At 61.1% G+C, this 226390-nt stretch carries 222 protein-coding genes, 2 tRNA genes, 1 other RNA gene, 1 pseudogene and 1 riboswitch (1 of these 227 only partly in view); of the genes and pseudogenes, 117 read left to right on the top strand and 109 right to left on the bottom strand.

The annotated features are described in order from the left end of the window. Positions 1-811 carry the beginning of a methyl-accepting chemotaxis protein gene (locus QEO92_RS11130; RefSeq protein WP_227703043.1) on the bottom strand. The gene continues 1151 nt to the left of window position 1, outside the view, so 811 of the gene's 1962 nt are visible here — the first part of the coding sequence; the start codon lies at positions 809-811; its stop codon lies off the left edge, out of view. Between the two features lie 289 nt (positions 812-1100). Here QEO92_RS11130 and QEO92_RS11125 point away from each other — a divergent pair, with 289 nt between their 5' ends. The 3 genes from QEO92_RS11125 to QEO92_RS11115 all read left to right on the top strand — a co-directional run bounded on the left by QEO92_RS11125 (position 1101) and on the right by QEO92_RS11115 (position 2952). After that, complete coding sequence (locus QEO92_RS11125; protein WP_161784740.1) at positions 1101-1262, top strand: hypothetical protein; 162 nt, start codon at positions 1101-1103, stop codon at positions 1260-1262. Between the two features lie 136 nt (positions 1263-1398). Beyond that, entirely contained in the window at positions 1399-1998 is a 600-nt protein-coding gene (locus tag QEO92_RS11120; protein ID WP_227703042.1) for an SCO family protein, read from the top strand. Positions 1999-2073: 75 nt separating this feature from the next. Then, positions 2074-2952: a 50S ribosomal protein L11 methyltransferase gene (locus tag QEO92_RS11115; RefSeq protein ID WP_227703040.1), complete on the top strand. Its 879-nt coding sequence runs from the start codon at positions 2074-2076 to the stop codon at positions 2950-2952. Positions 2953-3152: 200 nt separating this feature from the next. Here QEO92_RS11115 and QEO92_RS11110 read toward each other — a convergent pair whose 3' ends face one another. After that, positions 3153-3326, bottom strand: a complete 174-nt coding sequence (locus tag QEO92_RS11110) for a hypothetical protein (protein ID WP_037147458.1) — start codon at positions 3324-3326, stop codon at positions 3153-3155. A gap of 257 nt (positions 3327-3583) precedes the next feature. Between QEO92_RS11110 and QEO92_RS11105 the strand changes: the two genes are divergently transcribed. After that, the gene (locus tag QEO92_RS11105; protein ID WP_227703039.1) at positions 3584-5416 is read left to right on the top strand and encodes an aminopeptidase P family protein; all 1833 of its coding nucleotides are present in this window, start codon (positions 3584-3586) and stop codon (positions 5414-5416) included. A 3-nt stretch (positions 5417-5419) separates the two neighbouring features. Here the strand turns inward: QEO92_RS11105 and QEO92_RS11100 are convergent, their stop codons facing one another. The 3 genes from QEO92_RS11100 to pncA all read right to left on the bottom strand — a co-directional run bounded on the left by QEO92_RS11100 (position 5420) and on the right by pncA (position 7395). After that, positions 5420-5734, bottom strand: coding sequence for an AzlD family protein (locus QEO92_RS11100; RefSeq protein ID WP_227703037.1), 315 nt, complete (start codon positions 5732-5734; stop codon positions 5420-5422). 1 nt (position 5735) lies between these two features. Next, the gene (locus tag QEO92_RS11095; protein ID WP_037147448.1) at positions 5736-6455 is read right to left on the bottom strand and encodes an AzlC family ABC transporter permease; all 720 of its coding nucleotides are present in this window, start codon (positions 6453-6455) and stop codon (positions 5736-5738) included. A 313-nt stretch (positions 6456-6768) separates the two neighbouring features. Next, positions 6769-7395, bottom strand: coding sequence for a bifunctional nicotinamidase/pyrazinamidase (pncA, locus tag QEO92_RS11090; protein ID WP_227703035.1), 627 nt, complete (start codon positions 7393-7395; stop codon positions 6769-6771). On the opposite strand from pncA, the gene QEO92_RS11085 reads away from it, so the two are divergent. After that, positions 7370-7585, top strand: a complete 216-nt coding sequence (locus QEO92_RS11085; RefSeq protein ID WP_280107512.1) for a hypothetical protein — start codon at positions 7370-7372, stop codon at positions 7583-7585. The two genes, pncA and QEO92_RS11085, sit on opposite strands and share 26 nt — an antisense overlap. Positions 7586-7844: 259 nt before the next feature. Continuing rightward, positions 7845-9206 carry a DUF2778 domain-containing protein gene (locus QEO92_RS11080; protein ID WP_227703033.1) on the top strand — a complete coding sequence of 454 codons (1362 nt, stop codon included), beginning with the start codon at positions 7845-7847 and terminating at the stop codon, positions 9204-9206. 21 nt (positions 9207-9227) lie between these two features. Here QEO92_RS11080 and QEO92_RS11075 read toward each other — a convergent pair whose 3' ends face one another. Further along, complete coding sequence (locus tag QEO92_RS11075) at positions 9228-10373, bottom strand: amidohydrolase (protein ID WP_227703031.1); 1146 nt, start codon at positions 10371-10373, stop codon at positions 9228-9230. A gap of 77 nt (positions 10374-10450) precedes the next feature. After that, complete coding sequence (locus QEO92_RS11070; protein WP_227703029.1) at positions 10451-11452, bottom strand: zinc-dependent alcohol dehydrogenase family protein; 1002 nt, start codon at positions 11450-11452, stop codon at positions 10451-10453. A gap of 182 nt (positions 11453-11634) precedes the next feature. Here QEO92_RS11070 and QEO92_RS11065 point away from each other — a divergent pair, with 182 nt between their 5' ends. Both QEO92_RS11065 and QEO92_RS11060 read left to right on the top strand, forming a co-directional pair. Further along, positions 11635-12213, top strand: coding sequence for a hypothetical protein (locus QEO92_RS11065; RefSeq protein WP_227703027.1), 579 nt, complete (start codon positions 11635-11637; stop codon positions 12211-12213). Continuing rightward, positions 12210-12947 carry a hypothetical protein gene (locus QEO92_RS11060; RefSeq protein WP_227703025.1) on the top strand — a complete coding sequence of 246 codons (738 nt, stop codon included), beginning with the start codon at positions 12210-12212 and terminating at the stop codon, positions 12945-12947. Before QEO92_RS11065 ends, QEO92_RS11060 begins: the two co-directional genes overlap by 4 nt. A 5-nt stretch (positions 12948-12952) precedes the next feature. On the opposite strand, the gene QEO92_RS11055 is transcribed toward QEO92_RS11060, so the two are convergent. Further along, entirely contained in the window at positions 12953-15442 is a 2490-nt protein-coding gene (locus tag QEO92_RS11055; RefSeq protein WP_227703023.1) for an ATP-dependent helicase, read from the bottom strand. 274 nt (positions 15443-15716) lie between these two features. Between QEO92_RS11055 and QEO92_RS11050 the strand changes: the two genes are divergently transcribed. Further along, positions 15717-16925 carry an efflux RND transporter periplasmic adaptor subunit gene (locus QEO92_RS11050; RefSeq protein WP_227703020.1) on the top strand — a complete coding sequence of 403 codons (1209 nt, stop codon included), beginning with the start codon at positions 15717-15719 and terminating at the stop codon, positions 16923-16925. Then, positions 16922-20116, top strand: coding sequence for an efflux RND transporter permease subunit (locus QEO92_RS11045; RefSeq protein WP_037147428.1), 3195 nt, complete (start codon positions 16922-16924; stop codon positions 20114-20116). The genes QEO92_RS11050 and QEO92_RS11045 overlap by 4 nt, the downstream gene beginning before the upstream one ends. A 12-nt stretch (positions 20117-20128) precedes the next feature. Here the strand turns inward: QEO92_RS11045 and QEO92_RS11040 are convergent, their stop codons facing one another. After that, positions 20129-20968, bottom strand: a complete 840-nt coding sequence (locus QEO92_RS11040; protein WP_227703018.1) for an NAD(P)-dependent oxidoreductase — start codon at positions 20966-20968, stop codon at positions 20129-20131. A 104-nt stretch (positions 20969-21072) separates the two neighbouring features. Beyond that, positions 21073-22149, bottom strand: a complete 1077-nt coding sequence (locus tag QEO92_RS11035) for a D-alanine--D-alanine ligase family protein (RefSeq protein WP_227703016.1) — start codon at positions 22147-22149, stop codon at positions 21073-21075. A 281-nt stretch (positions 22150-22430) separates the two neighbouring features. Here QEO92_RS11035 and QEO92_RS11030 point away from each other — a divergent pair, with 281 nt between their 5' ends. The 6 genes from QEO92_RS11030 (at position 22431) to QEO92_RS11005 (ending at position 32451) form a co-directional block, all read left to right on the top strand. Then, positions 22431-23318 (top strand): tyrosine-type recombinase/integrase, encoded by an 888-nt coding sequence (locus tag QEO92_RS11030; protein WP_028054418.1) that lies wholly within the window; start codon positions 22431-22433, stop codon positions 23316-23318. A gap of 8 nt (positions 23319-23326) precedes the next feature. Continuing rightward, entirely contained in the window at positions 23327-24520 is a 1194-nt protein-coding gene (locus QEO92_RS11025; RefSeq protein WP_037150355.1) for an IS91 family transposase, read from the top strand. Positions 24521-25295: 775 nt separating this feature from the next. Continuing rightward, positions 25296-26000 (top strand): hypothetical protein, encoded by a 705-nt coding sequence (locus tag QEO92_RS11020; protein WP_227703014.1) that lies wholly within the window; start codon positions 25296-25298, stop codon positions 25998-26000. Between the two features lie 51 nt (positions 26001-26051). Further along, positions 26052-26192, top strand: coding sequence for a hypothetical protein (locus QEO92_RS11015; RefSeq protein ID WP_227703012.1), 141 nt, complete (start codon positions 26052-26054; stop codon positions 26190-26192). A gap of 1069 nt (positions 26193-27261) precedes the next feature. Beyond that, a complete protein-coding gene (locus QEO92_RS11010) occupies positions 27262-28677 on the top strand; it encodes an FAD-binding oxidoreductase (protein WP_227703010.1) in 1416 nt (471 codons plus the stop codon). 72 nt (positions 28678-28749) lie between these two features. Further along, positions 28750-32451 (top strand): AsmA family protein, encoded by a 3702-nt coding sequence (locus QEO92_RS11005; RefSeq protein ID WP_227703008.1) that lies wholly within the window; start codon positions 28750-28752, stop codon positions 32449-32451. 12 nt (positions 32452-32463) lie between these two features. On the opposite strand, the gene QEO92_RS11000 is transcribed toward QEO92_RS11005, so the two are convergent. The 4 genes from QEO92_RS11000 to ssrA form a co-directional block, all read right to left on the bottom strand. Next, a complete protein-coding gene (locus QEO92_RS11000; protein WP_037147418.1) occupies positions 32464-32679 on the bottom strand; it encodes a ribbon-helix-helix domain-containing protein in 216 nt (71 codons plus the stop codon). A 115-nt stretch (positions 32680-32794) separates the two neighbouring features. After that, positions 32795-32998, bottom strand: a complete 204-nt coding sequence (locus QEO92_RS10995) for a DUF4169 family protein (protein ID WP_037147415.1) — start codon at positions 32996-32998, stop codon at positions 32795-32797. A 17-nt stretch (positions 32999-33015) separates the two neighbouring features. Next, positions 33016-33528 carry an SspB family protein gene (locus tag QEO92_RS10990; protein ID WP_227705143.1) on the bottom strand — a complete coding sequence of 171 codons (513 nt, stop codon included), beginning with the start codon at positions 33526-33528 and terminating at the stop codon, positions 33016-33018. A 119-nt stretch (positions 33529-33647) separates the two neighbouring features. Continuing rightward, positions 33648-34017: a transfer-messenger RNA gene (ssrA, locus tag QEO92_RS10985) on the bottom strand. A 133-nt stretch (positions 34018-34150) separates the two neighbouring features. Here ssrA and QEO92_RS10980 point away from each other — a divergent pair. Both QEO92_RS10980 and thyA read left to right on the top strand, forming a co-directional pair. Continuing rightward, positions 34151-35044: an NAD-dependent epimerase/dehydratase family protein gene (locus tag QEO92_RS10980; protein WP_227703007.1), complete on the top strand. Its 894-nt coding sequence runs from the start codon at positions 34151-34153 to the stop codon at positions 35042-35044. A gap of 153 nt (positions 35045-35197) precedes the next feature. Continuing rightward, positions 35198-36115: a thymidylate synthase gene (thyA, locus tag QEO92_RS10975; RefSeq protein ID WP_407721167.1), complete on the top strand. Its 918-nt coding sequence runs from the start codon at positions 35198-35200 to the stop codon at positions 36113-36115. 26 nt (positions 36116-36141) lie between these two features. Here the strand turns inward: thyA and mgtA are convergent, their stop codons facing one another. The 5 genes from mgtA to QEO92_RS10950 form a co-directional block, all read right to left on the bottom strand. Continuing rightward, positions 36142-38730 carry a magnesium-translocating P-type ATPase gene (gene mgtA / locus QEO92_RS10970; protein WP_227703006.1) on the bottom strand — a complete coding sequence of 863 codons (2589 nt, stop codon included), beginning with the start codon at positions 38728-38730 and terminating at the stop codon, positions 36142-36144. A 15-nt stretch (positions 38731-38745) separates the two neighbouring features. Beyond that, positions 38746-39858, bottom strand: coding sequence for an ABC transporter permease (locus QEO92_RS10965; protein ID WP_037147402.1), 1113 nt, complete (start codon positions 39856-39858; stop codon positions 38746-38748). 2 nt (positions 39859-39860) lie between these two features. After that, positions 39861-42605 (bottom strand): ribosome-associated ATPase/putative transporter RbbA, encoded by a 2745-nt coding sequence (gene rbbA / locus QEO92_RS10960; protein WP_227703005.1) that lies wholly within the window; start codon positions 42603-42605, stop codon positions 39861-39863. Between the two features lie 12 nt (positions 42606-42617). Then, positions 42618-43688, bottom strand: coding sequence for an HlyD family secretion protein (locus QEO92_RS10955; protein ID WP_407721164.1), 1071 nt, complete (start codon positions 43686-43688; stop codon positions 42618-42620). Between the two features lie 159 nt (positions 43689-43847). After that, positions 43848-44321 carry an NUDIX hydrolase gene (locus QEO92_RS10950; protein WP_227703004.1) on the bottom strand — a complete coding sequence of 158 codons (474 nt, stop codon included), beginning with the start codon at positions 44319-44321 and terminating at the stop codon, positions 43848-43850. A 161-nt stretch (positions 44322-44482) separates the two neighbouring features. Here QEO92_RS10950 and QEO92_RS10945 point away from each other — a divergent pair, with 161 nt between their 5' ends. Further along, entirely contained in the window at positions 44483-45313 is an 831-nt protein-coding gene (locus tag QEO92_RS10945) for a universal stress protein (RefSeq protein ID WP_227703003.1), read from the top strand. 116 nt (positions 45314-45429) lie between these two features. Here QEO92_RS10945 and QEO92_RS10940 read toward each other — a convergent pair whose 3' ends face one another. The 4 genes from QEO92_RS10940 to QEO92_RS10925 form a co-directional block, all read right to left on the bottom strand. Then, positions 45430-48099 carry a cation-translocating P-type ATPase gene (locus tag QEO92_RS10940; protein ID WP_227703002.1) on the bottom strand — a complete coding sequence of 890 codons (2670 nt, stop codon included), beginning with the start codon at positions 48097-48099 and terminating at the stop codon, positions 45430-45432. Between the two features lie 134 nt (positions 48100-48233). After that, positions 48234-50624, bottom strand: coding sequence for a phosphoketolase family protein (locus QEO92_RS10935; protein WP_227703001.1), 2391 nt, complete (start codon positions 50622-50624; stop codon positions 48234-48236). Positions 50625-50714: 90 nt separating this feature from the next. After that, the gene (locus tag QEO92_RS10930) at positions 50715-51914 is read right to left on the bottom strand and encodes an acetate/propionate family kinase (protein WP_227703000.1); all 1200 of its coding nucleotides are present in this window, start codon (positions 51912-51914) and stop codon (positions 50715-50717) included. Next, the gene (locus tag QEO92_RS10925) at positions 51911-52846 is read right to left on the bottom strand and encodes a bifunctional enoyl-CoA hydratase/phosphate acetyltransferase (RefSeq protein WP_037147383.1); all 936 of its coding nucleotides are present in this window, start codon (positions 52844-52846) and stop codon (positions 51911-51913) included. The genes QEO92_RS10930 and QEO92_RS10925 overlap by 4 nt, the downstream gene beginning before the upstream one ends. Positions 52847-53028: 182 nt before the next feature. Here QEO92_RS10925 and QEO92_RS10920 point away from each other — a divergent pair, with 182 nt between their 5' ends. Continuing rightward, complete coding sequence (locus tag QEO92_RS10920) at positions 53029-54510, top strand: pyruvate kinase (RefSeq protein WP_227702999.1); 1482 nt, start codon at positions 53029-53031, stop codon at positions 54508-54510. A 96-nt stretch (positions 54511-54606) separates the two neighbouring features. Then, a complete protein-coding gene (locus tag QEO92_RS10915; protein ID WP_227702998.1) occupies positions 54607-56121 on the top strand; it encodes a bifunctional aminoglycoside phosphotransferase/ATP-binding protein in 1515 nt (504 codons plus the stop codon). A gap of 40 nt (positions 56122-56161) precedes the next feature. On the opposite strand, the gene adhP is transcribed toward QEO92_RS10915, so the two are convergent. Further along, on the bottom strand, positions 56162-57199 hold the full coding sequence (adhP, locus tag QEO92_RS10910) for an alcohol dehydrogenase AdhP (protein WP_227702997.1): 1038 nt from the start codon (positions 57197-57199) through the stop codon (positions 56162-56164). A 178-nt stretch (positions 57200-57377) separates the two neighbouring features. After that, positions 57378-58142, bottom strand: a complete 765-nt coding sequence (locus QEO92_RS10905; RefSeq protein WP_227702996.1) for a response regulator — start codon at positions 58140-58142, stop codon at positions 57378-57380. 178 nt (positions 58143-58320) lie between these two features. Between QEO92_RS10905 and QEO92_RS10900 the strand changes: the two genes are divergently transcribed. The 4 genes from QEO92_RS10900 (at position 58321) to QEO92_RS10885 (ending at position 62872) form a co-directional block, all read left to right on the top strand. Further along, the gene (locus QEO92_RS10900; protein WP_227705140.1) at positions 58321-58851 is read left to right on the top strand and encodes a dihydrofolate reductase; all 531 of its coding nucleotides are present in this window, start codon (positions 58321-58323) and stop codon (positions 58849-58851) included. 139 nt (positions 58852-58990) lie between these two features. After that, entirely contained in the window at positions 58991-60088 is a 1098-nt protein-coding gene (hflK, locus tag QEO92_RS10895; RefSeq protein WP_227702995.1) for an FtsH protease activity modulator HflK, read from the top strand. Further along, complete coding sequence (gene hflC, locus QEO92_RS10890; protein WP_227702994.1) at positions 60085-61023, top strand: protease modulator HflC; 939 nt, start codon at positions 60085-60087, stop codon at positions 61021-61023. The genes hflK and hflC overlap by 4 nt, the downstream gene beginning before the upstream one ends. A gap of 220 nt (positions 61024-61243) precedes the next feature. After that, positions 61244-62872 carry a Do family serine endopeptidase gene (locus tag QEO92_RS10885; RefSeq protein ID WP_227702993.1) on the top strand — a complete coding sequence of 543 codons (1629 nt, stop codon included), beginning with the start codon at positions 61244-61246 and terminating at the stop codon, positions 62870-62872. Positions 62873-62874: 2 nt separating this feature from the next. On the opposite strand, the gene QEO92_RS10880 is transcribed toward QEO92_RS10885, so the two are convergent. Together QEO92_RS10880 and serB are read right to left on the bottom strand one after the other, a co-directional pair. Beyond that, positions 62875-63468, bottom strand: coding sequence for a GNAT family N-acetyltransferase (locus tag QEO92_RS10880; RefSeq protein ID WP_152601056.1), 594 nt, complete (start codon positions 63466-63468; stop codon positions 62875-62877). Beyond that, positions 63465-64355: a phosphoserine phosphatase SerB gene (gene serB, locus QEO92_RS10875; protein WP_227702992.1), complete on the bottom strand. Its 891-nt coding sequence runs from the start codon at positions 64353-64355 to the stop codon at positions 63465-63467. Before serB ends, QEO92_RS10880 begins: the two co-directional genes overlap by 4 nt. Between serB and miaA the strand changes: the two genes are divergently transcribed. Beyond that, positions 64356-65249, top strand: coding sequence for a tRNA (adenosine(37)-N6)-dimethylallyltransferase MiaA (gene miaA / locus QEO92_RS10870; protein ID WP_227702991.1), 894 nt, complete (start codon positions 64356-64358; stop codon positions 65247-65249). Here miaA and QEO92_RS10865 read toward each other — a convergent pair whose 3' ends face one another. Then, positions 65250-67352 (bottom strand): ATP-binding protein, encoded by a 2103-nt coding sequence (locus QEO92_RS10865; RefSeq protein ID WP_227702990.1) that lies wholly within the window; start codon positions 67350-67352, stop codon positions 65250-65252. A 430-nt stretch (positions 67353-67782) separates the two neighbouring features. On the opposite strand from QEO92_RS10865, the gene QEO92_RS10860 reads away from it, so the two are divergent. The 3 genes from QEO92_RS10860 to QEO92_RS10850 are packed head-to-tail and all read left to right on the top strand — an operon-like array spanning position 67783 to position 71215. Further along, a complete protein-coding gene (locus QEO92_RS10860) occupies positions 67783-69540 on the top strand; it encodes an acetolactate synthase 3 large subunit (RefSeq protein WP_425272378.1) in 1758 nt (585 codons plus the stop codon). Positions 69541-69589: 49 nt separating this feature from the next. Continuing rightward, complete coding sequence (gene ilvN, locus QEO92_RS10855; RefSeq protein ID WP_037147347.1) at positions 69590-70162, top strand: acetolactate synthase small subunit; 573 nt, start codon at positions 69590-69592, stop codon at positions 70160-70162. Between the two features lie 45 nt (positions 70163-70207). After that, the gene (locus QEO92_RS10850) at positions 70208-71215 is read left to right on the top strand and encodes a capsular polysaccharide export protein, LipB/KpsS family (protein WP_227702988.1); all 1008 of its coding nucleotides are present in this window, start codon (positions 70208-70210) and stop codon (positions 71213-71215) included. Here the strand turns inward: QEO92_RS10850 and QEO92_RS10845 are convergent. Further along, entirely contained in the window at positions 71212-72054 is an 843-nt protein-coding gene (locus QEO92_RS10845) for an aldo/keto reductase (RefSeq protein WP_227702987.1), read from the bottom strand. The two genes, QEO92_RS10850 and QEO92_RS10845, sit on opposite strands and share 4 nt — an antisense overlap. Positions 72055-72226: 172 nt before the next feature. On the opposite strand from QEO92_RS10845, the gene QEO92_RS10840 reads away from it, so the two are divergent. The 4 genes from QEO92_RS10840 to QEO92_RS10825 are packed head-to-tail and all read left to right on the top strand — an operon-like array spanning position 72227 to position 74469. After that, positions 72227-72820: a LysE family translocator gene (locus QEO92_RS10840; RefSeq protein WP_227702986.1), complete on the top strand. Its 594-nt coding sequence runs from the start codon at positions 72227-72229 to the stop codon at positions 72818-72820. 11 nt (positions 72821-72831) lie between these two features. Further along, the gene (gene nthA, locus QEO92_RS10835; protein ID WP_037147336.1) at positions 72832-73455 is read left to right on the top strand and encodes a nitrile hydratase subunit alpha; all 624 of its coding nucleotides are present in this window, start codon (positions 72832-72834) and stop codon (positions 73453-73455) included. After that, entirely contained in the window at positions 73452-74111 is a 660-nt protein-coding gene (gene nthB / locus QEO92_RS10830; RefSeq protein ID WP_227702985.1) for a nitrile hydratase subunit beta, read from the top strand. Before nthA ends, nthB begins: the two co-directional genes overlap by 4 nt. Continuing rightward, complete coding sequence (locus tag QEO92_RS10825; RefSeq protein ID WP_227702984.1) at positions 74098-74469, top strand: nitrile hydratase accessory protein; 372 nt, start codon at positions 74098-74100, stop codon at positions 74467-74469. Before nthB ends, QEO92_RS10825 begins: the two co-directional genes overlap by 14 nt. A gap of 11 nt (positions 74470-74480) precedes the next feature. On the opposite strand, the gene QEO92_RS10820 is transcribed toward QEO92_RS10825, so the two are convergent. The 3 genes from QEO92_RS10820 to QEO92_RS10810 are packed head-to-tail and all read right to left on the bottom strand — an operon-like array spanning position 74481 to position 76187. After that, positions 74481-75266: an anti-sigma factor family protein gene (locus tag QEO92_RS10820; protein ID WP_227702983.1), complete on the bottom strand. Its 786-nt coding sequence runs from the start codon at positions 75264-75266 to the stop codon at positions 74481-74483. Further along, positions 75263-75829 (bottom strand): RNA polymerase sigma factor, encoded by a 567-nt coding sequence (locus QEO92_RS10815; protein WP_037147326.1) that lies wholly within the window; start codon positions 75827-75829, stop codon positions 75263-75265. The genes QEO92_RS10820 and QEO92_RS10815 overlap by 4 nt, the downstream gene beginning before the upstream one ends. Next, the gene (locus QEO92_RS10810) at positions 75813-76187 is read right to left on the bottom strand and encodes a COG4315 family predicted lipoprotein (protein ID WP_037147323.1); all 375 of its coding nucleotides are present in this window, start codon (positions 76185-76187) and stop codon (positions 75813-75815) included. Before QEO92_RS10810 ends, QEO92_RS10815 begins: the two co-directional genes overlap by 17 nt. A 148-nt stretch (positions 76188-76335) precedes the next feature. On the opposite strand from QEO92_RS10810, the gene QEO92_RS10805 reads away from it, so the two are divergent. The 3 genes from QEO92_RS10805 to QEO92_RS10795 all read left to right on the top strand — a co-directional run bounded on the left by QEO92_RS10805 (position 76336) and on the right by QEO92_RS10795 (position 78415). Beyond that, on the top strand, positions 76336-76698 hold the full coding sequence (locus QEO92_RS10805; RefSeq protein WP_037147320.1) for an ArsR/SmtB family transcription factor: 363 nt from the start codon (positions 76336-76338) through the stop codon (positions 76696-76698). Continuing rightward, entirely contained in the window at positions 76695-77171 is a 477-nt protein-coding gene (locus tag QEO92_RS10800) for an SRPBCC family protein (RefSeq protein ID WP_227702982.1), read from the top strand. The genes QEO92_RS10805 and QEO92_RS10800 overlap by 4 nt, the downstream gene beginning before the upstream one ends. Positions 77172-77287: 116 nt before the next feature. Next, the gene (locus QEO92_RS10795; protein ID WP_037147314.1) at positions 77288-78415 is read left to right on the top strand and encodes an ATP-dependent DNA helicase; all 1128 of its coding nucleotides are present in this window, start codon (positions 77288-77290) and stop codon (positions 78413-78415) included. Here QEO92_RS10795 and QEO92_RS10790 read toward each other — a convergent pair whose 3' ends face one another. Beyond that, entirely contained in the window at positions 78416-79114 is a 699-nt protein-coding gene (locus QEO92_RS10790) for a MerR family transcriptional regulator (protein WP_227702981.1), read from the bottom strand. Positions 79115-79456: 342 nt separating this feature from the next. Between QEO92_RS10790 and QEO92_RS10785 the strand changes: the two genes are divergently transcribed. Continuing rightward, the gene (locus QEO92_RS10785) at positions 79457-80209 is read left to right on the top strand and encodes a pyridoxine 5'-phosphate synthase (RefSeq protein ID WP_227705139.1); all 753 of its coding nucleotides are present in this window, start codon (positions 79457-79459) and stop codon (positions 80207-80209) included. Between the two features lie 58 nt (positions 80210-80267). Here QEO92_RS10785 and QEO92_RS10780 read toward each other — a convergent pair whose 3' ends face one another. From QEO92_RS10780 to QEO92_RS10770, 3 genes are all read right to left on the bottom strand, one after another. Next, a complete protein-coding gene (locus QEO92_RS10780) occupies positions 80268-81215 on the bottom strand; it encodes a bifunctional helix-turn-helix transcriptional regulator/GNAT family N-acetyltransferase (RefSeq protein WP_227702980.1) in 948 nt (315 codons plus the stop codon). 57 nt (positions 81216-81272) lie between these two features. Then, the gene (locus tag QEO92_RS10775; protein WP_227702979.1) at positions 81273-81989 is read right to left on the bottom strand and encodes an aspartate/glutamate racemase family protein; all 717 of its coding nucleotides are present in this window, start codon (positions 81987-81989) and stop codon (positions 81273-81275) included. An 85-nt stretch (positions 81990-82074) separates the two neighbouring features. Continuing rightward, positions 82075-82959, bottom strand: coding sequence for an SDR family oxidoreductase (locus QEO92_RS10770; RefSeq protein ID WP_227702978.1), 885 nt, complete (start codon positions 82957-82959; stop codon positions 82075-82077). Positions 82960-83161: 202 nt separating this feature from the next. Here QEO92_RS10770 and QEO92_RS10765 point away from each other — a divergent pair, with 202 nt between their 5' ends. Next, complete coding sequence (locus QEO92_RS10765; protein WP_227702977.1) at positions 83162-83518, top strand: winged helix-turn-helix transcriptional regulator; 357 nt, start codon at positions 83162-83164, stop codon at positions 83516-83518. Positions 83519-83571: 53 nt separating this feature from the next. Here QEO92_RS10765 and QEO92_RS10760 read toward each other — a convergent pair whose 3' ends face one another. Next, the gene (locus QEO92_RS10760; protein ID WP_227702976.1) at positions 83572-84618 is read right to left on the bottom strand and encodes an NAD(P)-dependent alcohol dehydrogenase; all 1047 of its coding nucleotides are present in this window, start codon (positions 84616-84618) and stop codon (positions 83572-83574) included. A gap of 209 nt (positions 84619-84827) precedes the next feature. Here QEO92_RS10760 and QEO92_RS10755 point away from each other — a divergent pair, with 209 nt between their 5' ends. The 3 genes from QEO92_RS10755 to ilvC all read left to right on the top strand — a co-directional run bounded on the left by QEO92_RS10755 (position 84828) and on the right by ilvC (position 87566). Next, positions 84828-85736 carry an AraC family transcriptional regulator gene (locus QEO92_RS10755; protein ID WP_227702975.1) on the top strand — a complete coding sequence of 303 codons (909 nt, stop codon included), beginning with the start codon at positions 84828-84830 and terminating at the stop codon, positions 85734-85736. 132 nt (positions 85737-85868) lie between these two features. Beyond that, on the top strand, positions 85869-86507 hold the full coding sequence (locus QEO92_RS10750) for a TetR/AcrR family transcriptional regulator C-terminal domain-containing protein (protein ID WP_227705138.1): 639 nt from the start codon (positions 85869-85871) through the stop codon (positions 86505-86507). 39 nt (positions 86508-86546) lie between these two features. After that, complete coding sequence (ilvC, locus tag QEO92_RS10745; RefSeq protein WP_037147297.1) at positions 86547-87566, top strand: ketol-acid reductoisomerase; 1020 nt, start codon at positions 86547-86549, stop codon at positions 87564-87566. Between the two features lie 55 nt (positions 87567-87621). Here ilvC and QEO92_RS10740 read toward each other — a convergent pair whose 3' ends face one another. Next, complete coding sequence (locus QEO92_RS10740) at positions 87622-88080, bottom strand: RbsD/FucU family protein (protein ID WP_227702974.1); 459 nt, start codon at positions 88078-88080, stop codon at positions 87622-87624. A gap of 201 nt (positions 88081-88281) precedes the next feature. On the opposite strand from QEO92_RS10740, the gene QEO92_RS10735 reads away from it, so the two are divergent. From QEO92_RS10735 to QEO92_RS10700, 8 genes are all read left to right on the top strand, one after another. Further along, complete coding sequence (locus QEO92_RS10735; RefSeq protein WP_227702973.1) at positions 88282-89505, top strand: aminotransferase-like domain-containing protein; 1224 nt, start codon at positions 88282-88284, stop codon at positions 89503-89505. Positions 89506-89658: 153 nt separating this feature from the next. Further along, positions 89659-90642, top strand: a complete 984-nt coding sequence (locus QEO92_RS10730; RefSeq protein WP_037147287.1) for an ABC transporter substrate-binding protein — start codon at positions 89659-89661, stop codon at positions 90640-90642. 12 nt (positions 90643-90654) lie between these two features. Then, the gene (locus tag QEO92_RS10725; RefSeq protein WP_227702972.1) at positions 90655-92349 is read left to right on the top strand and encodes an ABC transporter permease; all 1695 of its coding nucleotides are present in this window, start codon (positions 90655-90657) and stop codon (positions 92347-92349) included. Then, positions 92337-93377: an ABC transporter ATP-binding protein gene (locus QEO92_RS10720; protein WP_227702971.1), complete on the top strand. Its 1041-nt coding sequence runs from the start codon at positions 92337-92339 to the stop codon at positions 93375-93377. Before QEO92_RS10725 ends, QEO92_RS10720 begins: the two co-directional genes overlap by 13 nt. A gap of 51 nt (positions 93378-93428) precedes the next feature. Then, on the top strand, positions 93429-94538 hold the full coding sequence (locus tag QEO92_RS10715; RefSeq protein ID WP_227702970.1) for an endonuclease/exonuclease/phosphatase family protein: 1110 nt from the start codon (positions 93429-93431) through the stop codon (positions 94536-94538). Beyond that, the gene (locus QEO92_RS10710) at positions 94535-95287 is read left to right on the top strand and encodes an NUDIX hydrolase (RefSeq protein WP_227702969.1); all 753 of its coding nucleotides are present in this window, start codon (positions 94535-94537) and stop codon (positions 95285-95287) included. The genes QEO92_RS10715 and QEO92_RS10710 overlap by 4 nt, the downstream gene beginning before the upstream one ends. A 65-nt stretch (positions 95288-95352) precedes the next feature. After that, positions 95353-96270 (top strand): PhzF family phenazine biosynthesis protein, encoded by a 918-nt coding sequence (locus QEO92_RS10705; RefSeq protein WP_227702968.1) that lies wholly within the window; start codon positions 95353-95355, stop codon positions 96268-96270. 234 nt (positions 96271-96504) lie between these two features. Further along, a tRNA-Lys gene (locus tag QEO92_RS10700) sits at positions 96505-96580 on the top strand. A 47-nt stretch (positions 96581-96627) separates the two neighbouring features. On the opposite strand, the gene QEO92_RS10695 is transcribed toward QEO92_RS10700, so the two are convergent. Both QEO92_RS10695 and QEO92_RS10690 read right to left on the bottom strand, forming a co-directional pair. Further along, positions 96628-97824, bottom strand: coding sequence for an MFS transporter (locus QEO92_RS10695; RefSeq protein ID WP_227702967.1), 1197 nt, complete (start codon positions 97822-97824; stop codon positions 96628-96630). 116 nt (positions 97825-97940) lie between these two features. After that, positions 97941-98876 (bottom strand): LysR family transcriptional regulator, encoded by a 936-nt coding sequence (locus tag QEO92_RS10690; RefSeq protein ID WP_227702966.1) that lies wholly within the window; start codon positions 98874-98876, stop codon positions 97941-97943. A 220-nt stretch (positions 98877-99096) separates the two neighbouring features. On the opposite strand from QEO92_RS10690, the gene QEO92_RS10685 reads away from it, so the two are divergent. The 3 genes from QEO92_RS10685 to QEO92_RS10675 all read left to right on the top strand — a co-directional run bounded on the left by QEO92_RS10685 (position 99097) and on the right by QEO92_RS10675 (position 104396). Then, complete coding sequence (locus QEO92_RS10685) at positions 99097-99846, top strand: alpha/beta hydrolase fold domain-containing protein (protein WP_227705137.1); 750 nt, start codon at positions 99097-99099, stop codon at positions 99844-99846. Positions 99847-99903: 57 nt separating this feature from the next. Next, complete coding sequence (locus tag QEO92_RS10680) at positions 99904-101088, top strand: efflux RND transporter periplasmic adaptor subunit (RefSeq protein ID WP_227702965.1); 1185 nt, start codon at positions 99904-99906, stop codon at positions 101086-101088. A gap of 125 nt (positions 101089-101213) precedes the next feature. Further along, positions 101214-104396, top strand: coding sequence for an efflux RND transporter permease subunit (locus QEO92_RS10675; protein WP_227702964.1), 3183 nt, complete (start codon positions 101214-101216; stop codon positions 104394-104396). Between the two features lie 64 nt (positions 104397-104460). On the opposite strand, the gene QEO92_RS10670 is transcribed toward QEO92_RS10675, so the two are convergent. Further along, on the bottom strand, positions 104461-105231 hold the full coding sequence (locus QEO92_RS10670; RefSeq protein ID WP_227702963.1) for an SDR family NAD(P)-dependent oxidoreductase: 771 nt from the start codon (positions 105229-105231) through the stop codon (positions 104461-104463). 236 nt (positions 105232-105467) lie between these two features. Between QEO92_RS10670 and QEO92_RS10665 the strand changes: the two genes are divergently transcribed. The 3 genes from QEO92_RS10665 to QEO92_RS10655 all read left to right on the top strand — a co-directional run bounded on the left by QEO92_RS10665 (position 105468) and on the right by QEO92_RS10655 (position 107622). After that, positions 105468-106085: an HAD-IA family hydrolase gene (locus QEO92_RS10665; protein WP_227705136.1), complete on the top strand. Its 618-nt coding sequence runs from the start codon at positions 105468-105470 to the stop codon at positions 106083-106085. A 222-nt stretch (positions 106086-106307) separates the two neighbouring features. Further along, the gene (locus QEO92_RS10660) at positions 106308-106976 is read left to right on the top strand and encodes a class I SAM-dependent methyltransferase (RefSeq protein ID WP_227702962.1); all 669 of its coding nucleotides are present in this window, start codon (positions 106308-106310) and stop codon (positions 106974-106976) included. Positions 106977-106986: 10 nt separating this feature from the next. Continuing rightward, positions 106987-107622 (top strand): TetR family transcriptional regulator, encoded by a 636-nt coding sequence (locus tag QEO92_RS10655; RefSeq protein WP_227702961.1) that lies wholly within the window; start codon positions 106987-106989, stop codon positions 107620-107622. On the opposite strand, the gene QEO92_RS10650 is transcribed toward QEO92_RS10655, so the two are convergent. The 8 genes from QEO92_RS10650 to QEO92_RS10615 all read right to left on the bottom strand — a co-directional run bounded on the left by QEO92_RS10650 (position 107609) and on the right by QEO92_RS10615 (position 116367). Then, positions 107609-108046 (bottom strand): YqaA family protein, encoded by a 438-nt coding sequence (locus QEO92_RS10650; RefSeq protein ID WP_227702960.1) that lies wholly within the window; start codon positions 108044-108046, stop codon positions 107609-107611. The two genes, QEO92_RS10655 and QEO92_RS10650, sit on opposite strands and share 14 nt — an antisense overlap. A gap of 66 nt (positions 108047-108112) precedes the next feature. After that, positions 108113-110653: a protein translocase subunit SecD gene (secD, locus tag QEO92_RS10645; protein ID WP_227702959.1), complete on the bottom strand. Its 2541-nt coding sequence runs from the start codon at positions 110651-110653 to the stop codon at positions 108113-108115. An 88-nt stretch (positions 110654-110741) separates the two neighbouring features. Then, a complete protein-coding gene (locus QEO92_RS10640) occupies positions 110742-111149 on the bottom strand; it encodes a hypothetical protein (RefSeq protein WP_227702958.1) in 408 nt (135 codons plus the stop codon). A 204-nt stretch (positions 111150-111353) separates the two neighbouring features. Beyond that, positions 111354-111854, bottom strand: coding sequence for a cupin domain-containing protein (locus QEO92_RS10635; protein ID WP_037147252.1), 501 nt, complete (start codon positions 111852-111854; stop codon positions 111354-111356). Between the two features lie 190 nt (positions 111855-112044). Continuing rightward, positions 112045-114297: a xanthine dehydrogenase family protein molybdopterin-binding subunit gene (locus QEO92_RS10630; protein WP_227702957.1), complete on the bottom strand. Its 2253-nt coding sequence runs from the start codon at positions 114295-114297 to the stop codon at positions 112045-112047. Then, a complete protein-coding gene (locus tag QEO92_RS10625) occupies positions 114297-114797 on the bottom strand; it encodes a (2Fe-2S)-binding protein (protein WP_037147246.1) in 501 nt (166 codons plus the stop codon). Before QEO92_RS10625 ends, QEO92_RS10630 begins: the two co-directional genes overlap by 1 nt. Next, the gene (locus QEO92_RS10620; RefSeq protein WP_227702956.1) at positions 114794-116191 is read right to left on the bottom strand and encodes a cytochrome c; all 1398 of its coding nucleotides are present in this window, start codon (positions 116189-116191) and stop codon (positions 114794-114796) included. Before QEO92_RS10620 ends, QEO92_RS10625 begins: the two co-directional genes overlap by 4 nt. 32 nt (positions 116192-116223) lie before the next feature. Next, positions 116224-116367: a hypothetical protein gene (locus tag QEO92_RS10615; protein ID WP_280107511.1), complete on the bottom strand. Its 144-nt coding sequence runs from the start codon at positions 116365-116367 to the stop codon at positions 116224-116226. 183 nt (positions 116368-116550) lie between these two features. Here QEO92_RS10615 and QEO92_RS10610 point away from each other — a divergent pair, with 183 nt between their 5' ends. From QEO92_RS10610 to QEO92_RS10600, 3 genes are all read left to right on the top strand, one after another. Further along, positions 116551-116913 carry a response regulator gene (locus QEO92_RS10610; protein ID WP_210056367.1) on the top strand — a complete coding sequence of 121 codons (363 nt, stop codon included), beginning with the start codon at positions 116551-116553 and terminating at the stop codon, positions 116911-116913. A gap of 165 nt (positions 116914-117078) precedes the next feature. After that, positions 117079-117570 (top strand): heme-degrading domain-containing protein, encoded by a 492-nt coding sequence (locus tag QEO92_RS10605; protein WP_037147236.1) that lies wholly within the window; start codon positions 117079-117081, stop codon positions 117568-117570. 12 nt (positions 117571-117582) lie between these two features. After that, positions 117583-118140, top strand: a complete 558-nt coding sequence (locus QEO92_RS10600; RefSeq protein ID WP_227702954.1) for a DUF924 family protein — start codon at positions 117583-117585, stop codon at positions 118138-118140. Between the two features lie 92 nt (positions 118141-118232). On the opposite strand, the gene QEO92_RS10595 is transcribed toward QEO92_RS10600, so the two are convergent. After that, positions 118233-118484, bottom strand: coding sequence for a GlsB/YeaQ/YmgE family stress response membrane protein (locus QEO92_RS10595; protein WP_037147231.1), 252 nt, complete (start codon positions 118482-118484; stop codon positions 118233-118235). A gap of 350 nt (positions 118485-118834) precedes the next feature. Here QEO92_RS10595 and QEO92_RS10590 point away from each other — a divergent pair, with 350 nt between their 5' ends. The 4 genes from QEO92_RS10590 (at position 118835) to QEO92_RS10575 (ending at position 125423) form a co-directional block, all read left to right on the top strand. Continuing rightward, positions 118835-121138, top strand: a complete 2304-nt coding sequence (locus QEO92_RS10590) for a mechanosensitive ion channel family protein (protein ID WP_227702953.1) — start codon at positions 118835-118837, stop codon at positions 121136-121138. A gap of 142 nt (positions 121139-121280) precedes the next feature. Further along, complete coding sequence (locus QEO92_RS10585; protein ID WP_227702952.1) at positions 121281-123794, top strand: GcvT family protein; 2514 nt, start codon at positions 121281-121283, stop codon at positions 123792-123794. Between the two features lie 154 nt (positions 123795-123948). Next, positions 123949-124800: a response regulator gene (locus QEO92_RS10580; protein WP_037147225.1), complete on the top strand. Its 852-nt coding sequence runs from the start codon at positions 123949-123951 to the stop codon at positions 124798-124800. A 14-nt stretch (positions 124801-124814) separates the two neighbouring features. Continuing rightward, positions 124815-125423 carry a GGDEF domain-containing protein gene (locus QEO92_RS10575; protein WP_227702951.1) on the top strand — a complete coding sequence of 203 codons (609 nt, stop codon included), beginning with the start codon at positions 124815-124817 and terminating at the stop codon, positions 125421-125423. Positions 125424-125441: 18 nt separating this feature from the next. Here the strand turns inward: QEO92_RS10575 and QEO92_RS10570 are convergent, their stop codons facing one another. Both QEO92_RS10570 and QEO92_RS10565 read right to left on the bottom strand, forming a co-directional pair. Further along, a complete protein-coding gene (locus tag QEO92_RS10570; RefSeq protein ID WP_227702950.1) occupies positions 125442-126470 on the bottom strand; it encodes a GlxA family transcriptional regulator in 1029 nt (342 codons plus the stop codon). 226 nt (positions 126471-126696) lie between these two features. Then, positions 126697-126906, bottom strand: a complete 210-nt coding sequence (locus QEO92_RS10565) for a hypothetical protein (RefSeq protein ID WP_037147219.1) — start codon at positions 126904-126906, stop codon at positions 126697-126699. A 211-nt stretch (positions 126907-127117) separates the two neighbouring features. Here QEO92_RS10565 and QEO92_RS10560 point away from each other — a divergent pair, with 211 nt between their 5' ends. Continuing rightward, positions 127118-128014, top strand: a complete 897-nt coding sequence (locus tag QEO92_RS10560) for a LysR family transcriptional regulator (protein WP_152601054.1) — start codon at positions 127118-127120, stop codon at positions 128012-128014. Between the two features lie 42 nt (positions 128015-128056). On the opposite strand, the gene QEO92_RS10555 is transcribed toward QEO92_RS10560, so the two are convergent. Continuing rightward, positions 128057-130075, bottom strand: a complete 2019-nt coding sequence (locus QEO92_RS10555) for an ASKHA domain-containing protein (RefSeq protein ID WP_227702949.1) — start codon at positions 130073-130075, stop codon at positions 128057-128059. A 66-nt stretch (positions 130076-130141) separates the two neighbouring features. Here QEO92_RS10555 and QEO92_RS10550 point away from each other — a divergent pair, with 66 nt between their 5' ends. Beyond that, a complete protein-coding gene (locus QEO92_RS10550) occupies positions 130142-130618 on the top strand; it encodes a hypothetical protein (RefSeq protein ID WP_227702948.1) in 477 nt (158 codons plus the stop codon). A 53-nt stretch (positions 130619-130671) separates the two neighbouring features. Here the strand turns inward: QEO92_RS10550 and QEO92_RS10545 are convergent, their stop codons facing one another. The 4 genes from QEO92_RS10545 to QEO92_RS10530 all read right to left on the bottom strand — a co-directional run bounded on the left by QEO92_RS10545 (position 130672) and on the right by QEO92_RS10530 (position 133547). Continuing rightward, on the bottom strand, positions 130672-131631 hold the full coding sequence (locus QEO92_RS10545) for a methyltetrahydrofolate cobalamin methyltransferase (RefSeq protein ID WP_227702947.1): 960 nt from the start codon (positions 131629-131631) through the stop codon (positions 130672-130674). A gap of 54 nt (positions 131632-131685) precedes the next feature. Continuing rightward, positions 131686-131988 carry a virulence factor gene (locus QEO92_RS10540; protein ID WP_227702946.1) on the bottom strand — a complete coding sequence of 101 codons (303 nt, stop codon included), beginning with the start codon at positions 131986-131988 and terminating at the stop codon, positions 131686-131688. Positions 131989-132078: 90 nt separating this feature from the next. Next, positions 132079-132855, bottom strand: coding sequence for a formyl transferase (locus QEO92_RS10535; RefSeq protein WP_227702945.1), 777 nt, complete (start codon positions 132853-132855; stop codon positions 132079-132081). Positions 132856-132911: 56 nt separating this feature from the next. Then, positions 132912-133547, bottom strand: coding sequence for a DUF1638 domain-containing protein (locus QEO92_RS10530; RefSeq protein ID WP_407722075.1), 636 nt, complete (start codon positions 133545-133547; stop codon positions 132912-132914). A 65-nt stretch (positions 133548-133612) separates the two neighbouring features. Between QEO92_RS10530 and QEO92_RS10525 the strand changes: the two genes are divergently transcribed. Then, complete coding sequence (locus QEO92_RS10525) at positions 133613-133726, top strand: entericidin domain-containing protein (RefSeq protein ID WP_227705135.1); 114 nt, start codon at positions 133613-133615, stop codon at positions 133724-133726. 32 nt (positions 133727-133758) lie between these two features. On the opposite strand, the gene QEO92_RS10520 is transcribed toward QEO92_RS10525, so the two are convergent. Beyond that, on the bottom strand, positions 133759-134460 hold the full coding sequence (locus QEO92_RS10520) for a corrinoid protein (protein ID WP_227702944.1): 702 nt from the start codon (positions 134458-134460) through the stop codon (positions 133759-133761). A 245-nt stretch (positions 134461-134705) separates the two neighbouring features. Here QEO92_RS10520 and QEO92_RS10515 point away from each other — a divergent pair, with 245 nt between their 5' ends. Continuing rightward, positions 134706-136280 (top strand): trimethylamine methyltransferase family protein, encoded by a 1575-nt coding sequence (locus QEO92_RS10515; protein ID WP_227702943.1) that lies wholly within the window; start codon positions 134706-134708, stop codon positions 136278-136280. A 101-nt stretch (positions 136281-136381) separates the two neighbouring features. Next, positions 136382-137056 carry a ferredoxin gene (locus QEO92_RS10510; protein WP_227702942.1) on the top strand — a complete coding sequence of 225 codons (675 nt, stop codon included), beginning with the start codon at positions 136382-136384 and terminating at the stop codon, positions 137054-137056. Here the strand turns inward: QEO92_RS10510 and QEO92_RS10505 are convergent. The 5 genes from QEO92_RS10505 to QEO92_RS10485 all read right to left on the bottom strand — a co-directional run bounded on the left by QEO92_RS10505 (position 137053) and on the right by QEO92_RS10485 (position 141688). After that, complete coding sequence (locus QEO92_RS10505) at positions 137053-137403, bottom strand: hypothetical protein (RefSeq protein WP_227702941.1); 351 nt, start codon at positions 137401-137403, stop codon at positions 137053-137055. The two genes, QEO92_RS10510 and QEO92_RS10505, sit on opposite strands and share 4 nt — an antisense overlap. A gap of 16 nt (positions 137404-137419) precedes the next feature. Further along, a complete protein-coding gene (gene bmt, locus QEO92_RS10500; RefSeq protein WP_227702940.1) occupies positions 137420-138433 on the bottom strand; it encodes a betaine--homocysteine S-methyltransferase in 1014 nt (337 codons plus the stop codon). Between the two features lie 53 nt (positions 138434-138486). Beyond that, positions 138487-139581 carry a quaternary amine ABC transporter ATP-binding protein gene (locus QEO92_RS10495; protein ID WP_227702939.1) on the bottom strand — a complete coding sequence of 365 codons (1095 nt, stop codon included), beginning with the start codon at positions 139579-139581 and terminating at the stop codon, positions 138487-138489. After that, the gene (locus QEO92_RS10490) at positions 139574-140482 is read right to left on the bottom strand and encodes an ABC transporter permease (RefSeq protein WP_227702938.1); all 909 of its coding nucleotides are present in this window, start codon (positions 140480-140482) and stop codon (positions 139574-139576) included. The genes QEO92_RS10495 and QEO92_RS10490 overlap by 8 nt, the downstream gene beginning before the upstream one ends. Positions 140483-140692: 210 nt before the next feature. Further along, a complete protein-coding gene (locus QEO92_RS10485; protein ID WP_227702937.1) occupies positions 140693-141688 on the bottom strand; it encodes an ABC transporter substrate-binding protein in 996 nt (331 codons plus the stop codon). A gap of 797 nt (positions 141689-142485) precedes the next feature. Between QEO92_RS10485 and cobU the strand changes: the two genes are divergently transcribed. Then, positions 142486-143007, top strand: coding sequence for a bifunctional adenosylcobinamide kinase/adenosylcobinamide-phosphate guanylyltransferase (cobU, locus tag QEO92_RS10480; protein WP_227702936.1), 522 nt, complete (start codon positions 142486-142488; stop codon positions 143005-143007). On the opposite strand, the gene QEO92_RS10475 is transcribed toward cobU, so the two are convergent. Then, positions 143004-143789, bottom strand: coding sequence for a TSUP family transporter (locus QEO92_RS10475; RefSeq protein WP_227702935.1), 786 nt, complete (start codon positions 143787-143789; stop codon positions 143004-143006). The two genes, cobU and QEO92_RS10475, sit on opposite strands and share 4 nt — an antisense overlap. Before the next feature lie 179 nt (positions 143790-143968). On the opposite strand from QEO92_RS10475, the gene QEO92_RS10470 reads away from it, so the two are divergent. The 8 genes from QEO92_RS10470 (at position 143969) to QEO92_RS10435 (ending at position 151371) form a co-directional block, all read left to right on the top strand. Beyond that, the gene (locus tag QEO92_RS10470) at positions 143969-144943 is read left to right on the top strand and encodes a nucleoside hydrolase (RefSeq protein WP_037148481.1); all 975 of its coding nucleotides are present in this window, start codon (positions 143969-143971) and stop codon (positions 144941-144943) included. Between the two features lie 102 nt (positions 144944-145045). Then, complete coding sequence (locus tag QEO92_RS10465) at positions 145046-145330, top strand: acyl carrier protein (RefSeq protein ID WP_003495848.1); 285 nt, start codon at positions 145046-145048, stop codon at positions 145328-145330. A gap of 18 nt (positions 145331-145348) precedes the next feature. Continuing rightward, a complete protein-coding gene (locus QEO92_RS10460; protein WP_037147172.1) occupies positions 145349-145822 on the top strand; it encodes a 3-hydroxyacyl-ACP dehydratase FabZ family protein in 474 nt (157 codons plus the stop codon). A 130-nt stretch (positions 145823-145952) separates the two neighbouring features. Then, the gene (locus tag QEO92_RS10455; RefSeq protein WP_227702934.1) at positions 145953-147155 is read left to right on the top strand and encodes a beta-ketoacyl-ACP synthase; all 1203 of its coding nucleotides are present in this window, start codon (positions 145953-145955) and stop codon (positions 147153-147155) included. Positions 147156-147166: 11 nt separating this feature from the next. Beyond that, positions 147167-148453 (top strand): beta-ketoacyl-ACP synthase, encoded by a 1287-nt coding sequence (locus tag QEO92_RS10450; protein ID WP_227702933.1) that lies wholly within the window; start codon positions 147167-147169, stop codon positions 148451-148453. A gap of 59 nt (positions 148454-148512) precedes the next feature. Then, the gene (locus QEO92_RS10445; RefSeq protein ID WP_227702932.1) at positions 148513-149541 is read left to right on the top strand and encodes a zinc-binding dehydrogenase; all 1029 of its coding nucleotides are present in this window, start codon (positions 148513-148515) and stop codon (positions 149539-149541) included. A 6-nt stretch (positions 149542-149547) separates the two neighbouring features. Continuing rightward, positions 149548-150477 carry a lipid A biosynthesis lauroyl acyltransferase gene (locus tag QEO92_RS10440; protein WP_037148477.1) on the top strand — a complete coding sequence of 310 codons (930 nt, stop codon included), beginning with the start codon at positions 149548-149550 and terminating at the stop codon, positions 150475-150477. 186 nt (positions 150478-150663) lie between these two features. Further along, entirely contained in the window at positions 150664-151371 is a 708-nt protein-coding gene (locus tag QEO92_RS10435; protein ID WP_227702931.1) for a PAS domain-containing protein, read from the top strand. A gap of 3 nt (positions 151372-151374) precedes the next feature. Here QEO92_RS10435 and QEO92_RS10430 read toward each other — a convergent pair whose 3' ends face one another. From QEO92_RS10430 to QEO92_RS10420, 3 genes are all read right to left on the bottom strand, one after another. Further along, positions 151375-151731, bottom strand: a complete 357-nt coding sequence (locus QEO92_RS10430; RefSeq protein WP_037147161.1) for a VOC family protein — start codon at positions 151729-151731, stop codon at positions 151375-151377. Positions 151732-151741: 10 nt separating this feature from the next. Next, the gene (locus tag QEO92_RS10425) at positions 151742-152149 is read right to left on the bottom strand and encodes an SRPBCC family protein (protein ID WP_037147158.1); all 408 of its coding nucleotides are present in this window, start codon (positions 152147-152149) and stop codon (positions 151742-151744) included. 67 nt (positions 152150-152216) lie between these two features. Next, a complete protein-coding gene (locus QEO92_RS10420; protein WP_227702930.1) occupies positions 152217-152978 on the bottom strand; it encodes a helix-turn-helix domain-containing protein in 762 nt (253 codons plus the stop codon). Between the two features lie 219 nt (positions 152979-153197). On the opposite strand from QEO92_RS10420, the gene gndA reads away from it, so the two are divergent. Next, positions 153198-154628, top strand: coding sequence for an NADP-dependent phosphogluconate dehydrogenase (gene gndA, locus QEO92_RS10415; RefSeq protein ID WP_227702929.1), 1431 nt, complete (start codon positions 153198-153200; stop codon positions 154626-154628). A gap of 40 nt (positions 154629-154668) precedes the next feature. Here the strand turns inward: gndA and QEO92_RS10410 are convergent, their stop codons facing one another. Then, entirely contained in the window at positions 154669-155721 is a 1053-nt protein-coding gene (locus tag QEO92_RS10410) for a LacI family transcriptional regulator (protein ID WP_227702928.1), read from the bottom strand. A gap of 415 nt (positions 155722-156136) precedes the next feature. Between QEO92_RS10410 and QEO92_RS10405 the strand changes: the two genes are divergently transcribed. The 10 genes from QEO92_RS10405 (at position 156137) to QEO92_RS10360 (ending at position 168095) form a co-directional block, all read left to right on the top strand. Beyond that, positions 156137-157372 (top strand): ABC transporter substrate-binding protein, encoded by a 1236-nt coding sequence (locus QEO92_RS10405; RefSeq protein ID WP_227702927.1) that lies wholly within the window; start codon positions 156137-156139, stop codon positions 157370-157372. Positions 157373-157466: 94 nt separating this feature from the next. Continuing rightward, complete coding sequence (locus QEO92_RS10400) at positions 157467-158369, top strand: carbohydrate ABC transporter permease (protein ID WP_037147141.1); 903 nt, start codon at positions 157467-157469, stop codon at positions 158367-158369. After that, a complete protein-coding gene (locus QEO92_RS10395) occupies positions 158362-159306 on the top strand; it encodes a carbohydrate ABC transporter permease (RefSeq protein ID WP_227702926.1) in 945 nt (314 codons plus the stop codon). The genes QEO92_RS10400 and QEO92_RS10395 overlap by 8 nt, the downstream gene beginning before the upstream one ends. 6 nt (positions 159307-159312) lie before the next feature. Next, the gene (locus tag QEO92_RS10390; RefSeq protein WP_227702925.1) at positions 159313-160425 is read left to right on the top strand and encodes an ABC transporter ATP-binding protein; all 1113 of its coding nucleotides are present in this window, start codon (positions 159313-159315) and stop codon (positions 160423-160425) included. Between the two features lie 55 nt (positions 160426-160480). Beyond that, positions 160481-162913, top strand: coding sequence for a beta-mannosidase (locus tag QEO92_RS10385; protein ID WP_227702924.1), 2433 nt, complete (start codon positions 160481-160483; stop codon positions 162911-162913). A gap of 23 nt (positions 162914-162936) precedes the next feature. Further along, positions 162937-163698: a sugar phosphate isomerase/epimerase family protein gene (locus QEO92_RS10380; protein ID WP_227702923.1), complete on the top strand. Its 762-nt coding sequence runs from the start codon at positions 162937-162939 to the stop codon at positions 163696-163698. 24 nt (positions 163699-163722) lie between these two features. Next, positions 163723-164856, top strand: a complete 1134-nt coding sequence (locus QEO92_RS10375; RefSeq protein ID WP_227702922.1) for a Gfo/Idh/MocA family protein — start codon at positions 163723-163725, stop codon at positions 164854-164856. Positions 164857-164919: 63 nt separating this feature from the next. After that, positions 164920-165963 carry an L-glyceraldehyde 3-phosphate reductase gene (mgrA, locus tag QEO92_RS10370; RefSeq protein WP_227702921.1) on the top strand — a complete coding sequence of 348 codons (1044 nt, stop codon included), beginning with the start codon at positions 164920-164922 and terminating at the stop codon, positions 165961-165963. Between the two features lie 56 nt (positions 165964-166019). Continuing rightward, complete coding sequence (locus QEO92_RS10365; RefSeq protein WP_227702920.1) at positions 166020-167630, top strand: glycoside hydrolase family 43 protein; 1611 nt, start codon at positions 166020-166022, stop codon at positions 167628-167630. Between the two features lie 126 nt (positions 167631-167756). Further along, positions 167757-168095 (top strand): RcnB family protein, encoded by a 339-nt coding sequence (locus tag QEO92_RS10360; protein WP_210056431.1) that lies wholly within the window; start codon positions 167757-167759, stop codon positions 168093-168095. Positions 168096-168244: 149 nt separating this feature from the next. On the opposite strand, the gene znuA is transcribed toward QEO92_RS10360, so the two are convergent. After that, positions 168245-169231, bottom strand: a complete 987-nt coding sequence (gene znuA, locus QEO92_RS10355; RefSeq protein ID WP_227702919.1) for a zinc ABC transporter substrate-binding protein ZnuA — start codon at positions 169229-169231, stop codon at positions 168245-168247. A 97-nt stretch (positions 169232-169328) separates the two neighbouring features. Here znuA and QEO92_RS10350 point away from each other — a divergent pair, with 97 nt between their 5' ends. The 3 genes from QEO92_RS10350 to QEO92_RS10340 are packed head-to-tail and all read left to right on the top strand — an operon-like array spanning position 169329 to position 171497. Next, positions 169329-170243, top strand: coding sequence for an ATP-binding cassette domain-containing protein (locus QEO92_RS10350; RefSeq protein ID WP_227702918.1), 915 nt, complete (start codon positions 169329-169331; stop codon positions 170241-170243). Continuing rightward, positions 170236-171060, top strand: a complete 825-nt coding sequence (gene znuB, locus QEO92_RS10345; protein ID WP_227702917.1) for a zinc ABC transporter permease subunit ZnuB — start codon at positions 170236-170238, stop codon at positions 171058-171060. The genes QEO92_RS10350 and znuB overlap by 8 nt, the downstream gene beginning before the upstream one ends. Next, entirely contained in the window at positions 171060-171497 is a 438-nt protein-coding gene (locus QEO92_RS10340; RefSeq protein ID WP_037148474.1) for a Fur family transcriptional regulator, read from the top strand. Before znuB ends, QEO92_RS10340 begins: the two co-directional genes overlap by 1 nt. A gap of 12 nt (positions 171498-171509) precedes the next feature. Here the strand turns inward: QEO92_RS10340 and QEO92_RS10335 are convergent, their stop codons facing one another. Both QEO92_RS10335 and QEO92_RS10330 read right to left on the bottom strand, forming a co-directional pair. Further along, a complete protein-coding gene (locus tag QEO92_RS10335) occupies positions 171510-172037 on the bottom strand; it encodes a gamma carbonic anhydrase family protein (RefSeq protein WP_227702916.1) in 528 nt (175 codons plus the stop codon). Positions 172038-172073: 36 nt separating this feature from the next. After that, complete coding sequence (locus QEO92_RS10330) at positions 172074-172760, bottom strand: fumarylacetoacetate hydrolase family protein (protein WP_227702915.1); 687 nt, start codon at positions 172758-172760, stop codon at positions 172074-172076. Positions 172761-172903: 143 nt separating this feature from the next. Here QEO92_RS10330 and dusA point away from each other — a divergent pair, with 143 nt between their 5' ends. Further along, complete coding sequence (gene dusA / locus QEO92_RS10325) at positions 172904-173950, top strand: tRNA dihydrouridine(20/20a) synthase DusA (RefSeq protein ID WP_227702914.1); 1047 nt, start codon at positions 172904-172906, stop codon at positions 173948-173950. Positions 173951-174715: 765 nt separating this feature from the next. Here dusA and QEO92_RS10320 read toward each other — a convergent pair. From QEO92_RS10320 to gcvT, 4 genes are all read right to left on the bottom strand, one after another. Further along, the gene (locus QEO92_RS10320) at positions 174716-175159 is read right to left on the bottom strand and encodes an SRPBCC family protein (protein ID WP_227702913.1); all 444 of its coding nucleotides are present in this window, start codon (positions 175157-175159) and stop codon (positions 174716-174718) included. Positions 175160-175363: 204 nt separating this feature from the next. Beyond that, positions 175364-178228: an aminomethyl-transferring glycine dehydrogenase gene (gene gcvP / locus QEO92_RS10315; protein WP_227702912.1), complete on the bottom strand. Its 2865-nt coding sequence runs from the start codon at positions 178226-178228 to the stop codon at positions 175364-175366. After that, the gene (gene gcvH / locus QEO92_RS10310; protein ID WP_037147092.1) at positions 178225-178587 is read right to left on the bottom strand and encodes a glycine cleavage system protein GcvH; all 363 of its coding nucleotides are present in this window, start codon (positions 178585-178587) and stop codon (positions 178225-178227) included. Before gcvH ends, gcvP begins: the two co-directional genes overlap by 4 nt. Before the next feature lie 168 nt (positions 178588-178755). Continuing rightward, on the bottom strand, positions 178756-179892 hold the full coding sequence (gcvT, locus tag QEO92_RS10305; RefSeq protein ID WP_037147088.1) for a glycine cleavage system aminomethyltransferase GcvT: 1137 nt from the start codon (positions 179890-179892) through the stop codon (positions 178756-178758). 154 nt (positions 179893-180046) lie between these two features. Then, positions 180047-180134: riboswitch (glycine riboswitch) on the bottom strand. 194 nt (positions 180135-180328) lie between these two features. Between gcvT and QEO92_RS10300 the strand changes: the two genes are divergently transcribed. Then, the gene (locus tag QEO92_RS10300) at positions 180329-180727 is read left to right on the top strand and encodes a hypothetical protein (protein WP_152601053.1); all 399 of its coding nucleotides are present in this window, start codon (positions 180329-180331) and stop codon (positions 180725-180727) included. A 77-nt stretch (positions 180728-180804) separates the two neighbouring features. Beyond that, the gene (locus QEO92_RS10295) at positions 180805-181800 is read left to right on the top strand and encodes a copper chaperone PCu(A)C domain-containing protein (RefSeq protein WP_037147084.1); all 996 of its coding nucleotides are present in this window, start codon (positions 180805-180807) and stop codon (positions 181798-181800) included. A gap of 55 nt (positions 181801-181855) precedes the next feature. Here the strand turns inward: QEO92_RS10295 and QEO92_RS10290 are convergent, their stop codons facing one another. After that, positions 181856-182272 carry a DUF2000 domain-containing protein gene (locus QEO92_RS10290; RefSeq protein ID WP_037147081.1) on the bottom strand — a complete coding sequence of 139 codons (417 nt, stop codon included), beginning with the start codon at positions 182270-182272 and terminating at the stop codon, positions 181856-181858. 140 nt (positions 182273-182412) lie between these two features. Between QEO92_RS10290 and QEO92_RS10285 the strand changes: the two genes are divergently transcribed. Further along, positions 182413-182892, top strand: a complete 480-nt coding sequence (locus QEO92_RS10285; RefSeq protein WP_037147078.1) for an Lrp/AsnC family transcriptional regulator — start codon at positions 182413-182415, stop codon at positions 182890-182892. A gap of 15 nt (positions 182893-182907) precedes the next feature. Here the strand turns inward: QEO92_RS10285 and QEO92_RS10280 are convergent, their stop codons facing one another. Beyond that, on the bottom strand, positions 182908-183186 hold the full coding sequence (locus QEO92_RS10280) for a hypothetical protein (RefSeq protein ID WP_152601052.1): 279 nt from the start codon (positions 183184-183186) through the stop codon (positions 182908-182910). Positions 183187-183308: 122 nt separating this feature from the next. Between QEO92_RS10280 and crcB the strand changes: the two genes are divergently transcribed. The 5 genes from crcB to QEO92_RS10255 are packed head-to-tail and all read left to right on the top strand — an operon-like array spanning position 183309 to position 186718. After that, on the top strand, positions 183309-183686 hold the full coding sequence (gene crcB / locus QEO92_RS10275) for a fluoride efflux transporter CrcB (protein ID WP_037147076.1): 378 nt from the start codon (positions 183309-183311) through the stop codon (positions 183684-183686). 39 nt (positions 183687-183725) lie between these two features. Beyond that, positions 183726-184715 carry an RluA family pseudouridine synthase gene (locus QEO92_RS10270; protein WP_037147073.1) on the top strand — a complete coding sequence of 330 codons (990 nt, stop codon included), beginning with the start codon at positions 183726-183728 and terminating at the stop codon, positions 184713-184715. Further along, complete coding sequence (locus QEO92_RS10265; protein ID WP_037147070.1) at positions 184715-185368, top strand: HAD-IA family hydrolase; 654 nt, start codon at positions 184715-184717, stop codon at positions 185366-185368. Before QEO92_RS10270 ends, QEO92_RS10265 begins: the two co-directional genes overlap by 1 nt. A gap of 12 nt (positions 185369-185380) precedes the next feature. Beyond that, positions 185381-186172, top strand: a complete 792-nt coding sequence (locus QEO92_RS10260; RefSeq protein ID WP_037147067.1) for an ATP12 family chaperone protein — start codon at positions 185381-185383, stop codon at positions 186170-186172. A 57-nt stretch (positions 186173-186229) separates the two neighbouring features. Further along, positions 186230-186718: a hypothetical protein gene (locus QEO92_RS10255; RefSeq protein WP_227702911.1), complete on the top strand. Its 489-nt coding sequence runs from the start codon at positions 186230-186232 to the stop codon at positions 186716-186718. A 1-nt stretch (position 186719) separates the two neighbouring features. Here the strand turns inward: QEO92_RS10255 and QEO92_RS10250 are convergent, their stop codons facing one another. From QEO92_RS10250 to QEO92_RS10195, 12 genes are all read right to left on the bottom strand, one after another. After that, entirely contained in the window at positions 186720-186983 is a 264-nt protein-coding gene (locus tag QEO92_RS10250) for a DNA-binding protein (protein ID WP_227702910.1), read from the bottom strand. Next, positions 186980-187135 carry a hypothetical protein gene (locus QEO92_RS10245; RefSeq protein WP_227702909.1) on the bottom strand — a complete coding sequence of 52 codons (156 nt, stop codon included), beginning with the start codon at positions 187133-187135 and terminating at the stop codon, positions 186980-186982. The genes QEO92_RS10250 and QEO92_RS10245 overlap by 4 nt, the downstream gene beginning before the upstream one ends. Before the next feature lie 164 nt (positions 187136-187299). Continuing rightward, positions 187300-188133, bottom strand: a complete 834-nt coding sequence (fghA, locus tag QEO92_RS10240; RefSeq protein WP_227702908.1) for an S-formylglutathione hydrolase — start codon at positions 188131-188133, stop codon at positions 187300-187302. Between the two features lie 20 nt (positions 188134-188153). Then, a complete protein-coding gene (locus tag QEO92_RS10235) occupies positions 188154-188816 on the bottom strand; it encodes a DUF1345 domain-containing protein (RefSeq protein WP_037147053.1) in 663 nt (220 codons plus the stop codon). An 18-nt stretch (positions 188817-188834) separates the two neighbouring features. Next, a complete protein-coding gene (locus QEO92_RS10230) occupies positions 188835-189281 on the bottom strand; it encodes a YaiI/YqxD family protein (RefSeq protein ID WP_037147050.1) in 447 nt (148 codons plus the stop codon). A gap of 52 nt (positions 189282-189333) precedes the next feature. Then, complete coding sequence (locus QEO92_RS10225) at positions 189334-189522, bottom strand: YegP family protein (RefSeq protein ID WP_037148469.1); 189 nt, start codon at positions 189520-189522, stop codon at positions 189334-189336. A gap of 199 nt (positions 189523-189721) precedes the next feature. After that, positions 189722-190141 carry a YciI family protein gene (locus tag QEO92_RS10220; RefSeq protein WP_037147048.1) on the bottom strand — a complete coding sequence of 140 codons (420 nt, stop codon included), beginning with the start codon at positions 190139-190141 and terminating at the stop codon, positions 189722-189724. Positions 190142-190254: 113 nt separating this feature from the next. Next, complete coding sequence (locus QEO92_RS10215; RefSeq protein ID WP_037147045.1) at positions 190255-191382, bottom strand: S-(hydroxymethyl)glutathione dehydrogenase/class III alcohol dehydrogenase; 1128 nt, start codon at positions 191380-191382, stop codon at positions 190255-190257. 106 nt (positions 191383-191488) lie between these two features. Further along, complete coding sequence (locus tag QEO92_RS10210) at positions 191489-192106, bottom strand: GNAT family N-acetyltransferase (RefSeq protein WP_037147042.1); 618 nt, start codon at positions 192104-192106, stop codon at positions 191489-191491. 87 nt (positions 192107-192193) lie between these two features. Continuing rightward, positions 192194-192904: a hypothetical protein gene (locus tag QEO92_RS10205; protein ID WP_037147040.1), complete on the bottom strand. Its 711-nt coding sequence runs from the start codon at positions 192902-192904 to the stop codon at positions 192194-192196. A 100-nt stretch (positions 192905-193004) separates the two neighbouring features. Next, positions 193005-193925 carry a DMT family transporter gene (locus tag QEO92_RS10200; protein WP_037147038.1) on the bottom strand — a complete coding sequence of 307 codons (921 nt, stop codon included), beginning with the start codon at positions 193923-193925 and terminating at the stop codon, positions 193005-193007. Between the two features lie 119 nt (positions 193926-194044). Further along, a tRNA-Leu gene (locus QEO92_RS10195) sits at positions 194045-194129 on the bottom strand. Positions 194130-194305: 176 nt separating this feature from the next. Here QEO92_RS10195 and lipB point away from each other — a divergent pair. After that, complete coding sequence (lipB, locus tag QEO92_RS10190) at positions 194306-195025, top strand: lipoyl(octanoyl) transferase LipB (protein WP_037148467.1); 720 nt, start codon at positions 194306-194308, stop codon at positions 195023-195025. Between the two features lie 10 nt (positions 195026-195035). Beyond that, positions 195036-195458 carry an OsmC family protein gene (locus QEO92_RS10185; protein WP_037147037.1) on the top strand — a complete coding sequence of 141 codons (423 nt, stop codon included), beginning with the start codon at positions 195036-195038 and terminating at the stop codon, positions 195456-195458. Here the strand turns inward: QEO92_RS10185 and QEO92_RS10180 are convergent. The 3 genes from QEO92_RS10180 to QEO92_RS10170 all read right to left on the bottom strand — a co-directional run bounded on the left by QEO92_RS10180 (position 195455) and on the right by QEO92_RS10170 (position 196832). After that, positions 195455-195952 carry a BON domain-containing protein gene (locus tag QEO92_RS10180; RefSeq protein ID WP_227702907.1) on the bottom strand — a complete coding sequence of 166 codons (498 nt, stop codon included), beginning with the start codon at positions 195950-195952 and terminating at the stop codon, positions 195455-195457. The genes QEO92_RS10185 and QEO92_RS10180 overlap by 4 nt on opposite strands. Positions 195953-196017: 65 nt before the next feature. After that, positions 196018-196275 carry a BON domain-containing protein gene (locus QEO92_RS10175; protein WP_052182684.1) on the bottom strand — a complete coding sequence of 86 codons (258 nt, stop codon included), beginning with the start codon at positions 196273-196275 and terminating at the stop codon, positions 196018-196020. A gap of 65 nt (positions 196276-196340) precedes the next feature. Then, positions 196341-196832, bottom strand: coding sequence for a peptide deformylase (locus QEO92_RS10170; RefSeq protein ID WP_037148463.1), 492 nt, complete (start codon positions 196830-196832; stop codon positions 196341-196343). A 186-nt stretch (positions 196833-197018) separates the two neighbouring features. Here QEO92_RS10170 and mgtE point away from each other — a divergent pair, with 186 nt between their 5' ends. Both mgtE and QEO92_RS10160 read left to right on the top strand, forming a co-directional pair. Next, on the top strand, positions 197019-198434 hold the full coding sequence (gene mgtE / locus QEO92_RS10165; protein WP_037147033.1) for a magnesium transporter: 1416 nt from the start codon (positions 197019-197021) through the stop codon (positions 198432-198434). A 62-nt stretch (positions 198435-198496) separates the two neighbouring features. Next, positions 198497-198883: a MerR family transcriptional regulator gene (locus QEO92_RS10160; protein ID WP_037147032.1), complete on the top strand. Its 387-nt coding sequence runs from the start codon at positions 198497-198499 to the stop codon at positions 198881-198883. A 3-nt stretch (positions 198884-198886) separates the two neighbouring features. Here the strand turns inward: QEO92_RS10160 and QEO92_RS10155 are convergent, their stop codons facing one another. Continuing rightward, complete coding sequence (locus tag QEO92_RS10155; protein WP_037147031.1) at positions 198887-199882, bottom strand: acetyltransferase domain-containing protein; 996 nt, start codon at positions 199880-199882, stop codon at positions 198887-198889. A gap of 16 nt (positions 199883-199898) precedes the next feature. Next, positions 199899-200597, bottom strand: coding sequence for a DUF599 domain-containing protein (locus QEO92_RS10150; protein ID WP_037147029.1), 699 nt, complete (start codon positions 200595-200597; stop codon positions 199899-199901). A 525-nt stretch (positions 200598-201122) separates the two neighbouring features. On the opposite strand from QEO92_RS10150, the gene QEO92_RS10145 reads away from it, so the two are divergent. Further along, entirely contained in the window at positions 201123-202523 is a 1401-nt protein-coding gene (locus QEO92_RS10145) for an L-serine ammonia-lyase (RefSeq protein ID WP_227702906.1), read from the top strand. A gap of 70 nt (positions 202524-202593) precedes the next feature. Continuing rightward, entirely contained in the window at positions 202594-203031 is a 438-nt protein-coding gene (locus QEO92_RS10140; protein ID WP_037147024.1) for a DUF1489 family protein, read from the top strand. A 79-nt stretch (positions 203032-203110) separates the two neighbouring features. On the opposite strand, the gene QEO92_RS10135 is transcribed toward QEO92_RS10140, so the two are convergent. The 3 genes from QEO92_RS10135 to QEO92_RS10125 all read right to left on the bottom strand — a co-directional run bounded on the left by QEO92_RS10135 (position 203111) and on the right by QEO92_RS10125 (position 205898). Then, positions 203111-203380: a hypothetical protein gene (locus QEO92_RS10135; RefSeq protein WP_037147021.1), complete on the bottom strand. Its 270-nt coding sequence runs from the start codon at positions 203378-203380 to the stop codon at positions 203111-203113. Positions 203381-203469: 89 nt separating this feature from the next. Next, the gene (locus QEO92_RS10130; RefSeq protein ID WP_081952757.1) at positions 203470-205017 is read right to left on the bottom strand and encodes an SPOR domain-containing protein; all 1548 of its coding nucleotides are present in this window, start codon (positions 205015-205017) and stop codon (positions 203470-203472) included. Positions 205018-205163: 146 nt separating this feature from the next. Beyond that, entirely contained in the window at positions 205164-205898 is a 735-nt protein-coding gene (locus tag QEO92_RS10125; RefSeq protein WP_227702905.1) for a hypothetical protein, read from the bottom strand. 193 nt (positions 205899-206091) lie between these two features. Here QEO92_RS10125 and QEO92_RS10120 point away from each other — a divergent pair, with 193 nt between their 5' ends. Further along, entirely contained in the window at positions 206092-206460 is a 369-nt protein-coding gene (locus QEO92_RS10120; protein WP_037147015.1) for a VOC family protein, read from the top strand. Positions 206461-206507: 47 nt separating this feature from the next. Here the strand turns inward: QEO92_RS10120 and QEO92_RS10115 are convergent, their stop codons facing one another. From QEO92_RS10115 to QEO92_RS10105, 3 genes are all read right to left on the bottom strand, one after another. Further along, positions 206508-207119, bottom strand: a complete 612-nt coding sequence (locus QEO92_RS10115; RefSeq protein WP_037147012.1) for a transglutaminase-like cysteine peptidase — start codon at positions 207117-207119, stop codon at positions 206508-206510. A gap of 500 nt (positions 207120-207619) precedes the next feature. Then, on the bottom strand, positions 207620-208231 hold the full coding sequence (locus QEO92_RS10110) for a PilZ domain-containing protein (RefSeq protein ID WP_037147010.1): 612 nt from the start codon (positions 208229-208231) through the stop codon (positions 207620-207622). Between the two features lie 98 nt (positions 208232-208329). After that, complete coding sequence (locus tag QEO92_RS10105; protein WP_227702904.1) at positions 208330-208917, bottom strand: PAS domain-containing protein; 588 nt, start codon at positions 208915-208917, stop codon at positions 208330-208332. A 214-nt stretch (positions 208918-209131) separates the two neighbouring features. Between QEO92_RS10105 and QEO92_RS10100 the strand changes: the two genes are divergently transcribed. Further along, the gene (locus tag QEO92_RS10100) at positions 209132-209896 is read left to right on the top strand and encodes a rhomboid family intramembrane serine protease (RefSeq protein ID WP_227702903.1); all 765 of its coding nucleotides are present in this window, start codon (positions 209132-209134) and stop codon (positions 209894-209896) included. 95 nt (positions 209897-209991) lie between these two features. Beyond that, entirely contained in the window at positions 209992-210426 is a 435-nt protein-coding gene (locus QEO92_RS10095; protein WP_227702902.1) for a CBS domain-containing protein, read from the top strand. 39 nt (positions 210427-210465) lie between these two features. On the opposite strand, the gene QEO92_RS10090 is transcribed toward QEO92_RS10095, so the two are convergent. The 3 genes from QEO92_RS10090 to folE form a co-directional block, all read right to left on the bottom strand. Then, positions 210466-211425 carry a patatin-like phospholipase family protein gene (locus QEO92_RS10090; protein ID WP_227702901.1) on the bottom strand — a complete coding sequence of 320 codons (960 nt, stop codon included), beginning with the start codon at positions 211423-211425 and terminating at the stop codon, positions 210466-210468. A gap of 107 nt (positions 211426-211532) precedes the next feature. Beyond that, positions 211533-211994: a phosphoribosyl-AMP cyclohydrolase gene (hisI, locus tag QEO92_RS10085; RefSeq protein ID WP_407721127.1), complete on the bottom strand. Its 462-nt coding sequence runs from the start codon at positions 211992-211994 to the stop codon at positions 211533-211535. A gap of 28 nt (positions 211995-212022) precedes the next feature. Next, positions 212023-212637 carry a GTP cyclohydrolase I FolE gene (gene folE, locus QEO92_RS10080; RefSeq protein ID WP_037146999.1) on the bottom strand — a complete coding sequence of 205 codons (615 nt, stop codon included), beginning with the start codon at positions 212635-212637 and terminating at the stop codon, positions 212023-212025. A 286-nt stretch (positions 212638-212923) separates the two neighbouring features. Between folE and QEO92_RS10075 the strand changes: the two genes are divergently transcribed. The 5 genes from QEO92_RS10075 to QEO92_RS10055 all read left to right on the top strand — a co-directional run bounded on the left by QEO92_RS10075 (position 212924) and on the right by QEO92_RS10055 (position 217351). Continuing rightward, complete coding sequence (locus tag QEO92_RS10075) at positions 212924-213373, top strand: iron-sulfur cluster assembly scaffold protein (RefSeq protein WP_227705133.1); 450 nt, start codon at positions 212924-212926, stop codon at positions 213371-213373. Between the two features lie 4 nt (positions 213374-213377). Next, the gene (gene yidD / locus QEO92_RS10070; protein WP_227702900.1) at positions 213378-213737 is read left to right on the top strand and encodes a membrane protein insertion efficiency factor YidD; all 360 of its coding nucleotides are present in this window, start codon (positions 213378-213380) and stop codon (positions 213735-213737) included. A gap of 50 nt (positions 213738-213787) precedes the next feature. Beyond that, the gene (locus QEO92_RS10065; RefSeq protein WP_280107520.1) at positions 213788-214255 is read left to right on the top strand and encodes a DUF1697 domain-containing protein; all 468 of its coding nucleotides are present in this window, start codon (positions 213788-213790) and stop codon (positions 214253-214255) included. Between the two features lie 123 nt (positions 214256-214378). Next, entirely contained in the window at positions 214379-216400 is a 2022-nt protein-coding gene (gene thrS, locus QEO92_RS10060; RefSeq protein ID WP_037146994.1) for a threonine--tRNA ligase, read from the top strand. A 111-nt stretch (positions 216401-216511) separates the two neighbouring features. Then, positions 216512-217351 carry a lysophospholipid acyltransferase family protein gene (locus QEO92_RS10055; RefSeq protein ID WP_227702899.1) on the top strand — a complete coding sequence of 280 codons (840 nt, stop codon included), beginning with the start codon at positions 216512-216514 and terminating at the stop codon, positions 217349-217351. Here QEO92_RS10055 and QEO92_RS10050 read toward each other — a convergent pair. Continuing rightward, complete coding sequence (locus QEO92_RS10050; RefSeq protein WP_227702898.1) at positions 217348-218337, bottom strand: hypothetical protein; 990 nt, start codon at positions 218335-218337, stop codon at positions 217348-217350. The genes QEO92_RS10055 and QEO92_RS10050 overlap by 4 nt on opposite strands. A gap of 109 nt (positions 218338-218446) precedes the next feature. Between QEO92_RS10050 and QEO92_RS10045 the strand changes: the two genes are divergently transcribed. Both QEO92_RS10045 and QEO92_RS10040 read left to right on the top strand, forming a co-directional pair. Further along, entirely contained in the window at positions 218447-219034 is a 588-nt protein-coding gene (locus tag QEO92_RS10045; protein WP_037146986.1) for a nitroreductase family protein, read from the top strand. Next, entirely contained in the window at positions 219034-219648 is a 615-nt protein-coding gene (locus QEO92_RS10040) for a flavin reductase family protein (RefSeq protein WP_037146983.1), read from the top strand. The genes QEO92_RS10045 and QEO92_RS10040 overlap by 1 nt, the downstream gene beginning before the upstream one ends. Here the strand turns inward: QEO92_RS10040 and QEO92_RS10035 are convergent. Further along, positions 219645-220349 (bottom strand): hypothetical protein, encoded by a 705-nt coding sequence (locus tag QEO92_RS10035; RefSeq protein WP_227702897.1) that lies wholly within the window; start codon positions 220347-220349, stop codon positions 219645-219647. The genes QEO92_RS10040 and QEO92_RS10035 overlap by 4 nt on opposite strands. Positions 220350-220406: 57 nt before the next feature. On the opposite strand from QEO92_RS10035, the gene QEO92_RS10030 reads away from it, so the two are divergent. Continuing rightward, positions 220407-221534 carry a DUF2336 domain-containing protein gene (locus QEO92_RS10030; protein ID WP_227702896.1) on the top strand — a complete coding sequence of 376 codons (1128 nt, stop codon included), beginning with the start codon at positions 220407-220409 and terminating at the stop codon, positions 221532-221534. 5 nt (positions 221535-221539) lie between these two features. Here QEO92_RS10030 and QEO92_RS10025 read toward each other — a convergent pair whose 3' ends face one another. Further along, positions 221540-221965 (bottom strand): hypothetical protein, encoded by a 426-nt coding sequence (locus QEO92_RS10025; protein ID WP_227702895.1) that lies wholly within the window; start codon positions 221963-221965, stop codon positions 221540-221542. A gap of 122 nt (positions 221966-222087) precedes the next feature. Between QEO92_RS10025 and QEO92_RS10020 the strand changes: the two genes are divergently transcribed. Continuing rightward, complete coding sequence (locus QEO92_RS10020; RefSeq protein ID WP_227702894.1) at positions 222088-222546, top strand: GNAT family N-acetyltransferase; 459 nt, start codon at positions 222088-222090, stop codon at positions 222544-222546. Here QEO92_RS10020 and QEO92_RS10015 read toward each other — a convergent pair. From QEO92_RS10015 to parE, 3 genes and pseudogenes are all read right to left on the bottom strand, one after another. Continuing rightward, a complete protein-coding gene (locus QEO92_RS10015) occupies positions 222524-223738 on the bottom strand; it encodes an AI-2E family transporter (RefSeq protein WP_227702893.1) in 1215 nt (404 codons plus the stop codon). The two genes, QEO92_RS10020 and QEO92_RS10015, sit on opposite strands and share 23 nt — an antisense overlap. Positions 223739-223902: 164 nt before the next feature. Beyond that, positions 223903-224013 (bottom strand): annotated as a pseudogene (locus QEO92_RS10010) (hypothetical protein); the annotation flags it as partial. 217 nt (positions 224014-224230) lie between these two features. After that, a complete protein-coding gene (gene parE, locus QEO92_RS10005) occupies positions 224231-226282 on the bottom strand; it encodes a DNA topoisomerase IV subunit B (protein WP_037148451.1) in 2052 nt (683 codons plus the stop codon). Positions 226283-226390: the final 108 nt, after the last annotated feature.

Raw genomic sequence — 226390 nt, 5'->3', positions numbered from 1 at the left:
GCGTTTGGCGTTCGACGGCTGCAAGGCGGAAGATGTCCGTCGCGCGCGCCATTTCGCCGATTTCGTCGCCGCGGTCGGTGCCGGACACAGGTGTTGTATAGTCGCCGCCGATGATCCGCTGCATGCTGGCGCGGACGCCGTCGATGCCGCGCCGGATGGCGCCGCCATGGACGGTCTGAAGTATTGCCATTGTGAAGAGCGCAAGCAGCCCGCAGCCGATCTGCACGTAAAGCGAGGTTGCCGAGAGCGCATTTGCTTCCTGGACGCGTGCACTGACAAGCGCGTCGCCGCCATTGGCGAGGTCGGCCAGAATATTGGTGAGGCGTTCGCCGGCGCCGTCGATCGTATCATCGAGCCTGGCGTATTCCTCTTCGGGCGCATCGCCTTCAACGAGGGCCTTGAGGTCGCCCTGGATCGCCTTGGCGACCTCCTTCAGGTCGGCATCGTAGGTCGAAACCATTGCGGGATTGCCCACCGCACCGGCGAGCGCCTTCAGGTCCGCTCCTCCTTCGGACAGTTGCCTGATCCCATCATTGATGGCCTGCAGCCGGTCGGGGTGAATCTGCCGTTCGTCCGCGTCGATGATCGTATCCATGGCGGCGAGGACAAGGCGCAGGTTGGCGATTCGCAGTTCGTTTGCGACGTCCACCAGATGCCGGACCTCGGTTGACCGGGCAAGCGCCTGGTCGACCTGCCTGCCTTCATACCATCCGACAATCAGCATGGTGCCTATGCCGACAAAGGCTGCTCCAGCCAGCGTCCAGAGGCGCTGGTTCACCGAAAATGTCTTACGGGTCGCCGTTTCGGTCATGTAGATGGACGTCCTCCCAAAGCCGGATCTGTCCGGCAGGCTTCGAAACGATGCGGAGCGAGAGATGCGCTGGTCTCGATGACGTCATGTCGGTGTGGTTCGGAACCTTGCTGTCGGCCGAATGCGATGAGCCGGTGCGTCCATGCAGCACCGGTACTCTCATTCGTCGCTTCGACTCGGGTGAACCACCTTCGCGCTCATAAAGTCTCAAAGAGACGTTAATGTTATGCTAACCCTATCCGGATCGGGCCGGGCTTCCGTTAACCGCGCGGGCGATGTACGATGAGACATGAACCGAGATGCCGTCACCAACAGTCATCGTTTTCCGGCCGTCGCAGCAGCAGGCCTGCTGTTGCTCGGCATCGCCGCAGCGGCCTTCTACGGCTGGCTTCAGTTCGGCTCTTCCATCATTCTCTCTCTCGGGGAGACCGGCCTTTCCTGGTGTTTCTGATGCCTTCCATGGCGTCTGGGACAAATCAGCGCGATTGTGTCCGAAAACATCTTCTTGAATTGCGCTCGGGCCGGCTCGGGGCTATCGATCCGGCAAACGAACGAACTCGGTTCGGACCTTTAAGAAGAGAATGCCGATGAAGACATTTCGCACCGTCCTCTGGATTGCCGTCGTGGCGCTTGCGGGCATTCTGGCATGGCTCACTTTCGAGGTGACGCGCTCGAAGCAGGATCTGGCGGAAGGCCCGTTCGGCGTGCCGTTCCAGCTCGTCGCCCAGAACGGCCAGCCGATCACCGAAAAGGCGTTCCAGGACAAGCCGACCGCGCTCTTCTTCGGCTTCACCCATTGTCCCGAAGTCTGCCCGACGACGCTTTTCGAACTGAATGGCTGGCTGCATCAGGTCGATCCGGACGGTACCAAGCTCAACGGTTTCTTCGTCAGCGTCGATCCGGAACGCGATACGCCCGAACTGCTCGGCCAGTACATTTCCAATGTCACCGACCGGGTGAAGGGCATCTCCGGCCCGCCGCAGAAGGTCAACGAGATGATCAAGGGCTTCAAGGTCTATGCCAAGAAAGTGCCGGTTGACGAGAAGGATCCGAACGGCGACTACACCATGGACCATACGGCTTCGGTCTTCCTGCTCGGCAATGGCGGGCGCTTCGCCGGCACGATCGCCTATGGGGAAAATCCCGACACGGCGATCAAGAAGCTCGAGAATCTGATCAAGGGCTGAAGCCTTGCAGTTGAACGGTCCCATGCTTCTGTGGCAATCCTCTCGGCTGTCATGAATAGCTGAGAGATCATTTCCTTGAGTGAAATCCGCCTTTACGTCACGTCCACCGAAAAGGGTGCCGCCGAGATCCTCGATCTTTTGTCGGAAGTCTTCGGCGAGGAGGATTTCGCCATCGCCACCACGGAAGTGGACGAGAGACGGGATATCTGGGAAGCCTCGGTCTATCTGATGAAGGATGAGGAAGAGGCGGTGCGCGAGCGCATCGCCGAGGGCATCCGCCATGCCTTCCCGAATGCGGTGATCGAGAGGGAGGTGATCCCGGATGTCGACTGGATCGCCAGATCGCTCGAGGGCCTGAAGCCGGTGAGGGCAGGGCGTTTCCTCGTCCATGGATCGCACGATCGCGACAAGGTGAAGCTCAACGATATCGCGATCGAGATCGACGCCGGCCAGGCTTTCGGGACAGGCCATCACGGCACGACGGCCGGCTGCCTGGAAATGATCGAAGGGGTCATGCGCGCCCGAACCGTCCGCAATGCGCTCGATCTCGGGACGGGAAGCGGAGTGTTGGCAATTGCGGTGCGAAAGCTCCGCCACATCAAGGTGCTCGCCACCGACATCGATCCGGTCGCCGTGCGTGTCGCCAAGGAAAATGTCCGCCGCAACGGTATTGCCTCGGGTATCCGGCTGGAGACAGCGCCGGGGTTCCATTCACCGGCTTTCAGGAAAGAGGGGCCGTTTGATCTCATCATCGCCAATATTCTGGCGCGGCCGCTGATGAAGGTGGCACCGCAGCTCGCCGCGCATCTGGCGCCTGGCGGCTCGGTTATCCTCTCGGGCATTCTGGCCGGGCAGCGCTGGAAGGTGCTGTCTGCCTATAACGGCGTGAAGCTTCGCCATGTGCGCACGATCTGGCGCAACGGCTGGGTCACGATCCATCTGCGCCACGGTTGATAAATTTTGCAGTGCAGCAGTGAGCTGGATGCAAAGCTCCGGATGCTGGGCAGCAAAAAGGCGGCACTTTTGGTGCCGCCTTGCGATCGGTCCGGAGACTGATCTTACCCGCGAGCCGGGAGGAGGAGATGCTCAAGCGGGTCTCGCATTCTGAAAGCCGGGGCGGGTTAGGGAGGAGAATCCCCGCCCTGGCTCTTTGCTCAGAATGCCGAGCCTATCGCGCCCTTGCGGCGCAGTTCCTGTCGGCTGGTGCCGAGGCCTTTCAACGTTTCGTCGTCGAGGTTGAGCAGCGCGCCGTTGACATACCGGGCGGCCTGACGCTCACGTGCCTCAACGATGCGGTTGAAGGCGTTGCGGAAGAAAGAGGTGGCCATGGAGGTGTCCCTTCGACTGACGGGCCTTGTTCGGCGCCCATCGATGGTTGCAATATAGGCCGTTCTCCGAGGTCGAGTGAGGGGACTTCCCTCAATGGTGTTATGCATTCATTGCATAGGATGCCCTGATCGAGATCAATGCCTGTTAGCATTTGCACAATCGCTGGTCTTGACGGCTTTGGCTGGCGTTCTCTCTCGAAGATCGGCTAACATTATCGTCATCTCCCGTGGAATCAAACAGCCGGAATCCAATACCCATGTTTCAGTCTTTCGAAGTGAAATCCGCTCCGCAGTTCGGCCGTGAACGCGTCAACGCGCTCAGGGCAAGATTTGCCGAGCTCGGGATCGATGGTTTCCTCGTTCCGCGCGCCGATGAATACCAGGGCGAATATGTCCCGGCATCGGCCGAACGGCTTGCCTGGCTGACCGGCTTTACCGGTTCGGCGGGGGTGGCGCTCATCACGCAGCGTGAGGCAGTCGTTTTTGTCGATGGACGTTACGTGACCCAGCTTGCCGAGCAGGTGGATGGCACGGTGTTTACCGGCGGCGATCTCGTCAACGAACCGCCGCATGTCTGGCTGCCGCACCATGCGCCCAAAGGGTTCCGCCTCGGCATCGATCCATGGCTGCATGCGGGTGCGGAAGTACGGCGGCTCGAAAAGGCGCTTTCCGAGATCGGTGGTTCGCTGGTGCTTCTCGACAACAATCCGCTCGATGCGCTCTGGAGCGACCGTCCGGGCGAACCGCTTGGCGCGGTCACCATCCAGAGACACGAACATGCCGGAAAGCTGGCCAGCGAAAAGATCGCCGAGATCGCAAGCCAGGCAAAGGAAAAGGGTGCAGTCGCGCTCCTCGTCACCGATCCGTCCTCCGTCGCCTGGATCTTCAACATTCGCGGCGATGACGTGCCGCACACGCCACATCCCCTGAGCCGGGCAATCATTCCGGCGGAAGGCAAGGCTGAGATATTTCTCGACAAACGCAAGACGGGGATAGAGGCGGAAGCCTATCTGGCCCAGCTCGCCATACAGCGTCCGCCGTCGGAATTGCCGAACCGGCTCTCCGCCTTCGCCAAGGGCGATGGGAAGATCCTGATCGATCCGGAGCTGACGCCACTCGCGCTTACCAAGGTGATTACCGCTTCCGGCGGAGATATCGTGGAAGCCGCCGACCCGGCGAAGCTGCCCCGCGCCCGCAAGAACGAGGCCGAGCTGGACGGTTCTGCGAAGGCGCATCTGCAGGATGGCGCTGCCATGGTGGAATTCCTCTGCTGGCTCGATGCTCAGGCGGCGGGCACGATCACCGAAATCGATGCGGTCAAGGCACTGGAGGCGGCCCGCGCCCGTGTCGGCGAAAGCATGCAGAATCCGCTCAAGGATATCTCCTTCGACACGATCTCGGGTGCCGGCGAGCATGGTGCGGTCATTCATTACCGTGTGACGACCGAAACAGACCGCAGGCTGGAAGTCGGCGATCTCTTCCTGATCGATTCCGGCGCGCAATACATCAACGGCACGACCGATATCACCCGCACCGTCGCGGTCGGTGCCGTGCCGGAGGACCGCAAGCGCTTCTTCACCCTGGTGCTGAAGGGCATGATCGCCATCAGCACGGCGCGCTTCCCGAAGGGCACGCGCGGCTGCGACCTCGATCCGCTCGCCCGGATCGCGCTCTGGAAGGCCGGCGGCGATTATGCGCACGGCACGGGCCATGGCGTCGGCTCCTATCTTTCGGTGCACGAGGGGCCGCAGCGCATTTCACGGCTCGCGACGCAGGAGCTTTTGCCCGGCATGATCCTTTCCAACGAGCCCGGCTATTATCGGCCCGGCTCGTTCGGCATCCGCATCGAGAACCTGATCTATGTGAAGGCTGCGGAGGAGATCGAGGGCGGCGACCAGCCGATGCTCTCCTTCGAGACGCTTACCTGGTGCCCGATCGACCGGCGGCTGGTGCTGCCGGCACTGTTGACGGAGGAGGAGCTTTCCTGGCTCAACAGCTATCACGTGCAAGTGCGCGAAAAGTTGACGCCGTTGATCAGCAGCGAGACCGTCCGGGGTTGGCTAGTGAAGGCAACCGAACCGGTTGCCTGACCGCTAGAGCCCGAGAAGGTGGCGGCAGACCATCGCCGCCGCCCAGCCGGCGCCAAGCATCATGAGGCCCGGATATCTGATCCCTGCGGCAAGCGCGACGAGCATGGCGATCTTGACGTCCCAGCCGCCATTGAAGAACGCAGGCGCGACCAGCGTGGTCAGGACGGCCGCCGGCACGGCATTCAGAGCCTGCTCCATCCGCGGCGGGATGGTCTTCATCCGGGTGATCAGCACGTAACCGCCGATACGGGTGAGGAAGGTCGCGACCGCAGCGGCGAGAATCAGCAAAACCATGTCCATGGAAATCTGGTCGGCCATGTCAGGTCTCCGTCTCGCTGGCGGCGGTCATCGGCATGCGTTCCTTCGGCAGCGGCAAAAGTGCCGCCACGACGACGCCGACGGCAGCCCCGATGCTCACATGCCAGGGCGAGCCGACGAAATGGTATCCGAGCATGGAGCCGAGTGCGCTCGCCACCACAACCGGATAGAAACCCGGCCTGCGGCGGAAGCCGATCACGAGACCGAGGAAATAGATCGGCAGAAGGACGTCGATCGCGAGCGTCCTCGGATCGCCCATCATCCGGCCGAAGAATGCGCCGACCATGCTGAAGAACAGCCAGGGGAAATAGATCGCGGCACCGAAGCCCAGATACCACGGGAAGCTGATGCCGATGCCGGACTCGCCCCGCCTTACGCTTTCGGCGAATTGCGGGTCGGTCAACAGAAAGAATGTGAAGAATTTCTGGACCGGGTTGAAATGGCTGACAAACCGCGCGAGCGCCGCCGAATAGAGGATATGCCGGAAATTGACGGCGAAGACGGAAAGCACCACCAGCCACGGCGCGACATGTTGGCCGAACAGTTCGATGCCGACGAGCTGGCTGGCGCCGGCATAGACGGTCGCGCTCATCAGCCCGGCTTCCATGACGGACAAGCCGTTGTCGGCGGCGACTGCGCCGAACAGCACGGCAAAGGGGGCTGATGAGATGGCGATGATGATACCGCCCTTGAGGCCCTCGTAAAATTCGCTGCGATTCATCTATCGTCGGGCCTCGGGATTGTTGGAAAGCCTCTGTGCATCCGGCACATGAAGGTTTCTAAGAATGGGTTATCTTCCGACATGTCATTCTCCGGTCCCTTCCTAAATGTCTGCCGGCCTTCTGGCTTGAAGAAAAGTGCCCGGCATGAACGCCCGATTCGGATCAGGACGACCGTGCGGAAAACACTTGCCTAAGGAAGGTGATGGTGACCACACATGACCGCATCACGCCGGATGCTGCCTAAAGAGTCAGAGCACGGCGCGCAATTGAATTGCGCTGATGGAACGATCGATTCCGCTGAACTGTCGAGGTTCAATCGGCGAGCACATCCTTGCTGGAGATGATCCCGATGCCCTTGGCCTTCATCTCCGCAATTGCCGCCTTGACCCCTTCCGGATCGATGCCGCGGCTGGCATCCTCGATGAAGCAGACCTTCACGCCGGGAAGCATGTCCACGGCATCGAGAGCGGAATATTTGACGCAATAGTCGGTCGCAAGGCCGCAGATATCGAGCTCGGTCACCAGTTGCGCCTTGAGATAGCCGGCAAGGCCGGTCAACGCCGCCTGGTCATTGTCGCGGAAGGCCGAATAGCTGTCGACCGCCGGGTTCTCGCCCTTTTGCTGGATGTAGTCGACCGCTTCGATATTGAGGTCCGGGTGGAATTCGGCGTCCGGCGTTTCCTGCACGCAATGGTCCGGCCACATGACCTGCGGCTTTCCGGAGAGTTCGCCCATGTCGAACGGTTTCTTGCCGGGATGCTGTGAAGCAAAGCTGCCATGGTTTTCCGGATGCCAGTCCTGCGAGGCGACGATCACATTGTAGCCGCCGTCCTCGATCAGCCGATTCGCGACCGGCACCACCTCGTCGCCATGCGGTACGGGCAGATTGCCGCCCGGGCAGAAGCCATTCTGGATGTCGATCAGCAGCAGTGCCTTCATCGCCACCTCCTCCGGATTTCATCTGAAACAAGATGCCAATCATGGCCGCAGCGATCAAGATCGGAAGCGAATCTCGGCTCTCCTGCCGCTTCATATTCGCCGGAATCTGCACCTGCCGCTGAACGGCGATGTCGCGATGAGGCAACACCTGCAGGAAATCCTCGCCGTCACTCAACCGTTCCTCTATTGACTGTCTCTCTTTCGCATACCACAAACACCTGAACGCCATATTTCGGCTAAACTTCCGGCGGCTTGCGCTCTTACGTGCATCGCCGAAAATCAAATCGGGGCGGCGTAAAGACATTGGTTACCATAATCATTCATCCTCACCTGCAGTCGTCTGGCGGCAGTGAGCAGATTCCCTCTCTGTTCGGAAATCGCCGGGATTGTGTTGGCGGTTTCGCGCAAGCGGTTCCCGCCGGTGTATGTAACGGTTCGGGTAACGAGTGATGGTGCGTTCGGTACAGGCTTCCACGAATGGCAAACAGGCGCGCAAGGCGCCGCCACGCCGCAAGAAATCCCGCTCTCTCCTGACGAATGTCGCGATCGGTGTCGGTCTGACCGTCGCGGCCCTGATGGGCGCTTCGGTAGTCACCGTGGCGACCGCGGTCAAATCCGCCTCGGATGTAAGGTTCGAAACCGCACTGGCAAAGCCGGTCGACCTGGCTGCTCCCGTGGAAACTGCGGGGCGTGAGATCGACGTTGCGAAATTCTCCCGCCTTCCCGGCAGTTCTACGGCTGATCCGAAAGGGTGGCGTCTTGTCGATGCCGAAGTGGCAGCGCTTGAAGCCCGCAAGCCGGATCAGTCGAGCGTGAGGCAAATGCTCAATGTCGCCATGGCCAAGGCGGCCCGGCGCGCCGAACAAGAGCAGCAGTTCGCGGCGCTTGAGGAGAAGCGCCCGGATGCGCAGGCCATTCGCACGATCCTCGGCCAGGCCATGGAGAGCCTCGTCGTCGTGGCCCCCCGGAGCGGCGACGTCATGCCGGATCTGATCCAGGATGCCGCGCCGGCGGTGACGGTTGCCGAACTCAAGGACATGAAGCCGGTCGAGATGGCGGCGCTGGAGCAGACGGCGCTCGAGGACGATGCCGACGAACAGGATACCGTCGCGATCGTCGAAGCACCGGCTCCGGCCTACGCGCTGCCGAAGGCCGGTCCGCTGCCGGTCATCCGCCCATCGTCCGCCACGGCTGAAAAGCCGGCCAGGCCCAATGCGCTGGCTGCGATCGCCGCGGTTGCCCCGCAAAAGCCGGGCAAGGTCGATGCCGACGACGACAAACCCACAGCGCTCGCCTTCGCCAAGCCCGACAATCCGATGCGCGTGGAGCCCTCGCGCCCGTCGCCCGCGCCAAAATGGCCGGGGATCGGCACGAAGGTCGCCATCTACGACATCACCAACGGTGTCGTGCACATGCCGAACGGCACGAAGCTGGAGGCCCATTCGGGCATCGGCAGCATGCGCGACAATCCGAAATACACGCATGTGACGATGCGCGGGCCGACGCCGCCCGGCACCTACAAGCTCTCCATGCGCGAGAAGCTGTTCCATGGCGTGGCCGCCATCCGCCTGACGCCCGTCGACGGCAAGGCGCCGCAGGGCCGCACCGGCCTGCTCGCCCACAGCTATCTGCTGCGCGTGCGCGGCGATTCGCACGGCTGCGTCGCCTTTGCCGAATACGATCGATTCCTGAAGGCGTTCCAGCGCGGCGACATCACCCATATGGTGATCGTGCCGAAGTGGGACGGAAAGCGTCCCGGCAGGGGCGGCGACAACTTCCTTGCCAAGCTGTTCGGCGGCAACGACGCCTGACGGGGCGTCGCCAGCAAACGCTTATCCAAGAATATCCCGTGCGACGCGCGTGAAGATCCGCGTGCCGATGGGGATCAGGTCGTCCGGAAAATCGTAGTTCGGATTGTGCAGGTTCGGCATGTCCTCGCCGGCGCCTAGAAAGAACATCGCCGATTTCGAGACGGTCGCGAAGCGTCCGAAATCCTCCGAGCCGCGCATGGTCTCGCCCGGTTCGTGCGAGACGCCTTCCGCATCCATGGCGGCGCGCAACAGGGCGGCCGCCTCCGGATCGTTTTCGGAATGCACGAAGATGTCGTGGTATTCCAGCGCGTAGCCGAGCCGGCCTTCCGCGGAGGCCTCCCGCACCAGGGTTTCGGCAGAGGCGATCAGGCCGTCCATCTCGCCGTCCGTCATGGTTCTGAGCGTCACCCAGACTTCCGCATGGCCAGGCGCGATGCCGAAGGCCGGCTCGCCAATCGACGCATGCGTGACCGTCGCCAGCACCAGGTCCTCCGTGGCGATGCCGCCCTTGCTCAAGCCCGTCAGCGCCGGCATCAGCTTTGCCACGGCGGGCACCGGCGAAATGCCGGTCTCGGGCATGGAGGCATGCGCGGTTCTGCCCGAAAGCGTGATCTTCAGGCCGCGCGAGGCGCAATTGGCGATGCCGTCCTTCAGCCAGGCATGGCCGAGCGGCAGGCCCGGCATGTTGTGCAGCGAAAAGCTGTAATCCGGCTTCAGCGCCTGGAACTTCTCATCCGCGATGACGGCCGCAGCACCCGCGCCCGTCTCCTCGGCCGGCTGGAAAAGCAGGATGGCGCGTCCGCGCTTCGGCCTTTGCCGCCCGAACTGCCGCCCGAGTGCCGCAAGCATCGCCATATGGCCGTCATGGCCGCACATATGGCCCTTGCCGGGAATTTTCGAACGATGGTCCGGCTGGCCCACTTCCTCGATCGGCAGGGCGTCGAGCTCGGCGCGGAACATCACCGTCGGGCCGGGCGCGCCGCTGTCGTAGATCACCGCGACGCCCGTGCCGCCGAGACCGGCAACGATCCCGTCCGGTTTCGTCTCGCCCAGAAAGCGCTGCACTTCGGCAGCAGTGGCGATCTCCTCGCCGGAAACCTCCGGCATGGCATGCAGCCTCTGCCGCCATGCGGCAAGCTCGATCACGTCCTGGTTTGAAAGAAACATGAGCCGCCTCCTTATCCGGTGTCGGCCCAGAGCTAGACGGGGCAGGGGCTTTCGGCAAGGAAAACCCTGTTTTCAGCCTACCATTCCACACCGATCTTGCCGAAATGACCGCCGCTCATCTCATAGCGGAAGGCATCGGCCAGCTTTTCCAGCGGAAACACCTTGTCGATGACCGGCCTGAACAGGCCGCAGTCGAGCGCGCGGACAAAATCCTGCTGCTGGCGGCGGCTGCCGACGAGGATGCCGGAAAGCGTCGCCTGCCTGCTGGCGAGGGCTGCGGTCGGCACCTCGCCGCGTATGCCGGTCAAGACGCCGATCATGGTGATGCTGCCGCCCATCCTGACCGCCTGGATCGATTGCGCGAGCGTGCCCGGACCGCCCACTTCCACCACATGGTCGACGCCGCGGCCATCGGTCCAGTCGAAAACCTTTTTGCCCCAGTCGGCATGCTCCTTGTAGTTCACGGTGAATTCGGCGCCCAGTTGCTTCGCCCGTTCCAGCTTTTCATCCGAAGACGACGTGATCGCCACCCTTGCACCCGTGGCGCGGGCGATCTGCAGTGCATAGATCGACACGCCGCCCGTGCCGAGCGCGAGCACCGTGTCGCCGGCCTTCAGCCTGCCGATCTCGACCAGCGCCCGCCAGGCGGTCAAACCGGCGGTGGTGATCGTCGCCGCCTCCACATGGCTGAACCCTTTGGGCGCCAGCGTGAAGGCGGTTGCCGGCCGCACCGCATATTCGACCGCGAAGCCATCGATGCCGTCGCCCGGCGTGCGCGAAAAGCCGCCCGGAAGCGGCGGACCGTCCTGCCAGTCCGGAAAGAAGCAGGAGACGACATGGTTGCCCGGCCTGAACTCCGTCACGCCTTCGCCGACCTCCTGGACCGCGCCCGCGCCATCCGCCATCAATATCCGGCCCTCGGTCGGCGTCCTGCCGCTCGCGACACCGAGGTCATGGAAATTCAACGAGCTTCCATGCAGCGCCACCCGGATCTCCCCCGGCCCCGGCCTGCCGGGATCGGGCAAATCGACAAGCTTTAAGGCATCGAGCCCTCCGGGGGCTGTGACGATGGCTTTCATGAACTTCTCCTTTAACTTCCGAGAGCCAACTTGAATTTATTGAGCTGTGTCGGAATTATTCAGTAGCGATTGATCTTAGTTGTCATAGGAGTGGAGGGTAGGCAACAATTGTTGGCTTGACGCCTTACATCTAAAAGGTGTGAATGGAATGAGGGGTGTAGTTCGGCGGAAAAGGGGAAGTCGTGCCACGCGATGATAGCGTTGTGTTCGAACAATGGCAAAGGTTGCTAGATATTCCCAAATCGACTTTCGACTATCCAACTTGGGAGTTCCTCCAGTTGGTATACGACAACAGAGACGCTGCGAAACCTTCATTGAAGTCCAGATCTGCTCAACGAATGCAATTGCTTGTGCAGCTGGCGGACAATTACGATATTGCCTTAGAAGGCGTTCGTGTTCGATTTTATGTTTGGGCAGATCGCCCCATGGAGGATATTACGGTCATATTCGAAGTGTTACACTTGGAAAGATGGACGGTTATCACCAGAATTGATTTCCTGCCGTATGGGCCACACATCAACAAGCACTGGCGGAAATTCGGCCTGCCTCCTGACGTTAATGGTTCGCACATTCATTCATATAAAGATAATGTAAAGCTTGGTAGTGAGGCATTCACTGCAGCAGGGAATCTGCCGAACGGCGTGCCTTTGGATGACGAGCCAAAATCCTTTCGCGAAATTTGTCGTCTTGTTGGGCAGAAATTAAGAATCGAAGGTTGCGAAAATCTGCCAATGCCAGAATGGAACGGGAGTCTGCTATGATCGACGGGCTTTCAGTAAATCAGATTGCAGAAGAAATCGCGCGCGCGCTGACCTATTCCCAGGTTGGCAATGACGGAGCTTTGATCGTCACGCCTCTCGTATATCCGGGAGGCGCACGAGTGGTATTGCGTTTCCAAGAAAGCGCGGCAGGTTATTTTATCTCGGACCACGGCTCTGCTCGTCGCGAGGCAGAGCTTATGGGCGGACGTGCTTTATTTACCCGTATCGCGCGTGCCGCTGCCGAGAGATATGCAGTCCGTTTCGATAGCGATATGATTTTCGATATCGAAGTCCCGCGCGAAGCACTTGTTGCCGCTTCAATCGCCGTAGCAAATGCATCAAAACTAGCGGTCGATAGGACTGCCGAAAAGCTTTCGGAGGAACATGCCTCGGATCAACGGACAAAGCTTTGGGAGCGGCTCGAAGCTGCATTCCCGGGAGCATACGTTGCGCGAGAGGCGGCCTTCAGAGGAGCAAGTTCGCAATGGCAATTTGATGCGGTGCTGAAAAATGAGAACGGACATTCGGTATTCGATCTAGTCTCGCCACATGCCACATCTGTCAACGCAGCTGTTGCCAAGTTCCTTGACATCAAAGACCTGGGAGAAAATGCGCCTGCCCGTATTGCCGTCGCTTTAGAAAAGCAAAATACTCCGCATCTTGCGCTCTTGGGCCGGACTGCAAAGATAATTGATATCTCCAGCCGGATCGAGACATTCAGGGCTGCGGCTTGACGTAGTCACACCCGCTCCACAAACCCCTCAAGCACCCGCTTCTGCCCGGCCCGGTCAAAATCGATCGTCAGCTTGTTGCCCTCGATCGCCGCGATATTGCCGTTGCCGAACTTGATGTGGAATACCCGGTCGCCGACGGAGAATTGCGAGGGGGTTTCGGTGGTGGATTTCGCCACCAGCTCGCCCTCGATGGTGCGGCCGCGCGGGCCGCTTTCGCCGTAGCCGATGCGTTCCACCGCGTGGCCGGAACGGGTGCCCCAGTTGTCGCGGGTGGCGTCGGTCTTGTTCTGTTGGGCGCGTTTCCAGCCGGGGGTCGAATAGGTGTTGGCGAAGGGATCGGCCTTGTCGAAGCGCGATTGGCCGTAACCGCCGCGTCCGCCGCCATATCCCCCGTAATTCGTATCGGCGACGGCGACGTCCACATGCATCTGCGGCAGTTCGTCGAGGAAGCGTGACGGCATGGTGGATTGCCACAGCCCGTGGATGCGGCGGTTGGAGACGAACCAGATATGGCAGCGCCGCTTGGCGCGGGTAATCCCCACATAGGCGAGGCGGCGTTCCTCCTCCAGCCCTGCGCGGCCGCCTTCGTCGAGCGCCCGCTGATGGGGAAAAAGGCCTTCCTCCCAGCCGGGCAGGAAGACCGTTTCGAATTCGAGCCCCTTGGCGGAATGCAGCGTCATGATCGACACCGCATCCATATCCTCGTTCTGCTCGGCATCCATGACCAGCGACACGTGTTCCAGAAAGCCGCGCATCGACTCGAAGGCTTCCATCGAGCGGATCAGTTCCTTGAGGTTTTCGAGCCGGCCCGGCGCTTCGGCGGATTTGTCGTTCTTCCACATGTCCGTATAACCGGACTCTTCGAGGATCTGCTCGGAAAGTTCGATATGCGGCGTGTTCTCAAGCTTCTGGCTCCAGTTCCTGAAGCTTTGCACGACATCGAACAGGGCTTTTCGCGCCTTGGGTTTCAGCTCGTCCGTCTCGATGATATCCGCGGCAGCCTGGAGCATCGGGATATCGCGGGCGCGGGCATAGTCGTGCAGATAGCGCACCGTCGTATCGCCCAATCCCCGCTTCGGCGTGTTGATGATGCGCTCGAAGGCGAGATCGTCGGCCGGCTGGCAGACAAGCCGGAAATAGGCCATCGCGTCGCGGATTTCCATCCGTTCGTAGAAGCGCGGGCCGCCGATGACGCGGTAGTTGAGGCCGAGCGTCACGAACCGGTCTTCGAACTCGCGCATCTGGAAGGAGGCGCGCACGAGGATCGCCATGTCGTTCAGCGCGTGCTTCTTTCCGTCGGAATCGCCGCGCTGCAGCCGTTCGATCTCCTCGCCGACGGCGCGGGCCTCCTCTTCGGAATCCCAGGCGGCATGCACGATGACCTTCTCGTCGTCGGGGTTCACCCGGTCGGTGAACAGCGTCTTGCCGAGGCGGCCTTCGTTATGGGCGATCAGATGGCCGGCGGCGCCGATAATATGCTCGGTGGAACGGTAGTTGCGCTCCAGCTTGATCACCCTGGCGCCCGGAAAATCCTTCTCGAAGCGCAGGATATTGTCCACTTCCGCGCCGCGCCAGCCATAGATCGACTGGTCGTCGTCGCCGACACAGCAGACATTCTGCGGCACGCCCTTCGGTCGCTGCGCGAGCAGGCGCAGCCACATGTATTGCGCGGTGTTGGTATCCTGGTACTCGTCGACGAGGATATAGCGGAACCTGTTGTGGTAATCTTTCAGGATATCCGGGTTCTGGCGGAAGATCGCGATCGGATGCAGCAAAAGGTCGCCGAAGTCGCAGGCGTTCAGCGTTTTGAGCCGCGCCTGATAGGCGGCGTAAAGCTCGCGGCCCTTGCCGTTCGCGAAGGCCCGCGCATCGCCTTCGGGGATATCGGCGGGAAGCAGGCCCTTGTTCTTCCAAGTGTCGATCATGCCGGCGAACTGCCGGGCCGGCCAGCGCTTGTCGTCGAGCCCCTCCGCCTGGATGAGCTGCTTGATGAGGCGGATGACGTCGTCCGTGTCGAGAATGGTGAAGTCGGAGCGGAGCCCTGCGAGTTCCGCGTGGCGGCGCAGGAGCTTCACGCCGATCGAATGGAAGGTGCCGAGCCAGGGCATGCCTTCCACCGCGCCGCCGACGAGCACGCCGATGCGCTCCTTCATCTCGCGGGCCGCCTTGTTGGTGAAGGTGACGGCCAATATCTGCGAGGGGAAGGCCCGGCCGGTCTCAAGGATATGCGCGATGCGTGTCGTCAGTACCCGCGTCTTGCCCGTACCGGCGCCCGCGAGCACGAGGACGGGGCCGTCCAGCGTCTCGACCGCCTCGCGCTGCTCCGGGTTGAGGCCTGACAGATAATCGGGGGCGCGATGCTGATCCCGGGCGGCCATGGCGCGCGCTGCGATGCCGAGCCCGGCATTTCCCGCAGGCGGCGGGGCAGGCGCCTTGCGCGGCGCCGGTTCGGGCTCCTCGTCGAAAAACGGGATGTCGTCGAAACTGTTACTCATGCGGCCAATGTAATGATTCGGACCTGAAAGACCAGAAAATGTTCCTCTTTTATTCCTAGTCTCTCCTTAAGTCCCGGCTAAATTGTGGAGTGGCGGATGGCTGCTCCGCCAGAAAACCGCAATTCGGGGGCGTCATGTATGCATCCGATCTAACAAACCCGTGAGATTTCGTGAGGTTACATTTCCGTAAGGTACCGAATCTCCCATTGCCTGTGCACATGCAAAAAAGGATACTTGCTCTGGAAATTGGAATGCGCCCCACCCGGAGACCTGAATGCGGATTTGGAAACAGCTTCTGCTGAGTATCGTGATCCTGGCCGGAGCCCTGTGTCTATGGATATTCATGGTCCCGAGCGCCGGTGAGACCCTTGCGAGAATGGGTGTCCCGGGGCAGGTGGTGGCTGCGATCCGTCCCGAACAGGCGAAACCCGCGGCGCAGGGCGCAGGCGGCGGTAATGCTGCAGCGCAGCAGCCGGGCCGGAGCGGCCAGGGTGCCGGCGGACAGCGCGGCCAGGGCGGCGGCAACCGCCCGACCATGGTGGTCGCCGAGGCGGTTTCGACCGGCACCGTCAACGACCGCCTGTCGGCGATCGGCAGCGGCGAGGCGATCCAGTCCGTCATCGTCATGCCGCAGGCCTCCGGTACGATCCATGAGATCATGGTCGCGTCCGGTCAGAAGGTCGTGAAGGGCCAGGTGCTTGCCCGCCTCGACGACGACGAACAGATGATCGAGCGCGATAAGGCAGAGGTGGCGCTCAGGAGCGCCCAGGAGAAATCCGTCTCCTACAAGAACCTGCAGTCGGTCTCCCGCCTCGACGTGTTCGATGCGCAGATCGCCGAAGAGGCGGCGAAGCTTGCCCTTTCCACTGCTGAACTCAATCTGAAACGTCGCGATATCGCAGCGCCGATCGACGGGATTGCGGGCATCGTCGCGGTCAATATCGGCGACAACGTCACGACACAGACCAATGTCGTCACCATCGACGACCGGTCGGCGATCCTCGTCGATTTCTGGGCGCCAGAGCGTTTCGCCATCGCCATCGAGCCGAACCAGCCGGTCGAGGCGAGCTCGATCGCCAGACCGGGCCGGATCTTTTCCGGCAAGGTGGAAGCAATCGACAACCGCGTCGATCCTGCAAGCCGCACGATGCGCATCCGCGCCCGCGTCGAAAATCCGGGCGACGTGCTGCGTGCCGGCATGTCCTTCAGCGTCAGCATGCGTTTTGCAGGCGAGACCTATCCGGCCGTCGATCCGCTGGCCATCCAGTGGGACGGTGAAGGCTCCTACGTCTGGCAGATCAAGGACGGCAAGTCGGTCAAGACCCGGGTGCGCGTCGTGCAGCGCAATCCCGATGCGGTTCTCGTGGAAGCTCAGCTCAACGAAGGTGACATGGTCGTGACGGAAGGCCTGCAGCGCGTGAGGGAAGGGGCGCCCGTGCGCATCTTCGGCACGCCGGAAACGGCCGAGGTGGCGCGCCAATGAAGATCGAAATCCCGAGCTTTGGTCACGACAGGCAAGCGCATTCAGGCGACGGCAAATCCAGCCAGACGTTTACGGCGCTCTTTGTGAGGCGGCCGATCCTGGCTGCGGTCCTCAATACGCTGCTCGTCGTCGCGGGCCTTGCGGCGCTCGCGGGCGTCGAAGTGCGCGAACTGCCGGATGTCGACCGGCCGATCATCACCGTGCAGACCAATTATGACGGCGCCTCGCCGCAGACCATGGACCAGGAGGTCACCCAGGTCATCGAGGGGGCCGTCGCCCGTGTCAGCGGCCTCAAGGCGCTTTCCTCGCAGTCGCAGTTCGGTTCGAGCCGGGTGACGATGGAGTTTAACGATTCCGTCGATCTTTCGGACGCGGCGAACGACGCGCGCGATGCGGTCGGTCGCATCGCGAACCAGCTCCCGGACGACGCCGACGAACCGCGCATCGTCAAGGCGGATGCCGATTCGGATGCGATCATGCGTCTGGCGGTCACCTCGTCCAAGCTGTCGATGGAGGATCTGACCCAGTTGGTTGACAACGAGATCGTCGACCGGCTGGCTGCGGTCGAAGGCGTTGCCGACGTCCAGCTTTACGGCGATCAGGACAAGGTATTCCGCGTGGACGTGAACCAGGCGGCGCTCGCCGGGCGCGGGCTGACCGTTGCGGATGTCTCCGAGGCTCTGGAAAGCGCGGCGCTCGACGTGCCGGCAGGTTCCCTCAAGAGCACGACGCAGGACATCGTGGTACGCACCACGGCCAGTCTCACGACGCCCAAGGATTTTGAAAACGTGCTGATTGCGCCGAACATCCGGGTTTCGGATGTGGCGACCGTTTCGCTCGGTCCGGACGACGGCTCCACGGTGCTGCGGTCGAACGGCGTGCAAGGCATCGGCCTCGGCATCATCCGCCAGGCGCAGTCGAATACGCTCAATATTTCCGACGGCGTGAAGAGCGCCGTGGCGGAACTGCAGAAGACGCTGCCGGAAGGGACGCGCATCGCGATCACCAGCGACGACGCGCTCTTCATCGAAGGTGCGCTGCACGAAGTGGAGATCGCGCTCATCCTGTCGGCGACGGTGGTCGTGGCGGTGATCTATCTCTTCCTGCGCGACTGGCGTGCGACGCTCATCCCGGCGCTGACGATGCCGGTGGCGCTGATCGGCACGCTGGTTGCGATCTATCTCGTCGGTTTCTCGATCAACATCCTGACGCTGCTGGCGATCGTCCTTGCGACAGGTCTCGTCGTCGACGACGCGATCGTGGTGCTGGAGAATATCGTCCGGCGACGAATGGAAGGCATGGGACCGCGGGCTGCCGCCGTGCTCGGCACGCAGGAAGTGTTCTTCGCGGTCATTGCGACGACCGCGACGCTTGCAGCCGTCTTCATTCCGCTGTCCTTCCTTCCCGGTCAGATCGGCGGACTGTTCAAGGAATTCGGCTTCGTGCTTGCCTTCTCGGTCGCGTTGTCCTCGGTCACGGCTCTCACCCTTTGCCCGATGCTGGCGTCGCGCATGCTCACAAGGCCGATGAAGGAGGAGCACGGCCTGCTTGGCGTGTTCGGCAGTGCGTTTGCCCGCGTCTATGCCTCCGCCCTTCGTTTTTGCCTGAATGCGCCGCTGGTCGTCATTCTTGTCTCGGCGATCTTTGCATTTGCCGCCTATCACGTCTTCGGCCAGGTCAAGAGCGAGCTGACACCGCGCGAGGACCGCGCTTCGATCATGCTGCGGCTGACCGCGCCGCAGGGCGTGAGCCTGGATTTCACCCGCGACCAGATGCAGCGTGTCGAGGAGAACCTGAAGCCGCTGCTGGACGCAGGCGAGATCGCCAATATTTTTTCGATCTCCGGCTTCAACAACAACAAGAACAGCGGTTTCATGGTGCTGACGCTTGCCCCCTGGGACGAGCGCGCCCGGACCCAGGACCAGATCGCCGCCGATGTGAATGCTGCGGCGCTCCGCGTCCCGGCGCTGCGCGGTTTCACGATGCAGTCGAACAGCCTCAAGATCCGCGGTGCCGGCAACGGCCTGCAGATGGCGCTGGTCGGCAATGACTATGATCTGCTCACCTCGACTGCGCTGAAACTGGTGTCGCAGATGGAGCAGAGCCCCCTGTTCGACACGCCGCGCCTCACCAACGAGCCGACCCAGGCGCAGCTTTCCGTCGCGATAGACCGTGAACGTGCCTCCGACCTCGGCATCGACATCACCGGACTGTCGACGGCCATGCAGTCGCTCCTGGAAGGGCGGTCCGTGGTCGATGTCTTCGTCAACGGCGATGCGCTGCCGGTCAAGCTCACCTCCACCACCCGGCCGCTCGATGATCCGACCGATCTTGAAAATCTTTTCCTGAAAACCGGTGACGGCAAGATCGTGCCCATGTCGACCATAGCGTCCCTGAAGGAGGGGGCCGTGGCGCCGCAGCTGAACCGGGAGCAGCAGCTTGCCTCGGTGTCGATCTCTTCCGGCCTGCGTGACGGCGTTGCGCTCGGCGATGCGGTCAAGGAGATGACCGCGCTCGCCCAGCCGCTCCTGCCGTCGGGCGTCCGGCTGATGCCGATGGCGGAAGCCAAGACGCTCGGCGAGAATTCGAACGCCATGCTGCTCACCTTCGGTTTTGCGATCGCCATCATCTTCCTGGTGCTCGCCGCCCAGTTCGAAAGCGTGCTGTCGTCGCTGATCATCATGGCGACGGTTCCGCTCGGGCTTGCCTGCGCCGCGATCGCCTTGGTGCTGACGGGATCCAGTCTCAATGTCTACAGCCAGATCGGCCTCGTGCTGCTTGTCGGGGTGATGGCCAAGAACGGCATCCTGATCGTGGAGTTTGCAAATCAGCTGCGGGACCGCGGCGCGAATGTCCGCGATGCGATCGAAACGGCCTGCGCCCTTCGGCTGCGCCCGGTGATGATGACGATGATTGCGACGATCATCGGCGGCGTTCCGCTGGTGCTTGCGAGGGGCGCCGGCGCCGAAGCGCGTATCGCGCTCGGCTGGGTCATCGTCGGCGGCCTCGGCTTTGCCGTGCTCATCACGCTGTTCATCACGCCGGTCGCCTATCTTCTGATCGCCCGCTTCGCCAAGCCGCACATGCATGAGGAGGAGCGGTTCCACCAGGAACTCGCGCATGCCGCGCGCCGCAAGGATGATGAGGCCGGAGACGAGAAGAAGGACGAGCCGTTGCTGGCGGCCGAGTGAGGAGCGATCCTTTCACTCCCGAGCCAGCAAGCCATCCAGTTGAGCCGCCAGTTCCCCACCTGCATTCCTGTCCTCCGCCACCTTCCGGTAAAGCCCGGCCATTCCCCTGAAGATGAGGGAGGCGGGGTCGTCTTCACCGAGGAAGGCGGCGATCTCCTCCATTTCCGCCACCCAGCGATAGGCCTTGGGATACATGTCGGGAATGCCGAGCGAGAGTTTCCGGTTGAGATCGGGCGCGCTGTCTGCGAGTTCGCCCTTCAGACTCTGGTCCGCGCCGGAGCGGATGGCGGCGAGCATCATCGCCGTACCGAGGCCGATGACGCCCTTGTTGATGCCTCCGTAACACATTTTCAGCGCCGAAGCGGCGCCGAGCGGTCCGTCGATACGGCGTATGTCGAGCCCGCGTCCGGCGAGAATTCCGCTCCTGTTTCCGGCATCGCCGCTCACATAGAGTTTCGTGCCGTCATAACCCGGTTTCGGCGGCATTCCGATGATCGAGCCGTCCAGCACCTCTGCATGCTGCGGATCGAAGCGCTTCGCGACTTCGCCCATTGTCTTCGGGGAAATGGCGTTGCAGTCCATGAATGTGATCCGCTTCCCGTGCCCTGCGGCCACCGCTGCCAGTTTCTCGGCGACGGAGACGGCTTCGGCCGGCGGCACGATCGAGAGGATGATGTCCGCCGCGACCATTTCCTCGAGGCTGGCGGGCCGCATGCCGGCGGCTTCCGCCCGTTCCCGGGTCGCAGGCGAACGGCCTTCGAGATAGGTCAGCACTGTTGCGCCGCCTTCGACCAGCCTCCGGCCGATCCCTGCTCCCATCGCACCGGCGCCAAAGATCGCGATCACTGCCATTGCCATAGCTCCCGGAGAATGAAGGACGATGGATCCGGTTTAGAGCATTTCTCCACAATCCGGTAGCAGAAACCCCGGCAGTAGTTCCGGACCCATTGCGGGTGTCAGCCCTCTTGTGCCGCTCTCGCCAGGCCGTGTTCCACCAGCCGGTCGATGATTTCCGGATAGCTGATCCCGCTTGCCTCCATCGCCTTCGAATACATGCTGATGTCGGTGAAGCCCGGAATGGTGTTCACCTCGTTGACGAGGAAACGCATGTCCTCCATCAGGAAGAAATCGACGCGCGCCATGCCGTCGCAGCCGAGTGCGCGGAAGGCGCGGGCCGCCATCTCGCGGATACTGCTCTCGACCTCCGGAGGAAGCTCAGCCGGCACCTTCAGCGCCGCGCCATTCTCGTCGATATACTTGGCGTTATAGCTGTAGAAGCCATGGCTTTCGGCGGGCACGATCTCGCCGGGACGGGAGACGAAGAGGCCGCCTTTGGTATCTTCCAGCACACTGCATTCGATCTCGCGCCCGGCGATGAACTCTTCGGCGAGCAGCTTGCGGTCATGCCCCAACGCCTCGGCAAGCGCCGGCGCGAATTCCTGGCTGCCCGAAACCTTGCTGACGCCGACCGACGAGCCCTGCCGGGCGGGCTTGATGAAGAGCGGAAGGCCGAGCCGGGCTTCGAGTGCGTCCAGGGCGGGTGGTTCGTCCCGATCGATCGTCACCGAGCGGGCGACCGGCACTCCGGCCGCCTTCAGGAGCTGCTTGGCGATGTCCTTGTCGAGTGCTGCCGCCGAGCCGAGGATGCCGCAGCCGGCGAGCGGCACCCGCGCCACCTCCGAAAGCCCCTGGACCGCGCCGTCCTCGCCGTGCAGGCCGTGCAGGACCGGAAAGACAATGTTGATCCTGTCGCCCTCGGCGGCCTTTCCGTCGGGCCCGATCGTCAGGATGCGGCCATGTCCGCCGGGCACGAGGCAGATTTCGACACCGGTCGAAGGCCTGTCGAGCTCGCCGCCCTCGAAGCGGCTTTTCAGCCATCGCCCATTACGGGTGACGAAGACAGGCAGCGCGTCGTATTTCTGCGGATCGAGCGCCCGCATCACGTTGGTGGCCGACATGATCGAAACGTCGTGCTCGCTGGAACGGCCACCGAAGAGCACGGCGATGCGCAGTTTTGACGCGGGCGAATTCATGGGATCTCCTGAAGGATTGGGCGTGCGTCGATAGAGTTGTCGCTTGAAAGTGGCGCATTGTGGGTGGAGATTTGTTTAATTTGACGAATCCACTTTATCCTTGGCGGGTAAGCCACTTTTGGGCCATTGAAGCTCTTCCGCTGTCGGCCCTAGGACGAAGCCGCTCGCGCGGCACTGGTGCCCGTGGTGAGGGTGCAGTAATGATCTGAACGCCGTGCATTTGCAGCTTTGCCGTCCTGGCTGACGATTGGGTGTTCTCAATCTTCAGACAGGAGGTTGCCATGACGGAGGAGAGGACCACCCCGCTGCGCGAGCGGATGATCGAAGACATGCGCATCCGTGGGCTGGGCGACAAAGCCCAGCAGGCGCATATTCGGGCGATCAAGGATTTCGCCGGGTTTCTGAAGCGATCACCGGATACGGCGACAGCCGATGACCTGCGCGCCTACCAACTGCACATGACCAATGCCGGCGTCACGCCGACGACCTTCAACGCCCGCATCGTCGCGCTGCGGTTCTTTTTCGCCACCACCTGCGGCCGCGAGGAGATGAAGCGGCACATGCAGTTCCGGCGGCAGCCGCGGACGTTGCCCGTGGTCTTGAGCGTCGAGGAGGTTTCCGACCTGCTGATGGCCGCTCCGGGGCCGGGTCTGAAGTACCGCGCGGCGCTCAGCATCTCCTATGGCGCCGGACTGCGCGCCTCCGAGGTCTGCAACCTGAAGATCAGCGACATCGACAGCGACCGGATGCTGATCCATGTCGAACAGGGCAAGGGGCAGAAGGATCGCAAGGTCATGCTGTCGCCCGCGCTGCTCGAACTCTTGCGCGACTATTGGCGCGAGGCGCGGCCGCAGGGCTGGCTGTTTCCCGGCAAGCCGAAGATCAGTCCGATCTCGCCCCGGCAGCTCAACCGGGCTTTCACCGCCGCCAAGAGCCTGGCCGGGATCGCCAAGCCCGCGACGCTGCACACCCTGCGCCACTGCTTTGCCACCCACCTTTTGGAGGCGAACACCGATGTGCGGGTGATCCAGGTCCTTCTCGGACACGCCAAGCTGACGACCACCGCCCGCTACACCCATGTCGCCACGAAGACGATCCGCGACACCGTCAGCCCGTTCGAGACCCTGAAGAAGCTGCAGGACCAAACGCTCCGACGCGGACTGGAGTAGCCGGTGCGGTGATCCGGCCAAGTCTGGAGATCGCCGACATCTTCCGCGCCTATGGCCCGGCGTGGCGGCGGGCCAATGTCGGGCATGTCAGCCTGACCCAGCTCAAGGTCATGGCAGCGATCGAAGCCTGCCGAACCGAGGCGCTCGGCGGGCATGTGGCGGCTTGCGCGAAGTGCGGCCATAACCACATCGCCTACAATTCCTGCAAGAACCGGCACTGCCCCAAGTGTCAGGGGCCCGCGGCGCGGGACTGGATGGCCGCCCGTGCCGAAGACCTGCTGCCCGTCGAGTATTTCCACGTGGTTTTCACCCTGCCGGCCGAGATCGCGCAAATCGCCTACTGGAACAAGAAGGCGGTCTATGACCTGCTGTTTCGGGCGTCGGCGGAGACGCTGACCACCATCGCCGCCGATCCCAAGCGCCTCGGCGCGCGCATCGGCATGACCAGCGTGCTACACACCTGGGGATCGGCACTGACTCATCACCCGCATGTGCACATCATCGTGCCCGGCGGTGGGCTGTCGCCGGATGGCACGCGTTGGATCTCATGCCGCCCCGGCTTCTTTCTGCCCGTAAAGGTCCTGTCGCGTCTGTTCCGGCGGCTGTTTGTCGGAGGATTGATGGCACTGTATCAATCCGGCGACCTCGCCTTCTTCGGGGATCTGGCGGGGCTCGCGGAGACGGATGCCTTCGCCGCTTGGCTTGCCCCCTTGCGCAAATCAGACTGGGTCGTCTACGCCAAGCCACCGTTCGGCGGCCCCGAGGCCGTGCTGGCCTATCTCAGCCGCTACACCCATCGCGTCGCCATCTCAAACAGCCGCCTGATCAGCGCAGATGCCGAGACGGTCTCATTCCGCTGGAAGGATTACCGCATCAAGACCGGTGACCGGCACAAGGTGATGCGGTTGGCCACCGACGAGTTCATCCGGCGCTTCCTGATCCACGTGCTGCCCGACGGCTTCCACCGCATCCGCCATTACGGCCTGCTCGCCGGTGCAGGCCGCAAGGCCAACGTCGCAAAGATCAGGACACTGCTCGGGGTGGACGCGCCGTTCCAGGACGACGCGCCAAACACCGAGAGAACCCCGCTCACGCTGAGAGAGCCATGCCCGCACTGCGGCGGCCCGATGCGCATCGTCGAGATATTCCGCCGTGGCCAGCAACCCAGATCCCGCGCGCCACCCCGAAAGGACGCCGCATGACGAAACGCATGTCACATCAGCCAAGGCCGGCCGGGATCTGCGATGCGTTCCGGGGTGGCGCCGGTCTGCGTCAGGCAAGCCGGCCCCCCGCAAAACCGCCGAGGCCAGCCGACGAAAGACCTGCGATCCCGATCCCGATCGTCTTATTGCAAGCCTTCGGCGTTACCCTTCTGCGCCTGACGCTCCCACCGATGGCCACCTTGAGCAACCGCAGCCGCACGCTTTCCCCATAGGCGCTCCACCCAGCCCCCGCGGCCTCCTCCTTGGGAGGTTTTTCAACGCGGGCCACGGCCCAGCCGCCACCGTTGCGCCGCGGCCCGCATCGAAAAACCTTCACCATTGCGGACATGTGTCGTTGTCGAAGGATACGGCTGCTTTGCGCCCCCATTTCGGTCATAGAGGCCGTCGTTTGCGGGCCTGAAAACGGCCATCGTTCGCGATGAAGTCTCGTCGCGTTTGCGCCAATACAAGACGTGCCCTCACGCGTTGATGAAGGACCTGCTTCGATCCCATTACCGTCGTTCAACGCTCATTCGCAGTCTCGTCAAAGAGGCCATTCGTCGTCATCGGGCTATGCCATAAACGCGCGCTATTCCGTTCGTTACTTCGCCCCTGCGCCATACTTCAAAGCTGCCATCTAAAGAACATGCACTGGATCTGCTTTACGAGAGAGTTTCACTGTGCTCGTCTGCCATTCACGTTGCGGTGCTGGAGTCCGTCGATAGGGGTAGTTCGAAGACGTAACAAATTACGCCTGGCCATAAGGGGGGGGAGGATGGAAGACGAATATCGGCAGTGGGGGACGAAAGAGGGCGGCGGTTTCAACGAGCTAACACTCGCATATAAGCATAATCCCACGATGGAGACCTACCTGGCCTTGCGTCGAGCCCATCCGGATGCAGAAATCGAAATCTCCGCTTCACGAGGGCTCGATACATTATTCCGAATTGAACAAGAACTGCAAAAGCACGGGTTTGACCCCTCCGACATTGCTGCGATTCTCGATGCGGACCATGAGGCGATCAGCAAGGTTTCTTTACAATGCATGGAAAAGCTTATCGCCGCCAAAGAACTCGCGGCCAAGGGTGAGACTCACTTAGTTGGACGAGGAATGGCGGTGCCGCTCGCTCTTATTGACTGGATAATCATGGTCGCTCTCGATGGAATGAGTTGGACCGAACAATTGGAGATTCCTCGCGATCTGATCGTTCTAATCCAAAATCGCTTGGGAGGGATTCAGGGGAAATACTATCGGAACAGCGAGTTACGTGAGCGGAAGCAAAATGCGCTCTTTATTGCCGGGCAGATGCTCGCTCGCGGTGAAAAAACCGGCATTCGTCAACTTGCCCGTCTCCTCGGACTAGAGGCGAGTAGTGTCTCTCGCTGGTTCGCGGAAGGCGAGTTTGAGCGGGAATCCCAGCGATATGCGTCGTGGTTTGATGAGAACGGAAGCTTAAAGCCACTGTTGCACCGCAAATGACGTGCGCAACACCATCGTCCACGTGTAGTCTCTTCCCCAATGGAGACACCGATGAACGAAAAACGTCTAACACCTGCCAAGCCCGTCGAACAGCTTCACTTCCGGATCAATCAGGTCGAAGTTTTGGCAAGCGGACGATTTGCGATAGTGATCGTCGTTGGCGCTATTCTGTTAGCAATTCTTCTGGTCTGACGCCCCGAGCGGCGCCACTCATAGCTGGCAAAGCTCTTCGAAGAACTCGCGACCGAGAGGCAGCTTTTATAACAGTCATTACCGAAAGCTACCCTTTTGCTGTCAAGCCTGGAACATGACAATCAGCGGGGTCTGCTTACGTGATGTGGCAACTAGCTGACAGCCCCTAACCGGCCGCGTGCGGCTGCCAATCCCGACGACCACTTCCAGCGCAAAATTGTCGTCAGATATGCTCCTCCGGCGTGGTGGCATTTGTGGCCCAATTCCGCATTTCTCCGGGGCAGGGAGGGAAGCGACGTGTCGAAAATTCCACATGAAGGGTGTGTAAGGCGGGGACGACTTGGCCTCTCTCCTGAAAAATCCGGCATCCGGCTTTTCAGCTAAGATGCTGATTTTTCTTCCTCACCCGCAAGGAAAGAGGTCGGCTTCGCGTTTTTTTCATCCCCGCCCTCACGCCCCGTGCCTACAATCTTGCCGTCCCGCATCGGATACACCGGAAGGCGTTCCGGCGAGGCGGGGCCGGCGCCGGGTGTGAGGAAACGACGTAAGTCCTTGCATTCGGGGTCCGCGGAAAATGGTCTCCCTCCGGCGAGGTGGGGGCGGATGAGACGCTGTCGGGCCGACGTCTCGTTTCGCTTCCTTGCATTATGCGCCGGGCGTGCCTGTGAGGCATTGGAGGGCGACGGGACAGCGCCATGCGGCGTCCGAGGGTTTTTCTAAACCCGGGCCGCGCGGCGCAGGTGGAAGACGTGCCTGGGGTAGTCATGGCCTGCGGCATTGTAAGTACAAGGGTGTGCATGACGCCTTCCTTTCAAGGAGGGGCGCGCCACCGTTCCCACAAACCCCGTCATCGCAGAGGGACCGGAGTCGCGGATAAAAACCGCCGAACGGGGCGCTGAGAGGTGCTACCCAAAACTAAAACTTAAGAGGCAGCTTTCAGCGCCCCGTCCGACTTTGAAAATCCGGCCATCACCAAGGGAGGATTCTGTCTTCCCGATCCGCACCGTTATTTCTGGACAAAGCCCGACCCGTGACCTAACCAATCCCCGATACGACGAGGAGAATGGTCATGGCGGTCAGGGACGTGAAGGCGGGCTTTCGCAACGAGGAAGGCATCGGCACGGTTCTCGGCATCCTGAAACAATCCTTCGGCGAACGGTTCCAGACCGGCCAGTCCTTTCGCGAGCAGCATGCGCATACGACCACCTATCTGCCGGCCCAGCTTCCGGATGGCGTCGTCTTCGTCGAGAGCGCCGAGGATGTGAAGGCGGTGGTGAAGACCTGCGCCGCCCATCGCGTGCCGGTCATTCCTTTCGGGGTCGGGTCGTCGCTGGAAGGTCAGGTCAACGCGCCGTCCGGCGGGATTTCGATCGATTTCAGCCGCATGAACAGGGTGCTTCGCGTCAGCCCCGCCGATCTCGACGTGACGGTGGAGCCCGGCATCACCCGCGAGGAGCTGAACCGGGAACTGCGCGATACCGGCCTGTTCTTCCCGATCGATCCGGGTGCGAACGCGACGATCGGCGGCATGGTGGCGACCCGCGCGTCAGGCACCAATGCGGTGCGCTACGGCACGATGAAGGACAATGTCCTGTCGCTCACGGTCGTCGCCGCCGATGGCGAGGAAATCCGCACCGCGCGGCGGGCCCGGAAATCGTCCGCGGGCTATGATCTGACCCGGCTGTTCGTCGGCTCGGAAGGCACGCTCGGCGTCATCACGTCCATCACGCTTCGCCTGCAGGGCATTCCGGAAAAGATCGGCGGCGGGGTCTGCGCCTTCCCGAGCGTCGCGGCCGCCTGCGACGCGGTCATCATGACGATCCAGATGGGCATCCCGGTCGCCCGCATCGAGCTGCTCGACGAGGTGCAGATGCGCGCCTGCAATGCCTATTCGAAGCTCTCCTATCCGGAAAAGCCGACGCTCTTCCTGGAATTCCACGGGACGGAGGAGACGGTGGCGCTGCAGTCGGCGCAGTTTTCCGAAATCGCTGCGGAATGTGGCGGCGACGAGTTCCGCTGGACGGCGAACGCGGAGGAGCGCGCAAAGCTCTGGAACGCGCGGCACAATGCCTATTGGGCGAGCCGGGCGCTGGCGCCGGAGCTCGACGGCCTCTCAACCGACGTCTGCGTGCCGATCTCGCGGCTCGCCGAATGCGTCGCCGAGACCCAGGCCGACATAACCGAACAGGGCCTGCTTGCGCCGATCGTCGGTCATGCGGGCGACGGCAATTTCCACGTGCTCGTGCTCTTCGACGGCAAGGACCCCACCTCCGTCGCGAAGGTCGAGGGTTTCATCGAGCGCCTCAACCGCCGGGCGCTTGCCATGGATGGCACCTGCACCGGCGAACACGGCATCGGGCAGGGCAAGATGGCCTTTCTCGAAGAAGAGCTGGGCGGTGCCGTCGACCTGATGCGCTCCATCAAGAAGAGCCTCGATCCCGACAATATCTTCAATCCCGGCAAGATCTTCCATGCTGGCAAATGAACTCTTCCCGCAAGCTTGACTTGTCTGCCCACCCGATAAGACTAGTCTCATAGCGAGATCGGAGAAGCCGCGTTGTTTGGACGTATCCTGTTGGCCTTGAGCGGATTGGTGGTGGTGGCGCTGTTCACGGCACTGCTTGCACCGTTTTTTGTCGACTGGTCGAGCTTTCGCGTCGGTTTCGAGGAACAGGCAAGCCGCATCCTTGGAAAAAAAGTTTCCGTCCACGGGGCGGTCGATGCGCGTATACTGCCATTTCCATCCGTCACGCTGCACGATGTTCGGGTCGGCATGGATACGGATGGTCAGCCGCTGGTGCAGGTGGCGCGCTTTTCCATGGACATGGAGCTTGCGCCCTTCCTCTCCGGCGAAGCGCGCATCTTCGATATGCGCATCGAGGAACCGAGGGCGCGCATCCGGCTCCTGAAGGACGGTACGCTTGACTGGATGCGCGGCAGCCAGGCGGCGATCCCCACCCGCGTCGTCGTGATCGAGGATGTGCATGTCACCGGCGGCGAGATCGACCTCGTCGATGAACAGTCCGGCCGGTCACGGCGGATTACCGGCCTCTCAGGCGATTTTTCCGCCGTGTCTCTCCGCGGGCCCTGGCGGGGCGAGGGCGATGCGACGCTCGACGGATATGCGGCGAGGTTCAACCTTTCAAGCGGTGCGGCCGACACCGATGCCAGGCGACTGCCGCTGCGGTTGAGGCTCTGGCCGGATGCCCAGCCGGTCGAGGTCAATCTCGACGGGGAACTTTCGCTGGCCGACGGCAAGCCGAACTATAACGGCAATTTCACCCTCGACCTGCTGCAGGAGGAAGACGACACCGAGCCGGTCGAAGCGCCGCCACCCGGACCGCGGGTGAAGGGCGGTTTCGAGCTGACCAACGAGCGCATCCGCATTCCGCAATACCGGGTGGAGATCGGCGCTGCCGATAACCCCTATGTCGTCACCGGCGAGGCGACGCTCGATACGGGCGAGAAGCCGGAATTCCTGCTGACCGCCGAAGGCCAGCAGATCGACGTGAACCGCCTGGGCGAAGGGGGGCGGGCCAAGACCGGCCGCGATCCGGCTGTTTCGGCGCAGCGACGCATCAACAATTTCATCCGCATGGCCGCCTCCATCCCCATTCCGCAGGTCCCCGGCCGGGCGAGCCTCAGGCTACCGGCTATCGTCGCCAACGACACGACGATCCGCGACATCAAGCTCGACATCCGTCCTGCCGGACGGGGCTGGGCGGTCGATAACGTGGTGGCGACCCTGCCGGGCCGCACGCAGCTCGAAGCCAAGGGCAGCCTCCTCCTGCGCGACCGGGTTTCCTTCGTCGGCGACATGCTGGTCGCCTCCAACCAGCCATCCGGCCTTGCCGACTGGTTATCCGGGCGGGTGGCGCCCGAAATCCGCCAGCTCCGGTCGGCGGGTTTTTCCGCAAGGGTCAATCTGACGCCCGAGATGCAGCGTTTCGACAGCCTCGAGCTTGCGATCGGTGCGGCGACGCTCAAGGGGCGGCTGGAGCGCCAGTCGCCGCAGGCTCAGGCACCCAACCTTTCTGTGAGCCTTGCCGGCAACGAGATCGACATCGACGCCATGCGGGCGCTCGCTTCCCTGCTGACCGGCGACGATGCGGGCCAGGACGTGCTCGACCACCATATCGCGGCGACGCTTCGGGCGGACCGCTTCACGGCGTTCGGCGTCGCGGCCGACAATGTCGATACGGCCTTCACCATGGCCGGCGGCGTGTTCTCGCTCGAGCGGCTGGTGGTCGGCAACATCGAGGGCGCCACTATTTCTGCCGTGGGTAAGGTGGAAGGCTCGCTGCTTTCCTATGCCGGCAGCGGCACCTTGAACTTCCGCTCGGATGATCCGACGGCATTTCTAACCATGCTGCGCGACCGGCTGCCACCGCATCCGGCTTTGCAGCGGCTGGCGCGCAATGCCTCCTGGTTCGCGAATGCGGATCTTTCCGCCGACCTGAAGGTGGGAGGAAATGTCGCCGGAGTGGAGATCGCCCTCAAGGGAAAGTCGAACGGCAGCGAGGTGAATGCCGATCTGATGCTCCCGGGCCTGTTCGACCTGACGGGCAGCGATGACATGATGCTGAACGTGTCGCTCGATAACCCCGACTCGCGGATTCTTCTCGGGCAGGCAGGCCTCGATCCTCTGCCTTTCGACGGAGACGGCGCGGGCCGGCTCGCCCTCAACCTTCGGCAGAGTTCGGCAGACCGGGCGGACGCGGACCTGTCGTTCAGGACCGGCAGGACGACCTTCGAGATGAGGGGGGACCTAAATATCCACAACGAGGGTTTCGGCGAAGGCGCCGGTCACGTGACGCTGAAAAGCGATGATCTGGAACCCTATCTTTTGATGAACGGCATCGGATTGCCGCAATTCGGAACCGGCCTGCCGGTCATGCTCGAAGCCGATGTCAGCATGACGCCGGACGCGCTGCAGGTCGCCGGTCTTCGAGGCACGTCGGCGGGCAACGATTTCACAGGCGATATCGCCATTGACCGGAAAGCGCCGGGCATGCCGGCGACCGGGTCGCTCGACATCGATACCCTGGATCTTGCCTGGCTTGGGGAGGCGGTCTTCGGTCCGGTCAGCGATCCTCGGAATGGCGCCTTTTCCTCAAAGCCGCTGAGCCGGCCGATCTTCGGTGACCTGGATGCTGCGCTCGATCTCAGGGCGAAAGCGTTCCGCACGGATGGCTTCGGCAGCATCACCGACTTCTCGGCCAGAATTACCCATCGCGCAGGCGGTGTCATCATCGAGAACGGCGTCGGAAACTGGCAGGGCGGCAAACTGGCCGGTCGCATGATGATGTCGAACGGCGACGGTAACGGGCTTCTGCAAGTGCAGCTTGCAGCCGAAAATACCGATCTTGCGCTGCTCGTCTGGAAGGCCGGAGGTAAACCGGTTGCCAGTGGTCAGCTCGATTTCGACATTTCCGCCGAATCGACCGGCAAGACCGTCGCCGAATTGCTCGATGCCGTCAGCGGCTCGGCCGAGTTGCGGCTCAAGGGACTGGGGGTCGCGGGGATCAATCCCGACGCGCTCAAACCCTTGATGGCGGCGGCGGACAAACTCGGCGGCGAGGTGACGGAGGAGAAGATCCGGCCGCTTGTCGCCGGTCTGGTGCATCAGGGCCGAGCTGAGATCGGCGATCTGACGATTCCCGTCACGATCACGGCGGGTGAGGCGCGGGCGCAGAATATCTCTGCTGCGGTTGGTACGACGAAACTTTCCGGCGAGGGACGCTTCGATCTTCTGGAGGACGGCATGACCGCTGATCTCGCCGTCACCTACGATGCCGGCGAGGAAGGGCTTGCCGGCGGCGATCCGACCGTCCGGCTCGACTATTCGGGTGACCTTGCCAAGCCCACGCAACACATCGATGTTGGGGCGATGACCAATTTCCTGTCGCAGCGGGCCTTCGAGCAGGAGCGGCGGCGGGTCGAGGCGCTGCAGGCGAGCGTGCTGGAAAAACAGCGCCTGCGCCGCGAGGTGGCGCTTTACAATTTCCAGGCGGCCGAGCGGCAGGCGGCACGCGAGAAGGCAGAAGCGGAGGAGAAGGCACGCCGCGAAGCCGAAGAAGCCGAGCGTCAGCGTCAGGCTCAGGCCGCTGCTGCCGCAGCCCGTGCCGCCGAAGAAGAACGCCAGCGGCAGATCGGCCAGCCGCAGCTCATCGTGCCCCCGACCGACAATATCCTCCGGCAGGAGCCACCGGTCATCCCGCCGGCGGACGTGCCTGGCCTTCCGGGTGTCCAGCGCTGAACCCGCAGCGTTTCATACCATCTTCTTCTTGAGCCAGGTGAGCACATGCACGCGCAGCGCCGATGACAGATTGCTGTCGGGCGAGCGCAGGTCGTCGATTTCGGCAATCAGGCTCGCAAGGCTGATTTTGCGCTGGGCAGCGATCGTCTTCAGTTCGAGCCAGAATTCGTCTTCGAGGGAAAAACTGGTGCGATGACCGTGAAGCGTCGCGGAATGTTTGCGGATCACGAAACTCTCCGGGACAGGTGAGAAAAGTCGGGCTTATTCAAACTGTTACGCCCTTGGCGTCAAGCATCCCGGTAGCGGGTCGGTTAACCGCGCGTTAACGCTGTATCCCAAAGGTTCAATCGTCCTGACGTCCCTCGTGCGGCTTTTCCAGCCGGCCCTGGTCGAGTGCCTTTCCGGCCTTCTCGTTGCGTGCCCTTGTCAGGGATTTTTCCGCTTTCGTCCGGCCGAAGGTGATGCGGTTCTGCTCCGCTTCCTTCTCCTTTTCGAGCCGGCCCTTGCCCTTGCGGAACTGGCGCAGATTGACGATCTCGGCGCTCATGATGCGGCGCCTCCGCGCTACTGTTTCTTGCGGAAGGCATCGAGCGACACGACCGAACCGGGCTTCTTTTCTTCGTCGGTCTTGCTCTTGGCCTCGGTTTCGGCAGGTTTCGAGGTGGCCTCGACCGGAATGGCAGTGATCTCGGCGGAGGAATTGTCGTCCTCATCGGCAAGCGGTACTTCGAATTCCAGTTCGAAATTCACCGACGGATCATAGAAGCCGCGGATGGCGTTGAAGGGGATGACCAGGCGTTCCGGCGTGTCGGAGAAGGAGAGGCCGACCTCGAATTGGGTTTCGGTGATCTTGAGATCCCAGAACTGATGCTGGATGACGATGGTCATCTGCTCGGGATATTTCGCCTTCAGGTGCTGGGAAATGCGCACACCCGGCGCGCCGGTCAGGAATGTGATGAAGAAATGATGATCGCCCGGCAGCCGGCCGGTGGCCGCGACTTCGGACAAGACCTTACGGATGACGCCACGCAGAGCGTCTTGCGCCAGAATGTCGTAACGGATGTGATCCTGCCCCATGCGGTCCTGTCTTTCCACTTGTCTCGTCTTTTAGTCAGACGTGTTATGCCATGCCGGTCGGGCGCGGGGAAGCCCATCGCTCTCCGAGTCAGACCAATAGTATTCGACTGAGACAGGAAGGTGAAGGCTTCTGTTGCCAGGTGCCTTCGGACCCCGCCTTACGGTGCTAACCGTAAGGACTTAAAGCGGAATTCCCGCACCGCCATTAGGCAGCGAGAGCATATTCCTTAGCGTTGTTGTCGTTTGCAACTACACTTTTTGACCCGATAACGGTGGTATCATGCCGAGCAAAAGTTCGATCTTTACACCCTTGTCGATCCTATTTCGCCCCCATCAAAAGCCGGTCTTCTTCGACCGACCAGTTTTTGGTGGAGGCGCCGGGTACCGCCCCCGGGTCCAATAGGTTTATTACACCGACCGTTTATTGCCATAGCCGGACAGGTGTCCGGCAATCCCCATATAGGCATTTCCCTCGTCCATGAAAAGGGGGCGCGCAACAGGTTGCGGCTATTTCCGGCTGGCAAAGAGGCCGGCTGGGGGATACTTAGTCGAGGCGTCTTTAGAAGGCGCAGACAGCGCGATCAGATCTGTGTGGCGCGACAATGTCTGAGGAGGCAATGCCATGGGCAAGCGAATTGTATTCACCGGCGGCAGCGGCAAGGCTGGGCGGCATGTCGTGCCCTATCTTCTCGACCAGGGGCATGAAGTCCTCAACCTCGATCTGGTGCCGCTCGATCATCCCGGCGTCAACACGCTGATCACCGACCTGACCGACAGCGGTGAAGCGTTCAACGCGCTTTCCATGCATTTCGGCTTTCAGGGACTTGCGAGCGGAAAGGGCCCGGCGCCGGTCGACGCGGTGGTGCATTTCGCCGCCGTGCCGCGCATCCTCATGCGGCCTGACAATACAACATTCGCCGCGAATACGGTCTCGACCTACAACGTTATCGAAGCGGCAATGAAACTCGGCATCCGCAAGGTGATCGTCGCCTCCAGCGAGACGACCTATGGCGTCTGCTTCGCCGAGGGAGACAAGGACTATCGTTCGTTCCCGCTGACCGAGAACTACGACGTCGATCCGATGGACAGCTACGGGCTTTCCAAGGTGGTCAACGAGAAGACGGCGCGCGCCTTCGCCATGCGCTTCGGTGCCGATATCTATGCGTTGAGGATCGGCAATGTGATTTCGCCGGAAGACTATGCACGCTTTCCCGCCTTCCTTGCCGACCCGCCATCGCGCAAGCGCAATGCGTGGAGCTATATCGACGCCCGCGACCTCGGCCAGATCGTGCATCTCGGCGTCGAAAAGAACGGGCTCGGCTTCCAGGTCTTCAATGCCGTCAACGACACGATCACGGCTTACGAACCGACCCGGCCGTTCCTCGAAAAATGGGCACCGGGGACGCCGATCACCGGGGAGATCGGTGAGTTCGAAGCCCCGATCAGCAACCGCAAGATCCGCGAAGTCCTGGGTTTTTCCGAGGAGCATGACTGGCGGAACTACGTTTCCCGGTAAGCTGCCGGGCAAAATGCCGGGGAAAGCCGCTGCCACGAGATTGGCCGGGCTGTGGTGTGCTATTATTGAAATCCATAAAAAGGAATCGGCGGTCCTGTCTGTCTTGCGCGCACGAATGCGCATGGCGGCGGAACTTTGCGGAGGGACATCGCCTTGACGCTGAGACATCCGGAATACCAATATCTCGATACGCTGGCCTACCTCCTGGAGAAAGGGGACAGAAGGATAGACCGCACCGGCGTGGGCACGCTTTCGATGTTCGGCGTGATGATGCGCTTCGATCTTTCCGACGGCAGCTTTCCCGTCTACTCGACGAAGAAGGTTTTCTGGAAGACCGCCGTCAAGGAGATGCTGTGGTTCCTGACCGGGCAGACGAATATCCGGTCGCTCCTCAGCGAGAACGTCCGCATCTGGACGGACTGGCCGCTCGCCGCCTACCGGAAGGCGACCGGCTCGGACATCTCGCAGGAGGATTTCGAGGATCGGATTCTCGCCGATGATGCATTTGCCGAGGAATGGGGCGATCTCGGCCCCGTCTACGGCAAGCAGTGGCGGCGATGGAAGGGGGCGGACGGCAAGGAATACGACCAGCTGGCGGAAGTGATCGAGACGCTGCGCAAGAACCCTTCAAGCCGGCGCATGCTGTTTCACGCCTGGAACGTGCCCGAACTCGACCAGATGGCGCTGCATCCTTGCCACATGACCTATCAGTTCCACGTCTCCAATATCGGCGAAGGGCGCCGTCAGAAGGTTTCGCTTCTCGTGCTGCAGCGGTCGAGCGACATGGGGCTCGGCAATCCGTTCAACGTCTGCCAGCAGGCAGCGCTGCTTGCCATGGTGGCGCAGCAGGTGGACATGACCCCGGGCGAGCTCGTCTGGGTCGGCGGCGACGTTCACCTCTACCTCGATCACCAGGATCTCGCGAGAACGGTGCTGGAGCGGGAGCCGCGGCCGTTTCCGAAGTTGCGGCTGCTCCGGCGGCCGGACAGCATCGACGGCTATACGATCGATGATTTCGAGGTCACCGGCTACGATCCGCATCCCGCCATCGAGGCTCCGGTGGCGGTTTGAGGACATCGCCGAGCCTGTACTGCCGATCAGCCGTGCCGTCTCCGCGGCTTGCGAGCCCTCTGTCCTCGGACTTTTGATCTGCGGTCTTCGCGATAAAAGAACCAATGCTTCGTGGCCTCGGAGACAGCCAGGTACGACAGCGTTATCAGCAGTATGCCCAGGATGACCGGCAAGGGCGGCGGGACGAAGCCGAACCAGTCGGGTAGCGGCAGGAAGGGCAAAGCGATCGCGACAACGGCGACGGCAAAGGTCAATATCATCAGGAGGCCGGCCGGCCGGCTTCGCCAGAAGCGTTTGCGCGTCCGGATGACGAAGACGATCAGCAGCTCCGTCAGCAGCGACTCCACAAACCAGGCCGTCTGGAAAACCTGTTCGCCCGCGCTGGCGACGAGCATCAGGAAGGCGAAGGTCGCCAGATCGAAGACCGAGCTGATCAGTCCGAAGGTGATCATGAAGCGCCGCACGAAGCCGATGTCCCAATGCCGCGGCGAGCGCTTGTCCTCGATATCGACATTGTCGGTAGCGATGGCGAAGGAGGGGATATCGGAAAGGAAGTTGTTGAGCAGGATCTGCTTGGCGAGCAGCGGCAGGAAGGGCAGGACCAGCGAGGCGAGGGCCATGCTGATCATGTTGCCGAAATTGGCGCTGGCGGTGATCGATATGTATTTCATCGTGTTGGCGAATGTCGCGCGCCCGTCGTCGACGCCGCGGACGAGCACGCCGAGATCGCGCTTCAGGAGGACCATGTCGGCGGCTTCACGCGCGACATCCACGGCGCCGTCTACAGAAATGCCGATATCGGCCTCGTGCAGGGCTGCGGCATCGTTGATGCCATCTCCCAGATAGCCGACGACGTGCCCGCGGGCGCGAAGGGCTGCGACGATCCTCTCCTTCTGATTCGGATCGATCTCGACGAAGAGGTCCGTGATCTTTGCCCTTGCTGCGAGACCTGCGGCGGTGAGACGGGAGACCTGGACTCCGGTCAGGATGCGATCCGATCTCAGCCCCACCGATGCGGCGAGATGGGCAGCGACATATCTGTTGTCGCCGGTGATCATCTTGACGGTGATGCCACGGGCCTGAAGATCTTTCAGGGACTCCGTGACGCCCTGTTTCGGCGGATCGAGAAACAGGAGGAAGCCTTCCAGCCTCAGTGCGGTTTCAGCATCCCGGCCATAGTGTTGCTGAGAGGGTAACCGGCGTGTCGCGATGGCGAGCACCCGGTAACCCTGTTCGCCCCAGGTGCGGAATCGCTCTTCGAGAGGGGCTCGCCGCTCCGCGATGAGCGGCTCTTCGCCGTATGCTGTCCGCAACGTGCTACATATCTCAAGCACATTGGCTACCGCGCCCTTGCAGATCAGTATCGTTTCTTCTTCCGGCGATTTGACGATGACGGAAAGGCGCTTGCGGATGAAATCGTAGGGGACTTCGTCGCATTTCCGGAAGGATTTCTCCGGCGCCTCCGTCATCGGCGCCGCGACAATCGCCTCATCCAGCGGGTTGGCCATGCCGCTCTGGAAGGCGGCATTGAGACGGGCCAGCCGGAGGACCTCACTCGAAGGACGCCCCTCGGTGTCCATCCAGGCGTCCAGATGGATCAGCCCCTCCGTGAGCGTACCGGTCTTGTCGGTGCACAGGATGTCGATGCTGCCGAGGTTCTCGATCGCTTCCAACCTGCGGACGATGACGCCGTTTTCGGCCATCCGCCGTGCGCCTCGGGCAAGCGTCACGCTGATGATCGCCGGCAGGAGTTCCGGTGTCAGGCCGACGGCGAGAGCCAGCGAGAAGAGGACGGAATCGATGAGCGGCCTGCCGAGGGAGGCATTGGCGAAGAAGACGACGATGACCATGACGAACATGATCTCGGTCACCAGCACCCCGAAGCGGCGGATGCCTCTCGCGAACTCCGTCTCCGGAACCTGCCGTTCGAGGCTTGCGGCGATCGAGGCGAACTCCGTGCGGGCGCCGGTGCGGGTCACCAGAACGGAGGCGGTGCCGCTGCGCACCGAGGTTCCGGCGAAGACGGCATTGTTGCGCCGGATGAGCGGCGCATCCGCCTCGGCAAGGCCCGGCATCTTGACGACCGGGAACGTCTCGCCGGTCAGCACGGCCTCGCTGACATTGAAGTCCCGCGCTTCGAGGATCCTGCCGTCGGCGGGGATCAGGCTTCCGGCGGAAAGACGAAGGATATCGCCGGGAACCACGTCGCTTGCGTTGATGGTCCTTTCGGCACCGTCGCGGAGCGCCGTCGTCGTGCGGGTCAGGCGTAGCCGGAGCGTCTCCATTGCCCGGGATGCCGAAAACTCCTGCAGAAAGCCGAGCACGCAGCTTCCCAGAACGATAAGCGTGATGATGATTGCTTCATGTGCTTCGCCGACCGCTGCGGAAATCGCCGCCGCACCGATCAGGATCAGCACAAGCGGGCTGCGAAACTGGCGGATGAAGACCTTGAACGCTGAATCGTGCCCGTTTTCGGTGAGCGCATTCGGGCCTGAGCTCTTCAGCCTGGCGGACGCTTCCGCCGTGGAAAGGCCGTCTTTCGAGCTGGCCAATGCGTTCAGCAGCGCGTCCTCGCCTGCCGACCAGTATGTCCCCAATTCATCGTTCGCGGACATTGCCATCTACTACCGTCACTTGAGCGACCGTCGAAAGCCGCGGAGCGAAAATGTGAAGAGAACGGTTGCGATCCCGGTGAGCCAGACAAGCTGCGGCCAGACGACCGAAAGGCCGGCGCCCCGATAGAGGATCGCCTGCGCCATCAGGACGAAATGCGTGTTGGGAGCGGCGAGCATGATCGTCTGGATCACTTCCGGCATGCTTTCGCGCGGCGTCGTCGCGCCTGACAGGATCTGCAGCGGAATGAGGACGAGGATCAGAAGCAGCCCGAACTGCGGCATCGATCCCGCGACCGTGGCAAGCGCGATGCCAAGCGCGGTCGTCGCGAGAAGATGCAGCGCGGCTCCCGCCATGAAGAGCGCCAGCGATCCTTCGATCGGGACCTGCAGCAGGAGTTGCACGACGAGCACGAGCGACAGCAGCGTCGCGATGAACACGACAAGGCCCATCGACCAGACCTTGGCCAGCATGATCTCCAGCGGCGTTACCGGCATCACCAGGAGGTGCTCGATGGTTCCATGCTCACGTTCGCGGATGAGGGCCGTGCCGGTGAGGATGATCGACAGCATGGTGACATGATCGATGACGGTCATGACCGAGGCGAACCATGTCTGGTTGAGTTCCGGGTTGAACCGGGACCGGAGCGTCAGGGCAACGTCCGGTGTCTGCGAAACCGTGTTCGATCGCACGAAGTCGGAGACTTCCGTGGTCACGATGCTCTGCACGTAGCCGGAACCGGAAAATGCCTGGGTCATGCGGGTCGCGTCGACATTGAGCTGGATGACCGGCGCCTTGCCGGCGATCAGGTCGCTCTGGAAATTCGGCGGGATATCGAGCGCGAACGTGTCGGTGCCGGCATCCATCCGGGCGTCCATCTCTTCCGCCGTGATCATCGACGGCTGCTTGAAATAGGGGCTCAGGAAGGAATCGGCGATGCGGCGCGAGAGCGGTGAGTTGTCTTCGTCGACGATCGCGATTGGCGCATTGTTCAGCGTCTCCGGCACCGCTTTCGCTTCGGTATAGACGGCGATGGTGAAGGCATAGATGATCAACCCGATGAGGATGGGGTCGCGCAGCAGGCCGCGCAGTTCCTTGATGCCGAGATGGAAGATGGTGCCGGGCCGCATCGTCACTTCGCCTGTTTCTTGAGGAGGACGGCCGCCGCCGCGATGAGCAGCGGGCCCGCGATGATAAGCGGCAGGAAGGCGCTGCCGAGGCTTTCGAAGGCCAGTCCCTTCGAAAAGGTGCCGCGCGAGATGATGTTGAAATAGGTCGTCGGATAGATCCGGCCGATGAAGGCGCCGAACCCCTGAAGCGACGAGACGGGATCGATCATGCCCGAGAACTGCACGGCGGGAATGATGGTCATCAGCGTGGTGCCGAAGATCGCGGCGATCTGGCTCGAGATGAAGCTGGAGACCAAAAGGCCAAAGGCCGTCGAGAAGGCGACGTAGAGGAAGGCGGCCACCGCGAACGTCACGAGGCTGCCCGTAAACGGTACCTGGAAGACAAGGATGGCGAAGAGCCAGAGCAGCACGGCATTGGCCATGCCGAGCGCCAGATAGGGGAGCTGCTTGCCCAGCAGGAATTCGAGTTTCGTGACGGGCGTCACGTAGAAATTGACGATCGAGCCGAGTTCCTTCTCCCTGACGACCGAAAGGGCGGCGAGCATGGCCGGGATCAGGAGCAGAAGCAGCGGGATCACCGCCGGCACCATGGCGATCAGGCTTTCTATTCCGGGATTGTAGCGGAAGCGAGTTTCGATGGAGAAGGCGGATGCCGAAGCGTCGCCGTAGATCTCGCGCGCATGCCGGGCGATCCAGAGCGCGTGCATGCCCTGGACATAGCCCCGGGTCGTCTCCGCCCGCTGCGGCATGGCGCCGTCGATCCATGCGCCGACTTCCACGTCATTGCCGCGGGCGACGTGTTCGGCAAAGCCCGGCGGTATCTCGATCGCGAGCTTCAGCGAACCATCGCGCATGCGCCTGTCGAGATCGTTGTAGTCTTCCAGCGGCGGCTGCTCGATGAAGTAGCGTGAGCCGGCGATATCGGCGACATAGTCCCGGCTTGTCACGGTGTCATCGCGATCGAGGGCTGCGAATGTCAGGTTCTCCACGTCCATATTGATGCCGTAGCCGACGACAAACATCAGGATGACGCTGCCGATCAGGGCCAGCGTGGCGCGGATCGGATCGCGGCGCACTTCGAGCGCTTCCCTCCGGCTAAAGCTCAGGATGCGGCGCAGATCGAAGAACCGCCGATGCCCGGCGCTCGAGAAGGCGGGCGTCTGCCTGGGCTCGGCCTGCGGTTCCTCCGGGAGGGGCGCCGGTTCGCCGATCGCATCCTCCAGATAGCTGATGAAAGCCTCTTCCAGCGTTGCGGCCTTGCGGCTGTCGCGGATCGCATCCGGCGTATCGCTAACGAGCACCTTGCCGGCATGCATCAGCGATATGCGGTCGCAGCGCTCTGCCTCGTTCATGAAATGGGTGGAGATGAAGATCGTCACCTGGTCCTTGCGGGACAGCTCGATCAGCATCTCCCATAGCTGGTCTCTGGCGACGGGATCGACGCCGGATGTCGGCTCGTCGAGGATCAGCACCTCGGGCGAGTGGACGAGGGCCACGGCAAGCGAAAGCCGCTGCCGGATGCCGAGCGGCAGCGCATCGGGCAGTGAATCCATGACGTCGAGCAACTGGAACCGCCGGCCCATTTCCTCGATGCGAGCGGGAATAGTCCCAGGGGGCAGTTGAAAGAGGCGCGCATGCAGATCGAGGTTCTGCCGGACGGTGAGTTCCGTGTAGAGCGAGAAGGCCTGCGACATGTAGCCGACGCGCCTGCGGATAGCCATGTCGCGCGGATCGACTTCTCCGCCGAACAGTCTGGCTGTTCCCTCACTGGCCGGCAGCAGACCGGTCAGCATCTTCATCGTCGTGGTCTTGCCGCAGCCGTTGGAGCCGAGAAAGCCGAAGATTTCACCGCGGCGAATTCGGAAGCTGACATTGTCGACGGCGGTGAAATCGCCGAAGCGCATGGTGAGCCCTTCCGCCTCGATGGCGAAGTCCGAGTCGCCGAAGGACGGCGGAAGACGTTCCACCGAATGGTGTGCGGCCCGCACCTCCTCGGGCAACAGCGCGATGAAGGCCTCATCGAGCGAAGAGGCCCCGGTATGGGCGAGGATTTCGTCGGGAGTGCCGGTGGCGAGCACCTTTCCGGCATCCATGGCCGCCAGCCAGTCGAAACGCGCTGCCTCCTCCATATAGGCGGTGGCGACCATGACGCTTAATCGCGGGCGTTCGGCCCTGATGTCGTCGATGAGATTCCAGAACTGCCGGCGCGACAGCGGATCGACGCCGGTCGTCGGTTCGTCCAGGATCAAGAGGTCTGGATCATGAAGGAGGGAGCAGCAGAGACTGAGCTTCTGCTTCATCCCGCCCGAGAGATTGCCGGCCGGCCGATCTTCGAAACCGGCAAGACCGGTGCGCCTCAAGAGCATGCGGATGCGGTACTCCCGTTCCTCCTTTCGCTGCCCGAAAAGGCTTCCGAAGAAATCGGCGTTTTCGAACACCGACAGCGTTGGATAGAGGTTGCGGCCCAGCCCCTGGGGCATGTAGGCGATTGCCGGGCAGACGCGACTGCGATGGCCGCCGCTGCGCATGTCGCCGCCCAGGGCCAGCACGCTGCCTTTCTGGATCTTGCGCGCGCCAGCCACCAGGGAAAGAAGGGTGGATTTGCCGACCCCGTCCGGTCCGATGAAGCCGACCATCCGGCCTTCGGGGATATCCAGCGAGACGCCGTCGAGTGCGGTCGTCTTGCCGTACGTATGGATGACATCCTTCAATCGCGCGACATAAGCAGGTTCCGCCGGATCAGCCATGGCAAGATGCTCCTATGGGGCAAGCGGTTGGGACAGAGCGGCAGGCCATTGGGCGTTTGCATCGATCTTGACATAGGCTCGGCCGGGGAGGCCCGTTTTTACCTGTGCGACATATTTCTGCAGCAGTTCCTGCGGCACCTGCGCCCGAATACGGAACATCAGCTTCTGGCGCTCTTCCTCGGTTTCCACGGTCTTCGGCGTGAACTGGGCGACATCGGACAGGAAGGATATGTGGGCGGGAATGACATACTGGGGGGCTGCATCGAGAACGATGCGCGCCTCGCTGCCGATCGCCGTGCGGCCGGCATCGGCAGTCGAAAGGAAGAAGGTCATGTAGACGTCGCTGATGTCCAGCATGTTGAGGACACGGCCGCCGGCAGCGACGACCTCGCCCGGTCTTGCAACCAGATACTGGACCCGGCCGCTCCTTGGCGCCTTGAGTTCGGAATCGCGCAGATCGGCCTCGATTCTCGCGATCGTCGCCTGCGCGGCTTCGACGGAGGCTTCCGCATCCACCACCTGGGACTGCGCGGCGCCGATCGCGGCGTCGGTCGCGGCGAGTTGCGCCCTGGCGGCGGCGACGGCGGCCCTGGCGGTCTCGACGCGGGCGCGGTCATCATCCAGGGTCTGTTCGGAAACGGTGCCGCTGCGCGAAAGCTGCTCGCTGCGAGCGAACTTCTTCTGAGCTGATTGAAGCTCCACTTCGTTCTGTGCGACGGTTGCGGCCGCCGCCTCCTTCTCGGCCTGCCGCTGGGTAACGAGGCTTCGCGCCGTATCGATGCCGATCCTCGCCCTGGCGAGCTGCGCCTCCGCTTCGCGCTTCTCGGCGGCAAGCTGTTCGATGTCCATGCGGGCGACGACCTGGCCGACCTCGACGAAATCGCCCTCCTTGACGAGCACGTCGGTCAGGCGTCCCGCCGTGCGCGCCGCAATGTCGATTTCGGTCGCTTCGATGCGCCCGTTGCCGCTTGCAATACCCTGCATGGCCTGCGCGGCATTGCGGTCCTGGACATATTTCCAGCCCAGGGCGCCGGTGGCTACGACGACCGCGAGGACCGCGGCGATTTTTCCGGTGCGATTCAAGATGCGGCTCCATTTCGGATGGGTTGCGTTCTGTTCGGGAACTTTGGTGCATGGCTTTCGATCTGCCAACGCTCCTCTGCTCCGTCTGCGGGCGGCTCGCTTTTGATTGCCCCGGACGGGTTCGGCAACATTGATAAGGATCAAGAAGATATATGAAACTCACGCGCTCCTGTTCCTCCGCCCGGAGAAGTCGTCCAGAATTGGTGCCTGACCTTTCAATATCTTCTGCCGTGCCTGGTCGAGGCGGAACCAGGCGATCCGATCCACCTCCGGGAATTGTTGGAGGCGTCCTGAATGCGGCGGCCATTCCAGCGAGAACATATTGCTGACGATGCGACTTTGATCGATCGGAGGATTCGCCTCGACCGACCAGACCAGAACCTTCTTGCCACCGGGCTGACGGTATTCACCGAGCCACTGGAACGGTCCTTCGACGGTCTCGCCGATTTCCTCGGCCGTCTCCCGGATGGCTGCTGCGAGTTCGTCCTCACCTTCCTCCACCATGCCTTTGGGGACAGACCAGGCTCCTTCGTCCTTGCGCGCCCAGAACGGGCCGCCCGGATGCACCAGAAGAATTTCAGGTTCTCCCTCCGAATACCGGAATATCAGGAGACCGGCGCTGCGTCTCGGCATGGTGACCAACTCCCCGTGACAGAGCGGCTGAGACCGGCCCGGCCGCTCCGTGTTGAAGATTTCCGCCCGTGGTATTTGATAAAGATCATCGTTGCCGGGCAAGTGCCTGACTAGGCTGCAATTCATCGGGTCAATCAAGACCGATTCAGAGGAGACATGTCATGTCGTTCAAAACAGTGCTCGCGGTCATCGGAGCCTCCGATGCCACTGCCGACATCAGCAAAGCCGTCGAACTTGCCCTGGAGCTGGATGCGCATCTTTGTGCGATCGTCGCCGGGCTTGCCCTTCCGCCTTCCGTCGCCGAATTCCCGACCGGGACAGTCTGGCTCGACCAGAGATATGAGGACATGAAAGTCCTGGACGATGTGCGGAAACAGGCGGAGGCGGCATGCCAGGTGAACGGGCTGTCTTTCGAGGTGGGGCAGATTTACGCAGAATCCATTTTCCTTGCCGGCGAGATTCTGCAGCGGGCGCTTTATGCGGATGTCATCCTCGTCTCGGACGGCGTCAGACGCGACCGCGAACTGACCCGGGCGATCGTCGACGGCGGCGTCTTCGATGCCCATAAGCCGCTTCTGCTCGTGCCGAAGGATGGCAAGGCGACGTTGAAGCCCAAAACGGTCCTGCTCGCATGGAATTCCCGGAGGGAGGCGGCGCGGGCCGCTCGTGAAGCGATGGACATGCTGGTTTCTGCGGACACTGTCCATGTCGTGCTGGTCGATCCGGATACCAGCTACTGGCGCAACGGCGAAGAGCCGGGCGCCGATGTGGCCACTTATCTTTCCCGGCACGGGGTCAAGGCGGTCGTCGAGCAGATTGCAGGCGGCGGCCGGCCGGTCGAGCAGGTCCTCGAACAGCATGCGCTGGACGTCGATGCCGATGTGATCGTCATGGGCGCTTATGGTCATTCGCGGTTGCGGGAGCGGATTCTTGGCGGGGTCACGGCGTCGATGCTGAAGGATGCCAAGTTCCCGATATTCCTCGCGCGATAAGCATCAAAAGCAAAAACGCCCCGGTTCCGTCAGCAACGGAGCCGGGGCGTTTTTTTCTGATTGCACGAGGATGACGCCGGCGGCTTTCGGATGTCGCTTTTCGGGTCGCTCTCCCGTCATGCGTTTTTGCGGCAGCGCCATTTGTCCAGTTCGGTGACGATGAGGATCGAGGAGGCCGCGAACAGCATCACTGCCCATTCGGCAAGCGAGATCGGCGCGAGGTCGAGCGTATCGCGGAACCAGGGGATATACATGGCCGAGATATGCAGGACCTGCGCCATGATAACGGTCAGGATCAGCAACGGATTGCCAAAGAAACTGAGCGAGAAGACCGAACGACGTTCCGAGCGGCAGGTGAAGGTCTGGACGTTTTCGAACATGACGAAGAGCAGGAGGAGCATGTTACGCGCCTCAGAGACCTCATATCCCTGCTGCAGGAGCCAGTAGAAGACGGCAAAGCCGCCGATACCGATGACGAGCGTCGAGAGGATGATCCGGCGGATCATCAGCCGGTCGAAAATCGGCTCTTTCGGGCGCCGCGGCGGCCGCTTGAGCTCGTCTCCTTCCGGTTTTTCGCCGGCGAGTGCGACGTCCTGGATACCGTTGGTGACGAGATTGAGCCAGAGGAGCTGCACGGGCAGCAGCGGCATGGGCAGGCCGAGCGGGATCGCCAGCAGGAAGAGCAGCATTTCCGCGGCGCCGGTGGCGGTCAGCATGAGGATGACCTTGCGGATGTTGGAATAGGCTGTACGGCCTTCGCGGATGCCGGTGACGATCGAGGCGAAATTGTCGTCGGTGACGACGATGTCGGCACTTTCCTTGGCGACCTCCGTTCCTTTCCGTCCCATCGCCACGCCGACATGCGCGTGCTTCAGGGCCGGCGCGTCGTTGACGCCGTCCCCGGTCACAGCGACGAAATGGCCGGTACGGGCAAGCGAGAGCACGATAGCCAGCTTTTGCGCCGGCGCGACACGGGCATAGATGCGGGCGCGTCTCGTAAGTTCATCGAGGCTGTCCGATCCGGCCTCCTCGGCCTTGCGGACGTCTTCGCCGGTCGTGATCTGATCGGGTCGGAATTGAAGTCCGGCCTGAGCGGCGATTGCCGCCGCGGTCCTCGGATCGTCACCGGTCACCATCGCAACCTCGACACCGGCGGCACGGCAATCATGGATTGCCTGCGGCACTTCCGGACGGATCGGATCCTGCATGCCGGCAAGGCCGAGAAACACCAGATCGACAAGGTGGTTGTTGCCCAGGAGTTCATTCTCCGCGGTTGCCCGGACTTCCCCTTCAGCAAAGGCGAGTACCCGCAGGCCGCGTTCCGCCATCTCCTCCTTTTGCCGGAGAAGCGTCTCGCGGTCGATCGGTACAATCGCTTTGCCGACATCCATCCGGTCGGCCATATCGATCAGGACCTCTGCCGAACCCTTCACGAATACGCGCACATGGTCACCCTTGCGATGGAAGGACGCGGCGTATTTGAGATCCGGCTCATAAGGGATGCGGGCAATCAGCGGGTAGTCGTCTGCCACGGCGTCCTGCTTCAGCCCTGCCTTGCGTGCAGCGGCGAGAAGCGCCACATCGACCGTGTCGCCAACGCCTTTCCATCCATCGGCATCCTGCTTGAGCGAGCCTTCATTGGGCAGCGATGCGGCCTTCAGGAGCCTCGCGGCCCGATTGCGGGCTTCAGCAAGGGTCATGTCGCAACCCCGGATATCGCAGGCATCGAGATCCATGCCGGCGTCCAGCAACAGATCCGTGCCATCGGGCAGGCGGATATCGGTGACCGTCAATTCGTTCAGGGTCAAAGTGCCCGTCTTGTCGGTGGCGATCATCGTACAGGAGCCGAGCGACTCCACTGCCGGCATGCGCCGTACAATCACGTTCTGTCTGGCCATGCGTCGCATGCTGATGGCAAGTGCGATCGATATGGCGATCGGCAAGCCTTCCGGGATGGCGCTGACGGCAAGCCCGACGGACATGAGGAACAGGTCGCTCCAGGCTAGGCCGCGCGAGAGGCCGACTGCGATGAGAATGAGCGATGCAATGCCGACGGTCCAGGCGATCACATTCGAGAAACGGGCGAGCCGGATCATCAGCGGCGGTTGGGAGACCGACTCCTTGCCGATCTCGGCGGCAATCTTGCCAATCCCGGTCGAAAGCCCTGTCGCTGTCACGATACCCTTTGCCCGGCCGCGCGTCACGAGGGTGCCGGCAAATGCCTTCCCGGCCGTGAGATTCTCCGCCGATGCATCAGGGAGCGGAATCCTCTTGCGTGCCGGCAGCGATTCGCCGGTCAGCAAGGACTCGTCGCAGAGAAGGTCATTGGTCTCGACAAGCAGGAGATCGGCGGGAACCCTTCCGCCGGCGTCAAGCAGGACGAGATCGCCGGGAACGAGCAAACGCGCTTCGATTTCCTGCACCTGTCCATCGCGGATGACGGTTGCATGCGGCTCTTCGAGCTGGCGGAGCGCAGTTGCCGCCCGGCCTGCGGAATATTCCTGCATGGTGCCGATGATCCCGTTCGCCAGGAGCACGACGCCGATAAAGATCGCGTCTTCGGCCTCGCTCACCATCAGCGACACGGCCGCGGCAAGCAGCAGTATATAGATCAGCGGACTGCGGAACTGGCGCAGGAAGATGACGATCAGGGACGGTGCCGCCGGTGCCGGCAGCAGGTTTTCGCCATATTCGGCAAGACGCGCCGCAGCCTCGGCACTCGTTAACCCCCGGGACCTGTTCTCGCCCTCGGGAATGTCACGGGACCGCAAAGACGTGGCAGGCATGAAATGCTCCAGTTCAGGACTGCCCTCGATGGATCTTCGGGGGCCATTACCATCCTCCCGACAATATCGGCAGAAAGCCACCGCCCATTGACATCCATCAGTTCGGGACATCCTTCAGTTTGGGCGGGAGCCGGTCAGTTTGTCCACTTCCAGTTCCGGATTTCCGGCATGTCCTCCCCGAACTCCCTGACGTAGCGGTGATGATCCTGAAGCTTGCCCCGGAGAGCTTCCACCACATGCGCGGCCTTTTCCTTCAGGCCCGGCACCCGTTCGATCACCTCGATCGCAAGATGGAAGCGGTCGAGTTCGTTCAGCACCGTCATGTCAAAGGGGGTCGTGGTCGTGCCTTCCTCGATAAAGCCGCGGACATGGATGTTTTCGTGATTGGTGCGCCGATAGGTCATCCGGTGAATGAGGTAGGGATAGCCGTGATAGGCGAAGATCACCGGCCGGTCGGTGGTGAAAAGCCGGTCGAATGTGGCGTCATCCAGCCCGTGCGGATGCTGCTCCCTCGATTGCAGTGCCATGAGGTCGACGACGTTGACGACGCGGATGCGCAGCGCCGGGACGGCTTCGCGGAGCAGGGTGACGGCGGCAAGCGTTTCCATGGTCGGCACATCGCCGGCGCAGGCCATCACGACGTCCGGCGTCAACGCGCCGTCCTCACTGCCTGCCCAGTCCCATACACCGATGCCGGCTTCGCAATGGGCGACCGCTTCGTCCATCGTCAGCCATTGCGGCTCCGGCTGCTTGCCGGCAACGATCACGTTGATCCGGTCCCAGGTCTTCAGGCAATGGTCTCCGACCCAGAGCAGCGTGTTGGCATCCGGCGGCAGGTAGATGCGCACGATATCGGCCTTCTTGTTGGCGACGAGATCGATGAAGCCGGGATCCTGGTGCGAGAAGCCGTTATGGTCCTGCCGCCAGACATGTGAGGTGAGCAGGTAGTTGAGCGACGAAATGGATTTGCGCCATGGCAGCTCGCGGGAGACCTTCAGCCACTTGGCATGCTGGTTGAACATCGAATCGACGATATGGATGAAGGCTTCATAGCAGGAGAAGAAGCCATGCCGGCCGGTCAGCAGGTAGCCCTCCAGCCAGCCCTGGCAAAGATGTTCGGAAAGCACTTCCATGACGCGCCCATCGCGCGAAAGATGCACGTCGTAGGGCTCGATCTTCTCCATCCAGACGCGATTCGTCGTCTCGAAGACAGCACCAAGACGATTCGATTCCGTTTCGTCCGGACCGAAGATGCGGAAATTGGAATGGGTGTCGTTGAGCTTCAGGACGTCGCGCAGATATTTGCCGAGCACTTCCGTGGTCTGGACCATGGCTGCGCCGCGATCGGTCACCGGCACGGCGTAGTCGCGGATATCCGGCACGATGAGCTCCCTGCGCAGCAGACCGCCATTGGCATGCGGATTGGCGCCCATGCGGCGGTCACCCTTCGGTGACAGGGCGCGCAATTCCTCCCTCAGCCGGCCGTCTGCATCGAACAGATCTTCCGGATCGTAGCTCCGCATCCAGTCTTCGAGGATCTTGCGGTGGCTGTCGTCCTCGCGGCAATTAGCGACCGGCACCTGGTGCGCCCGCCAGAAACCCTCGACTTTCTTGCCATCCACTTCCTTCGGACCCGTCCAGCCCTTGGGGCTGCGGAGCACGATCATGGGCCAGCGCGGGCAGCCGTCGCCGGCCTTTCCTTCGCGGGCTTGCCTCTGGATCGCGCGGATGCGGTCGAAGACCTCGTCGAGCACCGACGCCATCTGCCGGTGCATCCGTTCCGGCTCATGTCCTTCAACGAAGAAGGGCTCATAGCCATAACCCCGGAACAGATGTTCGAGGTCTTCGTCGCCCACGCGGGAAAGCACGGTCGGGTTGGCGATCTTGTAGCCGTTCAGATGCAGGATCGGCAGCACGGCACCGTCGCGGGCCGGATTGATGAACTTGTTCGACTGCCAGCTTGCCGAAAGCGGCCCGGTCTCCGCCTCGCCGTCACCGACGACACAGGCGACGACCAGGTCCGGATTGTCGAAGGCTGCGCCAAAGGCATGCACGAGCGCGTAGCCGAGCTCGCCGCCCTCATGGATGGAGCCGGGCGTCTCCGGTGCCGCGTGGCTCGGGATACCGCCCGGGAAGGAGAACTGCCTGAAGAGTTTCTGCATGCCCTCCGCATCTTCCGAGATGTCCGGATAGATTTCGCTGTAGCTGCCTTCGAGATAGGTGCTGGCGACCATGCCGGGTCCGCCATGGCCGGGTCCGCAGATATAGATCATGTCGAGATCGCGGTTGCGGATGATGCGGTTGAGATGGGTGTAGATGAAGTTGAGGCCGGGTGTCGTGCCCCAATGGCCGAGCAGACGCGGCTTGATATGCTCCGCCCTCAGGGGCTCGCGCAGGAGCGGATTGTCGAGCAGATAGATCTGCCCGACGGAAAGATAGTTGGCGGCTCGCCAGTAGCGATCCATCAGCACCAGTTCCTTCGGGTCTATCACAGGTGCTGCGAATGAGGAGGCGCTTGGCTGCATCGGTTTGTTCCTTTGAATGGTCTGGTGCATTTCTATCGGAGGATGGAAACCCGATCGCGACATGGTTCGGGTCATGTTCACCTCTCTGGATCAGAGGGCAGAGATCTGCTCCATCGATTCGAGGATGGCCAGGCACTCCTCAACGATCATCTGTTCCTCGTCGGTGGGAATGACATAGACGGCGATGCGGCTTGCCGATGTGCTGATCTTCACCGCATTCCTTGCGTTTGTGTCGTCATCCAGCTCGACGCCCAGCCATCGCAGCCGCTCGGCCACGCGTTTGCGAATCTTCGGCTGGTTCTCACCAATGCCGGCCGTGAAAACCAGTGCGTCCAATCCGCCCAGCGTGGCGGCCAGACGGCAGACTTCTCCGGCAATTCTCAGCGTGAAGAGGTCGATCGCCTCCTTCGCCTGCCGGCTGTCGTCCTCGATGAGTTCGCGGGTGTCGCCGCTGAGGCCCGAGACGCCGAGCAGGCCCGACTGATGATAGAGCATGTCCTCGACCTCTTCGAGGGGCTTGCCGAGCGGACCCAGGAAATGCAGCAGGACGCCGGGATCGAGCCAGCCGGGACGCGTCGCCATCGGGATGCCGTCCAGCGTGGAAAAACCCATGCTGGTATCGCGGCTCAAGCCGTTTTCGGTGGCACAGAGGCTGGCGCCGCTGCCGAGATGGGCGATGACGACCTTGCCGTGGGCGATGTTCGGCTCCTGCCGGGCAAGCGCGCCGGCCACATATTCGTAGGAGAGCCCGTGGAAACCGTAACGCTTGACGCCCCGGTCGTGCCAGGCGCGGGGGATGGCGAACCGCCGGACGAGGTCCGGCTGGGTCGCATGGAAGGTCGTGTCGAACGAGCCGGTCTGGAAAAGCTGCGGGCGCAGATGCCGGACGGCCCTGATCAACCGCAGGGCCTGCGGCTGATGAAGCGGCGCCAGTTCCGTCAGCGTCCTGATTTTCTCCAGGGCTTCGGCGTCCAGTTCGACCGGTCCGTCGAAGATGTCGCCGCCGTGGACGATCCTGTGGCCGGCGGCGGTGACGGCCCTGAGGTCGAAATGCTTGTCCAGTTCGGAAAACACCTCGTCCATGAGATCGGCGAGATCGTCGCCGGATTCTGCCCTCAAGGGCAGCTCGAATTGCGTCGGTCCTTCCTTCAGATGCAGCATCAGCGGCCGGCTCGCGAAATCGACGACGGCCTTGCCGACTCGTTTCGGACCTTCTCCGTCCAGTGCAAAAATGCCGATCTTCACCGTCGAGGAGCCGGCATTGAAGGTCAGGAGAAGCTTGTCTGTCATGCGATGCCCCTTGTCTCGTGGTGCCTGGCGGCCATCAGCTTGGCAAGTGCGGCGGAGGCCGTGCGAACCTTGGCGGGATCGGCCCGGCTTGTCAGTATGATAGGGACGCGGGCGCCGAGGACCAGTCCCGCCGCGTCGGCACCGGCAAAATAGATGAGCTGCTTGGCAAGCATATTACCGGCTTCGAGATCAGGAACCAGCAGGATATCCGCCTGTCCGGCAACGGGCGAGGCAATGCATTTGGCCTGCGCCGCCTCGATGCTGATCGCATTGTCGAAGGCGAGCGGTCCGTCGACCACCGCGCCGGTGATCTGACCGCGTGCCGCCATGACAGTGAGTGCGGCGGCGTCGAGCGTCGCCGGCATCTTGCTGTTGACGGTCTCGACTGCCGCCAGCACGGCGACGAGTGGTTTTTCGATGCCGATCAGGTGCATGAGATCGATGGCGTTCTGGCAGATGTCGCGCTTCTGATCGAGATCGGGCTGGATGTTGATCGCCGCATCGGTCACCACGAGAAGCTTGTCATAGGCCGGTATGTCCATGACGTAGACGTGGCTCATGCGCCGCTCGGTTTTCAATCGCGAGGATGGCGCCATCACCGCCGAAAGCAGTTCGTCGCTATGGAGGCTGCCCTTCATCAGCGCCGTGACCTTGCCGGTCGAGGCGAGCTCGACGGCGCGATCCGCCGCAGCATGGCTGTGCTCCACGGGATCGATGTCGATGCCTTCGAGCGAGAGTTCGGCCGCGGCCGCGATCGCCCTGATCTTGTGCTCCGGTCCGACGAGGACCGGATCGAGAAGGCCTTGCTCCTTGAGTTCGACCGCCGAGCGCAGCGCTTCGGTCGAGCAGGGATGGACCACCGCCGTCCGCATGGGCGGTAGAGAAATTGCTTCGCGGATGAAGGCCTCGTAGCGTCCATGATGTCTCAGCATGTTTTCCACCGTCCTGATCCTTTCGTACGTGAAAAGGAAACCGAGCGGCGCGCACCGCTTGCAGCTTTTCTGGCCGGGAAGGGCGGAAGGTTCCTTGACACAGCGCAAGGCGGGAACCCTCGTCATCAAGAATTGATCTTGGCGGAGCAGTCTTCGATGACCTTACCTGAAGGAGAGAAGCGATGCCGCATGCGGTCGAGAATGCCTCCGACTTGGTCGATGAACTGCTGGCCTTGCGCAAGGATATCATCGAGCAGGCGGTGCCGATGCTCGCGGGCCTCGCGGGTGCCGGGCAAATGGTTGAAGAAAAGCGAGCAGGGCTGGAGAACCTCTGCCATTATCTGGCGCTGCGGCACCATGATCTGAGGCCTCTGCAACGCAAGCTGATGTGGCGGGGACTCTCGTCGCTCGGCCGGCTGGAAAGCCGGGTCCTGCCGACGATCGATGCGGTTCTAGCGGCGCTGGCGGCCATTCGCGGCACCGATCCGGCATTTCCGCCACCTTCGGAGGAACGGTTCTTCCGGGGCGAAAACCTTCTGAGGCAGGCGGCGGATGAGCTTTTCGGACCGCCCCGCGTCCATCGGCGCGGACGCATCATGGTGACGCTGCCGAGCGAGGCTGCCGCTCAGCCGGACTTCGTCCTCGACCTGGCCAAACGCGGAATGGACGTGGCGCGGATCAACTGCGCGCATGACGATGAGCGAGCCTGGGCGGAAATGGCCAGGCATGTCCGTGCCGCAAGCGCTGCTCTCGACCGCCGCCTGACGATCCTCATGGACATTGCGGGGCCGAAGATCCGCACGGAGGCGGTTGCGGGCGAAAAGGGCGCTAGGCTCAAGGCGGGCGATCTCCTGCGGCTGGTGGCGAAGGGCGCTCCCTATGTGACACCCGAGGCAGCCTTCTGTGCCGCCGTCTCGTTGCCGGAGATCGTCACCCGCCTCTCGGTTGGCGATCGTATCCGCTATGACGACGGCAAGCTGGAGGGCGTGGTCGAAAGCGTTTCCGAAGGGGAGGCGCTCGTAAGGGTCGGGCGTACGAAGACGGGAGGCGCCAAACTGAAGCCGGAGAAGGGTCTCAATCTGCCGGACACCGCTCTCGGCCTTTCCCCCTTGACCGCCAAGGACCATAGCGATCTTGCCACGATCATCGGTCAGGCGGACATGCTCGGCTACTCTTTCGTCAGCCGCGCCGACGATATCGACCTTCTGGAAGAGGCGCTTGCCGAATTTCCGCCTCGCGAGCACGCCCTGGGGCTGATCGCCAAGATCGAGCAGCCGCAGGCCGTCACCAGCCTGCCGGCGCTGATCGCGCGGGCCGCTGCCCGGGGGCGTCCTTTCGGAGTGATGATCGCCCGCGGCGATCTCGCCGCCGAGATCGGCTTCGAGCGGGTCGCGGAAATGCAGGAGGAAATCCTTTGGATCTGCGAGGCGGCTTTCGTCCCGACGGTATGGGCGACGCAGGTTCTGGAGGATCTTGTCAAAACCGGCCTGCCGTCCAGGGGCGAAATGACCGATGCGGCCATGGCTGCCCGCGCGGAATGCGTCATGCTCAACAAAGGGCCCGCCGTCAGTGAAGCCGTGACCCTGCTCGACAGTCTGCTTGCCCGGATGGATGCGCATATCTTCAAGAAGACCCCGACCCTGCGGGCCCTGAAGTCGTGGTGAAGGCGGGAGGCGGATTTAGCCGTTGACTCACGTCAAGGTCATGCCGAGCATCGGGTGACCATGTTCATTACATGGTGTTCGGCGAGGAAAAGGACGATGATGACGGACGATCAGAGCGGCACGATCACTTTCCTGGCCGATCCGGCTACCCATGGCATGACCAATGGGGTCGACGTCATGGAGACGCATATCTCGGTGATCGTATTGGCCGGAGACAGAGCCTACAAGCTGAAGAAGGCGCTGAAGCTCCCTTACGTGGATTTCTCCACCGCCGCGATCCGTGAGGAGGCCTGCCGCAAGGAAGTCTCGTTAAACGGCGAGACGGCGCCTGGACTTTATCTCGGCGTGCGGCGGATCACGCGGGCTTCGGATGGGACCCTCGAATTCGACGGTGACGGACCGCTGGTGGATTCGGTTGTCGAGATGACCCGATTCGAGCAGGAACAACTCTTCGACCGTATGGCGGTCGCGGATAGGCTGACGCCCGAGCTGATGACCGCCACCGCCCGCATGATTGCGGTCTATCACAGCAAGGCGCCCGCGGTTTCCGTCGGCGGCGGCGCTGAGAATATCGGTGCCGTTCTCGATATCAACGACGCCGGTTTCGCCACCAGCCAAGTCTTCGACCCGGCGGCGGTGGGAAGCCTCAGTGAAGCGTTCCGGTCCAAGCTTCGCCGCCATGCGCCGCTGCTCGATCGCCGGGCGGTGGCCGGCAGAGTCCGCCGCTGCCATGGCGACCTCCATCTTCGCAACATATGCCTGTTGGACGGCAGGCCGTGCCTCTTCGACTGCATCGAATTCAACGCGCAGATCGCCACGGTCGACGTGCTTTACGATCTCGCCTTCCTGCTCATGGATCTGTGGCACCGCGGCTTTCCGGACCTCGCCAACCTGGTGATGAACCGATATCTGGACGAGACCGATGACGAGGATGGCTTCTGCCTGCTGCCGTTCTTCATGGCGATTCGTGCGCAGGTCCGTGCCCATGTCACCGCGACGCAAGCCGAAGAAGACGGGCAAGACAGAAGCAGATTGGCGGAGGAGGCAAAGTCCTATTTCGATCTTGCGCATGCGCTGCTGGAGGATAGGCCCGCTTGTCTCATCGCCATCGGAGGCTTGAGCGGCTCGGGCAAGACGACGGTTGCCGAACGCCTCGCCTCGCAGATCGGTGCGCCTCCCGGCGCCCGGATCATCGAAAGCGACCGCATTCGAAAAGCCCTGCATGGGGTTTCAGCCGAAACGAGATTGCCGGCTGCCGCATACAATCCGGATGTTTCAAAGGCTGTCTATCAGGAAATGGCCCGGCGCGCGGAACTGATCCTGACCGAGGGCGGCAGCGTGGTCGCAGACGCCGTTTTCGACAATCCGGCCAATCGGCACCTCATCGAGGCCGCGGCAACCAATGCCGGCGCCGATTTCCGAGGTATCTGGCTCGATGCCGACCCGGCGCTGCTCCTTCAGCGGGTACGCAACCGCGTCGGCGGGCCCTCGGATGCCGACGCGAACGTGCTTGCGGGCCAACTGGCCCGCAAACCGACGGACATTACGTGGCGGCATGTCGATGCATCAATGCCATTGGAGGAGATCGTGACGGCCATCGCTCGCCGCTAAGAGGAGCGCCGGGCGATCGCTGCCCGGCGGTCTGCTGCAATCAGGTGGCGGATGAGAAATCCAGCACCATGCGCCCCTCGATCTTGCCGTCCTTGAGGCGGGCGAAGATATCGTTGATGTCTTCGAGCGGCGCCTTGTGGATTTCGGTCCTGACCTTGCCGTCGGTCGCGAAGGCGATCGCCTCGTCAAGGTCGCGGCGCGTCCCGACGATCGAGCCGCGCACGGTGATGCGCTTCAGAACGACATCGAAGATGGGCGTCGGGAATTCCCCCGGCGGCAGACCGACAAGGCTGACCGTGCCCCTGCGCCGCACCATCCGGATCGCCTGGGAGAAGGCCGGTGGCGACACGGCGGTCACGAGAACGCCGTGGGCTCCGCCGCCGGTGGCATCCCGGACCTCCTCGACGGCCGTCAGGGCGCGGGCATCGACGGCGAGATCCGCCCCGACGCTGCGGGCGAGTTCGAGCTTGTCGGCGGCGACATCCAGGGCCGCAACCTTCAGACCCATCGCCTTAGCATACTGGATGGCGACATGGCCGAGGCCGCCGATGCCGGAGATCGCCACCCATTCACCGGGTCGGGCTTCGGTCTCCTTGAGCCCCTTGTAGGTGGTGACGCCGGCGCAGAGGATCGGCGAGATCGCGGCGAAATCGACGTTCTGCGGCAGACGCGCCGCAAAGGCCGCCGACGCGACGACATATTCGGCAAATCCGCCGTCGCAGCTATAGCCGGTATTGTGCTGGTGTTCGCAGAGCGTTTCCCAGCCCGTCTCGCAATATTCGCAGCGCAGGCAGGCATCATGCAGCCAGGCGACACCAACCGCATCGCCTTCCTTGAAATCCGTAACGCCCGGACCGAGCTCGACGACCACGCCGGCCACCTCGTGGCCGGGAATGAAGGGCGGCGTCGGCTTGACCGGCCAATCGCCGTCCGCCGCATGAAGGTCGGTGTGGCAGACACCGCAGGCCATCACCTTCACGAGGATTTCACCCGGGCCGGGCACTGGAACGGGAACGCTTTCGATCGCGAGAGGTTTGCCGAATTGATGCACCACGGCAGCTTTCATCATTCTGGCCATCTTTGTCTCCTTCAGGTGAGGGTGCAATATGGGCGCCGATTGTCGCGAACCGGACCGCCGCTTCATTGATCCAGCGCAATTAGAGAGGATTGATGCCAGGCCCTAAGGGCAGTCAGGTCCCAAATGTTCCTGCAAGAATACGGCGAAATCACCTATCTTGCCGTCGTCGAAATTCGGATCAGACGATCTTGGCGGTGAAGACGTAGCCGACGCCGCGCACGGCCTTGATGAACTGAGGGCGTCCGGCATCGGCTTCGATCTTGCGACGGAGCCTGACGATCTGCGCATCGACCGTCCGGTCGAATGCCCCAAGCTGGCGCCCGCGCGTCGCGTCCATCAGGAATTCGCGGGAAAGCACCCGTCCGGCATGCTGCACGAATGTCGCGAGCATTTCGAATTCGCCGGTGGTCAACTCGACGCTCGTGCCTTCGGCGGTGAAGAGCTCACGTCTTTCCAGGTCCAGCGCCCAGTTTTCGAAACGGACGATCCTGCCATCCCCGGCATTCTGCCGGGCGTTCCCAGGCTGGCGTCGCCGCAGGATGGACCTTAACCGGGCATGGACCTCGCGCAGGTGAAAGGGCTTGGCGACATAGTCGTCCGCTCCGATCTCCAGACCGATGATCCTGTCGATTACATCGTCGCGCCCCGAGACGATCATGATCGGAATATCCGAATATGTCCGGAGTTCGCGCGCAAGATCCAATCCGTCCTCGCCGCCCCCCAGTGACAGATCGAGGAGAATGATGTCGACGTTCCCGTGCTTCAGGTGCACCTGCATCTCGGCGCCGTTGGCAGCGGCGCTGACCACATAGCCCTCGCCGTCGAAATAGCGGGTGAGCATCTGGCGTACTCTTTCGTCATCGTCGACGACGAGGATATGCGCTGCCTGAAACTGGCGCGATGATGCCTGAAAGGAGGCCGTATCCGCTACAATCTGTTGCATAACCGAACCGTCTCCAATACCGCTAGATTCGTTTGTTGCCTGTGCCGGAGCGACCGGCTCTATCGAACGAAAGCGGGGTCATGTTTCTGACGAACTGTTCGAGTGCTCTCCATATGCGGAATGCAGCTTTTGCATATGAGACAAATTGCCCACACGTTCTGGTTTCGAGGTTGGCGACGTGACGAAGCCTCGCCTTGTCATTATCTCCGCCGTCGCCAGGAACGGCGTCATCGGCCGCGATGGCGACATGCCGTGGAAGCTGTCCACCGACCTCAAACGCTTCAAGGCGATGACGCTGGGCAAGCCGGTGATCGTCGGGCGCAAGACACTCGATTCCTTCGGCGGCAGGCCGCTGCCCGGGCGCCCGCATGTCGTCGTCACCCGTCGCGGTGACTTCCATTGCGAAGGTGTCGATGTCGCGACCTCGCTCGATGAGGCCATCGAAATCGCCGGCCGGAAGGCGGCGGAGGTGGATGCCGAAGAGATTTATGTGCTCGGCGGCGGCGAAATCTATGCCGAGGCGATCAAGATCGCCGATTTGCTGCGCATCACGCATGTGGAAACCGAGATTGCCGATGGCGACACTTTTTTTCCGGCTATCGATCCGGATGTCTTCGAGAAGATCGAGGAGACCGTTGTTCCGGCGGGCGAGAAGGACAATTATCCCACCCGTTTCGTCAGCTATCGGCGTCGAGACGCGACAAACTGAAACATTTCGTTACCAAACAACGGGAAGTTATTGAGTCCGCGTTGAAAGCGACCCGGCTCATACCTATAACGGGCAATGGCGGGACGACCTTCACACGGCAAGGTCGCGGCCTGGGAGCGACACAGACAAAGAGGTTTTGATGCCCTGGAGCAATCAGAATGGCGGCGGCGGCCCTTGGGGCGGTGGCGGCGGTAACAATCAGGGTCCCTGGGGGCAGGGACCGAACCGCCCGCGCGGCGGCGGCAGCGGCGGCCCGCCTGATCTCGAAGACATCATCCGGCGCAGTCAGGACCGGTTGCGCGGTGTGATGCCCGGCGGCTTCAACGGCGGGGCTCTTGCGATCGTGGTGATCGTAATCCTGGCTTTCCTCGCTTTCCAGTCCGTCTATACCGTGCAGCCGGACGAGCGCGGCGTCGAATTGCGCTTCGGCCGCCCGAAGGACGAGATCTCGATGCCGGGCCTGCATTTCCATTTCTGGCCCCTCGAAACAGTCGAGATCGTCAAAGTTACCGAGCAGCAGCAGAATATCGGCGCGGCGCGCGGTTCGAACTCCAATGCGGGCTGGATGCTGACCGGCGACCAGAACATCGTCAACGTGCAGTTCTCGGTGCTCTTTACCGTCACCGATCCGAAGGCCTACCTGTTCAATCTGGAAAACCCGGCGTCAACGCTGCAGCAGGTCGCGGAAAGCGCCATGCGCGAGGTTGTCGGCCGCCGCCCGGCCCAGGATGTCTTCCGAGACAATCGCGAAGATATCTCGACCGAAGTGCGCGGTATCATCCAGGGCACGATGGACACTTACGGTTCCGGTATTGCCATCAACGCCGTGCCGATCGAGGACGCCGCGCCGCCGCGTGAAGTGGCCGATGCCTTCGAAGAAGTGCAGCGGGCCGAACAGGACGAGGATCGCTTCGTTGAAGAGGCCAACCAATACGCCAACCAGAAACTCGGTCAGGCGCGCGGTCAGGCCGCCCAGGTCCGCGAAGAGGCATCCGCCTACAAGGATCGGGTCGTCAATGAGGCTCAGGGTGAGGCGCAGCGCTTCATCTCCATCTATCAGGAATACGCCAACGCGCCGGAAGTCACACGCCGACGCATCTTCCTCGAAACCATGGAAGCCGTGCTGAAGAATTCCAACACGATCATCCTGGACGACAAGCAGGGCGTCGTTCCCTATCTGCCGCTCAACGAACTCAACCGGCAGCAGCAACCGACTCAGCAGGGAGCCGCCCGATGAACTCCAACCGACTTCCCGCAGTCCTCATCGGCCTCGCTGTCGTCCTGCTGCTTGTCTATTCCTCTGTCTTCGTGGTCAACGAGCGTGAGCAGGCGATCGTCGTCCGCTTCGGTGAGATCCAGGACGTCAAGCGCGACCCAGGCATCTATTTCAAATTGCCCTTCGCTTTCATGGACGCCGATCGGGTTCAATATGTCGAAGACCGGGCGCTGCGCTTCGATCTCGACAATATCCGCGTGCAGGTCCGCGGCGGCGCCTTCTACGAGGTGGATGCGTTCGTGGTCTATTCGATCAGCGATCCCCGTCGTTTCCGTGAGACTGTTTCCGGCGATCGAGAGTCCGCCGAATCGCGCCTGCGTACGCGTCTCGATGCGGCGCTTCGGCGTGTCTACGGTTTGCGCAACTTCGATGCGGCGCTTTCCGACGAACGTGCGTCAATGATGCAGGAAGTTCATGCCGATCTGAACACTGCTGCCGAAACGCTTGGCCTTACGATCCGCGACGTGCGCATCCGCCGCACGGATTTGACGCAGGAGGTCTCGGCACAGACTTTCCAGCGCATGCGGGCAGAGCGTCTCGCCGAGGCCGAACTGATCCGCGCCCGCGGCAACGAGCAGGGCCAGCGGCGGAGGGCCATCGCCGACCGCCAGGTGGTCGAGCTTGTTTCCGAAGCGCAGCGGGATTCGGAAATCCTGCGCGGCGAAGGTGATGCCGAGCGCAACAAGATCTTCGGGGAGGCCTTTCAGCGCGATCCGGGCTTCTTCGAGTTCTACCGCTCCATGCGAGCCTATGTCGCTTCGTTCGCCGACAAGGGCACGACCATGGTGCTCTCGCCGGATTCGGAATTCTTCCGCTTCTTCCAATCTTCCGACGGCGACGGGCCTGTGCCGCAGGCTCCAATTCCGCCAGCGCCGCCGGCCGCGCCGGCCAACTGACCGGATTGCATCGGGGCGGTGAGAGACCGCCCCGTTTGTCTGCGAGAGCATTCGCGACCGAAACGTGGAGGGAGCGCAATCCTCACGAAAAGGTAATTTCCCCCGTGCTTATTCCGCCTTATGCTCTGCCGAAACTCCGCCCGATTCAAAGGCTCCAATAGGCCCGCCCGGGTGAGCGCCGCTTCTCGGGATGCGGAAATTCCAATAGCGAGGATGCCATATGGCCCATTCGGTTCGATCGTCCTTCAAGCACACCGTCATGCTGACGGCGGCTTTTGCCGTATTGGCGGGACCCTTGCAGGCGATCGCCCAGACACCGGCGCCCCCGTCTCCCGGGCAGAATGGCAATCCGCCGGGGTCCATGTTGCCGGCGCCGCCGACACCATCTCCGACCATCAATCCGCCGCCGCCGCCCGGTCCGGCTGCCGCAGGCCCGGCCTCGATCGCCGATCTCGCCGAAGGCCTGCTTGATGCGGTGGTGAACATTTCCACCTCCCAGAGCGTCAAGGATGGAGGTGCCGGCCCACAGCCGCAGATCCAGGAAGGATCACCCTTCCAGGAATTCTTCGAGGATTTTTTCGACAGCCCCGACAATCAGAACGGCAATCAGAAGGTCTCTTCGCTTGGTTCCGGCTTTGTGATCGATCCGGCCGGCTTCGTGGTGACCAACAACCACGTGATCGAAGGCGCCGACGACATCGAGGTGATTTTTCCGAACGGCTCCAAGCTCAAGGCCAGGTTGGTCGGCACCGATACGAAGACCGACCTTTCGGTGCTCAAGGTTGAGCCGAAGACGCCGTTGAAAGCAGTCCGTTTCGGCGATTCCCGAAGGATGCGCATCGGTGATTGGGTGATGGCGATCGGCAACCCGTTCGGCCTTGGCGGGTCGGTGACGCTCGGCATCATCTCGGCGCGAGGCCGCAATATCAATGCCGGTCCCTATGACAACTTCATCCAGACGGACGCAGCGATCAACAAGGGCAATTCCGGTGGCCCCCTGTTCAACATGCGCGGCGAGGTCATCGGCATCAACACGGCGATCATCTCTCCCTCCGGCGGCTCGATCGGCATCGGGTTTGCGGTACCGACGGAACTTGCCGAAAACATTGTGCATCAGCTCATCGAATTCGGCGAGACGCGGCGCGGATGGCTCGGTGTTCGCATCCAGCCGGTGACCGATGACGTGGCATCAAGCCTCGGCCTCGATCGTGCGCGCGGTGCGCTGGTTTCCGGCGTCGTCAGCGATGGTCCGATCAAGAACGGCGAAATCAAGGCCGGCGATGTGATCCTGACCTTCGACGGTCAGCCGGTCAACGAGATGCGCGACCTGCCGCGCATCGTGGCGGAAAGCCCGGTCGGCAAGGATGTCGATGTCGTGATCCTGCGTGATGGCAAGGAGCAGACAGTGAAGGTGCCGCTCGGCCGGCTCGAAGACAGCGCCGAGGCAGAGGACGACACTGAACAGCCATCTCCGCCGGAAGGCCAGGGCCAAGACATGTCGCCGGACAACGGGGCGCCGGACGACCAGAAGGGTGAGGCGGACCAGGGGCCTGCCGTGACCTTCGGCATGACGCTCGCCGTGCTCGATGAAGAGCGCCGCAAGAGCTTCAGCATCGCCGAGAGCGTCGAGGGCGTGGTGATCACGGCCGTCGAACCGAATTCGCCTGCCGCCCAGAAGGGGTTGAAGGCCGGCGAGGTGGTCGTCGAAGTGGCGCAGGATTTCGTCGAAAGCCCGGATGACGTGGCCACGCGGATCAAGATGCTGAAGGCAGAAGGCCGCCGCAACGCGCATGTGATGATTTCGGATCCCGCCGGCAACCTTCGCTTCGTGGCGCTGCCGCTGGAGTAAGACTAGCGGGGCTGGCCGGCTTTCTGCCTCTGGAGCAGCCATTCGTCCCGCGTCACGGCATAGACGACGTGAGGCTTCAGATGCGGATGCGTATCGGGTACGCGCGGGTGGTCGAAATCGAGGCTCGCAACCCGGTGAAGCCCGAGCCGTTTCATGACGGCCGTCGAACGATGATTGTCCGTCACGGCGAAAGAGACGATGGCGTCGAGGTGCTTCTTGTCGAAAGCGAAATCGAGGAGGGCGCGGGCGGCCTCCGTGACGTAGCCATGGCCCCAGAAACGGGTGGCAAGCCGCCAGCCGATCTCCACCGTTTCGGCCGGGAAGATTTCCGGCATATTGGCAAGCGAGAGGCCGCAGAAGCCCATGGGCTCCCGCGTTTCCTTGAGTTCCAAGGCGTAGAAGCCGAGCCCGGTCTCGGTGATCGTGTCGTTGAGCCGCGTCAGGAAAGCATCTGCTTCCTCATGGGAGCGCCGGAACGGGAAGAATTCCATCACCTTCGGATCGGCATTGATCTCACGAAACAGGTCGCGGTCACTGTCAAGCCAGCTGCGGAGCCGCAGGCGTTCGGTTTCGAGAATGATCTTTGGTTCTTTCACGGGGTCACGAAATCCGCCTTGCGATAGCCTTGAACATAGAGAAGGGCAGTGAGGTCACCATAGTCAATACGCATCTTTGCCTGGGCGGCGACGGTCGGCTTGGCATGCAGTGCAACGCCCGAGCCGGCTATGCCGAGCATGCCGAGATCATTGGCGCCGTCGCCGACAGCGATTGCATCCTCGGGGGAGATGCCGAGCTTTTCGGTAATGGACAGAAGCGCATCCACCTTGGCCTGTTTGCCGAGAATGGGTTCGACCACTTCGCCGGTGAGGATGCCGTCCTTTTCGATCAGGATGTTCGCCTGGTTTTCGTCGAAACCGAGCGTCTTGGCGATCCGGTTCGTGAAGACCGTAAAGCCGCCGGAGACAAGGGCGGCATAAAAACCTCTCGCCTTCATGGTGGCGATCAGTGCCGGTCCGCCGGAGGTTAGCGTGATGCGCTTGGCGATCACGTCGTCGACGACCGTAATCGGCAAGCCTTTCAGGAGTGCCACGCGCTCTCTGAGGGCCGGCTCGAAGGCGATCTCGCCGTTCATCGCCCGCGCCGTGATCGCCGCCACCTTGTCCTTCAGCCCCACGACATCGGCGAGCTCGTCGATGCATTCCTGGCCGATCATGGTGGAATCCATATCGGCGATCAGGAATTTCTTCCGCCGGGTTTCAGCATTCTGCACGACAACGTCGATCGGCGCAGCCGCGACGACGGCGCGGAGATTGGCCTCGGCCGCCTGAATGTCCGTATCGTCGCGAAGCACGATATCGCAGGCGATGCCGTCCGCCAGCCAATAGAGGCCGGAGGCCTTCACGGCGTCGGCCGCCTGTTCTCCGACCCTTGCATTGAGAACAGGATTTGACGGATGGGCAATGAGCGTGGCAACGAAAGCCATATGACGACCGACCTTGATGATGAAATGGACGCGATCCTGATAACCGGACCGACGGCGAGCGGCAAGTCGGCTCTTGCACTGCATCTGGCACGGGAGGCAGGCGGTGTGGTCATCAATGCAGACAGCATGCAGGTCTACGACACGCTCAGGGTTTTGACGGCGCGGCCTTCCGAAGCGGAAATGGAAGGCTTGCAGCATCTCCTCTACGGGCATGTGCCGGCGACGTGCGCCTATTCGACCGGCGAATGGCTGCGCGACGTCCAGGACTTCTTGCCGAAGCTTCGCGCGGAAGGCCGGTTGCCGGTCTTCGTCGGAGGAACGGGGCTTTATTTCAAGGCATTGACGGGCGGCTTGTCCGACATGCCCGAGATTTCCCAGGATGTCCGCTGCAGGGTGAGACTGCGGCTGAAGGAGGAAGGGCCGGAAGCGCTGCATGCGGAGCTTTCAAGGCGGGATGCAGTGGTGGCCGAAAGTCTCGAGCCGAAGGACGGTCAGCGGATCGTCCGGGCGCTCGAAGTGCTGGAGGAAACCGGCCGCTCTATCGCCGACTTCCAGGGTCGGCAGGGGGCGACGGTGATCGATCCCGCCCGCGCGAAAAAGCTTGTCGTGCTGCCCGACCGGAAAATTCTTCATGAGCGCATCAATCGGCGTTTCGAAAAAATGCTGGAGGGCGGAGCGGTGGACGAGGTGAGGGCGCTTTTGGCGCTCCATCCGGCGCCCGATCTGCCGATCATGAAGGCGATCGGCGTTCGGGAGATTGCCGGGATGCTGGAAGGACGCATGAGCCGCGAGGAGGTGGTCGAGCGCGCCTCGGCGCTGACGCGGCAATATGCCAAGCGGCAGATGACCTGGTTCCGCAACCAGATGGACGAAAGCTGGGAGCGGATCGGCTGATCAATCCTTGTCGTAGAGGCTGCTGAGCGGCTTCTTCAGCAGGCTTTCGCGCAGCGAGCCTTCGCGGCGGAGCAGCGGATTGGGGCGCGGGGCACCTTCCTGTTGTGCAGGAGGGCGCTGAAAAACCGGCTGTGAACCGTCGGTCGAGCGTTCTCGGCGCAGGTCCGCGAAGCGGTCCGGTCGAAGGGGTGCGGGAGGCTCGGAAACAGGCGGACGGGGCAGCATATCCGGATGGTAAGGTTCAGGCTGCGGATCGCCGATCGCGGGCGGACGATTGATCACCACGTGTCCATTGGCACGGATTTCCTGGTTCCATCGTTCGAGTTCTGCGTCGGTTGCCGGTGGGAATTCGTCATCCACGTCTGCGTTGTCGGCAGGTATGTCGTCCGCAAAAGCGAGATTGGCTGCGGCATAACTCTGCTGGAAGGCGGAAATATCCGGCCCGCTGGCGGCCCGCATGCGCGCCACGACCGTGCGCAGATCGATCGTGTCCGGCGTGTTTTCCGACCCCTTGTCGGCGATGCCATTGGCCTTTGGCAGGTATTTTTCCTCAACCCTGGCGAATTTCATGCGCATAGGCACCGTAATCGCTTCACCAAAGGCGATCGCCTCGCCATTGCCGATCGAGGAGAGGAAGCTGGTCGTCGAGATCGAGGAGTTCGGGATGGCCGACTTGATGATCTCCTGGTCGCGGTCGTTGGAAAGCCGCATAGCGAACAGGGTCGAGCATTGCGACAGGATCGTCTGATCAAGTTCGCCTGGCCGCTGGGTGATGACGCCGAGCGAAACACCATACTTGCGACCTTCCTTGGCAATGCGCGAGATCGCCTGGCGAGTCGGGAAAAAACCAAGATCGCGGTCAGCCGGCACGTAGCGATGCGCCTCTTCGCAGACGACAAGCATATGGATCGCGCCATTGCTCCAGAGCGCCAGTTCAAATGCCATGCGGCAGAGGATCGAGGCGACCGAGTTGACGACTTCCGAGGGGATGCCGGCGAGCTGGAAGGTGGAGATCGGCCTGTCTCCGCCCGGAATGCGGAAAATATGTGCGATCGTCTCCATGATCGTGTCGTTGATCGTGTTGTTGGAGAACATGAAATGATAGCGCGGGTCGTTGATCGCCGACATGATGCGCATCTTCAATGACCGCAGGAAGGGTTTTTCACCGCGCCCTTCCAGACGACCGATACGTTCATCGATCAGCGCGAGAAGGTCCGCCATACGGTAGGGCACGGGAGTGTCGGCCGTGATCGAGCTCTTTTCGGTCGTGCGGCGCATGAGCGGGGAATCGCTGCCGCGGAAGGCGCGCTTCGCCTCCGGTATCAGGTCGCGCAGGATATCGAGCTCCTCCGGCACCCCGGGCCTGCCCCGGAAAACCACTTCGGCAAATTCTTCCAGCCGCATCAGCCAGAAGGGCAGGTCGAGCGTGTCGGTATCGATGACGACCGCGCGTTCCGGAAAAGCGGCTGCGAACTCGTTGTGCGGATCGAGAATCAGCACGCGCAGCTTCGGATCGGCCTCGATCGCCTTGTTGAGGAGCAAAGACACGGCGGTGGATTTGCCGACCCCTGTTGAGCCGACGACCGCGAAATGCTTCGAGAGCATCGAGGGAATATGGATCGTCGCATCGATGCTTTCGTCCTGCGTCAGTTTGCCGATGACGCAGGTGTCGCTCTTGCCCGTATCGTAGATGCGCAGGAGATCGGCGGCGCGGATGCGATGCGCTACGGCGCCGAGATAAGGATAGCGAGAGATGCCACGGGAAAACTCCTCGCGGCCATCTCCCCCTTTGCGGACTTCGCCGAGCAGCTCGACCTCGATATGAAAGCCGGTGTCCTCGCCGTCGCGCCAGCTTTCATCGCTGGTCCCCATCGCATAGGCGAGCGCCACGACGCGGTTTTCGCCGACGCTGATCGAGATCAGCCGGCCGACGGACCAGAGTTCCGTGAGGTCGGTCTCACCGTTTTGGGCGACAGCGGAAATGGTTGCATTGGAACCGTTGCAGGCCACGACACGGCCCAGCATACGGTTGCCGGGTTTCTGGAGATCGCGGCGATCCTGCTCTCCCGCGGATGCGGAACGGTGGAGATCGTTGTTCAGCAAAATCGACCCCCTGTCATTGGGGTGGCGGATCGGGTCATAGGCTCATCCGTCGGGGCGCTGTCCTTCAAACATCGCAGCATAAGCCCCGCGACTTAACAACTCGTGTAGGTGTGTCTTCCGGGAGACGAAAACGGCGCAGCAAAATCAGCCGAATGGCTTTTTTTGGTGCAAGGTGGCGTTGACGAACGGCATTTATCTGGCTAACACTTCGCGCCATGAAAATCTCGATCGCTCTTATTGTGGTGGGAACGCGCATGGGCAGGATGGTGTAACCATCCGGCGACAGCCACCCATGCGCGGTAGACAGGCTCCTCAAAAGGGGCCTTTTTTTATGCCTTCAATCCGGCTCGGAGGAGCCGCCGGTAAAAATCCAGCAGCGAAATGGAAGAAGACAATGACGGATAGCAATAACCAGATGCCAGATAACCAGATGACTGGCGCGGAGATTGTTCTGAGAGCGCTGAAGGACAATGGCGTCGAACATATCTTCGGATATCCGGGCGGCGCCGTCCTGCCGATCTATGACGAGATTTTCCAGCAGGACGAGATCCAGCATATTCTCGTCCGCCACGAGCAGGGTGCCGGCCATGCGGCTGAAGGCTATGCCCGCTCCACCGGCAAAGTCGGCGTCATGCTGGTCACATCCGGTCCCGGCGCGACGAATGCGGTCACCCCCTTGCAGGACGCGCTGATGGACAGCATTCCGCTGGTTTGCCTGTCCGGCCAGGTTCCGACGACGCTGATCGGTTCCGACGCCTTCCAGGAATGCGATACCGTGGGGATTACCCGGCCTTGCACCAAGCACAACTGGCTGGTGAAGGATGTCAACGAACTCGCCGGCGTCATCCATGAAGCCTTCCGCATCGCCCAGACCGGTCGCCCAGGTCCTGTCGTCGTCGATATTCCGAAGGATGTCCAGTTCGCCACCGGCACCTATACGCCGAAGCCAGAGATTGCGGCGAATATCAGCTACCAGCCGAAGAAGGAAGGGGATATCAAGGCCATTCAGGCTGCCGTCGAATTGATGGCGTCTGCCCGCCGGCCGATCTTCTATACCGGCGGCGGCGTCGTCAATTCCGGTCCGGAAGCTTCGCGGCTGTTGCGCGAACTGGTTCAGCTCACCGGTTTCCCGATCACCTCGACGCTGATGGGGTTGGGGGCCTATCCGGCCTCGGGCAAGAACTGGCTCGGCATGCTGGGCATGCACGGTTCCTATGAATCCAACATGGCCATGCATGACTGCGACGTGATGGTCTGTATCGGCGCGCGTTTCGACGACCGCATCACCGGCCGTATCAACGCGTTCTCGCCGAACTCGCGAAAAATCCATATCGATATCGATCCCTCGTCGATCAACAAGAACGTCCATGTCGATGTGCCGATCCTCGGCGACGTCGGGAGCGTTCTGGAAGACATGGTCCGCCTGTGGCGGGCGCTGCCGCACAAGCCGGCCAAGGGACAGACGGAAGACTGGTGGGCGCAGATAAACCGCTGGCGTGCCCGCAAGAGCTTTTCCTACAAGCATTCCAGCGACATCATCATGCCGCAATATGCGTTGCAACGCCTCTATGAGCTGACCAAGGGCCGCGACACCTACATCACCACGGAAGTCGGCCAGCACCAGATGTGGGCGGCGCAGTTCATCGAGTTCGAAGAGCCGAACCGCTGGATGACGTCTGGTGGTCTCGGTACGATGGGTTACGGCTTTCCGGCGGCGATCGGCGTTCAGGTCGCGCATCCAGGCGCGCTCGTCATTGATGTTGCCGGTGATGCCTCGATCCAGATGTGCATCCAGGAAATGTCGACGGCAATCCAGTACAATCTGCCGGTCAAGATATTCATCCTGAACAACCAGTACATGGGCATGGTTCGTCAGTGGCAGCAGCTCCTGCACGGCAACCGCCTGTCCAACTCCTATACGGAAGCGATGCCGGACTTCGTCAAACTCGCGGAAGCCTATGGGGCCGTCGGCATGTATTGCGACGATCCGAAGGAGCTCGACCAGAAGATCGAAGAGATGATTGCCGTCAAGAAGCCGGTGATCTTCGATTGCCGCGTCGCCAATCTCGCCAACTGCTTCCCGATGATCCCGTCAGGCAAGGCGCATAACGAGATGCTGCTGCCGGACGAGGCGACCGACGAAGCGGTGGCCAATGCGATCGACGCCAAGGGGCGCCAGCTCGTATAAAACGAGTTGGTATGCTTCAACAGAATTCTGAGGAAACGGACCCAAGACCATGAATGCGCATCAGCAACCGACCGGCTCAGCCTACTTCATCGCACCGGAGACGGCGAAAGCCGAAAGTCATACGCTCTCGGTTCTCGTCAGCAACGAACCGGGGGTGCTCGCCCGCGTGATCGGCCTTTTTTCGGGCCGGGGCTACAATATCGAAAGTCTCACGGTTTCGGAGACAGAGCACGAGGCACATCTTTCACGCATCACCATCGTCACCAATGGAACGCCGAGCGTGCTCGAGCAGATCAAGGCGCAGCTTGAGCGCATCGTGCCGGTCCACCGGGTCCTGGATCTTACGGTGCGGGCGCGCGAACTCGGGCAGGAGCGCCCGATCGAGCGCGAAGTGGCGCTGGTAAAAGTGGTGGGCCACGGGGAGCGCCGCGCCGAGACGCTGCGGCTTGCGGAAGCCTTCCAGGCCAAGGTGGTCGATGCGACGGTCGAACATTTCATCTTCGAAATCACGGGAAAATCCTCCAAGATCGACCAGTTCGTGGCGATCATGAAACCGCTCGGGCTGATGGAGGTCTGCCGCACGGGGATTGCAGCCATGAACCGCGGCCCGCAGGGAATGTGAGGGCACGCGGGGAACGGCGCATCGGTTGGCGAGGTGAGGACAAGGTTGACGAAGGATTGGTATCCACCCGCCGGCATGCGCCTTGGCGCCACCCACTACGTGACGCGATCGGCACCCTGGTTGAAGCACTATTTCGGGATTCGCGAACTGAAGTCGGCATTCGCGCCGGGGGTTAAGGGGATCGTTTTCTGGGGCGGGCGTTCTACTGCCAGGCTAGCCCGCAGGATCGCATGGTTTCGCCGGCTGCCTTATTGGTATCTTGAGGATGGTTACCTGCGTTCGGTCGGTCTCGGCAAGGAGAACACCCTGCCGATTTCCGTCATTGTCGATGATCTCGGCATGCCGGTCGATGCTTCGAAGGCTTCCAGGCTGGAGAGGCTGATCGCGAGTTCCGTGGATGGGGACATTGCAGGGCTTGGGGCGAATATCCGAGAGATGCTCGTCTGTGAAAAACTCTCGAAATACAACAACCTGCCGCATCGCGAACCGAAGCTCGACCGCACAACACGGCGGCGGGTTCTTCTTGTCGACCAGGTGCTGGGTGATGTTTCCGTACCAATGTCGGGCGGCTCGCCTGAAAGTTTCGCGCGCATGCTCGGGGACGCTGTCGCCATCGGCGCGCAATGCGTGGTGCGCACACATCCGGATGTGATGGCCGGTTTCCGCAAAGGTTACCTCACCGAAAAGGCGGCACGGACACCCGGTGTCATCCTGATGGACGATGCGGTTTCCGTCGCCTCGATTTTGGACGTCGTCGACGAGATCTGGACAGTGTCGAGCCAATTCGGTCTCGATGCAATGCTGCGCGGCATCCCCGTGCGTTGTTATGGAGCACCTTTCTATTCGGGCTGGGGACTGACCGAGGACCGGCTGGGCGAGATGTCGAGCGAGGCTTTGCACAGAAGGCTGGCGCGGCCGAGCGTCGATCACCTCGTGGCGGCGACATTCAGCCTCTATCCTTCCTACCGTGACACGGTCACCTGGCAGGAAATCGATGTCTTCGGTGCGATCGAGACGCTCGTTGCCGAGCGTAGAAAACTCGAAATCGACTAGATCATCTCAAGCGGGCGTTTGCGTTCCGGTGGCGGGAAGGCGGCGTCGAGTGCGGCCCAATCCTCTTCGCTGATTTCCAGTTCCGCTGCCTCGGCGTTTTGCGCGACGCGTTCCGGATTGGCGGATTTCGGAATGGCGATGACGCCATCCCGCTCCAATAGAAAAGCAAGTGCTACCTGCGCCGGCGTCGCCTGATAGGCTTTGGCGATATGGATAAGTTCAACGCTGCGGGCAAGCCGGCCCTGTTCGATCGGCGAATAGGCCATGACCGGGATGCCGCGCTCCTGGCACCAGGGCAGGAGGTCATATTCGATGCCGCGGCGGGAAAGATTGTAGAGCACCTGGTTGGCGGCGCAATTTCTTCCTTCCGGCACTGCCATCAGTTCCTCCATGTCGGAGAGGTCGAAATTGGATACGCCCCAGGCTGCAATCTTGCCGGCCCGACGCAATTCCTCGAAACCGGCGACGGTTTCGGCAAGCGGATACTCGCCGCGCCAATGCAGGAGATAGAGGTCTAGCCGATCGGTCCCCAGCCGAGCCAAGCTTCTTTCGCAGGCATCAATCACGCCCTTGCGGCTGGCATTCCAGGGATAGACCTTGCTGACCAGGAAGGTCTCGTCGCGGCGGCCTATGATCGCTTCGGCGACGATTCTTTCAGCGCCGCCCTCGGCATACATTTCCGCAGTGTCGATCAAGGTCATGCCAAGATCGAGACCGCGCTTCAGGCTGTCGATCTCAATGTTCGCCTTGCGGCTGTCCTCGCCCATGTTCCAGGTGCCGAGGCCGAGCGCCGGCACGGAAGTGCCCGAGGGCAAGGTAGCTGTCGGGATATCGGGCATGTTTGACCTCGATCGTCGCATTGGGAAGGGTGCGATTTAGACATATGGCTTTTGTCGAAGGTTCCAAGTTCTGCTTGAAGATCGTCCACAACGATCCTATCACCAGAGGATAAGCCTCCCGCGACACGAGGCGGCTAATGTAACGGGGCCATTTGGCATCTTGGGAGATCACATGCCGCTGGAAACATTTCTGGCTCTCGTCCTGTTTGCCTTCACGACCTCGATCACGCCGGGACCGAACAATATGATGCTCTTCGCATCGGGCGTGAATTTCGGTTTTACCCGTACCATCCCGCATATGCTTGGTATCGGTGCCGGCTTCTTCTCGCTGCTGCTCGCGATCGGCCTCGGGCTCGGTGCGCTGCTGCAAACGGTTCCGGTGGTCTATACGATCCTGAAATTTGCCGGCGGCGCCTATCTTGTCTGGATCGCCTGGAAGATCGGTACGTCCCGCAGCCTTTCCGACGGCAAGACCGGCGCACAGCCGATGACCTTTTTCGGGGCGGCGATGTTCCAATGGGTCAATCCGAAGGCGTGGGTCATGGCGGTGACGGCCATGGCGACCTACACCAATCCCGACTACTACCTGCCGACCGTGCTGCTTGTCGGCCTGGCTTTTGCGGCGGTCAACGTACCGAGCGTTTCCACCTGGGCCGGCTTTGGTTCGGCACTCCGTGAATGGCTGTCCGTGCCCGCCCGGCTCAAATGGTTCAACATCACCATGGCCGTCCTGCTTGTCATGAGCCTCTGGCCGATGCTGAAGTAAAGGAGAGTGACATGTCGGAAGATCATCACCACGATCACCAGCATCACCATGACAACCGCTACAGCGACATGCAGGCGCGGGTGAGGGCGCTTGAAACGGTGCTGACGGAAAAGGGACTGATCGATCCAGGCGCGATCGATGCGATCGTTGAGACTTACGAGACGAAGATCGGGCCGCGCAACGGCGCCCACGTGGTGGCCAAGGCCTGGAGTGATCCGGAATTTGCGGAGTGGCTCAAGCGGGATGCGACGGCGGCGATCGCAAGCCTGGGATATGCCGGCCGGCAGGGTGAGCACATGCGTGCCGTCTTCAACACGCCGGACACCCATAATCTCGTCGTCTGCACGCTCTGCTCCTGCTATCCATGGTCGGTGCTCGGTTTGCCGCCGGTCTGGTACAAGGCGCCGGCCTATCGCTCCCGCGCCGTCATCGATCCGCGCGGCGTGCTTGCGGAGTTCGGCCTGACATTGCCTGAGACCAGGAAAATCCGGGTATGGGATTCGACCGCGGAGCTGCGCTATCTCGTCATTCCCGAGCGGCCGGAAGGTACCGACGGCATGAGCGAGGAGGCGCTTGCCAAACTCGTCAGCCGCGACGCGATGATCGGTACTGCGATTGCGGGAACGCAGCCATGAACGGGCCTCATGATCTCGGCGGACAGATGGGGTTCGGGCCGGTCGCGCCGGAAAAGGACGAGCCCTATTTCCACGCGGAGTGGGAGAAGCGGGCTCTCGGCATCACGCTGTCCTGCGGAGCCTTCGGCGCCTGGTCTATCGATGAAAGCCGGCATGCGCGCGAAAGCATTCCGCCGGCGGACTATCTGGCCGCCAGCTACTACGAAATCTGGACCCGGGCGCTGGAAGTACTGCTGGAACGGCATGGATTTGCAACAAGAGCCGAGATCGATTCCGGTCACAAGCAGACGGTGCCGGCCACACCGAAGCGTATCCTGACCGCGGATATGGTTCCGGGCGTGCTCGCGCGGGGCGGTCCCTGCGACCGGCCGGTGGATACGGAGCCGCTTTTCCAGCCGGGCGACAGAGTGCGGACAAAGAATTTCAACCCCACCACCCATACGCGGCTGCCGCGCTATGCCCGTTCCAAGACCGGTGTCGTGGAGGCCGTGCAGGGCTCCTACGTCTTTCCCGACGACAACGCGCATGGAAGGGGCGAAAACCCGCAATGGGTCTATACGGTCGTCTTCGACGGCGGCGAGATCTGGGGCGAGGGTGCCGATCCGACGCTGACCGTCTCAATCGATGCATGGGAGAGCTATCTTGAGCGCGTGTGACGTTCCGTCAGCGCTCACGCGGTCCCCTGGCCTTCCGAAGTCACCGGAAGGTGATCCGGTGTTTCCGGAGCCCTGGGCGGCAGAGGCGTTCGCCTTGACCGTGCATCTGCACGAGAAAGGTGTCTTTACCTGGAACGAATGGGCTAAGGCGCTTTCCGTCGAAGTGCGCAAGCCAGGTCGCGCCGAGGACGGCAGCGATTATTTCGACTGCTGGGTGGCGGCGCTTTCGGGCCTGCTGGTTGCGAAGGGCGTCGCAGACGCCGATACGATCCTCGCATTGCAGCAGAGCTGGCAGAGGGCGGCGGAGGCAACGCCGCATGGCAAGCGGATCGTCCTGGAGAATGATCCGCTGCGGTAAGGTTCTTCCTCTCATGACGGAAACTGCCTGTAACATTCTTCGGCGATCTTCTGGAGCAGGTCGCGGGAAATCTCGCCGGTGACCGCGTAGCCGAGTTCGCCATCGATCCAGTAGAAGGTCTCGACATCGCTGGCGGAGGCAAAACGGAAGCTCGTCGTCCGGTTTTCCCTGTTGCGGCCGACCAGAACCGTCACGCGCTGGCCGGTGTTGTCTTCGTACATGAACAGGGCGCCCGGCTTGCCGCCGACCGGCAGAAGCCTGCCGCCGACCAGCTTGAAGCCCAGGGATTGCAGGTTCGGGACCTTGAGGTTGGCGATCGAGAGCCGCTTGCCGAGCCAGGTGGCGAGATGCGCCTCCTCGTCCGCAAAGACCTCGACGGGATGGCGCACCTCGCTCGCATAGACGAGGAAGGCGTTGCGGGCCTCGCGCGGCAGGATTTCCGTATAGGCAAGCCGGATTTCGGGGTGGCCGAACAGGCGGGGACCGATGTAGCCGCCAGCGGCGCCGAGGGCGAAAATGACCACCGCGGCGGCGGCCAAGGCAAATCGACGCCGGGGTTGCGCCGGCGGGCGGGCAAACCCCATCGACAGAAGCCGGATATCCGTGGGCTTCGATTTTTCGTGAGGCGCGAAAGCGGAGCGCAGTTCCTCGTTCTGTGTCTGCCAGTCGGCGACCATTTCCGCCGCCTCCGGGTTCTCAGCCAGAAAACGCTCCACGCGGGCGCGGCCGGCCTCATCGAGGAAGCCGTCGGCATAGGCGTGCAGGTCCGCTTCGGATACGGATCGGGCCTCGGTCATTTCGGTCTCCGCAATTGAATGACGTTCTCCTCCCGCATTTTCTCACGCAGGTTCTGGCGGGCCCGCGACAGGCGCGACATGACCGTGCCGATCGGTATCTCCAGCATGTCGGCGACTTCCTGGTAGGCATACCCCTCCACGACCACCAGCATCAGGACGGTGCGCGCCTCCTTCGGCAGCGTTTCAAGCGCCTGGATAAGGCGGTTCCTCTCCAGCGGATCATCTGAGCCTGAACTTGCTGCGACGGTCTCCGCATCTTCGATGCCGACTACGGGCCGCCGCGCGGCCGAGCGGCGCGCGTTCAGATGAAGATGGGTCATGATCCTGTAGGCCCAGGATTTGAAATTCGCGCCACGCCATTGCGCCCGGTTGATAAGCGCTTTTTCGACGCAATCCTGCAGCAGATCCTCGCTCTCCGCATCCGACCGCGTCAGGCTGCGTGAATAGCGCCGGAGCTGTGGCAGGAGAGCGAGGATCTGTGCCTCGAACGAGAGCGGCGCAGGAGCCTGTGCCTCGCGCGCCGCCGCCGAGGAGGAACCGGATTGATCAGGGTTTTGCGACATCCCAAACGCCGTTCACGCCATCGCCGGTCGTGTCGCCTTCCTTGGTGTCCTTGACCCAGTAATAAAGCGGCATGCCTTCCCTGGCCCATTGCCTTGACCCGTCCTTGCGGGTGACGAGCGAATATGCACCATCTGCCTTCGCATCGGAAGCAGCCATGGCCGGCGGCCAGTTCTGGGCGCATTTGTCATAGCAGTTGGACGTGCCGGGCTTGTCGTTTTTAAAGGTGTAGAGCGTCATGCCGTTGTCGCCGGCAAGCACGTCGCCTTTGGCGGTCTTGACGGTCTTGAACGGGCCGGCAGCGAATGCGGCAGTGGTCAGCGCTGCCAATGCGAAAGGCACAAGGATGAAGGTCTTCATGGGTGTCTCCCTGGTTGAACGGCGGCTTCCATCGGCCACCGATGCCAAGACACCGAAGGAAGCGGATTTATTCCGTCGGCCGTAAGGATTCTCGAAAAAATCATTACTTATCTCTTGAGCTAAGTGTTCTGAAATGATACTTATCCTTATGGAAAACCATTCAAGCCAGTTGGACAGTGTCTTCCAGGCGCTCGCGGATCCGACCAGAAGGGCCGTGCTCGGACGGCTCGGCCAAGGGCCGGCAAGCATCAGCGATCTTGCGGCGCCTTTCGACATGGCGCTGCCCTCCTTCATGAAACACATCCGTTTCCTGGAGGAGAGCGGCCTCATCCGCACGCATAAGAAAGGCCGGGTGCGCACCTGTGCGCTGGAAAGGGCAAAGTTCTCGATGCTGGAGGACTGGCTCTCCGAGCAGCGCGCGATCTGGGAAGCCCGCACCGACCGGCTGGAGCAGCTTGTTCTGGCGAGGGAGGAATTCCTGCGGGCCAAAGAAAGGGAGAAGGGCAGATGACGCAGAATTTCGATCCGGATCTCGACCTCACCATCTCGCGGATCATCAGGGCGCCGCGCGCTTCCGTCTGGAATGCCTGGACCGACAAGGCCACTTTCGAGCAGTGGTGGATTCCGGCACCCGCGCTCTGCCGGGTGGTCGCTATGGATATTCGGCCGGGCGGCGCTTTCGAGACGGAGATGAGCGAGAACGGCGGGAATTTCGGCCCGCACTTGAACGCCTGTTTCCTGGCGGTCGAAGAGCAGGAGCGGATCGTCTTCACCAATGCGCTGACCGGCGGCTGGCGGCCGGCCGAACAGCCCTTCATGACGGCGATCATCACCTTCAAGGATCATCCGGACGGTACGGAATACTTCGCGCATGTGATGCACAAGAGCCCTGAAGACCGGAAGATGCATGACGAGATGGGGTTCTTCGATGGCTGGGGCACCGTCATCGAACAACTTGCGAAGCTCGTTGAACGGCCGCAGTGAACCTCCGTGCGACCGTCCGCGAAAGATAGAGGAAAACAAGGTCATTCCGTGCCTCTGATTCCTCTTTCGTTCTTTTTTAGTTGCGATTTTTCGTCGAATCCTGCCAAGTCCCCGGCATGCAATTTGCACCGCAACAGGACGAGGCCCTCAAGGCCGTTTCACAATGGCTGAAAGAGGGACGCAGCCAGATCTTTCGGCTGTTCGGTTATGCGGGCACCGGCAAGACGACGCTGGCCAAATATTTCGCCGAGCATGTCGACGGCGATGTGCTTTTCGCGGCCTTCACGGGAAAGGCGGCGCAAGTGCTGCGCTCGCGCGGGGCACGGAACGCGAAAACCATCCATTCATTGATCTACCGCCCGCGGGGCGAAGAGGCGGTCGAAGACGAGGAAACCGGGAAGACCTCCATATCCCCGATGTTTTCCATCAACCGCCAGAGCCCGGTTGCCAAGGCGGCGCTGATCATCATCGACGAATGTTCGATGGTCGACGAGGCGCTTGGCAAGGATCTGATGAGTTTCGGCACGCCCATTCTCGTGCTCGGCGATCCCGGCCAGCTGCCGCCGGTGACGGGCGGCGGCTTCTTCACCGAACAGGAGCCGGATTATCTTCTCACCGAAATCCATCGCCAGGCCCGCGACAACCCGATCATCCAGCTCGCCATGGACGTGCGCGAGGGCAAGGAGATCATGTATGGGGACTACGGCACCGCGCAGGTGATTTCCCGCAACGAGGTGACCCAGCCGCTGGTGCTGGAGGCGGACCAGGTGCTGGTCGGCACCAACCGGACCCGCAAGCGCTACAACCAGCGGCTCCGGGAGCTGAAGGGATTTACTGCCGAGTATCCGCAATCCGGCGACAAGCTGGTGTGCCTCAGGAACGACCAGGTGAAGGGACTTCTCAACGGATCGCTCTGGCAGGTGATGAGTTCTTCGCGCGAGACGGTGAAGCCCGGCATCAACCTGATGATCCGGCCGGAAGACGATGACATGGACCGGGGGGCTGCCAAGATCAAGCTCCTGAAGGCCGCTTTCGAGGATGGCGAAGGGGAAATTCCTTGGTCGACCCGCAAGCGGTATGACGAGTTCGATTACGGCTATGCGCTGACCGTGCACAAGGCTCAAGGTTCGCAGTGGAACAATGTCGTGCTGTTCGACGAGAGCTTTGCTTTTCGCGATACCCGCGAGCGCTGGCTTTATACTGCGATTACCCGCGCAGCCGAAACGCTGACGATCGTGCGCTGATCAATTCGGCACGACACCGAGCAGCAGCGCCTTGGCGACGGCCTGGAAGCGGTTGGTTGCCTCGAATTTGCGGATGATGCCGTCTTCCATGTGCCGCAGTTCCTCGAACTGGAGATTGAGGACACGGGCAATGCGCGGGGCGGAATAACCTTCCGCCATGAGCGCCAGGCATCTTCCTTCCATATCGGTGAGCGCCAGCGAGACCGGGCGGCAAGTCTCGTTCACCTCGTCTTCATCCTCGCCGCTCAGCAGGCTTTCGATCTGCTGCATCTGTCGACGGATATTGGATATGTCGGCGGTAAGCTCGCGCTTGCGCCGCGCTAGCATAGTGTGGAACAGTTCGTCGGCTTCGGCTTGCGATGTCGTGGTGGTCAGTTCCTCCATCAGGTCCTGGATCACCGCCACCGGCATGCCGATCTCCCGGCAGGCATTGATGACCGCCATGCGCTGTATATCCCCACTGTCATAGATGCGCATTGCGCCGAAGCGCTTTGCGGTGATCAGTCCCTTTTCCTCATAGAAATGCAGGGTGCGATGGGTGACGCCGAAGAGATCTGCCATCTCGGCGATCGCCACCGGTCCCTCGGGCATATCGAAGGGCAGGGAGACCTGCGGAAGGAAATTGAAGTGCCCGGGGGCGGTTCCAAGGGCAGGCGGCGCACCGCCTCCATGTATCGTGTGTATGGCGTCGCTCCGCATCGGGTCCCCTCGATCCTGCGAAAAGGCGTCTTGTTCAAATCCATGTCTCAGGGTTGCGCTTCAACGCCAAACCCCGCGGGCAGAATCCTCGGTACTGAAAATGCGGACCCGATGTGATTGGATGACAGAATTCGCCGTTCCGACCATCATTTCGCCGCCTGAGGTCCGATCAGCGAATTCTGTTAGAGATAGGTTACGTAAACTTTTAGAAAATGATAGTCCCGGCCGCCTCGTGAATTTTCGTCCATGAAAACTCTTTATAGGTGCAATTTATCGAAGCCCGTGGCCTTTCGGCAGGGCATGCCCTAAAAGCGGGGAAGTTTTCGCAGAATGGACTTTGCCATGCCGACCAAGCTTTCCGTGAACCTCAATGCCATCGCCATGCTGCGCAACCGCCGCGACCTGCCCTGGCCGAGCGTCGAGGGTCTGGGGCGCATTGCGCTTCAGGCGGGAGCGGCGGGGCTGACCGTGCATCCGCGTCCGGATCAGCGTCATATCCGCTTCTCCGACCTGCCGGTTATCCGCGCGCTGATCGACGACGAATTCCCAGATGCCGAGTTCAATATCGAAGGCTATCCCAGTGAGGATTTTATGGCGCTTTGCGAAAAGACGGAGCCGGAGCAGGTGACGCTGGTGCCGGACGATCCAAGCCAGGCGACCTCCGACCACGGCTTCGATTTCCGGGCGAGCAGCGAACTCCTGAAGCCGATCGTGGCGCGGCTCAAGAAGAAGGGCATGAGGGTATCCCTGTTTGCCGATGGCGACGGCGACGGCGAGGCGGTGAAGCTTGCCAGGGCGACCGGCGCGGACCGTATCGAGCTTTATACCGGGCCTTATGGCGGTTGCTTCGATGATCCTGAACGTGGCGCGAAGATTCTCGATGATCTCGGCCGGACGGCGGATGCCGCTTTGGCGGAAGGGCTTGGCGTCAATGCAGGTCACGATCTCACCGTCGCCAACCTGCCGGCGCTCATCAAGCGCATCCCGAAACTCGCCGAGGTTTCGATCGGCCACGGCCTGACGGCGGATGCGCTGGAATACGGCATGGCGGAAACCGTGCACCGCTTCCGCCGCGCCTGCGGCCAGCCGGTTTGACCGGTTTTCCCTACGCAATTCCCGACGGAAAGCGGCAGCGCACGTCCCTGGAATTGCGCTAGGCCACTGAAAGCTTCGCCTCTCTGAGATCCAATTCCCAGGTCTGGCCCACGTATTCCGGGCCGAACATCGCATGTCTCTCCTCGGAGACAAGCCTGAAGCCGGCGGTCTTGTAGATATGGATCGCCGCCGTCAGAATGTCATTGGTCCATAGCGACAGTTTCTTATAGCCGGCTAAGGTCGAGAATTTGATACATTGCTCGACCAATGTCCTGCCGAGGCCAAGACCCCGGGCTGCCGGATCCAGGTAGAGGAGGCGGAGCTTCGCCGTATCGCCGCCGCCATCCGCCACCATGACCGAGCCGACCCGTCGGCCGTCGCGCTCGGCGATCCAGCAGCGCTCCCGTTCCGGATTGAAGTTGGCAACGAATTTGCCCGCGATTTCGGCAATCAGCGCTTCGAACTTTTCGTTCAGGCCATATTCTCGGGCATAGGCAGTTGCCTGCGCCTCGATCAGCCAGCCCATGTCGCCGATGCGATGGGGGCGCATAATGACTGCTTGAGACGGAGTTGCCGAGGAGGGATCGAGAATCGCCCGGATTGTCTGCATCGAGCCGACCAGCCTTGCCTGGCTCGCTTCGTCCACGTTCCGGAGGTCATCGGCGATCTGGCGGCGGGAACGCTCCCCGAGCGTTTCGTAGATTTCCCGTCCCTTCCCGGTGATGGTGAGGATCTGGCTGCGTTTGTCGGCCGGATCAGGTTCGCTGTCGATGAAACCCGCTTCGCGGAACTTCTTGAGGATGCGGCTGAGATAGGCTGGGTCGAGACCGAGATCGCGATTGAGCTCAGTGGCCGAGACACGCTCTCTCACGCCCATTTCATAGAGAATCCGTCCCTCGACGAGGGTATAGGGCGTTGCCAGGTAATCCTTGGCGAGGACGCCGATCTTGTTCGTGTAGAAACGGTTGAAAGCGCGGATGGTCTCGATGGTTTCGGACGCGATCATGGGCAGAATCTCCTTTTGGAGACTCTGTCCAATATTTATTTGACTAAGTCAAGTAAATCAGGCAGCGACCTGATTGGCCTCGCCTTTGCCCAACGCGAAATCGACCGCCGCCTGGGCATGGATTGCGGTGGAATCGGCGCAGGGAAGTGGCAGTTTTTTCGGATCGAGGAGAAGGCAGATTTCGGTACAGCCGAGGATAATGCTGTCGGCGCCGGTCGCCTTGGCCTTTTCAATCATCGCAATCGCGCAATCGCGGGATGCGTCGAATACGGTTCCGGCGCAAAGTTCGTTGAAGATGATGCTATGGATAGCAGTGCGATCTTCCGCATCCGGCACCAGGACATCGACCCCGAGTGCCGCCATACGATCGGTATAAAAGCCATGCTCCATCGTGTAACGGGTGGCAAGCAGGAGAGGGCGCTTGAGACCATTCGATTTCAGCGCTTTGGCGGTTTCATCGATGATATGGATAAGCGGAATATCGATCGAGGCTTGGACTTCGGAGGCGACGAGATGCATGGTGTTGGTGCAGATCAGCACGCATTCGGCGCCGGCGGCTTCGAGGCTTGCGGCACTTCTGGCGAGATGCCTGGCTGCCAGGTCCCAGCGGCCGGCTTTCTGCATCTCGACCACGTCGGCGAAATTGACCGAATGGAGAAGAAGATCGGCGGATGCGAGGCCGCCGAGGCGGTCGCGCACCATTTCGTTGATCAGCCGGTAATAGACGGCCGTGCTTTCGAAACTCATCCCACCGATAAGGCCGATTCTCCGCATTATTTTCTCCAAAGTAAGAAGAAATTAGATTGATCATCTAATTACATCGGATAATTTAGATTTGCAATCCAAGCTGACGATTGCCTCAGCCGGTCAGCGCCGCCTTTTGCGTTTCGAGATAGGCGGTAAGGTTCTGTGGCTTGCGACCCGTGAGTTTTTCAAAATCGTCCGTCACCAGGTCGAAATTGCCTGCGCGGATATTGGCGTCGGCCGAGGCGAGCATTTGAACGACGAAACCCGGCAGACCTGCACCTGTCAGGCCATGGGTGAGCTGTTCGTCGGTGACATTCGCGACTTCGAGCGGTTTCCCCGCCGCATTGGCGACGCGTGCGGCGATTTCGTCTGCGCTCAGCGACTCCGGGCCGGTCAGGGTAAAGATCCTGTTTCCGGCCGGCGGATTGGCGAGCACTGCAGCGGCGGCGCGGGCGCAGTCGTCGCGCGTGATGTTGGAAACCTTGCCGGCGCCCATGGCGGTGTACCACGTGCCAACCTGCAGGTTGTGCGGCATGCCCATCAGATAATTGTCGGCATACCAGGAATTGCGCAGGATCGTGTAGGGAATGCCGCTTGCCTTGATCGCCTCTTCCGTGCCGAGATGGTCGGGCGCGAAGCTCACGAGCGACTTGTCCGGGTTCGGCATCGAGGTGTAGACGATATGCCTGACGCCGGCCTTTACTGCGGCGGAGACGGCAGCTTTGTGCTGGGCGATACGCTTGCCGGGTGTCGCGAGTTCATCGGTCGAGATGATCAGCACGCGATCGACATCGGTGAATGCCTTGACGAGACCTGCTTCGTCGTCGAAATCGGCGATGCGTGTCTCGATGCCTTTGGACGCCACATCGGCGAGCTTTTTTGTATCTCGGCTTGCGGCGACGATATCGCCCGGCGTGATCCCGCCGGTCTCCATAAGGTGATGGAGGACTGCGCGGCCAAGCTTTCCAGCGGCGCCGGTGACGAGGAGTTTGGTCATCTCAGAATTTCCTTCCTAGCAGCAAACCGACGCTTTCGGCGCGGTATGGAATGTTGGTCTCGAAAAGAGACTAACACTAGAATAGGAATTGACTATGTTGTGTAAAGGAGGCAGTTTTCGGGGAGATCGTTACCTGGAGGGAACCACTCCCATGGTGCTCAAGTCAGCTCACAAACCCGTCCTGGGCGGCCAGGAATGTGATATGTCCGGCTGGGATGCCGGCAATTGTCCCGTACGCGATGTCATCGACCGCATCGCCGGCAAGTGGTCGACATTGTTGCTGGAGGCTTTGGCGCGTCGCCCATATCGGTTCGGTGAACTGCGCCGGCTGGTGCCGGACATATCGCAGCGCATGCTGACCCAGACGCTGCGTGACCTGCAGCGCGATGGCTATGTCGACAGACAGGTTTTTCCGACCAAGCCGCCGAGTGTCGAATACCGGATGACCGAACTCGGTCGTTCCTTGTTCGAGCCGCTTTCCAAGGTGCTGCGATGGGCAGAAGAGAATCATCCTGCAGTGAAGGCGGCACGTGCGAAGTTCGATGAAAGCGAAGTATAGTGACGTGAAAAAAGGCGGCTCGAAAGCCGCCCTCTTTTATCAAACCGTTTCGATCAAGCCTTCAACGAGGCGATGTCGATGACGAAGCGGTAGCGTACGTCGCTCTTCAGGACGCGCTCATAGGCCTCGTTGATCTCGCTGATATTGATCTTCTCGATCTCCGAGACGATGTTGTGCTCGCCGCAGAAGTCCAGCATTTCCTGGGTTTCCTTGATCGAACCGATCATCGAGCCGGCGAGGCTCCTGCGGCCTGGAACCAATGAGAAGGCATGCACGGGCACGGCATGTTCCGGAACGCCGACCAGGACCATGGAGCCGTTGACCTTGAGCAGGTTGAGATAAGCGTTCCAATCGATCTCGGCGCTGACGGTGCAGATGATGAGGTCGAACGTGCCCGCGAGCGCCTTGAACGTCTCGGCATCGCTGGTCGCATAATAGTGGTCCGCGCCGAGCCTCAAGCCGTCTTCCTTTTTCGACAGCGACTGGCTGAGCACCGTCACGTCGGCGCCCATCGCATGAGCAAGCTTGACGCCCATGTGGCCGAGGCCACCCATACCCAAGATCGCAACCTTCTTGCCGGGGCCGGCGTTCCAGTGGCGCAGCGGCGAGTAGAGGGTAATGCCGGCGCAGAGCAGGGGGGCTGCAGCGTCGAGCGGCAGATTGTCCGGAATCGACAGGACGTAGCCTTCCTTGACGACGATCGAATCGGAATAGCCGCCATAGGTCGGCGTCTCGCCGTCGGCTTCGAAATCGTTATAGGTCTGTACGAGGCCGGGCAGGTATTGCTCGTTGTCGAGATCGCGGGCGGCGCAGCCGACGCAGGAATCGACGAAGCAGCCGACGCCAACGTGGTCGCCGATCTTGAATTTCGTGACCGACGAACCGACGGCGGTCACCGTGCCGACGATCTCGTGGCCAGGCACCATGGGATAATGGGAATTGCCCCATTCGTTGCGGGCCTGGTGGATGTCGGAATGGCAGACGCCGCAATACTGGATCGAGATGACCACATCATCGGCATTGGGTTCGCGGCGCTCGAAGGTAAAGGGCGTCAAGGGTTTCGACGCGTCGGTGGCGGCATAGCCTCTTGCAATAGCCATGGAAAGCTCCAATCATCTTTTGAAGTTGGGAGGGGAATTGGACGGGCAGACTATGCCTCGGCCGACCGCAACAGCGTTAGATCGATCCTGCAAGCTTCTTGCACGATCCTGCAAAAGTGTGCGGGGCGGCTATTTGCGGATGCTGAGAGGCATTCTAAATAGGGGCAAACGCAGACAGCGTTTCCATCGGCCCAGGAGGGGTTTACCGCATGACGCTGCCGTTCAACCCCTATCGGGAAATCGCCTCGATCTCACACCGCTTCGCCTCGGGTGACGGCGAGCACCTGACGACCATCGAAGGCCTCGCGATCAGCCGCCGATCTACGCCGAGCGTACCCTGCCACGGCAGCTACCGTCCCTGTTTCGCGATGGTCATTCAGGGGGCAAAGAGCGTGCAACTCGGGGCGGATACCATCAATTACGGTCCCGGTCACTATCTGTTGACCTCGCTCGACCTGCCGGTCGTCTGGCGTGTGGTCGAAGCAAGCCCGGAGATCCCGCATTTCTGCCTGACGTTTGCCATCAACGGCGAACGACTGCTCGACCTGCTCAGCCGCGCGGGTATAAGACAGCCGAATGTGCCGGCGAGCGGGCAGCGCGGCATCGTCGTCAACCATGCGACGCCGGAGCTTCTCGATGCCGCAGTGCGGCTCATGCGTTTGCTCGATAATCCAGGAGATATCGGGGCGATGGCACCGCTGATCGAGCAGGAAATCCTCTACCGCATTCTCACCGGCCCGGCCGGCGGACAATTGATCAACATCGCTGTTGCTGACAATCACGGCAACAGGATAGCCCGCGCCATCGCATGGCTCCGAGAAAATTTCGCACGGCCGTTGCGCATCGAAGATCTGGCAGAACACGTCAGCATGAGCGTGTCGTCCTTCCATCATCACTTCAAGACGATCACCGCCATGACGCCGGTGCAGTACCAGAAGCGCCTCCGGCTTCACGAGGCCCGCCGGCTGATGCTGGTCGAGGGGCTGGATGCCGGCAATGCCGGCCACCGCGTCGGCTACCTGAGCCCATCGCAATTCAGCCGAGAATACAGCCGGCTCTACGGCGTGTCGCCGGCAAGGGATATGGACGCGGTTTGCGAGGCCGTTGTCGCGGAATAAATTCCGGCCAATTTCGCTGACACATTCGGATCCCTCCCTCTTGACGGCCGGCTTTGCCTGCGCCATAAGCGGATCAAGAACCGTACCGTACGGTACGCAAAGGATATCGCAGTGAAACCCGACGCCGCCGACATGCCCGAATTTACGCCGCGCCAGAACGCCGTTCTGGAACAGGCACTTCGGTTGCTTGTGGAAGGCGGAGAGAAGGCGCTGACGACTTCGGGCCTTGCTCGGGCGGCCAACTGCTCGAAGGAAAGCCTCTACAAGTGGTTCGGCGACCGCGAAGGCCTGCTGGCCGCGATGATCGCTTATCAGGCGAGCAAGGTACGCACGCATGAACGCCCCGGTGAACGGCTGACGGTGGATGTGCTGCACGACCATCTCGAACTTTTTGCCCGCGATCTGCTGGCAGTGCTTGCCGGCGACGTATCGCTTGCGCTCAACCGGCTCGCCATCGGCCAATCCAGCCGTGAAGGTTCCAAGCTCGGCAAGCTCTTGCTGGAGCACGGTCGTCGCCAGATCGACCGGCGCGCCATGGCTCTCATCGAACAGGGCAAGAGGGCAGGGCTTCTGCGTTTCGACAACGCGGATTCAGCCTACCACACGCTTTATGGCCTGATCGTCTCCGACCTGCATGTGCGCATGCTGCTCGGCGAACCCGGCCTCAAGGACAATGCGCGCCAGGCGGAGAGGGCGGTCGAAGCCTTCCTGACGCTGCACGGTACGCAGAAGCAATCGGCGGATGCGCTCGGCGCCTTCGCGGGACGATGACGAACATCAACAAATCACACGCATAGGGAAGGAATAACGATGCGCGTTTATTATGATCGGGATGCCGATATCAACCTCATCAAGGCAAAGAACGTGGCCATCATCGGCTATGGCAGCCAGGGCCGCGCGCATGCGCTGAACCTCAAGGATTCCGGCGCCAAGAACGTTGCGATCGCGCTGAAATCCGGTTCGGCGACCGCCAAGAAGGCGGAAGCCGACGGCTTCAAAGTGATGACCGTTGCCGAAGCTGCCAAGTGGGCCGACCTGATGATGATGGCGACCCCGGACGAACTGCAGGCCGACATCTATAAGGCCGAGATCGCCCCGAATATCCGCGACGGCGCGGCAATCGCCTTCGCCCACGGCCTCAACGTGCATTTCGGCCTGATCGAGCCGAAGGCCTCGGTCGACGTCGTGATGATCGCACCGAAGGGCCCGGGCCACACGGTTCGCGGCGAATACCAGAAGGGCGGCGGCGTGCCCTGCCTCGTCGCCGTTCACCAGAACGCTTCCGGCAATGCGCTTGAACTCGCTCTCTCCTACGCCTGCGGCGTCGGCGGCGGCCGTTCGGGCATTATCGAGACCAATTTCAAGGAAGAGTGCGAAACCGACCTGTTCGGCGAACAGGTCGTTCTCTGCGGCGGTCTGGTCGAGCTCATCCGTGCTGGTTTCGAGACGCTGGTGGAAGCCGGTTATGCGCCGGAAATGGCCTATTTCGAATGCCTGCACGAAGTGAAGCTGATCGTCGACCTGATCTATGAAGGCGGCATCGCCAACATGAACTACTCGATCTCCAACACGGCCGAATGGGGCGAATACGTCACCGGTCCGCGCATCATCACCGAAGAGACCAAGGCCGAGATGAAGCGCGTGCTGAAGGATATCCAGACCGGCAAGTTCACCTCCGAGTGGATGCAGGAATACCGTTCCGGCATGGCCCGCTTCAAGGGCATCCGCCGCATGAACGACAGCCACCAGATCGAGGAAGTCGGCGCCAAGCTGCGCGGCATGATGCCCTGGATCGGCAAGAACAAGCTGGTCGACAAGTCGGTGAACTAAACTTTCCGGTTTTGTACCGCGCCACGCACGAGAAGCCGTGCGTGGCGCTTTCCTTTTAGAGTTCGGCAGCGGGCGGAATAACGCCCTTGGTCAGCAGAAAACAACCATAGAACCGCGTTTCGCCGGTTGTGATGACACAGTACGCCTTCCTGGCATGTTCATAGAACGCAAAGCGCTCGATGCCGTACATGGATGTCGTTTTTCCCTCGACCGCATCGATCTCGGCCTGGACTTCCTGCTGCGGCGCCGGAATCTGATCCGGATCACCCATCACCTCCATCCGGCCGACAGATGGCTGCAGCGGGGTATCGAGCGGAAAAACCGAGAGGATCGCCCGCATCGCCCGGGCTGCCGGGATATTGTCCATGTGCAGGAGCTTGCCCAGCGTTGTCTGGCGGGCGATCGCATCGGCCGGGAAATTGGTGTCCACGAGCGCCAAAGTGTCGGCGTGACCCATGGAGCGCAGGGCGTGGAGCACATCGGCGTTCAACGCCGGATCGATGTTCTTGAGCATGTCTTCCTCCTCTTCGGCCACGGATATTCCCGTACGATCCCGGTTACGGCAAACCTGTCTTTTCAACGCTCTTCTGGCAAGCGCTTCCGGGCGGTGCTAAACAGAAGAAAATGAGAAGAAACCCGATAGGTCAGTATTGCTGACCTATCGATCTTTGTGTAAAGATCGCACATAGAAAGTTGAAATAAGAGGAAACATTCCGTGCTTGATTGGGAACATATCTTCGCGACGCGCTCCGGCCGCATGCGCGCCTCCGAAATCCGCGAACTCCTGAAACTCCTGGAGCGGCCGGACATCATTTCGTTCGCGGGCGGCATTCCCGATCCGGCGCTTTTCCCGGACGAGGCTTTCAGGCAAGCCTATGCGGATATCTTCTCCGGCGCGCAGGTGAATGCAGCGCTGCAATATTCGGTAAGCGAAGGCTACAAGCCGCTGCGCGAATGGATCCGCGGCGAAATGGCCCGTATCGGCGTCCAGTGCGAGGTCGAGAACGTCTTCATCACCTCCGGATCGCAGCAGGCGCTCGATTATCTCGGCAAGCTCTTCCTGTCGCCGAAGGACACCGCACTCGTCACCTGGCCGACCTATCTGGGGGCGCTGCAGGCCTTCAACGCCTATGAACCGAACTATGACCAGCTCTCCTTCGGCAACCGCACGCCGGATGCCTATCGCGAGACGGCGGCAAAGGCCGGCGGAGCCGTGAAGTTCGCCTATCTTTCGGTCGACTTCGCCAACCCGACCGGTGAGACGGTCGACCGGGCCGGTCGCGACAAGATCCTTGAACTTGCTGATGAACTGGATGTCGCCGTCATCGAGGACGCTGCCTATCAGCATCTACGCTATGACGGCGAGGCGATTCCGCCGATCCTGGCGCTCGACACTGCCCGCAAGGGCGGCATCGAGAACACCCGGACGATCTATTGCGGCAGCTTTTCCAAGACGCTGGCGCCTGGCCTGCGCGTCGGGTTCGTGGTTGCCGCGATGCCGGTCATCCGCAAGCTGGTGCTGATGAAGCAGGCTGCCGACCTGCATTCCTCGACGATCAATCAGATCGCCATCGAACACGTCGCCTCGCGCGGTTTCGATGCTCAGGTTGCCAAGATCAGGGCTGCCTACAGCAAGCGCCGCGATGCGATGCTCTCAGCGCTCGCCAAATACATGCCGAAGGGCACAAGCTGGACGAAGCCGGAAGGCGGCATGTTCGTCTGGGTGACGCTGCCTGCCGGCCTGGATGGCGCCGATCTGCTCGCCCGGTCGATCGAGACCGAAAAAGTGGCCTTCGTGCCAGGGCAGGCGTTCTTTGCCGACCGCTCCGGCGCCAATACGCTGCGTCTTTCCTTCTCCTGCGCCGACGAGGCGATGATCAACGAGGGCATCCAGCGGCTCGGGCGTCTGATCACCAATGCAATCCGTGCGGCCGCCTGATTATCACGAGGTGTGATTTCGAAGCCCCTGTCGCCGGAAGGAGACGGGGGCTTTCTGCATTTCGGGAGGGGGATTCGTATGGGAGCGTCCATTGTCACATACGTGTCAGAAGACTGTGTTTAAGCGGGTGATATGTTCTCGAAAGGACCTCCGATGAAGAACCTTCTTTCCGCATTCTCCGCGCTCGTGGCGTTCGGCATGATCGCCGGAGCGGCCGAAGCCGCCGACCTCGTGCTTTACACCAGCCAGCCGAATGCAGACGCGCAGGCCACCGTCGACGGTTTCAAGGCCGCCAATCCCGGTATCGAGGTCGAGTGGGTTCGCGACGGGACGCCGCAGATCATGGCGAAGCTGAATGCCGAGATCCAGGCCGGCAACCCGGTCGCCGATGTCCTGCTGATCGCCGACACGGTGACGCTGGAGCGCATGAAGCAGGCCGGGCAGCTTCTTGCCTACAAGTCGCCGGAAGCCGCCAATTACGACAAGGCCCTCTACGACGCGGACGGCTATTATTATTCCACCAAGCTCATCACCACCGGCATCATGTACAATACCCAGGCGTCGATGAAGCCTGCAAGCTGGGCCGACCTTGCAAAGCCGGAAGCCAAGGGTCTGGTCACCATGCCGAGCCCGCTCGCCTCGGGTGCCGCGCTCATTCACGCCCAGACGCTGACTGCCGTTCCCGATCTCGGCTGGGACTATTACAAGCAGCTCAAGGATAATGGTGCGATCGCCGCAGGCGGCAATGGCGGCGTGCTGAAGTCGGTCGCATCGGGCGAGAAGGCCTATGGCGTCGTGGTCGATTACATGCCGATCCGAGAAAAGGCCAAGGGCGCACCGGTCGAGTTCGTCTTCCCGAAGGAAGGCGTGTCTGCCGTGACTGAGCCCGCAGCGATCCTCGCTTCCACCAAGCATGCCGAAAACGCCAGGAAGTTCATCGATTATGTGCTTTCCGAGAAGGGGCAGGAGGGTTTCCTGCAGCTCGGCTATATCCCGGCTCGCACCGGCATGGCGGTTCCGGCCGGCTTTCCGGCTCGCGACACGATCAAGGTTCTGCCGATCAACGCCTCGGAGGCTCTCAAGAATTCCGAGAACGACGTCAAGACCTTCTCGGATATCTTCGGCACCAAAGGCTGATATAAACGCCTGATGACGCGACCTAAGAATCAGGGAAACAGCCAGCCGCGCTGGCTGTTTCCCTTTGTCGTAACGGTAATCTTTTGTCTGAGCGTGCTGCCGCTTGGGCGGCTTGCGGTGACCGGTATCGTGTCGGCCATGCAGGGCGGGGCGCATCAGCTTCTCTCCGATCCCGCTCTCTGGCAGGCGGTCTACGATACGTTGACGACATCCTTCTTCGGCATGATTGCGGCGGTCGTGCTCGGCGGCGGTTTCGCGCTTCTGCTCACACTGTTCGATATCCGCGGCAAGGCGGCGCTCGGCTTCCTTTTCATGCTGCCGACGATGATCCCGCCGCAGGTGACGGCGCTTTCGTGGATCGGCATGACCGGACCTTCGAGCACGCTTTTGAAGGCGCTCGGGCTGGCGCCGCCGCTCGGAAGCCCGCAGCCGCTCTATTCCATCGGTGGGATTGCATTGCTCTACGGCGTGCAGAACGCGGCGCTCGTCTATCTCTCGCTCCGGGCGGGGCTGCTGGCCTTGCCACGCGATGGGGTGGAGGCGGCGAGGCTCTCGGGTGCATCGTCCTGGCAGGTTCTGAAGGATGTGATCCTGCCGCTTTCCTTGCCCGGCTTTGCCGCAGGTGCGGCGATCGCCTTCGTCTCCTGCGTCGGCAATTTCGGCATTCCGGCAATCCTCGGCATCCCCGCTTCGATCTATACGCTGCCGACGCTGATCTATTCGAAATTCGCGAGTTTCGGACCCGGCACGTTCGCGGATGTCTCGCTGCTTTCAGCCATGATCGCAATCCTGTCGATTGTCGGGCTCATCGTGGAGGAACGGGTGCTGCGCGGACGTGATTATCGCGTTATCGGCCTGTCCGGGCAGGTGGCGGTGTTTCGGCTGGGAGCCTGGCGGTGGTTTGCGGAGATCGCGCTTTGGCTGACGATCCTGATCATTCTCGTGATGCCGCTGACGGCGCTGGTTGCTAGCTCGCTGGCGCCCGCCTACGGCGTGCCGCTGAGTTCTTCGACCGCGACCATCCAAGCCTATGAGGAAATCCTGTTCCGCCAGACGGTGACGCGCACGGCATTCACCAACTCCGTCACTCTGGCGCTGACGACGGCATTTGGTCTCCTGGCAGCGACCGTGCTGACCGGTTATTTCCTGGTGCGCGGCAGGAGCCGGTTCGCACCGGTCATTGCGGCTCTCGCCGAGATCCCCTATGCCCTGCCGGGCATCGTGCTGGCAGTGGCTTTTATCCTCGTCTTTGCGGCACCCGTTCCGGTGATCGGCATCTCGATCTACGGGACGATATGGATCATCCTGATCGCTTATTTCTCAAGTTTCTTTGCCGTCAGCCTGAAGCCGGTGGTGAGCGCCTTCCGGCAGCTCGATCCCTCGCTCGAAGAGGCGGCGCGGCTTTCGGGGGCGCGTTTCGGACGGCGGCTTGCCGATATTCTCGTGCCGCTGGTGGCGCCGGCCGCCGGTGCCTCGGTGATCCTCGTCTTCCTGATCGCCTGCAACGAGCTGACCATCTCGGCGCTCCTCTGGTCGGCCGGCACGCAGACGCTTGGTGTCGCCATCTACAATCTCGACGACAGCGGCAGCTTCAACCTCGCCTCGGCTCTGTCGGTGCTCGTCGTCATTATGGTCGTGGTGATGATGCTGGTGCTGGAACTGATGGCGAAGCGACTGCCGAAAGGTGTGGTGCCATGGCGAAGCTGATCCTCAACAGCCTTTCCAAGTCGTTTGAAACGGGCGGCAGGCCCGCGGTGAACGGCGTGTCGCTCACCGTCAGGGAAGGCGGCTTTCTGGCTTTGCTCGGCCCTTCCGGCTGCGGCAAGACGACCGTGCTCAGGATGATCGCCGGTTTCGAGCAGCCGACAGACGGTTCGATCCTGCTCGGCGAACGGGTGCTGGCGGATGCGAGCGAGATGGTGCCCCCGGAAAACCGCAACATGGCGATGGTCTTCCAGTCCTATGCGCTCTGGCCGCATATGAGCGTCGCGGAGAATATCGGTTATCCGCTCAAGGTGCGCGGCATTTCCGGCGAGAAGAGACAACGGAAAGTGAAGGATGCCCTTTCTGCCGTCCGGCTCGAGAGCTACGCCGATCGACGACCGGCCGACCTGTCCGGCGGCCAGCGCCAGCGCGTCGCGCTCGCCCGCTGCCTCGTGACGGAACCCGATGTCGTGCTGCTCGACGAACCGCTTGCCAATCTTGACCGGCATCTGCGGCAGGAAATGGAGGAGACCTTTCGCGAGTTTCATGCGCGATCAGGGGCGACGATGATCTACGTCACACATGACCAGGCGGAGGCGATGGCGCTTGCGACGGACGTGGCGGTGATGTCGGAAGGCCGGCTCCTGCAAGTGGCGGCCCCCGAGGAGATCTATGCGCGGCCGGAAGGCCGGCTGGTCGGCGGCCTGGTGGGGCAGGGTGCAATTCTCTCCCTTCCGTCTCCGGATGGTGACAGGCGGCTTCTCGACTGGCCGGCCGTGCAGTCACTGTTATCAACGCGGGAGATTGGGCGGGGGAATGATCCGGCTGCGGATATCCTTGTCCGCCCGCAGGATGTGGAGATCGCGACGGAAGGGGTGGCGGTCAGCGTTCTTTCGGTTCTCTTCGAAGGTGAGCGTTATGCGCTGCGTCTTGCCCTTGCGGATGGCCAGACCCTGCGTGCCTTCAGCCGTCGATCGGTCAGGGTTGGTGATACCCTCACGGTTATCATCCGCTCGGCCTGGAGATTGTAGCCACGCGGCATTCTGGTGGTTATGGTGCTGATGAGAATAGGGAATCTCCGCATGTCGCTGCGCCTCGGCACGTTCAACATCGAAAACCTGATGACGCGTTTCGATTTTTCCGGCTGGCGCAACCAGCTTCGGCAGGATCGCGTGCTGAGACTCTACGACGTGCAGGACAAGGCGGTCTACCAGCAACTGGAACAGGCCCGCCTGATCGCTGAAACCGACGATACGCGGCAGCTTTCGGCGCTCGCGATCGCCGAAGCGGATGCCGACATTCTCTGCCTGCAGGAGGTCGACAACATGCCGGCGCTGCAGGCCTTCGAATACGGCTATCTCTACCGCATGGTCGGAAACGGCTATCGCCAGAAATATCTCGTCGAGGGCAATGATTCTCGCGGCATCGATGTCGCGGTGCTGATGCGTGAAGAGACCCGGGCGGGCGAACCGATCGAGGTGATCGATATCCGCAGTCACGCCATGCTGACCTATCAGGACCTTGATCTGTTCAATGAGGAACTGGCCCTGACCAACCAGCAGCATGACAAGATATTCAAGCGGGATTGCCTCGAAGTCGAACTGAAGGTCGGCGGAAAGCCTCTGTCGCTTTACGTGGTCCATTTCAAGTCCATGAGCAATTCGCGCGAGGGCCTGGACGGACGAACCGGCACCATGGCGATCCGCACGGCTGAGGCGAGGGCGGTGCGGCACATCATCGAACGTCGCTTCGGCATGGGGCGGACCGGGACCAGGAATTTCGCCATCTGCGGCGACATGAACGATTATCAGGAAAAGGTGCAGGTGATCGGCACGCGGCGCGAAGGCTACCGATTCGAGCCAAGGCGGGAAGAAAAGAGCGCGCTCGACGTCTTCAGTGGTGACGGCTTCGCGGTGAACCCGATGCAGCGCCGTGACGGGATGGATCGCTGGACGCTTTACCACGCTCGCGGGCCTGAGGAACAGCATCTCTGCCAGCTCGACTATATCTGGCTTTCTCCCGCGCTCGCCGAGTACAATCCGGACAGTGTTCCCGAGATCATCCGCGGTGGGCAGCCCTATCGCACCGTCTTTCCTCCGGGACAGGAAGTCGAGCGATTTCCGCGCATCGGATGGGACCGTCCGAAGGCGTCGGACCATTGTCCTGTCGTCATGACGCTGGAGCTCCAATGACCATCGAACTTTCCGACGATCTTTCCGGCTTGCCGCCGGAAAGGACCGTTTTCCATGTCGACCAGGTGAGGATGCGCATCATGACGGGCGACCATCCATTCCACCTTGCCGAACGGGAGGCGATCGCTGAGAACTGGAGACAGGAAGTGGCCGCCAATCCTGCCCTGTTCGACGGTCGGATGATCCTTCAGAGGCGGATCGGCCTGGTACGGGGCGGCATTGTCAGTGAAGGCTACGTCGCGCCCTTTTCCACCTTCTTATGGTGGCGCAAGCAGCCGGAACGGCATGGTGCGCTGCATATCCATTCCTATCCGGTTCTGGAAACTTCGGACGGTGCCCTGGTGGCCATCCGGATGGGAGCGCATACGGCGAATGCGGGCATGGTTTATTTTGCCTGCGGCTCCTTCGACCCCGATGACGTCGTTGACGGTCATTGTGACCCCGAACTCAATATGCGGCGCGAGGTGCTGGAGGAGACGGGGATCGAACTGCATGATGCGACTGTAAGCGACGGATACTACATCGCTCATTTCCGGCGGACCGTGACCCTGTTCCGGCTCTTCCGATTCGATGAGACCGCGGACCAGATGATCGCTCGGATCGAGCAGCATATGCAGGTTGCCGAAGATAAGGAAATCGCGGGCGCGGTGGCGATCCGTTCGGCCGATCCTTCAGTCCATCCTTACCATGCCGGAATGTTGCCCGTTCTGAACTGGTATTTCGGCCAAGGGCAAGACGTTGCCGAATAGGGTTGCACTGGATGGGCTGCTCGGGCAGTTTGGCACCATCGAAAATTGCAGGGAGGGAACTGCTGTTGGCCCGTCGCTACAGCATCTATGACGTCTTCACCAACAGGAAGCTTTCCGGCAATCCTTTAGCGGTCATCTTTGACGCAGACGGTCTTGCCGACGATGCCATGCAGGCAATTGCGAGGGAAATGAATCTCTCGGAAACGGTTTTCGTGAAGTCTTCCTCCAATCCCGCCTATGCCGCGCGGCTGCGGATCTTCACACCCGGGAGGGAACTTCCCTTTGCCGGACATCCGACGGTTGGGACTGCGATAGCGCTTGCCGAACGTGATCACGGCATCCGTGGAGCGGACATGGATCTCGTCTGCGTGCTGGAGGAAAATGTCGGACCGGTGCGCTGTGCCGTGCGGCTTCGGGCCGGTGAGGCCGGATTTGCGGAATTCGACCTGCCGAGGAAGCCCCAACGGATCGACCTGCCGCTCGACCATCAGGGGCTTGCCGATGCGCTCAGCGTCAAATCGACGGATATGGGGTTCGAGAATCACGTGGCGTCGATCTGGAGCGCCGGCGTGCCTTTCCTGATGATTCCGCTGCACAATCTTGCCATTGTGCAGAACCTGGAATTTGATCCGCTCCTTTGGGAAAGGGCTGCTCCCTTCGTCGAAGGGGCGCTTGCTTCCGCTTATGTCTATTGTCGTGGCGGCGTCCACCATCAGGCGAAATTCCACGCACGCATGTTCTCGCCGGACATGGGGATTTCCGAGGACCCGGCGACGGGCGCCGCGGTCGCTGCGCTTTCTGGCGCGATCCGTCATTTCGATGCGCTGCCGGATGGGCATCATCCTCTCCTCGTGGAGCAGGGCGTCGAAATGGGCAGGCCGTCCTTCATCTACCTGCATATCGACGTGAAGGATGCCGAGATTGCCAAGGCACGGATCGGCGGGCAAGCCGTCAGGCTTGCGGAAGGTATGCTTGACCTTTGAATTTTCGGCATGCGTCGAAGATTGCGATATTGTGACGCGGTAAATTGTTGAAACTTCTGCTCTTTGCGCATCTGGTGCGAATTTGGCCCGTTCCATATCCGCTGGAGTTCCATCCGGTTGGATTTTTTGACCGAAGAGGCAAATAATTTTTACAGAGCCGCTGGACAAGGCCGACGTTCCCCTTTATACGCCCCCTCACACCGCTGGCGAGGACGCCTCGCCGCAGACGGTCTTGGGTGATTAGCTCAGTTGGTAGAGCAGCTGACTCTTAATCAGCGGGTCGTAGGTTCGAGCCCTACATCACCCACCATCTCCTTCCATGACGAAAGAAATTTCCGGGCAGAGGCGAGCGTCTTCTCACGCGGCTTTGGGTTGAGCCGCCGCAATGCGGCGCTCGGTCTGGCGCAGGCACAGAGCGAGTGCGAAGCCGAGCGTCGTGGTGGAGAAGATGTAGTAAGGCGCCGCCTGCCAGCCGGATGCCGCGACGATCGACGCGAGCAGCATCGGACCGAATACCTGGCCGATATTGGACCCCTGCATGACGAAGCCACTGAATGTGCCGACGAGGTCGCGGCGCGGGGCATAGACCGGCAGAGAACCCATGATCGTCGCCGGCAGCACGCCACCTGAAACGGCGTAAAGCACTGACGCGCCATACCTCATCCACAGCGGAAAGGCGTGGCCGAAGACGATGAAGGCCGTCATCGTCAGCATGATGCAGGGGCCGGCGATCAATATCCAGCGTGGCGCGCCCCATCGGGCGAAAACGCCGCCAAGCACATTTCCGACGCCGTTTGCGAGCACGGCAAGCGCGGTCATGACGGATGCAGCCGCCAGGCCGATCCCCATATCCTCGATCAACAGCGTCGGCAGGAAGCCGAAGACAGCCATGAAGCTTGCGCTGTAGGTGGCAAAGATTCCTGAAAGGATCCAGGACATCGGCCGGGATGCGGTGAGCCTGACCGCCGCCGGCAGCGATGTCGAAACCTGCCCGGCGGCCCTCGGCTGCGCCGTTTTCATCGTCATCAACGCAATCATCGGAACGAGGCTCAGCATGGCTGCGAAAACCCAGGAACCCTGCCAGCCGAAGCTCGGCAGGAGGAAGGGCGAGATCATCATCATGACGGAAACGCCAACGGGCATCCACACGCCCCAGAGCGCGAAGGCGAGCCCCGTATCGCGCGGATCGATCGATGAGGCGATCAGGCCGGGCGCCGCGACGGAGACCATGATCAGGCCGACGCTTTCCAGCACGCGGCTGGCGAAGATCACCGCTTCGGAATGGGTCGCGGCACCGATCAGGCTGCCTGCGACGAGCAGGGCTAGGCCGAGGATCATCGCGCGTCGATGGGTCAGATGGTCGGTGAAGCGGCCGATGAGGATGCCGCAGACGGCGCCGAGTGCGCTGACCAGCCCCATCAGCCAGCCGGCGGCGACGAGATCCATGCCAAGTTCCGAGCGCAGCATCGGGATCGCGGGCGGTACCTTGCCGACATGCAGTGCGGCTGCGATGCCGCCCAGCACGGCGATTGCGACATGTCCCCAACGTGTCATGCTCTGCTTGTTCCGATCATCAAAGGCAAACTCTCGAACGGCTTTACCATCCTCACAGGTGCCGAAGCATAAATTCCTTGCGAAGAGCATGATTTATGGTTGCAGGAACGCCTCGTTCAGCCAGCCTTCCGGATCTGCTCGCGATTTTCCTCGATCTTGAGGTTCTGCACCAGCTTGGCGAGCCAGTCGACGAAGACTCGAACCTTGTTCGAGAGGTGGCGCGTCTGCGGATAGACGATGTAGAGAGGTAGAGATTCGCATTCCCAGTCCGCAAGAACCTCGACCAGCTCGCCGCGTGCGACCGGATCGCGGGCCATGAAATGGGCCGCCTGGGCGACGCCCATGCCGGTGGTTGCGGCAGTGAGATAGCTGCGCGCGTCGTTGACCGAGACGACATAGCGCGGAGCTACTTCGATCACCTCCTCGCCGCGGCGGAAATCGAAAGGCATCGTCCGCCCGGCGGTGGCGTTGAGATAGCCTACGGACATGTGCTTGTCCTCCAGTTCCTTCGGATGAGAGGGAAGGCCGAAGCGGCGGATATATTCCGGCGAGGCGTAGGTCTTCATCCTGAGTTCGCCGACCTTGCGGGCGATCAGCGACTGATCCTTCGGCGTGCCGCCGCGAAGCGCGCAATCCACGTTTTCGGCGATGTAGTCCACCAGCCGGTCGCCGACCCCGATGTCCAGGCGGATGTTCGGATAGCGTGTATAGAAGTCGCAAAGCGAAGGAATGACGACAAGGTCGGCGAAGGCGCCTGCCATCTCCACCCGCACACGCCCGGAGGGCGTCGTCTGCGAGTTCGACATGCTGCCGTCAAGCTCCTGAATTTCTGAGAGAATCTGGATCGCACGCTCATAATAGAGCGCCCCATCGGTGGTCACTATGACTCGCCGCGTCGTGCGGTTCAGAAGCTTGGTGCTGAGATGCGATTCCAGTGCTTGCACCATGTTGGTCGCCGTCGTCTTCGGAATGTTGAGCGTTGCGGCGGCGCGCGTGAAGTTGCCGGTTTCGACGACCCTGACGAAAACGCGCATTGCTGAAAGCTGATCCATAAGTCACCTGTTGCGATGCGGTATTGTCCATCAATTTGGAATAGTGTTGTCCGTTAGGCTGACTTGTGGTCAACGCTGCGAACAATAATATATGTTCCAAGTGATAAGGCAAGAGCTGCCCCCTTGTGGGCACCGAAGCGAGTCCGTTGTGAGTGAGAAGGTCGTCAGTGGGATTTGGGAGAATATCGGGCTGGAAGGTCCTCCCGTACCCCCGATCCCGATGCGCCTTTACGGCGATGCGGCAAAGGTGAAGGTGAAGGGAGCGCCGATCGTTCTCTACTTTCGGGGTGATGCCTTTCAGGGCGGGAGGCTGGAAGAGGCAGAGCGGCCGGCAGGCACTGCGCTGGTGGACGCCGGCGCGATCGTTTTGGAAGCAGATTACGCCAGGGGGTCCGACAGCCGGTTTCCTCAGGCTATGGAACATGCGTTTATGGCGCTCGCGTATCTGAGCACAAAGCGGAAGCTGTATGGCGGCTTGAGCAAGTCCCAGCTATTCGTGGCCGGGGACGAGGCAGGCGGAAATATCGCAGCTGGCGTGGCGTTGAAAGCGCGCGACGTACTGCCGGGCGAACTGAGCGGGCAGATCCTGATGTCGCCGATGATCGACCCGATGATGGCGAGCAATTCGTTCAACCGGGCCGACGAGATCGGCATGGGGCAGCGCTGGGCGGAAGGTTGGAGCCACTATCTGCGCTCTGCGTGCGGCTTCCAGCATCCCTATGCCGCACCGTGCCTCTGTTCGCGGCTTTCGGGTGTCGCCCCGGCGCTGATCGTGACATCGGAGGATGATCCGCTGCACGACGAGGCGATCGGTTATGCTGAGCGGCTGGCAGCGTCGGGCGTATCGGTCAGGCAGAAGGTTTTCCCGGTCGGCTGTGGCTGGACGGGTATTTACAAGGGCGGCAGCGGAAAATGGATGGAGACACTTTGCTCCGAGTTTACCGGCTTCGTCCACGAATTGAGTGCATAGCATATTATATTTGAAGGAAGATCGCGGCCTGCTCCCTAGGCCGTAAGGAGAGTAGCAATGACATCGAAGATCAAGAACTGGGCCCTGTGGGGTACCGGACTGGGTACGGCCGCGCTGATTGCAGGGGCCTCCGTCTATCTCGACATACCGCAAGGAGCGAATGCCGCTCCTGCGACAGCCGCCGCGGCGGCACCGGCCGTTCCGGTGACCGTCGCAACCATCGAGCCGCGCAACGTCACCACCTGGCAGGAATTCTCCGGCCGGCTGGAGGCCGTCGACCGCGTGCAGATCCGTCCGCGTGTCGCTGGCACGATCCAGGCGGTGCATTTCCGCGAAGGCGGACTGGTGAAGGCGGGCGACTTGCTCGTCACCATCGATCCGGAACCCTACGAGGCGGCGGTCGCACAGGCCGAAGGGCAGGTGGCCTCCGCTGAAGCCAGGGTTCAGCTTGCCACGACCGAACTTGAACGCGGCAAGACCTTGGCAGCCAATAATACGATCTCGCAAAGCGATCTTGCACAGCGCCAGAGCACCAAAGGCGAAGCGCTTGCCAACCTCCAGTCCGCCAAGGCGGAATTGAGAGTGGCTGAGCTCAATCTCGGTTATACCGAGATTCGGGCGCCGATTTCCGGCCGGGTCGGCAGATTGGAGATCACTGTCGGCAATCTCGTGGCATCGGGTTCGGAATCCGCTCCGCTGACCACTCTGGTTTCCGCCGATCCGATCTATGCGAGTTTCGACGCCAGCGAAGAGCTGGTGACCCGGATACTGGCGCAGCTTCCCGCTCAGAACGGCGCTCCAGCAATCGAGCAGGTGCCGGTGGAGGTCAGCACGCTGGCCGACGGTGGTGCTCCGATCCGCGGTAAGTTGCAGCTTATCGACAACGAAGTGAATGCTCTGAGCGGCACGATCCGTGTGCGCGCCGTCTTTGACAATCCGGGTGGTCGCCTTATCCCGGGCCAGTTCGTGCGGGTGCGCATGGGCCAGCCGAAGTCGGAGGATCACCTGATGGTCAGTGAAAAGGCCGTCGGCACCGATCAGGACAAGAAATTCGTCTTCGTGGTTGATGCCAACAATACCGTCGCCTACCGGCAGGTGGAACTGGGCTCGGCGGTGGATGGCCTCAGGATTGTCGAAAAGGGGCTCAACCCCGGCGATCGGATCGTCGTCAACGGCCTGCAGCGTATCCGTCCCGGCGCACTGGTCGAGCCGCAGGACGAGGCCAAGGTCGCTACAAAGTAATCCGCTGACCGGCTGCTGGCCGGTCAGCCTCCAAGACATCATTCGCGTTTGTAGCCTGCAGCCCCGATGGACTGCAGGGCGGACGCTTTCCGTTTCTTGTTCAACCCCGGAGAGAGGGCTTTGACATGAATATTTCCAGGTTTTTCGTCGACAGGCCCGTCTTTGCGGCCGTGTTGTCGATCCTCATCGTGGTCGCCGGCCTCATTGGCCTCAGATCGCTTCCGATTTCCGAATATCCGGAAGTCGTGCCGCCATCGATCGTCGTGCGCGCCACCTATCCCGGTGCCAACCCGACGGTCATTGCCGAAACCGTCGCCACCCCGCTCGAGGAGCAGATCAACGGCGTCGAAGACATGCTCTACATGTCCAGCCAGGCAACTTCCGACGGCGTGCTGACACTTACCGTTACCTTCAAGCTCGGCACGGACCCGGACAAGGCCCAGCAGCTCGTGCAGAACCGGGTGTCACAGGCCGAACCGCGCCTGCCGACAGAGGTGAGGGCGCTGGGCATCACGACGGTGAAAAGCTCGCCCGACTTCATCATGGTCGTCAACCTGGTCTCGACCGGCGACGATTATGACATCACCTATCTTCGCAACTATGCGACGTTGAACATCAAGGACCGGCTCGCCCGGATCGAAGGCGTCGGGCAGGTGCAGGTCTTCGGCGCCGGCGACTATTCGATGCGTGTCTGGATCGATCCGCAGAAGGCGGCTGAACATTCGCTGGCCGCAGGCGATATCAGCAATGCGATCCGGTCCCAGAACGTCCAGGCCGCAGCGGGCATCATCGGCGCATCGCCAAGCGTACCGGGTGTCAACCTGCAGCTCAACGTCAACGCCCAGGGCCGTCTCCAGACGCCGGAGGAATTCGGCAACATCATCGTCAAGAGCGGCGAGAATGGCGAAATCACCAGACTGCGCGATGTCGCCCGCATCGAACTCGGCGCTGCCGACTACACGTTGCGCTCGCTGCTGGACGGCCAGCCGGCCGTGGCCGTGGCGGTCTTGCAGGCGCCAGGCTCGAACGCGATCGAAATCGCCGACAATGTTCGCGCCACCATGGACGAACTGCAACTCGCCATGCCAACCGGCGTCAAATACGAGATCGTCTATGACACGACCAAGTTCGTGCGCGCCTCGATCGAAAAGGTCATCGAGACCTTGCTCGAAGCGATCGCGCTCGTTGTTCTCGTGGTCATCCTCTTCCTGCAAACCTGGCGCGCTTCGATCATTCCGCTGATCGCCGTTCCCGTCTCGATCATCGGAACGTTCGCAGTCATGTATGCCTTCGGCTTCTCGATCAACGCGCTGACGCTCTTCGGACTTGTTCTGGCGATCGGCATCGTCGTCGACGACGCGATCGTCGTGGTGGAGAACGTCGAGCGCAATATCGAGAACGGCCTCAGTCCGCGTGACGCGACGTATCGCGCCATGAAGGAAGTGTCCGGTCCGATCATCGCCATTGCGCTGGTGCTGGTCGCGGTCTTTGTACCGCTCGCCTTCATCAGCGGCCTGTCCGGCCAGTTCTACCGGCAGTTCGCGCTGACGATCGCGATCTCCACCGTGATTTCGGCGATCAACTCGCTGACGTTGTCGCCGGCGCTCGCGGCCCTTCTTCTTAAGGGCCATCACGCCCCGAAGGACGGACTGACGCGGTTCATGGATCTGATCTTCGGCTGGTTCTTCCGCGGCTTCAATCGCGTCTTCGGAGCCGCCTCCAACGGCTACGGGCGGACGGTCGGCGGGCTGCTCTCGCGCAAGAGCCTGGTGATGATCATCTATCTTGCGCTCGTCGGTCTGACTTACAGCATGTTCAATGCCGTGCCGGGCGGTTTCGTGCCGGCACAGGACAAGCAGTACCTGATCGGCTTTGCCCAGCTTCCGGATGGTGCGACGCTCGACCGCACGGAAGACGTGATCAAGCGGATGAGCGATATCGCCATGGAGCAGCCAGGTGTCGAACACGCCATCGCTTTCCCGGGCCTGTCGATCAACGGCTTCACGATCGGCTCGAATGCCGGCATCGTCTTCGCCGTACTAGACGACTTCGAGAACCGCAAGACGCCGGAGCTTTCGGGCGGCGCCATCGCCATGGCGCTGAACCAGAAGTACGCCGGCATCCAGGATGCGTTCATCGCCATGTTCCCGCCGCCGCCGGTCAACGGTCTCGGGCAGACGGGCGGTTTCAAGCTGCAGATCGAGGACCGTGCCGGTCTAGGTAACCAGGCGCTCGACGAAGCGACCAAGGCGGTTCTCGCCAAGGCCTATCAGACGCCGGAACTCGCCGGTATCTTCTCGAGCTTCCAGATCAACGTGCCGCAGCTTTATGCCGATCTCGACCGCGCCAAGGCCGAACAGCTCGGCGTCTCGGTGAGTGATGTCTTCGAAACGCTGCAGATCTACCTCGGCTCGCTCTATGTGAACGACTTCAATGCCTTCGGCCGCACCTACAGCGTGCGGGTGCAGGCGGATGCGAAATTCCGCGCCAAGGCCGAGGATATCGGCCAGTTGAAGGTTCGTTCGCAGTCCGGCCAGATGATCCCGCTTTCCGCTCTGCTCGAGGTGGATGCGCAGACCGGGCCTGAACGCACGACACGCTACAACGGCTTCCTGTCGGCCGACATCAACGGCGGTCCGGCTCCGGGCTATTCGTCCGGACAGGCCGAGGCGGCGATCGAGAAGATCCTCGACGAGACGCTGCCCTCGGGCATCGACTTTGAATGGACAGACCTGACCTACCAGCAGATCCTGGCCGGCAATTCCAGCATTGTCGTCTTCCCGCTGGCACTGCTGCTCGTCTATCTCGTGCTCGCCGCACAGTATGAGAGCCTGACGCTGCCGCTTGCGATCATCATGATCGTGCCGATGGGTGTTCTGGCCGCCCTGACCGGCGTCTGGTTCACTGGTGGAGACAATAACATCTTCACCCAGATCGGCCTCGTGGTGCTGGTGGGACTTTCGGCGAAGAACGCGATCCTGATCGTGGAATTCGCCCGCGAGCTGGAGTTCGAAGGCCGCACGCCGTTCCAGGCGGCAGTCGAAGCGAGCCGGCTGCGCCTGCGGCCGATCCTGATGACCTCCATGGCCTTCATCATGGGCGTGGTGCCGCTCGTCGTCTCGACCGGCGCGGGTGCAGAAATGCGCGCGGCCATGGGTGTCGCGGTCTTCTCCGGCATGATCGGCGTGACCTTCTTCGGCATCTTCATGACGCCTGTCTTCTACATGCTGGTGCGTTTGCTTACCGGCAGCCGCCCCTTGCGGCAGCACGGCACGGAGGCGGCGCCCGCTCTCTCTCCAGCGGAGTAAGCTCACCTCCGGCCGCGCGGGCTCTTTCCACCGGGAGCCCGCGCGGCAATTTCCTTTTCGCTGTTCAAAGCGCTCCGCCGTCGATGACGATCGTCTGGGCCGTCATGGCGGCGGAGGCGGTTGAGGCAAGGAACAGGCAGGGGCCGACAAGATCTTCCGCCACAAGCACCCGCTTCAAGCACTGGCGGGCAACCATCGCGGCAATATTCTCCTCCTTCAGCCAAAGCTCCTTCTGACGTTCCGTTACGATCATGCCGGGCAGGATCGCATTCACACGAATGTTTTCCGGTCCGAGCTTTCCCGCCAGGCTCTTGGTCAATCCGATGATGCCGGCCTTGGCGGTCGTGTAAGCGGGCATTTCACCCATATTGAGCAGGTAAGCGATCGAGGAGAAATTGACGATCGCGCCGCCGCCGGCTTTCCGCAGATGCGGGACGATGGCCTGCGAGACAAAGAACATCTGCTTCAGATTGATCGCCTGGCTATTGTCCCAATATTCCTCCGTTACGGCTTCCAGCTCATGCCGGTCGTCCCATCCGGCGTTGTTGACGAGCACGGACATCGATCCGAGCCTGCGTGCAGCCTCGTTCGCTGCAGCCTTGGCCTCTTCGATGTTGCGGAGATCGGCTTTCACGTAGAAAACCGGATGACGGGATTTCTCCGTCAGCCGCGCGGCGAGATTCCGGCTGACATCGTCGGCGATGTCGATGAAGGCGACCTGCGCTCCCTGAGTGGCAAAGCCTTCCACCAATGCCGCGCCGATGCCCGAACCGCCGCCGGTGACCAGCACGCCACGATCGGCGAGATCCGGATGGGACACGGAAACCTGGGCCAAGACATCCTCCCTTGCGTTCGACCTAGGAAGACAGTTCTACCGTGCTGAAAAGGGAAGGCAAGGACGGCGGCAATACTTGTTTCAATCGATTTGCATCTTCATATGGTAGAGCTGACACCAAAACCGATTCCGGCCATTTCTGCGCCGGATTGCCCCTGAAGGATCTGCCCTTGTCTTTTGCCGCCGCGCCGGAAATCAAGCTTCCCCAAAAGGCCTACGCCGCATTCCTTTTCGACATGGACGGAACGATCCTGAATTCGCTTGCCGCGGCGGAACGGGTCTGGGGCCGCTGGGCGGCGGCCATGGGGCTCGATGTCGAAAGCTTTCTGCCGACCATGCATGGCAAGCGCGGCATCGACACGATCAGTGCGCTGAATCTGCCGGGCGTCGATCCGGTCGCCGAGGCGGAATTCATCCTGCGCGGCGAGATCGAGGACGTGGAAGGCGTTGTGCCGATCCCGGGCGCGGTGGAGTTCCTCTCGGCCCTGCCGCCGGAGCGCTGGGCGATCGTTACATCCTCGCCGATCGAACTGGCGAAGCGCAGGCTCGGAGCGGCCGGCATTCCCGAACCGCGCTATATGGTGACAGCAGAGGATGTGACGGTCGGCAAGCCCAATCCACAAGGGTATATCCTCGGCTCCGAACGGCTCGGCGTGAACCCGTCAGAGGCTCTGGTCTTCGAGGACGTGCTTGCCGGCATCCGGGCAGGAGAGGCGGCCGGCGCCGATGTCATGGTCATCACCGCCACCCATAACCATGAGATCGAAACCGGGCATTGGAAGATTCCCGGTTATCTCGATGTGACAACACATATTGCTGATGATGGGCGGCTTTCGGTTCGCTTCAAGAGCTGATCGTTTCAGCCGACAAGGCTTAGGACAGCACTTTCTCGTGATAATATTGCACTTGATGCAAAAATTCACTAACTTCGTTTGGCTGCGGCGTACCTGGGTCATTCGGCGTGCAGCCAGGCTGTTTTTTTCAGGACGGAGGTTCCTATGCCTTGGAATTGCCATGCGGGCTGTGAAGGTCGGCGGAATACGCGATCGCATTTTCACACCGATGAGTCTCTGACCATGAGAGCAGACGTCGCATTCTCCGATTTCCTGCATTTCTTCCGTTCCTGGATCAGCAATCCCATGCGCGTTGCAGCCGTTGCACCTTCCGGTGACTCGCTCGCGCGGCTGATGACCCAGGAGATAGCGCCGCTCGACGGGCCGGTGATCGAGCTCGGGCCGGGGACTGGGGTCTTCACCCGCGCCCTGCTTGCGCGAGGCGTTGCCGAGTCCGATCTGACGCTGATCGAATACGGACCCGAATTCGTGCCTGGCCTGCAACGGCGGTTTCCGCAGGCAAAGGTGCTGCAGATGGATGCGGCAAAGCTCGCGCATGCTGATCTTTTCGATGGCGCAATAGCCGGGGCTATCGTCAGCGGGTTGCCGCTTCTTTCGATGTCGCCGCGCAAGGTGACGGCAATCCTCGGCGGCGCCTTCACCTATCTTCGTCCGGGCGGCGCCTTCTACCAGTTCACCTACGGTCCACGCTGCCCCGTTCCGCGTCCGATCCTCGACCGGCTTGGCCTCAAGGCGACGCATATCGGCGCCACCGTGCGGAACCTGCCGCCGGCGAGCGTCTACAGGATCTCCCGCCGTAAGCCATTGGATCTCGCGCGTGAGCGTCCTCAATCTCATTCCGAGACGGTGATGCGCCCGGCCACGAATACCGATCCGGCGAGCGACGATTGAATCGGATGAAATGACGAAGGCGACGGGCAGAGAGACGGAAGGTAGACGCGAACGCAAACGCCGGCAGACCCGCGAGCGTATCGAACAGGCAGCAATCAGCCTGTTCCTGGAGCGCGGTTTCGAAGTCACGACAGTCGAGGACATCGCCGAACGCGCCGATGTCTCCAAGCGCAGCTTCTTCGATTATTTCCCCTCGAAGGAAGACGTTGTCTTCGCCTGGCAGGATGGGTTTGCGGAGCATCTGATGAGAGCAATCGCCTCCCGTCCGGTGGACGAACCGGTGGTCAAGGCCGTGCAGTACGGTTTGACAAGCGCCATCGTTTCGGCCGCCGACGAGAGAGCGCTCAGGCTTGGCGAATTGATCCGGCGCACGCCGGTGCTCAATGCCCGCGATCAGTTCAAATATGCCAAGCTCGAAGCGAAGCTTACGGAAGCTCTGAAGGCCCGCAGCCGCAGCGAAGAAGAGAGCGAGCGCCTGCGGCTTCTGGCAGCCGTGGTGATCGGCGCGCTGCGGGTGGCAAGCGAGCGGTGGGCCGCGCAGCCTCCAGGTGGCTCGTTGGAAACATTCGCGCACCGGTTCTTCGCCGACTTCTGGAAGACGCTCATCGACTTCGGCAGCGAAGGACTGCAGATCAGATCAGACTGAGCGTGGCTGCAGTCAGCACCAGATACCGTATGGACTTGCCGATGAAGACGAGGATCAGGAAGATCGGCAGGGGTTCTTTCAGAACGCCCGCCGCGACTGTGATCGCGTCGCCACCGATCGGCAGCCAGCTCAGAAGCAGCGACCATTTTCCATATTTCCGATACCAGGCCTGTGCCCGGTCGAGCTTTTCGGGAGTAACGGGAAACCAGCGCCTGTCTCGGAACTGCTCGACGCCGCGGCCGATGAACCAGTTGACCGCTGCTCCGAGCGTATTGCCCACCGAAGCCGCGAGAAACAATCCTGCGAGTGAATACCGGTCAGACAGGATCAAGCCGACAAGGATCGCTTCCGACTGCATCGGGAAGATGGTGGCGGCGACGAAAGCTGCGGAAAAAAGGCCGGCATAGGCGGCAAAATCGAACATGGGAGAGTTTCAATAAAAAGGGGGCGGATGGAGATCCGCCCCGTGCCATTTTCTGAGCCCGGCAGATCAGGCCTGCTTGGCGCGTTCGCCATCCTCGATAGCTGTTTCACCGGCAGCTTGGGCCTGCTGGGCCTTGCGGCGGGTGCGCCAGTCGCCGAGGAACAGCAGGATCGGAGCCGCGATGAAGACCGACGAGGAGGCCGCGACGACGATGCCGAATACCATCGGGATTGCGAAGCTCTCCACCGCGCTGCCACCCCAGATCGCCATAGGCAACATGGCGAGGAAGGCTGTCGCCGAGGTATACAGGCTTCGGGCAAGCGTTTCGTTGATGGATAGGTCGATCAGTTCGCGCAGCGGCATCTTCTTGTAGAGCCGCATGTTTTCGCGCATGCGGTCATAGACGACGACCTTATCGTTGACCGAGTAACCGACGAGTGTCAGCAGAGCCGCGATGGCGGTCAGGTTGAAGTCGAGACCGGTCAGCGCGAAGAAGCCGATCGTCTTCGTCACGTCGAGAACGAGGGTTGCGATTGCTCCGACGGCGAAGGGCCATTCGAACCGAGCCCAGATGTAGACCAGCATGGCGAGCGAGGCGAACACGACAGCCAGGACACCGGCTGTGGCGAGTTCGCCGCTCACCTTCGGTCCGACGACTTCGGTGCGCTCCACCTTGGCGGTGGAATCGATCTTGACCACTTCCGCCTTGAGTTTCTCGACGGCTTGGGTCTGCGCCTGTTCGCCGCCCGGCTGGCGCTCGACGCGGACGAGGACGCGGTTGTTGCCGCCGAATTCCTGCAGCGCAACCTCGCCGAGACCGAGTTCGTCGAGACCGGAGCGGAAGGCCGCCAGGTCCGTCTGGTTCTGAGTCGTCACCTCAAGCTGGATGCCGCCACGGAAGTCGACGCCGTAATTCAGGCCCGGCGTGATGAAGAGAATGATCGAGGCAATCGAGAGAAAGGCCGAGACGCCGATACCGACGAAGCGGCCCTTCATGAAGTGGATATGCGTGCCGTCCGGAACCAGTTTGATCGGCAGCAGCGGCTTGATGTCGATTTTCTTCAGCTTGCGGCGGGCGGCGATGAAGATCATCACGACACGAACGATGGAAACCGCCGTGAACATCGAGATCATGATGCCGAGGCCCATGGTGACCGCGAAGCCGCGCACCGGACCGGAGCCGAACCAGAAGAGAAGGACGGTTGCGATCAGGCTCGTGACGTTACTGTCGACGATGGTCGAATAGGCGCGCTTGAAGCCCGCGTCGATCGCCGCAAACGCGCTGCGGCCCTTGCGGGTCTCTTCCTTGATGCGTTCGTTGATGAGGACGTTGGCGTCCACCGCAAGACCGATGCCGAGCACGATACCGGCGATACCGGGAAGCGTGAGCGTCGAACCGATCAATGTCAGGCCCGCGAAGGTGAGAATGACGTTGATGAAGAGCGCGACATTGGCGAGGATGCCCCATGTTCCGTAGAGGAACAGCATGAAGGCGACGACGAGGCCGAAGCCGATGAGGCCGGTGAAGATGCCCATTTCGATGGCGTCGGAACCCAGGTCGGCGCCGACCGTGCGCTCTTCGATGACGGTGAGCTTGGCGGGCAGGGCGCCGGCCCGCAACAGAGCTGCGAGCGTATTGGCTTCCTCGACCGTAAATCCGCCCGAAATCTGGCCGGAACCACCGGTGATCGGCGTGCGGATGACTGGCGCGCTCAGCACCTTGTTGTCGAGCACGATCGCGAAGGGGCGGCCGACATTCTGCTGTGTGATCTGGGCGAAGCGGTTGGCGCCTGCCGAATCGAAGCGGAAATTGACGACCGGCTCGTTGGTTTGCTGGTCGAAGGCGGCGCGGGCGTCCGTCAGCCGGTCGCCGGAGAGCTCGACGCGGTCGAGGACCGGATATTGATTGCCTTCCTCATCGGCAAGCATGGTGACCCCAGATTCGCCTTGCTGACCAAGCAGATGGAAGCTCATTTTGGCGGTCGAGCCGAGAAGCTGGCGAAGGCGCGACGGATCCTGCTCACCCGGAAGCTGGACGAGGACGCGGTCGGAGCCGACGCGCTGGATCGTCGGTTCGGCAACACCCACCTGGTCGACGCGCTGGCGGATGATCTCAAGGCTCTGGTCGACGGCGGCGCTGATATGGGAATTGATGCCGGCTTCGGTCTGCGCAATCGAGATCGTGTTGTCGGAGGGCGTGGTGATTGAAAGGTCGCTGCCGCCAACGGTCGTCCCGAGGCCGACGGGGTTGGCAAGCGTCTGCAACTCGGTCACCGCTGCATCGCGCTGGGCGGGGTCGCGGAGCGCGACCGTGATCGTGTCACCTGAACGTCGGATCGCCGAGGTGTTGATGTTCTTGTCGCGCAGCACACGGCGGGCATCCTGCAACAGGCTCTGGACGCGTTCGTTGATCAAGTCGGCGCGATCGACTTCCAGGACCAGATGCGAGCCGCCACGCAGATCGAGGCCGAGCGAAACACGGCTATGCGGCAGCCACGAAGGGAGGCGGTCGAGCGTGGACTGCGGAATGACATTCGGCAGCGCCACCAGAACGCCGATCAAGATGATGAGCGCATAGCTCGCCACCAACCATGGGGAATTTCTCATGTTTTTAATCCTGCTAGGCCCGTGTCACGCTTCCAGGCGGTGAGGGGCGAGAACGCTCATGTCGTAAATGCGCCGAGGCGCGATATCCTCAGGCGCGGACAGGCGGCGCGCGCGGTAGAGATCCCGGCCAAAATGCAAAAGCGGCCGGATCGGACGAGGGATTTGGCGTGATAGCCGAAGCATGGAACGGGAATGTTATTTCTACGGAACCCGGGACGAGCGCACCGTCGGCGCTCGTCGACTGGGCGCTGGTTCCCTCTTTCCGGTCTGTCGCGACAAGCGACCTGAGCGGCTCCCGCTTGGAAAGATGCGGAGCATCGGTACCCTTGTCGGCGGACTGGATGCCGCGTGGAAATTGCGCGTCCTTGACAACACCCGAAAGCAGACCGAAGAGCGCGGCGATCAGAAGCGCCGCGGCAAAGACCGGCCAGCGCGACAGGAGGCTATCCTCATCACGTCCGCGTTTCATCCGCTTGTCCGGCGGGAACAGCGCCATCCGTATCAGCTCCGGAGCGTTCTAATATCCCGAAGCGCCTGCTTCGGAACGGAATGCCGCCTTCTAAAGGACAGCCTCGAAGCGGTCAATCTCCAGTGAGGCTTCGGTAAACCAGGATTGCGGCGGCTTTAGCAATGCTCACAGCATCTCAGGCCGGAAATCTGCGCTCTTTTCGAGCGGATACATCCCGCTAACGTAACGTTGCTATTTGTGAATGGGGTCCTTCCACAGAACCTCCTCCGGCTTTTCGACCGGCTCGATGTCCAGGTTTACGACGACCGGCTCCTGACCCGAGCGCATCAGAACGCATTCGAGCGTTTCATCTCGGCTGGCGTTGATCTCCTGATGGGGCACGTAGGGCGGAACGTAGATGAAATCGCCCGGGCCGGCTTCGGCAACATATTCGAGATTGTCGCCCCAGCGCATGCGAGCCTTGCCCTTTAGGACATAGATGATGCTTTCGAGATCACCATGATGATGAGCCCCGGTCTTGGCGTTGGCATGGATCGTCACGGTGCCGGCCCAGATCTTCTCCGCGCCTGCGCGCGCCTTGTTGATCGCCGTCGCCCGGTTCATGCCGGGCGTCTGAGCCGTGTTCGGATCGAGCGAATTGCCGGGGATGACCTTCACGCCATTCTCGCGCCAGTCGACGTGGGAATGGTCGTCATGACCGTGCTGATGATGATCGTCGTGATCGTGGCTCAAGGCTTGCTCTCAGTGACTGGGACGGGGCTCACCAACTCTCGCGAGAAGGGGGTCCGCGAGCCCCTGACCGGCGTCATGCCGGCTGGGAGCCCACGTAGCTTTGCTTCGGGAACATGTTCAATGGGAACGCGACAAAAGTCAAAGACTTGGTGACGAAAAGCTGACCTCGCCGCCTCAATTCAGTACATCGTCAGGCTCCGATCGCGGCCTTTAACCGCTCCCGCGTCAACGGCAGGTCGAAGAGCCGCTTGCCGGTTGCGTTGCGGATCGCATTCGCGACGGCGGCGGAGGTCGGACCCTGGGCGGCTTCCCCGGTTCCCAGGAACGGCGCTCCGGGTCGATCGATGACATGCACTTCGACGCTATCCGGCACGCTTGCGAAGCGCATGATCGGATAGTTCGACCAGTCGGTGCTGGTGATGCGCGTCCGGTCGAAGGTGACCGCCTCGTAAAGCGTCCAGCTGATCGACTGCAGGATGCCGCCTTCCGTCTGGTTCCTGATGCCATCCGGATTGACCGCCTGGCCGCTGTCGATCGCCGAGACCGCACGGATGACCCGGACGCGTCCAGTCTCCGGCTCAACGCTGAGTTCCAATGCGACCGCCAGATAGGCCGCATGGTTCTTGTAGCGTGCGAAGGCAAAACCTACGCCGTGGTCGCGAGGCACTTCGCTCTTGCCCCAGCCGAACTTGTCGGCGGCCAGCTTCACGACGTCGGCAGCGCGATTGTCTGTCAAGTGCCGCAGCCGGAATTCGACCGGATCGGCCTTTGCCGCGATCGCCAGCTCATCGATGGTGCTCTCGATCGAAAAGACGTTCGGTTGGGCGCCAAGACCGCGCAACGCCGAAACGCGAAGCGGCATCTCAGGCAGGAAATGCCAGAGGATCCTCCGGTTCGGGATGGCATAGAGCGGGTCGGCATTGCGGTCGCCATTGCCGCTGGGACTGATCGAGAGCTTCGGTGGTTTGAGCGGCGTGGGATTGCTCTTGGTCCGGCCGGCCAGAAGCGAACCGGCATCACCCGGACGCGTGCTGTGCGAATTGCTCCACAGGTCGTAGATCCAGTTGTCGATCCTGCCGTCCGGCCCGACCGAAGCCCTGATCTTGGTCACCATACCGGGACCATAGGGCTCCCAGGCGTGCTCCTGCTCGCGCATCCATTGAACGCGGATCGGACGGCCCTGTATTTTGCTGGCGATCAGTGCCGCGTCGGCTGCGGCATCGTCGGCTCCGTTATGGCCGTAGCAGCCGGAGCCCTCCATGTGGATGACCCGCACCTTGTCTTCGGGAAGCCCAAGCATCTGGGCGATCGCCTCGCGATCCGGGAAGACACCCTGCGTATGCGACCAGACGTCCATCGTGCCGTCGTCCTTCATAAGGGCAATGCCGCAGGAGGGACCAATCGAGCCATGCATGATATAGGGACGGGTGAAGGTCGCCTCGAAGGTCGGGCCGTTCGGGAAGGAGGGTGTCCCGGACTCCGCAACTGTTCCGACATCACCCTCCAGCGCAACGAGCTCGGACGGAAGGGTAGCCTGATCCGGCAGGTTGGCCGGCTCATCCCACTGTGCCTCCGTCTGAAGCGCACGCATGGCCTTGATCGCCTGGTATTCCTTTTCGGCGACGACAGCGAGGAAATTGCCATCGCGGACCACGGAGATCACCCCCGGCATCGCCTCGACTGCTCCGGCATCCAGGCTCTTCAGCGTGGCGCTGTAGCTCGGTGGACGCACGACGCGGGCATGCACCATGCCGTCCAGCTTCAAATCCTGTACATAGGCAACGCCGCCCGTCACCTTGCCCGGAATGTCGAGGCGCTGCAGGTCGCGGCCGATGACGCTGAACTGGTCCGGTGACTTCAACCTGGATTGCGGCTGTGCTTCCACATGCAAAAACTGGTTCGCGACCAGCGCACCGTAGCCGATCGCGCGGCCATCCGGCGCGACGATGGTTTTCCCTTCCGCCTTGAGCTGTTCAGCCGGTAGGTTCCATTGTGTTGCCGCCTGGGCGATCAGCAGCTCTCGCACCTGTGCGGAAGCGTTGCGGATCGCCGTCCCACTGTTCTGCATGGACTGGCTGCCGGCAGTGAACCCTTCGTCCGGGGTCTGCGCGGTATCCGGGCCAATGAGGGTGATGTCTTTCGGTTCCACGTTGAGCTCTTCGGCAGCCACCTGGATCAGCGGCGCACGGATGCCCTGGCCGAGTTCGGCCTTGCCGGTGAAAACAGTGATCGCTCCATCAGCGTCGATACGGATCCAGCTATCGAGAAACCGGTTGGTATTCAGACTACCCGGAAGTGCCGGCGGCTTGGCCGGGGCAGGGGCAGCCGGCTGCTGTGCCGGCTCTTGCGCGAGCGCATTGGCAACCGAGAAGCTGACGACGAGGGCGCCGGTGCCCGCAAGCAGGCCGCGGCGGGTGATTTCGGCCTTGTTGAACGTATCCATCAGCCGGCACTCCTGTTCGTGGCAGCCGGAAGAGCTGCTTCTTCCATCAGTTCGCTGGCCCGCCTGATGGCGGCCATGATGCGCATGTGAGTGCCGCAACGACAGAGATTGGTGCGCAGGGCGGAGCGGATGTCATCGTCGCTCGGCTTCGGGTTCTGCTTCAGAAGTGCGGCCGCACTCATCATCATACCGGCAATGCAGTAGCCGCATTGTGCCGACTGTTTTTCGATGAAGGCTCGCTGAATCGGGCCGGGATTGTCGATCGTGCCGAGGCCTTCCACTGTGGTGATCTCGCGTCCCTCGGCGACCAATAACGGGGTGACGCAGGAAAGTGCCGCCTTGCCGTCGATCATGACGGTACAGGCGCCGCACTGCCCGAGCCCGCAGCCATATTTCGCTGCATTCAGTTCGAGATCATTGCGCAGCACGTAAAGGAGCGGCGTGTCCGGCTCCGCATCGACCTGATGCTTCTGTCCATTAACGTTGACTGTGATGGTCATTTTTGCTCCTTGGCGCCGACATTCTTTGGCGCTCTTTCAATCCCGTCGGAGGGCAGTACGGTGACTGGATGCTCGCCGGAGCGGGTTTTTGCAACGAGATCGGTCAGTCCGGACCACGCCGGCTGATCGGAGAAACGTTCACGCAGATAACCGAGGAGGTCGGCAACCTGCTGGTCGTCAAGCGTATTGCCGAAGGCCGGCATGATAGCGCTCAGTTGGCCATCTGCCGGCGGCAGGCCGAACAGCGTCACGTTGATAATATTCTGCGGATTCGGCGAATTGACGGCCGTGCTGAGCGTGAAGTTCAGGCCGCCGAAGGGCTGCGCCCTGCCGCTCTCATGACAAGTTGCGCAGGCCGCGCCGTAGATTGCGGCTCCTGGATGTCCGGCGAGATCGGCGGAAGCCTTGTTTTCGTCGAGCGAGGCAGTCGTAATGTCGGCGCCCCCCTTGCCGAAACTCCGGACCAATTGCTCGCCCCTCTCTTTGCGCTCCGGCGACGGCTCGCCCATGACGGAAGCGATATAGGTCGCAATGGCACGTATATTGCTGTCGGGCAGGAGGCCGAGATTGCCGGTGACTTCCGCCATCGGGCCACGCGAAACGCCATGCAGCTCATGCCAGCCGTTGCGTAGGTAGAAGGCGATGCTGTCGACCGTCCAGGGAATGGGCGATTTCGAATCGGCGTTGATCGCATAGGCCTGCCAGCCTTCCGCTTCTCCGCCTGCGAAATGATGATTTCTGTCTTCGGCCCCGAATGCGTTTCGGGGCGTATGACAGGCCCCGCAGTGCCCGAGTCCTTCGGCGAGATAGCGGCCGCGGTTCCATTCCTCGCTTTGCGATGGATCCGGCTGCATCACGCCTTCCCGGAAGAAGAGCATATTCCAGCCGACGAGCAGCGGACGGAATTGAAGCGGAAACTTCAGGTCGTTTTCCGGTGCGGTTGCCTTCACCGGCTTGCGGGTCATCAGGAAGGCGTAAAGCGCCTTGTTGTCCTCGTCCGTCACCCAGGTGAAATGGTCATAGGGAAAGGCGGGATAAAGATGATTGCCTTGCCGATCGACACCTTCGCGCATGGCGCGGACGAAGGCCGCTTCGCTCCAGCGGCCGATCCCGGTCTCCGGATCCGACGTGATGTTGGTGGAATAAAGCGTACCGAACGGCGTGGGGATCGGAAGTCCGCCCGCAAATGCCTCCTGACCGGGCTTGGTATGGCAGGCGATACAGTTTCCGACTGCGGCAAGCTGTGCGCCTTTGGTGACGAGATCGGGAGGATACGGTGTGCTTGCCGCCCTATCATCCGGAGGAATTTCCGACCGCCATCCAATCATAAGAAATCCGACGGCGGCAATCACCGCCACCGTCAACAGTAATGAAATTAGACGAAGGAATCGCATGCTGAAGCCTCGGGTTGGCCGCCGTATGACAGTCAGACAGTATTGAGTTCCTTTTCTTGATCAAAAGCAAGTTTTTTTGGCGCGAATTTGAAATCCTGCCCACGCAAACGGCACTGGCGGATCAGCATGTTGTCCCAGCGGAAAATTACATTTTGTCGAACGCCATTATCCATCATTCAATCCCGACAAGACGCCGAAGCCGCAACCTTGATGTCTCAAGCAGTCTTTTTTACCGGCAGTCCTAGTGCTTGCCGTCGATCGGCATCTCACTTATATGGCGCTCGGAGCGCAGGCCGAAGCGTGTCCAGGGGCCCTGGCACTTCCGGATTTCGCCGGGCCTGGATCTTAAGGAGACCCCCATGCCGCAGAGAGCTGTTGTCCTCATCGTCGAGGACGAGCCGCTGATCCGCTTCACCACGCTCGACGCATTGGAGGACGTCGGCCACACGGTGTTGGAAGCCGGCAATGCCGACGAGGCAATGGTGCTTTTCCGAAACCGCGCCGACATCAATATCGTCTTCACCGACGTCGATATGGCCGGCTCCATGGACGGCATTCAGCTTGCGCGACGCGTCCGTGCCATTCGTCCAAGTGTCGGCATCATCATCACGTCGGGCGTGGTCAACCTTGATCCGATGCTATTGCCGGCCAATACGCTCTTCCTGCCGAAACCCTACCAGCACGAAAAGCTGCTTTCCTCGATACACGAACTCATGCCTTGACGCCCTGAGATCCGGCGGTCAGCGGGGATCGGCTTCGCTGTCTACGAACCAGGCGCCTTCTTCATTGTGCGGAAACCTGCCCCCGCGGAAGAGGCGGCAGAACTTTACTTTCCGCCGCTTTGGCGGCATCAATGCCCCCGCTGCCGCAAGCGGAGGACGACGGATATGGCCATCGAAGAGGATATCGCGAAGATCGCCGAACAGGAGAGGGCACTCGTCTTCGACCGCTTTGACCTTTCCACCGCCTGGGACCTTGGATCGCTTCTTCGCCATATGGCAACGGAACGGGGGCTGGGTATTGCAATCGACGTGCGGCTGCATTCCATGCCGGCCTTTTATGCAGCGCTACCGGGATCCACGGCGGACAATGAGGGCTGGGTTCGCCGCAAACGCAACCTTGTGCTTCGTTTCTTCCAGTCGAGCTATGCGATCGGCCGGAAGCTGGCACAGCAAGAGGCAACCCTCCAAGAGAAATTCGGATTATCTTCCACCGACTATGCTGCCCATGGCGGCAGCTTTCCGATCACGGTCGCCGGCGTCGGCTGCGTGGGCGCGGTGACGGTTTCCGGTTTGCCGCAGCGAGAGGACCACAATCTGGTCGTCGAGGCGCTTGCCCGCATGCTCGGCAAGGATATTTCCCTGCTTCGCCTCGACTGAGGAGATCGCTCCATGGCAAAGACGGACATCAAGACGCCCGAGGAAGTATTCTCGTTCTGGTTCAAGGAACTGACCCGCAAGGACTGGTTTGAGAAGAACGAGGCGCTGGACGAAGCCATGCGCAGGCATTTCGCGCCCACGCATCTCTCGCTCGCCCGCGGTGACTTCGACCTGTGGCGGGCCTCGCCGCAGAGCCGGCTTGCCGCCGTCATCGCGCTCGACCAGTTTTCGCGCAACATCTACAGGGGCACGCCGCTTGCCTTTGCGACCGATTGGCTGGCGCTGAGGGAGGCGAAGCTAGCCATCGAAATCGGCGCCGACATGGCGGTGCCGCCGGAGCAGCGGGGTTTCTTCTATCTGCCCTTCGAGCATGCCGAGAATCTTGCCGAACAGGATCGTTCGGTCGAACTGTTCACGCTGCTCGGGGATGAGGAATACCTGGATTACGCCGAACGTCACCGGTCGGTGATCCGTGAGTTCGGCCGTTTCCCGCACCGCAATTCGCTCCTGGGGCGGGAATCCACCGCCGCCGAGCTCGAATATCTTTCTAAGCCCGGCGCCGGTTTCTGATGTCAGCAGGCTAAATGAGGATGACTTTCAGGCCCGATGGTATGAAATACAATACCTGATCTATTTCGAACGATAGATTTGGAATCGGGATACTAGCGTCGTACTGCCCGCCCGACCGCAATCAGGATGCAGGCGCCTACGAAACCGGCAATCAGATATCCGATCCAACCACCGAGCACGACTCCGAAAACGCCAAGGATGGCATTGGCGATAATAGCACCGACGATGCCGAGAAGGACGTTCATGAGGATGCCCATATTGCTCTTCATGAACTGTTCTGCGAGCCAGCCCGCAATGCCGCCGATGATGATGGCCGCGATCCAGCCTACCCCTGCACCTTCCATATTTTACCCTCCTGTTTGATATTGGCAAAAGGTAACGCACGGAAATGTTCCAGGTTCCATGTGATTGTTCCAATTCCAGGTGCGGGAAAGGCGGGCTTCCTTTTCTTCGCCGCGAAGTCCCTCTATTTTCGCGGCACGAATCTGATCGAAAGACAATGAGTACCAATTTGGCACCTTCCACGACCGGACCTTCGACAATCGGATGCGCGGCCCGCGCGATTGTCACAATTCTGCTGCTCACGATCATCGCGTCGGCGCTGTGTCTACCGTCGTCTGCCTGCGCGCAAATGCTACAGCAGCCTCAGCCACAAATTGAGTCGGCTGTCACGATCGACTCGATCAATGCGGACATGAAGGCCAAGATCGAAGCGATACGCCGGCAGCTCGATACCTTCCGCAGCCGTGTGCAGGAAGATTCCAGCGACGACGCGCGCCTGGCGGAGCTCAGGGTTCAGGCTGAAAAGATCGTTGAAGAGATGAATGTCATTTCCGACGCGATGCGGACGCGGATCGAGCAGATCCAGTCGCGTCTCGCGAGCCTGGGGGACCCGCCGGCCTCTGGCCAGGCTTCAGAGGCACCGGCTGTAACGGAAGAACGTGGCCGGCTGCTCAACGAGCGTTCGGAACTCAACATCATCGTCGACGATGCCGGTACCCTGTCGAACGGCGCGACCCAGCTTGCCAACTCGATCACCAATCTGCGTCGCACGCTATTTGCCCAAACGCTGTTCCGCCACACCGAATTATCGGGCGAATTGTTCGCGGATGCCGGATCGGCATTCGTCGCCGAGGTTCGGAATTTCGGTTCCACCTTCGGAAGCTGGATCAGCTTCGTCTGGAAATACAAGAAGCTGCAATTGCTCGGCGCCATCGCGTTATCGCTCGGCGCGGGCATGCTCTTTCTCTCCGGCGGGTATCGAATATTCGGTCGCTTCATCCGCCGCGACGGGCAGGAGGCGCCATCCTATATCCGACGCCTGTCCGTCGCCTTCTGGTCTACCGTCATTCAGACGATATCGCTTGCGTCCTTCCTCGTCGCATCCTTCCTGTTCCTGGACGGCTTCAATGTGCTTCGGCCGGACGTCTCACCGATCATTGCTACTTTCTTCGGATTCGTCTGGTTCGTCTATTTCGTCTCGAAGCTCACCTATGGCGTTCTGGCTCCCGGAGAGCCGCAATGGCGGTTGGTGCGTCTCACCAATCGTGGCGCACGACGGCTGACGATAGCGGTGCTCGCCATGGCGATCGTCAACGGGCTCGACTATCTGCTCGGCGCGATCAGCGAGGCGCTCAATTCGCCGCTTGTGCTCACCATCGTCAAGAGCCTGCTTGCCTCGGTCATCGTCGGTCTGATGCTGATTGCAATTTCCTTCGTCAAGCCGCGGCTCGTCGAGGGAGAGGACCCGGACGGGCCGGGGCATGATTGGCCACGTTTCTTTCCTCTACTGCTCCGGCTGATGGGCGGTTTGCTCATTCTTTCGGTTTTGACCGGCTACATAGGGCTCGCGCGTTTCGCCTCGACCCAGATCGTGCTGACCGGCGCCGTCATCGTCCTCATCTATATCGGACTTCTTTCCGGCAAGGCGATCTCGAAGCAGGGCTCGTTTACTGCGACGGCCGCAGGGCGCAGGCTTGCCGAACGCTTCCACTTCAACGAAGTGGCGCTCGATCAGGCGGGACTCGTCGCGGGGCTCGGCGTCTATGCCTTCGCTCTGTTCTTGGGGATCCCGCTGATCCTGCTTACGTGGGGGTTCCAGATTGCCGATATCGAAGCCTGGATATTCAGCTTCTTCACCGAAATCCGCGTCGGCAATATTTCGATCTCGATCGTCGGCATCCTGGGCGGCCTGCTGCTTTTCGGCGTTGGCTTTGTCGTCACGCGCTGGGTGCAGAGATGGATCGACGGCAATGTGCTGGCCCGCAGCCAAGTCGATCTCGGCGTTCGCAATTCGGTGAGGACCGGCATCGGTTATCTCGGTGTCGGGCTTGCGGTCATCATCGGCGTCTCGGCTGCCGGTATCGACCTGTCGAGCTTCGCGCTCGTTGCCTCGGCGCTCTCAGTCGGCATCGGTTTCGGCCTGCAGAACATCGTGTCGAACTTCGTATCCGGCCTGATCCTGCTGGTCGAGCGGCCGTTCAAAGTCGGTGATTTTGTCGTGACCGGAACGACCGAAGGCATTGTGAAGCGCATTTCCGTACGCGCCACCGAGATCGAGACTTTCCGCCAACAGGCGATCATCGTTCCCAACTCGGATCTGATCAATGCTCCGGTCGGTAACTGGACGCTCAAGAACCGCATACAGCGTTCCGAGATCCCGGTGTCTGTAAGTTACGACAGCGATCCGGAACAAGTGATCGCGATACTGCTGGAGATCGTCGACGATATTCCCGAAGTCTTGAAGAACCCCGGTCCCCACGTGGATTTCATGGCTTTCGGCGGCTCCTCGCTCGATTTCGAGCTCCGCTTCCATCTTGCCGACATGTCGGATGGCATTCGTATCCGAAATTCCGTGCGCACCAACATCTTGAAACGGTTCCGCGCCGAGGGGATCGAGATACCTTATCCTCGCCAGGATGTCACAATCCTTGCGCAACCAAAGAATGGTCCCAAGCCCGGTTCACCAGAGGAAATCGATGACGGTGGCGGTATCTGACAGGGCTTCAAACCTGGCATCGACCGATCGTCGCGAGCTGGATGTCGCAATGTCGTAATCAGGCGTTTGGGCCGCCGGCTGGAATTGCATAGTCCCCGAAAGTATCGTGAAGGCCGGACGAGGCCGAAAAGGGGTTCATTCCATGAAGACACATGCACGGGCGGTGGTGATCGGCGGCGGCGTGGTCGGCGTTTCGACGCTCTACCATCTGGCGAGAAAGGGCTGGAGCGACGCGGTCCTGATCGAGCGAAAGGAATTGACCTCCGGTTCGACCTGGCACGCCGCCGGGCTCCTGCCGCTTTTCAACCTGTCCTATTCGGTCGGCCAACTCCATAAATACTCGGTGCGCTTCTACCAGGAACTCCAGCAGGAAACCGGCATGAATGTCGGTTTTGCGAATGTCAGCAACATCCGTCTCGCCCGTACCAAGGACCGCTGGGACGAGTACATGTATTACGCCGGCATCGCCGAGACGATCGGCGTCAAAGTCAACATCCTGACGCCGGACGAGGTCAAGGAGATCTGGCCGCTCTGCGAAACCGACGGAATCCTCGGCGCGATCCAGCATCCGGACGACGGTTATATCCAGCCGGCCGATCTCACGCAGGCGCTTGCCAAGGGCGCGCGCGACCGCGGCGCCACCATCTATCGCAATACGACCGTCACGGCGATCGAACAGCAATCCGATGGCCTATGGAAGGTGACGACCGACAGGGGCGAAATCACCGCCGAGCACGTCATCTCCTGTACCGGCAATTTCGCCCGCAAGACGGGCGAGATGGTGGGCATCAACATTCCCGTCATACCCGTCGAGCACCAGTATATCGTTACCGAACCCCATCCGGCGATCCAGGAGCGCAAGGCCAAGGGCCTGCCGGAAATGGGGGTCCTGCGCGAATCGGATTCCTCCTGGTATATGCGCGAGGAGAATGGCGGCCTGCTGCTTGGCCCCTATGAAGTCGGCGCGCCGGTCTGCTACGTCAACGGCCCGTCCGATGACAGCGAATACGAGCTCTTCCAGGAGGATCTCGATCGGCTGATGCCCTATATCGAAACCGCGATCGCGCGTGTTCCGGCTTTTGCAGAGGTCGGCATCAAGAAGGTTTATAACGGTGCGATCGCCTATACGCCGGACGGCTCGCCGATTGTCGGTCCGGCACCCGGACTGAAAAATTTCTGGCTCAACGAAGGCCACTCCTTCGGCATCACGGCGGCCGGAGGCGCTGGCTGGCAGCTTGCCGAATGGATCGTCGACGGCGAGCCGACCGTCGACATGATGGGCGTCGACCCGCGCCGCTTCGGGCCTTACGCCACCGAAGGCTACCTCATCGAGAAGAACGAGGAGGCCTATGCCAACGTCTTCACGATGCACTATCCCGATGAGGAGCGTGCCGCAGCGCGTCCCTTGAAAACCACGCCGGTCTACGACCGTCTCAAGAAACTCGGTGCCGTTTTCGGTTCCGTCTATGGTTGGGAGCGTGCCAACTGGTTTGCACCGGAAGGCTACCAGGTATCGAAGGAGGAACTCGGAGTCGGCGCCGACGTCATCACCAGCCACAACCATGCGCCGCCGCTGGACGATGGAAGGATCGTCGAAAAATGGTCCTTCCATCGTTCGAACTATTTCGATCACGTCGGCAACGAGATTAAAAACGTACATGAGAAGGTCGGCGTGCTCGACATGTCGGCCTTCGCGAAGATGGAGGTCTCAGGCCCCGGAGCGCGTGTATGGCTCGACGCGATCCTGGCCAATGCGATCCCGAAGAAACGCGGCCGTATCGCGCTTTGCCATCTGCTCACGAGGGATGGCGGCGTTCGATCGGAGTTTACCGTTTATGAATGGGCGCCGGATCGTTTCTATCTCGTTTCCGCCGGCGCCTATGAGGCGCATGACCACGATTACCTGCGCAAACTCGCGCCGAGCGATGGTTCCGTCCGCCTGCAGCAGATCACCCAGAAGTTCGGCGTGCTGGTGCTTGCCGGCCCGAAATCCCGCGATGTGCTGAAGAAACTCACCCGCACCAGCCTGGACAACAGGGATTTCCCATGGCTTTCGGGCAGGGAGATCTCCGTCGGGGCGGCCTCGGCCCATGCGTTGCGCGTCAACTTCGTCGGCGAGCTAGGCTGGGAACTGCATCATCCAATCGAGATGCAGAACTACATTTTCGACAAGCTGATGGAGGCGGGCGCCGAATTCGGCATCAAGCCCTTCGGCATCCGCGCCATGCTCTCCATGTCAGTCGAAAAATCCTACAGGCTCATCCCGCGCGAAATGTCGATCGAGTACAATGCCTACGAATCCGGCCTCGACCGCTTCATCAAGACGGACAAGGATTTTCTCGGCAAGCAAGGCCTGCTTTCTTACAGGGAGAGGGGGCTCAGGTGGAATTTCTGCACGCTTGCGGTCGAGGGCGCCAACGACGTGGATGCCCGTGGTTCCGAGGCGATCTACGACGAGACAGGCGAGCTCATCGGCCGCGCCACCAACGGTGCCTACGGCTGGCGCGTCGGCAAGTCGCTGGCGCTTGCCATGGTGAAGCCCGGCTATGCGGTGGCCGGCACGAAGCTGAAAATCAAGATCCTCGGCACGCTCTATAATGCAAGCGTCATCCCGGAAAGCCCGTTCGATCCGGAGAACGAGGCGCTCAGGGCCTAATGGCGGCTAAAAGTAATAGACCATTGACTTTAAAGGGCGGTCTCCGGGCCGCCCTTGTCTTTTCGAGATCGGAGCGGTGCTCGGATTAACGGTTCTGCAAACCGTTCACAGTACGAATGTTCTCAGAGGGGCAGTATTTATCGATAGGGGCGTCATGACATTCCTCGGCATTTCCGGGATGCAATATTCCGGCCAATCACTGGCAAATTCCCGCATCCTGCTTGCGGAGGATTCCAACGTCTTTACCTCGATGATCGGTACCCGGCTGAAGGAATTGTTCGGCATCGAGGTCGAGGTCTGCCGCAATTTCGAAGAGCTGCAGCTTGCCTATGACCGCTCCACCGAGCCGGTGACGCTGGCGATCTCGAACATCAATCTGCCGGGTGCTGAAAACGGCGAGGCGCTGGAATACCTGATCGATCTGTCGATCCCGACCATCGTCTTCACCGGAACGTTCCACGAAGCGACCCGCGACAAGCTGCTGTCCAAGGAAATCGTCGACTACATCCTGAAGGACAATGTCTTTGCGGTCGAAATGCTGGCGGAATCGGTCTGCCGCTTCCTCACCAACCATCGCCACCATGTGCTGATCGTCGACGACAGCCCGACGGCCCGGGCGTTGCTGTCGAGCCGCCTGAAACGCTACAATTTCCGGGTCAGCGTCGCCGAGAGCGGCGCCAAGGCGCTCGAAATCCTCAAGAAAAATCCGGATATCGGTCTCGTCGTCACCGACTACAACATGCCGGATATCGACGGTTTCGAACTCACCCGCCGGATCCGCTCAGTGCGCGGTTCGCATGAACTCAGGATCATCGGCGTTTCGTCCTCCTCCAACCGGCTGCTTTCGGCCCGCTTCCTGAAGGCGGGAGGTAACGATTTCATGCTGCGGCCCTTCATCGACGAGGAATTCTACTGCCGCGTCAACCAGAACCTGGACACGCTGGTTCAGATCTGGTCGATGCAGGCCAAGCTCAAGGAGCCGGCGGCAGTCAAAAGCGTAGCCTGACCCCAAGGATTTGCATGCCCTATCATCAAAGCCATCACATCCGGGAAACGGAGCATCTGACCTATGGCCGGGCTGCGCCATCTCGGGCGCAATCGGAAGCGACGGAGCCGGCTACCGATCCCTTGACCGGCCTTCCGACCCTGAAGGAGTTTTATCGCCTCGGTCAGCCTCTGGTCGAGGCGTGCCTGTCGCAAGGGGTTCCCTGCGCGGTCGCCATTGTCGATATCGATCATTTCCGACGGCTGAACGAGACCCGCTGCGAGGAAACCGTCAGCCAGGTGCTGAGGGCGATTGCCGCGAAGATCGAGGCTGCCTGTCAGGGCAGCCGGCATCTGCATGCTCGCCTGGACGACGAGGAGTTCGGCATGTTCCTGATCGGTCTCGACGGCGCCGCTGCCATGGATTTTTGCGAGAAGCTACGACTGGGGATCGCTTCCAAGCGGTTCGTGGCCGGAGACAGCGATTTCTCTGTCACCGTTTCAATCGGCCTGGCGAAAGTCTGTGGCCCGGAGATATTTGACAACTATCTCAATGCCGCCGAGCAGTTCCTGTTTATGGCCAAGAGCCATGGCCGCAACCAGGTCTTTTCGGAGTTTACGGTTGTATTGCAGGCCGCGAGCTAACCGGCCGATCCCGATTGCTCAGACCACGACGCCGGTGCGTGACGTATTCGTATTGAGCTTGCGTTCGGCACGCTCCTGTTGCGGCGAGCGATTATAGACCTCGCGATAGCATTTCGAGAAATGCGAAGCGGAGATGAAACCGCAGGCGACCGCCACTTCCACGACCGGCATCGAGGATTGAACCAGCAGGTGCCGGGCGCGATCGAGCCGAATTTCGAGATAGTAGCGCGCCGGAGACCGGCCCATCTCCTGGCGGAAGAGGCGTTCGATCTGGCGACGGGAGAGGCCCGCATCGTCGGCGATCTCCACCAGCGACAACGGCTCGGAGAGATTGTTCTCCATCAGTTCGATGATCGACAGCACTTTGGCATTCTGCACGCCCAGTCGGGCACGCAGGGGAAGCCGTTGGCGGTCATGCGGATTGCGCACCCGATCAGTCAATTGCTGCTCGCAGACCCGGTTGACGAGGTTCTCGCCGAAATCCTGGCCGATCAGGTTCAGCATCATGTCGAGCGATGCCGTGCCGCCGGCGCAGGTATAGAGATTCGAATCGACCTCGTACAGGTCTGCATAGACCTCGGCCTGCGGGAAGGCCTCGGCAAAACCGGGGAGATTTTCCCAATGAATGGCGCACCGCTTGCCGTTCAGGAGGCCGGCCTGTGCAAGCACGTGAGCGCCGGTGCAGAGGCTGCCGACCGCAATGCCGCGGTTGTAAGTTTCCCGGAGCCAGGCGTTCACCGACTTGTTGCGGAATTCTTCGACATAAATACCGGAACAGACGATAACCATGTTCGGACGGTTTTCGCCGGAAAGGTAGCGCCGTTCGTCGGTGAGCGACGAATTCACTTCGAGGCCGATGCCGCTCGATGAATAGACTTTTTCACCATCGACCGAACAGAGCCGCCAAGTATAGGCGGAATAACCAAGCATGCGATTGGCAATACGAAGAGTTTCTACGGCCGCCGAAAACGGCAGCATCGTGAAGTGCGGTACGAGAAAGAAGACGAGGGAACGCTTCTTCATCGGGCTTTTGCTCGTCAGATCCATGCTCTCATTCCCCTGTCAATGGCCGTACTTTGCGGCCCGCTTATACTTTAAAAGCGACATTGACACGGAAAAATAAGGCGGAGAAGGGCTTTTGACGACAGGCCGATGATATTTTTGCGACACGGACGGGTCGCAGGCGTGATCTCTTTCCGAATTGGCTTCTGGAACGGCACTCCGAAATGCACGACCCGTGCCATATCAACGGTACGGGCCGTGCGTCGGGAGGTTATTTACGATCGGTTGCCGCATTGGTCGTCGGCCATCCGATATCCTTGCGGATCTCCGCGGGCAGGCCCTCAAGCACCTTTTCCGTCTGGCGGCGGCGGCGTTCGTTGCGGACTTTCAGGATGAGAAAGAGAGCCGGGCGTAGAAACGAGGCGAACGATGACGGCCGAAACCGGGAGCGATCGCTCTCCTGATAGGTAATCATGGTCATGGCAGTTCTCCTTGGGTATTTCATGGACGGCGCAGACTGGGAGAATGAGCGCTGTCAATCCATCAATCAATCAGATGCAAGTGATGCGTCCCATGAAATTCTGTTCTGTATGGACGCTTGCTTCCGATAATTTGCAGTATGTCGGCCATTTGACATTCAATCAAACGAAATGATATCGTTCTTAAGTTCAGATTTTTTGATGGAGGCCGCCATGACCGTACCTTTCCGTCCGCCGCTCCCGTTGCTCGACAACGATGTGCTGCGAACCTTTGTGGCGATTGCAGAGACAGGAAATTTCTCCACCGCTGCGGAGGCCGTATTGCGCACACCGTCAGCGGTATCGATGCAGATCAAGAAGCTCGAAGAGCAACTTAAGACGACGCTCTTCCTGCGTGATGCCCGCTCCGTAACGCTCACCCAGCACGGCGAAATGCTGCTCTCCTACGCGCGACGCATGCTGGCACTCTCCAATGAAGCGGTATCGCGTTTCGTCATGCCCGAGCTTTCAGGCGTCGTGCGGCTCGGCGCGCCGGATGATATAGCCGAGCGTATCCTGCCGAAGGTCCTCAAGAATTTCGGGGAGGCTTTTCCCGGCATCATGGTGGACGTCACGGTCGACATGAGCATACAGCTCAGGAAGCGCATGGAGGAACAGCGGCTCGACCTGACGCTGATCAATTGCGCCACGCGGCCGTTTCCCACGAGTGGCGAGGTAATCCATACCGAAAAACTGGTCTGGGCCGGTGCCAAGTGCGGTACGGCCTATCTGCGCGATCCTCTGCCGATCTCCGTCTGGGAGGATGGCTGCGTCTGGCGCCAGGATGCCGTCTCGCAGCTCGAAAAGCACAAGCGGCCTTATCGTATCGCCTATGCCAGTGCACATACGATGGCGCAAAGGGCGGCGGTCGTTTCCGATCTGGCGATCGCGCCGTTCCCGCTGTCCTATGTGACGGATGACATGCAGGTTCTCGGCCCGAAGGAAGGCTTGCCGGAGCTGTTCAGCTTCGACATCCGGCTGCTGACCGCGCCACAACTCTCGCACCCTGCCAAGGCAGTTGCGGAAAGCGTCCGCGAGGCCTTTGGCAGCCTTATCGCTGCAGCAGCTTGATCTATCGCTCGGCTGCTGTCCGGTCTCGCCGGATCGCGCTTGTCACTCGCGGCCGCGACGACGCCTGCGACCGCCGTCGCTAGCATCTGCCAGAGCTTTGCGCTCCGGCAGTGTCACGACCGCTGCAAGGTGCGGAAAGGCATCGATCTTGTTCGGCAAGGCCATGGCGGCGACAAAATGCTCCTGAAATCTTGGTTCAAGAGCGGTTTCTATCTTGTCGATTTTCCTCACCGTTTCCTCGATTTCACGACGATACTCGCGATTGAGCAGGCACATGCGCGCACCCGTGCCTGCGGCATTGCCGACCGCCTTGACCCTGGACAGGTCGCAGTCCGGGATCAGACCCAGCACCATGGCGTATTTCGGGTCGATGAAAGTGCCGAAAGCGCCCGCAAGTCCGATCCGATCGACTTGGGTCACGCCCTGCTTGTCCATCAGCAGTTTCACACCGGCGTAGAGTGCCGCCTTGGCAAGTTGGATGGCGCGCACGTCATTCTGCGTCACGGTGAGGCGCTGCTCTCCGTCATGCAGCAGATAGGAGAAGGTGCGGCCGTTCTGCAAGATTCGCGGCGACCGCTCCGCAAGCGCCCCGTCCACAACGCCGTCCTCCGAAATGATGCCGGCGAGATACATCTCGGCGATGACCTCGATGATGCCTGAGCCGCAGATGCCGGTGACGCCGGTCGCGGCCGCTGCTTCGGCAAAACCCGGCTCGTCGGACCATTGCTCGACGCCGATCACCCGGAAACGTGGTTCCAGCGTCAGAGGATCGATACGGACGCGCTCGATGGCACCGGGTGCCGCCCGCTGGCCGGAGGAGATTTCCGCACCTTCGAAGGCCGGCCCGGTTGGCGATGAGGCCGCGACCACGCGACTTGAATTGCCGAGCACGATTTCGGCATTCGTGCCGATATCGACCAGGAGCATCATCTCGTCCTGCCGGTGCGGGCCTTCCGACAGCGTTGCCCCCGCGGCGTCGGCACCGACATGGCCTGCGATGCAGGGCAGGACATAGGTGCGCGTTCCCTCGTTCATCGGCAGGCCGATTTGCGACGATTTCACCCGCACCGCTCCGGAGACCGCCAGCGCAAACGGTGCTCCGCCGAGCTCGGTCGGATCGATGCCCAGAAAGAGATGGTGCATGATCGGATTGCCGACGAAGACGCTGTCGAGGATATCGCCGCGTGATACGCCGCCTTCCGCGCACACCTTGTCGATCAGCCCGTTCAAAGCTTCGCGCACGGCAAGCGTCATTGCCTCGCGGCCGTCCGGGTTCATCATCACGTAGGAGACTCGGCTCATCAGGTCTTCGCCGAAGCGGATCTGCGGGTTCGACGTGCCGGCGGACGCCACCGTGCGGCCTGAAAGCAGCGAGGAGAGATGCATCGCGATCGTCGTCGAGCCGATGTCGCAGGCAATCCCATAGGCCTCGTTTTTAAGACCCGGATAGAGCGCGACGAGGCGAGGCCGCTCGTCCTCGCGATCCTTGTGGATCGCGGCTGTCACCTTCCATTCGCCCTTGCGCAGAATGGATTGAACCTTCGGGATCAGATGGAAATCGACATCGAGATCATCGAAATGCCAATCTGCGGCAAGTGCGGCCTTTAGCCGGTCGAGATCGCCGAGCGGCTTTTCCATATCCGGCTCTTCGACTTCCACGTAACACATGCGAAGCGCCGCGTTGCGGTCGAACACGCGCTCGTCGGCCGCCTTGCGCACGACCTGCGCATTGATCACCGTGTCCTGCGGCACGTCGATGACGAGGTCGCCGAGAATCAGTGCAGAGCAGGAGAGGCGGCGCCCTTCAGGCAGGCTGCGCACGCGATCGTAACGCTCCTCTTTCGGCCCGATCCGGGAAAGATGGTCGTGAGAGGAGGTGATGCCGTGCTTGGCGAAATGTCCCTCCTGCACGGAGATCTGGCAGCGGCCGCAGGTCGCCCGGCTGCCGCAGACGCTCTCCACGTAGACGCCGAGCTGGCGCGCGGCTTCGAGCACCGGCGTGCCGACCGGAAACCGACCGCGCTTGCCGGACGGCATAAAGAGGACGAGGGGATCTTTCATGTGGCCCTCATGTGCACTAACGTTTTGCGCCGGTAATCAATATTCTGGCGTTTTTGGAGTGAAACTTTGCTTGGTTCGCTTTTCCTTCTGGCCCTGCTTTCCACTGAAATGAATTCAGATCGGTTTTCCATTTCGAAAGATCTGCTTCCATTTGGTGTGCCCTCCGAGTTCGCCGACGGTATGTCGCCGGTTCTTACTCTCGAGGAGCTGCTAGCCTGCTTCAACACATATGTCTCGGTCGAAAGGCAACGCCTCCAACTAGGCCTGAAACATTCGACCTTGGCTGTCGAGGAGTCATACGGTGTTGTCAACAAACAAAGGCGTCTTAAAAATGCGCCGAAAGGCGATCTGGACAGGCAGCTCGATGAAATCGAAAAGTCGGCTGCCGAAAACAGCAACCTGATGAAAAACACGCGTGAGTTTTTGCTGCTGCGCACTAAGTTTTTCAAGGAATATCTAGCCTTTGCTGAAGATTGCGGCTCCAAGACTTATCGTTCGCCCGATGTGCGGACGCTTTTCCCAAATGGCGTCCCGAAGCAATAACGGTGGCCCGTGGTTGCGCATCCCTCAACTCTCTGATCTGCTTTCGGGCTGCTTTACTCCATTCTTGCACCAGCGCCAGCCCGGGCGGCACGGCCTCCGCGGCGACCGGCAGATGCGGCGGCAGGCGCAGCCGTAGCGGCTCCGCCTTCCGCCGGCTTGTAGTCGCGATAGGTCATGATCCAGTTGCCGCAATTCTGGTCGGTGCCGTTCAGGACGTTGGCGGCGCGGACGGCTTCCATTTCCTGTGGACGGCAGGGGTTCATGATCGCCGACGTCATGCCCGCGCCGATCACCATCGGGATGAAGCCGGCATTGATACCGTGGCGATGCGGCAGGCCGAAGGAGATGTTGGAGAGCCCGCAGGTCGTGTTGACCTTCAGCTCCTCGCGCAGGCGCCTGAGCAGCGCAAAGACCTGCAGGCCTGCCGAGCCCAGTGCGCCGATCGGCATGACCAGCGGATCGACGACGATGTCATGGGCCTTGATGCCGTGGTCGGCGGCGCGTTCGACGATCTTCTTCGCGACCGCGAAGCGCACGTCGGGATCCATGGAAATGCCGGTCTCGTCGTTGGAGATCGCCACGACCGGCACGTCATATTTCCTGCAGAGCGGCAGGATGGCCTCGAGCTTTTCCTCTTCGCCCGTCACGGAGTTGACCAGCGGCCGCCCCTTGGCGACCTTCAGCGCCGCCTCGATTGCGGCCGTTACGGAACTGTCGATCGACAGCGGCACGTCGACGAGGCCCTGTACGATTTCCAAGGTCCGGACGAGGAGCGGCGGCTCGGTTTCGTTCGGGTTGACGGCGGTCACGCCGGCATTGACGTCGAGCATGGTGGCGCCTGCCGCAACCTGTTCCAGCGCATCCTTGATGACGGTGTCGAAATTGCCTTCCACCATTTCCGCCGCGAGCTTCTTGCGGCCGGTCGGATTGATGCGTTCGCCGATCACGCAGAAGGGCTGGTCGAAGCCGATCACGACTTCCCGGGTTGCGGATGCAACAATGGTGCGGGTCATTAATTCCTCCGGGCATTCCTGCTGGATGCCGAAATGAGTGTTCTTCCTGCTACGTCAGATCGTTTCGCGTCCGCCTGCCTTCACCAGTGTCGCGAGCCGTTCCTTGTCATAGGCCGCTTCAAGCTCGGCCGCAGCCTTATCGGCTTCGGCTTCCAGATCATCGGAAACGACGACAGGATCCGCCTTTCGCCATTCCGCAAGGTAATCATCCGTCTCCGAAGCTCCAGTCCGCATGGCACACATGTCGATCGCCTCGGTGAAGCGAAGCGACAGTTCGCGCTTGGCGGTCTGGCGGCCCTTTTTGACGATCACCTGTGCCGGAATGTCCCGCCAGTAAACGATGATTCGGTCGGCCATGATTTCCTCCATGTTGAAACAAAGCATGCACGGGCAGGGCGCGGGGGACTGCGCTTGCCACGACGTCGCATAGAGCAAAAAGCGACGCGGCTACCAGATACCCTTGGTGAAACCGTGATAGACCCATGTCCAGATCGTCGGCGGAAAGCGCACGACGGAGGGCCCTTGCGGCCGATAGGGCTTCAACGTACCGCCGATCGCATCCTGTAGAGCGCGAACGCTGATGTCGACGCAAGCCGCCGTCATCAGCAGCGGGTAGGTGGCGAGGCTGTCGGCACGGGAGGGCGTCAGCCGCTTCTCGTACAGCGTGCCGCCGGTGTCGATGCCCTTGTCCACCAGATGCACGGTCGTGCCGAAGTTCTTCTCGTCACCTTCGACCAGCGACCAGTATCCGCCCATCTGGCCGCGATACATGGGATTGATTCCGGCATGAAAATTGACGACCGGGCAGGGGATAGCGGCGAGTGTCTGCGGCGACAGGATACGGCAGGAGATGGTGAAGATCGCAGCCGGCTGCAGCTTTGTCACCATGGCCAGACAGGCAGGATCATTCAGTGACGGCACACAGGTCACCGGAATGGCGGGATTTGGCTCGGCGGACAGGCCGTAATCGCGGATGATCTCTGCCGATCGTCTTGCAGCAACGTTCTTGCCGAGTCTGGAGGCAACCATGGTGAGGAGCTGACCGATCGCGGTCGCCCAGCCGAAGCGCCTGGCACGGCGTCTTAACAGCGCGCCCTTCGTTTCAGGTTGTTCCTCGATCACATGCAAATCGGGAAAATGCCGGGCGAGCGCATTGATCATCACCTGCGGATTGGTCCCGCCGGCGGTCATCACCACGATCCGAGAAGAAGTCCGTTCCTGCATATGCAACTCCGCTCAAGCGCAGAGTCGCACTCTTCTCGTGAAGCCGAAAGAAACCGTTAAGCCGAGCGTAACGCTTGCGTGAGGTCGCCGTAGCCGGTGAAGCGGTATTCGTAGGAGAGGCCGAGATAATCAGCCGCCGCACGCGCTTTCTCCTGCAATGTCTCATCTTCCTGCTGGGAGAGATAGACGAGCTTGCGGTAATTGCCGAAATACATGTCCTTCAGTTCAGGGTGTCTGTCGAGGCCAAGTGGCTGGACGACGAAGGCTTCGAACTGGCGAGCGAGGAAATCCGTCAGGAAGAAAGAGAGCAGATCGTCATCGGCCTTGGCCGCAAAGGCCTCGTTGCCGGCGAAGAATGAGTAGCAATGCGGTCCTTCGATCCGCGCGATGCCCTCGCGTTCGCACAGCCGGTCGATCGCGCCGCCAGTGCCGCAATCCGCATAGGCGAAGAAAATCCTCTCGAACCCGTTCTGACGCGCCTCTGCGACCGCCTTTTCGAGTCCCGGCACGATTTTCTGGGGATAGGCGTGCCAGATTGCCGGCAGGCAGTTGAGATCGATATGGTCGAGTCCACTCTGTTCGCAGACCGCGAGAATCTCCCGCGCGATGGCCCCGCAGGCGATCACGTGAACCTTTTCGCGGTTTGAGCGTTCCTTCGCCGGAAATTCTCTTTCCGGAACAATTCGATCCATTTCCATCGGAGTATTCTATCATGACGGCCAGGACAGTCACGGTGATCGCCGCGCTTTTCGCGACGATGGTTTCGCTTTCCTCCTGCGGCAATACCATCCGCGGCGTGGGGCAGGACACGGCGAATGCCGTCAACGCCACCCAGGATGCCGGCCGCAGCGTCGAACGCGCCGCTCGCTGATTAGACTGAACCGCCTTCGCCGCTGGCCAGTCTCAGACGCCGGCGGCGAGGCTGTTATGCCTGCGGCGGATGAACTCCTTCGCCGTTTCGACGGTGACTGCGGCATCGCGGCAATAGGCGTCAGCGCCCACCGCCTTGCCGAACTCCTCGTTAAGCGGCGCGCCACCCACCAGCACGATATAATCGTCGCGGATCCCCTTCTCCTTCATCGTGTCGATAACGACCTTCATATAGGGCATGGTCGTGGTCAAAAGCGCCGACATGCCGATGATGTCGGGCTTTTCCCGCTCGATCGCATCCAGATAGTTCTCGACCGGGTTGTTGATGCCGAGGTCGATGACGTCGAAACCGGCACCTTCCATCATCATGCCGACCAGGTTCTTGCCGATATCGTGGATATCGCCCTTGACTGTGCCGATGACCATCTTGCCAAGCTTCGGTGCGCCGGTTTCAGCAAGCAGCGGACGCAGGATCGACATTCCGGCCTTCATCGCATTGGCCGATAACAGCACTTCCGGCACGAAGAGGATGCCATCGCGGAAATCGATGCCGACGATGCGCATGCCCTCGACCAGCGCCTTGGTCAGGACATCGTAAGGCGTCCAGCCGCGCCCCAGCAGGATATTCGTAGCCTCCTCGATCTCCTCCTTGAGGCCATCGTAAAGGTCGTCGTGCATCTGCTGCACGAGTTCCTCGTCGGAAAGTTCCGAAAGGATGATTTCGTCATCGGACATGGGATTCTTCCCTTCACGTTCGCGGGGCCGGGCAAATCAGACGCTCACCGTCTTCGAATATCTGTACCTTCAAATCGTTTCGCAATTTCTTTCGTATGCGACAGCCGTGCGTCGGAAAAACGACGGATGACGAACGTCAAGAAATGTCTGTCCTGCACAAACCCGTGACGCAGAAAGGCAGGGCTCAGCTTGCACATAGGCCTAGCATGGCGCATCAGAAGGAATGCGCAAAGGCGAGGAACATCATGGACGATCTGAACCAGCAAACGGAACCGGCAGGCGGCGCGGGACGACGCGGCCGCGGCGAACGGGGCGCGGCGGGCCGCCGGGCAGCACGCGCGGGCGGCGGTCCGGGGCCGTCCTTGCCCTACATCACCCGCAGGATCGGCGTCTATGACGTGCTCGACGAAGAGGGTCTGCAGCTCATCGAGCGCAATGCCGACACGATCCTCGAGGAGATCGGCATCGAGTTCCGCGACGACGACGAAGCGCTCGACCTCTGGAGACAAGCCGGCGCCGACGTCCAGGGCCACCGGGTGCATTTCCCGAAAGGGCTCTGCCGCGAACTGCTGAAGACCGCGCCGAAAGAGTTCACCTGGCACGCGCGCAATCCGGCACGTAGCGTGCAAATCGGCGGCGATGCCACCGTCTTCGCACCCGTCTATGGTCCGCCCTTCGTGCGCGACCTCGATGGCAAGCGCCGTTATGCGACGATCGAGGATTTCTGCAATTTCGTGAAACTGTCCTATATGGCGCCGTCCATGCATTCCTCGGGCGGGACGGTCTGCGAACCGGTCGATATTCCGGTCAACAAGCGCCATCTCGACATGGTCTACAGCCATATCAGATATTCCGACAAACCCTTCATGGGTTCGGTCACCGCCCCGGAACGTGCCGAGGATACGGTCGCCATGGCGAAGATCGTCTTCGGCGACGAATTCGTCGAAAACAATTGCGTGACGCTGAACCTCATCAATGCCAATTCGCCGATGGTCTTCGACGGCACCATGCTCGGCGCGCTGAAAGTCTATGCGCGGCACAACCAGGCCTCCGTCGTTTCACCCTTCATCCTGTCGGGCGCCATGAGCCCGGTCACGGTCGCAGGCACGCTGACGCAGATCCTCGCCGAAGTGCTGGCGGGAGCGTCTTTCTCGCAGCTTATCCGAAAGGGCTCGCCGGTCCTTTTCGGCACGTTTGCGGCATCGATCTCCATGCAATCGGGCGCGCCGACCTTCGGCACCCCGGAGCCGTCGCTCGTTTCCTATGGCGCGGCCCAGCTCGCCCGCCGCCTCGGCCTGCCGTTCCGCACTGGCGGTTCGCTCTGCGGCTCGAAGGTGCCGGATGCGCAAGCCGCGCACGAATCCTCCAATACGCTCAACACGACGCTGCTTGCCGGCACGAACTTTGTCCTGCACGCGGCGGGCTGGCTGGAGGGCGGCCTCGTCAGTTCCTATGAGAAATTCATGATCGACCAGGACCAGCTCGGCATGATGCAGAAGATGGCGCAAGGCATCGATCTTTCGGAAGAAGGTCAGGCGCTTTCGGCAATCCGCGAAGTCGGACCGGGCAGCCATTATCTCGGCTGCACGCATACCCAGGCGCATTTCCAGTCAGCCTTCTACCGTTCGGCGCTTGCTGACAACAACTCGTTCGAGCAGTGGGAGATCGAGGGAGAGAAGCGGATCGAGCAGCGCGCCAATGCGCTCTGCCGTGCATGGCTCGATTCCTACGAGGCGCCGCCGCTCGATCCCGCCATCGACGAAGCCCTGCTTGCCTTCATCAAGGATCGCAAGGATTCGATGCCTGACGCCTTTACTTGAAGAGAGCCCGAGGCCGCCAGGGAGCAAGGCGGCGCCAAGCTGGTTGCCGACTTCATCCAGGAAGGAGTCTGGCGCCCGCACTATAAGCATCAGGGGCCGCAATGAGCGGCCTCCCGGCGGTTCTCGACCGGATTTCAGAAGCGCTTGAGCCGCATGGTATCTTCGTCCGCGGCATCGCTAGTTTCGGACCGGACGAGGGGCCGTTGCTGGCGGAAGGATCGAGGGCGCGATCGGTCGTGCTGCTCGGCAATCTGGGCGGGTCGATGTGGCCGGCCTTTGCCAGATGGCGTCGGAGTTATGATGGCCCCGATCCCCTCGATACGTGGTCGAAACAACGGATCCGGCCATTGGCAGAAGAACTCGGAGCAACCGCTTATTTCCCCTCCGATCGGCCTTGGCAACCGTTTCAGCAATGGGCAATGAAGGCGGAAGGGCTGAAGCCTTCGCCGCTCGGTATCCTGATCCATCCGCAATACGGGCTGTGGCACGGCTATCGCGGCGCACTCGGTTTTCCGTTCAAGATTGAAACCAACATCACCAAGCCCGGCCCTCCTTGCGATACCTGCCTGGACAAGCCTTGCCTTACAGCCTGTCCGGTCGCGGCGATCAGCCTGTCCGGCTTCGATATCGCGGCCTGTCGCTCCTATCTCGCCAGCGAGAGGGGTAAGAAAACCTGCATGACTTACGGCTGTCTTGCGCGCAACGCCTGTCCGCTCGGCGCGCAATTCCGCTATCCGCCCGAACAGCTCCGCTTCCACATGGAGGCGCTGATCTAGATTTCTGCCTTGGGGTAAGCCCGTTCCAATCCGCCGGAACGGGTCAGTCCTTCGCGGAAGGCGGCGTAGGCCGGGTGCTGGCTCGACTTGGCGGACTCCATCAACCGCATCTGCAGACGGGCAGGGGCCGTGTTGCCGATCCATTCGCCGCATTTTTGCAGCTTCAGCGAGTTGAGAAACCGCGCTTCCGATGCCTGATCGAGATAGAGATGCAGGCCATCGAGCAGCAGGTCGTCGGAGGTCGGGTTGTCCATCAGCAGCGTGAGCCACGACTGGTTCTCCGGCGAAAACCCTGCAAGGCTTTCCGCCACCGTCTCCCGGCTGCCGATCGGGGATATGCTTGCCATCTGGTCCTCCTCGGCGCTAGCCGCGGCGGCGACGTCTTTCCCGGCCGGAATCGCCGCCCGATTCACTGGCGGTCTTATTGCGCAGCGGACCGATCTTGTCGACGATTTCCTCGATTGTCGGCCGTGGATGTGGCGTATAGTCATCAAGGGCCTTGCGCATGGCCGCCAGATGTTCACAGGACGTGCCGCAGCATCCGCCGATGATCCTTGCGCCTGCATCGCGGGCGAGTCTCGCGTATTCGGCCATCAGCGGCGGCGTGCCGGAATAGAATATCTCCGCACCGCGATATTCCGGAATGCCGCAATTGCCCTTGACGATAGTGATGGCTTCCGGGTCGGCTGCAGTGATGTCGAGCAGGCTCGAAAGGATATCCGAAGCGCCGACTCCGCAATTGGCACCGACGGCGACCGGGCCTTCGCCGACGCTCCTTGCGACGCCGTGTATATCCTTGGGGTCGAGGCCCATCATGGTCTTGCCCGCCGTATCGAAAGATCCCGTATAGGTATAGGGCAGGCCGACCTTCGCGGCGGCCTCTGCCGCGGCACGGATTTCCTCCGGCGAGGACATGGTCTCGATCCAGGCGATTTCGGCACCACCAGCCTTCAGGCCTTCGATCTGCTCTGCGAAGGCAGATACGGCGTCTTCATAGGAAAGCGCGCCGAGTGGTATCAGGAGTTCGCCGGTCGGGCCGACCGAGCCGGCGACGATCACCTTGCGGCCTGCCTTTTCGGCAACCGAGCGCGCGATTTCCGCAGCTCGTTTGTTGAGGTCATAGACCCGGTCATCGGCCTTATGCAGCTTCAGCCTGTGTCGGGTGCCACCGAAGGAGTTGGTAAGGATGATGTCGGCGCCTGCGTCGACGAAATCCTGATGAAGTTTTTCGATCTTCTCCGGCGCCGTTTCATTCCAGAGTTCCGGCGCCTCGCCCGCTTCGAGCCCCATGGCGAAGAGATTGGTACCGGTCGCGCCATCGGCCAACAGCACGCCTTTTTCATTGAGAAGTTCGGTCAGCGCGTTGGCAGTCGGCATCCAGGCTCTCCTTGCAGCAGAAATCGATCATATAAAGATTTCTTTATATGCGTTCAAGTCGCGGCCATCTGCCTCTTCGCGACGTTGGCGTCTCTTATTCCGTCGCTCCCTTTTTCCGTCTCGTGGCTGGCCGGCATGACCATGGCGGCAATGATGGTCTGAAGGTCCAGCATGCCGCTTGGCGTTCCGCTCCCGTCCACCACGATCGCGCGTGACTGGCCCGCCTCGGTCATTTGCCTGGCGGCGGCTTCAAGCGTCGCGTCGGCTGCGAGTCGCAGGCCATCCGGCGTATCGTCGAGCGGCCGCATGACCGTGCGAGCCCGGATGACGCGGCCGCGGTTCACTTCCTTGACGAAGGCGGTGATGTAATCATCGGCCGGTGACAGCACGATCTCCTGGCCGGTCCCCTGTTGTATTACCTGCCCGTCGCGCAGGATGGCGATCTTGTCGCCAAGCCTGAGCGCCTCGTCGAGATCATGAGTGATGAAGACGACGGTTTTCCTGAGCTCCGCCTGGATGTCGAGCAGCACGGTCTGCATATCGACGCGGATCAACGGATCGAGAGCCGAATAGGCCTCGTCCATCAACAGGATATCGGCATCGTTGGTGAGCGCTCGAGCCAGGCCGACGCGCTGCTGCATGCCGCCGGAAAGCTGGTTCGGATAGTGCTTTTCAAAACCGGCAAGCCCGACGCGTTCGATCCAGTGCTGGCCGCGCTTGAGGCTTTCGGAGCGTGGAATGCCCTGGATATCGAGCCCGTAGACGGTGTTTTCGATGACTGTCCGATGTGGCAGGAGCGCGAATTTCTGGAAGACCATCGCCGTCTTGTGGCGGCGGAATTCGCGCAGGTCCTTTTCGTTCATCCGGCAGATATCGATGCCGTCATAGACGACCTCGCCCGTGGTCGGCTCGATCAGCCGGTTGATATGGCGGATCAGGGTCGACTTGCCGGAGCCGGAAAGCCCCATCACCACGGTGATGCCGCCTGCCGGCATGGAGATGCCGATGTCCTTCAAACCCAGCACATGGCCGTGCTTCTCGTTGAGCTCGGCCTTGGTCATGCCGGCCTTGACGGCCTCTATATAGTCGCGGCCGAAAGGCCCGAATATCTTGTAGAGGCCTCTGATCTCGATGCCATGACTAGCCATGAACCACCTCCGAATGCTTTTGTAGTCGCTTGCCGAAGGCCTGGCTGGTCCGGTCGAAGATGATCGCGATCGCCACCAGCGCGAAACCGTTCAGGAACCCGAAGGTGAAGAACTGGTTGTTGATGGCCTGCAGGGTATTTCTGCCAAGCCCGCCGACGCCGACCATGGAGGCAACGACGACCATGGCGAGCGACATCATGATCGTCTGGTTGATGCCGGCCATTATGGTGGGGAGTGCGAGCGGCATCTGCACGTTCCAGAGCTTTTGGCCAGGCGAGGAGCCGAAGGCATCGGCCGCCTCCAGCACTTCCTTGTCGACCAGGCGAATACCGAGATTGGTCAGCCGGATCATCGGCGGTACGGCATAGATCACCACCGCGATCAGCCCCGGCACCTTGCCGATTCCGAAAATCACAACCACGGGAATCAGATATACGAAACTCGGCATAGTCTGCATCACGTCCAGGATTGGATTGATAACGCCCTGGATCCGATCGGAGCGGGCCATCAGGATGCCGATCGGCAGACCGATGACGATAGCAATCAGGGTGGCCACCGTGACGATCGCGAGCGTCACCATCGTATCGCCCCACAGTCCGGACATGCCGATCAGCAGCATGCCGATCGCGGTACCGATGGTGATGCGGAGGCTGCGACTACCGAGATAGACGATCGCCAGCATGATCATCAGCACGACGATCCAGGGCGAATTGGTGAAGAGCCGCTCCAGATAGTTCAGGAACCATTGCAGAGGCGCAGTCACGGCGTCTATGACGTGACCATATTCCCTTACGAGGCCCTTGAAGCCGTCGTCGATTATCTTGCGTGCATCACGGATATACTGATCACTGATGGCCGGGAATTTACAGAGAATGCCCGGCACGAAATCGCAGCTCGCCATGCTTTTCCCCTTGTCTGTTCTATATTTTGCCTTTCGCAGCCCGACATGGCTTTCCGGGTGCGGCGGCAATTTCCGGCAGGTTTCCGCATCTGGAGTATCGCCCGGCGACCACTCCCATGCACCACCGCAGACGACATCGAGCGACGTCCACGACAAATGCAGTTGCCGAAGGCAACGCCCGGAGCATCGCCTTCGGCATATCCACTACCGTCAGAGGGAGGCTTTGACCTTATCGGCGACTTCCGGCGAGACCCACTTGGTCCAAACCTCCGGCATGGTCTCGAGGAAGTGCTTGGCAGCGTCCTCGTTGGTGCCCTGGTTGTCCGTCTGCCACGCGAGAATGCTGTTGACCGTCGCGTTGCTCCATTTGCGATTCTTGATGTAGTCCATCGCAACGCTCGCCTTCTCCGCAAACTGCTTGGTGACAACGGTGAAGGCTTGCGAGGTCGGATAAGAGTTGACCTTGGGGTTTGCGCAGTCCGGCACCGCGGTGCAGGCGTCCCACTCGGCCTTGTCGTGCGGTACGTCGAAGGAGAGCTTCACCATTTCGTATTTGCCGAGGATGGCCGTTGGCGCCCAATAATATCCGAGCCATCCGGTCTTCTTTTCGAAAGCGCTGGCGATCGACCCGTCAAGGCCGGCTGCGGAACCCGTATCGACCAGTTCGAAGCCTTTGTCCTGTGCTGCGAGCGCCTTGTAGAGATTGGCGGTCGAAACCTGACAGTTCCATCCCGAGGGGCAGTTGGTCACCGCACCCTTCGACGGATCTTCGGGGGCCGGGAACAGGTCCGGATGCGCGAGCGCCTGTTGAACCGTCTTGATGTCCGGGTGAGCGTCGGCCAGGAATTTCGGAATCCACCAGCCCTCCACGGCGCCGTCGGCAAGGATTTCCGCGGCGATGATCAGCCGGCCATCGGCAGCGGCCTGGTCGAGCAGGGTGCGCACCGAATTGATCCAGAATTCCGGCGCGATATCCGGCTGACTTTTCTCATTCATGGAGGTGAAGGTCGGCATCGTGTCGCCTGAGACGAGTTCGACAGTGCAATCATACCCTTCTTCGAGAATGATCTTGTCGACATTGGCCGCGACGCCCGCCGAGGCCCAGTTCATCTCCGCAATCGAAATCGAGCCGCAATCGGCCTGCGCCGAGCCGGCAAAGGCATAAAGACCAGCGGCGAAGACAGTGGAAGCAAGCAGTTTTTTCATCTTAAGACCTCCCAGTCTTATCGTTCCAAATGTTCACTTCGGTGGATGTCCAGCAGGGCCATCCGCTAGCGCGGGCGCAGCGCATGCAACCGGTGGATGCTGCCGCGCGAACGTTGCTGGGCGATGCGTCTTTTCGCATCTGCGGAATGCTGTCACAGATACTGCGCATTTATATGTCAGCCCAATGCAAGGTACGGTTTCCCCAACAGAAATCAACCTGTCCCGGGCAAGTGCGCGCCGCGCGGGCAAATATCAAACCTTTGTCTGAGCTCGATTCCCGGTCGAAAAATCATCATTTGCCATCGTTCTCAGCGACAATTCCAGCGTGCGGAACAGATGGTACATGGTACGCGAAAAAGTCACGCCCGAGATTTGACGTTTTGTAGTCGATTAGCGCCGTTTCCAGCAGTCCGAAATTTTTCGAAAAAGACGAAAAATAAGAAATTCACGCAGCTTACCGCCCGTAATAACCATCCGGTAAGAATGTCGCGCTATTGGTTTCAATGCGGGCGGTTAGCTTGCCTTTGGCACCGGATCAGGTAGTGCGTACCGGTTGCCCTTGCTTCCCCGGCGGAACCTTACCCTTTTCGGCGACGGGCATTTTCATCTTCCGATTGTTGTCGAACTCACCGCCGTCGTATCCGAGCGGGCCTTGCGGCAGCGGAGATTGACACCTATCTCCAAAGCCTTCACCATTGCCAGGCAATGCAAATCCAGAGTCATCACCACCAACAGGGCCGGACGCCTCTCTTGTCTACGAATCGTCCGGTCCCCTCTGGAACAGGCTCCTTTCTTCCATGACACGCTCCGGTCACGTCACGTTCGTCCTCGGCGGTGCCCGTTCGGGCAAATCCGGCTTTTCCGAAAAACTCGCCCGGGAGACCGGCTTTGAACGCCACTATATTGCGACCGGCCGCGCCTATGATGACGAAATGAGGCAGCGGATCGCCCGTCACCGAGCCGATCGCGGCGAAGGATGGGTGACACATGAAGTGCCGGTCGATCTCGTGTCGCGCATCGAAGCAATCGATGCGCCGGGCAGGGTAGCGCTTGTCGATTGTCTCACGCTCTGGATCACCAACCTCATGATGGAAAATCGGGATATCGATGCGGTAGGCGAAATGCTTGTCCGAAGCTTCGCTCCCCTTGCTGGCCGTCTGATCCTCGTTTCCAACGAGGTGGGGCTTGGCATCGTGCCGGAGAACAGAATGGCGAGGGAGTTCCGAGACCATGCCGGGCGCCTGCATCAGAAGATCGCCGCGGCGGCTGATGAGGTCTTCTTCATCGCCGCCGGTCTGCCGCTGAAGATGAAGGGTTAGAAACCGACCCAGATCCGCACCGGGTGGGCCGGATCGGCGAGCAGTTTGAGCGCCAGGGCAAGGCAAGAAAGAACCAGCAGCGGCTTGATCAGCTTCGCGCCGCTCCTCATCGCCATCCGCGAGCCGACCTGAGCACCGAAGAACTGGCCGATCCCCATCAGAAGGCCGATCTTCCAGAGCACCGAACCCGTTGCGGCAAAGATCAGGAAGGAGCCGAAGTTCGATCCGAGATTGATGAGCTTGGTATGGGCGGTCGCCTTCAGCATGCCGAAACCGGCGAGCAAAACGAAGCCGAGCATATAGAAGGAGCCCGCACCCGGACCGAACACACCGTCGTAAAGCCCCACCAGGGGAACAACAGTCAGGCCGAAAACAAATGGAGTCACCCGTTGGTGGCTGTCGCTGTCGTTGAGGTTCGGTTTGACTGCGAAAAAGACGGCGATCGCGATCAGCAGGAAGGGGATTGCTGCCGCGAGCCACTTGGCCGGCACCATGGAGGCGAGGATGGCGCCTATGGCTCCGCCGAGAAGCGACATGGCCGCCATCGGCAGCTGTTTTCTTAAGTTGACATGGCCGCGCCGGGCGTAGGCGATTGTCGCCGAAGCGGAACCGAATTGCGATTGCAGCTTGTTCGTTGCGATCGATTCCAGCGGCGGAATGCCGGCGATCAGCATGGCCGGAATGGTAATGAGCCCGCCGCCACCGGCGATCGAATCCACAAAACCGGCAAAAAAAGAGGCGAGGAAAAGCATCAGGACGAGATGCGAGGCAAGGTCGTTCAAGGGAAAAACTCGGTAAGCGGCGAAATGCGCGAAATAAGACGCGGCGCGCTTCTCGCATCGAATGTGGATTGACGCAAGGCAATCTCGCTCGAAGTCGCCATGCCGCCGGGGATTGCGCTGCAAACGTTTGGCGCTATTGTGCGCCGCCTTGAAAGCCGCCGAATATGGGGATGAAGCATATGCATAAGGTCATTTTCGATACGGATCCGGGCGTTGATGACGCCATGGCCCTGCTTTTCCTGCATCGGCATCCCGAGATCGACCTTCTCGGCGTGACGACGGTCTTCGGCAATGTGCCGCTGGAGCTGACCACCCGCAATGCGCAGTTCCTGCATCGGGAATGGAATATCTCCGCACCCATCTCGATTGGCGCCGAAAGCACGCTCGACCCCTCGCGTCGCGACGATCGAGCGGCATCCGTCGTGCACGGCGCCGATGGCCTCGGCAATATCGGCGTGCCGCAGACGATCGACTGGCCGCTTGATTCGCGTCCCGCCTACCAGTTCATCATCGAGACCGTGCGGGCCAATCCGGGCGAGGTGACGCTGGTTGCCGTCGGCCGCATGACAAACCTGGCTTTGGCGCTGAGGGCTGATCCGGGCATCGCAGGCCTCGTCAAGGAAGTGGTCGTCATGGGCGGCGCCTTCGATGTGATCGGCAACGTGACGCCTGCTGCCGAGGCGAATATCCACGGCGATCCGGAAGCGGCCGACGTTCTTTTCACCGCACCGTGGAAAGTGACCATCGCCGGGCTCGACGTGACGATGAAGACGATCATGACCGCCGAATATCTCGACGTCATGGTCAAATCGGGCGACCAGTCCGTACAGCTCCTCTCGGACCTGTCCCAATATTATATCGACTTCTACAAGAGCCGCGTCGGCATTGCCGGCATGGCCGTGCATGACAGCACGGCCTGTGTTTACCTGGTCCGGCCGGACCTTTTTACCTTGCGCAGCGGTGCCGTGCGCGTCGTCTGCGGCGGCATTGCCGACGGCGCGACGATCCAGTCGCCGGACCATGGCCGCAAATTCACAGGAAGCCCTTGGGATGGGCACCCGAGCCAGCGGGTCTGCACGGATGTCCGATCTGAAGAGGTGCTGGAAGTCATCCGTGCGGCGCTTGTGGAAGGTCGCCATTCGATTGCTGTTTAGGCAACAGTTCCAGCGCAAATTGACGCTCTCGAAAACGAGGCCATTGGCATTTGAGATCGATTTCCCTATGTGGGACGTTGATTTTGATATTCTTCAGAGGACATGGGCGTGACTGCTACATTCGACAAAGTTGCCGACATCATCGCTGAGACCAGCGAAATCGATCGCGAAACGATCACGCCGGAAAGCCATACGATCGATGACCTGGGCATCGACAGCCTCGACTTTCTGGATATCGTCTTCGCCATCGACAAGGAATTCGGCATCAAGATTCCGCTGGAACAGTGGACGCAGGAAGTGAACGAAGGCAAGGTTTCGACCGAGGAATATTTCGTCCTCAAGAACCTCTGCGCCAAAATCGACGAGCTGAGGGCGGCAAAGGGCTGACCGCCCGCCGGCAATCTCATGCTGCTCGAATACTTCCAGATGATCGACCGCGTCGAAGCGGTCGATCTAGGCGCCAAACTCCTCAAGGCGCGGTCGGTCGTGCCGGCTAAAAGCCCGGTCTTCGAGGGCCATTTTCCCGGAATGCCGCTGGTTCCGGGCGTCCTCCTGATCGAAACCATGGCGCAGGCCTCGGGTTTCCTGGTGCTCGCCGCCACGAATTTTGCCGCCATGCCTTTCCTGATGTCGGTCGACGGCGCCAAGATGCGCACGTTCGTCGAACCGGATGCCGTCCTCGACATCGAGGCGTTTCTGGAGCATGAGGGTTCGGGCTACGCCGTCACCAAGGCGAAGATTACGAGTGCCGGCAAGAAGGTATGCGACGCGCAGCTCAAGCTGCGCACCATGCCCTTCAGCGAAATCCCGCTGGCGCCGATTGTCCGCAAGCGCGCGGAAGAGGTCGGCCTTATGGACGCGCTCGCCGCAAAGGCATAAGAGCCATTCATCGTTCACGGACGACGACTGGCCCCGAATTTTTATTTTGACGCAATTCCGGACGGAAAACCGGTTTCCATGTTCCTGGATTTGCTGGACGCTCATCCATCAGCCGATGGGCAAAGAGGACATGATGAAGTCTGACAATGATGTCGTGATTACCGGGATCGGGATCGTTACCTGCCAGGGCGTCGGGAAGGAGCCGCACGTTGCGCTTCTCTCTTCCGCCGATGCGGGTGCGCCCAGGGTCGAGACGGAACGTTTCGCTCCCTATCCGGTCCATCCCATGCCGGAAATCGACTGGTCGGCGCAGATCCCGAAGCGCGGTGACCAGCGCCAGATGGAGAACTGGCAGCGGCTCGGCGTCTTTTCCGCTGGTCTTGCGCTCGACGATGCCGGTCTCAAGACAGATGCGGAAGCCTGTGCCTCGATGGACATGATCGTGGCCGCCGGCGGCGGCGAACGCGATATCAAGGTCGATTCCCTGATCGTCGACGAAGCGCTGAAGCGCAATGACCGCGAGATGCTGCTCAACGAGAAACTGACGACCGAGCTTCGACCGACGCTGTTTCTTGCCCAGCTTTCCAATCTCGTCGCCGGCAATATTTCCATCGTCCATAAGGTCACCGGCTCGTCGCGCACCTTCATGGGCGAGGAATCGGCTGGCATTTCTGCCGTTGAGACCGCCTTCCACCGCATCAAGGCGGGCCAGTCGAGCCACAGCCTCGTCGGCGGCGCCTTCGTTGCCGAGCGTGCCGATATCATCCTGCTTGTCGAGGGTATCCGCGCCCATGCGACGGGGGACTGGCATCCGATCTGGTCACGGTCCCCGGACAATGGCGGTGGCTTGATCATGGGGTCGGTCGGCGCTTTCCTGGTGCTCGAATCCCGCGCGCATGCCGAAGCCCGTGGCGCGCATATCTATGCCGTCATCCACGCGATCGAAGGCGACCGCGGCAATCGCAACGAAGGCAAGCTCGAAAAGCGCCTGACGCGACTTGCCAGCCATGCCTCCGGTCTTTCGAAGGATGATACGGTCGTCTTGTCCGGCACGAGCGGTCTTGTCGATCTTGCCGCCCGTGAAAAGCTGCTGCTTGAGAAGGAGTTTCCGGGAATGCCGATCCGCGCTTATGGCGGAGTGACCGGACACGGCATGGAAGCGCAGTTCCCGCTTGGCCTTGCACTTGCGGCACTCAGCTTGGATGGCGCCGCGCGCATTCCTACATTCGATGCCCAGAACGAACAGCCGATGACGGCGCCCGCCAAGCATGCGGTGGTGACGACGATCGGTTATACGCGCGGCGAGGGACTTGCTGTCCTCTCGGCCGCGTAAAGGAGATTTTGATGAGCGACAATCGCTTCAAGGATCATCTCGGCCGCCCGATCGTCGCCATCACCGGCATGGGCGTCCTGACCTCGCTCGGCCAGGGGCTCGCGGACAACTGGGCAGCGCTGACCTCCGGCACGTCCGGCATCCACAAGACCATTCGTTTTCCGACGGACAAGCTTTCCACCAGGATCAGCGGCACGGTCGATTTCATTCCCGTTCCGGCTGAAAATTCCGTCGAGCGTTCCTTCGCCTTCGCGCGCGAAACCACTATGGAAGCGCTCGCACAGGCGGGTCTTTCAGGCGATTTCGACGGTCCGCTGTTTCTCGCGGCCCCCCCGGTCGAGCCGGAATGGAGCGACCGTTTCGCGCTTGCCGATCGCGCTCCGCCATCAAAGACGGAAGGCGATGCCTATGACCGCTTCCTGGCGGCCATGCGCGAGCGTCCCGATCCCGTCTTCCTCGAAGCCGTGCAGTTCGGTTCAATCTCTGAGCGTCTTTCCGATACGTTCGGCACACGCGGGCTTCCGGTAACGCTCTCGACGGCCTGTGCATCCGGCGCCACAGCGATCCAGCTTGGCGTGGAAGCGATCCGCCAGGGCCGTACCGATCGCGCGCTGACGGTCGCGACCGATGGTTCGGTCAGTGCCGAGGCTTTGATCCGCTTCTCGCTGCTCTCGGCGCTTTCCACCCAGAACGATCCGCCGGAAAAGGCGTCGAAGCCATTCAGCAAAGATCGCGACGGTTTTGTCATCGCCGAAGGTGCTGCAACCCTGGTGCTCGAATCACTGGCGTCAGCCATCGCTCGCGGCGCCAAGATCCTCGGCATCATGAAGGGCTGCGGCGAGAAGGCGGACCATTTCCATCGCACGCGTTCCTCTCCGGATGGCGGCCCGGCAATCGCCACGATCCGCGCGGCACTTGCTGATGCCGGCATGGACGAAACGGGTATTGGCTATATCAACGCGCATGGCACCTCGACGCCGGAAAACGACAAGATGGAGTATGGCGCCATGCTCGCCGTCTTCGGCGACGGGCTGAAAGACATTCCCGTCTCGTCGAACAAGTCGATGATCGGGCATACGCTGACGGCCGCAGGCGCCGTGGAAGCCGTCTTCTCGATCCAGACGATGCTCACCGGCACGCTACCTCCGACCATCAACTACACCAATCCCGATCCGACGATCGTGCTCGATGTGGTGCCGAACAGGAAGCGGGACGCTCAGGCCAACGCCGTGCTTTCGAACTCCTTCGGCTTCGGTGGACAGAACGCCAGCCTTGTCATGACGCTGGAACCGGCTTAGAGACCGTCGCCAATCACGTTTGACGAGTTGGAACGCCTTCGGGCGAAGGAAAATTTATTATGCGCGCTCTGCAACTGATCGATGACCGTAAGCTCGAGGCCGTGGACATCCGCGAACCCGAAGCGCCCGGGCCGGGCGAGGTCACGTTGCGGGTCAAAGCCGTGGCGCTTAACCACATCGACGTCTGGGGCTGGCGCGGCATGGCGTTTGCCAAGCGCAAGATGCCGCTGACGATCGGCGCGGAGGCCTCCGGTGTCGTCGAGACAATCGGTCCGGGCGTCTCGAATGTCCTGCCGGGCCAGCTCGTGTCGATCTACGGTGCGCGCACCTGCGGTCTCTGCAAGCCCTGCCGCGAAAAGCGCGACAATCTCTGTGAAAACGTTTCCGGCGTGCACGGTTTTCATCTCGACGGTTTTGCGCAGGAGAAGGCCAATCTTCCTGCGCGCCTTCTCGTGCCGGCGCCTCCGGGCGTCGATGCGGTGGGCGCAGCGCTCGCACCGGTCACCTTCGGCACGGTGGAGCATATGCTCTTCGACAATGCAAGGCTCCAGCCCGGCGAGACGATCCTCGTGCATGCCGGCGGCTCCGGTATCGGCAGCGCGGCGATCCAGCTCGCCAAGAAGACGGGCTGCACCGTCATCACCACCGTCGGCTCCGACGACAAGATCGAAAGGGCGAAGGCTCTCGGAGCCGATCACGTCATCAACTATCGCACCGACCGGTTCGAGGGCGTGGTGCGCAAGCTCACCAGAAAGAAGGGCGTCGACGTGGTCTTCGAACATGTCGGCAAGGATACCTGGGCCGGCTCTATGCTGTCCATGAAACGTGGCGGGCGGCTCGTCACCTGCGGCTCGACCTCAGGCGTCTCCACCGAGATGAACCTGATGATGCTCTTCCAGCAGCAGCTGAAACTGCTCGGCTCGTTCGGCTGCCGCATGGAGAACATGGCGGACGCCATGCAGAAGATGGCCCAGGGTATCGTCCACCCGGTCATCGACACGGAAGTCACCTTCGACGAGATCGACAAGGCGCTGGAGCGCATGGAGACCCGCCAGGTCTTCGGCAAGATCGTGCTCCGCATGGACTGAATGCCCTTGAAGCTCTTCCTCACACGGATCGTCATCGCGCTCAGAAACTTCCAGCAATGGCTGGTGGCGCTGGTTGCGTTCGGCTTCCTCAATCTTCTCAAGGTTTTTCCTGCCGATCCCGCGATCCGTTTTGCCGATCGCATGGCGCGTCGTATCGGCCCCAGGCTCGGCCGTCACAAGCTGATGCTCGTCAACCTGCGCAATGCTTACCCGGAAAAGACCGACGAAGAGCTGGAGCAGATCGCGATCGCGAGCTGGGGCCATATGGGACGGCTTGCGGCCGAATATGTTTTCCTCGACCGATTGTTCGATTTCGATCCGGAGAGAACGGAGCCGGGCAGGGTGGAAGTGTCGGGCATTCCGATCTTCGTCGACCTGCGCGACAATCCGCGCCCCTTCATCGTCTTCACCGCCCATACCGGCAATTTCGAGCTTCTGCCTGTTGCCGGAAAGGCCTTCGGCCTAGAGGTCATGGTGCTCTTCCGGCCGCCGAACAACCCGTATATCGCGGAAAAGGTCTTTGCCTTCCGTGCCAGCCGTATGGGTCAGCTCGTGCCTTCGCATGCGGGTTCGTCCTTTGCGCTCGCCCGCCGCCTGGAACAGGGCGGCGGCGTCGGCGTGCTAGTCGACCAGAAGTTCCGCAAGGGCCTTATGACGACGTTCTTCGGCCGGCCGGTACAAACCAACCCGCTGCTCGCCAAACTCGTCCGGCAGTTCAACGCGGAGGTCTATCCTGCACGTTGCATCCGTCTGCCCGACAACCGCTACCGGCTGGAGATCGAGCCGAAGATTGAGCTGCCGCGCGACGAGAAGGGTAATCTCGACCTCCAGGCAACCGGCCAGATGCTCAACGACAAGGTGGAGAGCTGGGTGCGGGAGTATCCCGAGCAATGGCTCTGGTACCACGACCGGTGGCATATCAAGCGGTATCTGTAAATCTTCAGATGATCCCTGGATACAACTTGGAGCCGCATGGCTGAGCGTTCTACGTTAAGTCATCGACCAAAATTTGGGTCCGTCCTTGAGGAGAAGAATTAATGTCTGGCGGATTTGATGACGAAGCGCCGGTCGCAGGGGAAGGATTGGCGGCAGTCTCCAGATAGAGGGGGCGAGGGGGTATTTTTGCAAGCGCTGATCGATCTCTTCTGGTCCAAATATACCGATCTGCGTCAGGCGGTCGAACGGAATGATACGCTGGCAACCGTCGCGCTCGATCGCGACCTTGATCCTCTCATGCTCGCAATTTTCTCTTCTCAGGGAAAAGATCCGGCCAGTATTCAGGCGCAGTTCCGGTTCGCGCTCGATCTCCTGAACGAAGAGGCCGACGACCGCAGTTGCGTCCGCCGCAACGGGCACCTGCTGCGGATGCTCGTAGAGCGTTACGTCGCTCCGCAAACCGGCCAGTCGGCCAACCGTCAGCCCGAGCCAGGCGAAACGTCGATCATTGCGGATGCAACGGCAGACGGATTTCTCGACGATGCGCTTCTCAACCGCATATCCGACCGGATTGTCGTCATCGCGCCCAGCTACCGGATATTCTACACCAACGAAACGAATGCGCGGCGTCTTGACGTGTCGCGGGACGAACTGATCGGCCGCCATTTCGCGGAATTCGTGGGCATTCACCGTTTCAGGAACGAATTCAAGCCAGGCCTCGAGCGGTGCTTCAAGGGCGAAAGCGTCTCCTTCACTTATGCAGACCAGGTGGACGGCCAGACTGTGGTCATCCGCTGCCGCATGTCGCCCTGCATCTCCGGCTCATCGCAGCCTGTCGGCGCGTTGCTGGTCATGCAGGAAACTGCCGATCGCCGACGGCGTTCGGCAGCATAGCGATTATCTGTCGGACCAGACGGCCAGTTCGTAGCCTTCCGGATCGGCGAAATGGAACCGCCGTCCGCCGGGAAAGGAAAAGATCGGCTTGACGATCTTGCCGCCGGCCTTCTCGATCCGTGCCTGGGCGTCCTCCAACTCGTCCGCGAAAAGGATGATCAGCGCACCGCCCTTGGCGTTGATATCGGCTGATTTCGCAAAACCGCCGGTCAGTCGTCCGTCCTGGAATTCACAATAGTCCGGACCGTAGTCGGTGAAGGTCCAGCCAAAAGAAGTGCCATAGAATGCCTTGGCTCTTCCTATGTCGCGCACGTTGAATTCGATGTAATCTATCTTGCGATCCGCGCCCTTGGCTCCCATGGGTGCTCTCCTATTTCTTGTCTTCCAGCAGGTCTTTCAGCGCCTTCAGATCTTTCCGTATATGCGCGGCGTCCGCCTCGAAGGCCGCATCGTCCAGGTCCGGGCGCTGGAGCAGCGTGAACATGACTTCCGCACCATCGCCATTCGCCACCACCCGCAACGGATTTTCCACGACAAGGCCGTTCTCCATGCTCACCACATGGTCAATGATACCGAACCGGTTCGGTGGGGCAAACCGCACGCGCACCTTGCCGATCGGTCCGCCGTCGCCGATCCAGTCCTCGCCTTCGCGGGTCAGGCCGGAGGACAGACCGGACGCCCAGAGCGGCATGTTCTCAGGTCTGCTTGCGAAGTCATAGACCTCCAACCAGGGCCTTTCGATGCCGATATGGATGATACGGGCGGGCATTGTCGTCATGATCGTTTCCTCGATTTCCCGAAAACCTACCGACAAGAAGCTGGGATTTCTTGAACAAAACGGACAATCAGGCGCGCTGTCGGCGGATATCCTGCGGCGTCAGCGTCGTGAATTCCTTTACGTCGCGCGTCATATGGGCCTGGTCGGCATAACCGGCCTCCAGCGCCAGGATAGCCAGACTCTGCGAGGAGGACGTGCGGGTCAGGCGGAGAAAGCGCTGGAAACGAAGGATGCGCTGGAGCATCTTCGGGCCGTAACCGAAATGATCACGGCTTTGCCGCCGCAGGGTGCGTTCGCCGAATGTTGCCTGTGCCGAGACATCATGAAGCGTACCATTGCTGAGGCCGTTGAAGAGCGCTTCCATGTCGCTCCTTGGGTCAGCGGTCGCCACGGATTTCCTGAGCGCCCATGCGTGAAGGAGCGCGCGCCTTCCGGCGAGGCTGCTTTCATTGGCAAGCTGTTCTTCGATTTCCTGCGTGTCACGGTTCAGGTCCCACAGGGGGATGGCCTTTCCGACGAGTTCGTTGAGCGGAACGTCGAGCCACCGCAGCGCGGCACCCGGCCTGAAGCGCAAGCCGAGGATTGTTTCTCCGGCAGCAACGGCAGGGAAGGCGGCTGTGCGATCCGGGCCGACGATCATCAGCCGGCCACCGGCAAAGATCAGATCCGAACAGCCGTCGGGCACAACGATCATGCTGCCCTGGAAGTCACCCGGCAACGTATGGGACCATGAGCAACGGAAAAGCTTGTCGAGCTCCCCGGTCGCAGGCTGCTCGCTGTAGATGCCGGCGCGCATGGCCAGCAAGGGTGTCTCTGTCCTGGCATTCATGACTTGCTCACAAAGTCCTTGTCGCACCGGAAAACGGCACTTGCAAGGCACCGCAGCTGGCGGAGGAGCACAGGCCACAGACACTCATTCCCGGTCCCGTTCGTTGCCCGGATGAAGACGGAATGTCACCGAAATTTAATCGTTTAATGCCGCCTTTGCCTTGCCGTTTGGTAATTTGAGTGCGACAACAGCCCCGAATCTTCAAATGGAGGCACATCCGTGGAACAGGCAGAAATCGGCCTTATCGGGCTCGGCGTCATGGGCTCTAACCTCTCCCTCAACATCGCCGAAAAAGGTAACAAGATCGCCGTCTTCAACCGCACTGCGGAAGTGACGCGCAAGTTCCATGCCGAGGCCGGCGCATTGCAGAACCAGATCGTCCCCTGCGAGACGCTGGAAGAATTCGTTGCCGCCATCCGGCCACCGCGGCCGATCATCATCATGATCAAGGCCGGCGATCCGGTCGACCAGCAGATGGAGCATCTGAAGCCGTATCTTTCGGCCGGCGACATCATGATCGATGCGGGCAATGCGAACTTCCGCGATACGATGCGCCGTTTCGACAATCTGAAGGACAGCGGTCTCACCTTCATCGGCATGGGCGTTTCCGGCGGCGAGGAGGGAGCTCGCCACGGCCCGTCGATCATGGTCGGCGGCACGGAGGAAAGCTGGAAGCGCGTCGAGAAGGTGCTCACCTCGATCTCTGCCAAGTTCAACGGTGAGCCTTGCGTCGCATGGCTCGGAGAAAACGGTGCGGGCCATTTCGTCAAGACGATCCACAACGGCATCGAATATGCCGACATGCAGATGATCGCCGAGATCTACGGCATCCTGCGCGACGGCCTCGGCATGAGCGCGTCGGAAATCGGCAACGTCTTCGGCCGCTGGAATACCGGCCGCCTCAACTCTTACCTGATCGAGATATCCGAAAAGGTGCTGAAGGCGAATGACCCGATCACCGGCAAGCCGATGGTCGATGTCATCGTCGACCGCGCCGGCCAGAAGGGCACCGGCAAGTGGTCGGTCATCGAGGCGCAGAACATGGGTGTTGCGGCGACCGCCATCGAGGCGGCCGTCGCCGGCCGCATCCTGTCGTCACAGCGTGAGGAACGTGTTGCGGCCGAGAGGATTTTCGGTCTGCCGAAAGCCGAGAGGCCGAAGGACGGCATGGCCTTCCTGGCCGATCTCGAGAATGCGCTGCTCGCCGCCAAGATCGGTGCCTATGCCCAGGGGTTCGCGGTGATGGCCGCGGCATCCGCCGAATACAACTGGAACCTGCCGATGCCGACCATCGCCAGGATCTGGCGCGCCGGCTGCATCATCCGGTCGCAGTTCCTCGACGAGATCACTTCGGCCTTCACCAAGGACCCGCATGTCGCGAACCTCATCGTCACGCCGGCCTTCTCGAAGATGGTCAAGGAAACCGATGGCGCGCTGCGCCGGGTCGTCTCCTACGCGGCGCTGTCCGGCCTGCCGGTCCCGGCGCTTTCGTCGGCGCTTTCCTATTTCGATGCCTACCGCCGCAGCCGGGGCACGGCGAACCTCACCCAGGCGCAACGCGACTTCTTCGGCGCCCACGGCTTCGACCGCCTCGACGGCGTCGACAAGCATCACGGCCCCTGGGGCAGCGGCCTTGAGGAATTCGCCTGATTCACCTGAGCGATGGAAAAAGCCCGCATGGGCGGGCTTTTCAATCCTTCGGGCCCATTTTCGACCAGACCGGCTGGGCGATGCTCTGCAGGAGTTCGGGTGCCACGCCGTCGATACGCGCCATCAGAGCCTTCGCGAGCTCGCGCCCGGCCTGCCGCACGTCCTCGTTGACGGTATAGATTTCCGGCCGGATCCAGTTCAGGAATTCCGCCGACTGTTTCGAGACGACATCGACATCGATACCGAGCTTCTTGCCGGCCGCTTCGAGGCCGGCGACCAGGGCGATTGTTGCCGATCCACTGATCGAGATGATGCCATCCGGCGATCCGGCCGAACGCATCAGCCGTTCTGCGTAGGCACGAGTTTCGTCCAGCGGGGTTTCACTCGTCACGCGGCCCATGGGCACTTCCGTCGCACCGAAATCCGTCAAACCGCGTTCAAAGCCGATACGGCTGTGGGTGTAGAAGGAAAAACGGCTCTGGGGCGCGAGAAGCGCAATACGTTTGCGGCCTTTTTGGACGAGCTTCTGGACAGCCTGATAAACGTAAGTTTCGTTGTCGTAGTCGTGAAAGGGATGCACGATGCCCATATCCGTGCGCCCATGCGTTGCGAAGGGGAGGTTGCGCTCCGTCATCAACCGCACCCGCGCATCATCGGGTTCGATACGCGAAATGATCACGCCGTCGGCTGAACCCGTGTCGAGAATGTAGCGCACCGGCACCATCGGATCCTTCTCGAAGGAATGCGGCGTCACCACGAGGTGATATTGCGTGCCGCCCAGCACTTCGGAAATGCCGTGCACCAACTGGCTGGTGAAGCCCAGCAGTTCCTCGTCGATACTGAGCACGAGGGCGATCACGTTGGTCTTGCCGGTGCGCAGCCTGACGCCCGCGCGGTTCGGCTGATAACCGAGCTGGTTGGCGACGAGGCGCACCCGCTCCTTGGTCTCTGCGCCGATATCAGGCGCATCCTTCAGCGCCCGTGAGACGGTGGTTATCCCCAGCCCTGTCATATAGGCGATTGTCTTCAAGGTGGGGCGCTCGCGGACCGCGTCCCGCGCTCCGAGCGTTCTTGGTCTTCCGCTGTCGTCCATTATCCGCCGTCACTACCCGAGTCAGGAGATCACTATAGTGAGTTCAAGCTTGCCTGAAAACGGAGCGACCCTTTCTTTTCTCCTCCACGTCAGGCATAAAACTGAAACGTTACAGGTAAAATGTCGAGGGAAAATTTCCAGGTCCGCAGAACCATATATCTTCCGGTTGCACAACGCATATGCGAGAGGATTTTTGCACTCGCGAAATGGGGATGAGTGAGCATCGACAGGATTCCTCGTGATTGCAGCGAATTTCTTGGCCGATCGGGGAGATCGGCGATCTGAGAGGATGAGGGCGTTTTCCCTTATAAATTGTATTTTCTCGGATCCCGATTTTTTTCCAGCCACACCGGTTGCGCGATTTATCTGATTGGCATACGTTTTCACGGCAACGTTTCAGTGAGGGAGGAGACTCATGAATATTCGTGCTATGACAGCCATTCTGGCCGCAACCGTCGTGCTGCCGCTCGGAGCGGCCCACGCCACCGATCTGGAAGTCACCCACTGGTGGACATCCGGCGGCGAAGCCGCAGCGGTCGCGGAACTCGCCAAGGCTTTCGATGCCACCGGCAACAAGTGGGTGGATGGCGCCATCGCCGGTTCCGGCAGCACGGCGCGTCCCATCATGATCAGCCGCATTACCGGCGGTGATCCGATGGCCGCGACGCAGTTCAACCATGGTCGTCAGGCCGAAGAACTGGTGCAGGCTGGCCTGATGCGCGACCTCACCGCCGTTGCGGAGAAAGGCAAGTGGAAGGAAGTCATCAAGCCTGTCAGCCTGCTCGATTCCTGCACGATCGACGGCAAGATCTACTGCGCGCCTGTCAATATCCATTCCTGGCAGTGGCTGTGGCTTTCTAATGAAGCCTTCCAGAAGGCGGGCGTACCGGTGCCGACGAACTGGAACGAGTTCGTGGCCGCGGCGCCGGCCCTGCAGAAGGCGGGCCTGCAGGCCCTCGCGCTCGGCGGGCAGCCGTGGCAGGCCAACGGTTTGTTCGACACGCTGGTGATCGCCATCGGCGGCAAGGAACTCTACGAGAAAGTTTACAAGGACAAGGACGAGGAAGCCGCTGCCGGACCGGAGATGGCGAAGATTTTCGCTGCCGCCGATCAAGCGCGCCAGCTGGCGAAGGGCTCCAACGTCCAGGACTGGAACCAGGCGACCAATCTCGTCCTCACCGGCAAGGCCGGCGGACAGATCATGGGCGACTGGGCGCAGGGCGAATTCCAGATCGCCGGCAAGAAGGCCGGCACGGACTACACCTGCCTTCCGGGCCTCGGCCTCAACCAGGTTCTGGCGACCGGGGGCGACGCCTTCTATTTCCCGCTTCTGGACGATGAGGAAAAGTCCAAGGCGCAGGACATCCTGGCCGAAACGATCGTCGATCCGAAAACCCAGGTTGCGTTCAACCTGAAGAAGGGATCGGTGCCGATCCGCGGTGACGTGGATCTCGCAGCCGCCAACGACTGCATGAAGAAAGGCATCGAGATCATCTCGAAGGGCAACGTCGTCACCAGTACCGACCAGCTGGTTTCCGCCGATACGCAGAAGCAGAAGGAGGACCTGATGTCCGAATTCTTCGCCGGCACATCGATCACGCCGGAACAGGCGCAGGAGCGCTTTGCGGAAATCATCGGCTCGGCGGACTGATCCCGTCTCATTGCCTGTCGTAACCGGCTCCGCCCGCAAGGCGGGGCCGGGAAAAGGGGTGCGGGAATACTGCAACCGCGATCGAGGAGGAAACATGGCGAAAACCGTTCCATCAGGTCGGCCCAACCATCTTTTGCGTAATCTCAACTCGAAGATCGCCTCGATCCCGATGATCCTCATCGCGGTGGTGATCTTTCTCGGCGGCACGCTGTGGACCGTCGTTTATTCCTTCACCAATTCAAGGCTTCTGCCGCGGTTCAATTTCGTCGGCCTGGATCAGTACGAACGTCTCTGGGCTTCGTCGCGCTGGATGATTTCCATCCAGAACCTGGCGGTATACGGAATCCTGTCGCTCATCTTCAGCCTCGTCATCGGCTTCGTGCTCGCGGCTCTGATGGACCAGAAGATCCGTTTCGAGAACACGTTCCGCACCATTTTCCTCTATCCCTTCGCACTGTCCTTCATCGTCACCGGTCTCGTGTGGCAATGGGTTCTCAACCCGGAATTCGGCATTCAGGGCATTGTGCGGTCGCTCGGCTGGGAAAGCTTCGCGTTCGATCCGCTCTACAATCCGGATATCGTCATCTACGGCATCCTGATTGCAGCGCTCTGGCAGGGCACGGGACTTGTCATGTGCCTCATGCTGGCCGGTCTGCGCGGTATCGACGAGGACATCTGGAAGGCGGCGCGCGTCGACGGCATACCGATGTGGCGCACCTATATCTTCGTCGTCATTCCGATGATGCGGCCGGTCTTCATCACCACGCTCGTCCTGATCGCCAGCGGCATCGTCAAGGTCTACGACCTCGTCGTGGCCCAGACCAGCGGTGGACCCGGAAACGCCTCGGAAGTGCCGGCCAAATACGTCTACGACTATATGTTTCAGGCACAGAATCTCGGTCAGGGCTTTGCTGCATCGACCATGATGCTGCTGACGATCGCGATCATCATCATTCCCTGGGCCTATCTCGAATTCGGAGGGCGCAAGCGTGGCTGACGTTTCCACTCTCAATACGACCGTAGCCGGCATCGATGCGGTTTCGCGGGGGCTCGCCTCCGGTCCCAGCGGCCGCAAGCCGAAAAGGGTGCTCTCGCGGCGCAATATCGTGCTCTATGGAACGCTTACGGTCGCGGCACTCTATTACCTCCTGCCGCTCTATGTGATGGTCGTGACCTCGCTCAAGGGCATGCCGGAGGTGCGGCTCGGCAACATCTTCGCTCCGCCGATGGAGATCACTTTCGAACCCTGGGTGAAGGCCTGGGCGCAGGCCTGCACCGGCCTCAACTGCGACGGGCTTTCGCGCGGCTTCTGGAATTCCGTGCGCATCCTCGTGCCGTCGGTGGTGGTGTCGATCGCGGTTGCTTCCGTTAGCGGCTATGCGCTTGCCAACTGGCGCTTCAAGGGGGCCGAGCTTTTCTTCTCGATCCTCATCATCGGTGCGTTCATTCCTTACCAGGTGATGATCTATCCGATCGTCATCGTGCTTCGGGAACTGGGCATATACGGTACGCTGACCGGCCTCGTCATCGTTCACACGATCTTCGGAATGCCGATACTGACGCTGCTGTTCCGCAACTACTTCGCATCGCTGCCGGTCGAGCTGTTCAAGGCGGCCCGCATCGACGGTGCAGGCTTCTGGCAGATCTATTTCCGGATCATGCTGCCGATGTCGCTGCCGATCTTCGTGGTTGCGATGATCCTGCAGGTGACGGGTATCTGGAACGACTTCCTGTTCGGCGTGGTGTTCACCCGGCCGGATACCTATCCGATGACCGTGCAGCTCAACAACATCGTCAACTCGGTCCAGGGCGTGAAGGAATACAACGTCAACATGGCGGCGACGCTGCTGACGGGTGCTGTTCCCCTGATCGTCTATTTCGTTTCCGGCCGGCTTTTCGTCCGCGGCATCGCCGCCGGCGCAGTCAAAGGGTAAAGCCTGATGCATGACACCGTTTCCATAAAAAAGCAGAACAGCGTTTCCATTCGGGATCTGTCGCTTTCCTTCGGCTCGGTGAAGGTTCTGGAAAACCTGAACCTCGATATCCGCGACGGGGAATTCCTGGTGCTGCTCGGCTCGTCCGGGTGCGGCAAGTCCACACTCCTGAACTGTATCGCCGGACTGCTGGAGCCGACCGAGGGCCAGATCTTCATCAAGGACAAGAACGTCACCTGGGAGGAACCCAAGGACCGCGGCATCGGCATGGTCTTCCAGTCCTACGCGCTCTATCCGCAGATGACTGTCGAGAAGAATTTGTCCTTCGGCCTGCGTGTCGCAGGCCTCCCGAAGGATGAGATCGCCAAGCGGGTGTCGCGTGCCGCCGGCATCCTGCAGATCGAGCCGCTTCTCAAACGCAAGCCCGCGGAGCTTTCCGGCGGCCAGCGGCAACGCGTCGCGATCGGCCGTGCATTGGTGCGCGATGTCGACGTCTTCCTGTTCGATGAGCCGCTCTCCAACCTCGACGCCAAGCTGCGTTCGGAGCTTCGCGTCGAGATCAAGCGACTGCACCAATCGCTCAAGAACACGATGATCTACGTCACCCACGACCAGATCGAGGCGCTGACGCTCGCCGACCGCATTGCCATCATGAAAAACGGCGTCATCCAGCAGCTCGATGACCCGACGACGATCTACAATCGGCCGAGGAACCGTTTCGTCGCCGGTTTCATCGGTTCGCCGTCGATGAATTTTCTCAAAGGCGAGCTTTCAGAGGAGGGCGGCCGCGTTGTGTTCAAAACCGACGGCACCAGCTTCTCGCTCGACGGCTACGAGGCCTCCAAGCCGCTTACCCCGGGCCGCAAGGTCATTCTGGGCGTTCGGCCGGAGCACATAAAGGTGGACGGTGACATCCAGGGCGGAGAAGTGCACGACGCCGTGGTCGAGATCGAGGAGCCGATGGGCGCCGACAATCTTCTCTGGCTGAAGCATGCGGGCCATGCGGTAACCGCCCGCATCGGCGGAGCGCGGCGCTATGCGGTCGGCACCAAGGTCCGCGTCGGGTTCGACATGAGCATGGCGTCGCTTTTCGATGCCGAAACGGAAGAACGCATCTGATGTTTGGCTGGAGGAGGACCGGATCGGCACGGCATGACATTTCAGAGGTTGCGGCATGACCGTGATCGACCTCTCGGGTTCATGGCAGCTTGCGTCTGCCGATGGAGAGCATCGGGCCATGATGCCGATACCGGGAGACGTCCACACCGCGCTGAAATCCGCGGGCATCATTCCGGCCCCCTATTTCGGGCGGAACGAAGACGCTGTCCAATGGGTGGCTCATACAGATTGGGTCATCGAGCGGCGCTTCGTGCTCGACGATCCGGACGGCAGCTGGTATCTCGACATCACCTATCTCGATACGGTCGCGATCGTCTTCGTCAACGACGTCCCGGTGCTCTCGGCCGACAACTGCTTCCGCCGCTACCGGCCCGATGTTTCATCGGCACTTCGACCTGGCGAGAACACGATCCGCATCCATTTCCATTCGAATATCGCGGCAGGCGCCGACCGGCAGGCGCATCAGCCTTTCTACATTCCTTATTCCACGGCCAATTGTCCGATTCCCAACGGCAACATGCTGCGCAAGCCGCAATGCCATTTCGGCTGGGACTGGAATATCGCGTTGGCACCGCTTGGCCTTTATGGCGCGATTGCCTTGCGAAAGCTCGATACGGCCCGCATCGAACAAGTCGTCACCACACAGAGACATCACAATGATGGGGTCGAACTGTATGTGGCGCTGACGCTCTATGCCGGGGAGCCCGGGATACTGCCCGTCCACTTTTCATTCAACGGAGAACGGGTACGGCTCGATTGCGGCATCGACGCGGGTACGACCACCATTCATCACGTCTTCGAAATCAAGAACCCAAGGCTCTGGTGGCCGGCGGGAAGCGGCGAACAGGCGCTCTACGAACTCGTCGTCGAAATTCCGGCCGAAACGGTCGTCCGGCAGATCGGTCTTCGCAGGGTCGAGCTGCTGACCGATCCGGACAACGCCGGCAGTCGCTTCGCCTTCCGCATCAACGGCCGCGAGATCTTCTGCCGCGGCGCCAACTGGATTCCGGCGGACGCGCTCTTTTCGCTGACAAGCCCGGAAAAGACCGGAGACCTGCTGCGTTCGGCCGTGGACGCCAACATGAACATGATCCGCGTCTGGGGCGGCGGTTTCTATGAACAGGACTGGTTCTACGATCTCTGCGACCGGCTGGGCCTGATGATCTGGCAGGATTTCCAGTTCGCCTGCAACCTCTACCCCTCGGCGCCCGACTTCCTCGAAAACGTCGAGGCAGAGGTGGACTATCAGGCCCGCCGGCTTGTCTCGCATCCGTCGATCGTTCTCTGGTGCGGTGACAATGAGCTGGTCGGAGCGCTCAACTGGTTCAAGGAATCGCTGGAAAACCGCGACCGTTACCTCGTCTCCTACGACCGGCTGAACCGGGTGATCGAGCAGGCGTTGAAGACGGCGGCGCCTGAGGCAATCTGGTGGCCGTCGAGCCCTGCCTCCGGTTATCTCGACTATGGCGACGCCTGGCATGCGGACGGTTCCGGCGACATGCACTACTGGTCCGTCTGGCACGAGAACAAGCCGTTTAGCGATTATCGGTCGGTCCGGCCGCGCTTCTGCTCGGAATTCGGTTTCCAGTCCTACACGTCGCTGCCGGTCATCGAGACCTATGCGGCTCAGAAGGACATGAACATCGCCTCGCCGGTCATGGAGCACCACCAGAAGAATGCCGGCGGCAACGAGCGGATAGCGGGCACGATGTTCCGCAATTTCCGTTTCCCGAAGGATTTTGCCAATTTCGTCTATCTGAGCCAGGTGCAGCAAGGCCTCGCCATCAAGACGGCTGTCGATTACTGGCGCTCTTTAAAACCCCATTGCATGGGCACGCTCTACTGGCAGCTCAACGACACCTGGCCGGTCGCCTCCTGGTCGAGCCTCGATTATGGCGGAAGCTGGAAGGTGCTGCACTACATGGCCCGCCGCTTCTTCCAGCCGGTCGCGGTGGCGGCCATCCCATCGGAGGACGGAAAGAACATCCGCATCTCGCTGGTCAATGACACGCCCGAGGATGTGACGGTGACCATCAATCTGTCGCTTCTCACCCTGAACGGCGAGCGCAGCCCGTTGCAGAGCATTGAGGCCGTGTGCACGCCGGATGCTGCAGTGACCGCATTGACCCTACCCGTTTCGGACATTCCCGAAGGCTTGATCCTTGCCTGGAGTTTTACCGTTTCCAACGGCATGGGCGAGGAGGGGCATCATGTCCTGGGCACTTACAAAGCGCTGGAGCTGGAGCCGTCGGGTCTTAAGTTTTCCGTGTCTCCAGCCGGTGATGGCGCGTTTGATCTCCTCGTCCAGGCCAGAGGCCTTGCCCTTTTCGTGCTGATCGAGAGCGGCACCGCCGGGCGCTATTCCGACAATGCCTTCGATCTTGCTGCCGGCGAAAGCCGCCGCATCACCTTCACGCCCGCCGCGCCCGTCGGTGCGGCTCCGCAATTCCGCATCTACGATCTCTATTCCTGCCAAGCGGCAGGCTGAGGCTCTTTTCAAGGGAGGATCACATGACGAAACTCGGTTTTCAGCTTTATTGCGCCCGCAATTTTCCGCCACTCTCCGACATCCTGAAGCAGGTCGCCAGGGCCGGATATTCGGAAGTCGAAGGGTATGGCGGCCTCTATGCGACGCTCGATGAGGCCGGCCTGAAAGCATTGCGGGCCGATCTCGACGCCAACGGGCTTACCATGCCGACCGGCCATTTCGGTCTCGATCTCCTTGAAAAGGAGCCGGCGCAGGCACTGCTCATCGCCAAGACGCTCGGCATGGTGGCAATCTATTGCCCCTTCCTCATGCCCGATCAGCGGCCGAGCGACGCCGCCGGCTGGTTTGCCTTCGGCCAGCGCCTTCAGGAAGCCGGCAAGCGGTATCAGGATGCCGGCTATACATTCGGCTGGCATAACCATGACTTCGAGTTCAAGACGCTTGGCGATGGCTCGACACCGCAGGAACAGATTCTCGCCGGCGGTCCCGATCTCGCCTGGGAAGCGGACATAGCCTGGCTCATCCGCGGCGGCGCCGATCCCTACGGGTGGATCGAAAGCTATGGCAAGCGTATCACTGCGGTGCATGTGAAGGACATTGCGCCGGCCGGTGAAAACACGGACGAAGACGGTTGGGCCGATGTCGGCTACGGCACGGTGCCGTGGAAGGATCTGATGGCGGCGCTCAGGAAGACGCCGGCGAAACATTACGTTCTCGAACACGACAATCCGAAGGATGTCGAACGGCTGCTCACGCGTTCGATCGCCTCGTTCAAGACCTATTGATCACAGAGATTCCGGAGTTTTTCCATGCCTAGGGAACTTGGCGTCGGCATCATGGGATGCGGCAATATTTCCACCACCTATTTCAAGCTTGCGCCGCTCTTCAGGGGATTGAAGGTGCTTGCCTGCGCCGACCTCAGCGACGATGCGGCCGAAATGCGCGCCGCGGAATACGGCGTCAAGGCGCAGTCGATCTCCGACCTGCTTGCCAATGACGAACTCGACGTGATCGTCAACCTGACGATCCCGGCGGCGCATTTCTCCGTCTCGAAGGCCATCCTCGAAGCGGGCAAGCACGTCTATTCCGAAAAGCCGCTGACGGTGACCTTGGAAGAGGGCAAGGCGCTGCAGGCATTTGCGAGGGAGAAGGGGCTTGCCGTCGGCTGCGCGCCGGACACCTTCCTCGGTGGCTCGCATCAGCTCGCCCGCAAACATATCGACGAGGGCGGCGTTGGCCGCATCACATCCGGCACCTGCCACGTCATGAGCCCCGGCATGGAGATGTGGCATCCCAATCCTGGCTTCTTCTTCCTGGAAGGCGGCGGGCCGATTCTCGATCTCGGGCCGTATTACATCGCCAATCTCATCAACCTCATCGGTCCGGTGAAGCGGGTGGGTGCTTTGACTTCGATGGCCAACAAGACCCGCACCATCACCAGCGAACCGCTGAAAGGCCAGGTCATCCCGGTCGAGACTCCGACCAATATCCACGCGCTTCTGGAATTCGTCAGCGGCGCGACGATCACGCTCTCGGCAAGCTGGGATGTCTGGTCGCACCGCCACGCCAACATGGAGCTTTACGGCACCGAGGGTTCGATCTTCGTGCCGGACCCGAATTTTTTCGGCGGCATCGTCGAGGCCAGCGGCCGCAACAAGGACATCCAGCCGCTGGAACCGTGGGATCATCCGTTCGGCATCGATAATCAGGAACATCCGCAGGGGCCAAGGGCGAACTACCGCACCGCAGGTCTTGCGGACATGGCGATGGCGCTCATCGAGGGGCGTGACCCGCGCTGCTCACTGGAGCGCACGCTGCACGGCGTCGATGTCATGACCTCGATCCTGAAATCAGGGGAAGAGGGCCGGTTCATCGAGCTCTCCACGACCTGCACCCAGCCGGCCGCACTCGGCATCGACGAGGCACTGGCGCTTCTTCGCTGATCCGCTATGTGTTTGAAGCGGGGCCGTTCGCGCCCGCTTTGATCCACGACACAGGAGGGCGCCATGTCCTGGCAACCGGCGGCAGGCCGCTACGAAACCATGAAATACAATCGCTGCGGCCGTTCGGGGCTCAAGCTTCCGGCCATCTCGCTCGGCCTCTGGCACAATTTCGGGGACGACACGCCGCACGAGCGCAAGGTTGCGATCTGCCGCAAGGCCTTCGATCTCGGCATCACGCATTTCGACCTTGCCAACAACTACGGCCCGAAGCCCGGCAGTGCGGAACTCGCCTTCGGCCAGATCCTGCGGGAAGATTTCCGGGGCTATCGCGACGAACTGATCATCTCGTCGAAAGCCGGCTACAACATGTGGCCCGGGCCCTATGGCGAATGGGGCAGCCGCAAATACCTGATCGCCTCCTGCGACCAGAGCCTGAAGCGCATGGGCCTCGACTATGTCGACATCTTCTATTCGCACCGCTTCGACCCGGAAACACCGCTCGAAGAGACCTGTGGTGCACTCGACCACATCGTCCGGTCGGGCAGGGCGCTTTATGTCGGCATCTCGTCCTACAATTCGAAGCGCACTCGCGAAGCCACGGCGATCCTGAAGGAGCTCGGCACGCCGGTCCTCATCCACCAGCCGAGCTATTCGATGATCAACCGGTGGGTGGAAGAAGACGGTCTGCTCGACACGCTGGAAGACCTCGGTATCGGCTCGATCGTCTTTTCACCGCTGGCACAGGGCATGCTGACGTCGAAATATCTCGGCGGCATTCCGGAGGAAAGCCGTGCGGCGCAAGGCAAGTCGCTGCGCGCCGCCTTCCTCAACGAGAGGAACGTTGCAAACCTGCGCGCGCTGAATGCGATCGCTGAAAGGCGTGGCCAGACACTCGCGCAGATGGCGATCGCCTGGGTTTTGCGCGGCGGCCGTGTCACGACGGCGCTGATCGGCGCCAGCCGGCCGGAGCAGGTCGAGGATTGCGTGCAGGCTCTCGAAAAGCCGGATTTCACGGCTGCGGAGCTCGCGGAGATCGATACTTACGCAAAGGACGCCGATATCAATCTCTGGGCTGCTTCGGCCGAGCGCAAGGGGCCGCAACGCTGACCATCCCGCCCGGCAAGCTCGCTGCCGGGCATTCTCACCTGTCACTGGGAGGAGACATGATCCGCAATCCGATCCTGCCGGGCTTCAATCCCGATCCGTCCATCTGCCGTGTCGGCGAGGATTATTATATCGCCACCTCGACCTTCGAATGGTATCCGGGCGTGCAGATTCACCATTCGCGCGATCTCGTGAACTGGACCCTGGTGCGCCGGCCGCTGGAACGCGCCAGCCAGCTCGACATGCGCGGCAATCCCGACAGTTGCGGCATCTGGGCGCCATGCCTTTCCCATGCCGACGGCCTGTTCTGGCTCGTCTATACCGACGTCAAGCGTTTCGACGGCAATTTCAAGGACGCGCATAACTATATCGTCACCTCGCCAACCATCGAAGGGGAATGGTCCGATCCCGTCTATATCAATTCTTCGGGGTTCGACCCGTCGCTTTTCCATGACGATGACGGCCGCAAGTGGTTTCTCAACATGCAATGGAACCATCGCACCGAAAGCTACGGCGGGGCACCGAAACATCCGGCCTTCGACGGCATCCTTCTGCAGGAATGGGATCCAAAGGCGAGGGCGCTGAAAGGTCCTGTCAGAAACATCTTTGCCGGCAGCCCGCTCGGGCTCGTTGAAGGTCCGCATCTCTTCAAGCGGAACGGCTGGTATTATCTGACGACCGCCGAAGGCGGCACCGGTTACGAGCATGCGGTCACCATGGCGCGGTCGCGAGCGATCGAAGGGCCGTACGAGATGCATCCGCAGACGCATCTCATCACCTCGAAGGATCACCCGAATGCCGTCCTGCAACGTGCCGGGCACGGGCAATATGTCGAGACGCCGGCGGGTGAGGCCTATCATACGCATCTCTGCGGCCGTCCGCTGCCGCCCCACCGGCGGTGCACGCTCGGCCGCGAAACCGCGATCCAGAAATGCATATGGGAAGATGATTGGCTCTATCTCGTCCAGGGCGGCGTCGTTCCCGATGTCGACGTGCCGGCACCGACCGGTGCCGAGTCGATCGAAAAGCCAACGCGCATCGAACGCACTTTCGACAAGCCGAGCCTGCCGCCGGAATTCCAGTGGCTGAGGACGCCCCATCCGGAGCGGCTTTTCAGCCTCGCCGAACGACCAGGCCATCTGCGCCTCTTCGGCCGGGAAAGCATCGGCTCCTGGTTCGAGCACTCGCTGGTCGCCCGCAGGCAGGAGCATCATTCCTTCCGTACCGAGACCGTAGTCGAATTTGAGCCGGATACCTACCAGCAGGTCGCGGGGCTGACGCATTACTACAATCGCCACAAGTTCCATGCCGTCGTGGTGACGCTGCATGAAAAGCTCGGCCGTGTCGTGACGATCTTCTCCTGCGCCGGCGACTTTCCGCACGGGCGCATGAGCTTTCCGGCCGAAAGCGGCGTCTCCGTCCCGGACGGCTCGATCCATCTTGCGATGGAAATCCGCGACAACGACCTTCAGTTCTTCTGGCGGGGCGGCGGCTCGAACGACTGGGTGGCTCTTGGCCCCATGCTCGATGCCGGCGTCATCTCAGACGAGGGCGGGCGCGGCGAGCATGGCTCGTTCACCGGCGCCTTTGCCGGCATCTTCGCCTTCGACACCTCGGGACGGGCAAAGCCGGCGGACTTCGGCCATTTTGTTTACGAGGTGCTAGAATAGTGAATTCTGAATATCAAAAAATTACCGGAAGATCATAATTTCATTACTGAAATGTAATTTTCGGTTCACTTATGGTTCATTATCCAAGGCCTAGTTTCCGGGCGTGTTCAACACGAGGAAACACCGATGAGAAAGTTTTTTGCGATCCTTCTTTCCGCAACCGTGCTTGCGGCACCGCTTGCCGCTCAAGCACAGGACTGGCGCCATGGCCCGGATCGCCATCGCGGCCCGGTCGTCGAAAAGAACGTAGTCGTCAAGAAGAAGGTGGTCGTCAAGAAGACCCGTTGGGTCAAAGGTCATCGCATGACGCCCGCTGAGCGCCGGCACATGGCCGAAATCCGCGACTACCGCCGCTACCGCCTTTCGGCTCCGCCGCGCGGTTATCGCTGGGTCAAGGCCGACAACGATTTTCTGCTGGTCGGCATCGCCACCGGCGTGATCTCCAGCATCATCGCAGCGCGTTGACGCCTTGAAAGCATGTCATTATCGCAAAATCGCTGCTCACTTTTGCGCGACATGCTCTGCATCGCGGACGGCCTGCGGGCGTTTTGCCTTCCCACCCGCAGGCCCCGCAAAGGTCGCCGCTATGCGATCAGCGACCGTGCTTCCATTCCCTACATGCCTTGGGAGAGGCAGTTCTTCATTGAGCTTGCCAATCCCCGCATCAGCTCGAAATAAAGATCAGGACCCTCCTTCAGCGTTGCCGCTTCCGGATCGAGCGTCCCAGAACGGGCCGGAGTTCCCCCCGTCACCACAGCCACCAGCTTCGGCTCGAACTGCGGCTCGGCAAAGACGCAGGTCGCGCCAAGCTCCGTCACCTTTTTGTGGATCTGGTTGACGCGTTCAGCGCCCGGCATCGTCTCCGGGCTGACGGTGATCGAACCGGCGACGCGGACGCCGTAACGATGTTCGAAATATTGATAGGCGTCGTGGAAAACGATGAAGGGCTTGTCCTTCACCGGCGCGATGGTGGCCTTCAGTTCGGCATCCAGCGCATCGATCTGCTTCAAAAGCGAGGCTCCGTTGGCCTGATAAGTCGCCGCATTGGCGGGATCGGCTTCGACCAGCGTCTTTTCAATCTCGGCAGCAATGGCCTTGGTATTCATCGGATCGAGCCACAGATGCGTGTCGAATTCTCCGTGATCGTGATCCTCATGACCGGCATGCTGCTCTTCGTCGTGGTCATGGTCATCATGCCCATGCGCTTCCTCGCCTTCATGCTCATCATCATGGGCTTCGAACGCGCCGCCTTCACGGAAGGGCAGCTTTTCGAGGCCCGGCGCATCCTCCAGTTCGACCACCGTGGCCGAGGAGGCCAGCGCCTTCAGCGGCTTTTCCAGGAAGGCCTCGATGCCGGGACCGACCCAGAAGATCACGTCGGCGCTTTCGATCGCGGCCGCATTGGAGGGTTTGAGGGAAAACGTATGGGGCGAGGCGGCGCCCTGGACGATCAGCTTCGGTTCTGCGACGCCTTTCATGATCGACGCCACCAGCGAGTGGATCGGCTTGATCGAAACCACCACATCCGGGGCAGCGGCGCTCGCCGCGGCACTCGCGAAAAATGTTGCAGCCGAGAGAAGGGAAAGGGGGACCGGTTTCATTTTCACGTCCTTGTATTGCTCTGTAATGTTATTACATCAATTGCGTTATGCTATAACGTGTGTCATAGCCACTGACAACAGGGAATCCGGAAAAAACATGCTGACGACCACAGGGGCTGCGGCCCTTCCCGGCGAAAGCCGGCTTGTATCGCTCGACAATGCCGGCATCCGCCGGGATGGCCGATGGCTGGTGCGCGGCGTGGATTTTTCGATCCGCCGCGGCGAAGTCGTGACGCTGATCGGCCCGAACGGCGCCGGCAAATCCACGACGGCGAAAGTTGCGATCGGCGTGCTGCGCCCGGACGAAGGTACGGTCACCCGTATGCATGGCCTGCGGATCGGTTATGTGCCGCAGAAGCTTGCGATCGACTGGACCATGCCGCTCTCGGTCCGGCGCCTGATGCGGCTTACCGGTTCGCTCGACGACGCAGAACTCCGGGCCGCGCTTGAAGCAACCGGCATTCCACATCTCGTCGATGCGGAAGTGCGGCATCTTTCCGGCGGTGAATTCCAACGCGCTCTGCTGGCCCGTGCGATCGCCCGCAAGCCGGACCTCATGGTGCTCGACGAACCGGTGCAGGGTGTCGATTTCGCCGGCGAAAGCGCGCTTTACGACCTGATCCGTTCGATCCGCAATTCCACCGGATGCGGTATCCTGATGATCTCGCACGACCTGCACATGGTGATGGCCGGTACCGACACCGTGATCTGCCTCAACGGCCATATCTGCTGCCGAGGCACGCCGGAGGTGGTCGGCCAGAGTGCCGATTACCTGAAACTCTTCGGCGGCAATTCCCGTTCGCTGGCGGTCTACAGCCATCATCATGACCATACCCATCTGCCGGACGGGCGGGTGCTGCATGGCGACGGCTCGATCACCGATCATTGCCATCCGGGCGACGGGCATCATCACGAAAACGAGGACCACAGTTCTCACGACCATCAACTTCATCACAACAGCACGCATAGCCATCTTGCACCGGCCACGGGCAGGGAGGACGACCGTGTTTGACGATTTCTTCACGCGAGCCCTCATTGCCGGCATCGGCGTAGCTTTGACGGCCGGTCCGCTCGGCTGTTTCGTGGTCTGGCGGCGCATGGCCTATTTTGGGGATACGATGGCTCATTCGGCCTTGCTTGGGGTCGCCCTGTCGCTTTTCTTCCAGGTCAATCTGCTCGTCTCGGTGTTCGGCGTCGCAGTCGTCGTGTCTCTGCTGCTCCTCATGCTGCAGCGGCGGCAATCACTCTCCGCCGACGCACTGCTCGGCATCCTTTCCCATTCGGCGCTGGCGATCGGCCTTGTACTCGTCGCCTTCATGAGCTGGGTCAGGATCGACCTCGTCGCTTTCCTGTTCGGAGATATCCTGGCGGTGACGCGCGCCGACATCGCGCTGATCTGGGGCGGCGGCGTGCTGGTGATCGCGGCGATCATCGCGCTCTGGCGGCCGCTGATCGCCTCCACCGTCAGCGAGGATCTCGCGGAGGCGGAAGGCATGAAGCCGGCTCGGGCCAGGCTTCTCTTCATGCTTCTGATGGCGCTCGTCATCGCCATCGCCATGAAGGTCGTCGGCATCATGCTGATCACGGCGCTGCTGATCATTCCCGCCGCCACGGCGCGGCGGTTCTCGTCGAGCCCCGAAGTGATGGCCGTCGCGGCCTCGCTGATCGGCGCGGTCGCGGTCGTCGGCGGACTGTTCGGTTCACTTACTTATGATACGCCGTCCGGACCTTCCATTGTGGTGGCGGCACTCTTACTTTTCATTGTAAGCCTTATCCCCGTAGCGGGGAAAAACACGGCCGAGAGGGCCGGCAACACAGGAGTGCGATGATGAACGCACCGGTATCTTCACCGGCTTCAACCCCGGCATTGACCAAGAACCAGTCGCTCGTCTTCGAGGTGCTCAACCGCTCCGACGCGCCGATGAGCGCCTATACCATTCTCGACAAGCTGCGCGACCATGGGTTCCGCGCTCCGCTGCAGGTCTATCGCGCGCTCGACAAGCTCACCGAATTCGGCATGGTGCACCGGCTGGAAAGCCTGAACGCCTTCGTCGCCTGCGCCCATCCGAACAGCGAATGCTGCAGCACAGGTCATGGCCACCACGGCACGGTCGCGTTTGCGATCTGCGAGAGTTGCGGCCATGTCTTCGAATTCCACGACCACCAGGTCGACCACCGCCTCGGCGACTGGGCGAAGGGAAAGGGATTCAAACCCGCCAAGACGACCATCGAGATCCGCGGCCTCTGCGAGGCTTGTGCCGCTTGAATTTGGCGCCGCCTAAAGCTTTCGCAGATCACGGGCGAACCGCTTCCAGTTGGCGATATAGTTGATCGCCGACAGTTTGAGCCTCTCCACGGCCGTGTCGTCCAGGGTGCGGATGACTTTTGCCGGCGAACCGACGATCAATGAATTGTCCGGGAATTCCTTGCCTTCGGTGACGAGCGCATTGGCGCCGACGAGGCAGTTGTTGCCGATCTTCGCGCCGTTCAGGATCGTCGCTCCCATGCCGACCAGCGCGTTCTCCCCGATGGTGCAGCCGTGGATGATGGCGTGGTGGCCGATCGTGCAGCCGGCGCCAATCGTCACCGGATACCCCATATCCGTATGGATCATCACACCTTCCTGGATGTTGGTGCCGGCGCCGACCACGATTGGCTCGTTGTCGCCGCGCAAGACTGTGCCGAACCAGATGCCGACATCTTCGCCGAGCTCCACCTTGCCGATGACATTGGCGTCCGGTGCCACCCAATAGCGATCCGGGGCAGGGAGTTTCGGCTCGAATTCTCCGAGAGCATAAAGCGGCATGGTTTCTCCTCCCTTGTTCCGTCAGGCCTTGTTCCGTCAGGCGACCGTGAGCGAAAGCTTGCCGACGCCATCGATGCCGCAGGCGACCTGATCGCCGCGAACGATCGGGCCGACACCGGCCGGCGTGCCGGTCATGATCACATCGCCCGGCGCCAGCACGAAGAGCTTCGACAGTTCGGCGATGATTTCCGGCAGCTTCCAGATCATCTGGTTGAGATCGCCGGACTGTTTGCGCCCGCCATTGACCTCCAACCAGATCGCCCCCATCTGCGGATGGCCGATCTTCGCCGCCGGAACGATCGCTGAAACCGGCGCCGATTTCTCGAAGGCTTTCGCCGCCTCCCAGGGGCGGCTCATCTTCTTCGCCTTGTCCTGAAGGTCGCGGCGGGTGAAATCGATGCCGACGGCATAACCATAGACCTTGGAAAGCGCGTCCTCGACCGAAACATCCGCGCCGCCGCCGGAAAGCGCCATGACGAGTTCGACCTCGTAATGCACGTCAGAGGAAAGCGCCGGGTAGGGGAAGGTCTCGCCGTTATAAATGTTGTCGGCGTTCTTCTGGAAGAAGAAGGGCGGTTCGCGCGACGGATCGTGACCCATCTCGATCGCGTGGTCGGCATAGTTGCGGCCGACGCAATAGACCCTGCGCACCGGGAACTGTTCCGTCGCTCCCTCCACGTCGAGAAGAACGGGTTCCGGGGCGGGGATCACGGTGGCGCGCATGGCAGACATCCTGGAAAACAGAAAGACGGGGACGTCTTTGTCTTACAAATCGTTGCACAATCCTAGCCCCTTTCGGAGCGGCGGGGAAAACTGGCGAAGAATTTTTGTTTGCTGTATGGAAGCCGCAAACAGAAGGAATTTGAATGTACGCCGACGCGCTGAAACAGCACGGTAAGATTTTCGCAGTCGCTCCGATGATCGACTGGACGGACCGGCATTGCCGTTTCCTGCACCGGCAGCTTTCGAGGCATGCGCTGCTCTATACCGAGATGATCGTGGCGGATGCGATCATCCACGGGCCGCGGGAGAGGCTGCTCTCCTATTCGCCGGCCGAACATCCGGTGGCACTGCAGCTCGGCGGCTCGGATGCGGGAAAGCTTTCCGAAGCGGTGCGGATCGCCGCGGACTACGGCTACGACGAGATCAACCTGAATGTCGGCTGCCCGTCGGACCGGGTGCAGTCCGGCACGTTCGGCGCCTGCCTGATGCGCGATCCGGCGCTTGTCGCCGATCTGGTGGCAGCGATGAAGCAGGTCTCGACCGTGCCGGTGACGGTGAAATGCCGCATCGGCGTCGACGATCAGGAGCCGGCCGAGGTTCTGCCGGGTTTTCTCGACCGGATGATCGGGGCAGGGGCGGATGCAATCTGGATCCACGCCCGCAAGGCTTGGCTGCAGGGGCTTTCGCCGAAGGAGAACCGCGAGATCCCGCCGCTCGATTACGAGCTCGTCCATCGGATGAAACGCGAAAACCCGGATGTGTTCCTCGGGATCAATGGCGGCATTGCCGATCTCGGCCAGGCGGCAGGTCACCTTGCCGTGATGGACGGGGTGATGCTCGGCCGCGCCGCCTACCAGAATGCCGGACTGCTGGCCGGGGTGGATGAATTGATGGAGTTTGGTGCGGTCGAGAAGACTCGAACTGCCGATATCGACTGGCTCAAGCTGCGCGATACGATGATGGCCTATGCGGACGAGGTGATCGCATCCGGCGGAAGGTTGCATCACGTCACACGGCATATGGTCGGGCTTTTCCAGGGATTTGCCGGCGCACGCCGTTTCCGCCAGATCCTTTCCGCCGAAGCGACCCGCCCCGGTGCTGGGGTTGAGGTAATCGCGGCAGCATTTGCAGCGGTGGATATCGATGGCGGTCCTCGGGCTCAACCCGAGGAGAAAAGGCTGGCGGGGTGAGCCTGGGCAGTGCCCTTCTACAGGACACATTCATCCCTTGGTGATGGTCGAAAATTCGTTTCGGACGGGGCGCTGAAAGCTGCCTCTTAAGTTTTAGTTTTAGGTGACACCTCTCAGCGCCCCGTTCGGCGGTTTATGCCCGCGACTCCGGTCCCTCTGCGATGACGGGGTTTGTGGGAACTGTGGCGTGTCCCTCCTGAGCGGGAGAGTGTCATGCACGCTCTTTAGACTTACGGTGCCACGGCCATGACCACCGGTCCCGATTGCTCGGGGCACCGTCTTCCACCTGCGCCGCGCGGCCGGGCTTTCAAGGAAAACCCCCGGACGCCGCATGGCGCTGTCCCGTCACCCTCCAATGCCTCACAGGCACGCCCGGCGCATAATGCAAGGAAGCGAAACGAGACGTCGGTCCGACAGCGTCTCATCCGCCCCCACGTCGCCGGAGGGAGACCATTTTCCGCGGACCCCGAATGCAAGGACTTACGTCGTTTCCTCACACCCGGCGCCGGCCCCGCCTCACTGGCACGCCTGCCAGCGTATCCGATGCGGGACGGGGGAATTGTAGGCATGAGGCGGGAGGGCGGGGATGAACGAGGGCGATTTTTCCTGCCGATTTCTCGCAAGGCCTTGATTTGCCTCACCATACCCCCCTCTGCCCTGCCGGGCATCTCCCCCTCAAGAGGGGAGATCGCGAGCGGCAGGTTCTTCCCGCCAAACCGGCGATGGATCGAGTAGCAGCGCTTGTTGTTTCGGGAAGCCGGCGCGCTATTCGTTGATCTCCGGCTCGACAAGCCTTGCCAGGTTTTTCAGCGACTCCTGCCAGCCGAGATAGCAGGCTTCGGCCGGGATGACGTCCGGCACGCCAGCCTGGGAAATATCCATTTCTGTCCCGACCGAGACTTTCTTCAACGTCACGGTGACGTCCATCTCGCCAGGCAGGTTGGGGTCGTCGAACCTGTCCGTGTAGCGAACGCGCTCACCCGGAACGAGCTCGAGATATTCGCCGCCGAACGAATGGCTGTTGCCCGTCGTAAAATTGCGGAAGGACATCTTGAACTTGCCGCCGACGGTCGATTCAAAGTGATGCACGGTGCAGGTAAAACCGTTCGGGGGAAGCCATTTGGCGAGCGCGTCCGCTTCGATGAACGCGCGATAGACCTTTTCCGGGCTGGTGGCGAGGACGCGGTGCAGGCGTATGGTACTGGGCATGGTCGTGATCCTTCTGGATGGATGGAACGTACGACTCCAAGGACGGACGAGGCTTGGGTAATCCGACAAAGCCCAAGCCTGCCGTTGAAAATTTTCGGGATATCCTACTGCTGGCTTGCGGCTGACAACAGCGGCCGCGTCCATCTTTCCTCGCAAGAGAAGAGCGGGGGCGCCGCATTCGCCGCCCCCGGTTTGGTGTCCCAACTATTCCGCCGCCTCCGCGTAGGCCTCCATCGGCGGGCAGGTGCAGACGAGATTGCGGTCTCCATAGACGTTGTCGACGCGGTTGACCGGCGACCAGTATTTGTCGACCCTGAAGGCGCCAGGCGGGTAGCAGGCCTGCTCCCTGGAGTAGGGCCGGTCCCATTCGCCGACGAGGTCTTCCACCGTGTGCGGGGCGTTCTTGAGCGGGTTGTTTTCCCGATCCATCCTGCCTTCCTCGATAGCCCGGGCTTCCTCGCGGATCGCCAGCATCGCATCGCAGAAGCGATCGAGTTCGGCTTTGGGCTCCGATTCGGTCGGCTCGATCATCAGCGTGCCGGCAACCGGCCAGCTCATGGTCGGGGCATGGAAACCGCAATCGATCAGGCGCTTGGCGATGTCGTCCACCGTGACGCCGGCCGAGGTGCTGAGAGGGCGCGTGTCGATGATGCATTCATGCGCCACACGGCCGGCTTCCGACTTGTAGAGCACGTCATAGGCGCCCTTCAGCCGGGCGGCGATATAATTGGCGTTGAGGATCGCCACCTTGGTCGCCTGCGTCAGACCTTCGCCGCCCATCATCAGGCAGTAGGACCAGGAGATCGGCAGGATCGACGGCGAGCCGAACGGGGCGGCCGAAACCGCGCCTTCCCTGCCATCCGACTGAGGATGGCCGGGAAGATGGGCCGCGAGATGCGCCTTGACGCCGATCGGCCCCATGCCGGGACCACCGCCGCCATGCGGAATGCAGAAGGTCTTGTGCAGGTTCAGGTGCGACACGTCCGAGCCGATGTCACCGGGGCGGGACAGACCGACCATGGCGTTCATGTTGGCGCCGTCCAGATAGACCTGGCCACCATACTTGTGGGTGATCGCGCAGATCTCCTTCACCGTCTCCTCGAAAACGCCGTGGGTGGAAGGATAGGTGATCATGCAGCAGGAAAGGTCTGCCGCGTGTTCCTCGGCCTTGGCGCGGAAATCGTCCATGTCGATGTCGCCGTTCTCCCTCGCCTTGACCGGCACGACCTTCATGCCGGCCATCTGCGCCGAGGCCGGGTTGGTGCCGTGCGCGGAGGTGGGAATGAGGCAGACATTGCGGTGAGTCTCGCCGTTCGCGATATGATAGTTGCGAATGGTGAGCAGGCCCGCATATTCCCCTTGCGCGCCGGAATTCGGCTGCATGGAGAAGGCGTCGTAGCCGGTGATCTGGCAGAGTTTCTGGGAAAGATCGTCGATCATCTCCTTGTAGCCGAGAGCCTGATCGGCGGGGACGAAGGGGTGGATGTCGGAAAATTCCGGCCAGGTGATCGGCAGCATTTCCGCCGTCGCATTGAGCTTCATGGTGCAGGAGCCGAGCGGGATCATTGCCCGGTCGAGCGCCAGATCGCGATCAGAAAGCCGGCGGATATAGCGTGTCATCTCGCTTTCGGCGCGGTTCATGTGGAAGATCGGATGGGTCATGTAGTCCGACTTCCGGAGAAGCGCGTTCGGCAGACGGTATTCCGGCGTGAAGTCGGACACCTTGAAATTGCCGCCGAAGGCCCGCCAGACGGCTTCGAGCGTTGCCGGACGGGTTCGTTCGTCGAGCGACATGCCGATCCGCGTTTCGCCGACCTTGCGCAGATTGACGCCTTCAGCGACCGCGGCGCGCAGGACAAGGCCCTGCATGTGGCCCACTTCAACGGTGATGGTGTCGAAGAAGGTGTCGGGCTCGATCCGGTAGCCGAGCTTCTCGAGGCCCTTCGCCATCAGCACGGCCTTCTTGTGGACCTGCTGGGCGATCGCCTTCAGCCCGTCCGGGCCATGGAAGACGCCGTACATGGAGGCCATGACCGCGAGCAGAACCTGGGCGGTGCAGATGTTCGACGTCGCCTTCTCGCGGCGGATATGCTGCTCGCGGGTCTGCAGGCTGAGGCGGTAGGCGCGGTTGCCGCGACTGTCAACCGAAACGCCGACGAGGCGGCCAGGCATGGCGCGCTTGTGGGCATCCTTGACCGCCATATAGGCCGCATGCGGTCCGCCGTAACCGACCGGCACGCCGAAGCGCTGCGAGGAACCGATGGCGATATCGGCACCCATTTCGCCCGGGGATTTCAGAAGCGTCAGCGCCAGCGGGTCGGCGGCGACCGCCGCAAGCGCGCCGGTCTGGTGCAGGCGAGCGATCAGGCCCGAAAAATCGCGAACATGGCCGTGGGTGCCGGGATACTGGAAGATCGCGCCGAAGACGTCGACGGGATCGAGATCGGTCATCGGATCGCCGACGATGACGGTCCAGCCGAGCGGTGCGGCGCGGGTTTCGATGAGCGCGATCGTCTGCGGATGGCAGGCAGAATCCACGAAGAAGGCAGTCGCCTTGGACTTGGCCTGACGCTGGCAAAGTGCCATCGCTTCGGCAGCGGCGGTCGCTTCATCAAGCAGCGACGCGTTGGCGACATCGAGACCGGTCAGGTCGCAGATCATCGTCTGGAAATTGAGGAGCGCTTCGAGGCGGCCTTGGGAAATCTCCGGCTGATAGGGCGTATAGGCCGTGTACCAGGCAGGGTTTTCGAGGATGTTGCGCTGGATGACGGGCGGCGTGATCGTGCCGTAATAGCCTTGGCCGATCAGCGAGACGAACACCTGGTTGCGGTTGGCCGTCTCGCGTAGGCGGTCGAGCGCTTCGCGTTCCGTGAGGGCAGCACCCCAGGCAAGCGGCGTCTGCTGGCGGATGGAGGAAGGCACCGTCGCATCGATGAGCGCGTCGAGCGAGGGGTAGCCGATTACCTTCAGCATCTCGGTCATTTCGGCGGGCGAGGGGCCGATATGCCGGCGATTGGCGAAATCGTAGGGCTGGTAATCGGTGAAATGGAAATCCGTCCGGTCGCTCATGCGATCAGCTCCTGATAGGCGGCCTCGTCGAGCAGCGCATCGGCATCGGCGGGGTTCTTCAGCTTCAGCTTGAAGAACCAGGCGGCTCCTTGCGGATCGGAGTTCACGATCGAGGGATCGTCGACGATCGTCTGGTTGACCTCAATCACTTCGCCATCGAGCGGACAATAGACGTCGGAGGCGGCCTTGACGCTCTCGACGGTTGCGGCATTGCCGTCCTTGGAAAGCTGGCTGCCCACTTCCGGCAGTTCGACGAAAACGAGGTCGCCGAGCTGTTCGGCGGCGTGCGCGGTGATGCCGACGGTGGCGACATCGCCTTCGAGCTTCAGCCATTCATGTTCGGCGGTAAATTTCAGCATTAGTTTGTTCCTCTCGTGATGTGGTGCGAGCCGTTTGCCCCTCACCCTAACCCTCTCCCCGCATGCAGGAAGAGGGACTAGGCAGGCGTTGGCGGCATGCGTCCTTCTCCCCGTTTGAACGGGGAGAAGGTGGCGGCAGCCGGATGAGGGGCAATCTTGGCCATGGGTTCAACGTTTATATGTGGGGGTGATGAAGGGGAGCGCGGATACCGTAACAGGCAGGAATTTGCCGCGCACCTCCGCGAAAATCTGCGTGCCGGGGGCGGCATATTCCGTCGGCACATAACCCATGGCGACCGGGCTTTCGACCGTGGGACCGAAACCGCCGGAGGTGACCTCGCCGATCTCCGTCTTGCCCTCTGCATCGGCGAAAAGTCCTGAATGGCCGCGAACCGGCGCCTTGCCTTCCGGCCTCAGGCCGACGCGGCGACGCGAGGTGCCGTTCGTCAGTTCGTCGAGGATACGGTCAGCGCCCGGAAAGCCGCCGGCGCGCTCACCACCCATGCGGCGGGGCTTCTGGATCGCCCACTCGAGCGAGGCTTCGATCGGGCTGGTCGTGGTGTCGATGTCGTTGCCGTAGAGGCAAAGCCCAGCTTCCAGGCGCAGGGAATCACGGGCGCCGAGGCCGATCGGCTGACAATCCGGATGCTCAAGGAGCGCCTTGGCGATTCCTTCAGCCCTGTCGGCGGGAACGGAGATCTCGAAACCGTCCTCGCCGGAATAGCCGGAGCGCGAAATGATGCAGGCGGCGTCATGCAAGGAAGCGTCCCGGACATCCATGAACTTCATGGCAGTGACTTCCGGCCAAAGCTCGGCAAGCGCCGCCTCGGCGCGTGGCCCCTGGAGAGCAAGAAGTGCACGATCTTCGAGAAGCGTGACATCGCAGCCGGAAAGATGCGCCTTCATATACGCGACATCCGCTTCCTTGCAGGCCGCGTTGACGACGACGAAAAGATGGTCGCCGCGATTGGTGATCATCAGGTCGTCGAGAATGCCGCCATTTTCGTCGGTGAAGAAGCCGTAGCGCTGGCGGCCGGGCTTTAGGCCCAGGATATCGACCGGGACAAGGCTTTCGAGTAGACGCGCGGCATCCTCGAAGGCGGCGGTTTTGGCCTTCACGATCACCTGGCCCATATGCGAGACGTCGAAAAGGCCCGCGGCTGTGCGGGTGTGCAGGTGTTCCTTCAGGACGCCGGCAGGATATTGCACCGGCATGTCGTAGCCCGCAAAGGGCACCATTTTCGCACCAAGCGACAGATGCAGCGCGTGAAGCGGAGTTTTCTTAAGAGGGGTCTGATCGTCCAAGGGCGCCTCCAAGGTCTGGCGCACTTGTCGCGCCGGCTCAGTATCAGGCGCGTTGCCGCGCCGGTTCTTGAGCCCCCTCTGTCCCTTTCGCCTGAGATTGTTATCCCTTCGGCGAGCCCTTGCCTAACGGAAAGGCTTCTCTCCAGAGTCCTGTTGGCGCCCGCTGGTCCTTTTGCCTGAGAGTTTCCGGGGCGGTTGCTCCTTCGGCACCGCATTCAAGCGGCTTCTCCCAGCGAGTCTGGCGGTCATTATCGACCTCGCCCGGCATTTGGCAAGCCCCTCGTGTCGCGGGCAACATGATTTTTGTCGCAGCGCAGCAAACGCTATTTGATCTAATGCAAAGAAGCCGCATCGATCGCTGTTGTATGAGGCAGAAAGTGCTTTTGCACTTTTTCGCGATCTGGGTTATTCCGATGCCATTCGGACAGGCAGGACAATGATGGCAAGGCCCTCGACACCGGCGAATTTTCTGCCGACAGCGGCGAATTTTCTGCGCATCTTCTGCGCCGTCGTTCTGCTTTCGCTGGGATTTGCCCATCAGCCCGTCCAGGCGGGCGCACCGCTCGATTCTTACAGCGAAGCTTACCGGCTGCCGGACGGCACGTTCGCCGATATCTGCGCGGAAGATGTTCATCACGAGCGCCAGCCGGCGGCAAGGCCGGTCTGCGAAGTCTGCCTGCTGGCATCCTCTATTATCCTTCCTCCGCCAACCGACGAGGCATGGCTGGCCAGCGAACCAGCTTTTCTCATCAATCCGCTCCGCCAGTTCTCCCAGTTGCTCGGTACGACTGCCGTCGCCCGGCCGAAATCCCGCGCCCCGCCGCTTTCGATCTGATCCTTCTATCGGTTCAAGAGATCAATCGTATTCCCGGTCGAGCGGCAAAGAGCGCCGTCACCGGAAGGGGACATATCATGAAGACCATCACCAAACTCGCTCTCTCGGGCGCTTTCGCCACCGTCAGCATGGCCAACGCCCATGCGCATGCGACCTTCGCCAACCCTACCGCGGCGGAAGAAGCCACCTCCGTCATCGCGCTGCAGGTTCCGCATGGCTGCGACGGCAAGGCGACCACCGAAGTGCAGGTCAAGCTGCCGGAGGGTTTCGTTTTCGCAAAGCCGCAGCCGAAGCCGGGCTGGGAGCTGGAAGTCATCCAGGGCAACTATGCCAAGACCTATGACAACCACGGCAAACCCGTAACGGCCGGCCCCGTGGAAATCCGCTGGAAGAACGGCAACCTGCCGGACGCTTTTTACGACACCTTCGTCATCCAGGGTAAGGTCTCGGGTATTGCAGCCGGCAAGACGCTCGCTTTTCCGACGACCCAGCTTTGCAGCACCGACGGCAAGGTTGCGTGGGACCAGGTTGCGGCCGAAGGCGTTGATCCGCATTCGCTGAAAAGCCCGGCTCCAGCCCTGACCGTAACACCGAAGATGCCGGCGGGGCATGATCACGCCGCGATGGCGATGATGGCGGGCAACGGTGCAGCCAATCCTGCGAGCACCGCGGTCGTGAAGCTCGGCGATCTGGAGATCACCGGAGCTTTCACAAAGGCCATGCTGCCCGGCCAGCCGGTCGGCGGCGGATATTTCACCGTCAAGAACAACGGCCAGACCGACGACGTGCTGGTTTCTGCCACTTCGCCGATCGCCGGCACCGTGGAACTGCATGAAATGGCCATGCAGGGCGAAGTCATGAAGATGCGCAGGCTCGATACCGGCATAGCAATTCCGGCCGGCAAGACCGTCGAGCTGAAGCCCGGCGGGCTGCACATGATGTTCATGAAGGTGACGGCGCCGTTCAAGGCCGGCGGCGAAGTGCCGGTTACGCTGACCTTCGAGAAGGCAGGCAAGGTGGAGCTCAAGCTCCCGGTCGGTCCCTCGGCTCCTTCGGGCGTGCAGAACAACTGATCGAGAGATCCAGCAATCCGATCCGGAGGCCGCCTGTAAGCGGCCTCTTCTTTTTCTATCGCAAGAGTTTCAGGCTGCCGGTCAGCGATCTGATCCATTTCGACGGGCCGGCAAGGCCGAGACCGTCGATTGCCTCCTCCGCGAGGTTGCGTCCGGGGAAGGAGGCTTCGTAGTCCCTGTAATCATGCAGCGCCCGGGCGAAGGCCGGGAAGGGCACGACGGCGCGTTCTTCCGGCTGCGCCAGAGCACGCAGCAGAAGCGAACGGATCGCTTCGGTGTCCGCTTGCAGGATCGGCACGGGCCGATTGGAGCTGATGTCGATCGTGCGATTCTCGCGGTCGGTGAGCCGGCGGGCCGCAAGTGCCGGCATCGAGGCTCCGAGGCCGATCGAGATCGCTGCAACAGTATTGCTGAGGAGGCCGAGCGGCAGGGCAGGGTTGACGATGATGGCAAGGCGGATGTCGTCGATCATGGCGGTATCGGAAGCATTCTCTCAGGAAAGATGCAGGGGACAGTACCTTCAATTTGCGGGACGATCCTACCTATTGCTTTCGAATTTCAGCCCGATCGGGTAGAATATACCTCAATCACCCTGAAATAAGGTAGACATTCATGGACGCAACGATCGAACCGGCAGATGTGCGAATCCTGGAGGCCTTGCAGGAGGATGGCCGGTTGACCAATCAGGCACTTGCCGAAAAGGTCGGCCTCTCCACCTCGCCGAGCTGGCGGCGCGTTCGTCAGCTTGAGGAAACGGGCGTGATCCAAGGCTATAAGGCGGTGTTGGATCGAAGGGCGATCGGCCTTGGCGTGCTCGCCTTCATCCGGGTGAAAATCGACAGCCACAGCGCGGCCGAAGCAGAGGCCTTTGCAGCCGAAGTGTCGAGGCTCGACGAGGTGGTCGCCTGCTACAGCATTGCCGGCGACGCGGATTTCCTGCTGCAGGTGGTCTCGCCCGATCTCGACGCCTACGCGGATTTCGCGATGTCGACACTCAGGCGTCTGCCGCGCATCAAGGAGATGCAGACCACCTTCGTCCTGAAGGAGATCAAACCTTTCGATGGCTTTCCGCTGCGTTTCGCGGGTAAGTGAATCGAACAGATATCCTCAGTCTTCCAGATCGCGGTAGGCCGACTGCACGTGGTTGATTGAAACCTGCTGGCGCGGTTGCTGGCCGGCGTCCAACATATCCAGGGATACGGTGGGGGCAGGAACCATAAGCCGGATGTCGCCGGGATCGCTGGCATTCTCTGCCCGCCGGGCGTTACGTTCCGCATCAGCCTTGATGTCGGCCGCCTGATCCTTCGGCGATATGCGCCGTCCGGGCTTCAGGGCCTCGATCGCAATGGCGGCCGTATTCGCCGATATGCTGAGCACTAGTGTCATGTCGCCTGTCACTGCCTTTCCAGATAAAAAGGAAATAAGGCAGATCGGATTTGTTCCCATTTAACCAAAATGTCGGCATTTTATCCAATCATCGATTTTCTTTCCGGACTACAGAGCTTTTCATGAACAACATCCTTCTCGTCGCCCTTGGCGGAGCGATCGGCTCAGTCTGCCGCTATCTCGTCGGGATCTGGGCCCTGCGCCAGTTCGGCCCGGCCTTTCCGTGGGGTACGCTCACCGTCAATGTTGTCGGCTCGTTCGCGATCGGCTTCATGGCCGAACTCATCATGCGTCGCTTCGATATGTCCACGGACCTGCGGCTGTTCATCATCACCGGAATTCTCGGAGGCTTTACGACCTTCTCCGCATTCTCGCTGGACGTGATCTCACTCCTCGAGCGGGGAGCAACCGTCGCCGGGGCCGCCTATCTCGTTGCCAGCGTCGCGATCTCTCTCGGCGCCGTCTTCGGCGGGCTGGCGCTCGGGCGGGCAATGCTCTAAAGGGCAGGACAGACCCAAGAAGAATTAGAAAGAGCTTTGATGGCAGGCATCGAGCATATCCGTGTCGAGGCGGACGAGGCGGGCATGCGTCTCGACCGCTGGTTCAAGACCCGTTATCCGGGCCTCGGTTTTGGCCCACTGCAGAAACTTCTGCGCTCCGGACAGGTGCGCGTCGATGGCGGGCGCGTGAAATCCGATACCCGTGTTCAGCCGGGCCAGATGGTGCGCATTCCGCCGATCGAGGTGGATGCGAAGAAGACCGGGCCGATCGCGTCCAAGGAGCTCAAGCATTCCGGCGACGCCGAGCTTCTTTCACGCATGCTGCTCCACGAGGACGACAAGGTCTTCGTCCTGAACAAGCCGGCCGGTCTTGCGGTACAGGGCGGTTCCGGCGTGACGCGGCACATCGACAAGATGCTTGACGCCTGGGTGAGCGCCAAAGGCGAGAAGCCGCGGCTCGTGCACCGGCTGGATCGCGACACATCCGGCGTGCTGGTGATCGCCCGCACTCGCGGCGCGGCCCAGAAGCTGACCGCCGCCTTCCGCGAACGCGACACCAAGAAGACCTATTGGGCGCTGGTGAAGGGCGTGCCGCGCAAGCATGAAGACAAGATCTCCACCTGGCTCGTCAAGGAGCAGACGCCCGACGGCGACCGGATGCGGATCGCCAAGCACGGCGAGGAGGGCGCCGATCATGCGGTTTCCTATTACCGCGTGATCGATACCGCAGCACAGCGCCTTGCCTGGCTGGAGATGGAGCCGTATACGGGCCGCACCCACCAGCTCCGCGTCCATGCGCTTTACATGGGTCATCCGATCATCGGCGATCCGAAGTATTTCATCGACGATCCGAACTGGGATTTTCCCGGCGGCATTCAGAAGCGGCTGCATCTGCATGCGCGGCATATCGATATTCCGCATCCTGCCGGCGGCCGGCTGAAGGTGACCGCGCCGTTGCCGCCGCATATGGTGCAAAGCTGGAACCTGCTTGGCTTCAACGAAGTCGACGGCGAAAAAGAAGAAGACTGATGAGACTTGTTTTATTCGATTGCGACGGGACGCTGGTCGACAGCGCCGGCCTTATCCACGAAACCATGCGGCGCACCTTCGCGCAGTTCGGCAAGCCGGAGCCCAAGGTGGCGGATACCAAGTCGATCATCGGCCTGACGCTCGACATCGCGATCGCCCGCATGCAGGGCAAGCAGCATGCGGATCAGGAAGACGTCGACATGACGGCCTATTACAAGTCGCTGTTTTCCGTCGTCCGGCAGGATCTCAATTTCAAGGAGCCGCTGTTTCCCGGCATCCGCGAACTGATCGACGAAATCGGCCCCCGCAAGAACCTGCTGATTGGCGCGGTGACGGGCAAATCGCGACGCGGCCTTAATCTCGTGATGGAAACGCATGGTTTCGATAGATATTTCGTCGTGGGACGGACGGCCGACGATTGCCCATCCAAACCGCATCCGGCCATGGTGACAGAATGCTGCGATGAAACGGGCATACGACCGGAGGAAACTCTTGTCATTGGCGACGCCATTTACGATATGCAGATGGCAAAAGCCGCCGGGGCCAAAGCGGTCGGCGTATCCTGGGGTTATGCCTCGGTGGGCGAATTGAAAGAGGCGGGAGCCGACGCCGTCATCCATCACCCGAGCGAGATTCTCGCCCATATCGGCTGAGGTTTGTTTTCCATGCGTGACATTTTCCCGGACCCTTCCGACATGCTTAGCCATGCCGATCCGACACGGCGGGCGCAGATCCAGATGCAGAAACCGCTGCCGAAACGCTTCTACAAAGAGGTTTCGGTGTCTGAAGGCGAGGGCGGGCATGCGCTCCATCTCGACGGCCGGCCGGTGAAGACGCCAGCCAAGAACGCGCTCGTCGCACCGACCGAAAGGCTGGCGGAACTGCTGCGGGATGAATGGGCCGATCAGGTGGATGTCATCGACCCGCGCACGATGCCTGTGACGCGGCTCGTCAACACGGCGATCGACGGGATTGCGCCCGATACGCAGCCCGTCTTCGAGGATGTCCTGCGCTTTTCTTCAAGCGACATGCTCTGCTATCGCGCCGACAGCCCGGAAAATCTCGTCGTCCGCCAGAACGAGCAATGGGATCCGATCATCGACTGGGCGGCGAACGGGCTTGGGGCTCGCTTCATCCTGGTCGAAGGCATCATGCCACAGGAACAGCCGAAGGAGGCGATAGCCGCATTCGGGGTGACGCTCAGGAAATATGCCACGCCGATCGAACTGGCGGTGCTGCATACCGTCACGACGCTGACCGGTTCGGCAATCCTGGCGCTTGCCTTTGCGGAAGGCCGCATCACCGTCGACGAGGCCTGGGCGCTTGCCCATCTCGAAGAGGACTGGACCAACGAGCATTGGGGCGCGGATGCGGAGGCCGAGCATCGCCGCGCCAAACGGTTCGAGGAGATACAGGCGGCGGCGGCAGTTTTTCATGCGCTGAGGCCGGTCGCTTAAGGGTTCTCTAACCGTAATCGGGCACAAGATCGGGTCAGATCGTTTTCGGACCTCCCGATGCTCCGCCACGCCCTTCGCTTCGCTCTCATCGTATTAGCGGCCTTGCCACTCATGGCCTTCCGCATGCCGGCCGAAGACGAAAGGCGCGAAAAGCTACTCTACGACGTGCGCGGCGCATTCGTCACCGCGTGTCCCGATGTGCCGCAGGGCCTCGTCATCGCCACCGACATGCTGATCGACGAGGCGATCCGGGCGACGGTGCGGTCCATCATCCTGCCGCGCACCATCATCACCGTACGCATCGATACCGCGTCGCATGTTCCGCTCCTGATCGGCAGCCGGCACGAGGCGAGGGTGACGGTCCGGGCCATCTCCGTTGCGAGCGGCGAGCCGATCGCCGAAGGCAGCTTCAAGACCTCGATCTTCCTCTTCGATACGAACGAAGCAGATAGGGAACTTGCCGGCAGGATCGCGGAGCGCATCGCCGGCGAATTCAAGCTGGACGGTGGCCAGCGGCCGACAATCGCCAACGCGCTGTTTCCGTGAATCACGAAACGTATTTGTGCAGGATCGAATTGATCAGTGTCTGATAGGGCATTCCCATCTCCAAGGCCTTGGCCTTGAGACGTGCCAAATCTCTTTCCGGAATGGAGATCGAGATTCTCTGCCGCTTTCCTTCAATCATGTTGCGCGCGGCCTCCCTCCAGAAGCGCCTGCGCTCTTCCAGGTCACCAACCGGTACCCACTCGTCGGTTTCCGACAGGGCGATGATTTCTTCATCGCTCAGGTCAACGACTTTGCTTTTGCTCACGGCTTCTCACCCTTCAGATAGATGCGGGTCGCCTTCCTGCTCGGAAAAAAGGTCTTCAGGAATATCCCGTCTTCCGTTTCCCCATAGGGCACGACAAATGCGTAGGCTTCGATCTCGACCACCAATTGTCGCTGATGGGGATAACGTTCCATATTCGCATGCTGACGATCATCCGGGAGCTTACCATCGCTTAACGCGATGATGATCCTTTCGAAGCCGAAACCGAACTTCTGTTTGAGCAGATCATTCTTTTCATCCGACCACTGAATGTCCATACATATACAATATATATTTTGACCTGATGGAACTCAAGCGACTATCTCAATCGCTCCGCGTGCCAGCGGAGGTGATCGTCCATGAAGGTCGAGATGAAATAGTAGGAATGGTCGTAGCGCTCGTGCATCCTGAGCGTCAGGCCGATACCGGTTTCCTTGACCGCTTCCTCGAACAGCCAGGGACGCAGGCCGTTTTCGAGAAACCCGTCCGCCTTGCCCTGGTCGATCAGGAATTCGGGGAACCGCGCTCCGTCTTCCACCAAGGCGCAGGCATCATATCGGCGCCATGCGGCGCGGTCCGGGCCGAGGTATTTCTCGAAGGCGGGGACCGACCAGTCGGCGGTCGAGGGCTCGACGATCGGCGCGAAGGCCGAGCAGCTTCTGAAGCGATCCGGATTCTTCAGAGCGATCGTCATGGCGCCATGACCGCCCATGGAGTGGCCGAAAATGCCCTGACGATCCATGTCCACGCGGAAATGCTGGCTCACGAAAGCAGGAAGTTCTTCGGTACTGTAAGTGTACATCCGGTAGTTTTCGGCCCAGGGCTTTTCAGTCGCATCGAGATAGAAGCCGGCACCCTTGCCCATCTGCCAGTTGGTGAGTTCGTCCGGCACGTCGTTGCCGCGAGGGCTGGTGTCCGGGCAGACGACGATGAGGCCGAGTTCGGAGGCCATGCGCCGGTATTCGCCCTTCTCCATGACATTCGCATGCGTGCAGGTGAGGCCGGAGAGATACCAGAGGACGGGGCAGGGCTCATGGATGGCTTTCGGCGGCACGAAGACGGCGAAGGTCATCTCGCAGTTGCAGGCGTCGGACTGATGCGAATAGACACCCTGCATGCCGCCAAAGGCGGTGTTCTGGGACAGGATTTTCATGCGTTTCTCTCCTGAAGAACTCAACCCGCAAGCGAGACCACGGCATTGACCGCGGCAGCCACCAGCACGGTATTGAAGAAAAAGGATATGACCGCATGCGCAAGGTTGATCTTACGCATGGCGGTGGTGGTGATGGCGGTGTCGGACGTCTGGGCCGTCATGCCGATGACGAAGGAAAAATAGAGGAAATCGTAGGCGCCGGGCTCATCCGTCTCGGGAAAATCAAGACCGCCGCGCTTCGCTTCGTTCTCCTGCCGTTGCTCGTCCGGCCGCCAGTAAAGATGGGCGTAGTGCATGGCAAACATCATGTGGATCGTCAACCATCCCAGAAAGACCGATGCGAAAGCCAATGATATTTCCGTCAGGCCCGTCGGCCGGCCCCGGTTCAATGCTTCGAAGAGCGAGACCACGGCGGCCAGGACCGCAAGCAGCGTCACGGCAAGGATGACCGGCGCCGGCTCATCGTTGTTCTGCCCCTTCTGCCGCAATACGGAGCCGTCCAGCTTGGGGATACGGGCAGCCATCATGCCGAGATAGATCAGGAAGAAGACAATGACCGTGATGCCCGCCGCGAGATGCGGCACGTAAACGAACAGGACGGGCAGGCAGGCAAGTGCGGTGACAGTGCCGATGAGGAACGGTCCATGCCGATGATGCTTCAACCTTTGCCAGGAGCTCGGCATGGCGGTCTTTCCGATGTCTCACGCGCCTGATCTGGTGCGGCGGCAGAGCCTGTCCAGCGTTTCAAGGAATTTTGACCGGTCGCGGGCAGAGAAGGCAGCGTTATAGCCTTTACTCTCGCCGGTTTCACGCAAGTGAGCCCCAAGATCGCGCATCGCGGAGGCCATGCCGATATTGGTCGCGTCGAAGATACGACCGGTCGGGCCGGTCACATGGGCACCTTTGGCGACGCAACGGCCGGCAAGCGGCACATCGGCGGTTATGACGATATCGCCCTGGCCGGCGCGTTCTGCAATCCAATCGTCGGCGGCATCGAAGGCGCCGGAGACGATGATGTTATGGATCATCGGATCCCGCGAAGGGCGGAGGCCGGAATTGGCGACAAAACTCACCTCAAGGCCGTGGCGTTCCGCGACCTTGAGGATTTCCGGCTTCACCGGACAGGCATCAGCATCGACGTAGATCATGACGCTATCCCCTCAGGCGATAAAGCTGAGCGTGAAGGGAAGAAGCTATCACTCAGGCGGTTGCCGTTGTCTGGTCGTCGATCGCCGCGCCAGGTGCATTCTTCTGGATGGACTCGATCGCGGAGACGGCAGAAGCTTTGGCCGAATACCCCTCGGACGAGAACATGGTCTGGCCGTTTGGAGCCTTGAAGCGGAAACGGAACTCTCCGGCCTTATCCTTGTAGATTTCGAACTTGTACATCGTCTGCTCGTCTCCATTGATTGGAATCGGAATCATAGATTTGTTCGCTGCGATGGCAAGCGCGGCTCTGACAAGGTATGAGTGCCGCGCTTGCTAGATCACTACGCCGCGGATCGATTCGCCGCCACGCATTGGCGAAAAAACCTGTTGATATCTTCGAGCAGCATGACGCGGGTGGCCGTCGCCCGCGCTGTCGTGTTCAGCCGGAGGTTTTCGTACGAGTACGCTCGTGCAGATCTCTCACCTCCGGCGTCAGTGTCTCGCCGAAGTCGGCCAGTTCGTAGAGCGGCCGTATTTCGATCTCGCTCGGACCGGGCATGGGATTGGGGCAGCGTTTGACCCATTCGACAGCCTCCGCCATGTCCTTGACCTGCCACAGCCAGAAGCCGGCGATCACTTCGCGGGTTTCGGTGAAGGGGCCGTCCGTGACGATCCGGCTCACGCCGTCGAATGCGACCCGTTTGCCGGCCGAGGACGGTTTGAGACCTTCGCCGGCAAGCATGATGCCCGCGGCAGCCAGTTCCTCGTTATACTTCCCCATAGCCTCCAGGAGTTCGGTCGAAGGCAGGATCCCTGCCTCGCTGTCCTTGGTGGCTCTGACTATAACCATAACGCGCATCGTCTTCTCTCCTCTCGGTACAGAAGCCTTCATTGACTTCTGTACCGATGACGAACGAGGTGAGGTTAAGCAGACATTCCTGCCACGATTTTTTCCGAAACGCGGCTTTTCCGTCAGTAGATCACGACGCTGCGGATGGATTCTCCGCCATGCATCAGCTCAAAACCCTTGTTGATGTCTTCGAGCGGCATGGTGTGGGTGATCATCGGATCGATCTCGATCTTGCCTTCCATGTACCAGTCGACGATCTTCGGCACGTCGGTGCGGCCGCGCGCACCGCCGAAGGCGGTTCCCATCCAGCTACGGCCGGTGACAAGCTGGAACGGACGGGTGGAGATTTCCTGGCCGGCGCCGGCAACCCCGATGACGACCGACTTGCCCCAACCGCGATGCGAGGCTTCCAGCGCCTGGCGCATCGCCCTGGTATTGCCGGTGCAGTCGAACGTGTAGTCGGCACCGCCGATCTGGTCCGCGCCGCGCTTCGTCATGTTGACGAGGTAAGGCACGATATCGTCGCCGACCTCCTTCGGATTGACGAAATGGGTCATGCCGAAACGTTCGCCCCAGGCCTTCTTGTCGTTGTTCAGGTCCACGCCGATAATCATGTCGGCTCCGGCAAGGCGAAGTCCCTGGATGACGTTCAAGCCGATGCCGCCAAGGCCGAAGACGATCGCGGTCGATCCGATCTCGACCTTGGCAGTATTGATGACCGCGCCGATGCCGGTCGTGACGCCGCAACCGATATAGCAGATCTTGTCGAAGGGAGCGTCGGGATTGACTTTGGCGACAGCGATCTCCGGCAGGACGGTGTAGTTCGCGAAGGTCGAACAACCCATATAATGATGGATCTTGTCCTTGCCGATCGAGAAACGCGAAGTGCCGTCCGGCATGACGCCCTGGCCCTGGGTGGAGCGGATCGCCGTGCAGAGATTCGTCTTCCGTGACAGGCAGGAAGGGCATTCGCGGCATTCCGGCGTGTAGAGCGGAATAACGTGGTCGCCTTTTTTCACCGAGGTGACGCCGGGGCCGACGTCGACAACGATGCCGGCGCCCTCATGGCCGAGGATGGCCGGGAAGAGACCTTCCGGATCGGCACCGGAGAGCGTGAAATCGTCGGTGTGGCAGATGCCGGTCGCCTTGACCTCCACCAGCACCTCGCCGGCCTTCGGGCCTTCGAGCTTAACGGTCATCACTTCGAGTGGTTTTCCAGCCTGGACGGCAACGGCGGCACGGACATCCATCTTGTCTCTCCCTTAGGTACTTTTCGAATCCGGGCGGACCTTCGCACGGGGAGGTGCTGCGGCTCAAGCCGTAAGGAACCGCCCTCGGTCGGAATTGGTGAGCGTACTAGAACTCAATCAGCGGCACATGCGCTGCTGCATTTTTCGGCATCAGGCCCACAAGGCGCGGATCGTCGATGACTTCGACCATGAAGGCATAGGGCCGGAAGCCGGAACGCTGGTAGAATTTTACCGCAGAGGGATGATCGAAAGTGCAGGTATGCACCCAGAAGCGACGAATGGGACGTGACCAGGCGATTTCGATTGCACGATCCATCAGGAAGCGGCCGGCACCCTTGCCGATGGCGTCCGCGACGAGACCGAAGAAGGTCAGTTCACATTCGCTTTCTTCGCGGAAATCCAGTTCCAGCAAGCCGATGGCGCGATCGCCGTCCATCAGCCTGAAGACTTCGACTTGCGGATCCCTCAGGATGGCAGCAAGTTTGTCATCGGCCATGACGAGGCGGGAAACCCACATCCAATCCTCGCCGACCGCGCGGAAAAGCGCACGGTAAGCCTCTATCTCGGGAGATAGCCAGCGCTTGAGGACAAGCGATGCATCAGTCTCAGGTGCGGCTTTTGCAGGGGGCCGCGCAAACATTTCGAGTCGTGTCTCGACATTTGCGAGCTTGCCGGGCGGGACGGCGGAATAGCCGGAAGGAAGCGGAGGATTTTCGGTCTTCATGCCGCTTTGGAGCCAGTTCACGCTCGAATGTCAATGGCGTGGCTCTGGCGCGACAATCGACCGGCCGAAAGGCAAGCCCAGGGCAGTTTATGCGGCAACATGTTCGTCCAGAAGATGTCGGTCATCGATTGCCAGCCACCGCTTCGCGCGCAGCATCTCCTTCGGCCTTTCGACCATCACAACCGCCGCCATCATCTCGCGCCAGGCGGGATGGTGATCGGAGGGGGCGGCAAGGCGATCGATTTCGCGCAGCACCAGTGCTTCAAGTGGCGAAAGCACCAGCCGGCCGCGTTCCAGGGCACCGCGCAGGACGCGCCAGATATAGGCGAGATCGTAAGCCGAGATGCCTTCAGCAGCAGGACGGCCTGCGTGATAAGCGCCGCGGGGATCCGGTCCGAGAGCCAGGCGGACCTGATCGAGCACGAAGGCGGAAAGGCTTTCCGGCACTTCGGATGCAACTTCCATCGTGTGCAGCAGGAGTTCCAGTTCAAGAGCGGAATGGATGGCGCCGTCAGTGGTGATCGTGCGCATCAGCCAAGCCGCCTTGCCATCATCGATGACACCCTCTGGCGTACTTCCGTAGACGAGGAACATCGTCAGGCTCTCGATGAAGTAGGCGGTCCATTCAGGACCCGACTCGGGACAAGCCTCGTTCAGCGCAAAAAGCGCAAGCGCGTCATTGGAGGAGCGGATGCCATCTGGAAACGCGTATTTGCGCAGCATCAAAACATCGTCGGCCACGATCCGACCCTTCCCGGCGATGACGCATGCCGGAAAAGAAAAGCGGAACCCGCTCATCTTCCTCTCCCCGTTTCATCATGAAACTGCATGTGGAGCATACGGAAAAGAAGTTGAGAGTGCTGAAAGGAGCGGAGTTAACCGGCGTTCAAGGAAACCGTTAAAGGGCTTCGGCCTGTTTCGATTTGAGCCGTTCCCGCCAGATGATGAAGAGGCCGGAGGCGACGATGATCGCTATTCCGAGCCATTTGGAGGCCGTCGGAAAGTCGCCGAAGAGGGCGTATCCCAATACCGTTGCGGAGATGATCTCGAAATACTGGAAGGGTGCGAGCAGCGAAAGCGGCGCCAGGCGGAAGGCGCGAACGACCAGCAGGTGCATATAACCGGAGATCGAACCGAGCAGTATCAGCAGGAAAAGTCCGAACCAGGAGCCGGGAAGGGAAGGGGTGAAATCCGCCCCGCCCATACGGTCGCCCAGGCCGAGTGCTGCCGCCATGAAGAGCGTGCCGCCGACGCCCGCCATGGTCTGCATGACAAGCGGCGAATCGGCTTCGCCGATCGCCCGGTTCAGGAAGAGGTAAAGCGTATAGAGGAAGGCACAGATCACCGGCAGAAGCGCCGTCCAGCCGAAGATCGCATAGCTCGGCTGGATGACGATCATGGCGCCGCCGAAACCGACGACGATCGCCAACCAGCGCCGCCAACCGACCTTTTCTCCCAAAAAGATCGCCGACATCATGGTGAGCATGAAGGGCTCGACGAAATAGATGGCGAAGACGTCGGCGAGCGGCATGTATTTGACCGCGACGAAGAACATGAGGCTCGCCGCCGCATGCAGCACGCCGCGGAAGAGATTCATCCAGGGGCGCTTCGCCCTGAAGACGGCCGTACTGGTGAGGAGAACCAGCGGCAGGATGCAGACGAGCTGGAAAAAGAATCGGTAGAACGTCACCTGGCCGGGCGACATGGCCTCGAACGTCGCCATGTATTTGGCGATCGCGTCCATCGTCGGCAGGATGACCATGCAGGTGGCCATGATGGCCATGCCCTTCAAGGGATTTTCGGATGTGGACGGGGGCATGCCGGCGCTTTCGAAGAACAGTCTTCTTCAAATCACAGCGGGTGACGATCTTCAAGCGGCTGGCACATGGGGCGAAAGACAGGCCCGGACAGCAAAAAACCCGCCGAAGCGGGTTTGTCTGGTGCGGTCGAGAAGACTCGAACTTCCACGGGTTGCCCCACAGCGACCTCAACGCTGCGCGTCTACCAATTCCGCCACGACCGCATCGTGGTAGGTGCCGACTTGCGCCGGCGGGGCAGCATGTAGCAAAACGATTTCGCGGGCACAAGTGTGCCGTGACAGATTTTTGAAGGATAAAAATCGGCAGTTGAAATGCCTATATGGAAGCGGCCGGGAAACCGGCCCTTGCCGCCTCCCGTCGTTTTTGCCAGAAGACCTCCATGCTGACACGCACCGACCTTGATCTTTCCATGCTGCCGAAGCCCGGTTCTCCTCCCGTACGCTGGCGGATTTCCGATGGGCTCGTGCCTTATGAGGAGGCGGTGGCCGAAATGGAGCAGGAGGTTGCTGCGATCGCCGACGGGCGCGCAGACGAACTCGTCTGGCTGCTCGAACATCCACCGCTCTACACCGCCGGCACCAGCGCCAATTCCGCCGATCTCATCGAGCCTGACCGATTCCCGGTGTTTTCCACAGGCCGCGGCGGCGAATATACCTATCATGGCCCCGGCCAGCGGGTCGCTTATGTGATGCTGGACCTCAAGCGCCGGCGGCAGGACGTGCGCGCCTATGTGGCGGCGCTGGAAGAGCTGGTGATCCGCACGCTCGACATGATGAACGTGCGCGGCGAGCGGCGCGAGGACCGCGTCGGCGTTTGGGTACGCCGACCGGAAAAGCCGCGCCTGCCAGACGGCTCGATGACCGAGGACAAGGTCGCCGCGCTCGGCATCCGACTTCGCCGCTGGGTGAGCTTCCACGGCCTGTCCCTCAATGTCGATCCGGACCTTTCGCACTTCTCCGGCATCGTGCCCTGTGGGATCAGCGCCTATGGTGTCACGAGCCTCGTCGATCTCGGCCTGCCGGTGATGATGGCCGATGTCGACATGAGGCTGCGCGAGGCGTTCGAGGAAATTTTCGGGCAGACGATTTCGGAGCGGTAAGGAGAAGGCAATGGTGGAACTGAAAGTGAAGGCCCGCCCGATCGGCGCGACGGCGGTGCTCGGACGCACCGGTCACCCACAGGTGACAAGCGAGACGGACGGCCAGGTGGAGGTCGTGACGGGTGCTTCGGAACCAGGCTTCAATCCGCTCGACCTGATGTTCTCCTCGCTTGCCGCCTGCCTCGTGCTCAGCGGCCGGATCGCGGCAAGCAAGCTCGGCGTTCTCGACAAGCTTGCGGAGGTGAGGGCGCATGTGACCGGTGAAAAGGCCCATGAGGGTCCTTCACGGATTACCCGCTTCATCGTGGATTTCCGTGTCGAAGGGGATTTTGCCGTCGAGCAGAAGGCAGAGATCATCCACATGGCCGAAGAAATCTGCACCGTCAGCAATACACTGAAAAGCTCGCCCGAGTTTTCCGTCGAGATCGGTTAGTCTTCATCGGGAATGCGGCTGTCGACGCCCTCGAGCCGGAGATTATTGACGACGTGACGGACGCCGGAAACGCCCTGTGCCGTGCGAACGATCCTGTGGGAGGTCGCCGCATCGTCAACCACGCCTTCCAGCGTCACCCGGCCCTCGTCGACATGCACGTCGATCGAGTCCATATCGATCAGGTCGAGATTTTCGATCGCGTCCGTTACGCGCTCTTCCATATCATCCGCATCTTCAAGGCCTTCGGTGCCAGGATGGATGCTATCGACGACACGTTCCTCCAGACCGTCGAAATCCGCTTCGTCGACACGATAGCCGCGATTCTGCTCGGTATCGAAATTGGCAGCCGGCTGGCCATAGGCGGCGTTGTCGATCGGCCGGCCGTCTGCGCCGGGGTCATCGTCATAGGGCCAGCCCTCATCGATATTTCGGTCGTCGTAGTCGCGAAAATCTTCTTCGCGGGAAATGTCGTCAGCCTTTTTCTCGCCCGGCATGGTCATCTCCTGTCGCCTGCAATCCCGGCCCCGGCGCACTGCCTGGTGCGCCGGACAGTATAGCATCAATGACGCCCTGACGCGCCATCCTTGTTGCCCGTGAGCGTCAGATGGCTTTCGACATCGTGGACGCCATCCACGGTTTCCGCACTCAGCACCGCCTTGCGTGCTGAAAACACGGTATCGACGGAACCCTCCAGGATCACCCTTGTTCCTTCGACATGCGGTTCGATCATGGACGCGTCGACATCGGGAAGATTTGCCAGCCTTTCGGAGACTTGTCGTTCCAGTTCGGCTGCTGTCTTGTCTGCAGTTGGATTCATGGCCGTAGCTCCTGCTTGCTGCGACCGGAAAACGAGTGGATGCGATTTTGGTTCGCCTCGATGGGTTATTTTCCTTTGCCCCACTTGCGGATCAGACGCTCCCGCTTCAGGCGAGAAAGCCGCTTCAGCCAGAAGATGCCGCCGAGCTGGTCGATCTCGTGCTGCATGCAGACGGCGTAGAAGCCTTCGGCTTCCTCCTCATGGAAGGCCCCGTCGATATCCTGATAGCGGAAACGGATTTTACGCGGGCGTTCGATCTCGTCGGTGACGCCGGGCATGGAGACGCTGCCTTCCATGTGTCGCATCGTTTCCTCCGAAAGAGCCAGGATCTCCGGATTGGCATAGAAGCGGGGGCCGATCTCCTTCGACAATTCCAGCACCACGAGGCGGGTGAAGATGCCGATGTGGGCGGCGGTGATTCCGACGCCAGGCGCCGCCCTCATCGTATCGAGAAGATCATGGGCGAGGGCTTTGAGATTTTCATCGAAGACACGGACCGGCTGGCAGGATCTGGCAAGGCCCGGATCGGGATATTTCAGGATCGGACAGACGGCCATGTCTTCACTCCCTTCGAGCATCTTCCATGCGGTGCGTTGCAGTGCCGGCTGGACCCGCGCCGCCAATTGTTCTAGCAGGAAAACCGGTGGCACGAGCAATAGCATCGGATAGAGCTATCCGGTTGTTGACAATATGCTTTCAGCCGCCATTCTCCTTTTGTCGGATACGAGCAGCGAGGGCGGCAGATGAGCGATATCGGCGAAGACGACCGCCTGCGCACAAATACCGACGAGGCCGGCGACGATATCTATTCCGAAGACGGTTCGATCCGCGCCGATTTCCTAGCGATGGTGGGGGCGGCGATCGCCGACCGCGACGTGCTCTTCCTGCGGAGCCACGTTGCCCGCCTGCACGAATCGGAGCTCGGCGATCTTCTCGAAGCGATCCTGCCCGAACAGCGCCAGGCGCTGGTCAGGCTGCTTGGCAAGGATTTCGACCTCACCGCGCTGACCGAGGTGGACGAGGCGATCCGCCTCGAAATCGTCGACCAGATGCCGAACGACCAGATCGCGGCCGCGATCGGCGATCTCGATTCGGACGACGCCGTCTACATTCTCGAAGACCTCGACCACGAGGATCGGGAAGAGATTCTTGCGCAGCTGCCGTTCACCGAAAGGGTGAGGCTCAGGCGGGCGCTCGATTATCCGGAACAGTCCGCCGGCCGGCGCATGCAGACGGAATTCGTCGCCGTGCCACCGTTCTGGACCGTCGGCCAGACGATCGACTACATGCGCGATGAGGAGGACCTGCCGGAGAGTTTCACGCAGATCTTCGTCATCGATCCCACATTCAAGCTGCTCGGCGTCATCGATCTCGACAGGATTCTGCGCACCAAGCGTCAGATCAAGATCGAGACGATCATGCGCGAGACCAATCATCCGATTCCCGCCGACATGGACCAGGAGGAGGCGGCGCAGATCTTCGAGCAGTATGACCTTCTTTCGGCCGCCGTCGTGGACGAGAACGGGCGGCTGGTCGGCGTGCTCACCATCGACGACGTGGTCGACGTCATCCAGGAAGAGGCGGAAGAGGACATCATGCGCCTCTCGGGCGTCGGCGACGAAGAACTCTCCGACTCGGTCACCGACACATCGCGCTCGCGCGTGCCGTGGCTGCTCGTCAACCTCTTCACTGCCTTCATTTCGGCCTCGGTGATCTCGCTTTTCGAGGCGACGATCGAGCAGGTCGTGGCGCTTGCGATCCTGATGCCGATCGTCGCCGGCATGGGGGGCAATGCCGGTTCGCAGACGATGACCGTCACCGTGCGGGCACTCGCCACCCGCAATCTCGACATCCATAACGCCTGGCGCGTCGCGCGACGGGAAGCAGGCGTCGGCCTCATCAACGGGATCGTCATCGGCTGCCTCGTCGGCATCGTGGCGGGTCTTTGGTTCCACAACGTGCATATCGGCGGGCTGATCGCCACCGCCATGCTGATCAACATGTTCGCAGCCGCCATGGCCGGAATCATGATTCCGCTGGTCCTGGACCGGGCCGGCGCCGACCCGGCGGTGTCGTCCGCCGTCTTCGTCACCGCCGTTACCGACACGACCGGCTTCTTCTCGTTCCTGGGACTGGCAACCCTCTGGCTGCTGAACTGAGCGAAAATTGACTGTTACGTAAAAGTCAATTATTTTGGGCGGATGGGTAACAGGATACGGTTGTGAACAAATATTATAGCATAACGGAACTGACGCGCGAATTCGGGGTCTCGACCCGCACGCTTCGTTTCTACGAGGATGAAGGCCTTATCCATCCGGAGCGCCGGGGTCGCACGCGACTTTTCAGGGCGGCGGACAGGAGGCTCATCCAGGAGATCCTGCGGGGCCGCAGGATCGGCTTCACGATCGCCGAGATCCGCGAAATCATCCAGGTCTACAAGGAGCCGCCGGGCGAGATGGGGCAACTCAAGCTCCTGATGAAGCGCGTCGACGAGAAACGCGAGGAGCTGCGCCAAAAGCGCAAGGACATCGATGATACGCTCGCTGAACTCAACAACGTCGAGGAAGCCTGCCTGACGCGGCTTGCCGAAATTGGCGTCGGAACGTGATATTCAATCAGATAACTGCAGGCCGATGGAGCATTCCTCGGCAATTGCCTGGACACGGTCGTCCTGAGGGGCGATCGTGCCGGTCTGCAGCGGGATGATGAGCGACTGTGCCATGAGACGGTCGGCCGTGCAGCCGCAGAAGCGCTCGCAAAGCGCCCGATCGTTCGCCTGCCTGTTGCAACCGGCTTCACAGCTCAGCATATAGCTCTGTCGGGGGTCCGGCGGTGGAGCGGGATGGACGAGCGAGACGAGATAGACGAGTGCGATCAGAACCGGCTGGTGCACGAGATAGATGATCAGGCTGTGGCGTCCGGCTTTTGAAAGAAGATTCGGCTTCGTTTGGATTGCGGCAAGCCGCGGCAGCCAGTTCATGGAGATTGCCGAGCGGGCGACAGCGACACCGGCCAGCAATGCTGCCACCCACGGAAAGAGCGGCACGTAGTCGTTGGAGCGCGGAGGGATTTCGGCAAAACCGAGCCAGCTCAGGAACCGGGTGTTGAAGGCCGCCGAATCGAGCAGCCCCGGCGCAAGGCTGTAGTCGATGATCATTGCGGCGGCGATCAGGACGACGACTGCGCCCGTGACCAGCGCGGGCAGGCGCAGGAAGGCCAGACCGATCAGGCTCGACAGCGCGATATTGTGCAGGATGCCGAAATAGATCCACTCATTCGGGAAAGCGACCAGCGTCGCGATGCTGATCGCGATCGCCGCGCCGGCAACGATGGCGAAGCGCTTCCAGAAGGAGTACCAGCGGATCGTCGGAAAATGCGCCAGAACCAGGCTGACGCCGGCGAGGAACAGAAAGGAACTGGCAATCGACCGGGCATAGACCCGAAAGAAACCCTGGGTCGCCGTGCCGGGATCGAGATAACCGAAGAACTCGAGATCCCAGGTGAAGTGATAGGTCGCCATGGCGATCAGCGCCAAACCGCGCAGCGTGTCGATCAGCGTGATACGGGGCATTTTAGGCGCGGGATTCTGGCTTTCTGCAACGGTCACTGGCGGTCTTTCCGCATTAGAGGACGTCGCGATCCATGATCGCCAGCCGGGCCTCGGAAAAATATTGCCGGCGTGCGAGCACGAAAATCACGAACAAGGTCATCGCCATGAACATATAGGGCCCGGCGAACCAGCCCAGATAGCCGATCGACAAAAAGAGCGCCCGGAGCCCCGCATTGAAGTGCTTGGCCGCGATGGTGTTCATCCGCACGACCTGATCGGCGGCCCGCTCTGCCGCCGCCGGATCGATATTCGTGTCGCTCATCATCGGCAGTGCACCGAAGAGAATGGTGCAATAATTGAAGAGACGATAGGACCAGCCAAACTTGAAGAATGCGTAACCGAACAGGAAGGTGAGACCGGCCACCTTGATCTCGAAAGCGGTGCGACCGCTATAGGCGACGAGGGGCAGATTGCTGAAGACGGCTTCCACCTGGTCCGTTGCGCCAAGCAGGGCAAAGCAGCCGCCGATCGCGAAAATCGAGGTCGAAGCGAAGAAGGCCGTGCCATTCTGCAAGCCTGCTAAAATCTGAGTGTCAATCATCTTCAGATCGCGCCGGAGTGAATTGTAGATCCACCGCTTGCGGCGTTCGGCCATCGCGCGGTTCAGGCTGGCGCGCGGAAAGAAGCGGGCGCCCGATCCCGCCGTTATCCAGGAATAGACAGCCCAGAGAAGGGCGAAAAGAGCCAGAGCAATGTAGTCGGCGATCGTCATGGGCCTCACCAGGCAGAAGAATCGTCCATCTCTTTTCGTCATGCGTTGTTTCGGTTGTCACGGCAAGTACGCGTCCGGAACGGCGAACAACCTTGAAACGTTAATTCATAGCAGGTATGCGATTTCGGTCTTTTTTCCGCCATTTTTCTCATTGCGAAGCCGGCGGGAATTTAATAGACCGTTAGTCATAACGATCCGGAGAGGACGTTATCTCATGCGGCAAGAACCTGGAGACAACATGGAAGAGACTGCTCAGAAATCCTGCTGGGGCGTGACATTCAAGGCCCTCGTGGGATTTGCCGGTGCGATGGCCCTTGCCTATCTGTTCGGCGCCTTCTGACCTGCAGACGCGATCTCATCTTAATCTTTCGGGCGGGATTTTGGCCTTTCGGCGTGGTATTCAAACCGCGCCGTTTCTATTTTTGCCTCATGTCGCGGGCATCAAACCCGATGTCGGGCAATCGCTGGAACATTCCGGCTGTCTGACATAGACTTTGCCAACATCGTATCTCCGCGCGGATTATCATGTTCCTCTCCGTCTTCGACGTCTTCAAGATCGGTATCGGCCCGTCCAGTTCCCACACGATGGGACCGATGTCGGCGGCGTACCGTTTCCTGGCGCTGATCCTGTCGAACGAATGGCCGCGCCCCGCCGGTGCGCAGGTCGCGAGCCTCAAGGTGAGCCTGCACGGCTCGCTCGCCTTTACAGGCATCGGACACGGGACGGGCAGGGCGGTGATCCTCGGCCTGATGGGCGAAGAGCCGGCAAGTGTCGATCCGGACAGGATGGACGAGATCATTGCCGAGGTGGGGCGGACGGGACGCGTGACGCCGCCCGGACATCCGCCTTATCGGTTCCAGCCGAAAACCGATCTCATCTTCGACAAGAAACAGCCGTTGCCCGGCCATGCCAACGGCATGAGTTTCTCCGCGCTGGATCGCGATGGACGGTTGCTCCTTAAGCGCATCTACTATTCGATCGGCGGCGGCTTCGTCGTGACGGACACCGAACTGGAAGCCATGCGCACCTCGCTGAAATCATCGGGCGATGCACGGGTGCCTTATCCCTTCTCGACGGCAAAGCAGATGCTCGAAATGGCGCGCGGCTCAGGCCTGACGATCGCCCAGATGAAACGCGCGAACGAAGAGACAAAGATCAGCGCTGCCGAACTGAATGCCGGCCTCGACCGCATCTGGGACGCGATGAAAAGCTGCATCGACCGGGGCTTGAAGGTCGAAGGCATCATGCCGGGCGGATTGAAGGTGAAGCGCCGGGCGAAGGCGATTCACGACAAGCTCAACGAGGAATGGCGCAGCAACCGGCTGAACCCGCTGCTCGCCAACGACTGGCTCTCCGTCTATGCGATGGCGGTCAATGAAGAGAATGCCGGCGGCGGGCGTGTCGTCACCGCCCCCACCAATGGTGCAGCGGGGGTAATCCCGGCAACCGTCCGCTACTACCTGCATTTCCATGAGGATGCGACGCCGGAGGATATCCGCAACTTCCTGCTGACGGCGGCGGCGGTCGGCGGCATCATCAAGCACAATGCCTCGATCTCGGGCGCGGAGGTCGGCTGCCAGGGCGAGGTGGGGTCGGCGGCCGCGATGGCGGCTGCGGGCCTTGCCGCGGTCATGGGCGGCTCGCCGGAGCAGATCGAGAATGCTGCGGAAATCGCACTCGAGCACCATCTCGGCATGACCTGCGATCCTGTCGCCGGCTTAGTGCAGGTTCCGTGTATCGAGCGCAACGCGCTTGGCGCCGTCAAGGCGGTAACGGCCGCGTCACTTGCCATCAAGGGCGACGGCACGCATTTCGTGCCGCTCGACGCCTGCATCGAAACCATGCGGCAGACCGGCAACGACATGAGCGAGAAATACAAGGAGACCTCGACCGGCGGGCTTGCCGTCAACGTCGTCGAGTGTTGATTCATTTCGCCGCTGTGGAGCAACGGAGCAAAAACTTGACCTCCGATGCCAATAGGTTTTCAACAAATCCATGGCTCTTCATCTGATCAAACTTTGTGTCGGCGCGGATTCAATCCAGGATCTCAGAGAGTGGGTAGCCGAGCGCTCGCTCAATGCGATGGCCGCCGGCCTTGAACCGCACAGCGTTCATACGACACGCATGGTTCCGAAACGCATCGAGGAACTTCTCGAAGGCGGCTCCCTTTACTGGGTGATCAAGGGACAGGTGCTGGCCCGCCAAAAGCTCATGAATATCGAGACCTTCACCGGCGGCGACGGCATCCAGCGCTGTCATCTCGTTCTCGGTCCGGAAGTGATCGAGACGGCGCCGCAGCCGAAGCGGCCTTTCCAGGGCTGGCGCTACCTGAAGGATGAGGAAGCGCCACGCGATCTCGGCAAGATGGGCGAGGGCGTTGCAGCGCTGCCGGAAGAGCTCAGACGAGAACTCGCCGAACTCGGGCTTCTCTGACTGCAGCAGCCAGTGACCATTGATCCCGACATTCTATCTGGAGTCCGCAACATCTGGATGCAGATTCCAGAACGATCCACTAGCGAAGCTTGAGACGCACCGGTGCCCGGCCGGAGCGCATACCGACATGAAGATGGATATGCGCCTCCGGCTGAGATTGGCGCCAGGCGCGGGCGCCATGGCTGAGCAACATGGCGACGAGATCGCGCGTCTTTTCCTTTGAACGGCTAAGCCCCATACCCGCAAGCCGCATGGCCGCCTCATGAAGCGGATTGAGGGCAACGCCCCTTGCTCTGGCCCTTGGCGAGGACCTGAAGGCGAATTCCACGCTGTTTTCGTTCATTCCCATCGGAAACCCCGTTTACGCATTACTTTCGAGATTCCGCCGCGGCGGCGAACCGCCGCGGACATTCTTGGTGCCTGGCTATCGCCAGCAGTTCACTGGAGCGAAGCCCAGCAGTTGATGCCCTTTTTCTTCAAAGCGTTGCAGGCATCCACAGCGGTCTTCTGGTCATCAAAGCCCCCAAACCGGGCGCGATAGATCTGCCCGCTGTTGCTGTTGAAGGCGACGGTGAAGGGTTTGGCGGAACGCAGTACCTTGCCGCCCTTGTCCTGCGCATTCTGCAGGAGATTCTCCGCCATTTTCTGATCGGGCGAAGCGCCGATCTGGATCACCCAGCCGCTCGGTGTCTCGCCGGCGGCGTTTGACCTGGTGGCCTTTGCTGATGTCTTCGTCGAGGCAGTGGTGACTTCGTCAACGGTGGCGCTACCGGTGCTGGAAGCACCAACATTCTCGGCGCGGGCCGGTATATATTCCGGCGCGGGCGTCGGGACGGCTGCCACGCCGGCCATTGCCGTGTTCATAGCCTGGCTGATCACCTTCTTTTGACTGGGCTCAGCGGCATAGGCCGAGGCGACGGCCGAAGTCTCCGCAGCAGCCGGCTGTTCCTTGTAGCGCGCACCGGGCATCGGACCACTGTTCGGCAGATCGAGGGCCGCCATCTGACGCGCCTCCGACTGCGTGGCGGCGATGGTGGGAGCCGAACGCACAGGGGCGACCGGCACAGGCGCCGACGGAGCAGCCTGGGCGATCAGGTTGCTGTTGCCGCCACTCGAAGCCTTCGGCAGATATTCGGCAACGAGCTTGCGCATCGTCGCGTCGCGGGCAGCACTCGAACGGCCGCCGAGCACGACGGCGACGATCGAACGGCCGTCGAGCTGAGCAGAAGTCGCCAGATTGCTGCCGGCGGCGCGGGTGTACCCGGTCTTGATACCATCGACGCCCTTCACGTTGCCGACCAAACGGTTATGGTTACCGATCACCTGCTTGCCGAAATTAAAGCTGCGGATGGAGAAATAGCCGTAATATTGCGGAAAATGCTGGCGGAGCGCGATGCCAAGCCTTGCCTGATCGCGGGCCGTCGTCATCTGCGCGGTATTCGGCAGGCCATGGGCATTGCGATAGGTGGTGCGCGTCATGCCGAGGGCGCGGGCCTTCCTTGTCATCATCTGAGCGAACCGATCCTCGGAGCCACCGAGGAACTCACCCAGCGCGGTCGCGATATCGTTTGCGGAGCGCGTGACGAGAGCCCGGATCGCCTGATCGACGGTCACGGAGCCGCCGGCACGGACACCGAGCTTGGAGGGCGGCTCGGAAGCCGCGTTGGCGGATACAGGCACTTTCGCGTCAAGGCTGAGGCGACCGGCCTCAAGCGCTTCAAAGGTGAGATAGAGCGTCATCATCTTGGTGAGCGACGCGGGATATCGCAGACCGTCCGGATCTTCCGAATAGAGAACCTTGCCGGTCTTGGCATCCACGACGATACCGGCGTATTTCGGCGCCGCTTCCGCAGGCGCAGCAAAGATCGAAACCGCCAGAATCAGGGTGAAGAGATAACCGAGAAAATATCCCGGGACCGTTGCGCCATCCTTGGGAAAGGAGGCAGAGAACTTAGTTTTCGACACTGCCGCACTCATCGCTTGCATCACGCCATTCACGTCCGGACGCTCCCCCGTCGCAGCCGTTATCCTCCAATCTAGGAGAACAGCGTTACCAAGAGGTTTATGATGAACAGCAGCTTGCTTAGATATGCTGCATTTTAAGCATCAAAATCCCGACCGTCCGTGGAGACCTACTTCGTCAGCCGGTTTTCGACAAAGGATCGAACTGAGGCATCAATATGTTGCCAGTCGTTCAAAAGCGCGCTGGAGAAACGATAGAGCACCGTGAGGTCCTGGCCGATGTGGATATCGCGCTGGCAATCCCCGCTTGTGGGCTTCTCACCGGCAATCGGCAGCAGGCAGCGAACGACGTAGTCTGTGGCGCCAGGGCGAGGGGCGGTGAGAATGACCTCGCGGCCATAGCCGGAATCGGCACGCAGCCGGTGGAGCATCAGTCCGAAATCAAACTGCTGCGGCTCGCCATCGAAAAGTCGCGAATAGATCGGGGCGAGACGGCCGGACATATCGCGCGACATCGTGCCTTGCGACAATTGCAGAAAAATCAATGATGAGGACTGGAAAATGTCGTCAAACCGCGGGCGCAGTGCGGCGCTGTACCCTTCGAGTTCCGGCCAGGTGAGATAGAGGTCAACGCGCTCGGCAACACCGTTTTGGCGCTGGTCGCGGAAGCGGATTGTATCGGCGGAAAGGTGGAGCTCGTCCTGACCGATCCAGATGAGGAATTTCTCGGTGCTGTCGGTGTGGCCTGCCAGCGCCATGCGCTCACCGAACCAGCGGCCGCCGATGCTGATCGCGACCGTCAGCGCCGCCAGAACTGCGATCACCGCGGTCAGCCGGTAGAGAAACCGGTTGGAGATCAGCGGCTCCTCCTCGATGGACGAAGGGATAGGGGCTGGACCTGCCATGACGTGCGCTCCATGTTCACCCAAGGGGCATTCACCCTGCCTTGAAGCCATGCTCTGGAATGAGACAGGACAGGATACGGAATGCGGGCAGGCGAATGCGCCGCAAGTCTGGAGCGCCATGGTTAACGCTTCGTAAAAGAGCGGCCGAGTTTATAACCGCATGGCCTGAACCCGGTTACTCAGGGAGGGAGACGTGCAACTCTTTCAGGGAATCAATGTCGTGTCGATCTCCGTTACGGATCTCGAGCGGGCGCGGCTTTTCTACCGCGACACGTTGGGATTGGGGGAACCGCTCTACGATCTGCCGGATGCCGGCTGGATCGAGTTCTCGACCGGCGCCGATGGCGGCAACCTTTCGCTGACGATGGCGGGAGCGGAGTGGGAGCCGTCGACGGGAACGACGGTGGTGTTCAACGTCAGGGACTGCTACGCGGCGGTCGACGAACTCAGGTGCCGTGGCGTGGCTTGCGGCGAACCCGTCATGTTCGAGGGCCATGTGGTATTCGCGAGTTTCCACGATCCGTTCGGCAACCGCCTGCAAATGTGCAGCCCCGCGCCCTGATCCTGGCCGCAACCGTGTCGCTGCGGCCTTTTCCCTCGTCGATGGGATTACTGGCCGACAGAACCGACGGCTGTCGCGCGGCCGTCCTGAAGCTTGACCCAACGAGCCGGATCGTCGCTCGCCTGACGCTTCAGGTAGGTATATTCCGTATCGGACCAGAGCATGACCTTGTTGCGCATGTTGTCGAGCACGAAATCGCCGCGGTCGGTGCGGACGGTCAGGACAGCATGGCCTTCGCCATTCGGCTGAAGCACGACAGTGATCAGGAGGTCGGAAGGGTCAAAGCCCTTTTTCATCAGCATCTTGCGCTTCAGAAGGACAAAGTCCTCGCAATCGCCGACGGTGCGGGGATAGGCCCAGAGTTCCTCGACGCCGTAAATTTCCTGGTCGGTCATCGGCATGATCGAGGAATTGACCGTATAATTGACGTCCAGCAGGGTCCGCCACTTGTCCTCCGTAAGCGTAATCGGCCCGGCATCCTTATAGGCCGTTGCGCATTCGCTCGCATAGCTTTTGCAGAACTGGTAGTGACCGATCGGCTGATTGGCAGGGCCGAGGACGCGCATGGCCCCGGCGGGCATGGCGACGGAATGTCCGGCGGAAAAGATCGCCAGGAAAGCGGTGATGGCGGCGAGGCCCAGTCCCTTGCTGAATTTCATTTTTGTGTCTCCCCGTTGTGGGAAGAACACTGACACAGAGGGTTTTAGCGACCGCAAAATCTCGCAGTAAAATCAATATCTTATTTGAATTCAATTTATCTAAAACATGATTCGAATGCGCATCGAATTTTACTAAAATCCGAAGGAAATTTTCATTGGAATGCCACGCAATCAAGCCGGCTCGCCGGCTTCTTCTTTTGCTATCCTTTTGCCGGAAAAGGGTTTTCCGAAACCGGCCAGGATGACGGAAGCGGTTCCGGAAGTTAACGCCCGTGTGGCATCCGGCGCCCATCCGCCGATGAAGACGTGCCACATAGGGCCTGTCGGGAGGCGCGAAGGGGTGTTTCAGGCCTGTTTCGAAGGCCTAAAAAAGTCCCGAAAAGGCACGATTTTTAGGAAAAAGTTTGTTCTGGCACAGACAAACGGCGCTAAATCCGTCCTGTGCAGCCATGATACAGGGTCTTGATGGAGGAAAGGGAGGGGCGGGAGAGCGGAATTGCCTAAAGGAATTCCGTCAGTGCCTCGCGCGGCTGGACAGAATTGAATTCGACCGCCACGCCTTCCATAAAATGGCGCACGACGCGGCCACGCATATTGCCGAGACGCACGGGCGTGCCGATCGCAGGGCGGATATCGATATCGATCGCCGCTCCGGAGAGAGAAAGGTCCATGATGCGGCAGGCGTAACGCCGACCGTCGTCAAGCGTGATTTCTGCCCGCGTGTTGCGCGGCGTCAGGCGGTCATGGCGGCGGTCCTCGGGCAGGCCGAGTTCATGCTTGTTGGCGATCCATGTAAGCTGGGCCGCAAGCTTCTCCCGCTTGCGATCCGTTGCGTTGATCGACATTAAAAAGCCGTTCGCCGAAAGGTTCAAAACCGTGCCTTCGAGGCGCCCGATGTGATCGAGATAGGCGATCACGCGTTCACCGACAGCGGGGCGCCCGACACACGCGAAGGCAACGTCGCCGGGCGACATATCCACCACGGTGCAGGGAAATTCCTCATGCGTCGCGAGCATCAGCCGTCCTGCCACGTTGACCGACACCCGCTGAAAAGTCCGCTGGGCGGGAATTGTCTGCGTCGACGGAGTATGCACCGGCTGAAATGAATACATTCGAGAAAGCTTTTCTCTTGGAGAGTATGGCTAAACTGATAACGTGTCGCGGTTAACAGAAAGTTTTGCGCAACCCCGTTGCCACTTCCAAGCCATGTTCAGGATGTCTGGCCGTGGGATGAGAAGAGACGACGCAACAGCGCTTCGCCAAAGCCGTGATTGTCGCCGCTCGGCGGCGCATCGATCAGGACGCCACTCTCGACAAGAAATGTCCAGCTTTCCAGCACAAGACCACTGACGGGAAGTTCTGTGGTGGGGAAGGGCTGTCCTTGCGGCAGGAGGGCACCGAGAACGCGATCGCTTCCGTTTCCCTCAGTCGACCGAATGGGTAGCAGCAGCATTTCATAAGCATGGCGCAGGTCGCCGTTCGACGCGAGAACCTCAAGGTATGCCGGCCGCTCATAATGGATGACGTTCTGAACGATCTCTGCCGGCTGCCGATACTCGTTTTCGAGCCATGCCTCGGCAAAGGCCTCGCCACGGAATTCGCGATCGAACAGGTCGCAGATACGCGTCCCGGCGAGCCGGAACGTCAGGAGGCCGGTGGCATCAGTCGTCACAATGAAGAGATGCGGGAGAAGATGGCGCAGCGCCACAGGGTCGATTTCCGTGCGCAAGGGTGCCGCGCGGTCCCCCCTGAGGTTGGCCCAATAGTCGAAAATTGCGCGGCTTGCCTTATTTCGCATCCGTTGTCACCTGTCACATTTTGATACAGATCGCGCCTCATGCACGAGCGTTCTCCGTCCACTCAGCGAAATCCGTGCCACGGCCCACCCCTCAGGGTTAAGAAATCATAAACCAGGCAAAGCCTGCCTCACCGCCTCCTTGCGACGCTTTCCTTTGGCGGGCCGCTCCTATATGGCTGGCGGACATTCCCGAAAGGGAATGGACCAGAGAGGAATGAGCATGAACGACGGACCGGGCATGGCTGACGGGCAGCGGGAGATGGACGAGGACGATCAGCGCTCACCGCCGGTCTTCAACCTGCCGCGGAGCCTGGTGGTGACGCTGGCCTTGCTCGCGGCAATCTATATCGTTCAGGAATATCTGCTTGATGACGACACACGCGCTTATTTTGTCGTGAACCTTGCCTTTACGCCGCTGCGTTATGCCTATCCGCTGGAGGAACAGGGGTTCGCCTGGCTCTGGACGCCGGTCACCTATTCTCTTCTTCACGGCAGTCTCGAACATATCCTCTTCAACGCGCTCTGGCTGATGGCTTTCGGAGCGCCGGTCGTCAGGCGTATCGGCACCTTGCGCTATGTGGTTTTCTGGGTCCTGTCGGCGGCGGCAGCGGCCTTCTTCCACGCCATGATCAACTGGGGCAACGAGACGCTGCTGATCGGAGCGTCCGGCGTCGTGTCCGCGTTGATGGGGGCAGCCTGCCGCTTCGCCTTCCCTCCCGGACGGGGCTACGATCGAATCCACGGCCATCTCTATCCCCGTCAGTCCATTCCCGGCGCCTTCCGCAGCCGCACGGTCGTCATCTTCACGGCAATGTGGTTCATCGGCAATCTGTTGATCGCCTTTGGCGTGACGCTGTTTGGTGCGGACATGGGGCCGATCGCCTGGGATGCGCATATCGGCGGCTTTCTGTTCGGCTTTCTGCTTTTCGGATTCTTCGATCCGGTCGCGCCTTCACGAAGGCCGCTCACTCAACCTTGATATGTGTTTGACCTCGCCCTAAAATTTAGGGGGAAGCACGAAGCGATTCTGGGAGGAGGATGCCCAGATCACGCTTGGTTTATGAGGAGAGGGCCATGGCAATAATCGTCAAGAACATGCTCGATGCAAAGGGCCGCGACGTGGTGACAGTCGGCCCGGACAGGACGCTGCTGGAAGTCGCCGAAATCCTGAACCAGAAGAAGATCGGTGCCGTGGTTGTCACCAGCATGGAAGGCCGGATCGCCGGCATCTTCACCGAACGCGACCTAGTGCGAGCCATTGCCGGCAAAGGTCCCGGCGTGCTCGACCAGCCGGTCAAATCGGCCATGACCACCAACGTCCATCGCTGCAAGGAGGAAACGACCGTCGACGAGCTGATGGGTATCATGACTGGCGGACGCTTCCGCCACGTTCCGGTTGAAAAGGACGGAAAGCTGGACGGTATCGTCTCGATCGGTGACGTGGTCAAGTCGCGCATCCGCGAGGTGGAACTCGAAGCCGAACAGATGAAGGCCTATATCGCCGGCTGATCGCCACTCGGCAATTCGGCAGAATAGGTTTCCCCCGGGTCAGCGGGCGAAAATTTCCTGCACGCGCTTGAGCGCAGCGATCTGCGCCATGGTCTCACTATAGCCGCGATCTATCGCTTCGCCGGCACGGTGGAACTCGGAAAGTCCAATATCACTAAGGCGCGGATGCAACGCCAGATCCGGCGGATCGCCGGCGAGCCTTGCGCGCGAAATACGTTCCTGGATGATATTGAAAGCTTGCACCATGGTGCCGGTTACACCGACCCGGGCGTCGACCGCCTTCTTGCGACCGTCATCCTCAGGCTGAATGCCGGCGCTATGCTTGACCACCGCAGAACGGCCAAAGATGTCGTAGTTCAGGTTCACGGCAACCACGAGAGGCTGCTCATAGGCCCGGCAGACGGAGGTGGGAACGGGATTGACCAATGCGCCGTCAACCAGGGTTCGGTTATTGGACTTGACCGGCTCGAAAATGCCGGGCAGCGCATAGGACGCGCGCAATGCGGTAATCAGCGAACCGCTGGAGATCCAGACCTCGTGGCCGGTATGAAGTTCCGTCGCCACGGCAACGAAAGGCCGATCGAGATCCTCGATCGCTATGTCCTCGAGATGCTCCTGCATACGCCTGGTGAGCCGCATGCCGCCGAAAAGTCCGCCGCCGCCGATCGTCAGATCAAGCAGACCGGCGATGCGCCGCATGGTGAGCGAGCGGGCGAAACTTTCGAGCGCATCGAGCTTGCCGGCCAGATAGCAACCGCCGACCAGGGCGCCGATCGACGTGCCGGCGATCATGCCCACTTCAATACCAGCTTCGTCGAGCGCCCTCAGCACACCGATATGGGCCCAACCGCGGGCCGCACCACCCCCAAGGGCGAGGGCAAGTTTTGCTTTTGGAGGAGGTGTCGCAACAACGGGACGAGAGGGTTCAAGAATCTGCGTTCCGCCGGCTTCAGCAGGAGCGGCCTGCGGATCGTGACGATTCCAACTCCAGTTCAGCATAGACAAAAACCTCCAAAGCTGAACAACCCCCGGTCTGCGGATTGAACCACCGATCGGTTTCCAAATCGTTTACCCAACGCCTGCATGGCGAAAAACGAGGCAGTTGCTTATTTCGTTCCCCCGTCCGAATAAACGGTATCAGGATCGAAATGGCGCTCGTTATCAGTAATTTCAAGGACAGCGTTGCTGTCACGTTTTGTGACGAGCCGATAAAAACACGAATGCCGGCCCGTGTGGCAGGTCGCATCGTGACCGGCCACGGAAACCTTGAGCCAGACAGCGTCCTGATCGCAATCGGTGCGAAGCTCGTGCACCGTCTGAAAATTGCCGGAAGATTCCCCCTTCTTCCATATCTTTCCACGAGAGCGGCTGTAAAAATGGGCGATACCGGTCTCGATGGTCAACGCCAGGGCTTCCGCGTCCATGTGCGCGACCATCAGGAGTTCACCATCGCGGATGTCCGTGACGACGGCGGTGACGAGGCCGTTGGCATCGAAACGAGGCGTAAAGGCGCCGGCACCTTCCAGCACCGCCTTGTCGGCGGAGGGCTTTTCAAAACTCACGGACATCAGGAAACTCCACCGGAAAATCCGGCCGTCAGCGGCTGCGTACGAGCGTGAAAAAGCGGGCCTGTTCGGCCGCGTTCGTCTTGAACTCGCCGGTGAAGGTCGTGGTCATCGTCTGCGAACCCTGCTTCTGCACGCCGCGCATTTCCATGCACATGTGTTCGGCTTCGATCATGACTGCCACGCCGCGGGGCTTCAGGTGTTCCTCGATTGCAGAGGCGATCTGGGCCGTCATGTTTTCCTGTGTCTGCAGACGGCGACCGAAGATTTCCACCACACGGGCGATCTTCGAGAGACCGAGAACGCGACCACTCGGCAGATAGGCGATATGCGCCTTGCCGACAATCGGCAGCATGTGGTGTTCGCAATGAGAGAAGAACGGAATGTCGCGCACAAGCACGATATCATCGTAACCCGAGACTTCCTCGAACGTACGGCCCAGCACTTCTTCCGGCGACTGCTCGTAACCGGCAAACAATTCGCGATAGGCAACAGCGACACGCTTCGGGGTATCGAGCAGTCCTTCGCGAGCCGGATCGTCACCCGCCCAGCGGAGCAGAACGCGTATGGCTTCCTCAGCTTCCTGCTGGGTGGGACGGACCTGCTTCTCCTTCGAGGCCGGGAAATTCTTCACAATTGCATCCATCTATCGTCTCCCGATGCGGTTCAAGGCCGCATCCGACTGGCGTTACTCACACGAACCAACACGCAGACAACCGCGGCTGAATTTTGTGCAATCTGGCGCTATCTGATCCTCGGCGGACGTTTTTACAAGGTATCCTGTTTCGATTTCGAGAGGATTTCGTGAAAACATCCTTTCTTGATCATCTCGCCGACACGTCACATATAATGTCGGAAATCCTTTTGTGGTAGTCCGCAAGGCAAGGGCACTGCGTCAAAACATCCGCCATCGGGACTATGAGCGAGCCGTCATGGACGATATCTACAACAGCAAGATCCTCGAATTCGCCGGCAATATCACCCATGCCGGCGCGCTGCCGGATGCCGACGCGAGTTCGGAAAAGCATTCGAAACTCTGCGGCTCGAAGGTACGCGTCTATCTGAAGATGAACGGCGACACAGTGACCGACTTCGCGCACGAGGTGCGTGCCTGCGCGCTCGGCCAGGCCTCGTCCTCAATCATGGCCCGCCATGTGATCGGTGCGACGGCCGCGGAAATCCGGAAAGCCCGGGAAGACATGCTCGCGATGCTGAAAGAAGGCGGCGAGGGGCCGGACGGCCGCTTCGAAGAGATGCGCTACCTGAAGCCGGTCAAAGACTATAAGGCCCGCCACCCTTCCACCATGCTGACATTCGAAGCCGTGGTCGATGCGATCGACCAGATCGAGGCGCGGGAACGGGCCGAAGCGGCGGCCGTCTGATCCGATGTGCGACGCTCCCGATTGCCAGCATTCAGAACACCGGCCGAAGGCCAACCGCTCGCGCAACTGGTCCGGACCGTTCCGAAAGACGCCGGGTCGGCTTTTCGGCATGGGGCTGATCCGATTTTATCAGCTGACACTTTCGGGCTTCGTCGGCAATTCCTGCCGGCATATCCCGACCTGCTCCGAATACGGTTACGAAGCAATCGCCCGGCATGGACTCTGGCCCGGCGGCTTCCTGACGCTCTTTCGTGTCGCCCGCTGCGGGCCCGGCGGCACGAGCGGGCTTGACCGAGTGCCGGATGCGCTGGAAAGACGCCAGCACTGGTGGACGCCCTGGCGCTATTGGCGGGCCAAACCGTGATTTATGTGGCGCTGCTTCACAGCATCAGCGTCGGCGGGGGCAAACGGCTCATGATGGCCGACTTCCGCGACATGGCTGAGCGTCTCGGTTACCGGAACTGCCGGACGCTGGTATCGACCGGCAATCTCGTGTTCGAAACCGACGATTCACCGGTCAGAGATATCGAGCGGGTGCTGGAAGAGGCGTTCGAACAACATTTCGGCAAGCATGTCGATGTCCTCGTCCGTTCGGGGCCGGACTGGCTGAAGCTCTCCGCCGGCAATCCGTTTCCGGAGCAGAAAGGCTCCGAAGTCTGCGTCCGAGTGATGCGCACACCACTCGGCGATAACGTGATCGATCTGCTCGAACGCCATCGGGGCCGGGAAAAGATCGCGATCGTCGACGGAGATCTCTGGGTGGATTTCGATGGCAAGGCGAGCGAGACGCGGCTGGTTTCAGCACTGACGACCAGAAAGCTCGGCATCGGCACGATCCGCAACGCCAACACGGTCATCGGGCTCGCCAAAATGATCCAGTGAGCCGCGGGCCACCTTTACTAAAAAGCGAAAAGTCTTTATCAGCCACGCCGGCGCGGCCCAAGGCGGACCGCCGTTATTCCAACACCACCCGCATTCGTTGGCGGGACTGGACAGGAGAAAGACATGTCTCAATCCGTTTCCCTTACATTTCCCGATGGCTCCGTCCGCGCATTCGATGCCGGAACAACCGGCCGTGACGTCGCAGAATCCATTTCCAAATCACTCGCCAAGAAGGCGGTCGCGGTTGCCATCAACGGCAACCTGCAGGACCTTTCCGATCCGGTGACCAATGGACCGATCGAGATCGTTACCCGCACTGATCCCAAAGCGCTGGAACTGATCCGTCACGACGCCGCCCATGTCATGGCCGAGGCCGTACAGGAACTCTGGCCGGGAACGCAGGTCACCATCGGGCCTGTGATCGAGAACGGATTCTATTACGACTTCAAGCGCGTCCATCCAGACACGCGCGAAGACTGGCCCTTCACGCCCGAAGACCTGCCTAGGATCGAGGCGAGGATGAAGGAGATCATCGCCCGCAACAAGCCGTTCACCAAGGAAGTCTGGCCGCGCGAGAAGGCCCGCAACGTCTTTGCCGACATGGGCGAGGGCTACAAGGTCGAGCTCGTGGATGCGATCCCGGAAGACCAGGACCTCAAGATCTATTACCAGGGCGACTGGTTCGATCTTTGCCGCGGCCCGCATATGGCATCCACCGGCCAGATCGGTACGGCCTTCAAACTGATGAAGGTGGCCGGCGCCTACTGGCGCGGCGATTCCAACAACGCGATGCTGACGCGCATCTACGGGACGGCCTGGGCAAGCCAGGAAGAACTCGACCAGTATCTGCACGTGCTCGCGGAGGCCGAAAAGCGGGATCACCGCAAGCTCGGCCGGGAAATGGATCTTTTCCATTTCCAGGAAGAAGGACCCGGCGTCGTCTTCTGGCACGGCAAGGGCTGGCGCATGTTCCAAACGCTGACTGCCTATATGCGCCGTCGGCTTGCCGGCACCTACGAAGAGGTCAACGCGCCGCAGGTCCTCGACAAGTCGCTTTGGGAGACCTCCGGGCACTGGGGCTGGTATAACGAAAACATGTTCGCAGTGAAATCGGCCCATGCCTTCATCCATCCGGACGACGAGGAGGCCGACCAGCGCGTCTTTGCACTCAAGCCGATGAACTGCCCCGGCCATGTGCAGATCTTCAAGCATGGTCTCAAATCTTACCGTGAACTGCCTATCAGGCTTGCGGAATTCGGCCTTGTGCATCGGTATGAAGCATCCGGAGCGCTGCACGGGCTGATGCGCGTGCGCGGCTTTACGCAGGACGATGCGCATGTCTTCTGCACCGACGAGCAGATGGCTGCCGAGTGCCTTCGGATCAACGACCTGATCCTTTCAGTCTACAAGGATTTCGGCTTCGAAGAAATCACCATCAAGCTCTCTACAAGGCCCGACAAGCGCGTCGGTTCCGACGCACTGTGGGATCGTGCCGAAAGCGTGATGATGGACGTCCTGAAGACGATCCAGTCGCAGTCGAACAATATCAAGACCGGCATCCTGCCGGGCGAGGGCGCCTTCTACGGGCCGAAGTTCGAATATACGCTGAAGGATGCGATCGGCCGCGAATGGCAATGCGGTACTACGCAGGTGGATTTCAACCTGCCGGAACGGTTCGGCGCGTTCTACATCGATCAGAACTCGGAAAAGCAGCAGCCGGTGATGATCCATCGCGCCATCTGCGGTTCGATGGAACGTTTCCTGGGCATCCTGATCGAGAATTTCGCCGGCCATATGCCGTTGTGGTTCGCGCCGTTGCAGGTCGTGGTGGCGACGATTACCTCGGACGCCGACGAATATGGCCGTGAGGTGGCGGAGGCCCTTCGCGATGCGGGGATGATCGTCGAGACCGATTTCCGCAACGAGAAGATCAACTACAAGATCCGCGAGCACTCAGTTACCAAGGTGCCGGTCATTATCGTCTGCGGCAAAAAAGAAGCCGAAGAACGCTCGGTCAACATCCGTCGTCTCGGCTCCCAGGCCCAGACCTCGATGAAACTCGAAGATGCTGTCACTGCGCTCGCCCATGAAGCGACACCGCCGGACATCCTGCGCCGGCTCCAAGCCAGGAAGGCGGCAGCCTGATCATCCTTGCCTGACAGCGCCCGTCATCACAGGCGCTGTCAGAAAACTGTAATCTTGCTGCAATATTACAATGACATTGTCATGCGGCGGGGCTGTTCCGCGGAGACTGACTTGCGGTTCAAGGAACTTTCTTACGCCAATGAGAAGGATCCGCGCATCAAACGCTGGTTCATCCGCTCCATCGAGGGACTTTCCGGCCGCGACCGATATGCGCGGCTCTACGATATCTGGCGAACGGATATCGTCGGAAAAAGCGACCGCATCTTCGGCAAGATGCTCGATCTCATCGATGTCGACCTCGATGTGGCCGGCAACTGGCCGCCGAGGGATATGTCCGACAACCCGCTTGTGATCGTTGCCAATCATCCTTTCGGGATCGGCGACGGCATTGCGGTCCTGGCACTTGCCGAGCAGCTCGGGCGACCGTTCCGCGTGCTGATCCATAACGACCTCCTGAAGATCCCGGAAATGGCACCTTATTCGTTGCCGGTCTCCTTCGAAGAGACCAAGGAGGCGATGGCGCTCAACATGCAGACCCGCCACGAGGCAGTGCGCCTTCTGAAGGAGGGTACGACGATCATCATTTTCCCGGCCGGCGGCGTGGCGACCGCCAAAAAGGGCTTCGGTCGCGCCGAGGATCTGCCCTGGAAGATATTTCCTGCCAAGCTTGTCCAGGCTGCGCGGGCCAATGTCGTGCCGATCTTCTTCGAGGGACAGAACGGCCCGCTCTTCCACATCGCAAGCCGCGTTTCGATGACGCTCAGGCTGTCATTGCTGATCCGCGAGTTCAAGCAACTCTCCGGCTCGACAATCCGGGCACGCGTGGGCGAGGTCATGACCTGGGACGAGATGTCGGCGATCGCCGACCGCAAGGACCTGCTCGCCAGGCTCTACGATGCGGTCTTCTCCATGCAACCATCCAGCAAACAGAAGCTGCTGAAAACAGGCTAATTTCTATCGGTCAAAGCCTGTGCCGTACCCGCCACCTGCGGCGTATCCCGCAACAACACCTCAACCTCGGTATTCCGGCCGGCCTTCACGGTGAATTCGCGCTGGTAAATCTTGTTCTTGTTGCGGGCGACGGCGAGATATTCGCCTTCCGACAAAATCATGGTCGAAAAGGCGCTGACGCTCTCGTTGACGATGTCGCCGGCCGCAGTCAGCACCGACCAGGCAGTGTCGGCGATAGCTTCGCCGCCCGGCTGCGAGACAAGCTTGAGGGTGATCTGCGCGGCGCGGTGCTGCAATACCGCCTGCGTGAGCTTGCCTGCCTCCACCTGGATGTCGGCGCGCACCACGGCGTTCACATCGCCATATTCCGATACGACGTGATAGGTGCCCGCATTGAGCCGCACGATTGCGTTCGGCTTCACGTCCGCCATGATCAGTGCCCGGTCGCCGTTGTCGCGCACCTCCGCGGAATAGATCGAGAAGCTCAACTGGTTCGGTGGGATGCGCTGGTCGGCGCCCGCGACGGCATTCAGGACGAAACCGCCCGCCTCGAGTACCAGCGTTTGCTTCGCTATCTTGCCGTCGGCAGGAACGATCAGTTTCTTGGTGACGCCGGCGCGGCCGAAGGCGCAATTGACAAAATACTCACCCGGCACGAGCTGGAAGGCGGCCGAACCACCTTCGGAACTGGCAACCAGCGGAAGCTTGCCGTCTTCGCCGGCAATCGGGCTGAAGACGCGCCAGACAAGCCCCTCCTGCATGACCTCACCGTCGGAGGTCAACTTGGCATCGAACAGCACATCCTTGCCGGCGACAGGTGACGCGCCACCGGGAAGGGCGGAAAAGGCATTGAGCTTCGGCATCTTTGCCGTACTGTCGAGCTGGCGGAAACTTTGGAAGGCATCTTCCGCGGACGCGCTGAAGGCAAAGCCGAGAGCCAATGCCCCCGCGAGGATCCTGCATACCGCGAGCGAAGTGCCTGACATCTGTTCCTGTACCGGTTGACTCTTCTTTTCCGAAGCGTCACTTGAAAACCAATGCCAAGGCAATTTCAAGACCTTCCCGCCGCCTCACCTCCGAATGAAAGTTTTGACCATGCAAAATGACGTTAAACTCATTGATTTCCTGCGCGACAGGCATTCCACACCCGTGGCCCAGATCAAGGAACCGGGCCCTTCGCAGGAAGAACTCGAGGCGATTCTCACCTTGGCGACGCGTGTTCCCGACCATGGCAAGCTGGCGCCGTGGCGTCTGGTCGTCTATCGTGGCGACGTGCGGAAAAAGCTCGGTGAAGAATTCCTGGCGCTCCTGCTCAAGAAAACACCCGATATGGAGGATGCCGCAAAGGAAGCCGAATTGGTGCGCTTCACCCGTGCACCGCTGGTCGTCGGCGTTATCAGTACGGCCGCGCCGCATGTGAAGATACCCGAATGGGAACAGGTGCTCTCGGCCGGTGCGGTCTGCCTCAACATGCTGATGGCCGCAAACGCACACGGCTACGTCGCCAACTGGCGTACCGAATGGGTGGCTTACGACGACGTGGCGCTGCAGCTTCTCGGTGTAAAGCCGGGCGAGAAGGTTGCCGGCTTCATCCACATCGGCTCCAGCGATTTTCCGACGCCGGACCGTCCGCGGCCGGAACTTTCGCAGATCGTCACCTATGCCGGCGAAAGCAACGCCTGATGTTCTACACGACCGATACCAATCAGCACGGCCTGAAAAATGATCCCTTCAAGGCGATCGTGGCTCCACGTCCGATCGGCTGGATCGGGACGAAGGGCAGGGACGGTTCGCTGAATCTTTCCCCTTATTCCTTTTTCAACATCGTCTCCGACAGGCCGAAGCTGGTGATGTTCTCCTCCAGCGGCCGCAAGCACAGCCTGAAGAATGCCGAGGAAACCGGGGTTTTCACCGCGAGCCTCGCAAGCCGCCATCTTGCCGAGAAAGTGAATGCTTCTTCGGAGGCGGTGGAATACGGCGTCAGCGAGTTCGAGGTGGCAGGACTGACGGCGAAGATGGCCGAACTCATCGATGCACCCTACGTTGCGGAAGCCTATACCGTGCTCGAATGCCGAGTCACGGAGGTGATCCAGCCCAAAGGGCTGGACGGCGAGGGCGCGGACGCCTTCATGGTCTTCGGCCAGGTGATCGGCATCCATATCAGTGAAGAGATTTTGCGCGACGGGCGCATCGACATGAGCCTCGCCCGGCCGATCGCGCGCATGGGTTATCGGGATTATGCCGACGGCGGCGCGGACGTCTTCGAAATGGTTCGCCCGGCGGGTGCCGGCGGTTAATCCGCAAAAATGTGATTGATGATCTGAATTTGGTCGAGCCGGCGACTGAGCTTACCGGTGAAGCCGTTTTCCCGCGCGATCCGACATTCGGATTGGAAGGGGCCGTTACGGGTCGGCGAGACGGCGTCGATGGCCATCACGCCGATAGTGGATGCGGCAAGTCCAATCGTCGCCCGGGCGAGGCGGGTCGCATCGGAGAGGGGGTCGAAGTCCTGCTCCCAACCCAAGCCGTAGAGACGGTCACTGCAGCGCTCGAAGCTGGCGGCCGCAAGTATTCCGGCAGAGTCGGCCAGCGCGACAATTCCGGTACTGCCCGGCGGCCGGCCAAACCGCAACTCCTCGACACGAAGAACAACGGCGAGCCGCTGAACCTCTGCACCATTCCGAGTTCCCCCGAGGAGAACTGTTACCGCACCCGCCCGGATTGCGTATTCGGCGGCAACTTCGGTTCGCATGGAGGCAAACGGCGGCAGGAGGAAAGCCGGAAGATGATCAGGGTCAAGCTCCGCCCATGCTTTGCAAGAGCCCGCGACCGATTCCCACGACTCGGATGATCCCGTCAGGTCGAGCACAAGCCGGTCGGCGCCGGCCGCATGAACAGTCGCCATGTCCGCCGATGGTTCGACAATCAACCAGGAGCGTATCTTCGGGGTCTCTTTCATGATTAACAAACGTGATGAACCAATCTTAAACTTTTTCACCCTAGCGTGAACTCCAACAGGCTGGACGCGTTCCGGCATGTGTTACCGGGGCTGGGTGTGATCGTACAAGCATTTCTTCGTTGGGCGGAAACCGCAAGGGCAAGCGACAGGGCCAAGGCGGCCAACGCGCTGGGCCGAGCTTATCTTCGCTCGTCAATGGGTGGCGAGCAGCACCAGGCTGCGGCGCTCGCCATGACCTATCTGCTCGATGATCCGTCGCCGCGCGTGCGGCTGGCGCTCGCCGAAGCGCTTGCCGGGTCTCCCAGAGCCCCCCGCGCCATTATCGTCTCGCTTGCCGAAGACCAGCCGGAAATCGCCTGCACCGTGATTACCCATTCACCGGTACTCACCGAAAGCGATCTTGTCGATCTCGCCGGACGAAGCGACAGCTTGACCCGCGGCCTGATCGCCGCACGGCCCGGCCTTTCCCGCGGGATCGCCGCCGCGATTGCCGAAATCGGCGATGAGGGTGAGGTGATCATCCTGCTCGAAAACGAAACCGCATCCATCACCCGTATCTCGCTGCGGCGGATCGCAGAGCGGTTCGGGCATCACAGCGATATCCGCAACCTGCTGCTGGAGCGGGAGACCTTGCCCGCAGACGCCCGGCATATGCTGGTCAACCACATCACCGCGGCACTGGCGAACTTCGGCCTGGTACGCACCACGATGGCGCCAGCGCGTATCGACCATGTCATCCGCGAAGCGGGCGAGGCGGCGGCGGTAGCGATTGCCGGTACGGTGCGGCTGGAGGAAATCCCGGGCCTCGTCGATCATCTGCGAACGGCCGGGCAGTTGACGCCAGCCTTGCTGATCCACGCACTCTGCACCGGCAAGGTGGATTTCTTTGCCGGCGCGATAGTTTCACTTTCGGGCCTGGATGATCGTCGCGTCAGGGCGATCCTTGTCACCGGCCGGATGCACGCGGTGCGCGCGCTTTTCGAAGCCTGCGGGCTCGGACGTGACATCGCCGTCGTCTTCGTCGAAGCCGTCTTCCTTTGGCGCAAGGCATCGGCGAGCGGCACACCGGACGGGATATCCGGCCTGCTGCTCAAGACGTTCAACCGTTCAGGGATGCCTCTTTCGCCGGTCTCCGCATTGCTCGACATGATCGAGAAACTGCACCTCTCCGAGATACGGCTCGGGGCGCGGTCCTTTGCCAACGAAGTCTCGCTGGCGGCTTAAGCTTCTTATCGGTGGAATTTCCTGGCGACCCAGGAATAACCGTCTTCGACCAGGCGGACCGGCTTAACCATCAGCGTTTTCACACCTTCGGTCGTGGGAAGGACGCTCCTGACGCGTCGGATGGCGCTGCTCGCAAGCGTTTCCTCCTCCTGCGGCGTTACGACGGCCGGCTGCTGGGCCGGCTCAGGGGGCAACGTCTCGGGTTTTGCCTGCGTTGCGGGAGCATTCGCAATTTCGGTCGCTTCTGGCTTCTGGCAGACGGCAATAATCATCGGATAAGGCTGGTTCGCGTAGCGGCCAAGCTGATCTTCGGAAACCGCATCGCACATCGCGATGGTCGGCCAGCGGTTCTCGGCCGTTGCAATATAATGGCAGTCGGTTCCGGCGTCATTGCAGCCGAGAATGGTCATGACAATAAGTGCGGCGTTCATGTTGTCCCCCGATGATCGTGATCGACTTAAAACGAGCAATCTTGACCCGACCAAGGCAGCTTTCAACGACATGCTGCATCCTGTAATCGTTCTGGAATGCATGAAACCAGTGGGCAATGCCAATGACCGTAACGATCGCGCTCGAACCGCCGCGCCAAGCGGGTGTTCTCAGGCTTCTCGAACTATCCGATGCCTATGCCGCCTCGCTCTACCCAGCCGAAAGCAACCACATGGTCGACGTTTCGAGCCTGGAAGGATCGGGGGTGTCGTTCTTCGTCGCACGGAAGGACGATGCGATCCTCGGCTGCTGTGCGCTGGTGGAGGCGAGCGACGGCACTGCAGAGATCAAGCGCATGTTCGTTGATGAGGCAGCGCGCGGCTTGAAACTCGGAAAGCGGCTGATGGACGTGATCCTGGAACGGGCCGTGGAACGCAGCCTATCGATCATTCGTCTGGAGACGGGAATATACCAGCCGCAGGCGATCGGCCTCTACCGTGCCTACGGTTTCGTCGAGATCGGGCCCTTTGGAGACTACAAGCCCGATCCGCTCAGCATCTTCATGGAGAAGAGGCTTTCCTGACGACCGGGACCTCCGGAGGAAGCTCCTGCGCACCCGAACCCCTGGTGAAATCGGCTGCTTCCACTTCGGTGCTTTCGGCCATCTTCGCTTCCCGGATCCATTCGCGCCAGATCGACACGATCAGAGCCATCAGCACAGGACCGATGAAAAGGCCGAGGAAGCCCATCGTGCTCACTCCGCCCACCAGGCCGAAGAACGTCGGAAGGAAGGGCAGCTTGATCGGACCGCCGACCAGCCGGGGCCGCAGCGTCTTGTCCACGATGAAAAGCTCGACCGTGCCCCAGAGGAAAAGGCCGGCTCCGGCGACATAGGAACCGTTCGCCACCAGATAGAACGAGATCAGGGTGAAGGAAAGCGGTGCGCCGCCCGGAATGAGCGCCATGATGCCCGTAATCACGCCCAGCGTCACGGGTGAGGGTACGCCGGCGATGTAATAAGCAATGCCGAGTACGATGCCTTCACCGATGGCGATCAGCGTCTGGCCAGTGACAGTCGAGCTGATCGTCGCAGGCACGACACGCGATATGCGTTCCCAGCGGGTCGGGAAGATCCGCTCTCCCAGAAGGTCGATCTGTTGAGAAAAGGAGGCGCCGTCTCGATAGACGAAAAAAAGGGCGATCAGCATGAAGAGCAGCATCAGCAGCAGATGGAAGGCTCCCCCGCCGGCGGCTACGATTGCTCGGTAGATGTTGCCGATATTGGCGCCGCTGATGAGCTGGATCAGCCCACCGATCGCCCCCGGCGATCCCACATGCTCGACCCATTGCACGCCGACCCATTCGCCGATCCAGGGCAAGCCGGTGATCCAGGCAGGAGGGGGCGCTCCGAAGCGGTTGACCTCGGCCGCCCATACAATCCACTGCCGGACCTCATCTATCGTATAGGAGATGGCGATGCCGATCGGCACGATGAGGAAGGTCAGGATAAAGATGATCGCCAGCGACGCGCCGAGCGTGGTGTTGCCGCCAATGCGGCGCAGCAGTTCGCGATAGAGCGGCCAGCTCGCAAAGCCGATGACGAGGGCGGCCAGGACCGGCACCAAGAAGCCATGAAAGAAATAGATTCCGGCAGCGGCAACAAGCACAAGAAGCCAGCGCGCGGCGGAAATCGGCGGAATGAGCGCAACCCTTGGCACGACTGGGCCAAGCCAGCGCGGCTCCTTGGGTCCCTTGCGACTGTTATTCACGCTCACCGTTTATCCTTTTCCATTCTCGCCTTCATATGGCGTGGGCGGCTGCCTGCCACAAGACTAACGCTTCAGTCGTTAAAAGGAAGCTTTACTTACTTGCCCTAGACGGCAGATGCGATAGAAATGTGAAATCACCTTCCGGCCCGTACCGAAAGTACAGCGCAAGTCCTACCTGCGGCGTCACATGCGACAAGGCATCCATGAGACTGGATACTGCCGGGGATATGGATTGGCTCTCGGTCGCAATTGCCAAGGTCGATTGCATCCATAGTTGGCATCGCAAGGCACCTGGAAGACAATCCGGCCAGTGAAGCTTCGCTGCAATCGCCGAAGAACTGATGCGCAGAGATGTTCCTTGGTTTTGCTACCGCTACAGCGGCAGAGCGGCCAATCCGGCGCGCTTTTCCGCACCCGGTCCGCGAACCCCGTTGATCGGTGCCCTGACGAAAGCGCTCGACGGTCGGGACTGATCTTAACTCCGATCGAAATGCCGGCTCAGATGTCGAGATTCTCCGCAAAGGCGGCGCGTTCCTGAATGAAACGGAAGCGGGCATCGGCCTTGGTGCCCATGAGGTTGTCGACGGCCTCACGCGTTCCCTCGAAATCCACATCGTCGATCGCGACGCGCAAAAGCGTGCGATGGGCGGGATCCATGGTGGTTTCCTTCAACTGCGCCGGCATCATTTCGCCCAGACCTTTGAAGCGGCCGATCTCGACCTTCTTGCCCTTGAACACCGTTTCCATCAGCTCTGCCCGGTGGGCATCATCACGGGCATAGACCGTCTTTCCACCCTGTCGCAAAACATAGAGCGGCGGGACCGCCAGATAGAGGTGGTTGCCGCGTATCAGCTCCGGCATTTCCTGATAGAAGAAGGTGATGAGCAGGGAGGCGATATGGGCGCCGTCGACATCCGCGTCGGTCATGATGATGACGCGCTCGTAACGGAGGTCTTCCTCGCGGTATTTGGTTCGCGTGCCGCAGCCGAGCGCCTGGATGAGATCGGCGATCTGCTGGTTGGCGGAGAGTTTTTCGCGGCTGGCGCTGCCGACGTTGAGAATTTTTCCGCGGAGCGGAAGGATCGCCTGATTGGCGCGGTTGCGGCCCTGCTTGGCCGAGCCGCCTGCCGAATCGCCCTCGACGATGAAGAGCTCGGCACCTTCCGCCGTATTCTGCGAGCAGTCGGCGAGCTTGCCGGGCAGGCGCAGCTTACGCACCGCCGTCTTGCGGTTGACTTCCTTTTCCTTGCGGCGGCGAAGGCGCTCCTCGGCGCGCTCGATCACCCAATCGAGAAGTTTCGCAGCCTCGTTCGGATTGCCTGCAAGATAATGGTCGAAGGGGTCGCGCAAGACGTTCTCGACGAGGCGCTGCGCTTCGACAGTGGCGAGCTTGTCCTTGGTCTGGCCGACGAATTCAGGCTCCCGGATGAAGACCGAGAGCATGCCGACGGCCGAGATCATCACGTCGTCGGTGGTGATCTGCGCCGCGCGCTTGTTCTGGGTCAGTTCGGCATAGTTCTTGAGCCCCTTGGTGAGCGCAATGCGCAAACCCGCCTCATGGGTGCCGCCTTCGGGCGTCGGGATGGTGTTGCAGTAGGAATGAAGCTGTGGGTCGCCACCATACCAGGTGACTGCCCATTCCATCGCTCCATGGCCGCCGGTCTTTTCCGTGCGGCCGGCGAAAATCTCGCGCGTAACGGTGAATTCCTTGCCGAGTGTGGCGCCAAGATAATCCTTCAGGCCGCCGGGGAAGTGGAAAACCGCTTTTTCTGGAATCTCGCCATCCGCCGGCACCACGCCCGGGTCGCAGCTCCAGCGGATCTCGACTCCGCCGAACAGATAGGCCTTGGAGCGGGCCATGCGGAAGATGCGGCCGGCGTCGAACTTCGCATGCTCACCGAAGATCTGCGGGTCCGGATGGAAACGGACCTTCGTGCCGCGGCGGTTCTGCACGTCGCCAAGTTGCTCCAGCCCACCCTGCGGAACGCCGCGCGAAAAGCGCTGACGGTAGAGTTTGCGGTTGCGGGCGACTTCGACTTCCAGCAGGTCCGACAACGCGTTGACGACGGAAACACCGACGCCGTGCAGGCCGCCGGAGGTCTCATAGGCCTTGCCGTCGAACTTTCCACCGGCATGCAGCTTGGTCATGATGACTTCGAGGGTCGACTTGCCCGGCACCTGCGGATGGTTTTCGACCGGAATGCCACGGCCGTTATCCGTGACCGTCAGGAAACCTTCCGCATCGAGATGCACTTCGATGAAATTCGCGTGACCGGCAACCGCCTCGTCCATCGAGTTGTCGATGACTTCCGCGAACAGGTGATGCAGCGCCTTTTCATCCGTGCCACCGATATACATGCCCGGGCGCATGCGCACCGGTTCGAGCCCTTCGAGGACGCGAATCGAGGAGGCACCGTAATCGTCGCCGGAAGATTGCGCCGGGGCAGGGCGTGCCGGCGAAGGCTCTGCCTGCGCGGCAAGCTCCGGTTCGACGGCGACCGGCTTCGACGTCAAGGGCAGGTCGGCGAAAAGGTCGTCATTGTCATCCATCGGCTGCGTCGGTACTACCTGTCGGGGTGCGGAAGAAGAAGCCATACCCATCTCATGCTGTTTCGAATCACTCGCGATTCTGCCAGAAAGCAGGCTTTTTCGCGATGC

Source organism: Neorhizobium petrolearium (assembly GCF_029854435.1).
Classification (GTDB): domain Bacteria; phylum Pseudomonadota; class Alphaproteobacteria; order Rhizobiales; family Rhizobiaceae; genus Neorhizobium; species Neorhizobium petrolearium.
Note: the sequence above shows the minus strand (reverse complement) of the source record. Positions and strands in the feature narration are given on the sequence as shown.

Coding starts and splice junctions, on each gene's coding strand:
- QEO92_RS11125 (WP_161784740.1), top strand. CDS start 1,101: ATGAACCGAGATGCCGTCACCAACAGTCATCGTTTTCCGGCCGTCGCA.
- QEO92_RS11120 (WP_227703042.1), top strand. CDS start 1,399: ATGAAGACATTTCGCACCGTCCTCTGGATTGCCGTCGTGGCGCTTGCG.
- QEO92_RS11110 (WP_037147458.1), bottom strand. CDS start 3,326: ATGGCCACCTCTTTCTTCCGCAACGCCTTCAACCGCATCGTTGAGGCA.
- QEO92_RS11105 (WP_227703039.1), top strand. CDS start 3,584: ATGTTTCAGTCTTTCGAAGTGAAATCCGCTCCGCAGTTCGGCCGTGAA.
- QEO92_RS11100 (WP_227703037.1), bottom strand. CDS start 5,734: ATGGCCGACCAGATTTCCATGGACATGGTTTTGCTGATTCTCGCCGCT.
- QEO92_RS11095 (WP_037147448.1), bottom strand. CDS start 6,455: ATGAATCGCAGCGAATTTTACGAGGGCCTCAAGGGCGGTATCATCATC.
- QEO92_RS11085 (WP_280107512.1), top strand. CDS start 7,370: ATGTCGATCAGCAGCAGTGCCTTCATCGCCACCTCCTCCGGATTTCAT.
- pncA (WP_227703035.1), bottom strand. CDS start 7,395: ATGAAGGCACTGCTGCTGATCGACATCCAGAATGGCTTCTGCCCGGGC.
- QEO92_RS11080 (WP_227703033.1), top strand. CDS start 7,845: ATGGTGCGTTCGGTACAGGCTTCCACGAATGGCAAACAGGCGCGCAAG.
- QEO92_RS11075 (WP_227703031.1), bottom strand. CDS start 10,373: ATGTTTCTTTCAAACCAGGACGTGATCGAGCTTGCCGCATGGCGGCAG.
- QEO92_RS11070 (WP_227703029.1), bottom strand. CDS start 11,452: ATGAAAGCCATCGTCACAGCCCCCGGAGGGCTCGATGCCTTAAAGCTT.
- QEO92_RS11060 (WP_227703025.1), top strand. CDS start 12,210: ATGATCGACGGGCTTTCAGTAAATCAGATTGCAGAAGAAATCGCGCGC.
- QEO92_RS11055 (WP_227703023.1), bottom strand. CDS start 15,442: ATGAGTAACAGTTTCGACGACATCCCGTTTTTCGACGAGGAGCCCGAA.
- QEO92_RS11050 (WP_227703020.1), top strand. CDS start 15,717: ATGCGGATTTGGAAACAGCTTCTGCTGAGTATCGTGATCCTGGCCGGA.
- QEO92_RS11045 (WP_037147428.1), top strand. CDS start 16,922: ATGAAGATCGAAATCCCGAGCTTTGGTCACGACAGGCAAGCGCATTCA.
- QEO92_RS11040 (WP_227703018.1), bottom strand. CDS start 20,968: ATGGCAGTGATCGCGATCTTTGGCGCCGGTGCGATGGGAGCAGGGATC.
- QEO92_RS11035 (WP_227703016.1), bottom strand. CDS start 22,149: ATGAATTCGCCCGCGTCAAAACTGCGCATCGCCGTGCTCTTCGGTGGC.
- QEO92_RS11030 (WP_028054418.1), top strand. CDS start 22,431: ATGACGGAGGAGAGGACCACCCCGCTGCGCGAGCGGATGATCGAAGAC.
- QEO92_RS11020 (WP_227703014.1), top strand. CDS start 25,296: ATGGAAGACGAATATCGGCAGTGGGGGACGAAAGAGGGCGGCGGTTTC.
- QEO92_RS11015 (WP_227703012.1), top strand. CDS start 26,052: ATGAACGAAAAACGTCTAACACCTGCCAAGCCCGTCGAACAGCTTCAC.
- QEO92_RS11010 (WP_227703010.1), top strand. CDS start 27,262: ATGGCGGTCAGGGACGTGAAGGCGGGCTTTCGCAACGAGGAAGGCATC.
- QEO92_RS10995 (WP_037147415.1), bottom strand. CDS start 32,998: ATGAGCGCCGAGATCGTCAATCTGCGCCAGTTCCGCAAGGGCAAGGGC.
- QEO92_RS10990 (WP_227705143.1), bottom strand. CDS start 33,528: ATGGGGCAGGATCACATCCGTTACGACATTCTGGCGCAAGACGCTCTG.
- QEO92_RS10980 (WP_227703007.1), top strand. CDS start 34,151: ATGGGCAAGCGAATTGTATTCACCGGCGGCAGCGGCAAGGCTGGGCGG.
- mgtA (WP_227703006.1), bottom strand. CDS start 38,730: ATGTCCGCGAACGATGAATTGGGGACATACTGGTCGGCAGGCGAGGAC.
- QEO92_RS10965 (WP_037147402.1), bottom strand. CDS start 39,858: ATGCGGCCCGGCACCATCTTCCATCTCGGCATCAAGGAACTGCGCGGC.
- rbbA (WP_227703005.1), bottom strand. CDS start 42,605: ATGGCTGATCCGGCGGAACCTGCTTATGTCGCGCGATTGAAGGATGTC.
- QEO92_RS10950 (WP_227703004.1), bottom strand. CDS start 44,321: ATGCCGAGACGCAGCGCCGGTCTCCTGATATTCCGGTATTCGGAGGGA.
- QEO92_RS10945 (WP_227703003.1), top strand. CDS start 44,483: ATGTCGTTCAAAACAGTGCTCGCGGTCATCGGAGCCTCCGATGCCACT.
- QEO92_RS10940 (WP_227703002.1), bottom strand. CDS start 48,099: ATGCCTGCCACGTCTTTGCGGTCCCGTGACATTCCCGAGGGCGAGAAC.
- QEO92_RS10935 (WP_227703001.1), bottom strand. CDS start 50,624: ATGCAGCCAAGCGCCTCCTCATTCGCAGCACCTGTGATAGACCCGAAG.
- QEO92_RS10930 (WP_227703000.1), bottom strand. CDS start 51,914: ATGACAGACAAGCTTCTCCTGACCTTCAATGCCGGCTCCTCGACGGTG.
- QEO92_RS10925 (WP_037147383.1), bottom strand. CDS start 52,846: ATGCTGAGACATCATGGACGCTACGAGGCCTTCATCCGCGAAGCAATT.
- QEO92_RS10920 (WP_227702999.1), top strand. CDS start 53,029: ATGCCGCATGCGGTCGAGAATGCCTCCGACTTGGTCGATGAACTGCTG.
- QEO92_RS10915 (WP_227702998.1), top strand. CDS start 54,607: ATGATGACGGACGATCAGAGCGGCACGATCACTTTCCTGGCCGATCCG.
- adhP (WP_227702997.1), bottom strand. CDS start 57,199: ATGGCCAGAATGATGAAAGCTGCCGTGGTGCATCAATTCGGCAAACCT.
- QEO92_RS10905 (WP_227702996.1), bottom strand. CDS start 58,142: ATGCAACAGATTGTAGCGGATACGGCCTCCTTTCAGGCATCATCGCGC.
- hflK (WP_227702995.1), top strand. CDS start 58,991: ATGCCCTGGAGCAATCAGAATGGCGGCGGCGGCCCTTGGGGCGGTGGC.
- hflC (WP_227702994.1), top strand. CDS start 60,085: ATGAACTCCAACCGACTTCCCGCAGTCCTCATCGGCCTCGCTGTCGTC.
- QEO92_RS10885 (WP_227702993.1), top strand. CDS start 61,244: ATGGCCCATTCGGTTCGATCGTCCTTCAAGCACACCGTCATGCTGACG.
- serB (WP_227702992.1), bottom strand. CDS start 64,355: ATGGCTTTCGTTGCCACGCTCATTGCCCATCCGTCAAATCCTGTTCTC.
- miaA (WP_227702991.1), top strand. CDS start 64,356: ATGACGACCGACCTTGATGATGAAATGGACGCGATCCTGATAACCGGA.
- QEO92_RS10860 (WP_425272378.1), top strand. CDS start 67,783: ATGACTGGCGCGGAGATTGTTCTGAGAGCGCTGAAGGACAATGGCGTC.
- ilvN (WP_037147347.1), top strand. CDS start 69,590: ATGAATGCGCATCAGCAACCGACCGGCTCAGCCTACTTCATCGCACCG.
- QEO92_RS10845 (WP_227702987.1), bottom strand. CDS start 72,054: ATGCCCGATATCCCGACAGCTACCTTGCCCTCGGGCACTTCCGTGCCG.
- QEO92_RS10840 (WP_227702986.1), top strand. CDS start 72,227: ATGCCGCTGGAAACATTTCTGGCTCTCGTCCTGTTTGCCTTCACGACC.
- nthA (WP_037147336.1), top strand. CDS start 72,832: ATGTCGGAAGATCATCACCACGATCACCAGCATCACCATGACAACCGC.
- nthB (WP_227702985.1), top strand. CDS start 73,452: ATGAACGGGCCTCATGATCTCGGCGGACAGATGGGGTTCGGGCCGGTC.
- QEO92_RS10820 (WP_227702983.1), bottom strand. CDS start 75,266: ATGACCGAGGCCCGATCCGTATCCGAAGCGGACCTGCACGCCTATGCC.
- QEO92_RS10815 (WP_037147326.1), bottom strand. CDS start 75,829: ATGTCGCAAAACCCTGATCAATCCGGTTCCTCCTCGGCGGCGGCGCGC.
- QEO92_RS10810 (WP_037147323.1), bottom strand. CDS start 76,187: ATGAAGACCTTCATCCTTGTGCCTTTCGCATTGGCAGCGCTGACCACT.
- QEO92_RS10805 (WP_037147320.1), top strand. CDS start 76,336: ATGGAAAACCATTCAAGCCAGTTGGACAGTGTCTTCCAGGCGCTCGCG.
- QEO92_RS10800 (WP_227702982.1), top strand. CDS start 76,695: ATGACGCAGAATTTCGATCCGGATCTCGACCTCACCATCTCGCGGATC.
- QEO92_RS10795 (WP_037147314.1), top strand. CDS start 77,288: ATGCAATTTGCACCGCAACAGGACGAGGCCCTCAAGGCCGTTTCACAA.
- QEO92_RS10790 (WP_227702981.1), bottom strand. CDS start 79,114: ATGCGGAGCGACGCCATACACACGATACATGGAGGCGGTGCGCCGCCT.
- QEO92_RS10785 (WP_227705139.1), top strand. CDS start 79,457: ATGCCGACCAAGCTTTCCGTGAACCTCAATGCCATCGCCATGCTGCGC.
- QEO92_RS10780 (WP_227702980.1), bottom strand. CDS start 81,215: ATGATCGCGTCCGAAACCATCGAGACCATCCGCGCTTTCAACCGTTTC.
- QEO92_RS10775 (WP_227702979.1), bottom strand. CDS start 81,989: ATGCGGAGAATCGGCCTTATCGGTGGGATGAGTTTCGAAAGCACGGCC.
- QEO92_RS10770 (WP_227702978.1), bottom strand. CDS start 82,959: ATGACCAAACTCCTCGTCACCGGCGCCGCTGGAAAGCTTGGCCGCGCA.
- QEO92_RS10765 (WP_227702977.1), top strand. CDS start 83,162: ATGTCCGGCTGGGATGCCGGCAATTGTCCCGTACGCGATGTCATCGAC.
- QEO92_RS10760 (WP_227702976.1), bottom strand. CDS start 84,618: ATGGCTATTGCAAGAGGCTATGCCGCCACCGACGCGTCGAAACCCTTG.
- QEO92_RS10755 (WP_227702975.1), top strand. CDS start 84,828: ATGACGCTGCCGTTCAACCCCTATCGGGAAATCGCCTCGATCTCACAC.
- QEO92_RS10750 (WP_227705138.1), top strand. CDS start 85,869: ATGCCCGAATTTACGCCGCGCCAGAACGCCGTTCTGGAACAGGCACTT.
- ilvC (WP_037147297.1), top strand. CDS start 86,547: ATGCGCGTTTATTATGATCGGGATGCCGATATCAACCTCATCAAGGCA.
- QEO92_RS10740 (WP_227702974.1), bottom strand. CDS start 88,080: ATGCTCAAGAACATCGATCCGGCGTTGAACGCCGATGTGCTCCACGCC.
- QEO92_RS10730 (WP_037147287.1), top strand. CDS start 89,659: ATGAAGAACCTTCTTTCCGCATTCTCCGCGCTCGTGGCGTTCGGCATG.
- QEO92_RS10725 (WP_227702972.1), top strand. CDS start 90,655: ATGACGCGACCTAAGAATCAGGGAAACAGCCAGCCGCGCTGGCTGTTT.
- QEO92_RS10720 (WP_227702971.1), top strand. CDS start 92,337: ATGGCGAAGCTGATCCTCAACAGCCTTTCCAAGTCGTTTGAAACGGGC.
- QEO92_RS10715 (WP_227702970.1), top strand. CDS start 93,429: ATGTCGCTGCGCCTCGGCACGTTCAACATCGAAAACCTGATGACGCGT.
- QEO92_RS10710 (WP_227702969.1), top strand. CDS start 94,535: ATGACCATCGAACTTTCCGACGATCTTTCCGGCTTGCCGCCGGAAAGG.
- QEO92_RS10695 (WP_227702967.1), bottom strand. CDS start 97,824: ATGACACGTTGGGGACATGTCGCAATCGCCGTGCTGGGCGGCATCGCA.
- QEO92_RS10690 (WP_227702966.1), bottom strand. CDS start 98,876: ATGGATCAGCTTTCAGCAATGCGCGTTTTCGTCAGGGTCGTCGAAACC.
- QEO92_RS10685 (WP_227705137.1), top strand. CDS start 99,097: ATGCGCCTTTACGGCGATGCGGCAAAGGTGAAGGTGAAGGGAGCGCCG.
- QEO92_RS10680 (WP_227702965.1), top strand. CDS start 99,904: ATGACATCGAAGATCAAGAACTGGGCCCTGTGGGGTACCGGACTGGGT.
- QEO92_RS10675 (WP_227702964.1), top strand. CDS start 101,214: ATGAATATTTCCAGGTTTTTCGTCGACAGGCCCGTCTTTGCGGCCGTG.
- QEO92_RS10665 (WP_227705136.1), top strand. CDS start 105,468: ATGGACGGAACGATCCTGAATTCGCTTGCCGCGGCGGAACGGGTCTGG.
- QEO92_RS10660 (WP_227702962.1), top strand. CDS start 106,308: ATGAGAGCAGACGTCGCATTCTCCGATTTCCTGCATTTCTTCCGTTCC.
- QEO92_RS10655 (WP_227702961.1), top strand. CDS start 106,987: ATGACGAAGGCGACGGGCAGAGAGACGGAAGGTAGACGCGAACGCAAA.
- QEO92_RS10650 (WP_227702960.1), bottom strand. CDS start 108,046: ATGTTCGATTTTGCCGCCTATGCCGGCCTTTTTTCCGCAGCTTTCGTC.
- secD (WP_227702959.1), bottom strand. CDS start 110,653: ATGAGAAATTCCCCATGGTTGGTGGCGAGCTATGCGCTCATCATCTTG.
- QEO92_RS10640 (WP_227702958.1), bottom strand. CDS start 111,149: ATGGCGCTGTTCCCGCCGGACAAGCGGATGAAACGCGGACGTGATGAG.
- QEO92_RS10630 (WP_227702957.1), bottom strand. CDS start 114,297: ATGGATACGTTCAACAAGGCCGAAATCACCCGCCGCGGCCTGCTTGCG.
- QEO92_RS10625 (WP_037147246.1), bottom strand. CDS start 114,797: ATGACCATCACAGTCAACGTTAATGGACAGAAGCATCAGGTCGATGCG.
- QEO92_RS10620 (WP_227702956.1), bottom strand. CDS start 116,191: ATGCGATTCCTTCGTCTAATTTCATTACTGTTGACGGTGGCGGTGATT.
- QEO92_RS10615 (WP_280107511.1), bottom strand. CDS start 116,367: ATGATGGATAATGGCGTTCGACAAAATGTAATTTTCCGCTGGGACAAC.
- QEO92_RS10610 (WP_210056367.1), top strand. CDS start 116,551: ATGCCGCAGAGAGCTGTTGTCCTCATCGTCGAGGACGAGCCGCTGATC.
- QEO92_RS10605 (WP_037147236.1), top strand. CDS start 117,079: ATGGCCATCGAAGAGGATATCGCGAAGATCGCCGAACAGGAGAGGGCA.
- QEO92_RS10600 (WP_227702954.1), top strand. CDS start 117,583: ATGGCAAAGACGGACATCAAGACGCCCGAGGAAGTATTCTCGTTCTGG.
- QEO92_RS10595 (WP_037147231.1), bottom strand. CDS start 118,484: ATGGAAGGTGCAGGGGTAGGCTGGATCGCGGCCATCATCATCGGCGGC.
- QEO92_RS10590 (WP_227702953.1), top strand. CDS start 118,835: ATGAAGGCCAAGATCGAAGCGATACGCCGGCAGCTCGATACCTTCCGC.
- QEO92_RS10585 (WP_227702952.1), top strand. CDS start 121,281: ATGAAGACACATGCACGGGCGGTGGTGATCGGCGGCGGCGTGGTCGGC.
- QEO92_RS10580 (WP_037147225.1), top strand. CDS start 123,949: ATGACATTCCTCGGCATTTCCGGGATGCAATATTCCGGCCAATCACTG.
- QEO92_RS10575 (WP_227702951.1), top strand. CDS start 124,815: ATGCCCTATCATCAAAGCCATCACATCCGGGAAACGGAGCATCTGACC.
- QEO92_RS10570 (WP_227702950.1), bottom strand. CDS start 126,470: ATGGATCTGACGAGCAAAAGCCCGATGAAGAAGCGTTCCCTCGTCTTC.
- QEO92_RS10565 (WP_037147219.1), bottom strand. CDS start 126,906: ATGACCATGATTACCTATCAGGAGAGCGATCGCTCCCGGTTTCGGCCG.
- QEO92_RS10560 (WP_152601054.1), top strand. CDS start 127,118: ATGACCGTACCTTTCCGTCCGCCGCTCCCGTTGCTCGACAACGATGTG.
- QEO92_RS10555 (WP_227702949.1), bottom strand. CDS start 130,075: ATGAAAGATCCCCTCGTCCTCTTTATGCCGTCCGGCAAGCGCGGTCGG.
- QEO92_RS10545 (WP_227702947.1), bottom strand. CDS start 131,631: ATGACCCGCACCATTGTTGCATCCGCAACCCGGGAAGTCGTGATCGGC.
- QEO92_RS10540 (WP_227702946.1), bottom strand. CDS start 131,988: ATGGCCGACCGAATCATCGTTTACTGGCGGGACATTCCGGCACAGGTG.
- QEO92_RS10535 (WP_227702945.1), bottom strand. CDS start 132,855: ATGCAGGAACGGACTTCTTCTCGGATCGTGGTGATGACCGCCGGCGGG.
- QEO92_RS10530 (WP_407722075.1), bottom strand. CDS start 133,547: ATGGATCGAATTGTTCCGGAAAGAGAATTTCCGGCGAAGGAACGCTCA.
- QEO92_RS10525 (WP_227705135.1), top strand. CDS start 133,613: ATGGTTTCGCTTTCCTCCTGCGGCAATACCATCCGCGGCGTGGGGCAG.
- QEO92_RS10520 (WP_227702944.1), bottom strand. CDS start 134,460: ATGTCCGATGACGAAATCATCCTTTCGGAACTTTCCGACGAGGAACTC.
- QEO92_RS10515 (WP_227702943.1), top strand. CDS start 134,706: ATGGACGATCTGAACCAGCAAACGGAACCGGCAGGCGGCGCGGGACGA.
- QEO92_RS10510 (WP_227702942.1), top strand. CDS start 136,382: ATGAGCGGCCTCCCGGCGGTTCTCGACCGGATTTCAGAAGCGCTTGAG.
- QEO92_RS10505 (WP_227702941.1), bottom strand. CDS start 137,403: ATGGCAAGCATATCCCCGATCGGCAGCCGGGAGACGGTGGCGGAAAGC.
- bmt (WP_227702940.1), bottom strand. CDS start 138,433: ATGCCGACTGCCAACGCGCTGACCGAACTTCTCAATGAAAAAGGCGTG.
- QEO92_RS10495 (WP_227702939.1), bottom strand. CDS start 139,581: ATGGCTAGTCATGGCATCGAGATCAGAGGCCTCTACAAGATATTCGGG.
- QEO92_RS10490 (WP_227702938.1), bottom strand. CDS start 140,482: ATGGCGAGCTGCGATTTCGTGCCGGGCATTCTCTGTAAATTCCCGGCC.
- QEO92_RS10485 (WP_227702937.1), bottom strand. CDS start 141,688: ATGAAAAAACTGCTTGCTTCCACTGTCTTCGCCGCTGGTCTTTATGCC.
- cobU (WP_227702936.1), top strand. CDS start 142,486: ATGACACGCTCCGGTCACGTCACGTTCGTCCTCGGCGGTGCCCGTTCG.
- QEO92_RS10470 (WP_037148481.1), top strand. CDS start 143,969: ATGCATAAGGTCATTTTCGATACGGATCCGGGCGTTGATGACGCCATG.
- QEO92_RS10465 (WP_003495848.1), top strand. CDS start 145,046: ATGGGCGTGACTGCTACATTCGACAAAGTTGCCGACATCATCGCTGAG.
- QEO92_RS10460 (WP_037147172.1), top strand. CDS start 145,349: ATGCTGCTCGAATACTTCCAGATGATCGACCGCGTCGAAGCGGTCGAT.
- QEO92_RS10455 (WP_227702934.1), top strand. CDS start 145,953: ATGATGAAGTCTGACAATGATGTCGTGATTACCGGGATCGGGATCGTT.
- QEO92_RS10450 (WP_227702933.1), top strand. CDS start 147,167: ATGAGCGACAATCGCTTCAAGGATCATCTCGGCCGCCCGATCGTCGCC.
- QEO92_RS10445 (WP_227702932.1), top strand. CDS start 148,513: ATGCGCGCTCTGCAACTGATCGATGACCGTAAGCTCGAGGCCGTGGAC.
- QEO92_RS10430 (WP_037147161.1), bottom strand. CDS start 151,731: ATGGGAGCCAAGGGCGCGGATCGCAAGATAGATTACATCGAATTCAAC.
- QEO92_RS10425 (WP_037147158.1), bottom strand. CDS start 152,149: ATGACGACAATGCCCGCCCGTATCATCCATATCGGCATCGAAAGGCCC.
- QEO92_RS10420 (WP_227702930.1), bottom strand. CDS start 152,978: ATGAATGCCAGGACAGAGACACCCTTGCTGGCCATGCGCGCCGGCATC.
- QEO92_RS10410 (WP_227702928.1), bottom strand. CDS start 155,721: ATGGACGACAGCGGAAGACCAAGAACGCTCGGAGCGCGGGACGCGGTC.
- QEO92_RS10405 (WP_227702927.1), top strand. CDS start 156,137: ATGAATATTCGTGCTATGACAGCCATTCTGGCCGCAACCGTCGTGCTG.
- QEO92_RS10400 (WP_037147141.1), top strand. CDS start 157,467: ATGGCGAAAACCGTTCCATCAGGTCGGCCCAACCATCTTTTGCGTAAT.
- QEO92_RS10390 (WP_227702925.1), top strand. CDS start 159,313: ATGCATGACACCGTTTCCATAAAAAAGCAGAACAGCGTTTCCATTCGG.
- QEO92_RS10385 (WP_227702924.1), top strand. CDS start 160,481: ATGACCGTGATCGACCTCTCGGGTTCATGGCAGCTTGCGTCTGCCGAT.
- QEO92_RS10380 (WP_227702923.1), top strand. CDS start 162,937: ATGACGAAACTCGGTTTTCAGCTTTATTGCGCCCGCAATTTTCCGCCA.
- QEO92_RS10375 (WP_227702922.1), top strand. CDS start 163,723: ATGCCTAGGGAACTTGGCGTCGGCATCATGGGATGCGGCAATATTTCC.
- mgrA (WP_227702921.1), top strand. CDS start 164,920: ATGTCCTGGCAACCGGCGGCAGGCCGCTACGAAACCATGAAATACAAT.
- QEO92_RS10365 (WP_227702920.1), top strand. CDS start 166,020: ATGATCCGCAATCCGATCCTGCCGGGCTTCAATCCCGATCCGTCCATC.
- QEO92_RS10360 (WP_210056431.1), top strand. CDS start 167,757: ATGAGAAAGTTTTTTGCGATCCTTCTTTCCGCAACCGTGCTTGCGGCA.
- znuA (WP_227702919.1), bottom strand. CDS start 169,231: ATGAAACCGGTCCCCCTTTCCCTTCTCTCGGCTGCAACATTTTTCGCG.
- QEO92_RS10350 (WP_227702918.1), top strand. CDS start 169,329: ATGCTGACGACCACAGGGGCTGCGGCCCTTCCCGGCGAAAGCCGGCTT.
- QEO92_RS10340 (WP_037148474.1), top strand. CDS start 171,060: ATGAACGCACCGGTATCTTCACCGGCTTCAACCCCGGCATTGACCAAG.
- QEO92_RS10335 (WP_227702916.1), bottom strand. CDS start 172,037: ATGCCGCTTTATGCTCTCGGAGAATTCGAGCCGAAACTCCCTGCCCCG.
- QEO92_RS10330 (WP_227702915.1), bottom strand. CDS start 172,760: ATGCGCGCCACCGTGATCCCCGCCCCGGAACCCGTTCTTCTCGACGTG.
- dusA (WP_227702914.1), top strand. CDS start 172,904: ATGTACGCCGACGCGCTGAAACAGCACGGTAAGATTTTCGCAGTCGCT.
- QEO92_RS10320 (WP_227702913.1), bottom strand. CDS start 175,159: ATGCCCAGTACCATACGCCTGCACCGCGTCCTCGCCACCAGCCCGGAA.
- gcvP (WP_227702912.1), bottom strand. CDS start 178,228: ATGAGCGACCGGACGGATTTCCATTTCACCGATTACCAGCCCTACGAT.
- gcvH (WP_037147092.1), bottom strand. CDS start 178,587: ATGCTGAAATTTACCGCCGAACATGAATGGCTGAAGCTCGAAGGCGAT.
- QEO92_RS10300 (WP_152601053.1), top strand. CDS start 180,329: ATGATGGCAAGGCCCTCGACACCGGCGAATTTTCTGCCGACAGCGGCG.
- QEO92_RS10295 (WP_037147084.1), top strand. CDS start 180,805: ATGAAGACCATCACCAAACTCGCTCTCTCGGGCGCTTTCGCCACCGTC.
- QEO92_RS10290 (WP_037147081.1), bottom strand. CDS start 182,272: ATGATCGACGACATCCGCCTTGCCATCATCGTCAACCCTGCCCTGCCG.
- QEO92_RS10285 (WP_037147078.1), top strand. CDS start 182,413: ATGGACGCAACGATCGAACCGGCAGATGTGCGAATCCTGGAGGCCTTG.
- QEO92_RS10280 (WP_152601052.1), bottom strand. CDS start 183,186: ATGACACTAGTGCTCAGCATATCGGCGAATACGGCCGCCATTGCGATC.
- crcB (WP_037147076.1), top strand. CDS start 183,309: ATGAACAACATCCTTCTCGTCGCCCTTGGCGGAGCGATCGGCTCAGTC.
- QEO92_RS10270 (WP_037147073.1), top strand. CDS start 183,726: ATGGCAGGCATCGAGCATATCCGTGTCGAGGCGGACGAGGCGGGCATG.
- QEO92_RS10265 (WP_037147070.1), top strand. CDS start 184,715: ATGAGACTTGTTTTATTCGATTGCGACGGGACGCTGGTCGACAGCGCC.
- QEO92_RS10260 (WP_037147067.1), top strand. CDS start 185,381: ATGCGTGACATTTTCCCGGACCCTTCCGACATGCTTAGCCATGCCGAT.
- QEO92_RS10255 (WP_227702911.1), top strand. CDS start 186,230: ATGCTCCGCCACGCCCTTCGCTTCGCTCTCATCGTATTAGCGGCCTTG.
- QEO92_RS10245 (WP_227702909.1), bottom strand. CDS start 187,135: ATGGAACGTTATCCCCATCAGCGACAATTGGTGGTCGAGATCGAAGCC.
- fghA (WP_227702908.1), bottom strand. CDS start 188,133: ATGAAAATCCTGTCCCAGAACACCGCCTTTGGCGGCATGCAGGGTGTC.
- QEO92_RS10235 (WP_037147053.1), bottom strand. CDS start 188,816: ATGCCGAGCTCCTGGCAAAGGTTGAAGCATCATCGGCATGGACCGTTC.
- QEO92_RS10230 (WP_037147050.1), bottom strand. CDS start 189,281: ATGATCTACGTCGATGCTGATGCCTGTCCGGTGAAGCCGGAAATCCTC.
- QEO92_RS10225 (WP_037148469.1), bottom strand. CDS start 189,522: ATGTACAAGTTCGAAATCTACAAGGATAAGGCCGGAGAGTTCCGTTTC.
- QEO92_RS10220 (WP_037147048.1), bottom strand. CDS start 190,141: ATGCGCGTTATGGTTATAGTCAGAGCCACCAAGGACAGCGAGGCAGGG.
- QEO92_RS10215 (WP_037147045.1), bottom strand. CDS start 191,382: ATGGATGTCCGTGCCGCCGTTGCCGTCCAGGCTGGAAAACCACTCGAA.
- QEO92_RS10210 (WP_037147042.1), bottom strand. CDS start 192,106: ATGAAGACCGAAAATCCTCCGCTTCCTTCCGGCTATTCCGCCGTCCCG.
- QEO92_RS10205 (WP_037147040.1), bottom strand. CDS start 192,904: ATGAGCGGGTTCCGCTTTTCTTTTCCGGCATGCGTCATCGCCGGGAAG.
- QEO92_RS10200 (WP_037147038.1), bottom strand. CDS start 193,925: ATGCCCCCGTCCACATCCGAAAATCCCTTGAAGGGCATGGCCATCATG.
- lipB (WP_037148467.1), top strand. CDS start 194,306: ATGCTGACACGCACCGACCTTGATCTTTCCATGCTGCCGAAGCCCGGT.
- QEO92_RS10185 (WP_037147037.1), top strand. CDS start 195,036: ATGGTGGAACTGAAAGTGAAGGCCCGCCCGATCGGCGCGACGGCGGTG.
- QEO92_RS10180 (WP_227702907.1), bottom strand. CDS start 195,952: ATGCCGGGCGAGAAAAAGGCTGACGACATTTCCCGCGAAGAAGATTTT.
- QEO92_RS10175 (WP_052182684.1), bottom strand. CDS start 196,275: ATGAATCCAACTGCAGACAAGACAGCAGCCGAACTGGAACGACAAGTC.
- QEO92_RS10170 (WP_037148463.1), bottom strand. CDS start 196,832: ATGGCCGTCTGTCCGATCCTGAAATATCCCGATCCGGGCCTTGCCAGA.
- mgtE (WP_037147033.1), top strand. CDS start 197,019: ATGAGCGATATCGGCGAAGACGACCGCCTGCGCACAAATACCGACGAG.
- QEO92_RS10150 (WP_037147029.1), bottom strand. CDS start 200,597: ATGACGATCGCCGACTACATTGCTCTGGCTCTTTTCGCCCTTCTCTGG.
- QEO92_RS10145 (WP_227702906.1), top strand. CDS start 201,123: ATGTTCCTCTCCGTCTTCGACGTCTTCAAGATCGGTATCGGCCCGTCC.
- QEO92_RS10140 (WP_037147024.1), top strand. CDS start 202,594: ATGGCTCTTCATCTGATCAAACTTTGTGTCGGCGCGGATTCAATCCAG.
- QEO92_RS10135 (WP_037147021.1), bottom strand. CDS start 203,380: ATGGGAATGAACGAAAACAGCGTGGAATTCGCCTTCAGGTCCTCGCCA.
- QEO92_RS10130 (WP_081952757.1), bottom strand. CDS start 205,017: ATGCAAGCGATGAGTGCGGCAGTGTCGAAAACTAAGTTCTCTGCCTCC.
- QEO92_RS10125 (WP_227702905.1), bottom strand. CDS start 205,898: ATGGCAGGTCCAGCCCCTATCCCTTCGTCCATCGAGGAGGAGCCGCTG.
- QEO92_RS10115 (WP_037147012.1), bottom strand. CDS start 207,119: ATGAAATTCAGCAAGGGACTGGGCCTCGCCGCCATCACCGCTTTCCTG.
- QEO92_RS10110 (WP_037147010.1), bottom strand. CDS start 208,231: ATGTATTCATTTCAGCCGGTGCATACTCCGTCGACGCAGACAATTCCC.
- QEO92_RS10105 (WP_227702904.1), bottom strand. CDS start 208,917: ATGCGAAATAAGGCAAGCCGCGCAATTTTCGACTATTGGGCCAACCTC.
- QEO92_RS10100 (WP_227702903.1), top strand. CDS start 209,132: ATGAGCATGAACGACGGACCGGGCATGGCTGACGGGCAGCGGGAGATG.
- QEO92_RS10095 (WP_227702902.1), top strand. CDS start 209,992: ATGGCAATAATCGTCAAGAACATGCTCGATGCAAAGGGCCGCGACGTG.
- QEO92_RS10090 (WP_227702901.1), bottom strand. CDS start 211,425: ATGCTGAACTGGAGTTGGAATCGTCACGATCCGCAGGCCGCTCCTGCT.
- hisI (WP_407721127.1), bottom strand. CDS start 211,994: ATGTCCGTGAGTTTTGAAAAGCCCTCCGCCGACAAGGCGGTGCTGGAA.
- folE (WP_037146999.1), bottom strand. CDS start 212,637: ATGGATGCAATTGTGAAGAATTTCCCGGCCTCGAAGGAGAAGCAGGTC.
- QEO92_RS10075 (WP_227705133.1), top strand. CDS start 212,924: ATGGACGATATCTACAACAGCAAGATCCTCGAATTCGCCGGCAATATC.
- yidD (WP_227702900.1), top strand. CDS start 213,378: ATGTGCGACGCTCCCGATTGCCAGCATTCAGAACACCGGCCGAAGGCC.
- QEO92_RS10065 (WP_280107520.1), top strand. CDS start 213,788: ATGATGGCCGACTTCCGCGACATGGCTGAGCGTCTCGGTTACCGGAAC.
- thrS (WP_037146994.1), top strand. CDS start 214,379: ATGTCTCAATCCGTTTCCCTTACATTTCCCGATGGCTCCGTCCGCGCA.
- QEO92_RS10050 (WP_227702898.1), bottom strand. CDS start 218,337: ATGTCAGGCACTTCGCTCGCGGTATGCAGGATCCTCGCGGGGGCATTG.
- QEO92_RS10045 (WP_037146986.1), top strand. CDS start 218,447: ATGCAAAATGACGTTAAACTCATTGATTTCCTGCGCGACAGGCATTCC.
- QEO92_RS10040 (WP_037146983.1), top strand. CDS start 219,034: ATGTTCTACACGACCGATACCAATCAGCACGGCCTGAAAAATGATCCC.
- QEO92_RS10025 (WP_227702895.1), bottom strand. CDS start 221,965: ATGAACGCCGCACTTATTGTCATGACCATTCTCGGCTGCAATGACGCC.
- QEO92_RS10020 (WP_227702894.1), top strand. CDS start 222,088: ATGACCGTAACGATCGCGCTCGAACCGCCGCGCCAAGCGGGTGTTCTC.
- parE (WP_037148451.1), bottom strand. CDS start 226,282: ATGGATGACAATGACGACCTTTTCGCCGACCTGCCCTTGACGTCGAAG.